Source organism: Nocardia sp. NPDC127606 (genome assembly GCF_042671725.1).
GTDB lineage: Bacteria > Actinomycetota > Actinomycetes > Mycobacteriales > Mycobacteriaceae > Nocardia.
This window is the reverse complement of record NZ_JBHXWQ010000002.1, coordinates 1-230686: the sequence shown is the minus strand read 5'-3', so window position 1 is coordinate 230686 and position 230686 is coordinate 1. Positions and strand designations below refer to the sequence as shown.

At 67.4% G+C, this 230686-nt stretch carries 202 protein-coding genes, 7 tRNA genes, 1 other RNA gene and 1 riboswitch (1 of these 211 cut by a window edge); of the genes, 94 read left to right on the top strand and 116 right to left on the bottom strand.

Going from position 1 to position 230686, the window contains the following annotated elements:
• The 11 genes from ACFVJ5_RS11805 to ftsH all read right to left on the bottom strand — a co-directional run.
• A protein-coding gene (locus tag ACFVJ5_RS11805; protein WP_379219981.1) for a type III pantothenate kinase crosses the window boundary here: on the bottom strand, positions 1-645 show its 5' portion. The gene continues 138 nt to the left of window position 1, outside the view; only the first 645 of its 783 coding nucleotides appear in the window; the start codon lies at positions 643-645; its stop codon lies beyond the left edge, outside the window.
• A gap of 22 nt (positions 646-667) precedes the next feature.
• Positions 668-1087: an aspartate 1-decarboxylase gene (gene panD / locus ACFVJ5_RS11800; protein WP_357370408.1), complete on the bottom strand. Its 420-nt coding sequence runs from the start codon at positions 1085-1087 to the stop codon at positions 668-670.
• A gap of 12 nt (positions 1088-1099) precedes the next feature.
• The gene (gene panC / locus ACFVJ5_RS11795) at positions 1100-2056 is read right to left on the bottom strand and encodes a pantoate--beta-alanine ligase (protein WP_379219980.1); all 957 of its coding nucleotides are present in this window, start codon (positions 2054-2056) and stop codon (positions 1100-1102) included.
• Positions 2056-2964: a Rossmann-like and DUF2520 domain-containing protein gene (locus ACFVJ5_RS11790; RefSeq protein ID WP_379220616.1), complete on the bottom strand. Its 909-nt coding sequence runs from the start codon at positions 2962-2964 to the stop codon at positions 2056-2058. Before ACFVJ5_RS11790 ends, panC begins: the two co-directional genes overlap by 1 nt.
• A 317-nt stretch (positions 2965-3281) precedes the next feature.
• On the bottom strand, positions 3282-4379 hold the full coding sequence (locus tag ACFVJ5_RS11785) for a DUF6779 domain-containing protein (protein WP_379219979.1): 1098 nt from the start codon (positions 4377-4379) through the stop codon (positions 3282-3284).
• Positions 4380-4447: 68 nt separating this feature from the next.
• Positions 4448-4921, bottom strand: coding sequence for a DUF3180 domain-containing protein (locus tag ACFVJ5_RS11780; RefSeq protein WP_379219978.1), 474 nt, complete (start codon positions 4919-4921; stop codon positions 4448-4450).
• Positions 4915-5454 (bottom strand): 2-amino-4-hydroxy-6-hydroxymethyldihydropteridine diphosphokinase, encoded by a 540-nt coding sequence (gene folK, locus ACFVJ5_RS11775; RefSeq protein ID WP_379219977.1) that lies wholly within the window; start codon positions 5452-5454, stop codon positions 4915-4917. The genes ACFVJ5_RS11780 and folK overlap by 7 nt, the downstream gene beginning before the upstream one ends.
• Entirely contained in the window at positions 5451-5873 is a 423-nt protein-coding gene (gene folB / locus ACFVJ5_RS11770; RefSeq protein WP_379219976.1) for a dihydroneopterin aldolase, read from the bottom strand. Before folB ends, folK begins: the two co-directional genes overlap by 4 nt.
• Positions 5874-5931: 58 nt before the next feature.
• Positions 5932-6816, bottom strand: coding sequence for a dihydropteroate synthase (gene folP, locus ACFVJ5_RS11765; protein ID WP_379219975.1), 885 nt, complete (start codon positions 6814-6816; stop codon positions 5932-5934).
• Positions 6813-7427, bottom strand: a complete 615-nt coding sequence (gene folE / locus ACFVJ5_RS11760) for a GTP cyclohydrolase I FolE (RefSeq protein ID WP_378632433.1) — start codon at positions 7425-7427, stop codon at positions 6813-6815. The genes folP and folE overlap by 4 nt, the downstream gene beginning before the upstream one ends.
• A 242-nt stretch (positions 7428-7669) precedes the next feature.
• A complete protein-coding gene (gene ftsH / locus ACFVJ5_RS11755; protein WP_379219974.1) occupies positions 7670-10036 on the bottom strand; it encodes an ATP-dependent zinc metalloprotease FtsH in 2367 nt (788 codons plus the stop codon).
• A 224-nt stretch (positions 10037-10260) separates the two neighbouring features.
• On the opposite strand from ftsH, the gene ACFVJ5_RS11750 reads away from it, so the two are divergent.
• Positions 10261-11247: a hypothetical protein gene (locus ACFVJ5_RS11750; protein ID WP_379219973.1), complete on the top strand. Its 987-nt coding sequence runs from the start codon at positions 10261-10263 to the stop codon at positions 11245-11247.
• 22 nt (positions 11248-11269) lie between these two features.
• Here the strand turns inward: ACFVJ5_RS11750 and ACFVJ5_RS11745 are convergent, their stop codons facing one another.
• Positions 11270-12127 carry a DUF1266 domain-containing protein gene (locus ACFVJ5_RS11745; protein ID WP_062991379.1) on the bottom strand — a complete coding sequence of 286 codons (858 nt, stop codon included), beginning with the start codon at positions 12125-12127 and terminating at the stop codon, positions 11270-11272.
• Positions 12128-12252: 125 nt separating this feature from the next.
• Here ACFVJ5_RS11745 and ACFVJ5_RS11740 point away from each other — a divergent pair, with 125 nt between their 5' ends.
• The 3 genes from ACFVJ5_RS11740 (at position 12253) to ACFVJ5_RS11730 (ending at position 15480) form a co-directional block, all read left to right on the top strand.
• Positions 12253-12525 (top strand): DUF2277 domain-containing protein, encoded by a 273-nt coding sequence (locus ACFVJ5_RS11740; RefSeq protein WP_101464740.1) that lies wholly within the window; start codon positions 12253-12255, stop codon positions 12523-12525.
• Between the two features lie 121 nt (positions 12526-12646).
• Positions 12647-14197, top strand: a complete 1551-nt coding sequence (locus tag ACFVJ5_RS11735) for an aldehyde dehydrogenase family protein (protein WP_379219972.1) — start codon at positions 12647-12649, stop codon at positions 14195-14197.
• Between the two features lie 386 nt (positions 14198-14583).
• Positions 14584-15480, top strand: coding sequence for a LysR family transcriptional regulator (locus tag ACFVJ5_RS11730; RefSeq protein ID WP_379219971.1), 897 nt, complete (start codon positions 14584-14586; stop codon positions 15478-15480).
• On the opposite strand, the gene ACFVJ5_RS11725 is transcribed toward ACFVJ5_RS11730, so the two are convergent.
• Entirely contained in the window at positions 15477-16898 is a 1422-nt protein-coding gene (locus ACFVJ5_RS11725) for an amidase (protein ID WP_379219970.1), read from the bottom strand. The two genes, ACFVJ5_RS11730 and ACFVJ5_RS11725, sit on opposite strands and share 4 nt — an antisense overlap.
• Positions 16899-17050: 152 nt before the next feature.
• On the opposite strand from ACFVJ5_RS11725, the gene ACFVJ5_RS11720 reads away from it, so the two are divergent.
• Entirely contained in the window at positions 17051-19456 is a 2406-nt protein-coding gene (locus tag ACFVJ5_RS11720; RefSeq protein WP_379219969.1) for a protein kinase, read from the top strand.
• 51 nt (positions 19457-19507) lie between these two features.
• Positions 19508-21424, top strand: a complete 1917-nt coding sequence (locus ACFVJ5_RS11715) for a serine/threonine-protein kinase (protein WP_379219968.1) — start codon at positions 19508-19510, stop codon at positions 21422-21424.
• On the opposite strand, the gene hpt is transcribed toward ACFVJ5_RS11715, so the two are convergent.
• From hpt to ACFVJ5_RS11695, 4 genes are all read right to left on the bottom strand, one after another.
• Complete coding sequence (gene hpt / locus ACFVJ5_RS11710) at positions 21402-21953, bottom strand: hypoxanthine phosphoribosyltransferase (protein WP_056819061.1); 552 nt, start codon at positions 21951-21953, stop codon at positions 21402-21404. The two genes, ACFVJ5_RS11715 and hpt, sit on opposite strands and share 23 nt — an antisense overlap.
• A gap of 24 nt (positions 21954-21977) precedes the next feature.
• A complete protein-coding gene (gene tilS, locus ACFVJ5_RS11705; protein WP_379220614.1) occupies positions 21978-22979 on the bottom strand; it encodes a tRNA lysidine(34) synthetase TilS in 1002 nt (333 codons plus the stop codon).
• Between the two features lie 138 nt (positions 22980-23117).
• Positions 23118-24179, bottom strand: coding sequence for a zinc-dependent metalloprotease (locus tag ACFVJ5_RS11700; protein ID WP_379219967.1), 1062 nt, complete (start codon positions 24177-24179; stop codon positions 23118-23120).
• Positions 24180-24192: 13 nt separating this feature from the next.
• The gene (locus tag ACFVJ5_RS11695) at positions 24193-25647 is read right to left on the bottom strand and encodes a D-alanyl-D-alanine carboxypeptidase/D-alanyl-D-alanine-endopeptidase (protein WP_379219966.1); all 1455 of its coding nucleotides are present in this window, start codon (positions 25645-25647) and stop codon (positions 24193-24195) included.
• 164 nt (positions 25648-25811) lie between these two features.
• On the opposite strand from ACFVJ5_RS11695, the gene ACFVJ5_RS11690 reads away from it, so the two are divergent.
• Positions 25812-26300, top strand: a complete 489-nt coding sequence (locus ACFVJ5_RS11690; RefSeq protein WP_062991391.1) for an inorganic diphosphatase — start codon at positions 25812-25814, stop codon at positions 26298-26300.
• A gap of 58 nt (positions 26301-26358) precedes the next feature.
• Here the strand turns inward: ACFVJ5_RS11690 and ACFVJ5_RS11685 are convergent, their stop codons facing one another.
• The gene (locus ACFVJ5_RS11685) at positions 26359-26586 is read right to left on the bottom strand and encodes a hypothetical protein (RefSeq protein WP_378631491.1); all 228 of its coding nucleotides are present in this window, start codon (positions 26584-26586) and stop codon (positions 26359-26361) included.
• A 199-nt stretch (positions 26587-26785) separates the two neighbouring features.
• Between ACFVJ5_RS11685 and ACFVJ5_RS11680 the strand changes: the two genes are divergently transcribed.
• Together ACFVJ5_RS11680 and ACFVJ5_RS11675 are read left to right on the top strand one after the other, a co-directional pair.
• Positions 26786-27973, top strand: a complete 1188-nt coding sequence (locus tag ACFVJ5_RS11680) for a serine hydrolase domain-containing protein (RefSeq protein ID WP_379219965.1) — start codon at positions 26786-26788, stop codon at positions 27971-27973.
• Positions 27970-29478 carry an alpha/beta hydrolase gene (locus ACFVJ5_RS11675; protein WP_379219964.1) on the top strand — a complete coding sequence of 503 codons (1509 nt, stop codon included), beginning with the start codon at positions 27970-27972 and terminating at the stop codon, positions 29476-29478. Before ACFVJ5_RS11680 ends, ACFVJ5_RS11675 begins: the two co-directional genes overlap by 4 nt.
• On the opposite strand, the gene ACFVJ5_RS11670 is transcribed toward ACFVJ5_RS11675, so the two are convergent.
• From ACFVJ5_RS11670 to ACFVJ5_RS11650, 5 genes are all read right to left on the bottom strand, one after another.
• A complete protein-coding gene (locus ACFVJ5_RS11670) occupies positions 29448-30107 on the bottom strand; it encodes a response regulator transcription factor (protein WP_379219963.1) in 660 nt (219 codons plus the stop codon). The genes ACFVJ5_RS11675 and ACFVJ5_RS11670 overlap by 31 nt on opposite strands.
• Positions 30095-31345, bottom strand: a complete 1251-nt coding sequence (locus tag ACFVJ5_RS11665; protein ID WP_379219962.1) for a sensor histidine kinase — start codon at positions 31343-31345, stop codon at positions 30095-30097. The genes ACFVJ5_RS11670 and ACFVJ5_RS11665 overlap by 13 nt, the downstream gene beginning before the upstream one ends.
• 7 nt (positions 31346-31352) lie before the next feature.
• Positions 31353-33125, bottom strand: coding sequence for an MDR family MFS transporter (locus tag ACFVJ5_RS11660; protein ID WP_379219961.1), 1773 nt, complete (start codon positions 33123-33125; stop codon positions 31353-31355).
• A complete protein-coding gene (locus ACFVJ5_RS11655; protein ID WP_379219960.1) occupies positions 33122-33613 on the bottom strand; it encodes a MarR family winged helix-turn-helix transcriptional regulator in 492 nt (163 codons plus the stop codon). The genes ACFVJ5_RS11660 and ACFVJ5_RS11655 overlap by 4 nt, the downstream gene beginning before the upstream one ends.
• Positions 33614-33701: 88 nt before the next feature.
• The gene (locus ACFVJ5_RS11650) at positions 33702-34523 is read right to left on the bottom strand and encodes a crotonase/enoyl-CoA hydratase family protein (protein WP_379219959.1); all 822 of its coding nucleotides are present in this window, start codon (positions 34521-34523) and stop codon (positions 33702-33704) included.
• 179 nt (positions 34524-34702) lie between these two features.
• Between ACFVJ5_RS11650 and ACFVJ5_RS11645 the strand changes: the two genes are divergently transcribed.
• A complete protein-coding gene (locus ACFVJ5_RS11645; protein ID WP_379219958.1) occupies positions 34703-35179 on the top strand; it encodes a YbaK/EbsC family protein in 477 nt (158 codons plus the stop codon).
• Between the two features lie 173 nt (positions 35180-35352).
• Positions 35353-35820 (top strand): flavin reductase family protein, encoded by a 468-nt coding sequence (locus ACFVJ5_RS11640; protein WP_379220612.1) that lies wholly within the window; start codon positions 35353-35355, stop codon positions 35818-35820.
• Positions 35821-35943: 123 nt separating this feature from the next.
• Here the strand turns inward: ACFVJ5_RS11640 and ACFVJ5_RS11635 are convergent, their stop codons facing one another.
• Together ACFVJ5_RS11635 and ACFVJ5_RS11630 are read right to left on the bottom strand one after the other, a co-directional pair.
• On the bottom strand, positions 35944-36483 hold the full coding sequence (locus ACFVJ5_RS11635; protein WP_379219957.1) for an excalibur calcium-binding domain-containing protein: 540 nt from the start codon (positions 36481-36483) through the stop codon (positions 35944-35946).
• A gap of 211 nt (positions 36484-36694) precedes the next feature.
• On the bottom strand, positions 36695-38011 hold the full coding sequence (locus ACFVJ5_RS11630) for an aminotransferase class V-fold PLP-dependent enzyme (RefSeq protein WP_379219956.1): 1317 nt from the start codon (positions 38009-38011) through the stop codon (positions 36695-36697).
• Positions 38012-38052: 41 nt separating this feature from the next.
• Positions 38053-38167: riboswitch (SAM riboswitch) on the bottom strand.
• A gap of 172 nt (positions 38168-38339) precedes the next feature.
• Here ACFVJ5_RS11630 and ACFVJ5_RS11625 point away from each other — a divergent pair.
• From ACFVJ5_RS11625 to ACFVJ5_RS11595, 7 genes are all read left to right on the top strand, one after another.
• A complete protein-coding gene (locus ACFVJ5_RS11625; protein WP_379219955.1) occupies positions 38340-39044 on the top strand; it encodes a class I SAM-dependent DNA methyltransferase in 705 nt (234 codons plus the stop codon).
• 240 nt (positions 39045-39284) lie between these two features.
• On the top strand, positions 39285-40415 hold the full coding sequence (locus ACFVJ5_RS11620) for an AAA family ATPase (protein ID WP_379219954.1): 1131 nt from the start codon (positions 39285-39287) through the stop codon (positions 40413-40415).
• 24 nt (positions 40416-40439) lie between these two features.
• A complete protein-coding gene (locus tag ACFVJ5_RS11615) occupies positions 40440-42635 on the top strand; it encodes a S8 family peptidase (RefSeq protein WP_379219953.1) in 2196 nt (731 codons plus the stop codon).
• Positions 42628-43905: a hypothetical protein gene (locus ACFVJ5_RS11610; protein ID WP_379219952.1), complete on the top strand. Its 1278-nt coding sequence runs from the start codon at positions 42628-42630 to the stop codon at positions 43903-43905. The genes ACFVJ5_RS11615 and ACFVJ5_RS11610 overlap by 8 nt, the downstream gene beginning before the upstream one ends.
• Positions 43906-44015: 110 nt before the next feature.
• Positions 44016-44450 carry a MarR family transcriptional regulator gene (locus tag ACFVJ5_RS11605; protein ID WP_364407115.1) on the top strand — a complete coding sequence of 145 codons (435 nt, stop codon included), beginning with the start codon at positions 44016-44018 and terminating at the stop codon, positions 44448-44450.
• Positions 44451-44606: 156 nt separating this feature from the next.
• Entirely contained in the window at positions 44607-48518 is a 3912-nt protein-coding gene (locus ACFVJ5_RS11600; RefSeq protein ID WP_379219951.1) for a Pls/PosA family non-ribosomal peptide synthetase, read from the top strand.
• Positions 48518-49873, top strand: coding sequence for a M1 family metallopeptidase (locus ACFVJ5_RS11595; RefSeq protein ID WP_379219950.1), 1356 nt, complete (start codon positions 48518-48520; stop codon positions 49871-49873). Before ACFVJ5_RS11600 ends, ACFVJ5_RS11595 begins: the two co-directional genes overlap by 1 nt.
• Here ACFVJ5_RS11595 and ACFVJ5_RS11590 read toward each other — a convergent pair.
• Positions 49858-50043: a hypothetical protein gene (locus tag ACFVJ5_RS11590; RefSeq protein ID WP_379219949.1), complete on the bottom strand. Its 186-nt coding sequence runs from the start codon at positions 50041-50043 to the stop codon at positions 49858-49860. The two genes, ACFVJ5_RS11595 and ACFVJ5_RS11590, sit on opposite strands and share 16 nt — an antisense overlap.
• Positions 50044-50082: 39 nt before the next feature.
• On the bottom strand, positions 50083-50547 hold the full coding sequence (locus ACFVJ5_RS11585; protein WP_379219948.1) for a DUF2752 domain-containing protein: 465 nt from the start codon (positions 50545-50547) through the stop codon (positions 50083-50085).
• 215 nt (positions 50548-50762) lie between these two features.
• Here ACFVJ5_RS11585 and ACFVJ5_RS11580 point away from each other — a divergent pair, with 215 nt between their 5' ends.
• Entirely contained in the window at positions 50763-51851 is a 1089-nt protein-coding gene (locus tag ACFVJ5_RS11580; RefSeq protein ID WP_379219947.1) for an alpha/beta fold hydrolase, read from the top strand.
• A 95-nt stretch (positions 51852-51946) separates the two neighbouring features.
• On the opposite strand, the gene ACFVJ5_RS11575 is transcribed toward ACFVJ5_RS11580, so the two are convergent.
• Both ACFVJ5_RS11575 and ACFVJ5_RS11570 read right to left on the bottom strand, forming a co-directional pair.
• Positions 51947-53320: an alpha/beta hydrolase family protein gene (locus tag ACFVJ5_RS11575; protein ID WP_379219946.1), complete on the bottom strand. Its 1374-nt coding sequence runs from the start codon at positions 53318-53320 to the stop codon at positions 51947-51949.
• Between the two features lie 8 nt (positions 53321-53328).
• Positions 53329-53910 carry an ArsR/SmtB family transcription factor gene (locus tag ACFVJ5_RS11570; protein ID WP_379219945.1) on the bottom strand — a complete coding sequence of 194 codons (582 nt, stop codon included), beginning with the start codon at positions 53908-53910 and terminating at the stop codon, positions 53329-53331.
• Between the two features lie 110 nt (positions 53911-54020).
• Between ACFVJ5_RS11570 and ACFVJ5_RS11565 the strand changes: the two genes are divergently transcribed.
• Positions 54021-54902: a hypothetical protein gene (locus ACFVJ5_RS11565; RefSeq protein WP_379219944.1), complete on the top strand. Its 882-nt coding sequence runs from the start codon at positions 54021-54023 to the stop codon at positions 54900-54902.
• Between the two features lie 51 nt (positions 54903-54953).
• Here ACFVJ5_RS11565 and ACFVJ5_RS11560 read toward each other — a convergent pair.
• Positions 54954-55015 (bottom strand) — tRNA-Ser (locus ACFVJ5_RS11560).
• 799 nt (positions 55016-55814) lie between these two features.
• On the opposite strand from ACFVJ5_RS11560, the gene ACFVJ5_RS11555 reads away from it, so the two are divergent.
• Positions 55815-56642 (top strand): sulfite exporter TauE/SafE family protein, encoded by an 828-nt coding sequence (locus ACFVJ5_RS11555; protein WP_379219943.1) that lies wholly within the window; start codon positions 55815-55817, stop codon positions 56640-56642.
• Here ACFVJ5_RS11555 and ACFVJ5_RS11550 read toward each other — a convergent pair.
• From ACFVJ5_RS11550 to ACFVJ5_RS11540, 3 genes are all read right to left on the bottom strand, one after another.
• Positions 56636-57508: an SAM-dependent methyltransferase gene (locus tag ACFVJ5_RS11550; protein WP_379219942.1), complete on the bottom strand. Its 873-nt coding sequence runs from the start codon at positions 57506-57508 to the stop codon at positions 56636-56638. The genes ACFVJ5_RS11555 and ACFVJ5_RS11550 overlap by 7 nt on opposite strands.
• 398 nt (positions 57509-57906) lie before the next feature.
• A complete protein-coding gene (locus tag ACFVJ5_RS11545) occupies positions 57907-58383 on the bottom strand; it encodes a DNA-directed RNA polymerase subunit beta (RefSeq protein ID WP_379219941.1) in 477 nt (158 codons plus the stop codon).
• Between the two features lie 307 nt (positions 58384-58690).
• Positions 58691-58879 (bottom strand): hypothetical protein, encoded by a 189-nt coding sequence (locus ACFVJ5_RS11540; RefSeq protein WP_379219940.1) that lies wholly within the window; start codon positions 58877-58879, stop codon positions 58691-58693.
• A 110-nt stretch (positions 58880-58989) separates the two neighbouring features.
• Here ACFVJ5_RS11540 and ACFVJ5_RS11535 point away from each other — a divergent pair, with 110 nt between their 5' ends.
• The 6 genes from ACFVJ5_RS11535 (at position 58990) to xerC (ending at position 66219) form a co-directional block, all read left to right on the top strand.
• On the top strand, positions 58990-59619 hold the full coding sequence (locus tag ACFVJ5_RS11535) for a helix-turn-helix domain-containing protein (protein WP_379219939.1): 630 nt from the start codon (positions 58990-58992) through the stop codon (positions 59617-59619).
• A complete protein-coding gene (cutA, locus tag ACFVJ5_RS11530; RefSeq protein ID WP_379219938.1) occupies positions 59601-59972 on the top strand; it encodes a divalent-cation tolerance protein CutA in 372 nt (123 codons plus the stop codon). The genes ACFVJ5_RS11535 and cutA overlap by 19 nt, the downstream gene beginning before the upstream one ends.
• An 887-nt stretch (positions 59973-60859) precedes the next feature.
• On the top strand, positions 60860-61306 hold the full coding sequence (locus tag ACFVJ5_RS11525) for a hypothetical protein (RefSeq protein ID WP_379219937.1): 447 nt from the start codon (positions 60860-60862) through the stop codon (positions 61304-61306).
• Between the two features lie 271 nt (positions 61307-61577).
• Entirely contained in the window at positions 61578-62885 is a 1308-nt protein-coding gene (locus ACFVJ5_RS11520; RefSeq protein WP_379219936.1) for an FtsK/SpoIIIE domain-containing protein, read from the top strand.
• Positions 62882-64663 carry a replication initiator gene (locus ACFVJ5_RS11515; RefSeq protein ID WP_379219935.1) on the top strand — a complete coding sequence of 594 codons (1782 nt, stop codon included), beginning with the start codon at positions 62882-62884 and terminating at the stop codon, positions 64661-64663. Before ACFVJ5_RS11520 ends, ACFVJ5_RS11515 begins: the two co-directional genes overlap by 4 nt.
• A 269-nt stretch (positions 64664-64932) precedes the next feature.
• Complete coding sequence (xerC, locus tag ACFVJ5_RS11510) at positions 64933-66219, top strand: tyrosine recombinase XerC (protein ID WP_379219934.1); 1287 nt, start codon at positions 64933-64935, stop codon at positions 66217-66219.
• A gap of 74 nt (positions 66220-66293) precedes the next feature.
• Here the strand turns inward: xerC and ACFVJ5_RS11505 are convergent.
• The 4 genes from ACFVJ5_RS11505 to ACFVJ5_RS11490 all read right to left on the bottom strand — a co-directional run bounded on the left by ACFVJ5_RS11505 (position 66294) and on the right by ACFVJ5_RS11490 (position 71073).
• Positions 66294-66369, bottom strand: a tRNA-Thr gene (locus tag ACFVJ5_RS11505).
• Between the two features lie 58 nt (positions 66370-66427).
• On the bottom strand, positions 66428-67627 hold the full coding sequence (locus ACFVJ5_RS11500) for a DNA polymerase III subunit delta' (RefSeq protein WP_379219933.1): 1200 nt from the start codon (positions 67625-67627) through the stop codon (positions 66428-66430).
• 65 nt (positions 67628-67692) lie between these two features.
• Positions 67693-70629 (bottom strand): type I DNA topoisomerase, encoded by a 2937-nt coding sequence (gene topA / locus ACFVJ5_RS11495; protein ID WP_379219932.1) that lies wholly within the window; start codon positions 70627-70629, stop codon positions 67693-67695.
• Between the two features lie 237 nt (positions 70630-70866).
• A complete protein-coding gene (locus tag ACFVJ5_RS11490) occupies positions 70867-71073 on the bottom strand; it encodes a cold-shock protein (protein WP_019044597.1) in 207 nt (68 codons plus the stop codon).
• A 435-nt stretch (positions 71074-71508) separates the two neighbouring features.
• On the opposite strand from ACFVJ5_RS11490, the gene ACFVJ5_RS11485 reads away from it, so the two are divergent.
• The gene (locus ACFVJ5_RS11485) at positions 71509-73899 is read left to right on the top strand and encodes a DEAD/DEAH box helicase (protein ID WP_379219931.1); all 2391 of its coding nucleotides are present in this window, start codon (positions 71509-71511) and stop codon (positions 73897-73899) included.
• Positions 73900-74199: 300 nt separating this feature from the next.
• Here ACFVJ5_RS11485 and ACFVJ5_RS11480 read toward each other — a convergent pair whose 3' ends face one another.
• From ACFVJ5_RS11480 to ssd, 7 genes are all read right to left on the bottom strand, one after another.
• Positions 74200-74601 carry an Rv3654c family TadE-like protein gene (locus tag ACFVJ5_RS11480; RefSeq protein WP_379219930.1) on the bottom strand — a complete coding sequence of 134 codons (402 nt, stop codon included), beginning with the start codon at positions 74599-74601 and terminating at the stop codon, positions 74200-74202.
• A 41-nt stretch (positions 74602-74642) separates the two neighbouring features.
• Entirely contained in the window at positions 74643-74957 is a 315-nt protein-coding gene (locus tag ACFVJ5_RS11475; protein WP_379219929.1) for a TadE family type IV pilus minor pilin, read from the bottom strand.
• A gap of 41 nt (positions 74958-74998) precedes the next feature.
• Positions 74999-75208 (bottom strand): DUF4244 domain-containing protein, encoded by a 210-nt coding sequence (locus tag ACFVJ5_RS11470; RefSeq protein WP_379219928.1) that lies wholly within the window; start codon positions 75206-75208, stop codon positions 74999-75001.
• A 72-nt stretch (positions 75209-75280) separates the two neighbouring features.
• Positions 75281-75898 carry a type II secretion system F family protein gene (locus ACFVJ5_RS11465; RefSeq protein WP_379219927.1) on the bottom strand — a complete coding sequence of 206 codons (618 nt, stop codon included), beginning with the start codon at positions 75896-75898 and terminating at the stop codon, positions 75281-75283.
• Positions 75899-76172: 274 nt separating this feature from the next.
• Complete coding sequence (locus ACFVJ5_RS11460) at positions 76173-76766, bottom strand: type II secretion system F family protein (protein ID WP_379219926.1); 594 nt, start codon at positions 76764-76766, stop codon at positions 76173-76175.
• A 403-nt stretch (positions 76767-77169) separates the two neighbouring features.
• The gene (locus ACFVJ5_RS11455; RefSeq protein ID WP_379219925.1) at positions 77170-78351 is read right to left on the bottom strand and encodes a TadA family conjugal transfer-associated ATPase; all 1182 of its coding nucleotides are present in this window, start codon (positions 78349-78351) and stop codon (positions 77170-77172) included.
• A gap of 67 nt (positions 78352-78418) precedes the next feature.
• Positions 78419-79570, bottom strand: coding sequence for a septum site-determining protein Ssd (ssd, locus tag ACFVJ5_RS11450; RefSeq protein WP_379219924.1), 1152 nt, complete (start codon positions 79568-79570; stop codon positions 78419-78421).
• Positions 79571-79985: 415 nt separating this feature from the next.
• Between ssd and ACFVJ5_RS11445 the strand changes: the two genes are divergently transcribed.
• Positions 79986-80780 (top strand): HAD-IB family hydrolase, encoded by a 795-nt coding sequence (locus tag ACFVJ5_RS11445; protein WP_379220610.1) that lies wholly within the window; start codon positions 79986-79988, stop codon positions 80778-80780.
• A gap of 425 nt (positions 80781-81205) precedes the next feature.
• Here ACFVJ5_RS11445 and ACFVJ5_RS11440 read toward each other — a convergent pair whose 3' ends face one another.
• From ACFVJ5_RS11440 to ACFVJ5_RS11415, 6 genes are all read right to left on the bottom strand, one after another.
• Positions 81206-81952, bottom strand: coding sequence for an oxidoreductase (locus ACFVJ5_RS11440; protein WP_379219923.1), 747 nt, complete (start codon positions 81950-81952; stop codon positions 81206-81208).
• 10 nt (positions 81953-81962) lie between these two features.
• Positions 81963-82127 (bottom strand): hypothetical protein, encoded by a 165-nt coding sequence (locus tag ACFVJ5_RS11435; RefSeq protein WP_266297608.1) that lies wholly within the window; start codon positions 82125-82127, stop codon positions 81963-81965.
• A gap of 103 nt (positions 82128-82230) precedes the next feature.
• Entirely contained in the window at positions 82231-83925 is a 1695-nt protein-coding gene (locus ACFVJ5_RS11430) for an ABC transporter ATP-binding protein (protein ID WP_379219922.1), read from the bottom strand.
• Positions 83922-84851: an ABC transporter permease gene (locus ACFVJ5_RS11425; RefSeq protein WP_379219921.1), complete on the bottom strand. Its 930-nt coding sequence runs from the start codon at positions 84849-84851 to the stop codon at positions 83922-83924. The genes ACFVJ5_RS11430 and ACFVJ5_RS11425 overlap by 4 nt, the downstream gene beginning before the upstream one ends.
• Positions 84844-85770, bottom strand: coding sequence for an ABC transporter permease (locus ACFVJ5_RS11420; protein WP_378994308.1), 927 nt, complete (start codon positions 85768-85770; stop codon positions 84844-84846). Before ACFVJ5_RS11420 ends, ACFVJ5_RS11425 begins: the two co-directional genes overlap by 8 nt.
• 63 nt (positions 85771-85833) lie before the next feature.
• Positions 85834-87432, bottom strand: coding sequence for an ABC transporter substrate-binding protein (locus ACFVJ5_RS11415; protein WP_379219920.1), 1599 nt, complete (start codon positions 87430-87432; stop codon positions 85834-85836).
• A 388-nt stretch (positions 87433-87820) separates the two neighbouring features.
• Here ACFVJ5_RS11415 and acs point away from each other — a divergent pair, with 388 nt between their 5' ends.
• The 4 genes from acs (at position 87821) to ACFVJ5_RS11395 (ending at position 92737) form a co-directional block, all read left to right on the top strand.
• Positions 87821-89779 (top strand): acetate--CoA ligase, encoded by a 1959-nt coding sequence (acs, locus tag ACFVJ5_RS11410; protein WP_379219919.1) that lies wholly within the window; start codon positions 87821-87823, stop codon positions 89777-89779.
• A 147-nt stretch (positions 89780-89926) separates the two neighbouring features.
• Entirely contained in the window at positions 89927-91156 is a 1230-nt protein-coding gene (gene nhaA / locus ACFVJ5_RS11405; RefSeq protein WP_379219918.1) for a Na+/H+ antiporter NhaA, read from the top strand.
• Positions 91153-91680, top strand: a complete 528-nt coding sequence (locus ACFVJ5_RS11400; RefSeq protein ID WP_379219917.1) for a phage holin family protein — start codon at positions 91153-91155, stop codon at positions 91678-91680. The genes nhaA and ACFVJ5_RS11400 overlap by 4 nt, the downstream gene beginning before the upstream one ends.
• Before the next feature lie 55 nt (positions 91681-91735).
• The gene (locus ACFVJ5_RS11395) at positions 91736-92737 is read left to right on the top strand and encodes an alpha/beta fold hydrolase (protein ID WP_379219916.1); all 1002 of its coding nucleotides are present in this window, start codon (positions 91736-91738) and stop codon (positions 92735-92737) included.
• A 128-nt stretch (positions 92738-92865) separates the two neighbouring features.
• On the opposite strand, the gene ACFVJ5_RS11390 is transcribed toward ACFVJ5_RS11395, so the two are convergent.
• From ACFVJ5_RS11390 to nth, 4 genes are read right to left on the bottom strand one after another with little or no spacing between them, the layout of a single operon-like run.
• Positions 92866-94059: a MarP family serine protease gene (locus ACFVJ5_RS11390; protein ID WP_379219915.1), complete on the bottom strand. Its 1194-nt coding sequence runs from the start codon at positions 94057-94059 to the stop codon at positions 92866-92868.
• Entirely contained in the window at positions 94056-94784 is a 729-nt protein-coding gene (locus tag ACFVJ5_RS11385) for an NUDIX hydrolase (protein ID WP_379219914.1), read from the bottom strand. Before ACFVJ5_RS11385 ends, ACFVJ5_RS11390 begins: the two co-directional genes overlap by 4 nt.
• Positions 94785-94824: 40 nt before the next feature.
• Entirely contained in the window at positions 94825-95475 is a 651-nt protein-coding gene (locus ACFVJ5_RS11380; protein WP_379219913.1) for a TlpA family protein disulfide reductase, read from the bottom strand.
• The gene (nth, locus tag ACFVJ5_RS11375; RefSeq protein WP_379220608.1) at positions 95472-96152 is read right to left on the bottom strand and encodes an endonuclease III; all 681 of its coding nucleotides are present in this window, start codon (positions 96150-96152) and stop codon (positions 95472-95474) included. Before nth ends, ACFVJ5_RS11380 begins: the two co-directional genes overlap by 4 nt.
• Before the next feature lie 245 nt (positions 96153-96397).
• Between nth and ACFVJ5_RS11370 the strand changes: the two genes are divergently transcribed.
• The gene (locus tag ACFVJ5_RS11370) at positions 96398-96640 is read left to right on the top strand and encodes a hypothetical protein (protein ID WP_056821920.1); all 243 of its coding nucleotides are present in this window, start codon (positions 96398-96400) and stop codon (positions 96638-96640) included.
• Between the two features lie 134 nt (positions 96641-96774).
• Complete coding sequence (locus tag ACFVJ5_RS11365) at positions 96775-97449, top strand: Crp/Fnr family transcriptional regulator (protein WP_040703546.1); 675 nt, start codon at positions 96775-96777, stop codon at positions 97447-97449.
• Between the two features lie 170 nt (positions 97450-97619).
• Here ACFVJ5_RS11365 and ACFVJ5_RS11360 read toward each other — a convergent pair whose 3' ends face one another.
• Genes ACFVJ5_RS11360 through ACFVJ5_RS11350 form a run of 3 tightly spaced genes read right to left on the bottom strand, consistent with a single transcriptional unit; the run spans position 97620 to position 99049 of the window.
• Positions 97620-98414, bottom strand: coding sequence for an MBL fold metallo-hydrolase (locus ACFVJ5_RS11360; RefSeq protein WP_379219912.1), 795 nt, complete (start codon positions 98412-98414; stop codon positions 97620-97622).
• Between the two features lie 9 nt (positions 98415-98423).
• Entirely contained in the window at positions 98424-98885 is a 462-nt protein-coding gene (locus ACFVJ5_RS11355) for a RidA family protein (RefSeq protein WP_211300352.1), read from the bottom strand.
• Positions 98886-98887: 2 nt separating this feature from the next.
• On the bottom strand, positions 98888-99049 hold the full coding sequence (locus ACFVJ5_RS11350) for a DUF4177 domain-containing protein (protein WP_101464811.1): 162 nt from the start codon (positions 99047-99049) through the stop codon (positions 98888-98890).
• A 59-nt stretch (positions 99050-99108) separates the two neighbouring features.
• Here ACFVJ5_RS11350 and ACFVJ5_RS11345 point away from each other — a divergent pair, with 59 nt between their 5' ends.
• Positions 99109-100146 carry an ArsA family ATPase gene (locus ACFVJ5_RS11345; protein WP_379219911.1) on the top strand — a complete coding sequence of 346 codons (1038 nt, stop codon included), beginning with the start codon at positions 99109-99111 and terminating at the stop codon, positions 100144-100146.
• Positions 100143-101276: an ArsA family ATPase gene (locus ACFVJ5_RS11340; RefSeq protein WP_379219910.1), complete on the top strand. Its 1134-nt coding sequence runs from the start codon at positions 100143-100145 to the stop codon at positions 101274-101276. The genes ACFVJ5_RS11345 and ACFVJ5_RS11340 overlap by 4 nt, the downstream gene beginning before the upstream one ends.
• A gap of 113 nt (positions 101277-101389) precedes the next feature.
• On the opposite strand, the gene ACFVJ5_RS11335 is transcribed toward ACFVJ5_RS11340, so the two are convergent.
• On the bottom strand, positions 101390-101713 hold the full coding sequence (locus tag ACFVJ5_RS11335) for a WhiB family transcriptional regulator (protein ID WP_056821932.1): 324 nt from the start codon (positions 101711-101713) through the stop codon (positions 101390-101392).
• A 372-nt stretch (positions 101714-102085) separates the two neighbouring features.
• On the opposite strand from ACFVJ5_RS11335, the gene ACFVJ5_RS11330 reads away from it, so the two are divergent.
• Entirely contained in the window at positions 102086-104464 is a 2379-nt protein-coding gene (locus tag ACFVJ5_RS11330; protein WP_379219909.1) for a penicillin-binding protein, read from the top strand.
• 50 nt (positions 104465-104514) lie between these two features.
• On the opposite strand, the gene ACFVJ5_RS11325 is transcribed toward ACFVJ5_RS11330, so the two are convergent.
• Positions 104515-104979 carry a GatB/YqeY domain-containing protein gene (locus tag ACFVJ5_RS11325; protein WP_379219908.1) on the bottom strand — a complete coding sequence of 155 codons (465 nt, stop codon included), beginning with the start codon at positions 104977-104979 and terminating at the stop codon, positions 104515-104517.
• Positions 104980-105101: 122 nt separating this feature from the next.
• Here ACFVJ5_RS11325 and ACFVJ5_RS11320 point away from each other — a divergent pair, with 122 nt between their 5' ends.
• From ACFVJ5_RS11320 to ACFVJ5_RS11310, 3 genes are all read left to right on the top strand, one after another.
• Entirely contained in the window at positions 105102-106064 is a 963-nt protein-coding gene (locus ACFVJ5_RS11320; RefSeq protein WP_101464816.1) for a metallophosphoesterase, read from the top strand.
• Between the two features lie 49 nt (positions 106065-106113).
• Positions 106114-107670 (top strand): hypothetical protein, encoded by a 1557-nt coding sequence (locus ACFVJ5_RS11315; RefSeq protein WP_379219907.1) that lies wholly within the window; start codon positions 106114-106116, stop codon positions 107668-107670.
• A 67-nt stretch (positions 107671-107737) separates the two neighbouring features.
• A tRNA-Pro gene (locus tag ACFVJ5_RS11310) sits at positions 107738-107811 on the top strand.
• A 121-nt stretch (positions 107812-107932) separates the two neighbouring features.
• On the opposite strand, the gene ACFVJ5_RS11305 is transcribed toward ACFVJ5_RS11310, so the two are convergent.
• Genes ACFVJ5_RS11305 through ACFVJ5_RS11285 form a run of 5 tightly spaced genes read right to left on the bottom strand, consistent with a single transcriptional unit; the run spans position 107933 to position 111893 of the window.
• Positions 107933-109126 carry a tyrosine-type recombinase/integrase gene (locus tag ACFVJ5_RS11305; RefSeq protein WP_379219906.1) on the bottom strand — a complete coding sequence of 398 codons (1194 nt, stop codon included), beginning with the start codon at positions 109124-109126 and terminating at the stop codon, positions 107933-107935.
• A 4-nt stretch (positions 109127-109130) separates the two neighbouring features.
• Positions 109131-109343, bottom strand: a complete 213-nt coding sequence (locus ACFVJ5_RS11300) for a helix-turn-helix domain-containing protein (protein ID WP_379219905.1) — start codon at positions 109341-109343, stop codon at positions 109131-109133.
• Between the two features lie 11 nt (positions 109344-109354).
• On the bottom strand, positions 109355-111028 hold the full coding sequence (locus tag ACFVJ5_RS11295) for a replication initiator (RefSeq protein WP_379219904.1): 1674 nt from the start codon (positions 111026-111028) through the stop codon (positions 109355-109357).
• Positions 111025-111489, bottom strand: a complete 465-nt coding sequence (locus tag ACFVJ5_RS11290) for a hypothetical protein (protein ID WP_379219903.1) — start codon at positions 111487-111489, stop codon at positions 111025-111027. Before ACFVJ5_RS11290 ends, ACFVJ5_RS11295 begins: the two co-directional genes overlap by 4 nt.
• Positions 111489-111893 carry a hypothetical protein gene (locus ACFVJ5_RS11285; RefSeq protein ID WP_379219902.1) on the bottom strand — a complete coding sequence of 135 codons (405 nt, stop codon included), beginning with the start codon at positions 111891-111893 and terminating at the stop codon, positions 111489-111491. Before ACFVJ5_RS11285 ends, ACFVJ5_RS11290 begins: the two co-directional genes overlap by 1 nt.
• A gap of 277 nt (positions 111894-112170) precedes the next feature.
• On the opposite strand from ACFVJ5_RS11285, the gene ACFVJ5_RS11280 reads away from it, so the two are divergent.
• The 4 genes from ACFVJ5_RS11280 (at position 112171) to atzF (ending at position 117546) form a co-directional block, all read left to right on the top strand.
• Positions 112171-113010, top strand: a complete 840-nt coding sequence (locus ACFVJ5_RS11280) for a sigma factor-like helix-turn-helix DNA-binding protein (protein ID WP_357216838.1) — start codon at positions 112171-112173, stop codon at positions 113008-113010.
• Positions 113007-113798, top strand: coding sequence for a hypothetical protein (locus tag ACFVJ5_RS11275; protein WP_379219901.1), 792 nt, complete (start codon positions 113007-113009; stop codon positions 113796-113798). Before ACFVJ5_RS11280 ends, ACFVJ5_RS11275 begins: the two co-directional genes overlap by 4 nt.
• Positions 113799-115133: 1335 nt before the next feature.
• On the top strand, positions 115134-115838 hold the full coding sequence (locus tag ACFVJ5_RS11270; protein ID WP_379219900.1) for a GntR family transcriptional regulator: 705 nt from the start codon (positions 115134-115136) through the stop codon (positions 115836-115838).
• 10 nt (positions 115839-115848) lie between these two features.
• Positions 115849-117546: an allophanate hydrolase gene (gene atzF / locus ACFVJ5_RS11265; protein ID WP_379219899.1), complete on the top strand. Its 1698-nt coding sequence runs from the start codon at positions 115849-115851 to the stop codon at positions 117544-117546.
• Here the strand turns inward: atzF and ACFVJ5_RS11260 are convergent.
• Positions 117503-118171: an arsenate reductase ArsC gene (locus ACFVJ5_RS11260; RefSeq protein ID WP_379219898.1), complete on the bottom strand. Its 669-nt coding sequence runs from the start codon at positions 118169-118171 to the stop codon at positions 117503-117505. The genes atzF and ACFVJ5_RS11260 overlap by 44 nt on opposite strands.
• Positions 118172-118933: 762 nt before the next feature.
• On the opposite strand from ACFVJ5_RS11260, the gene ACFVJ5_RS11255 reads away from it, so the two are divergent.
• Entirely contained in the window at positions 118934-120172 is a 1239-nt protein-coding gene (locus ACFVJ5_RS11255; RefSeq protein ID WP_379219897.1) for an APC family permease, read from the top strand.
• 75 nt (positions 120173-120247) lie between these two features.
• Positions 120248-121591, top strand: a complete 1344-nt coding sequence (locus ACFVJ5_RS11250; protein WP_379219896.1) for a serine hydrolase domain-containing protein — start codon at positions 120248-120250, stop codon at positions 121589-121591.
• Positions 121592-121668: 77 nt separating this feature from the next.
• On the opposite strand, the gene ACFVJ5_RS11245 is transcribed toward ACFVJ5_RS11250, so the two are convergent.
• The 3 genes from ACFVJ5_RS11245 to ACFVJ5_RS11235 all read right to left on the bottom strand — a co-directional run bounded on the left by ACFVJ5_RS11245 (position 121669) and on the right by ACFVJ5_RS11235 (position 124683).
• Positions 121669-122703, bottom strand: coding sequence for an aspartate-semialdehyde dehydrogenase (locus ACFVJ5_RS11245; protein WP_379219895.1), 1035 nt, complete (start codon positions 122701-122703; stop codon positions 121669-121671).
• Between the two features lie 3 nt (positions 122704-122706).
• Positions 122707-123972 (bottom strand): aspartate kinase, encoded by a 1266-nt coding sequence (locus ACFVJ5_RS11240; protein WP_379219894.1) that lies wholly within the window; start codon positions 123970-123972, stop codon positions 122707-122709.
• 135 nt (positions 123973-124107) lie between these two features.
• Positions 124108-124683 (bottom strand): dihydrofolate reductase family protein, encoded by a 576-nt coding sequence (locus ACFVJ5_RS11235; RefSeq protein ID WP_379219893.1) that lies wholly within the window; start codon positions 124681-124683, stop codon positions 124108-124110.
• Between the two features lie 71 nt (positions 124684-124754).
• Between ACFVJ5_RS11235 and ACFVJ5_RS11230 the strand changes: the two genes are divergently transcribed.
• From ACFVJ5_RS11230 to ACFVJ5_RS11220, 3 genes are all read left to right on the top strand, one after another.
• Positions 124755-125327, top strand: a complete 573-nt coding sequence (locus ACFVJ5_RS11230; RefSeq protein WP_379219892.1) for a TetR/AcrR family transcriptional regulator — start codon at positions 124755-124757, stop codon at positions 125325-125327.
• Positions 125328-125425: 98 nt separating this feature from the next.
• Positions 125426-125884 (top strand): SRPBCC family protein, encoded by a 459-nt coding sequence (locus ACFVJ5_RS11225; RefSeq protein ID WP_379219891.1) that lies wholly within the window; start codon positions 125426-125428, stop codon positions 125882-125884.
• Positions 125885-125950: 66 nt separating this feature from the next.
• A complete protein-coding gene (locus ACFVJ5_RS11220; protein ID WP_379219890.1) occupies positions 125951-127153 on the top strand; it encodes a low temperature requirement protein A in 1203 nt (400 codons plus the stop codon).
• On the opposite strand, the gene ACFVJ5_RS11215 is transcribed toward ACFVJ5_RS11220, so the two are convergent.
• The 3 genes from ACFVJ5_RS11215 to ACFVJ5_RS11205 all read right to left on the bottom strand — a co-directional run bounded on the left by ACFVJ5_RS11215 (position 127140) and on the right by ACFVJ5_RS11205 (position 130587).
• Entirely contained in the window at positions 127140-127973 is an 834-nt protein-coding gene (locus ACFVJ5_RS11215; protein WP_379219889.1) for an ion transporter, read from the bottom strand. The genes ACFVJ5_RS11220 and ACFVJ5_RS11215 overlap by 14 nt on opposite strands.
• 117 nt (positions 127974-128090) lie before the next feature.
• Entirely contained in the window at positions 128091-129701 is a 1611-nt protein-coding gene (locus tag ACFVJ5_RS11210; RefSeq protein WP_379219888.1) for a GMC oxidoreductase, read from the bottom strand.
• A 118-nt stretch (positions 129702-129819) separates the two neighbouring features.
• On the bottom strand, positions 129820-130587 hold the full coding sequence (locus tag ACFVJ5_RS11205) for a sulfite exporter TauE/SafE family protein (protein WP_379219887.1): 768 nt from the start codon (positions 130585-130587) through the stop codon (positions 129820-129822).
• A gap of 287 nt (positions 130588-130874) precedes the next feature.
• Here ACFVJ5_RS11205 and leuA point away from each other — a divergent pair, with 287 nt between their 5' ends.
• Together leuA and ACFVJ5_RS11195 are read left to right on the top strand one after the other, a co-directional pair.
• Positions 130875-132671 (top strand): 2-isopropylmalate synthase, encoded by a 1797-nt coding sequence (gene leuA, locus ACFVJ5_RS11200; protein ID WP_379219886.1) that lies wholly within the window; start codon positions 130875-130877, stop codon positions 132669-132671.
• A gap of 254 nt (positions 132672-132925) precedes the next feature.
• Entirely contained in the window at positions 132926-134734 is a 1809-nt protein-coding gene (locus ACFVJ5_RS11195) for an AAA family ATPase (RefSeq protein ID WP_379219885.1), read from the top strand.
• A 10-nt stretch (positions 134735-134744) separates the two neighbouring features.
• Here the strand turns inward: ACFVJ5_RS11195 and ACFVJ5_RS11190 are convergent, their stop codons facing one another.
• Positions 134745-135644: a LysR family transcriptional regulator gene (locus ACFVJ5_RS11190; protein ID WP_379219884.1), complete on the bottom strand. Its 900-nt coding sequence runs from the start codon at positions 135642-135644 to the stop codon at positions 134745-134747.
• A 71-nt stretch (positions 135645-135715) separates the two neighbouring features.
• Between ACFVJ5_RS11190 and ACFVJ5_RS11185 the strand changes: the two genes are divergently transcribed.
• The 7 genes from ACFVJ5_RS11185 (at position 135716) to ACFVJ5_RS11155 (ending at position 143453) form a co-directional block, all read left to right on the top strand.
• Entirely contained in the window at positions 135716-136642 is a 927-nt protein-coding gene (locus tag ACFVJ5_RS11185; RefSeq protein WP_379219883.1) for an EamA family transporter, read from the top strand.
• A 186-nt stretch (positions 136643-136828) separates the two neighbouring features.
• On the top strand, positions 136829-138583 hold the full coding sequence (locus tag ACFVJ5_RS11180) for an FAD-dependent oxidoreductase (RefSeq protein WP_379219882.1): 1755 nt from the start codon (positions 136829-136831) through the stop codon (positions 138581-138583).
• A gap of 62 nt (positions 138584-138645) precedes the next feature.
• Positions 138646-139881, top strand: coding sequence for a MurT ligase domain-containing protein (locus ACFVJ5_RS11175; protein WP_379219881.1), 1236 nt, complete (start codon positions 138646-138648; stop codon positions 139879-139881).
• Positions 139878-140594 (top strand): type 1 glutamine amidotransferase, encoded by a 717-nt coding sequence (locus ACFVJ5_RS11170; RefSeq protein WP_379219880.1) that lies wholly within the window; start codon positions 139878-139880, stop codon positions 140592-140594. The genes ACFVJ5_RS11175 and ACFVJ5_RS11170 overlap by 4 nt, the downstream gene beginning before the upstream one ends.
• Before the next feature lie 149 nt (positions 140595-140743).
• Positions 140744-141610 carry an ABC transporter permease gene (locus ACFVJ5_RS11165; RefSeq protein WP_379220607.1) on the top strand — a complete coding sequence of 289 codons (867 nt, stop codon included), beginning with the start codon at positions 140744-140746 and terminating at the stop codon, positions 141608-141610.
• Positions 141607-142665, top strand: a complete 1059-nt coding sequence (locus ACFVJ5_RS11160; protein WP_379219879.1) for an ABC transporter substrate-binding protein — start codon at positions 141607-141609, stop codon at positions 142663-142665. Before ACFVJ5_RS11165 ends, ACFVJ5_RS11160 begins: the two co-directional genes overlap by 4 nt.
• Positions 142662-143453: an ABC transporter ATP-binding protein gene (locus ACFVJ5_RS11155; protein ID WP_379219878.1), complete on the top strand. Its 792-nt coding sequence runs from the start codon at positions 142662-142664 to the stop codon at positions 143451-143453. Before ACFVJ5_RS11160 ends, ACFVJ5_RS11155 begins: the two co-directional genes overlap by 4 nt.
• A gap of 1 nt (position 143454) precedes the next feature.
• On the opposite strand, the gene ACFVJ5_RS11150 is transcribed toward ACFVJ5_RS11155, so the two are convergent.
• The 5 genes from ACFVJ5_RS11150 to ACFVJ5_RS11130 all read right to left on the bottom strand — a co-directional run bounded on the left by ACFVJ5_RS11150 (position 143455) and on the right by ACFVJ5_RS11130 (position 153815).
• Positions 143455-144327, bottom strand: coding sequence for a bile acid:sodium symporter family protein (locus ACFVJ5_RS11150; RefSeq protein ID WP_379219877.1), 873 nt, complete (start codon positions 144325-144327; stop codon positions 143455-143457).
• A 118-nt stretch (positions 144328-144445) separates the two neighbouring features.
• Positions 144446-145513: a putative zinc-binding metallopeptidase gene (locus ACFVJ5_RS11145; RefSeq protein ID WP_379219876.1), complete on the bottom strand. Its 1068-nt coding sequence runs from the start codon at positions 145511-145513 to the stop codon at positions 144446-144448.
• A 3-nt stretch (positions 145514-145516) separates the two neighbouring features.
• Positions 145517-146413 carry a transglutaminase N-terminal domain-containing protein gene (locus ACFVJ5_RS11140; RefSeq protein ID WP_379219875.1) on the bottom strand — a complete coding sequence of 299 codons (897 nt, stop codon included), beginning with the start codon at positions 146411-146413 and terminating at the stop codon, positions 145517-145519.
• Positions 146410-149508 (bottom strand): circularly permuted type 2 ATP-grasp protein, encoded by a 3099-nt coding sequence (locus ACFVJ5_RS11135; protein WP_379219874.1) that lies wholly within the window; start codon positions 149506-149508, stop codon positions 146410-146412. The genes ACFVJ5_RS11140 and ACFVJ5_RS11135 overlap by 4 nt, the downstream gene beginning before the upstream one ends.
• A gap of 215 nt (positions 149509-149723) precedes the next feature.
• The gene (locus ACFVJ5_RS11130; protein WP_379219873.1) at positions 149724-153815 is read right to left on the bottom strand and encodes a transglutaminase family protein; all 4092 of its coding nucleotides are present in this window, start codon (positions 153813-153815) and stop codon (positions 149724-149726) included.
• 148 nt (positions 153816-153963) lie between these two features.
• Here ACFVJ5_RS11130 and ACFVJ5_RS11125 point away from each other — a divergent pair, with 148 nt between their 5' ends.
• Positions 153964-154605, top strand: coding sequence for a hypothetical protein (locus tag ACFVJ5_RS11125; RefSeq protein WP_379219872.1), 642 nt, complete (start codon positions 153964-153966; stop codon positions 154603-154605).
• A gap of 52 nt (positions 154606-154657) precedes the next feature.
• On the opposite strand, the gene recR is transcribed toward ACFVJ5_RS11125, so the two are convergent.
• On the bottom strand, positions 154658-155266 hold the full coding sequence (gene recR / locus ACFVJ5_RS11120) for a recombination mediator RecR (RefSeq protein ID WP_056822003.1): 609 nt from the start codon (positions 155264-155266) through the stop codon (positions 154658-154660).
• Positions 155266-155583, bottom strand: coding sequence for a YbaB/EbfC family nucleoid-associated protein (locus ACFVJ5_RS11115; RefSeq protein ID WP_228536936.1), 318 nt, complete (start codon positions 155581-155583; stop codon positions 155266-155268). Before ACFVJ5_RS11115 ends, recR begins: the two co-directional genes overlap by 1 nt.
• A 298-nt stretch (positions 155584-155881) precedes the next feature.
• Between ACFVJ5_RS11115 and ACFVJ5_RS11110 the strand changes: the two genes are divergently transcribed.
• The 3 genes from ACFVJ5_RS11110 to ACFVJ5_RS11100 are packed head-to-tail and all read left to right on the top strand — an operon-like array spanning position 155882 to position 157679.
• Positions 155882-156457 (top strand): hypothetical protein, encoded by a 576-nt coding sequence (locus ACFVJ5_RS11110; RefSeq protein WP_379219871.1) that lies wholly within the window; start codon positions 155882-155884, stop codon positions 156455-156457.
• Positions 156458-156501: 44 nt separating this feature from the next.
• The gene (locus ACFVJ5_RS11105; RefSeq protein WP_379219870.1) at positions 156502-157329 is read left to right on the top strand and encodes a MerR family transcriptional regulator; all 828 of its coding nucleotides are present in this window, start codon (positions 156502-156504) and stop codon (positions 157327-157329) included.
• Positions 157329-157679, top strand: a complete 351-nt coding sequence (locus ACFVJ5_RS11100) for a VOC family protein (RefSeq protein ID WP_378638614.1) — start codon at positions 157329-157331, stop codon at positions 157677-157679. The genes ACFVJ5_RS11105 and ACFVJ5_RS11100 overlap by 1 nt, the downstream gene beginning before the upstream one ends.
• Positions 157680-157699: 20 nt before the next feature.
• On the opposite strand, the gene ACFVJ5_RS11095 is transcribed toward ACFVJ5_RS11100, so the two are convergent.
• Positions 157700-158134: an SRPBCC family protein gene (locus tag ACFVJ5_RS11095; protein WP_379219869.1), complete on the bottom strand. Its 435-nt coding sequence runs from the start codon at positions 158132-158134 to the stop codon at positions 157700-157702.
• A 179-nt stretch (positions 158135-158313) separates the two neighbouring features.
• Between ACFVJ5_RS11095 and ACFVJ5_RS11090 the strand changes: the two genes are divergently transcribed.
• Positions 158314-159756 (top strand): FAD-binding oxidoreductase, encoded by a 1443-nt coding sequence (locus tag ACFVJ5_RS11090; protein ID WP_379220605.1) that lies wholly within the window; start codon positions 158314-158316, stop codon positions 159754-159756.
• A complete protein-coding gene (locus tag ACFVJ5_RS11085) occupies positions 159753-161069 on the top strand; it encodes a class I SAM-dependent methyltransferase (protein WP_379219868.1) in 1317 nt (438 codons plus the stop codon). The genes ACFVJ5_RS11090 and ACFVJ5_RS11085 overlap by 4 nt, the downstream gene beginning before the upstream one ends.
• A gap of 33 nt (positions 161070-161102) precedes the next feature.
• On the opposite strand, the gene ACFVJ5_RS11080 is transcribed toward ACFVJ5_RS11085, so the two are convergent.
• Positions 161103-164642: a protein kinase gene (locus tag ACFVJ5_RS11080; protein WP_379219867.1), complete on the bottom strand. Its 3540-nt coding sequence runs from the start codon at positions 164640-164642 to the stop codon at positions 161103-161105.
• Positions 164643-164795: 153 nt separating this feature from the next.
• Positions 164796-165869: an esterase-like activity of phytase family protein gene (locus ACFVJ5_RS11075; protein WP_379219866.1), complete on the bottom strand. Its 1074-nt coding sequence runs from the start codon at positions 165867-165869 to the stop codon at positions 164796-164798.
• Positions 165870-166102: 233 nt separating this feature from the next.
• Here ACFVJ5_RS11075 and ACFVJ5_RS11070 point away from each other — a divergent pair, with 233 nt between their 5' ends.
• Complete coding sequence (locus ACFVJ5_RS11070; RefSeq protein WP_379219865.1) at positions 166103-166468, top strand: cupin domain-containing protein; 366 nt, start codon at positions 166103-166105, stop codon at positions 166466-166468.
• Between the two features lie 70 nt (positions 166469-166538).
• Here the strand turns inward: ACFVJ5_RS11070 and ACFVJ5_RS11065 are convergent, their stop codons facing one another.
• The 3 genes from ACFVJ5_RS11065 to ACFVJ5_RS11055 form a co-directional block, all read right to left on the bottom strand.
• Positions 166539-168695, bottom strand: coding sequence for a 3-hydroxyacyl-CoA dehydrogenase NAD-binding domain-containing protein (locus tag ACFVJ5_RS11065; protein WP_379219864.1), 2157 nt, complete (start codon positions 168693-168695; stop codon positions 166539-166541).
• 43 nt (positions 168696-168738) lie between these two features.
• Positions 168739-169953, bottom strand: coding sequence for an acetyl-CoA C-acetyltransferase (locus tag ACFVJ5_RS11060; RefSeq protein ID WP_379219863.1), 1215 nt, complete (start codon positions 169951-169953; stop codon positions 168739-168741).
• A 189-nt stretch (positions 169954-170142) separates the two neighbouring features.
• Positions 170143-172656, bottom strand: a complete 2514-nt coding sequence (locus ACFVJ5_RS11055) for a DNA polymerase III subunit gamma and tau (protein WP_379219862.1) — start codon at positions 172654-172656, stop codon at positions 170143-170145.
• Positions 172657-173101: 445 nt separating this feature from the next.
• Between ACFVJ5_RS11055 and ACFVJ5_RS11050 the strand changes: the two genes are divergently transcribed.
• Positions 173102-173926, top strand: a complete 825-nt coding sequence (locus ACFVJ5_RS11050) for a hypothetical protein (RefSeq protein WP_379219861.1) — start codon at positions 173102-173104, stop codon at positions 173924-173926.
• Between the two features lie 66 nt (positions 173927-173992).
• The gene (locus ACFVJ5_RS11045) at positions 173993-175270 is read left to right on the top strand and encodes an ammonium transporter (RefSeq protein WP_379219860.1); all 1278 of its coding nucleotides are present in this window, start codon (positions 173993-173995) and stop codon (positions 175268-175270) included.
• Here ACFVJ5_RS11045 and ACFVJ5_RS11040 read toward each other — a convergent pair.
• Positions 175267-176361 (bottom strand): neutral zinc metallopeptidase, encoded by a 1095-nt coding sequence (locus ACFVJ5_RS11040; protein ID WP_379219859.1) that lies wholly within the window; start codon positions 176359-176361, stop codon positions 175267-175269. The genes ACFVJ5_RS11045 and ACFVJ5_RS11040 overlap by 4 nt on opposite strands.
• 186 nt (positions 176362-176547) lie before the next feature.
• A complete protein-coding gene (locus ACFVJ5_RS11035; protein WP_379219858.1) occupies positions 176548-177459 on the bottom strand; it encodes a neutral zinc metallopeptidase in 912 nt (303 codons plus the stop codon).
• Between the two features lie 278 nt (positions 177460-177737).
• Between ACFVJ5_RS11035 and ACFVJ5_RS11030 the strand changes: the two genes are divergently transcribed.
• Positions 177738-179360, top strand: coding sequence for a DUF2207 family protein (locus ACFVJ5_RS11030; protein WP_379219857.1), 1623 nt, complete (start codon positions 177738-177740; stop codon positions 179358-179360).
• Between the two features lie 62 nt (positions 179361-179422).
• Here ACFVJ5_RS11030 and ACFVJ5_RS11025 read toward each other — a convergent pair whose 3' ends face one another.
• The 3 genes from ACFVJ5_RS11025 to ACFVJ5_RS11015 all read right to left on the bottom strand — a co-directional run bounded on the left by ACFVJ5_RS11025 (position 179423) and on the right by ACFVJ5_RS11015 (position 182456).
• The gene (locus ACFVJ5_RS11025) at positions 179423-180703 is read right to left on the bottom strand and encodes an ROK family protein (RefSeq protein WP_378994422.1); all 1281 of its coding nucleotides are present in this window, start codon (positions 180701-180703) and stop codon (positions 179423-179425) included.
• A 364-nt stretch (positions 180704-181067) separates the two neighbouring features.
• Complete coding sequence (locus ACFVJ5_RS11020) at positions 181068-181772, bottom strand: hypothetical protein (protein WP_379219856.1); 705 nt, start codon at positions 181770-181772, stop codon at positions 181068-181070.
• A gap of 105 nt (positions 181773-181877) precedes the next feature.
• The gene (locus ACFVJ5_RS11015) at positions 181878-182456 is read right to left on the bottom strand and encodes an HhH-GPD-type base excision DNA repair protein (RefSeq protein ID WP_378660909.1); all 579 of its coding nucleotides are present in this window, start codon (positions 182454-182456) and stop codon (positions 181878-181880) included.
• Between the two features lie 76 nt (positions 182457-182532).
• On the opposite strand from ACFVJ5_RS11015, the gene ACFVJ5_RS11010 reads away from it, so the two are divergent.
• Positions 182533-183339, top strand: a complete 807-nt coding sequence (locus ACFVJ5_RS11010) for a methyltransferase domain-containing protein (RefSeq protein WP_379220603.1) — start codon at positions 182533-182535, stop codon at positions 183337-183339.
• Between the two features lie 42 nt (positions 183340-183381).
• On the opposite strand, the gene ACFVJ5_RS11005 is transcribed toward ACFVJ5_RS11010, so the two are convergent.
• The 3 genes from ACFVJ5_RS11005 to ACFVJ5_RS10995 form a co-directional block, all read right to left on the bottom strand.
• Entirely contained in the window at positions 183382-184665 is a 1284-nt protein-coding gene (locus tag ACFVJ5_RS11005; protein WP_379219855.1) for an aminotransferase class I/II-fold pyridoxal phosphate-dependent enzyme, read from the bottom strand.
• Positions 184666-184830: 165 nt separating this feature from the next.
• Positions 184831-184925, bottom strand: an RNA gene (gene ffs / locus ACFVJ5_RS11000) — signal recognition particle sRNA small type.
• A 26-nt stretch (positions 184926-184951) separates the two neighbouring features.
• Complete coding sequence (locus ACFVJ5_RS10995) at positions 184952-185545, bottom strand: TetR/AcrR family transcriptional regulator (protein WP_379219854.1); 594 nt, start codon at positions 185543-185545, stop codon at positions 184952-184954.
• Positions 185546-185671: 126 nt separating this feature from the next.
• Between ACFVJ5_RS10995 and ACFVJ5_RS10990 the strand changes: the two genes are divergently transcribed.
• From ACFVJ5_RS10990 to ACFVJ5_RS10980, 3 genes are all read left to right on the top strand, one after another.
• Positions 185672-186658, top strand: a complete 987-nt coding sequence (locus ACFVJ5_RS10990) for a hypothetical protein (RefSeq protein WP_379219853.1) — start codon at positions 185672-185674, stop codon at positions 186656-186658.
• Positions 186659-186725: 67 nt separating this feature from the next.
• Positions 186726-186810, top strand: a tRNA-Ser gene (locus ACFVJ5_RS10985).
• Positions 186811-187090: 280 nt separating this feature from the next.
• Positions 187091-187519 carry a DUF5994 family protein gene (locus tag ACFVJ5_RS10980; protein ID WP_379219852.1) on the top strand — a complete coding sequence of 143 codons (429 nt, stop codon included), beginning with the start codon at positions 187091-187093 and terminating at the stop codon, positions 187517-187519.
• Positions 187520-187535: 16 nt separating this feature from the next.
• Here the strand turns inward: ACFVJ5_RS10980 and ACFVJ5_RS10975 are convergent, their stop codons facing one another.
• Positions 187536-188987 carry a threonine/serine exporter ThrE family protein gene (locus tag ACFVJ5_RS10975; RefSeq protein WP_379219851.1) on the bottom strand — a complete coding sequence of 484 codons (1452 nt, stop codon included), beginning with the start codon at positions 188985-188987 and terminating at the stop codon, positions 187536-187538.
• A 380-nt stretch (positions 188988-189367) separates the two neighbouring features.
• On the opposite strand from ACFVJ5_RS10975, the gene ACFVJ5_RS10970 reads away from it, so the two are divergent.
• Positions 189368-190012: a helix-turn-helix domain-containing protein gene (locus ACFVJ5_RS10970; protein ID WP_378994432.1), complete on the top strand. Its 645-nt coding sequence runs from the start codon at positions 189368-189370 to the stop codon at positions 190010-190012.
• Positions 190013-190279: 267 nt separating this feature from the next.
• Positions 190280-190762: a helix-turn-helix domain-containing protein gene (locus tag ACFVJ5_RS10965; RefSeq protein WP_379219850.1), complete on the top strand. Its 483-nt coding sequence runs from the start codon at positions 190280-190282 to the stop codon at positions 190760-190762.
• 21 nt (positions 190763-190783) lie between these two features.
• On the opposite strand, the gene ACFVJ5_RS10960 is transcribed toward ACFVJ5_RS10965, so the two are convergent.
• Positions 190784-192214, bottom strand: a complete 1431-nt coding sequence (locus ACFVJ5_RS10960; protein WP_379219849.1) for a hypothetical protein — start codon at positions 192212-192214, stop codon at positions 190784-190786.
• Positions 192215-192309: 95 nt separating this feature from the next.
• The gene (locus ACFVJ5_RS10955; RefSeq protein ID WP_378638552.1) at positions 192310-192519 is read right to left on the bottom strand and encodes a DUF397 domain-containing protein; all 210 of its coding nucleotides are present in this window, start codon (positions 192517-192519) and stop codon (positions 192310-192312) included.
• Positions 192520-192939: 420 nt separating this feature from the next.
• Here ACFVJ5_RS10955 and ACFVJ5_RS10950 point away from each other — a divergent pair, with 420 nt between their 5' ends.
• From ACFVJ5_RS10950 to ACFVJ5_RS10940, 3 genes are read left to right on the top strand one after another with little or no spacing between them, the layout of a single operon-like run.
• Positions 192940-193425, top strand: coding sequence for a DUF309 domain-containing protein (locus tag ACFVJ5_RS10950; protein WP_379219848.1), 486 nt, complete (start codon positions 192940-192942; stop codon positions 193423-193425).
• 9 nt (positions 193426-193434) lie between these two features.
• A complete protein-coding gene (gene gluQRS, locus ACFVJ5_RS10945; protein WP_379219847.1) occupies positions 193435-194355 on the top strand; it encodes a tRNA glutamyl-Q(34) synthetase GluQRS in 921 nt (306 codons plus the stop codon).
• A 45-nt stretch (positions 194356-194400) separates the two neighbouring features.
• Positions 194401-195102 carry an RDD family protein gene (locus ACFVJ5_RS10940; protein WP_379219846.1) on the top strand — a complete coding sequence of 234 codons (702 nt, stop codon included), beginning with the start codon at positions 194401-194403 and terminating at the stop codon, positions 195100-195102.
• A 69-nt stretch (positions 195103-195171) separates the two neighbouring features.
• Here the strand turns inward: ACFVJ5_RS10940 and ACFVJ5_RS10935 are convergent, their stop codons facing one another.
• A complete protein-coding gene (locus tag ACFVJ5_RS10935) occupies positions 195172-195765 on the bottom strand; it encodes a DUF4190 domain-containing protein (protein ID WP_379219845.1) in 594 nt (197 codons plus the stop codon).
• A gap of 62 nt (positions 195766-195827) precedes the next feature.
• Here ACFVJ5_RS10935 and ACFVJ5_RS10930 point away from each other — a divergent pair, with 62 nt between their 5' ends.
• Positions 195828-196601, top strand: coding sequence for a queuosine precursor transporter (locus ACFVJ5_RS10930; RefSeq protein WP_379219844.1), 774 nt, complete (start codon positions 195828-195830; stop codon positions 196599-196601).
• 36 nt (positions 196602-196637) lie between these two features.
• On the opposite strand, the gene tgt is transcribed toward ACFVJ5_RS10930, so the two are convergent.
• The 5 genes from tgt to ACFVJ5_RS10905 form a co-directional block, all read right to left on the bottom strand.
• Entirely contained in the window at positions 196638-197891 is a 1254-nt protein-coding gene (gene tgt / locus ACFVJ5_RS10925) for a tRNA guanosine(34) transglycosylase Tgt (protein ID WP_379219843.1), read from the bottom strand.
• Positions 197892-197911: 20 nt separating this feature from the next.
• On the bottom strand, positions 197912-199816 hold the full coding sequence (locus tag ACFVJ5_RS10920; protein ID WP_379219842.1) for an ABC transporter ATP-binding protein: 1905 nt from the start codon (positions 199814-199816) through the stop codon (positions 197912-197914).
• Complete coding sequence (locus ACFVJ5_RS10915; RefSeq protein WP_379219841.1) at positions 199813-201546, bottom strand: ABC transporter ATP-binding protein; 1734 nt, start codon at positions 201544-201546, stop codon at positions 199813-199815. Before ACFVJ5_RS10915 ends, ACFVJ5_RS10920 begins: the two co-directional genes overlap by 4 nt.
• Before the next feature lie 84 nt (positions 201547-201630).
• Complete coding sequence (locus ACFVJ5_RS10910) at positions 201631-202107, bottom strand: Rrf2 family transcriptional regulator (RefSeq protein ID WP_358102957.1); 477 nt, start codon at positions 202105-202107, stop codon at positions 201631-201633.
• An 83-nt stretch (positions 202108-202190) separates the two neighbouring features.
• Positions 202191-202787 (bottom strand): TetR/AcrR family transcriptional regulator, encoded by a 597-nt coding sequence (locus tag ACFVJ5_RS10905; RefSeq protein WP_379219840.1) that lies wholly within the window; start codon positions 202785-202787, stop codon positions 202191-202193.
• A gap of 201 nt (positions 202788-202988) precedes the next feature.
• Between ACFVJ5_RS10905 and ACFVJ5_RS10900 the strand changes: the two genes are divergently transcribed.
• A complete protein-coding gene (locus ACFVJ5_RS10900; protein ID WP_379219839.1) occupies positions 202989-205283 on the top strand; it encodes an MMPL family transporter in 2295 nt (764 codons plus the stop codon).
• 178 nt (positions 205284-205461) lie between these two features.
• The gene (locus ACFVJ5_RS10895) at positions 205462-207753 is read left to right on the top strand and encodes an MMPL family transporter (RefSeq protein ID WP_379219838.1); all 2292 of its coding nucleotides are present in this window, start codon (positions 205462-205464) and stop codon (positions 207751-207753) included.
• 40 nt (positions 207754-207793) lie between these two features.
• On the opposite strand, the gene ACFVJ5_RS10890 is transcribed toward ACFVJ5_RS10895, so the two are convergent.
• Entirely contained in the window at positions 207794-208042 is a 249-nt protein-coding gene (locus ACFVJ5_RS10890; protein WP_245914416.1) for a hypothetical protein, read from the bottom strand.
• Positions 208043-208345: 303 nt separating this feature from the next.
• On the opposite strand from ACFVJ5_RS10890, the gene ACFVJ5_RS10885 reads away from it, so the two are divergent.
• Entirely contained in the window at positions 208346-209314 is a 969-nt protein-coding gene (locus tag ACFVJ5_RS10885) for a GlxA family transcriptional regulator (RefSeq protein ID WP_379219837.1), read from the top strand.
• A gap of 16 nt (positions 209315-209330) precedes the next feature.
• Here ACFVJ5_RS10885 and ACFVJ5_RS10880 read toward each other — a convergent pair.
• The 3 genes from ACFVJ5_RS10880 to ACFVJ5_RS10870 form a co-directional block, all read right to left on the bottom strand.
• Positions 209331-209421: transfer RNA gene (locus tag ACFVJ5_RS10880), tRNA-Ser, on the bottom strand.
• A gap of 46 nt (positions 209422-209467) precedes the next feature.
• On the bottom strand, positions 209468-209902 hold the full coding sequence (locus tag ACFVJ5_RS10875) for a nucleoside deaminase (RefSeq protein ID WP_378638685.1): 435 nt from the start codon (positions 209900-209902) through the stop codon (positions 209468-209470).
• A gap of 11 nt (positions 209903-209913) precedes the next feature.
• Positions 209914-210453, bottom strand: coding sequence for a tRNA adenosine deaminase-associated protein (locus tag ACFVJ5_RS10870; protein ID WP_101464885.1), 540 nt, complete (start codon positions 210451-210453; stop codon positions 209914-209916).
• A 58-nt stretch (positions 210454-210511) separates the two neighbouring features.
• On the opposite strand from ACFVJ5_RS10870, the gene ACFVJ5_RS10865 reads away from it, so the two are divergent.
• The gene (locus ACFVJ5_RS10865) at positions 210512-211459 is read left to right on the top strand and encodes a prephenate dehydrogenase (RefSeq protein WP_379219836.1); all 948 of its coding nucleotides are present in this window, start codon (positions 210512-210514) and stop codon (positions 211457-211459) included.
• Between the two features lie 16 nt (positions 211460-211475).
• On the opposite strand, the gene ACFVJ5_RS10860 is transcribed toward ACFVJ5_RS10865, so the two are convergent.
• Genes ACFVJ5_RS10860 through ACFVJ5_RS10850 form a run of 3 tightly spaced genes read right to left on the bottom strand, consistent with a single transcriptional unit; the run spans position 211476 to position 215747 of the window.
• On the bottom strand, positions 211476-212093 hold the full coding sequence (locus ACFVJ5_RS10860) for a putative glycolipid-binding domain-containing protein (RefSeq protein ID WP_379219835.1): 618 nt from the start codon (positions 212091-212093) through the stop codon (positions 211476-211478).
• Positions 212094-212142: 49 nt separating this feature from the next.
• The gene (locus ACFVJ5_RS10855; protein ID WP_379219834.1) at positions 212143-214002 is read right to left on the bottom strand and encodes an ABC transporter ATP-binding protein; all 1860 of its coding nucleotides are present in this window, start codon (positions 214000-214002) and stop codon (positions 212143-212145) included.
• On the bottom strand, positions 213999-215747 hold the full coding sequence (locus ACFVJ5_RS10850) for an ABC transporter ATP-binding protein (protein ID WP_379219833.1): 1749 nt from the start codon (positions 215745-215747) through the stop codon (positions 213999-214001). Before ACFVJ5_RS10850 ends, ACFVJ5_RS10855 begins: the two co-directional genes overlap by 4 nt.
• Before the next feature lie 417 nt (positions 215748-216164).
• On the opposite strand from ACFVJ5_RS10850, the gene ACFVJ5_RS10845 reads away from it, so the two are divergent.
• Together ACFVJ5_RS10845 and ACFVJ5_RS10840 are read left to right on the top strand one after the other, a co-directional pair.
• On the top strand, positions 216165-217298 hold the full coding sequence (locus ACFVJ5_RS10845) for a DNA cytosine methyltransferase (RefSeq protein ID WP_379220601.1): 1134 nt from the start codon (positions 216165-216167) through the stop codon (positions 217296-217298).
• Positions 217295-217720 (top strand): very short patch repair endonuclease, encoded by a 426-nt coding sequence (locus tag ACFVJ5_RS10840; RefSeq protein ID WP_379219832.1) that lies wholly within the window; start codon positions 217295-217297, stop codon positions 217718-217720. The genes ACFVJ5_RS10845 and ACFVJ5_RS10840 overlap by 4 nt, the downstream gene beginning before the upstream one ends.
• Positions 217721-217739: 19 nt before the next feature.
• Here ACFVJ5_RS10840 and ACFVJ5_RS10835 read toward each other — a convergent pair whose 3' ends face one another.
• Positions 217740-217868 (bottom strand): hypothetical protein, encoded by a 129-nt coding sequence (locus ACFVJ5_RS10835; RefSeq protein ID WP_378638519.1) that lies wholly within the window; start codon positions 217866-217868, stop codon positions 217740-217742.
• 147 nt (positions 217869-218015) lie between these two features.
• Here ACFVJ5_RS10835 and ACFVJ5_RS10830 point away from each other — a divergent pair, with 147 nt between their 5' ends.
• Positions 218016-218696: a DUF998 domain-containing protein gene (locus tag ACFVJ5_RS10830; protein WP_379219831.1), complete on the top strand. Its 681-nt coding sequence runs from the start codon at positions 218016-218018 to the stop codon at positions 218694-218696.
• Here ACFVJ5_RS10830 and ACFVJ5_RS10825 read toward each other — a convergent pair.
• On the bottom strand, positions 218689-220269 hold the full coding sequence (locus ACFVJ5_RS10825) for an esterase-like activity of phytase family protein (RefSeq protein WP_379219830.1): 1581 nt from the start codon (positions 220267-220269) through the stop codon (positions 218689-218691). The genes ACFVJ5_RS10830 and ACFVJ5_RS10825 overlap by 8 nt on opposite strands.
• Before the next feature lie 85 nt (positions 220270-220354).
• Between ACFVJ5_RS10825 and ACFVJ5_RS10820 the strand changes: the two genes are divergently transcribed.
• Together ACFVJ5_RS10820 and ACFVJ5_RS10815 are read left to right on the top strand one after the other, a co-directional pair.
• Entirely contained in the window at positions 220355-220771 is a 417-nt protein-coding gene (locus ACFVJ5_RS10820) for a RidA family protein (RefSeq protein ID WP_379219829.1), read from the top strand.
• Positions 220768-221493 carry a maleylpyruvate isomerase family mycothiol-dependent enzyme gene (locus ACFVJ5_RS10815; RefSeq protein WP_379219828.1) on the top strand — a complete coding sequence of 242 codons (726 nt, stop codon included), beginning with the start codon at positions 220768-220770 and terminating at the stop codon, positions 221491-221493. Before ACFVJ5_RS10820 ends, ACFVJ5_RS10815 begins: the two co-directional genes overlap by 4 nt.
• Before the next feature lie 111 nt (positions 221494-221604).
• Here the strand turns inward: ACFVJ5_RS10815 and ACFVJ5_RS10810 are convergent, their stop codons facing one another.
• On the bottom strand, positions 221605-222783 hold the full coding sequence (locus ACFVJ5_RS10810; protein WP_379219827.1) for a nitrate ABC transporter substrate-binding protein: 1179 nt from the start codon (positions 222781-222783) through the stop codon (positions 221605-221607).
• Between the two features lie 145 nt (positions 222784-222928).
• Between ACFVJ5_RS10810 and ACFVJ5_RS10805 the strand changes: the two genes are divergently transcribed.
• Positions 222929-223978, top strand: a complete 1050-nt coding sequence (locus ACFVJ5_RS10805) for an isopenicillin N synthase family dioxygenase (RefSeq protein ID WP_379219826.1) — start codon at positions 222929-222931, stop codon at positions 223976-223978.
• Positions 223979-224034: 56 nt separating this feature from the next.
• On the opposite strand, the gene ACFVJ5_RS10800 is transcribed toward ACFVJ5_RS10805, so the two are convergent.
• The 3 genes from ACFVJ5_RS10800 to ACFVJ5_RS10790 form a co-directional block, all read right to left on the bottom strand.
• A tRNA-Arg gene (locus tag ACFVJ5_RS10800) sits at positions 224035-224107 on the bottom strand.
• A 40-nt stretch (positions 224108-224147) separates the two neighbouring features.
• A tRNA-Ser gene (locus ACFVJ5_RS10795) sits at positions 224148-224237 on the bottom strand.
• 93 nt (positions 224238-224330) lie between these two features.
• On the bottom strand, positions 224331-225047 hold the full coding sequence (locus ACFVJ5_RS10790; RefSeq protein WP_379219825.1) for a dienelactone hydrolase family protein: 717 nt from the start codon (positions 225045-225047) through the stop codon (positions 224331-224333).
• 89 nt (positions 225048-225136) lie between these two features.
• Here ACFVJ5_RS10790 and hisC point away from each other — a divergent pair, with 89 nt between their 5' ends.
• The 4 genes from hisC to ACFVJ5_RS10770 all read left to right on the top strand — a co-directional run bounded on the left by hisC (position 225137) and on the right by ACFVJ5_RS10770 (position 229098).
• Positions 225137-226213, top strand: coding sequence for a histidinol-phosphate transaminase (gene hisC, locus ACFVJ5_RS10785; RefSeq protein WP_379219824.1), 1077 nt, complete (start codon positions 225137-225139; stop codon positions 226211-226213).
• A gap of 308 nt (positions 226214-226521) precedes the next feature.
• The gene (locus tag ACFVJ5_RS10780; RefSeq protein ID WP_379219823.1) at positions 226522-227604 is read left to right on the top strand and encodes a nitric oxide synthase oxygenase; all 1083 of its coding nucleotides are present in this window, start codon (positions 226522-226524) and stop codon (positions 227602-227604) included.
• A gap of 170 nt (positions 227605-227774) precedes the next feature.
• Positions 227775-228572, top strand: coding sequence for a DUF2382 domain-containing protein (locus ACFVJ5_RS10775; protein WP_379219822.1), 798 nt, complete (start codon positions 227775-227777; stop codon positions 228570-228572).
• A 157-nt stretch (positions 228573-228729) separates the two neighbouring features.
• Positions 228730-229098: a nuclear transport factor 2 family protein gene (locus ACFVJ5_RS10770; RefSeq protein ID WP_379219821.1), complete on the top strand. Its 369-nt coding sequence runs from the start codon at positions 228730-228732 to the stop codon at positions 229096-229098.
• Here ACFVJ5_RS10770 and ACFVJ5_RS10765 read toward each other — a convergent pair whose 3' ends face one another.
• Complete coding sequence (locus ACFVJ5_RS10765) at positions 229099-229953, bottom strand: NAD(P)H-binding protein (protein WP_379219820.1); 855 nt, start codon at positions 229951-229953, stop codon at positions 229099-229101.
• A 62-nt stretch (positions 229954-230015) separates the two neighbouring features.
• On the opposite strand from ACFVJ5_RS10765, the gene ACFVJ5_RS10760 reads away from it, so the two are divergent.
• The gene (locus tag ACFVJ5_RS10760) at positions 230016-230408 is read left to right on the top strand and encodes a winged helix-turn-helix transcriptional regulator (protein ID WP_379219819.1); all 393 of its coding nucleotides are present in this window, start codon (positions 230016-230018) and stop codon (positions 230406-230408) included.
• Positions 230409-230686 lie beyond the last annotated feature (278 nt).

Here is a 230686-nt window from a genome sequence, read left to right as displayed (position 1 = left end):
GAACGCGTCGAATTCGTCGCGGATGCGGTCGACCAGCCCGTCGACCAGCCCGGCGAACCCGAAGATCGCGCCGGACTGAATGCATTCCATGCTGTTCTTGCCCACCACCGAACGCGGCCGAGCCAGCTCGACGCGACGCATCGCGCTGCGCTCCACCAGCGCCTCGGCGGAGATCTCCACACCGGGCGCGATCACGCCGCCGAGGAATTCCCCCTTGGCCGAGACCAGGTCGACGCAGATCGCGGTGCCGAAGTCGACGACGATCGCGGGCCCGCCGAAGCTACGGAACGCGGCAAGACAGTTGACGATGCGGTCGGCGCCGACTTCCTTCGGATTGTCGACCAGCAGCGGAATACCTGTTCGCACGCCCGGTTCCACCAGCACATGCGGCACATGAGACCAGTAGCGCGCCAGCATGGCGCGCAGTTCGCGCAGCACCGGCGGCACGGTCGACAGCGCCGAGACACCGACGATCCGATCGAGATCGTCGCCGACCAGCCCGCGCACCTGCATGGCGAACTCGTCCGCGGTGATCAGCGGATTGGTGTGAATCCGCCAGTGCCGCACCAGTTTCGCGTGTTCGCCGCTACCGGAGAACAGGCCGAGCTCGATCCCGGTGTTGCGGACGTCGATCGTCAGCAGCATGGTCCTGGGTCCCCCGCCCGGCTCAGACGAACGACAGCGAGCGCGGCGAGGTGAGGCCCGAGCCCTCCGGTGCGTGCGCGGGGTCGCTGCCCAGCTCCACCGGACGGTTGTGGTCGTCGACGAAGACCACCTTCGGGTCGTACTCGCGGACCTCTGCCTCGTCCATCTGGCCGTAGGCGATGAGGATGACCAGGTCGCCCGGGTGCACGAGGTGGGCGGCGGCACCGTTGATGCCGATCACGCCCGAACCGCGCTCGCCGGCGATCACGTAGGTCTCGAGGCGGGCGCCGTTGTCGATGTCGACGATGCAGACCTGCTCACCCTCGAGCAGATCGGCGGCGTCGAGCAGATCCTGGTCGACGGTCACCGAGCCGACATAGTGCAGGTCGGCATGGGTCACGGTGGCACGGTGGATCTTCGACTTCATCATGGTGCGCAACATCGTCGTCGCCTTTCAGTGCGCCTGCGAGGCAGGGAGGGAGTTCGCGTCGGGATGCCCGTCGATCTGGGCGCCGAGTACTACGGGAGCGTTGTCGATCAGGCGGGTGTCGCCGACTTTGGCGGCGACCAGCAGGCGGGCGTTGCCCGCGGTGGGGGCCGGACCCAGGTTCGCGTCGCGCAGTTCGAGGTAGTCGACATCGAGGCCGTCGACCGCGTCGAGAACCGAGCGAGCGGTCTGGACGACCGCCTCCGCGCCGAGACCGGCGGCGTGGCGGCCCGCGGCGAGCGCGGCCGACAGCGCGAGCGCCGACTCGCGCTGGGTGGCGTCGAGGAAGCGGTTGCGCGAGGACAGGGCGAGGCCGTCGGGCTCGCGGACGGTCGGATAGGCGACGATCTTCGCGTCCATGTTCAGGTCGCGCACCATCTGCCGGATCAGCGTCAGCTGCTGATAGTCCTTTTCACCGAAATACGCTTCGGAGGCGTGGGTGATGTTGAGCAGCTTCGCGACGACGGTGAGCATGCCCGCGAAATGCGTCGGCCTGCTGCCGCCTTCGAGCTCGGCGCCGAGTGGGCCCGGCTGGATCGTGGTACGCATGCCGTCCGGGTACATATCGGAAACGGACGGCGCGAAGACCAGGTCAACGCCCTCGGTGCGGAGCAGCTCGAGGTCGGCGTCGAGGGTGCGCGGGTAGGCATCGAGGTCTTCGTTCGCGCCGAACTGCAGCGGGTTGACGAAGATCGAGACGATCACGACCTGGTTGTTGAGCTTGGCCTGACGAATCAGCGCGAGGTGCCCCTCGTGCAGCGCGCCCATCGTCGGCACGAAACCGACCGTGCGACCGGCCCCGCGCAGGGCCTTGGCGACCGTGTCGAGCACCTCGGGGTTGTGGTGCACGGTGAGCACGCCCGCCTTGAAAGCGCCGGTGGCGCGGGCGCCACCCTGGTGGTGATGCACTTCTCGGGGTTCCATCAGTGGCCTTCCTTGGCGAGGAGCTCCAGCAGTGCCGGATCGGTGTGGGCGAGTTGGGCCGTGCGCAACGAGTTGGCTCGGTAGGCCTCGGCCAGGCGGTCGTCGACCTGCTCGAGCGCGGCCAGATGGGCGGCGACGGCGTCGACATCGCCGCGGGCGACCGGACCGGTCAGTGCGGCCTGGCCGCGACGCAAGGCGTTGTCGAGGGCGGCCGAGGCGAGCGGGGCGAGCAGCCGTTCGGCGAGGCCGCCGGGCTGATCGTCGACCAGCGGCTGGCCGAGCAGACCGGGGCCGGAGAGGGATTCGCGCAGCGCCGCGACGGCGTCGACGATCACCGTGACCAGGTGATTGCTGCCGTGGGCGAGGGCCGCATGATAGAGCGAACGCTGATCTTCCTCGACGCGAACCGGTTCGCCGCCCATCTCGATCACCAGCGCCTGCGCGATGGCGTAGCCGACCTCGTCGGCGGCGGTGACGCCGAAACAGGCATTGGCGAGTCGGGCGATGTCCTCGTCGTGGCCGGTGAAGGTCATGGCGGGGTGGATCGCGAGGCCGAGCGCGCCCTGCTTCGTCAGCGGTTCGAGAATCGCGACGCCGTTCGCGCCGGAGGTGTGCACGACGATGGTGCCGGGGCGGACCACGTTCGCACCGGCGAGGCCACGGACCAGCCCGGCCAGTTCGGCGTCGGGAACGGCGAGCAGGAGCAGTTCACTGCGCTGGGCGATCTGCTCGATCGGCAGAACCTGGGCTTCGGGCAGCCGGGTATGGGCGCGATGCACCGAGGCGTCGGAGATCGCGGCGACACCGAAGACCACGTGGCCGGCTCGCTCGAGCGCTACGCCGAGTGCGGAACCCACTCGTCCCGCCGAGACGATTCCTACCGTCAGTCGTGCGGGCGCTGGATCCATTCGTGCGGGCACGGCGTCGCCACTCGTTTTCGCGCCATCAGGGTTGACACTTCTCGAGGTCAACGTTGTCCTCTCGATTTGCGTTCCAGTCCCGCGGTGCGGGTACCAGACGTTCGCTTCGAGAATAGAGGGAGTTACTCGAAGACCGCCACACGCCCCCACCGTGATCTAGCGCTCACCTGGTCCGCCACTCCGCGTATTCAGGCCAGACCCAGGTGCGTGGTGATGGGTGGACGCGGCCGAGGGTTTGCCGGTGGGCGAGCTGGCTGTTGTTGGTGATTGCCCATGTTCTCGCGCGAGAACGGTGTTGCGACCAGCTAGGTACGCGGAGAGGCGGAACCGGTGGACTCCGATTCGAGGTTGGCCATGATGTCTGCCACCGACAGTCGGGCCGTGCCCTCGGTTTCGGCGCGGCGGCGTCGACGGGAGCTGGTGCCGACCGAGGGGGCCTTCTCGGGGCGGGTGGCCGGGGGCTGGGCGGGCTCCGGGGTGGCCTCGGCCGTCGCTACGGGAGCCGGGGCAGGTTCGGCCGTGGCGGCCGGTGCCGGGGTCGGCTCGGCCGCAGCCGGGGCGGGCTCGGGGGCAGCGGCCGAGTTGCCGTTGGTGGGGGTCTCGGCCGGGAGGACCGTCTCCGACACCTGGCGGGTGTTCGGCGAGGACAGACGCGGCGGCGGCGTCTTTCCCGATGACTTGGCCGGTGCGACGGGCTGCGCGTCGGCGGTCGCCTGCTGGGTTTCGGCGTACTCGTCGAGCTGCACGGCCGAGGTCTCGGCGGTGACCGGGTCGTCGTACGGGTCGGCGAAATTGGCCGAAACCGGTTGCATGAAGACAGGTTTCAGTGCGCTGGGCGGTTGCTGCCACGGGCCGAACCAGGCAGCGGTGGCATCCTCGGGGCTATCGTCGAAACCGTGGTCCGGCTCGTCGAAGGCATTGAAGCCACCGGCGGGCAACGCGTCGATCCGCACCGCGTCGGCCTGCAGTGCAGGTTGCTCGTCGGGCAGGGCGCCGTCGAAGAGGACCTGCAGATTCTGGCGCAGCAGGGTCAGCTCGGCGCGCAGTGCGGCGATTTCGGAGGAGTCGGCGCCGACCTCGGCACGCACCCGCGCCTCGACGCCCATCTCGTACTCACGGCGTGCGTTGATCTCGCGCTCCAACTGCAACTCGTACACCGTCTGCAGATCGCGCACCTTCGCCTTGTCGACGGCCGCGTCCTTGCGGTAGCGGGTAGCCGCGAGCGCGCCGATCACCGCCGCCCACAGGGCTGCTACCAGGCCGATCCGCACGTATTGGACGTTTTCGCTGAAGATCAGGAAAACACTGGCGGTCAGACCGAGCAGGATGAGGAAACCGACGAAGAATTTTCCCGCGTCGTCCCGCCGTCGTCGGGGCGCCGTGCTGCGGGAGGGTGAAACCATGAGGGCCAGGGTAGCCGGAATCGGCTGGTCGGCCCACCAAAGGTTGTGGTGATTCCATTCGCAAGTTGCTACGTAGTAGCGGGATCGTCGGTCGGGTCCTCGGGTGCCCGGCAGCAATACTCCAGCCACAAAGCCGCAGCAACCAGGGCCGAACCGGCCAGCAGCCCGACCACCGCACCCGGCGAATCGGTAGCGGCGGCGGTCACGGTCCCGCGCTGTGGGAAAACCCACAGCAGGAAACCCAGCCACACACCCGCGGCCAGCGAACCCACCTGCAACGACGCCTTCGCCAGCGCCACGCCCCTGGCGACATTGATCGGGTGCATCTGGCCCGGGCCGTCGCCGATCTGCTCATCGGCGATCTTGGCCTTGATCGCGAAGCCGAGCGTCGCCTCGATCGCGGCGACCGGCAGCAGCGAGGCGCCCGCGGCCACCGAGATCGACGGGAAGCTGGAATAGGCGAACCGGGTGGCGACCCAGGCCACCGCGGCGGCCACCACCACGTTCAGCGCGAGGTCGAGTACCCGGGTGGGTTTCAGCACGAGCCGGCACTTTCCTCGCGTAGCGCCAGATCGGTACGGACCACGCCGTCCTTCTCGGACTGGTCGAGTCCGGCGAGCAACTGCGCGATCGGACGGGCGACCCCGTCGACGAGAAGGTGCGCGGACGGCTCGACGGCCGACCACGGGATGAGCACGAAGGCCCGGTTGTGGGCCTGCGGGTGCGGCAGGATCAGCGTCGGGTCGGTGTCGCGGGCGATCGCCGTGCCGGTGCTGTCGGCGCACTGGACCACGTCGACGTCGAGGGTGCGCGCACCCCAGCGGACCTCGCGAACACGGCCCGCCGCCTGCTCGAGCTCCTGACCGAAACGTAGCCAGGCGTAATCGTCGAAGGCCGGATCCTCGGCTGTGACAACAGCATTGAGATAATCGTCTTGGTCGACGCCACCCCACGGCGCGGTCGAGTAGACCGGCGAAACCGCCACGACCCGCTCCCCCAGCGCGTCGAGCACGCTGCGCAGATGCGCGAGCCGATCGCCCAGATTCGAGCCGATCGAGAGCACCGCACGAGTCATCGGCGCTGCCCCGGGGCCTCCGTGCGATACCGGGTGGCCACCACGCGCACGTCTTCGAAGGTGTGCGGGATCGGCGCCGACGGCTTGTGCACGACCGCCTCCACCGCCTCGATCCGCGGGTCGGCCATCACGTCGTCGGCGATCTCGGAGACCACTGTTTCGATCAGATCGCGCGGCGGACCGGTCACGATGCGTACGGCGCGCTCGGCGAGCGCGCCGTAGTCGACGGTGTCGGCGAGGTCGTCGGACGCGGCGGCCGCGGCGAAATCGACCCACACTGTCAGATCGACGACGAATTCCTGGCCGTCACGACGCTCGAAATCGAACACTCCGTGCCTGCCGAAAGCACGCAGGCCGCGCAGCTCGATCCGCGACGAGGCGGGCCTGCCCGCGGGCGGCGGCAGCAGAGGCAAGTTCATCGGAGGGCTCCTCGGAGAGTGACTCGGACGCCTGTGGCGGTTCGGGTGGCGAGGACGTTCACGGCGCGAGCCCTCGGGCAGCGGCCGATCGAGCGTCGGCGGCTCGACGCCAGGCATCGACGACGGCGATGGCGTCGAGGGAGGCCCGGACATCGTGCACGCGCACGCCCCAGGCGCCGTGGGTGGCGGCGAGGGCGGACAGGGTGGCGGTGGCGGTTTCGCGGCCGTCGGGCGGGCGTGGGCCGGATTCGTCGGCCAGCAGAGCGCCGAGGAAACGTTTGCGCGAGGCGCCGATCAAGATCGGGAATCCGCCTGCCGCCAGCTCCGGGAGAGCGGCGAGGAGTTCCCAGTTGTGTTCGGCGTTCTTGGCGAAGCCGAGGCCGGGGTCGAGGATCAGCCGGTCCGGGGTCACTCCCGCGGCGACAGCGAGGTCGACCTGAGCGGTGAGTTCGGCGTTCACCTCGGCGACCACGTCGTCGTAGTGATCGGCCGGGCCGGTGTGCCGGTAGTCGGCACCCGCCCGCCAGTGCATGAGGATCCACGGCACGCCCGCTTCGGCGACGACCTTCACCATGTTCGGGTCGGCACGGCCGCCGGAGACGTCGTTCACCACCGAGACGCCTGCCTCCAGCGCGGCCTCGGCGACCTCGGCGCGCATGGTGTCGACACTGGTCGGCACCCCGGCGGCGACCAGTCCGCGGATCACCGGAGCAACCCTGGCGGCCTCGGCGGCCGGGTCGACCCGGTCGGCCCCCGGCCTGGTGGATTCACCACCCACATCGACGATGTCGGCGCCCGCCTCGTACAGCTCGACACCGTGCGCGATCGCGAGTTCGGGATCGAGGTAGCGACCGCCGTCGGAGAAGGAATCAGCGGTCACGTTGACCACACCCATGACCACGCAGGAGCGCTGGTCACGGGGGGTCACCAGTGCCTCGCTCATTTGCGCAGGATCAGGTCCAGCGCCTCGGATCGCGAGGCGGAGTCGGTTTGCAGCTGGCCGCGCACCGCCGAGGTGGTGGTGCTGGCACCGGGCTTACGGATTCCCCTCATGGCCATGCACAGGTGCTCGGCCTCGATCACCACGATCGCGCCGCGCGGATCCAGTCGGCGCATCACCGCGTCGGCGATCTGGCTGGTCAGCCGCTCCTGCACCTGGGGGCGCTTGGCGTAGAGATCAACCACGCGCGCCAGCTTCGACAGCCCCGTCACCCGGCCGTGCGGGCCGGGGATGTAGCCGACGTGCGCGACGCCGTGGAACGAGACCAGGTGATGCTCGCAGGTAGAGAACATCGGGATGTCGCGAACCAGCACGAGTTCCTGGTGACCCTCGTCGAACGTGGTCGCCAGCACCGCATCGGGCTCGGTGTAGAGCCCGGCGAACATCTCCCGATAAGCACGCGCCACTCGCGCGGGCGTGTCCAGCAGGCCGGGGCGGTCGGGATCCTCACCGACCGCGAGCAGCAGCTCACGCACCGCGTTCTCGGCGCGCTCCTGATCGAACGGCAAACCGGTCGCCAGCGCCGTCAGCACCGACGGACTGGTCGCACCCAGCTCACCTGCCGGATCGAGTTCCTGCTTGTTGGCCGACAACTTCTCCGCACCTCCGTGATATTTGCGGCTGGCGCCGCGGGTTCTCGGCCCTGTTCTCCGCTCAGTCCAGAGGCGGGCGGGCCGAGAACCAGAGCCGAAAGCCGGCGACCACCCGACATTCGACGGCCGAGCGTAATCCGAGAACCTGTGCCGAACGCCGGTACCTGTTCGGCATTCGACCTTCGAGCGTAGTTGGCCCCCGGTCAGTGGCGACCGTTCGGCCCTTCCCAGTCCTTGTTCTCCGGATCGGCATCACGCGCGGGCGGCTGCGGCTGGGCACCCCACGGCTGGAAACCGTCGCTGGCGTGCCGCGGCTGCTGCTGCTCGGGCCGACCCCAGGCACTGCCCTGGTCCTGTGGCGGTTGGGGCTGCTGCTGGGGCTGCTGCTGTTGCGGCTGCTGCTCCTCGCGCGGCGGCCAACCCGGAGCCGACCAGCCGGCCGGTGCGCCGTAATCGGGCCGCGAACCGTGCGTCCCCGACTGCCGGGGGAACGCCTGCGTCGGCGCGGCGGGCAACGGGTAACCGGCCGCGGGCGGCGCGGGCTGGCCGTACGGCTGACCCGGGTAGCCGTTGGGCTCGACCGGCGGCGCCCCGTTGGGCACCGGCACCGGCGCGGGCTGCACCGGCGGCCACGGCTCGCCGCGCTCGACGGCCAGCTCGCCCGGCGTCTTCACCGGCGGCTTGTCCGACGGGTGCCGATCACCGAAATCGTTGAACGCGGTGATCCGCGGACGCTTCTCCACACCGGCCAGGATCGTCTCGAGATCCTTGCGGTGCAGCGTCTCGCGCTCGAGCAACGCGGTGGCCAAGGCGTCGAGCTGCTCGCGGTATTCGCTGAGGATCGACCACGCCTCGGTGTGCGCGGCCTCGATGAGGTTGCGCACCTCCTCGTCGATCTCGCGGGCGACCTCGTGCGAGTAGTCGGCCTGCACGCCCATCGATCGACCGAGGAACGGGTCGCCCTGCTCCTGGCCGTAGCGCACGGCGCCGAGGCGGGCACTCATGCCGTACTCCGTGACCATCCCGCGGGCGATCTTGGTGGCCTGGTCGATATCGGAGGACGCGCCGGTGGTCGGCTCGTGGAACACCAGTTCCTCGGCGGCGCGGCCACCCATCGCGAAGACCAGCCGGGAGATCATCTCCGAGCGGGTCATCAGGCCCTTGTCGTCCTCGGGCACCGTCATGGCGTGCCCGCCGGTGCGGCCGCGGGCCAGGATGGTGACCTTGTAGACGGGCTCGATATCGGGCATCGCCCAGGCCGCCAGGGTGTGGCCGCCCTCGTGGTAGGCGGTGATCTTCTTCTCGTGCTCGCTGATGATGCGGCTCTTGCGGCGCGGGCCACCGATCACCCGGTCGACCGATTCCTCGAGCGATTCGCCGGTGATGACCGAACCGTTCTCGCGGGCGGTGAGCAGCGCGGCCTCGTTGATCACGTTGGCCAGATCGGCGCCGGACATGCCGACGGTGCGCTTGGCCAGGCCCTCGAGGTCGGCTTCCTGCGAGATCGGCTTGCCCGCCGAGTGCACCCGCAGGATCGCGCGGCGACCGGCCAGGTCGGGGTTGCCGACCGGGATCTGCCGGTCGAACCGGCCGGGACGCAGCAGCGCGGGGTCGAGGATGTCGGGCCGGTTGGTGGCTGCGATCAGGATGATGTTGGAGCGATCGCCGAAGCCGTCCATCTCGACCAGCAGCTGGTTGAGGGTCTGCTCGCGCTCGTCGTGACCGCCGCCGAGGCCGGCACCGCGCTGGCGGCCGACCGCGTCGATCTCGTCGACAAAGATGATGCAGGGGCTGTTCTGCTTGGCCTGCTCGAACAGGTCGCGCACGCGGGAGGCGCCGACACCGACGAACATCTCGACGAAGTCCGAACCGGAGATGGTGAAGAACGGCACCCCGGCCTCGCCCGCGACCGCGCGGGCCAGCAGCGTCTTACCGGTTCCCGGCGGCCCGTAGAGCAGCACGCCCTTGGGGATCTTCGCGCCGAGCGCCTGGTAGCGGGCCGGATTCTGGAGGAAGTCCTTGATCTCGTAGAGCTCTTCGACGGCCTCGTCGGCACCGGCCACGTCCTGGAACGTGGTCTTGGGCATGTCCTTGGTCAGCAGTTTGGCCTTGGACTTCCCGAAGCCCATCATCCCGCCACGGCCGCCGCCCTGCATGCGCGACATCACGAAGATGAACAGGCCGACCAGCAGCACCATCGGCACGATGAACAGCAGCAGCTGCGACAGCCAGCTCTCCTGCTTGACCACGGTGTCGTACGGCGCGCCGGACTTCTGCACGGCGTCGAGGATCTGCGCGGAGTTCTCCCCACCACTGGGGTACTTGGCGACGATCTTGGCGTTGTTGCTCGTGGCCTCGTTGCCGTTGTTCAGTTCGATGCGGAGCTGCTGCTCCTTGTCATCGATCTGCACGTTCTTGACGTTCGCTTTGTCCTCGAGCTGGGTCAGCGCAACGGAAGTGTCGACACTCTCCCAACCGCGCGTGTCATCGCTGAGAAAGCTGAACAGCCAGATCATGAGCATGATGCCCGAGATGATCGCCAAGGTGCGAAACACTGTCTTGCGGTTCATAGAGCGTCGGCCGGACGGCCCAGTCCTTTCCGGTTATTACTCCGGGTGTGCTTGCGAAGCGTCGAGATCGGCGGGTTTCGGATGCGGACATGCCACGTTACCGCGTACGGTCTAGTTCGATACATCGCGCAGTTCGGCTGCTGGTGCAGTTGCACTGGTAAACGGCCGGAGAACGCAAGAGGTTCCCGAACGCTCCGACCGGGTTGTGGCAAGTGGCCACAATCATGTCATGCCCGCCTTATCGTGGGCGACGACACAACTACAGCGCAGGGGGTATAGACATCGTCGAGCTACGAACACCCACAGCGATTCTGCGCCACGGCGGTGGACGGCTCGTCGTCCTCCGGCCGGGTACCGACGGCGAACGTGTTCTCGACGTTCCCATTGCCGACCTGCTCAAGGTGCGCCTCAATCGGCGCGCCGACGAAGCGGTGGTGATCGAGATCTATCTGCGTTATCCCACGGCGGTCCTCACCGGCGTTCCCGCCGACCGCACTCCCCTTCCGGTGCTCATCGCCGAGCACGACGTGCCTGCCGCCCTCGGCATCGTCGACCGGATCAACGACCAGATCATGACGACCCAGCGCATCGACGTGGCCGCGCCGGATCTCACCCCGCCCGCTCCCGAGTGGGGCAAGTCCGGTCCCACCCGCGCCGATGTCGAGCGCGCCGTGCGCCGGATGGCGCCGCGCAAAGACGCGCGTTCGGCCGTCAACGCACTGAACCGGTATGTCACGCCCGACGAATACGTCCTGGAAACGGCCATCGCCGTCGCCGCCCCGCCCGCGGGATCGGGCACCGGCCTGCTCGCCGCGACCACCTCTCGCGTGCTGTTCATCTCCATCGGCAGCGGCGAACGCTACGCCTTCGAATTGGCGGTGGCCGCGATTCTCGGCGCTCGCACCGTCGAAGGCGCGCGCTCGGCGCCCGGCGAGGTCGATACCCGCCACGGCGGATCGGGCATCGATATCAACGACGGCAATCGCACGCTGCATTTCGCGGGCGTGGATCGCGCCGACACCGAACGGGTCACCTGCGCGGTGAATTTCGCCATCCGCAGGCAGGCCGCCGACGGTGCCGCCGGGCCTGCCGACCCGGGTGTCAACCAGCTCTACGCGGAATGGGAATTACTGGTCGAGCGGCATTCGCTCGGCATGGTCGACGACACCCAATTCCAGCGCTACGGCCGCGGAATCCTGCGCAGCCTGTAGTGCCGGTGGCCGGACCGAATGCTCAATTCGGTTCGGCCGCTTCGGTTTCCGCCTTCTGCTCCGGCTCGTTGAGTTCGATCCGGCGCCACGGGCTGGTGGGCCTGGTCCACAGTCGCACCAGTTCCATCCGGCGGTCGACGCCGCCGTTCTTCAGTTCGGCGAGGTCCTCGGTGGCCTGCCAGTAGGTCCAGCCGGTGAGGTAGGCGTCGCCGAACTGGCGCCAGTTGCGGTAGCGGCGCTGCGCGGGGACCAGCGCGCGCATGCAGTATTCCCATGCCACGTCGGCGTCGATGTAGCCGGCGGTGAACGCCATGCGGGCCACCGCGACGACGCGGGCCAGATCCCAGGCGTGGATGTCGTTGGGTAGTGGGCGCGATAGATGGTCGGTGAAGCCGATCTTGATGGCTTGGGCCCAGATGTCGTAGTCGCGGACCAGCGCCTCGGGATTGTCCATCCCCCGAAACGAACCGACCTGCCGCAGGAACGCGCGCTGTTTGTCGGCCCGCTCACCGAAACGGTCGCGCTCGCTGGCGTTGACCGAGGCCATCACCAGCGGATGCACCAGCGAGTACAGGGGCGCGTGCATACCTTCGAGGAGCTGTTCCATCGAGGCGCGGGCTTCGGTGCCGTCGGTGATGCCCCAGGCGCCGGTGAGGGTGTCGATGGCGAGTTCGCGGCGGTCGCCGAGCGGGTGCTCACGCTCGGGGCCGAGCAGCATCGCGTCGTGGAAGGCGTCCCAGCGCGTGGAGTAGAAGGCACCGAGGGCGAGCGCGCGCAGTTCGTCGTCGCTCACCCCCGCGCCCGACCAGTGATCTTCTTCGCGCTCATCTAGTTCCGGGTACGGAAAAGTGGTCAGCGCTGGTACTCCCCTGGCAGGCATGCGGCCGAGTCTAGTGCCGTGACCGCGATCACGGGTGGCGTGCGAATCTCACGTGCGTCACGAGATTTTCAGATCGCCTTATTCTTCGCCTGTCGCGTCATGCCACACAGGTCTATGGTTCTGACATGTGTAGAAATATCACCGTCTTGCGTGGTCTGGAGCCTGCCGCCACCGAGCAGGAGATCTACGCTGCCGCCTTGCAATATGTGCGCAAAGTCGGCGGCATCTCCGGCCTGAGTAGCGCCACCAAACCCGCGGTCGACAAAGCTGTCGCGGCCATCGCCGCGGCCACCACCGCGCTGCTGGCCGAACTCCCCGATCGCCGGGTCCCGCCGCCCACCGAGCCGCCGCTGCGACGGATCGCGGCGCGCGAGAACGAGGTCAGCGAGACACCGTAGGAATCAGCTCGGCCCAGAACTGCAACGTGTTCTAATTGTCTGAGCAGGCACGCCACTTCCTCTTGGCCGCGCCGCGACAGTCGGTGAACCGAATTCAGCAGACGCACGAGGAGAACGACCAGTGAGCGAACTCGACAAAGACGTCGCGGTGATCGAAGTACACAATCCGGCCACGGGCGACCTCGTCGGCACCGTGCCCGTCACCACGCCCGACGACGTGGCGGCCGCGGTCCGCGAACTGCGCCTCTACCAGCCGGAATGGGAAGCGATCGGGCCGGACGGGCGCAAGCAGTGGCTGCTGAAGATGCAGGACTGGCTGATCGACAACACCGAGCAGCTGGCCGCGGTGCTGCAATCCGAGACCGCCAAGCCACGCGTCGACGCGATCATCGATCCGGCGTTCGCGGTCGACATCCTCGGCTACTACGCGCGCCGGGCAGGCAAGTTCCTCGCCGACGACCACCCGTCCCCGCACAGCCCGCTCGCGCGGGTGAAGTCGCTGACCGTGGCCTACCGCCCCTATCCCGTGGTCGGGGTGATCACGCCGTGGAACTTCCCGCTCGCGATGCCCGCGATCGACGTGTTCCCCGCACTGGCGGCCGGCGCCGCGGTAATCCTCAAGCCGTCGGAGGTGACCCCGCTGTCCGCGGTGGAACTGGCTCGCGGCTGGGCCGAGATCGGTGCGCCGCCGGTGTTCAAGGTGGTCACCGGCGCCGGCGCGACCGGCGCGGCCGTGGTCGAGAACGCCGACTACATCCAGTTCACCGGTTCCACCGCGACCGGTCGCAAGATCGCGGCCACCTGCGCGGAGCGGATGGTGCCCTACAGCCTCGAGCTCGGCGGCAAGGACCCCGCGATCGTGCTCGCCGACGCGGACCTGGACCGCGCCGCGCACGGCATCGCCTTCGGCGGCATGTTCAACGCCGGTCAGGTGTGCATCTCGGTCGAGCGGGTCTACGTCGAAGCGCCGGTCTACGACGAGTTCGTCACCAAGCTCACCGCGGCGGTCGCCGCCTTGCGCCAGGGCGCCGACGATCGCGAGTCGAAGAACGACGTGGGCGCGCTGGCCAACGAGAACCAGGTGCTGATCGTGCAGCGCCACGTCGACGAGGCGGTGGCGGCGGGCGCCCGGGTGACCACCGGCGGCAAACGCACCGGCGTGGGCACCTTCTTCGAGCCGACCGTGCTCGTGGATGTGGACCATTCGATGTCGTGCGTCGCCGAGGAGACCTTCGGCCCGACGCTGCCGGTGATGAAGGTGGCCGACGAGGCCGAGGCGATCCGGATGGCCAACGACTCGATCTACGGACTTTCGGCGTCGGTGTGGACCGGCGACAAGGCGCGTGGCGAACGCGTGGCCAGGCAGCTGAACACGGGCGCGGTGAACATCAACGACGTGTTCTCGAACCTGTTCAATCCCGCGATGCCGATGGGCGGTTGGGGTCTGTCCGGCGTCGGCGCGCGCTGGGGCGGTGCGTCGGGGCTGCGGAAATACTGTCGCGCGCAGGCGATGACGAAGCCGAAGCTGCCGACCATGGGCAAAGAACTGTTCTGGTACCCCTACGACATGAACAAGCTGGTCTTCGCGGTCGCGGCGATGCGGGCGGCCGGTGCGCGTGGGATGCGCCGGATCGACCTGCCGACGGTGCTGCGTCTCAAGAAGAGCAAGTAGTCGATTCCGGCTGCGACGCATGTTGGCGCGCAGCCGGAATCGTCGCGTCGAAACTTCTTTGTGACTAACATCACCCACCTTGCTTCGCCGGTCATGGTCGCCGTGGTCAGCGGCACCTTTCGACGCGAACGACAGCGGCACCGCGCGGCCCACAGCGGGGCAGGTGATGTGAACAGCGACGCATTTTCGCTGGTCAGCTGCCCAGATTTGACGTCGATCCACTCGATGGCAGATCGGCACGAACAATAGACAATCCGATGGTGCAGCTCACCATGTCAGGCCATATGCTGTGCGATACCAACCTGGTGACTGTTTTGATCCACTTCCGCGAACTTCCTTGCCCGTTTTGGCTGGATTTTCCCGACCGATTCTGATAGCAAGGTGCTATGGACCCGCATTTGCGCGATCTGCGGTATTTCGTCGCCGTCGCTGAGGAACTGCATTTCACGAACGCCGCCCAGCGGCTGCATATCGCTCAGCCGACGTTGTCACGCCAGATCCGCCAGCTCGAACGCCAGCTCGACGTGGTCCTGTTCGACCGCAACCAGCGCAGTGTCGCCCTCACCGTCGCCGGTAAGGAACTGCTCGAAGGCGCACGCAAGATCCTCGAGCTGTGGGAGGTGACCAACGTGTCCCTCCAGGAAGCAGGCGAGGTGCTGCGCGTCGGTATCCAGTCCGCGCTCGGCCGGGGTCTGCTCAACGACCTCGAGAGCGCGAGCGGTCACCGTCTCGCCCTGCACGCCGCATCGTGGAACGACCCCTCCAGTGGCCTGGCCGGTCGACAGGCCGACCTGTCGCTGGTCTGGCTGCCGCTGCCCGACCCCAACCGTTATCGCTGGCAGGTGCTGCGCACCGAGCCGCGCTGGGTGCTGCTGCCCGAGTCGCACCCGCTGGCCGAGCAGGACAGCATCGAATTCACCGATCTGCTCGACGAGCCCTTCGTCGCCCTGCCCACCGAGGCGGGCGCGGTCCGCGACTTCTGGCTCGGCAACGATGCCCGTGGCGGCAAGGCGGCCAAGATCGGCGCCGAGGCGGCCACCCCCGAGGACAAGCTCGAGGCCGTGAGCCTCGGCCTCGGCGTGTGCCTGCTGGCCGAGAACAACGTGCCGATGTACCGCTGGCCCGGGCTCACCGCGCGTCCGGTCGCCGGTCTCACCCCGTGTGAGCTGGCAGTGGCGTGGCGGGCCGACGACACGCGCCCGACCATTCTGGAATTCGCCGGTCGCGCCGTCGACGGCGGTTTCTCCGAGCCGACGCCGCAGCCGCAGCCGATCGCGGTCTAGTTCGACAGTTCCAGTTGGGCGGCGAGACCGAGCAAGGTGGACTCGCTGCCCGGCGGACCGATCAGTTGCGCGGCCAACGGGGTATGGGCCTCGGGATGGGTGCCCATCGGCAGTGATGCCGCGGGCCAGCCGAGCAGATTCCACAGTCCGGTGAACGGCGCGTAGCGCGCCGAGGACACGACATTCGCGGCCCACCCGCGCCCGCTCCACTGCCTGGCCTTGGGCGGTGGCGCGGCCAGCGTCGGAGTGATCACCACATCGAAGTCCTCGAAGAATTCGAGCAGTCTGGCTTCGGTCCGGTCGATCTGGCTGGGGCGGACCAGGCCGAGTCGCCGGATCACCCTGCCGATCGCCAGATGACGTTTGGTGCGTTGCTGGAGCAGTTCGGGGTTCTCGAGTGCCTCGGCGTCGGCCAGACCCGCGCTCGGCCAGCGCAGCAGCATCAACAACGCCGCGTCGCCGTAGGGCAGTTCCACCGGTTGCACCTCGTGCCCGGCCACTGCCGCGCGCGCACCCGCGGTGCGCGCCGCCGCCGTCCAATGCCGATCCATCCGGACCAGTCGCGACGGCGGAGCCACGGCCAGTCCGATGCGTAGTCGCTGTGGCTTGCGTAGTTCGGCCAGGTCGGAACGGCCCGCCAGCACCGACAGCGCCAGCGCCGCGTCTGACACCGTGGTCGCGAGGACGCCGTTCTCGGCCAGTCCCGCCCAGGAATCGGCGCCGATCTGCGCGGGCACCACGTGTCTACCCGGCTTGATCCCGAAGACCCCGCACGCCGCGGCGGGCACCCGGATCGAACCGAGGCCGTCGTTGCCGTGCGCGATCGGCACGAGTCCGGCGGCCACCGCGGCGGCCGCGCCACCCGAGGATCCACCCGTCGACCGGCCGACATCGCGTGGATTGCGGGTGACGCACCCCGCGGAGTCGGTACTCGCCCACAAGCCGAGCTCGGGCATCGCCGTCAGCCCCACCACGATCGCGCCCGCGGCGCGCAGCCTGGCCACCACCGGGTGATCGACGCTCGCCGGTTCGTCCGAGGTGGCCGCCGAACCGGCCCTGGTCGGCTCACCTGCCACCGCGATGTTCTGTTTCACCGCCACCGGCACACCGGCCAGCGGCAGCTCGTCGAGGTCTTGTCTGGCGGCGAGTTCTCGCGCTTCGGCTCGTGCCCGCTCGGCGCGCACCACCGTGAACGCGTTGATCTTGCGATTCTCCGAGGCGATGCGGGCGAGCGCGTCGGCGGTGACGTCGGCCGGGGTGATGATGCCCGCGCGGACGCGAGCGGCCAGTGCCGCTGCGGGGCCGCCGATGGGGAACTCGTCGGCGGGCGGGCGGGACGAGTCCATCGTCACCTCAGCGTCCGTTACGCCGTCGTCGTCGACGGACTCCCATGCTACCGCTGTGAGGTCTTCGTTCATCTGCGGATTCGCCCCCGTCGCATGGTCGTCGAAATTCGGGTGATCAGCTCTAGAGGCGCAAGTTATCATTTCAAGTACAGCTCTCCGGCGATGGCGGCGGGTGTGGCGGAATGAATTTCGCACCGATCCGCGCGAACTCTTTAGGTCGGTTGATGATCGATAACACCGGAAGCGGGGAACAACCCGACGCAACACCCGGTCGGGCCACGAATGTGCGCGTCGACATGGTCGAGGCGTTCGCCGCCGCGTGGGGCGCGGTCGACGAGCGCCCGCCCGACATCGCCGAGTTCCTCCCCGACGCGGCCACCTTGCGCGCGCAGGCGCTGCACGAGCTGATCCGGGTCGACCTGCGCCATCGCTGGCTGCATCACGCCGGCACCGGCATCGACCGCAAGCGGCTGATCCACTACTGCGCCGAGTTCCCCGAACTCGACCGGGCGTCGCTGCCCGCCGGGCTGGTGTTCGAGGAATTCGTCATCCGCAGGCACAGCGGCGAGCGGGTCGATCCGCGCGAGTGCCTGAGCGAGTATCCGGAGCAGGCGGCCAGTCTGCGCGGCCTGCTCAATACCGAGGAACTCGACCAGAGCACCCACCGGACCGACGATCCCGACGCGACGGTGAACCAAACGCCGGACTCGACTCGTAGTACTCAGATGACCAGCCCGCAGCTCGACCTCACCGCGACCGCCACCTCGGCCGCGACGTCGTCGACGGACGCACTCTCGAATCCCGGCGCGTTCGAACCGCTCGACCGCATCGAAATCGGCCAGCGTATCGGCGATTTCGAGCTGCTCACCGGGCTCGGTTCGGGTGCGTTCGCGCGCGTCTTCCTGGCCAGGCAGACGTCGATGCAGCGGCTGGTCGCGGTGAAGATCTCCGCCGACCGCGGCACCGAACCGCAGACGCTGGCCCAGCTCGACCACGACTACATCGTGCGCGTGTTCGACCAGCAACTGATGGACACCGACTCGGCGCCCTCGGGTTCGCGTCGCCTCCGTCTGCTCTACATGCAGTTCCTGCCCGGCGGAACCCTGCTCGGCCTGCTGCGCTGGGTCCGCGCGACCCCACCCGCCGAACGCAGCGGCAAACTGCTGCTCGACGCGGTGGACGCCGCCATGGAGGAGAAGGGCGAGATCCGGCCGACCGATTCGAGCGTGCGCTCCGAGATCGCCGCCCTGAGCTGGCCGGAAACGGTGGCCTGGCTGGGCAGGCGGCTGGCCGAGGCGCTCGACTACGCGTCCTCGCACGGTGTGCTGCACCGCGACGTGAAACCGGCGAATGTGCTGCTCACCGCCGAGGGCGTCCCCAAGCTCGCCGACTTCAACATCAGCTTCAGCCGCACCGTGGAGGGCACCAGCCCGGTCGCCTACTTCGGCGGTTCGCTGGCCTACATGTCGCCCGAACAGCTGGAGGCCTGTCACCCCGGTCTCAGCCGCAGCGCCGCCGACCTCGACACCCGCAGCGATATCTACTCCCTCGGCGTGGTCCTGTGGGAACTACTGACCGGCGCGAAGCCGTTCGACGACGACACCGCCGCGGCCGAGGGTCGCGGCGACGAAACCACCCTCGAGGCCATGCTCGAGCGACGAACCGGCGGCGTCGACCCCGTCGCGCTCGACCGGGTTCCGGCGAACTGTCCCGCTGCCCTGCGCCGGGTGCTGCTGACCTGCCTCGACCCGGACAGGTCGGGTCGCTGGGCCGAAGGCGCGGTGCTGGCCAAGCAGTTCGACCTGTGTCTGGACGCCCGCGCCCGCGACCTCGTCGACCCGCCGCCGAACAGCTGGCGGATGGTGTGGCGCAAGTGGCCGCTGCTGGTGATGGTCCTGGCGATCGGCGTCCCCAACGCACTCGCCTCCTGGTACAACATCCTGCACAACCAGAATCTGGTGGTGAGCCGGCTCAGCGAGACCGCCCAGCAATCGTTCGTGGTGATCACCGCGGGCGTGAACGTGGTCTTCTTCCCGCTGGGCGCCGCGGTGCTCATCTACCTCGCCCGTTTCGTGCTCTCCGTGCCGCGCGGCCTGCGCCACGGCCGCCGCTACGACCCACAGATCCTGCGTCGCACCAGACACGACACCTTGCGCCTGGGCGACCAGGTGGTGATCGTCGCGTTCTCGCTGTGGGCGATCTCCGGAATCACCTTTCCGATCGCGCTGCAGTTGGCCGCCGGGGACGTCCCCGGCCGTGCCGTGGTCCACTTCCTCGCCTCGCTGCTGGTCTGCGGCGCGATCGCCGTCGCCTACCCGTTCTTCCTCGTGACGTTCTACCTGGTCCGCTGCATCTACCCGATCTTCCTTCGCCACGGCGAGATCAGCACCGACGACAGCGCCTGGCTGCGCGCGCTGAGCCGCCGCTGCACCTGGTACCTCGCGGTGGCCGCCTCGGTCCCCCTGCTCGCCGTCGCGGGCGTCACCTTCCTCCCGCCCGGGGATATCCCGGCCGTGATCGTCGCCGTTCGGGTGCTCTGCGTCGGCGGCATCGTCGCCTTCGTCGGCTCCTACCTGCTCTTCCGCGCACTCGAAGCCGATCTGAAGGCCCTGGAACGCGTCGTCAGCTGACGATCTCCGGCGCGGATGAACCTCCGTGTGGGTCCGCGCGTATGACCCGTCGTGAGCTCGACTGTCATCACCGAGGCGACCCGCCCCTCGCTCGACCGCACCGCCACCATGCACTCCACCGATCGCCGCGGGCTCGACCGGTTCGACGTGGGCGATCGCGTCGGCGACTTCGAGCTGCTGACCGAGCTCGGCGCGGGCGCGTTCGCCCGGGTCTTCCTGGCCCGGCAACGGTCGATGCAACGCTTGGTCGCGGTGAAGATCTCCGCCGACAGCGGCACCGAGCCGCAAACCCTGGCCCAGCTCGACCACGACTACATCGTGCGCGTCTTCGATCAGCTCGTCCTCGATCCACCCGACGACGGGTCGCCCCGGCTGCGCCTGCTGTACATGCAGTTCCTGCCCGGCGGCACCCTGCTCGGCCTGCTGCGCTGGGTCCGCGCGACCCCACCCGCCGAACGCGGCGGTCAGCTCCTGCTCGACGCGATCGACGCGGCGATGACGGAGAAGGGCGAGATCCGGCCGACGGATTCGAGCGTGCGTCGCGAGATCGCCCAACTCAGCTGGCCCGATACCGTGGCCTGGCTGGGTCGGCGCCTGGCCGCGGCGCTGGATCACGCGGCCGATCGGGGTGTGCTGCACCGTGATGTGAAGCCGGCGAATGTCCTGCTCACGGCCGAGGGGGTGCCGAAGCTCGCCGATTTCAACATCAGTTTCAGCGAGACCGCGGGCACCAGCCCGCTCTCGTATTTCGGCGGGTCACTGGCGTACATGTCACCCGAGCAGCTCGAGGCCAGCCATCCCGGCTACGACCGCAGCGCCGCCGACCTCGAAGCACGCTCCGATCTCTTCTCACTGGGAGTGCTGCTGTGGGAATTGCTCACCGGCACAAAGCCGTTCGACGACACCGGCGCCGATGACCCCGCCTGGGGCGATCAGACCAGACTGGAGGCGATGCTCGCCTCGCGCAGCGAGGGCGTGAGCGACTACGCGCTACAACAACTTCCGCCGGACTGTCCGCCCGCACTGCGCCGGGTGCTGCTCCGATGCCTCGAGCCGGACCGAGCCGACCGCTGGCCAGACGGCACCGTCCTCGCCGAACAGTTCGACCTCTGCCTGGACCCGCGCAGCAGAAACCTGGTCGACCCGCCTGCCGATTCCTATCGAATACGCTTGCGGCCCTTCATGGTTCCGCTGATGACGCTGGCGATCGCGGTGCCCAACGCGCTAGCCGTGCGATACAAGACCTGGCAGAACTCCGGCCTGCTGGTGCAGCGGCTCGAGCCCGCCGCTCGCGAAGCGCTGCACATCGTCTCGGTGGTCACCAACGTGATGGCTTTCGCCCTCGGCGCGGTGATCCTGGTCTTCCTGTCCCGCCACGCGATCCTGGTTCCGCGCGCGCTGCGGGCCGGGCGACGTGTGGGTACCGAGACGTTGGGCCTGGCAGGCAGGCAATCGCTGTACCTGGGCGACCGGGCGGTTGTCGTCGCCCTGCTGTTCTGGGTCACCGCGGCCGCGATCCTGCCCGCCACGGTGAAGGTCAGCACCGGCAAGCTGGAGACGCGCACCACCGTGCAATTTCTGACGTCGAACGCCATCGGTTGCGCCGTGGCGGCGACCTACGCGTTCTTCCTCATCACCTTTTACATGGTCCGCTGCGCGTACCCGACCTTCCTGCAGCAAGGCCACCTGTTCCACACCGATGCCGCGGCGCTGCGCGGACTCCTGCAGCGCTGCGCCTGGTACCTGGCGGTCGCCGCGTCCATCCCGCTGATCGCGATGGTCGCCATCACCTTGCTGCCCACCGAGGACCTGCTGCCGACCATGGTCTCGCTGCGCGTGGTCTACCTCGGCAGCGTCGTGGCCTTCCTCGGCTCGTACGCGCTGTTCCGCGCGATCGACGCCGATATCCGGGCCCTGATCAGAGTCGTCGATCCCCCGGGGGGAACTAGGAGTAGACCGCCGGGTTGAGGGTGCCGATGTAGGGGAGGTCGCGGTAGCGCTCGGCGTAGTCGAGGCCGTAGCCGACGACGAATTCGTTGGGGATGTCGAAGCCCACGTGCGCGACGTCGACGGGGGTGCGCAGCGCGTCGGGCTTGCGGAGCAGGGTGACTACTTCCAACGACGCCGGGTTGCGGGTGGACAGGTTGCGCTTGAGCCAGGACAGGGTCAGGCCCGAGTCGATGATGTCCTCGACGATCAGGACGTTGCGGCCCGCGATGTCCTTGTCCAGGTCCTTCATGATCCGCACCACGCCCGAGGACGAGGTGGACGAACCATAGGACGACACGGCCATGAATTCGAGCTGAGTGGGGATCGACAGCGCCCTGGCGAAGTCGGTCATGAAGAAGATCGCGCCCTTGAGGACGCAGATCAGCAGGAGGTCACCTTCGGGGGAATCGGGCGGGTATCGCTTGGCGACGAGTTCGGCCAGTTCCTCGATCTTGGCTTTGATCTCGTCTTCGGTGATCAGCACCGATGCGATGTCGTCTCCGTACACGGAAGTGGGTGTCCCTTCGTGGCATCAAATGCGCGTCTGTGCTCGCACCGCCAGCGTGCCATGTTCGCGCGTCACGACCAACCTGTGGTCCCTCGAGCCGCCCGCCACCGCCACCCCGCCCTGCCCGTGCCAATTACTCACCAGCTCGTCGATCGCCTGTAAATGGGCGTTCACGAGCCCGGTCACGCCCTGATCGGCGAGCCAGGTGCGCACGGCCCTGCGACGCAACGCGGGCGGCGCAGTGGCCAGGATCTCGATCGACAGGGTGGGTGGATCGCTGCCGAACGCGCCACCGGTCTGAACAACCCGCGCCGCCCGCAGCAGTTCGTCGGCGTAGGCGTCGAGTACGGCCCCGTCCGCACGGAGCTGGTCGGCGGTGCGGGCCAGCGCCTGTGCCACGCCACCACCGAGCACCTCCTCGAGCAACGGCAGCACTTCTTCGCGCACGCGAACCCGGGTGTAGCCGGGGTCCGCGTTGTGCGGGTCGTCCCATGGTTCGATCCCGAGATCGGCACACATCCGCACCGTCTGTGCCCGGCGCACCCCGAGCATCGGCCGCCCCCACGGCGAATTCCACGCCACCATCCCCTGAATGGACCGCCCGCCCGACCCGCGCGCCAAGCCGAGAAGCACGGTCTCGGCCTGATCATCGAGCGTGTGTCCGAGCAACACCGGCCGCCCGTCGCGCACCGAGTCCAGCGCCGCGTACCTGGCCACGCGAGCGGCCGCCTCCACACCCCCCGCACGCCCCACGTCGACGGGCACAACCATCGCCCCCACGCACCCGAGCCCCATCGCTTGCTCGACCGCCCGATCGGCCACCGCCCCCGACCCCTCCTGCAACCGATGGTCGACGACCACCGCGGTCACCTCACCCGCCTCGACAACAGCGGCGGCAACCAAGGCCAGCGAATCGGCCCCGCCGGACAACCCCACCACCACCGGCCCCCGCCCGCCGTGCGCGGCCACCCACTCGCGCACACCCCGCCGCACCGCGAGCACCGCCGCCGTCTCCGGTAGGCGCATCGGACGAGGCGATGTCATCGGCCACACCGAACAATCGCATCCCGATCATCGGTCGGCGGCCGCGGTCCACGAGCAGGCCGCGCGGCCCTGCTCGGCGGTCGGCCGTCCGCGTAGGTCACCTGTGCAGGCTACCGAGACCTACCCCAGCACCCGGCGAATCCACCGTTCCGGATCGTCGACCTCGTCCAGCAACGGCAGGGTGTCGGCGTTCGTCCACACCGTGTTGAACTCCGCGACCCCCACCCGCTCGACCACCGCGTCCACGAACTTCTTGCCCCGTACGTACTGCGCGACCTTCGCGTCCACGCCGAGCAACGCCCGCAGCAGCCGCTGAATCGGATTCGAAGGTCGCTGCCTGCGCCGATCGAAGGCCGCCCGGATGTCGGCGACAGTCGGCACCACAGCGGGTCCCACGGCGTCCATCACATGATCCGCGTGCCCCTCGAGCAGCGTGCCGAGCATCAACAGTCGATCCAGTGCCTCGCGCTGCGGGGGCGCCTGGGCCGCCCGCAAGAGCCCGACCACCCCTCGACTGTTCGGATCGTCGGCGTTGTCCCCGTTGCGCCGCGACCGCACCTCACCGAGCAACCGGGTGAGCATCTCGCTCATCGGTTCCTCGCCGACCTCGCTCAAGATGTCCACGTTGGTGCGCATGTACCCGGCCAGCCATGGCGCCGACGAGAACTGCACCCGGTGGGTCACCTCGTGCAGGCACACCCAGAGCCGGAAGTCGCTGGGATCCACGCCGAGCGCACGCTCGACGCCGAGGATATTGGGCGCGACCAGCAGCAAGGTGCCGTCCTCGCCGGTGAACGGGTCGTACTGCCCGAGAATCGCGGTCGACAGGAACGCCAGCATCGTGCCCGCCTGGACACCCGCCGGCTTGCCGACGAACTTGCCCCCGTCGGCGGACTCGGTGCCGGTGAGCACAGCCATCGAATCGGCCGCCGCGGAGATCCACCCCGGCCGGTCGACGATCCGCGCCTCGGGCACCGGCCGGTCGTCGAGCAACCCACTGACCTCGCGCACCGGCAGTTCGGCCAGCACCGAGGCCGACGCCAACTCGGCGACGACCTGTTCCGCCGTCTGCCGCGACGCGCGCGGCCCGGCGGGCGCGAGCACCGCCCCGGTCCGCGCCGCCAGCCGCCAATCCACCGCTCCGCTGAACCCGGAACTCTTGCGCTCGGTCTTGTCGGTCATAACCACCTGTTCTCTACGAGCAGCCGCAGTTGCGCAGGGCACCCGCCACCGCGTCGAGCGCCGGCCTGCTGAGCTCCGGCAATCGGTCGTTCGACATGAGTGCGAAGGTGAGTACCCGCCCGTCGCGGTCGAGTACATATCCGACCAACGCGCTGGCCACGCTCAGAGTTCCGGTCTTGGCGCGCACCCACCCCGCACCCTGCCGGTTCTGCGTGACGAAGCGCGGCGCGAGTGTGCCGGTGCCGCCCGCGACGGGCAGGTAGTCCAGCATCGGCGCGAGAGCCGCTGCGCGCGGGTCGTTTTCGGGCCTGGCCTGTGTTCCGGTCGGTACCAGTGCCGCGTTGCCGGTCGGCTTCGCCGCGGTCGCGATGATCGAATCGAGCAGCTTCGGGGTCACCCGGTCGTCGACGGAGAGCCCACTGTTGTCGGCCAGATGCAGTCCGGTGATATCGAAACCGGCCGCCGACAGGGCCGCCGCGGTAGCCGCGACCGCGCCGGCGAAGGAGGCGGGCTGTCCCGATGCCACCGCCAGCTCACGTCCGATGGTCTCGGCCAGCACATTGTCGGAATGAATCATCATGTCGTGCAGGCGAACCCGCAGCGGGGCCGATTCGACCTTCGCGATCTGCGCGCCGGTCTGCGCGGCCGGTCCCACTCGCACGGCGGCGGGATCGATACCCAGCTCGGCGGCCAGCGCCCGCCCGGCGTCGAGCGCGGGGTTCGCGGTGCGCGGGGAGTAGTCGGCCGAGGGATCGAACCGGCCACCGTCGAGCATGATCGCCTCGATCGGGGCGATGGACCCTTCCGGAATGTCGATCGGGTCCCAGCCCGAGGCCATGGTCGGCCCCGAGTACGCGGACGTGTCGACCACGATCGCGTTCGTCTGTCGGCCCGCGGCCCGCACCTGCGCGGCCAGATCCGAGATCCGGGCGCCGTCGGTGTAGTAGCCGCCCGCTGCCCGTGTGGTGAGCGTCGGATCCCCGCCCGCGACCAGCACCAGCTCGCCGGGCGCACCGGCGAGCACCTTCGTGGTCACCCGCTGATCATCGGGCAAGGTCAGCAAGGCGGCCGCGACCAGCATGATCTTGGCCGTCGACGACGGAATCATCGCCTTGGTCGGCTCCTGACTCCACAGCACCGTCCCGCTGCTCGGATCGGTCACCTGACCCGCGAACGCACCGAGATCAGGATTGCCGACCACCGCGGCGAGCGCCGCGGCGATGCCGGCCACCGTCGGCGCGGGCGCGTCCGATCGGGCCGGAGCCACCTCGGGAAACACCTGACCGGTATCCGGTGGAGGCGCCACGGTGAGCCCGCCGTGCCGGAATTCCGGCGTCCACGGCTGCGCGATCGCCGCGAATCCGCCCGCGATCACCAGTAGCGCGACGACCACTGCCGACAACCAGATCCAGCGGGACCTCCGGCGCCCCTGCACCGGTGATCCCGGATTGCCGCCTGTATCGACCACGACAGTGTCTCCCTCAACGCCGACCGACACGCCTCGACTGCGCGACTACAGCCGCCTGCCGCACCGGTGTACCAGCACACCACACTATCCTCGTTGCGCAACGGTTCCCCAGAACGATCTGGCGATTCGGCACAGACCAGCACTCGAACGAGCAAGGAGATGGCGTGGAGTTCGACGTCACCATCGAGATTCCCAAGGGTTCTCGGAACAAGTACGAGGTCGATCACGAGAGCGGCCGGGTCAAGCTCGACCGGTACCTGTACACCTCCATGGGCTACCCGGCCGACTACGGCTTCATCGAGAACACCCTCGGCGAGGACGGCGACCCGCTCGACGCGCTGGTGCTGCTGCCCGAGTCGGTGTTCCCCGGCGTAATCGTCGAGGCCCGCCCGGTGGGCGTGTACCGCATGACCGACGAGGCCGGTGGCGACGACAAGGTGCTGTGCGTCCCCGCGGGCGACCCGCGCTGGGATCACATCCAGGACCTGGGCGACGTCTCGGAGTTCGAACTGTCGGCGATCAAGCACTTCTTCGAGCGCTACAAGGATCTCGAGCCGGGCAAGTACGTCGAGGGTTCGGAGTGGCTCGGCCGCGCCGAGGCCGAGAAGATCATCGACGAGTCCTTCACGCGGCTGAAGGAATCCGGCCACTGAGCCGATAGACCTACGAAAAACGGGAAGTCCGAAGAGTTTTCGGACTTCCCGTTTCATGTCAGTACCAGATGTAGAGATCCCAGCCGTCCCAGCTCTCCGTGCACTCCCAGTAATACCCGCCGGTGTACGGATCCTCCCCGGCCGCACGGCACTGGTAGAGCTCGTAGTAGGTGCCGTAATACGTTCCGTACGGCGCCGCGGCGGCACTGCCCGCACCGACCGCCGACACCCCGGCGACGGTCGCGACGGCCAGCAGAGCGGCGGCGATGGTGGATTTGATGCGCATTGTGTTTCTCCTGACGCGGACAACTTCGACTTCTCGAAGTTATTGCGGCGCAGACGTTTGAACAGCCACCCCTAGGGGTATATTCACTCTCCCCTTGGTCGCTTCACCTACCCCACCCCTGGTTGGTAGCGCTGGCACCACCTTCGATTCGGGTGCGCGCGGCATGGGCACGGCCGCCGCTCGTTCCTAGGCTCGAATCATGCAGCTCAACACCACTTTTTCGAGCAAGTCACGGCGTGCCTTCGCGGCCGGAACCGGCTTGCTCGCACTACTCACCGTCACCGCGTGCGGCCCCGAGAACAGTGCCACGGCGGCGCAACCGGATCGGCCGGAGATCCGGCAGGCGCTCGAATCGGTGGTGCGGGCGGGATTCCCCGGCGCCCAGGCCGTGATCACCGGCGCGGGCGGCGAACAGACCGTGACCGCCGGGGTCGGTGATATCGGTACCGGCGCACCGATTCCCGACAGGGCGCACGTCCGAATCGGCAGCAACACCAAGAGTTTCGTCGCGACCGTGGTCATGCAGTTGGTCGCCGAGGGCAAGGTCGAACTCGACGGTCCTGTCGAGCGATACCTACCGGGTGTCGTGCAGGGCAGCGGCAACGACGGCAACCACATCACCGTGCGCCAACTGCTCCAGCACACCAGCGGCCTACCGGACTACCTTGCCGGTGGCGATCCCAGCCTGCGCGCCGCCCCCGGCACGCAGCAGATCGCACCCGACCCCGAAGTCATCCGCCTGCGCCACTTTTCACCCAGCGAGCTGGTCCGCATCGCGATGACGATGCCGCCGCGGCACGAACCCGGCGCCCGCTCGGTCTACACCAACACCAACTACATCCTGCTCGGCATGCTGATCGAGCAGGTCACCGGCCGCCCCGCCGCCACCGAGATCACGACCAGGATCATCGAGCCACTCGGCTTGCGCGATACCTACTTTCCCGCCCCCGGCGACATCGGCCTGCGCACACCACACCCGCGCGGCTACCAGGAAATCGACGGCACCCGTATCGATTTCACCGACTTCGATCCCTCATGGGGCGATACCGCGGGCGCGATGATCGCCACCGGCTCGGATCTGAACCGCTTCTTCCTAGCCCTGCTGGACGGCAAGCTGCTGCCCGCCGCGCAGCTGGAACAGATGCGTCAGACGGTGCAGTTCGACCGAATGCCCTCGGCTGGTTACGGATTAGGGCTGGTCGAGCAGACCACCTCGTGTGGCAAGAAGACCGTCGCCCACGGTGGCAGCATCCCCGGTTTCGATACCCGCACCGGTGTCACAGCCGACGGCGTCGCGATAACCATCACCGTGAACGAGCTGCCGAACAGCAAAGAACAGGCAGAGGTTGTCGAGCGGGCCTTCGACACCGTGGTCTGCGCATCGTGAAACGCGCGATCCTGGCCGTCACGGTTTCCGCTATGGCCGCCGGATTACTCACCGCCACAACGGCATCGGCAGATCTCGACCTGCTCGACCGCTTCCGCCATCAGTCGCTGACCTGGCAGTCCTGCGATGATCCGCGCCTCGATTCGGCGCGCGCCCAGTGCGCGGAGGTGACCGTGCCAGTGGATTACTCGGCGCCACAAGCGGAAACGATGACTGTGGCCATCTCACGGCTGCCCGCCACGGATGCGGCGAAACGTCGCGGCGTGCTGCTGTCCAATCCGGGTGGCCCCGGCGCTCCCGGTCTCGACTTCATGATCGACGTGCGCGAGGCGATGAGCTCCGACGTCCGTGACCGCTACGACCTGATCGGCATGGATCCGCGCGGCATCGGCCGCTCCACCCCGGTGAACTGCCGCTGGCAGCACGGGTTCGGGCTGGAGTCCGCCGGTCTCGACGGCATCGGTTTCGCTGAAAGCGTTGCCCAGCACGCTGAACTCGCCACGCTGTGCGCGGCGAACGAGGGGCCGCGGCTGCACCACATCACCACACGCAACACCGCCCGCGATATGGACGTCATCCGTGCCGCCCTCGGCGAGGAACGAATCAGCTACTTCGGCACCTCCTACGGCACCTATCTCGGCGCGGTCTTCTCCCAGCTGTTCCCCGAGCGCAGCGACCGGTTCGTCCTCGACAGCGCCGTCGACCCCGAGCACTACGGATCGGTCGGGATGATCCGCGCCATGGGCCCGGTCAACGAGGCGGCGTTCGACCGATGGGCCGATTGGGTGGCCGCCCACGACGGCGAGTTCCGTTTCGGCGCGGACCGTTCCGCGGTCAGGTCGACCGTGCAGACCATGGTCCGCCGCGCGAACGACCGGCCGATCCGGATCGGCGAGTTCACCGTCGACGAACACAGCCTGCCGATGGTGCTCTATCGCGGGCTCGACGACCCACGCAACTATCCGCTGCTGGCGCGCCAGATCCGGCAGCTCGCCGATGCCGCCGACGGCATGGAGGTGCGGCCCGAACCCGAGCTTGCCGCCTCGCTCGCGTTCATGCTCACCGCGCAGCCGCGCGACTACTCACCCGCGCTGGCAGTTCTGTGCGGCGATGTGGAGGTACCGCGCGATCCGGCCTGGTACTGGCGCAATATCGAGGCGAGTCGCGCCGATCAACCGCTGTTCGGCGCGTTCGCGAACAACATCCCGCCGTGCGCGTTCTGGGCGCCCCCGGTCGAGCAACCGACCGTGATCGGCCACGCGCTGCCGAGCCTGATCGTCCAGTCCACCGGGGACACCCGCACCACCCACGCGGGCGCGCAGGTGATGCACCGGGCACTGACCGGGTCGCGCCTGGTGACCTTGGACAACGTTGCGGTGCACTGGATCTACGGCAACTACCCGAACACCTGCGTCGACACGACCGTCAACGCCTATCTCCGCGACGGCACGCTGCCCGACACCGACCCGGTCTGTCAGGACGATCCGGGGCGCGAGTTCAGGTAGGCCAGTACGGCGAGGACCCGGCGGTGGCCCGATTCGTCGGCGGCGAGGCCGAGCTTGGCGAAGATGCTGCGAATGTGTTTGAGCACAGCACCTTCGGTGACGACCAGGCGTGCCGCGATGGTGGTGTTGTCCTGTCCCTCGGCCATCAGCGCGAGCACTTCGCGTTCGCGGGCGGTCAGGGTGGACAGCGGATCGTCGACCTTGCGGCGCACCAGCAGTTGTGCGATCACTTCCGGGTCCATCGCGGTGCCGCCCGCGGCGACGCGGTGCAGGGATTCGAGGAACCGATCGACCTTGCCGACCCGTTCCTTGAGCAGGTACCCGACGCCACCGCCACCGTCGCCGAGCAGTTCGGAGGCGTAACTGTCCTCCACATAGGACGAGAGCACCAGCACCGGCAGCCCGGGGTGGACGGTCCTGGCGTGCACTGCGGCGCGCAGGCCGTCGTCGGTGAAGGTGGGTGGGAGCCGCACGTCCACCACCACTGCGTCCGGCCGGTCGGCGGTGACGACGGCGAGGAAATCGTCGGCATTGTCGACGGCGGCGACCACGTCGATTCCGGCCGTCTTCAACAGCAGGGCGAGGCCTTCCCGCAGGAGGGCGTCGTCCTCGGCGATCACGACCCGCACGGCAACTCCACCCGCACCACAGTAGGCCCACCGGCGGGGCTGCTCAGCGTCATCTGCCCGTCGAGCGCTTCGGCTCTGCGCCGGATGCCGGCCAGACCACCCCCGTCGGTCGCCCTCGCTCCACCCACGCCGTCGTCGCGGATCTCTACGGTGAGCAGATCGGGCGACCCACCCAGTTCGATCGACAGTGTGTCGGCACCCGAGTGCTTGGTCGCATTGGTGATGGCCTCGGCGATCACGAAATAGGCGGCGGCCTCCACCGCCATCGGCCGCCGGGTGATGCCGTTCGATTCGAGCACGCACGGGATCGGACTGCGCGCGGCCAGCGCGGAGACGGCGCTGTTCAGGCCCCGATCCGAGAGCACCGGCGGGTAGACGCTGCGCACCACATCGCGGAGTTCGGCCAAGGCCGCCGAAGCGGTGTCCTGCGCGGTCCGCACCATCCGATCGGCGGCATCGGAATCACGGTCGCGCCATTGCTCGGCGAGTCCGAGTTGCATGATCACCGCCGCGATTCTGGCTTGGGCGCCATCGTGCAGATCGCGTTCGATGCGGCGCAGTTCGGCGCCGTGCGCGTCCAACGCGGCGGCCCTGGTCACGGTCAGTTCGGCGACCCGATCGGCCAGCACGGCGTTCTCGTCCGGCGCGAGCAACGCCCCCGCCAGCCGGGCCTGCGCGTTCGCCGCCTCGGGCGCGCGCAGTGCGAGGGCGCCGTAGACGATGCCGACCACCACGCTCACCACGGCGGCGGTCCACGAATCGATGACGATGCCGCCGCTGGACACAGTGCCGTCGGCCCGTGCGCCCCAATAACTCGCGACGGCGAGATGCTGCACCGCGCTCAGCGGCAGTGCCACCGCCAGCGCGGCCAGTGGCAATCCGATGATCGCGTGCAGCACCAGCCAGGCGAGATCACGCCGATTCGCCGGATCGGCGGCCAGCGTCGCGAGCTGATGACGCAGGTCGCCGGTCAACGGCCGGTAGGCGGACACGATCGGCGTGCCGAGCAACGTGCCCGCCCTGCGCCGCTCGAGCCCCAGCAGCGGCCGGATCAATTTGACCGCCTCCGGCAGCGCGGGAATCCCGATCCCGATCAGGCTCGCGGCCGCGACGATCGCCAGCGCGACCACCGCGAACAACGACGCCACCCCGGTCAGCCCGCCCACCAGCAGATAGCCGACAGCGGCGGGCAGACGACGTAACCGCCGCACCACACCGCCGCTGCCGAATCGACTCACCTGATGATCATGCCGGGGGCGCGCCCACCCGGCCTCGACCGCCCTTGTCTCCGTCACACAGGTCGACAGCCGGAGCGGCGGACTGCGCGGCGGTGTCGATCAGCGCACCCACCCCTTCGGCGGCCTTGGCATCGCCGTCGGCCTGGATTCCGCCCGACATCCGCAGCGGAACTTCCTTCCAGAACAGCACGAGCAGCAGGGCGATCAACGCCACCGCCGACGCGACGAGGAACACCGTCGACATCGAGTCGGCGAAGCCCACCTGGAAGGGCTTGGCGAGTTCGGGGTCGAGCTGCTGGATGATCGAGCTGTCCTGGAGCACCTCGCCCGCCGCCGAAGTGTCGTGCGCCAGCAGGCCCTTGGCCAGCGCGGCATCCGCCGGGTTGGCGCTCTGCGCACCCTCGATCACGGCCTGCTGGTAGGCGGGGTCCGCCGCCGACTGCTGCAATTCGGTGGTGATGTTCGGGGTGAGCAGCGAGAACAGGATCGACAGGAACACCGCGGCGCCGAGGGTGCCGCCGATCTGGCGGAAGAACGTCGCCGACGCGGTCGAGACGCCCATGTCCTTGGGCGGCAGCGCGTTCTGCAAGGCCAGGGTGAGCGGCTGCATGAGATTGCCGAGGCCGAAGCCGGTTACCGCCATGAACAGCATCGCCAGCGACAGCGGGCTGTCGGCGTCGAGCAGGTGCAGCAGGAACAACCCGAGCGTCAGCATGATCGCGCCGATCACCGGGAATGCCCGGTAGCGGCCGGTTTTCGAGATCAGCCGACCCGAGAGGATCGACCCGGTCATCAGCCCGAGCACCATCGGCAGCATCTGCAGACCGGCCTCGGTCGGCCCGGCACCACGCACCACCTGCAGGTACTGCGGCAGCAGCAGCATGCCGCCGAACATCGCCGCACCGACGACGAACGAGATCACCACGCCGAGCGCGAAGGTCACATTGTCGAAGATCCGCAGCGGGATCAACGCCGCGTCGCCCATGAACTTCTCGACCACGACGAAGCCGGCCAGCCCGATCGCGCCGATCGCGTAACAGATCACCGAAGAGGTACTGCTCCAGCCCCATTCGCGACCCTGTTCGGCCACGATCAGCAGCGGAACCAGTCCGATCGCGAGCACGATCGCACCCGCGAAGTCGATGCGGTGGGTGGCGTGCGGCTTGCGCGGCAGGTGCAGCACCCGGGTCACCACCACCAGGGCGAGCAGCCCCAGCGGAACGTTCACCAGGAACACCCAGCGCCAGCCGGTGATGCCCAGAATGGTGTCCTGCCCGGCCAGCAGACCGCCGAGCACCGGCCCGAGCACACTCGAAATGCCGAACACCGCAAGGAAATAGCCCTGGTAGCGGGCGCGTTCACGGGGTCCGATGATGTCGCCCATGATGGCCAGCGCCAGCGACATGAGTCCGCCCGCGCCCAGACCCTGGAACGCGCGGAACGCGGCCAGCTGATACATCGACGTGGCCAGCGTGCACAGCAGCGAACCGACGATGAACAGACCGATCGCGGCCAGGAAGAACGGCTTGCGGCCGAACATGTCCGAGAGCTTGCCGTAGAGCGGGGTGCTGATCGTCGCGGTGATCAGGTAGGCCGTGGTGGCCCAGGCCTGCAGCGAGTAGCCGGCGAGGTCGTCGGCGATGGTGCGGATGGAGGTCGACACGATCGTCTGATCGAGCGAGGCCAGCAGCATGCCGAGCATCAGCCCGGACAGGATGGTCAGGATTTGGCGATGGGTGAAGCCGGCCGGTGATTCCACCGGGGCCGCGGTTGTCGTCACGAAACGTTCTCCGTAGTGCTCAGTGCGGGCGGCTGGGTCAGCAGAACCGGGCGGGCCGCGTCGTAGTCCTCGACGAATCGCGTCAGCAGCCCGGCGAAGAGCGCGCGATCGTCGGTGGACCAGTTCTCGGTGATGATGGCGATGGAATTGCGGCGCCGCGCCCGGATCCGGTCGGCGGTCTCGCGCCCGTAGTCGGTGACCTCGAGCACGGTGGCTCGCCCGTCGTCCGGGTCGGCGGCGCGCACCACCAGGCCACGCTCCACCAGCTGCGCGACCTGCCTGCTCACCGTCGACGCGTCCGAATGCACCGCCTCGGCGAGCGCGCCCGAGCGCATCGGCCCGTCACACACCAACCGGAACAGCACCATGAACCCCGCCGGGTCGATCCCCGAGCGGTCCTTGATCTGGGCCATCGCCCGGTCACGCAGCCGGTGCAGTCGCACGAGCTGGATCGCGATCTCGTCGATCGCGGGCTCACTCTCACTCACACTTTTACCTTTACTTGCATCAATCAATTAGTTGTGTGATGCAAGTATGTAGGCAGAACGGTCACCGGGGCAACCGTTTGAACTGCCTTTACTCGCCCTTGAACTCCGGCGCGCGCTTCTGGAACACCGCCGCGATGGCCTCGGGCAGGTCCTTCGACGGCAGGAAGGCCGCGTTCCACGTCGACACATAACGCAGGCCGTCGGCCACCGCCGGGCTGGTCCGCTGCTCGAGCACGTCCTTGATGCCCTGCACCACCAGCGGCGGGTTGCCCGCGATCTCGCGCGCCATCGCGTGCGCGGCGGCCAGCACGGCCTCCTGATCGGCGAACACCTCGTTCACCAGACCCATCCGCTCGGCGCGAGCCGCGTCGATGTCCTTGGCGGTGAAGGCCAGCTCCCGCAGGTTGCCCTCGCCGATGATGCCGGGCAGGCGCTGCAGCGAACCGATGTCGGCGACGATCGCCACCTTCGCCTCACGCAGGCTGAACTTGGCATCCGCGCTGGCCAGACGGATGTCGGCAGCAGCGATCAGGTCGAGACCACCGCCGATGCACCACCCGGACACGGCCGCGATCACCGGCTTGGTGCACTCGGCCAGCGCCGTCACCGAGGCCTGCATCCGGCGGACCTCCTTGAGGAACTCCGTGCGCGGCCCCGCCTTCGCGTCGTCGGCCAGCACCGGCGCCAGCATGCCCGCGGTCGCGGCGAGGTCGAGACCGAACGAGAAGTGCTTGCCCGACCCGGTCACCACCACCGCCCGTACCTGCGGATCAGCGTCGAGCTCGGCGAAGACCTCCGGCAGCTCGCGCCAGAAGTCGGGTCCCATCGCATTACCCTTACCCGGCCCGATCAACGTGACCTGGGCAACGTTGTCGGCGATCTCGACGGTAAAAGCCTTCCATTCACTCATGCCCCGATTATTGCCACCACGCCAACATGCCGCCCACTCAGCCCCGACCCCCGACCCCTAGGGAGGGGCCGGACGCGCAGCGGCCGGGTTCGCGGCCGTCCCGTCGGGGCCGCGAACTCGAGCACGCCAGTGCTCCAGTTACACAGCGCATTTCCCGCAATCGACCTACTCTGGTTGGTATGCGCAGGTCGTCATTGCCGCCGGTCGCATGCCGGGTCGCGGAAACTCTCATCGCCCGCGGGCACCACGGCGTCATCGTCTGCCCCGAGACGCCGGCTCCCACCGCGGCCGATGCCGCCCGCGCCATGGGCGCCCAGCCCACCGCGATCCTCACCGCCCAGGTTTTCCTCCTCGACAACGACCCCGTCCTGCTGCTGGTAGCCGACCACCACCACGTCGACCTCGTCCGCACCGGCAAACGCCTCGAAGGCACCCTCATCCCCGCCCCCACCGCCCTGGTCGAACGGATCACCGGCCAGCCCATCGACGGCACGGCCCCCCTCGGCCACCCCACCAACCTCCCCACCTGGGTGGACACCGCCCTCGCCGCCCACCCCGAAGTCTGGGCAGCGGGCGGCCACCCGAACACCGTGTTCCGCACCAACTTCCGCGAACTCGTCCGCATCACCGCGGGTCTGCCGATCGATATCGACTGAATTCGGGTTCCCATCCCGACCGTGTGAGTTGGATCAAACGGACACAGCGAACACGAGGACGCACCTCGGACGGGCGTAAGTTGGGGGCGGTGGGCGATGTGCAACCTTCTGAGACCGGACTGGTCGTTCCCGATGATCTGAGCGGGATCACGGCTGAGCAGTATCGGGCCTCTATGCGGCACTATCCGGCCGGCGTCACGGTGGTGACGCTCGGAGCCGAGAGTGGGCCGGTGGGGTTCACGGCCACCTCGTTCGCCTCGCTGTCACTGGAACCGCCCCTGGTGTCGTTCAACATCGCGCACACCTCATCGAGCATCGACGCGCTGCGAGCCGCGGACTCGGTGGTGATCCATTTCCTGGGCGAACACCAACAACACCTGGCCCACCGCTTCTCGCGCACCGCCGCCGACCGCTTCACCGACCGCGCCCTCTGGACCACCCTCGACACGGGCGAACCGGTCCTGCACGGCACCCCCATCTGGCTGCGCACCACCCTCCACAAACTCATCGATCTCGGCGACCACACCCTCGCCGTAGGCCTGGTCACCCGAGTCCACGACCAAACCGAAGAGTCCCCCTCAGCAGCCCCGTTGCTCTACTACAACGGCAGATACCACCGCCCCACCGCCCTCGACACCTGATCGGAGCGTCTACGTAAGCCGGTGGACCACGTGCTACAGCTAGTGTTGGGCCGGTGAGCGAGGCAAACGACTGGTCGTGGTTGCGCGCCGGTGTTTGGTCTCCGACTGATACCTGATCGGCCCCTATTCGCAGGCCACGCCATCCTTGTTCCGGTCGAGCTCTGGTCGGTAGCCGGGTTCACCGATGTGGATCGGGGCGGCACCGGCAGCCTTGGCTGCGTCACAGTTCTTGTAATAAGCGCTGGCGGGCGCGGGCGCTTCGGGCTCGGGCACGACTGCCACTCGTGGGGCGGGGAGGTCGACCGTCGTGGTCGGCACGGGGACGATGACCGGCGGCGCGATCGTGGGGGTCGGCGCGATGGGCGCCGGCGGGAGATCGATCGTGGTCGTCGGGGCGAGTGGCAGGGCGGTGGATGCCGTGGTTGTCGGGGTCGCGGTGGTCGTCGACGGCTTTGTGGTGGTCGATGATTCGACGATCCGGGTGGTCGAGGTGGGTGATGTCCGCGCGGCCGGAGCAGGGTTGTCGTCACTGAGACCGGCGACGACCGAGAGACCGAGCACGCCGGCGACTCCGATCCCGGCCAGCAACGGCCAACGCCGCTTCTTTTCGGGCTGCCGGGGCGGACGAGCCCACGGGTCGGGCGGCTGAATCGGTCGAGTCACAGTGTCCCCTTTGATTATCGGACAATCTCGGGGGCTTCATCGCGACAGGTTCGACAGGCGTTACCCAGCCAGAATGCATTCCAAACCTGGGATTTCCGAGAAGCGGTCCGGTCGGATTCTCTGGCGGATGCCGCTCAATGGGGGAACGAATATCGGCCGCCGAGAGCAGGTCTCGACGGCCGATATTCGGCGGAGCTCGCCTGTGACGCGTTCAGCCGATCAGGCAGGGGGCGGCGCCTTCGGGGGAAGAGGCGCTGAGGGGGCGGGTTTCGGGGGTGGGGTTCCAGTGGCCGTCGGTGGCGGCGTAGTTCCAGGTGGGGCCGTGGGTGACCAGGGTGGCTACCGCGCCGATCAGGCGGTCTACGTCGGCGGCGGTGGTGCCGAGGCCGATGCTGGCTCGGAGGGCGGCGTCGAGGCCGAGGCTCGCGAGGAGGGGGTGGGCGCAGAAGCGGCCGTCGCGCACGCCGATGGCGTGTTCGGCGGAGAGGTACGCGGCGACTTTGCCGGGGGTGACATCGGCGATCGTGAAGGCGACGATGCCCACACAGTCGGGGCTGTCGGACCAGATGCTGACCAGGTCGACGCCGGGGATCGCGGACAGGCCGTCACGCAGCCGGTCGGCCAGAAAGCGTTCGTGTGCGACGAGTTCGGTGGGGTCGATGGCGGCGAGCGCATCGCAGGCGGCGGCGATAGCGGCCGCGCCCAACACGTTCGGCGAACCGGCCTCGTGCCGCTGCGGCGCGCAGGCCCATTCGACCTCTGTCACACCGACATTGCGCACCGCACCACCACCGGCCAGGTAGGGCTCACCCGCGTCCAGCCAGTCCCGCCGGCCGACGAGCACACCCGAGCCGAACGGCGCGTACAACTTGTGCCCGGAGAACGCGAGATAGTCGATCCCGGTCTCGCGCAGGGAGATCCGGCGATGCGGAGCCAGCTGAGCGGCGTCGACGAGGATGCGCGCACCACACAGATGGGCGATGGTCGCGAGGCGTTCCAGCGGCAGCACCTCGCCGGTGACATTGGATGCCCCGGTCACCGCGAGCAGCGCGGCGGGCTTGCTGCACAGCTCGGCGACAACACGCTGAATCGTCTCCTCGACAGTGGCGGCGGCCCGCACGACTCGACGACCGTGCTTCGCCCACGGCAGGAAGTTGGCGTGGTGCTCGATATCGAGTACCACGGTCTCCCCCGGCACGCACCCGGCCAGCAGGTTCAGCGAATCGGTGGTGTTGCGCGTGAACACCACGACCTGGTCGTCGTCGGCATCGAGGAACCGGGCAACCGAGCCACGCGAAGCCTCGTAGCACTCGGTGGAGATCCGCGAGGCGTATCCGGCACCGCGATGCACGCTGGCGTAGAACGGCAGCAACTGAGAAATCCGGTCGGTGACCTGCTTCAACGCCGGCGCGCTCGCCGCGTAGTCGAAGTTGGCGTAGGAGCTGGTACCGCCCTGAACGAGCGGAACCTGCAGGTCGGCACCGGAAACGGCGGCGATGGCACAGGTGGGGTCGATTACAGCAGTCATGACGAAATCCCGTCGGCTCAGGGACCCGCTCCTGAAGAGGTGGCCCGCGCTTGCCGCGCCCAATTCGGACGTCAGCCTGGTCGTCACCCGGAGCACCCCACCGCGGAGGAGGGTTGCCGACCAGCAAGCCGGGGCTGAACGCTGGTACTCGTGACCTGCAACGAGAGTGACAGACGACCACCGGACCTGTCAACCACCTGTCGTCGGCGCGCTCCGAGTCGATCCCGGCCACGCACGAGATCTCCCGGTTCGGCGCGGCAGCCGCGCCGTCCCGACCGCGGCGGGAAATCGGTTGTCCACGTGCGCTTTCCCTTGTGATACTCCGGTGGTGCCCGCCTTCGCAGATTTCGACCGACGCAACTACCCCACTGTCGATGTCGCCACCGGTTACGACGGCTGGGCCGACACCTACGAGCGCACCGTGATGGACGAAATGGACTCGGCGCTGCTGGATCGGCTGCGTCGACCGGATTGGGCGGCGGTGCGGCAGGCCGTCGACCTGGGGTGCGGGACAGGCCGAACCGGCGCCTGGTTGCGCAGCCGCAGTAGCGCTCAGATCGACGGCGTCGATCTGAGCGAGGGCATGCTGGCCCGTGCTCGCGTACGTGGCGTGCACCGCACACTCACCAAGGCCGACGTGTGTGCCACCGAATTGCCCAGCAGCGCCTACGATCTCGTGATCTCCTCGCTGATCGACGAGCACCTGCCGGACCTGCGCCCGTTCTACGCCGAGGCCGCCCGGCTGGCTACCCCAGGAGCCACGTTCGTCCAAATCAGCTACCACCCGCAGTTCATGATGGTCACAGGAATGCCGACGCACTACACCCCGGCGGGGGGCGATCCGATCGCGATCAGCACCCACCTGCACCTGCTGAGCGAGCACATCACCGCGGGCACCGACGCCGGTTGGGTCCTCGCCGAAGCGGCCGAAGCCCTGGTGGACGACACCTGGCTCGCGGCGAAACCCAAGTGGGCCGACCTGCGCGGCCACCCGTTCACCATGGCGCTGGTCTGGACGCTCGGCATCGCGTAGGCACCCCGGCCCCGCACGCTGCGAGGCACGCCCGAAGCGAAGGGAATCGCCCAAGAGGGGGCGTGGCGGAACTAGCATCCGACGAAGGGAATCGCCGCGCTGAGGGCTCGGCAGATCAATGTGGCGCTGCGGGTGGGGTCCGATGTCAAACCGGTACACAAGGGGTGAACTTTGCCCATGATGGACGCCGTACGATCGAGTGAAGCGAAAACAGTCCACGTAATTGATCGGAAGAAGACCATGTCACACGCCTTGAGCTCCACTTCGGCGGACGTGAACGCCGATCTACCCGATGAATTCGTCCACCTGGCCAGGTTGGCGCTCGCCGGGCGCGAGCAGGATGTCGCGATGTTCGTGCGCCGGGCCGCGCGCAGACACCGGCATACCAGTCCCGAACTGGCCGATGCGCTGGTCGCGCTGCTGCGCCAGAACCCCACACGCGCCAATCCCCTCCGCGCGGAAGTGGATACGCCGATTCCGGTCGACGGTGACAGCCGGCTGCCGCTGGTGCGGGTGATCCCGCCCGAAGCCACCGCCGAAGTGCCGATCCTGGCGGCCGAAACCTACGACGTGCTCACCCAGATCGTCGACGAACGCAAGCAGGCCGACCGGCTGGCCGCCGCCGATCTGACCCCGGCCCGCAGCTTGCTGTTCGTCGGTCCGCCCGGCGTCGGCAAAACGATGGCCGCGGCCTGGCTGGCCCACCAATTGTCGCTGCCGCTGGTGGTCCTGGACTTGGCGACCATCATGAGCAGCCTGCTCGGCAAGACCGGCACCAACCTTCGCCACGCCATCGACTACGCCAAGCAGCGGCCGTGCGTTCTGCTGCTCGACGAGCTCGACGCCATCGCCAAGCGTCGCGACGACGATCGCGACGTGGGCGAGTTGAAACGACTGGTGACGGTGCTGCTCCAGCAGATCGACGACTGGCCGACCGGCGGGGGCCTGGTGATCGGCGCGACCAACCACGCCGATCTGCTGGATCCGGCCGTGTGGCGGCGCTTCGATGTGAGCGTGGAGTTCGCGCTGCCGGAGGCAGAGCAACGCTGCGAGGCGATTCGCCGGTTCGCCGGTGAGCCACTGCCCGACGGTGCGGTGGACGCGGTCGCGCTGGCGTCGAAAGGCTTGTCGTTCAACGATATCGAGCGCACGATGCTGCGATTGCGCAGGCGTTGTGTGCTCGAGGACCAGCTACTACCCGGGCTGATGGCCGAGCATTCCGCGCGACTGGTAGCTGAACTTCCCAAAACGGATCGGTTACGGCTGGCGCAGACGCTGACGAGCGTGTCAGGCTTGTCTCAGCGCCAGATCAGCGCGCTGACGGGGGTGTCGCGCGACACCATTCGTGGTTTCACGCATCGACGGGAATAACGTGGCAGCTGGGGGGATTCACGGGTGGCGGCACCGCGATTTCTGATCGGCTTCGGTGAACGACTGACCGCGCCCATCACCCCCAGCAGATCGGGTGGCTCGACGCAGTCCCCGTACACGGTGGCGCAGGCGCGAGCCCGACTCGCGCCGATGCTGAGCGCGGCCACCTCGAGCGCGGACGCGTTGCCCAAAACGGCCTGCCCGGAGGACGAGACGGTCACGGCGGTCACTCTGCATCCGCAGTATCTGTCCAAAAGTGGTTATCCCACGCGACTTCTCACCTCGATGCAGTTGGATCCGCTGGGCAGCAGGCCGGTGGCGATCGCGCCGGAGCACGGCAAACCACGGGCGAGCACCCTGCTGTTCCTGGCGACGACCCGCGTCAATCTGCAGTTGCTCACCGCGCGGATCAACGCCGACGCACCGCTGGGCGGCGCCGAGATCGGCATCGTCAGCCTGGCGGAATTCCGGCTCAACAACGCCGATGACCGGCTCAGACTCGCAGCGGCACCGCGCAATTCGGAGACCGTCGCCGAGTTGGTGCTGCACTCCGATCGCGACATCGCCCTGCAGGGTCTGCTCGACTTCTCCCGCGATCTCGATCTCGACGTGGCCATCGACCGCCGACTCGACAACGGCGGCCTGGCCTTCGTCCCCGTCACCGGCACCCACGCCGCCATCGCCGCGCTCGCCGGCTACTCGTTCACCAGGGTGATCCGCCGCATGCCGCGCATGCGCACCCAGCTCGGCCGCCATACCGCCACCAGGACAACACTGTCGACGTTCCGCCCGACCTTGCCGACTGCCGAGCCGACCGACCGGGAACTCACCGTCGCGGTCTTCGACGGTGGCATCCCCGCCCACACCCCGCTGACCCGGTGGGTCGACGCCCACACCTTCGCCGACAGCGCGGCACCGCAGCGCACCTATCTCGACCACGGCCACCGCGTCACCTCGGCGCTGCTGTTCGGCAGCGTCGACCCCGTCCAGCCGGTCCCGGTCCCCTACGGCTACGTCGACCACTATCAGGTGCTCGACGAGGACACCGACGACGATCAGTGCGAGCTGTATTCGGCCATCGAGCGCATCGATACCGTGCTGCGCCAACGCAAATACGAGTTCGTCAATGTCAGCATCGGCCCCGAGCTCCCCATCGAGGACGACGAAGTACACGCCTGGACCGCGTTCTGGGACGACTACCTCAGCGACGGCACCACGCTGGCCACCATCGCGGTCGGCAACAACGGCGAGGCCGACAAGCCGAGTGGCAATGCGCGCGTGCAGGTTCCGGCGGACAGCGTGAACGCGCTCGCGGTCGGTTCGGCGGATCGGGTGGGAGCGCAATGGAACCGCGCGCCGTACTCCGCGATCGGGCCGGGCCGCTCCCCCGGCACCGTGAAACCCGACCTGCTCGCCTTCGGCGGCAGCGATCACGAACCGTTCCACGTCGTCGGACCCGACGGCACCGCCGTTCCCGACTCCGGCACCAGCTTCGCCGCCCCGATGGCCCTGCGCGCCGCACTGGGCGCCCGCACCCTGTTCGGCCCGAAACTCGGTGCGCTCGACCTGAAGGCCCTGCTCGTGCACACTGCCGAAAGACGCACCAGCTCACCGGATTCCGATTCCGGACACGGCCGTATCGCCACCACCCTGGCCGACATGGTGCTCTGCGGCGACGGCGAAGCCAGGGTTCTCTACCAGGGTGAACTCACCCCCGCGAAATACCTGCGCGCCCGGATCCCGCTCCCCTCGGCGCTGCCCGCCGGCATGGTCCGCATCCGAGCGACCCTGGTCTTCGCCACCCCGGTCGACCCCGCCGACCCCGGCAGCTACACCCGCAGCGGCCTCGACGTCACGTTCCGTCCGCATGACGAGCGGTTCGCCGAACCGACCAGAATCCACCCGGATTCGGCCCCGTTCTTCCGCGCGACCGAACTCGACCCCGAGGCGGTGCCGCGCCGCGACTCCCACAAGTGGGACACCGTCCTGCACGCCGAGCGGAGCAAGCGCGTGAACAGCCTGCGCAACCCGGTCTTCGACATCCACCACACCGCCAGGGAATCGGGCCGTCCCACCGCCAACGCACAGCCGATCCGCTACTCGATGGTGATCACGGTGCGCCACGCCAAGGTCGACGACCTGTACGAGCGGGTGCTCAGCGCGTATGTCACCCAGCTCGAAGCGCTACGCCCGACGATCGAGATCCCGCTCGATGTCTGAGTTCCCGGCGGAGATCTTCGTCGACCCGATCGCGGCGCGGCGGCTGAGTTGTCAGAGCGTGTACCGGCTGCAGCACCTGGGCGCGCGGCTGTTTCCGTGGCAGGAGGAGACGTTCACCGAGATCCTGCTCGGCCATCTCACCGGGGTGGACTACCGCATCGACGCGCTGTGCCCCGATTGTGTGCCGCCGCGTGGGTGCACGTCGTGGGGGTCGGCGACGCAGGCGGCGGGATCGGGCGGGCTCCGGCTGCTGACGCGACCGGAGGAGGGCGGCAACCGGGCCCGTGGCAGGCGCGGAGTCGGTGCCGATTTCATCTACAGCGTGCAGGACCCTTCGGGTGCGAGCGAAGTGCGGTTGCTCATCCAGGCCAAGCGGGCCAGACGCGGTGAGCCGATCAAATCGGCTGCCCTGCCTTCCGCGCAGCGAGCCGATCTACAGGACGCCGCGGCGCATTTCGGCGCCACCGCGTACTACCTGTTCTACGCCGAGTCCGAGTCGGCGCACGTCGGTCACCTCACCCGCTGCGCCGAGCACACCAGCCCGTCGGACACCTCGATCGTGGTCGTCCCCGCACAGGTCCTCACCCGCGCATTCGACGCGGAGAAGCGGGGTTCGATCGCGGCGGACCTCGTCTTCGCACTCGGCCGCACCCTGCTGTGCCTGGACGGTTGCGCCCCCGCACCGGGCCTGTCGGCCTTCGATCGCGTGCTCGGCTTCGTCCGCGAGGACAATCCCGACTACCAGCCCGTGGACCCGGCAACGCGACTGCCCGGCACGCCCGCCGTCACCGTCATCGGCACACGCGCCAAACCGCCCCGGCGACCGCCGTCGCGCCGCGTGACCCGCGCGGGCCACCAGGTCGGTGACGGCGAAATCCTGTGGGTCGATCTGAGCGCCGCCGACCGTTGGGCACAGGCGACCTCGATCGGGTCCGCGCCGGGCGGCTCCTCGCACCCGATGGAGCCCAGCTGGTACGACGGCATCGGCGCCGATCGATTGCGCGAGCGAACCAGCAGGTACTGGCGACTCGCGCTGCACCGGGCTGTCGCGCTGCGGTACGTCGCGGCCTGGGCCGAAGGTGAAGTTCGCGCGGTCTATCGCGTCCTCGACGATTCCTTGGTCATCCACCACGACCACGGCGGCAAGATCTCGTTCGACCTCGCCGACCTCGATTCCGCGTCGAGCATCCACGCTCAGGTCCGGCGCCGCGCCGAGGCCTATCAGTCCGCGCGCTCGCCACGCGCAAGCAACGTGGTCGGTTACCCGTGAACGATTGCCCCCGAGTTGCCTGATCACACCCAGTTTCCAACCATCTAGGCACCCCATGATGGATACCCGAGATGATTGGGCAACTCCACTATTTGCTAGAGTTCCCTCTCATGTCCACGAACACGAACTCCGTCCGCGGCCTGCCGCGCTACCCGGTGTACGCGCTCGGACGGCTCACCAAGGCGCTGCACGCCGAGATCGGCGTCCCGTTGCGCGATCACTGGGTGCTCACCTTCATCGAGGAAAACGCCGATCTGACACAGAAGAAGGTGGGCGACGCGCTCGGCATCGACCGCAGTGAAGTCGTCCGCCTGATCGACGCGCTGGAACGCGCCGACCTGGTAGAGCGCACCCGCGACGGCAAGGATCGCCGCAAATACCGGCTGCGGATCACCGAGGCCGGGCGCAAGCAGTGCAAACGCACCGACAAGCTGATCGCCGAGGCGACCGCGCGGGTGCTGGGGCGCCTCGACGAAGACGAACAGCGCACGCTGCACCGGCTGGTGGTCACGGCGCTGGGCGAACTGCCGGAATCGCCGTCGTGAACAGCGCGGACGGCACGCCCCGCGATGCCGTCCGCCGACACCCGCACCGAGTACCGTTGGCATCTGGTGACCATCCTGTTTGCCCTCCGGTAACCCGCTCATGAAACAACAGACACCACCGATGGGGGTCAACCGATGAGAGGTGGACTGAGCACGATGCTCGAGCCACACACTGAGGTACCGGCGGTCCTGCGCGACCCGCTGTTGCGCGCGGATCTCGCCGCGCCGCCGCGCACCCTGGTCGACATCCTGACCAGCACCGCCCTCGCACACCCGGACGCACCGGCCGTCGACGACGGCACCGTCGTGCTCAGCTACATGGAACTGATCGCCACGATCGAGGCCAGGATGGCCGAACTCACCGCGGCGGGCGTGCGACCGGGCGACCGCGTCGGCGTCCGGATGCCCTCGGGCTCCGCCGCGCTGTACGTGACGATTCTGGCCGTGCTCTACTGCGGCGCCGCCTACGTGCCCGTCGACGCCGACGACCCGGAGGAGCGAGCCAGGCTCGTCTTCGGCGAGGCGAGGGTGAGCGCGATCGCCACCGGCGACGGCATCGAGTCGGCCACCACCGCCTCCGGCGACCACGACTGGAACACCCTGCCCACCCCCGCCGACGACGCGTGGATCATCTTCACCTCCGGCTCCACCGGCACCCCCAAAGGTGTTGCGGTAACCCATCGCAACGCCGCCGCCTTCGTCGACGCCGAGGCCCGGCTCTTCCTGCAGAAGGCCCCGATCGGCCCCGGCGACCGTGTGCTGGCCGGTCTGTCGGTGGCCTTCGACGCCTCCTGCGAGGAAATGTGGCTGGCCTGGCGCAACGGCGCCTGCCTGGTCCCCGCGCCGCGCGATCTGGTGCGCACCGGCGCCGACCTCGGCCCGTGGCTGATGCGCCGTGAGATCAGCATCGTCTCCACGGTGCCGACGCTGGCCTCGACCTGGCCGGCCCAAGCGCTGGAATCGGTGCGACTGTTGATCTTCGGCGGCGAAGCCGTGCCCCCGGAGCTGGCCGAACGGCTGGCGGGCGCCGACCGCGAAGTGTGGAACACCTACGGTCCCACCGAGGCGACGGTCGTCGCGTGCGCGGCGCTGCTCACCGGCGAGATGCCCGTGCGCATCGGCCTGCCCCTCGACGGCTGGGATCTGACCGTCGTCGACCCGCAGGGCAACCCGGTGGCCGAGGGCGAAACCGGCGAACTCGTGATCGGCGGCGTGGGTCTGGCCCGCTACCTCGATCCCGCCAAGGACGCCGAGAAGTACGCCCCGCTGCCCTCGCTCGGATGGGAACGCGCTTATCGCAGTGGCGATCTGGTGCGCAACGACTACCAGGGCCTGATCTTCCTCGGCCGCGCCGACGACCAGATCAAGATCGGCGGGCGCCGCATCGAACTCGGCGAACTCGACAACGCGCTCCAGCACCTACCCGGTGTCAGCGGTGCGGCTGCCGCGATCCGAACCACCAAGGCGGGCAACAAGATCCTCGTCGGCTATCTCACCGGCGCCGGACCCGACTTCGACGTGAAGAAGGCCAGAGAGATTCTGGCCGAACAACTTCCGGCCCCGCTGGTGCCGCGCCTGGCGATCGTCGCCGACCTGCCGACGCGCACCTCCGGCAAGGTCGACCGCGACGCGCTGCCGTGGCCGCTGCCGAGCACCGACGAGCCCGCCGAGACCGGACTGTCAGGCACGGCGGCCTGGGTGGCGAGCCTGTGGGACGCGATCCTCGGCGCCGAGGCCACCGATCTCGACGCGGAATTCTTCGATCTGGGCGGCGGTTCGCTGTCGGCGGCACAGCTCGTCGGCGCGTTGCGTGAGCGGTTCCCACACGTCACCGTCGCTGATCTCTACGACCACCCGCGGCTCGGTTCGCTGGTGGAACTCCTCGACGGCAGCGCGCCGGTCGACGCCGTCGACGTGCGGGTCGTGAAGCCGACACCGGTGCGCGCGCAGATCGTCCAGGTGCTGGCCACGATTCCGCTGACCACCCTCACCGGGTTGCAGTGGGTCACGTGGCTGACCGTGGTCTCGGGCATCGCGGGCTGGTCGGGTTCGCTGCCGTGGCTGCCGCGCCTGTCCTGGTGGTGGATTCTGCTGGCATTCGTGCTGTTCATCTCGCCGATCGGCCGGATGACGATCTGCGTGGCAGGCGCCCGAATCCTGCTCGCGGGACTTCGCCCGGGGTCCTACCCTCGCGGCTCGGCCGTGCACTTACGTCTGTGGGCCGCCGTACGCCTGTCCGAGGCCAGCGGCGCCGAAAGCCTGTCCGGCGCACCGCTGATGGTTCCGTTCGCCCGCGCGCTCGGCGCCAAGATCGGCAAGGGCGTCGACCTGCACAGCCTGCCGCCGGTCACCGGCATGCTCGAACTCGGCGACGGCGCCAGCGTCGAACCCGAGGTGGACCTGTCCGGCTACTGGGTCGACGGCGACATCGTGCACATCGGCGGCATCACCATCGGTGACGGCGCGGTGATCGGCGCCCGCTCGATCCTGCTGCCCGGCACCAAGATCGGCAAGAAGGCCGAGATCGCCCCCGGCTCCGCCGTCTCGGGCAAGGTCAAGGGCGAACAGGAATGGGCGGGTTCGCCCGCCACCAAGACCGGGAAGGCGCCGCGCCGCTGGCCCGACCACTCCCCGGAACGCGCCAGGCACTGGCTGGTCGTGTTCGGCCTGTCGTCGATGGTGCTGGCCGCGATGCCCGTGTTCGGCCTCGCCGTGGGCGGCACTTTCATCGCCTGGTGGGTCCGCGAGGAGACCACCATCGGCGCCGCCGCCCTGCGCGGCTTCGCCATCCTGCCGCTGGCCACCCTGCTCAGCCTCGGCGTGTACGCCGTGGCGACCGTGCTCGCGGTACGCCTGCTCAGCATCGGTTTGCGCGAGGGCTACCACCCCGTGCGCAGCCGGACCGGCTGGCAGGTGTGGGCCACCGAGCGGCTGCTCGATTCCGCCCGCACCTTCCTGTTCCCGCTCTACGCCAGCCTGCTCACCCCGATCTGGCTGCGCCTGCTCGGCGCGAAGATCGGCAAGAACGTCGAGGCGTCGACCGTGCTGATGCTGCCCAAGTTCACCGTGATCTCCGACGGCGCGTTCCTGGCCGACGACACCATGATCGGCAGCTACGAACTCGGCGGCGGCTGGCTGCGCATCGGCGAATCCAAGGTCGGCAAGCGCGCCTTCCTCGGCAATTCGGGGATGACAGCGCCCGGTCGGCGCGTGCCCAAGAACGGTCTGGTCGCGGTGCTCTCGGCCGCACCGAACAAGGCCAAGGCAGGCTCGTCCTGGCTGGGCAGCCCGCCGGTGCGGCTTCGTCGCGCGACCGAATCCAGCGACACCTCGCGCACGTTCGATCCGCCGCTGCGGCTCAAGCTGGCCCGCGCCTTCGTGGAGACCTGCCGGTTGATCCCGGTGATGGTGACCTTCGCCATCGGACTCAGCGTGCTGCTCGTCCTCGCGTCGATCGCTCAGCACACCGATTACCTTGTCGCGGCTCTTGTCTCAGGTCTGGTGCTGATGGCCGCGGGCGCGGTCGCCGGTGCCATCGCGGTGGCCGCCAAGTGGTTGATCGTCGGGCGGATTCGCGCGGTGGAGTACCCGCTGTGGAGCTCGTTCGTGTGGCGCAACGAGGTCTCCGACGCCTTCGTCGAGACCGTCGCGGCGCCATGGTTCGCGCGTGCCGCCACGGGTACTCCCGTCATGAATCTGTGGCTGCGCGGACTCGGTGCCAAGATCGGCCGCGGGGTATGGTGCGAGTCCTATTGGCTACCGGAGGCGGACCTGGTGACACTCGGTGACGGCGCGACCGTGGAACGCGGCTGCGTGGTGCAAACACACCTGTTCCACGACCGCATCATGTCCATGGACACGGTGACACTCGACGCGGGCGCCACCCTCGGCCCGCACTGCGTCGCCCTGCCCGCCGCCCACATCGGGGCGGGCGCCACCATCGGCCCGGCGTCGCTCGTCATGCGCGGCGACGTGGTTCCGCCGTCGACTCGCTGGTGGGGCAATCCCATCTCGCACTGGACCGATCCCGCCTCGACGCGGGAGTCGAGGCAGCGCGGAGCCGCCTGATGCGGAGCAAGTTCTACGAGGACCCCATCGACGCGTACCTGCCGCAGAACGGCAATCGCGGCTTCCGCGTGTCCCGCTACGAGCTGGAACTGAGCTACAGACCCGCCACCAACCGGCTCGCCGGGCGTGCGGTGATCATCGCGGTCACCACCACGGTGCGGCCGTGGTTCACCCTCGATATGTCGCAGGCGCTGATGGTGTCGAAGGTGCTCGTCAACGGGTCGAAGGCGGTGAAATTCGTCCATCAGCAGGGCAAGCTCGCGCTCACGCCGCAGCAGAAGATCCCCGCCGGTGGCGTTCTCGAGATCACCGTCCATTACTCGGGCACCCCCAAGCCGGTGCGCGGGCCGTGGGGCGAGGTCGGCTGGGAAGAGCTCACCGAGGGCGCGCTGGTCGCGAGCCAGCCCAACGGCGCCGCGTCCTGGTTCCCGTGCGACGACCACCCGAGTTCCAAAGCGTCCTACCGGATTTCGATCACCACCGACAGCCCGTTCTACGCGCTGGCCAACGGCGCCCTGGTCAATAAGCAGGCCAAGGCCAGCCAGACCACCTGGGTGTACGAGATGGCCGAGCCGATGGCGAGCTATCTGGCGACGATCCAGATCGGCAACTACCGCAAGTACCGGGTCGGCGCCGTCGGTGAACCGGTGCCGATGCACGCGGTCATCCCGCCGCGGTTGCGGGCGAACTTCGAACACGACTTCGCACGTCAGCCCGAGATGATGGCCCTGTTCACCGAGAGGTTCGGGCCGTACCCGTTCGACGACTACTCCGTGGTCGTCACCGCCGACGAGCTCGACATCCCGATCGAGGCGCAGGGCATTTCGATCTTCGGCGCCAATCATTGCGATGGCAAGCGCGGCGCGGAACGTCTTGTCGCACACGAGCTCGCGCATCAGTGGTTCGGCAACAGCCTCACGCTGAAGCGGTGGCAAGACATCTGGCTGCACGAAGGTTTCGCCTGTTACGCGGAATGGATCTGGTCCGAAGCGTCCGGTGGGCCGACCGCCGATCAGCTGGCTCGGGCAGCGCGCGCGAACCTGGCGCGTCAGCCGCAGGACATCATCGTCGGCGATCCCGGACCCAAGGACATGTTCGACGACCGGGTCTACAAGCGTGGGGCGCTCACCCTGCACGCGCTGCGGCTGGAACTGCGCGATCACCTGTTCTTCGAACTGATCAGGGAGTGGACCGTGCGGTACCGGCACTCCTCTATTACTACGGAGGAATTCGTCGACCTGGCCGGTCATTACAGTGTGGCGCCGATGCGCGGGCTGTTCGCGATCTGGCTCGGGACCAAGCCGCTGCCGCAATTACCGCCGCTGGGCGGGCAGGCGCATCAGAACACCAGGTAGCGCTGGGCCAGTTCCTCGATGAGCGGATCCTCGGCCTGCACCATCTCGAGCGCGTCGAGGTCGTCGGCCACCGAGATGGTCCTGGCGTCGTCCTGCTCGGGGTCGGGACCGTCCTCGGCGAGCTGACGCTGCAACTTCTGCCGGACTCTGTCTTTCAGTGAATCGCCCATAGCTTCGGGTTGCCCGGTAATCAGCCGGTGAACCAAACGTCAGACGGGGGTGAGCCACGTTCCCCACGGCGTATTGCGGAGCACGGTATAAACGGCGAGCAGGCCGAAGAAGGACCACACGGTCACCGCGCTGAGGCCGGGCACGCGCCACCGTTGTCCCCGGCGGGCCCGCACGATCCAGTCGATGACGAAGACCGCGAAGGCGACGGTCAGCGGCAGGGCCAGCAGATTGCTGTGCAGCGAGTCGACGATGTTGCCGTCGGTGAGGTTGTGCATCGCGCGCATGCCGCCGCACCCGGGGCAGTACACCCCGAACAGCGCGTACACCGGGCACAGGCCGTAGGAACCCTCGACGTGCGGGTCACGGAAATGCAGCAGCGCCAGCGTGCCGACGCCGAGACCGGCGGCGATCAGCGGTGGCGTCATCCGCTGCCAGGTCGAGCGCGCGGCACCCCGATTCGGGTCCGCGCCGGAAAACTCGGCCGTGACGTGCGTTTTGTCCACTCCATTACGGTAGCGGCGGCCGTACGCCGCCGCCAGCGCGACCGATGCCCGATCGTGCCCTTCCGGTGTAATTTTTCGCTGATTTCAGGCGATTTCACAATGTCAGCACGCTCGGTGACCCAGTTCACAACAAGTGGGACACTGTGACCCGCTAACACTAGCTAGCACCCTGGCTTGCACTGTACGGTGGCCTACGACACAAAGGAGTGCCGACAATGCTTGCGAAGTCGATGATGACGCTCGCGGCAGCGCGATCCATGGTCTCTCACCTCGAGACCGGCGCACTGACCGCACAGTTCCGGGCCGGGCTGCGTACCCGCAGTTTCGCCACTGCGAAATTCAACGCCCCCACCGTCGAGCACCGGGTCGTTCCGGTGACCACCGCGGACGGCGCGCAGATCCGGGTCCACGTCTACGGTCCCGATACCGCCCCCACCCTGGTCCTCATCCATGGCTGGGCCTGCAGTATCGAATACTGGAACCCGCAGATCACCGCCTTCGCCGGCGAGTACCGCGTGGTCAGCTACGACCAGCGCGGCCACGGCGCCTCCACTCTCGGCACCGCCGCTCCCAGCGAACACACCCTGGCCGACGACCTGTCCGCTGTCCTCGACGCGACGCTGCGTGGAGACGAGAAAGCGGTCTTGGCCGGGCACAGCATGGGCGGGCTCACCATTCAGGCCTGGGCCAAGCATCACCCCGAGCAGGTGTCGCGACGCGCGTCCGCCGTGCTGCTCGCCAACACCGCCAATGCCGCGATCCGCTGGGAAACCGACATGCTGCCGCTGCTGAACAAGCAGCTCACCGTCGCGCAGTACCCGGTCACCCTGCTCGGCGCACCGGTGCGGATGCCGCAGCCGGTCAGCGAGTCGCTGCTGTTCGCGCCGCTGCCGATCCCCGGCGGCTGGCTCACCCAGCAGGTTCTGCGCAGTCGCATTCTCACCCCCGATGCCACGGCCGACGAGGTCGACTTCGCGATGGGTATCATCCGCTCCTGCCGTCCGATCGCGCGCGGGCGTCACGCTGCCGCGATGGCCGACATGGATCTGTCGGCAGGCACCGCCAACCTGACCGTCCCGACCACCGTGATCGCCAGTGCCAGGGACCGTCTGCTGCCGCAGCGCCTGTCGCGCCCGATCGTCGACATCCTGCGCCGCACCGGCAACCTGGCCGATTTCCACGTGCTGCCGCACGGCCACCTCAGCAATGTCGAAGACACCGACGCCTTCGACGCCGTTCTGCACCAGATCCTGCGCAGCTCCATGAACTCTCGGGCCACCCGCCGCAACGTCGCAGCCCGCTGACCCGAGCCAGTTCTCCTGAGACCGATCAACGGCGATCGGCTCAGGAGTAACCGCGAAGAAGGCCCCCGACCTCGTCGGGGGCCTTTCTCGTAGGTTCAGGGGAGCAGCAGACCCCAGTACAGCGCCCAGAGCACGAAACCTGTTCCACCGCAGACCAAGAGGGCCCATCGGGTCCGTGCTCCGACGTTCGCACCGGCGAGCGTGTGACGGGCGCGAGCGAGCACTAACCCGAGCGCGACCACCGCGCCGAGGGCGATCAGTTGCAGTGCCAGCCAGGGCAGGGTGCGGCCGAACAGCAAGGGGCCGAACGAGGTTGCGCGGGTGGTGAGGATGTAGCCGAGCTGGACGATCGTGCCGAGGATACCGATCACCGTCGTGCACAACAGCACTCGCGCAGGCAGCCGATCGGGCAGTCGCCGGGACCGGATCATTCCGGTGAACGCGTAGCCGGCCAGCGCCAGGATCATGCCGAACAGCAAGGTCAGTTGCATCGCGGTCGATTCCCACCAGGAGGCGGAAGCCAGCGCCCGCACCGGATGCCCCTGTGCCGCAGGCTGATCCGCCGTCGGCGGGGTGGCGGATCCGGGAAGCCCGTTGACCCAATCAGCCATGAGCTCGCCGTATCCCGGCGCCAAGCCGGGAAGTTTGTCGAAGCCATCGGTGGTCGGCTGTCCGGCGTGCTGGGCGTTCGGGAGCGTGCGCAGCGTGTAGTTCGTTTTCCCGACATGCTCGAAGGCGGTCTGGAAGCCGCGCAGACTGTCACCGGGCGGAGTGAGACGGTCCTGATCACCCCAGATCGCGAGGACCGGCTGGGCGATCCGCTCCAGCACCGGGATCGGGTCGTAGTCGGCTTGCGCGAACTGACCGGCGGCGACCAGCTGACGAATACCGTTGCGGGCCAGCACATCGACCATCGAACCGCGCACGCCCGCCGCGCCGAACCGAGTCTCGTTCGCCCAGTTCTGTTGTGCGGCGGGTGCGGCCGAATTCGCGCCGATCGTGATCAAGAAGGCCGCGTCGGCGGATCGAGACGCGGCGAGGGGCGCGACCCATCCGCCCTCCGACAGGCCCCACAGACCCACTCGCGCGGGGTCGACCTCGGGCCGATTCCGCAGTGCGGCAACGCCTGCCAGCGCGTCGTCGGCCAGGAGCGAATAGTCGCGGTGCGACGGCGTGTACTCCTCGGTGCGCTTGTCGTAGCGCAACGCGACGATGCCCGCGCGGGCGAATGCCTCGGCGACATGGTCGTAGTGCTCGCCGCTGCCGTTGCCCGATCCGTGGACGAGCACGACGCCCGGCCTGCCGGTCGCGCCTGCCGGGGCGTGCACCGTGCCCGCGGTGGTCGTGCCGTCCGCGCGGGTGACGGTGATGTCGACGGTGGTGGTGTTCTGCGCGTGCGCCGCCGGAAATCCGGCGACGACGGCGATCATGAAGGTGAGCAGGATGATTCGTCGGAAGATCGAGAGCACGCCAAGTCCTAGTTTGCGGTGTTCGTGCGAGGTGCGGGGAAGGCGAGGAAGCGCGTGAGCACACGGCGGGCGCCCGGGCGATCCTGCGGGTGCGACTGCTGAAAGCGCTTGAGCAGCGTCATGTAGTCCTCGAAGAATTCCTCGAGTTCGGCCGGCGTCGCGTAGATCGCGCCACGCGAGAAGGGCATCATGTCGGCCCACTCACCCAGCTCGGCACGCTCGGCCTGAAAACGCTGGAACATCTCGATGTCTTCGGTGATGTGCTGCGCGACAAGACCTTCCATCAGTTCGCGCAGCTCCGGTGACTGTTCGCGATCCATTCGGTAGCGCAGGTCCTTCGGCGGCGAACGCCACCACCGTTCCTTGCCCTTGGCCAGTTCGGGCGCCTCCTCGATGAAGCCGTGTTCGGCGAGTTGGCGCAGGTGGTAGCTGGTCGCGCCGGTGTTCTCGCCCAGCCGAGCGCCCAACGCTGTCGCGGTGGCCGGTCCGTTCTCGGCGAGTGCGCGCAGGATGCGCTGACGCAGGGGATGCGCGAGCGCTCGCAGCGCTGCGGGATCGGTGATCTCTCTGGGCGGTACCTCGTCGGCCATAGTTACAAAGTACTCTTTGCACAGATAGGTGTGCAAAGATCTTTATGCAACATGGGGTCACGGCCCGTGGCACTATCGACAGCACGCTCATCTCTGGAGACGGAGGGTCCGTGTACGTCTACACCAATCTGTCCGCCGCACTGCGCGACAAGACCTCGCCGCTGCGCGAATATCTCCACGACCGGTTTCCCCACACCAGGGATGTGCAGGCCGAGTACCGGCGCGAAGCCGGACCACTGCTGGTCGACACCGGCGGCGCGAACCCGGCCACACTCGGCGCCGCGTTCGACTTCGAGATCAGATTCCTGTTGGTCCCCGAGCACGCGCCGGTCCTGCCGCTCCTCGGATTCTTCGGCCATCCGCGCGAGTCGGCCGTCATCGAGTCGGTGATCGAGACCGCTCAGGCCGCGGTCGCCCCGACCGCCACCGACGTCGATCGACTCAGCCGAGCCTGCTGGGCCCTTGCCCTGTGCACCGAGGTCTACCGGCGTGGCCTGCTCCGCGAGTCAGCCCTGGACAACGTGCTCAGAACCGGGCGCTTCACCCCCGACCATCTCCTCGCCCTCGCACCCCCCGACGCCATCCGCCAACTCTGGGAACTCCGCGGCCTCGCCGAAGAACACCTCCTCCCCCACCTGCACCCCCCGACCTTCCCCGGCCCCACCTTCGACGCCTCGGTCCTGTGCAACGCCGACGCCGACCTCATCAGCGCAGGCCTGCTGCTCGACCTCAAAACCCACCTCGGTCCGAAGAACCAGCGCACCGGCATCCGCGCCGACTCCCTGACCTCCAACGACCTCTACCAGGTCATCGCCTACGCCCTCTTCGACCACACCGACACCTACGCCCTCACCCACCTCGGCCTCTACTCAGCTCGCTACGCCCACCTGTCCACCTGGCCCCTCCCCGACCTCCTCACCACCCTCGCGGGCACCCCTATCGACATCGCCCACGAACGCGCAACAGTCTGGAACCTCCTCGGCGGCCCCTAGATACAGCAAAAGACCCTCCCCGGTTTCCCGGAAAGGGTCTGATGACCTCGGAGCCGCCTGGGGGAATCGAACCCCCGACCTTTTCATTACAGAAATCACCAGCTACCAGAGGCAACCTAAGACCACAATCGACAACCCATAAATGGTGCCTCACCTGGCAAAACAGGCAGGTTGAACAACCATTGACAACTCAGACATACGTTCGACAACGGCGCGCAGCAGGCGAATAAGTTGGGAGATAGTTGGGGACCAACGCCCCATCCGATCGGCGTGTCGAAGAGTAGACGCGCCGCAACCTGAGCCGTCTAGCTATCCATGGGCAACTTGGCTGTAGGGCAAACCCCGGAGGGGTGCGGCAGCGCTCGGGATTGCACGGCGAGGCTGGCGCACGTTCCGGGAAGTAGCCCACGCATGCCCGATGGCCTTGCCGCACTATGGGTTGTAGTTTCTGCGGCTTACACATCGCCCTGGGGCAGGTGGGGCCGTGAAGGTTCGCGTCGCCCGGGTGTCCCCCGGAGCGCAGCGTGGGGGCACCTTGGGGCGGCGCGTTCGCGCTCTTGATGTTGTAGAGAGAAATTCGGCAAAGCTTCTCACCTGATACGTACAAAACTACTCAGCTGGGTTACCGGCTTCTCTTTCTTTTTCTGTTCATCTCCGGGGACCCAGCTCCTCCATTCCCGGTTCTCCCTTCCTCTCAGCAACCCATCCCCAAAGCTGCCCAGAACCTTCTCACCACGCCAAGGAATGCACACACTCACGTGTGAAGCGACTGGGTGGCTCTATCGGTGAATCGCGAGGCCGATCGGTGGCGTCTGACGTCGAGTCCGCCTGCCAGATTTCGGTATCGGCGAATCCTGACAACACTTGGGCTGCGGGCGGTGAGATCGCTGCGCACCCGTACCGTTTCGGCGTGTGAGTGAAGTGGTCGGGGAGCCGACAGGATTGTCGGCCGTGGCACGGCGCGACGCGCTGCTATTGGTCTTCGCCACCGGCGCGGTGATCGGGGTATTGGGCGGGCTGATCGGGCTCGGGGGCGCGGAGTTCCGGCTGCCTCTGCTGATCGGGTTGTTCGGGTTCGCGGCCCTGCACGCGGTGATCCTGAACAAGGCGATGAGCCTGATCGTGGTCCTGACGGCACTCCCGGCGCGGCTGATCGCTTTGCCCTACACCGAGATCAGTCAGCACTGGACGATCGCGGCGAACCTGCTCGCGGGCAGCCTCGTCGGTGCCTGGCTCGGCGCGAGTTGGGCCACGCGCATGCACTCACGCACCCTGTACCGGGTTTTGGCCCTGCTCCTGGTCCTGATCGCTGCGGCTCTGTCGGTGACCCACCTCGGCCATGTCGGCACGCTGGAATTACCGACCGTGGCGCGGATCTGTGTCGCGGTGGTCGCGGGCGTCGGGATCGGGATCGTGGCCGCACTGATGGGTGTCGCGGGCGGGGAGCTGTTGATCCCGACGATCGTGCTGCTGTTCGGTGTCGATATCAAGGTCGCGGGGAGCCTGTCGCTGATGGTGTCGTTGCCGACCATGCTGGTCGCGTTCGCTCGCTACAGCCGCGATGCCAGCTTCCAAGTCCTGCGGGCCAATACCCGTTTCGTGTTCGTCATGGCCGCCGGATCGATCGCGGGAACCATCGCCGGTGGCTTGTTGCTCGGTGTCGTGCCCAGCGCGGCGCTTATCCCGATACTGACCGCGCTCCTGCTCATCTCCTCGGTGAAGGTGTGGCGCCATCAGTAGACGGTGACGTCAGGAGTCACCAGCACAACGGACTGTGTACGCCTTTCGGCCCGGTGTCGTTGACCGATCGCGGCATAGGCGGCCAGGTCCCACACGGCAGGGTGTAGTGGTTCGGTGGCCTGGTCATAGCGACTGGAGCCAAGGAGTTCGGGTCGCCACTGGTGCGGGGCGACCAGACCGGGGGTGTGCAGGTGGTAGCCAGTGAGCATCGCGGCAATATCGTCGTGGGTGCGTGGGTAGTAATCGATTCCGGCCGCGCGCAGGCTTCGCGCAGCGGAGTCGATGTGGTGGCCGTGGATGTCGGCGGTGACATGGGTCAGCACCAGCCACGTTCCTGCCGGTAGTGCGTGGGTCAATGCCGCGACCATCGCCGGGGCGTCATCGATCAATTCCGCGGTGCCGGACAGACACAGCGCGATCGGTGCGGACATGTCGAACCGGACGGTGATGGCGTCGAGAATGGCGGTGGTGTCGGTGAGGTCCATCTCGGCGGTGTGGATGGTTTGTGCGGTCATCAGGGCGCGGGCGTGGACGGCTACGAGTCGGTCATTGTCGATGTAGAGCGTGCGGGCGGTGTCGGTGCGTTCGGCGGTGATGTCGTGAATGTTGGGTGGATGAGGGAACCCGCACCCGAGTTCCACGAACTGTGTGACCTGGTGGTGGTCGATGAGATATCCGACCGCGCGACGGGCGAACCGACGTGATTCGGTGATCGCGGGGGCGATCTTGTTGTGGGTCAGCCTCTCGGCTATCGCGCGGTCGGTGATGTAGTAGTCCTTGCCTCCCAGAACGGCGGTGAGCACCCGCGCGGCGTTGGGGCTGGACTGGTCCCAAACGGTGAAATGGTCGGGGGCGAGGTTGCTCACGTTGGGGCTGTCTCCGTTTCTCTGGTTGGTCGACAAGAAAGATGGGTGGGCCCCGGAAACGTCGGGAACCGATTCCGGGGCCGCCCTCGCGCAGCGGGCCGGTGAGGCACTGGGAGGCCGACCGGGGCGCATCGCAGCGAGGGCATTCGGTTGGTCGGGGAACGTGTGGTGTTCACACGGTCAGGGCTGGAGGTAAAGCCGCTCGTTGGGGAGCCGCGACAGGCCCGCACAGTGGCCGGGATCAACGGTGACCGTGCCGGGGCGGCGGGTGGTCACTTCACACACGAACACCAGTGCGGCGGTTAGGCATGCGATGAAATCCATTCGGACACTGGCTAATTGGACTGTGATATGGATGTCGGGTTCGTCGGGGCGTGGTGAGCGGCCGCCACGGTTCATCAGGTGTGCCGCCCTGGTAGGAACCCCAGGGCGCGATCGATGACTACCGACCCTGATGGACGGAACGAGCTGATCGCCGGAGATACCCAGGTGCGGACCAACAGCGGGTCCGGGACCGGGGACGGCAACGCGATATCGCCCTCACGGATCACCACTACGCGCGCTTCCCACAGCCGGGCTACGTTCTCGGGCTGACGGATCGGCTTGATGTCGGAGCGAACCAAAAAGGTCCACATGTCGGCTCGGGGGTGGCCGATGATCGGTAGTGGCGTAACCCCTCGAATGTCGAGGGCGGTTTTGACTCGTCGAGCGAGGTCGGTGGGCATCATCACTGCCCCGACCATCCCGGCCTTCATCGTGATCCGCCCGGTTGCCGGGTCGATCACGGTGGGCAGCGAGCATGTGCGGCGGTAGAACTCGCATCGCGATCGGGGGGTTTCGATGTAGGCGGTGGCGGGCGGGCTGGTCTGGGTCATACGAACTCCTCGGGCAACCCGGTCGCGGGGACGGGCGGTCCCCAACGGGGTGCAATCGGGTTGGGTTTCCCGATGCCGGGTGGGGATTCGACCCCGCACCGGGAAGTTTGGGCCTTCCACCCATGGACAGCCATTGACACAGACGGTCTGGCTCGGTCGATCGGTGGCGGTCCGAATTCGGCTGTGTAGCGACCGGGTATGCGTTTGGGCAGTGAAACGGACCGAATCAAACCCATGCCGTCCAGACTGGCGATTGACTCAGCAAGCGATGGCGGCTCGTCGAGAGTGCGCGGTCGAGTCGTGTTCATTACGCACGTCCACCGCTGATTTCCCACTGACCGGCCCGGTTCTCCGACGCGAGAGCCTGGCGGCGCAATGATTTGGCAGCGCGGCGTACCACCCACTTCGGTCGGCCGATGGTCTTGGTCATCGTTTCAAGCGTGAGCATTCCTCCAGGCCGCAACGCGGCAAGGATTTCGATTTCCACTTTTGTCATGGCGTCCCCTGCTCTCGCACTCCCCTCCGAAGTGCCGTGTCAAGGATTGTGCTCCGGGTAAGTCGAGACCGTCTAGATCAGACGTATACGTCTGAACTATCGTGGGAAAGATGAACACCATCGCCGATGTGATCCGACGACGGCGTAAGCAACTCCAGCTCTCGCAAGCCGCGCTGGGACGGTTAGTCGGCACGGATCAGAAGACAATCAGCCGGTACGAATCCGGAGAGTCCGTTCCCGACGTAGTGATCGGGCTACAGCTTGCCGACGCGCTCGGCGTCTCGGTCAACGAACTAGTGGGTCGGGCGGCCCGAACGCTCGACCTCTCGGGCGAGTGGTCCGCCTCATGGCAGACCTGGGGCGATACTGGGGAGCGGGTCGACACCCACGGGCTGAGCATCGCCCAGGATGGCGCGTTCCTTGCGCTTGATGGTGCCCGTGCGCGACCCGTTGACGAGGGGTCCTATACCTGGGTTGGCGAACTTCGGTTGTGGGACAACGAATCTCTCATGGGCTGGTATGTCGCGACCGAAGGCGCTGTTAGGTCCAAGGGTTCGATGTACTTCGCCCTACACCCACAGGGTCTAGCCATGGCCGGTTCCTGGGTCGGTCAATCCGCTGCGGGTCTGGTGATTCGTGGATGGGGTGCGATCACCCGCCACGCTCAACTATCCGAACCGTTGGTCGACCTACTCCGGTCGACTGATGGAAACTTGACCTCATGGCCGAAAAGTCTCTGAGCGAGTCGTCCGATGCTCGCTCGACCCGCGAGGAAGTCTGTCCCCTAGTTACCGTCACGATCACCGCCGAGTCTGCCGATTGGCTTGCCGGGTTCGCCCGATCGCTGGTTGCCGACCGGCTGGCCGCGTGCGGGAACATCATGCCTGGCATTCGCAGCATCTACGCATGGGATGGCGCGATACAGGATGACGCGGAGGCGCTGCTGTTGATCCATACCCGCGCGTCATCAGTTGGTGAGATCATCCGACGCGCTGACGCCGAACACCCCTACGACACCCCGCAAGTGCTCGCGGTGCCCATCGTCGAAGCCCACGAGGGCTATCGGGAATGGGTTGTCGACCAAACTGATTAGGCTGGAACGATCGCGGAAAAGGGATGCGAAAAGCATTCCGAAGGTTCAGATTGCGAGTTCTACCCGGCCGAATAGCAACTACATCGCTCCCCCGGATGCCGTACAGCTCCGGGGGTTTCGTATGTCGGTATACAGCGGGGAGGGCGCAGGAGGAACGCACTCTTAACCACGCGGGCGCAGTATTAAACCGATCATTTTTTGATGTGTCAAAATTGGAACAGCTAGCAGCCTTGACCCCGCCGTACACTTATGCATCTTCGATTGGAATGCTGTTCTGTGCGCGCATGTTTCGGCGCTCGGCGTGTTCGAGTGGTGCTCTTTACGTTTCGCCGGAAAGGATTTTGACGCAATTTTCGGTACCGCAGAATAGTCGAATTTGGTTGCTTGCCAATGCATTTGGCACATCTAACCGTTGAACGGTCAAAACGGAGCCGTATTACCCACCCGATGTGGGCTTGACCGGGGCGGATGTGTCTGGATGATGGTAGTAGGCATGATTCGCCGCGAAGGTTGGGGGTAACCTGACGAATCGCGCCGACTCGCTCTGAATGTGTCAGCTGGGAACACGGACAGAGCAGCGCGACCCTGAACCGGGTGGCGTTTCGTTTCGGCCGTCGTGCCATTCTCCCGGTGCCTCGGCCTCTGACTAGACAGAGAGGCCCTGATGATCAACCAGACTCCGAGTTGCTGAATCGCGGCTGTCCCCTCGTGCGACCGAGGGGACAGCCTGAACGAAACAAACTCACGCGGGACAACGGGCCACTAACCCACCGCGAGAGTCCCCATTCCATCCACGCAGAGACGGGCTCTGCCATGTCCAGAGTAGTCGAAAATTGGCTGTGGTACCGCCCCGTCGCGTGTTCTGACCCTGAAAGAGGGTGGCCGTGATGGTCCAAAAAGACACCAACGAGACGCCGGAGTTCCGGCGCGACTTCCGATTCCACCCGGCATTCGCCGACTTCTACGCCCGTGGGTTGTACCAGGTGGGACCGGTTGTACCGGACACCGAATACACCGGTGATCCATTGCGGCCCGGACCGCAACGCCGTGATCCGGTGTCTCACGAGCTGGTTTGGAAGATCGCCGTTCTCGATCCGGCGGAGAAGCATCCGCGCCGTAAGGCGTATGAGGTGATGTTGCTGTCCGACACCGAGCCGGTGCCGACAACCGGGGAGATCGGACCGGACATGCGTCCGATCGAGCTGACCGGACTGATCGTCACACCGCGTGTGGCCGGACAAGGTGAGTTCAAGTACCTCAGCTGGGTTGTTCGGGCCACGGGGTACGCCCCAGGACCGCGCACCCCGTCTGGTCCGGCGAAGTCCGGCGACTGACTACACCTCACCGCTAGATGGTGCGGCGGTATCTGGTTCCGACCGGTTACCGCCGCACCGCTTCGGGTCCTTACCCCGCGCCTTCTCGCGCGGCAATGGCGACTACTCGACAGGACAAATCATGATGGCTCGTTCTGATGACTTCTACCGAAACCAACAACCTTCCACGGCCGGTGATCAACTCGGCCTCGACCTGATGCGACTTTTCGAGAAATCGGTGATGCTAGCTCTACGAATCATGTTGTGGGCGTTGATATTTCCCATATTGTCGGTGCCGATCGCGGGCGCGGTGGCTGCCGGGTACTGGCGGGGGTGGCCGGTCGGTGTCGCGGTCGGTGTGGTCGCGGTCTCGGTGTGGGGAGTGTGGGTGTGGGCCTGGCCGGTGTCGTGGCAACGCTGGGTGAGCGGGCGGATACGAACCAAACATCGGGTGTGGTGGACCTACCGCCGTCGCTGGTCGCAAATCGCTGCCATGCACGGGCTTTCGAGCGTGCTCGATACCGAGGTGAAAACCCCGTACCTGACTGCGGTCCGGCCCGGCCCGGCGGCCGACATCCTCGAAATCAAGATGCTCGACGGTCAGACGCTCGAGGACTGGGCACAACAAGCCGACGCCCTACGGCATGCCTTCGGCGCGGTCGGGGTCCGGATACGGCTGTTCAAACCGGGTTGGATGCGGCTCGAGGTTGTGCACCGTGACATCCTCGCCGATCCGATCCCGTTGCCGCGCGCCGATCCGAAAACGGTCGACCTGCACGCGCTCCCGGTCGGTGTGACCGAGCTGGGGCAACCGTGGACGGTGCGCCTTCTCGGCAATCAGGTGATGGTGGCCGGTGCCACCGGATCGGGCAAAGGATCGGTGGCGTGGTCGCTGCTGGCCGCGTTGGGTCCCGCGATCCGTGACGGGTCGGTGGTGGTGTGGGTCATCGATCCCAAAGGCGGGCTCGAATTCGGCTACGCCCGTGCATGGTTCGCGCGTTTCGCCGCGTCGAGTGGAACCGAAGCGCTCGCGATTCTCGAGGACGCGGTGAAGCTGGTTCAGTCGCGGGGCGAGAAGTACATGTCTGCTCGGGCGCGCACGATCACTCCGTCTGTGGATGAGCCGTTGGTGTTGCTGTTGATCGATGAAGCGGCGAGTTTGACCGCGTACTACTCCGATCGCAAGATCCGTGACGCGATCACCCGATGCCTGGGGGTGATCTTGACCCAGTCCCGCGCGGTCGCGGTGCCGGTGGTGGGCTGCTTGCAGGACCCGAGCAAAGAAGTTCTCGAGTTGCGCCAGCTCTTCCCCTACCGGGTGGGGTTGCGGCTGCGTGAGCACACCCAACCCGACATGGTGTTCGGCAAGGGCGGGCGCGACCGGGGCGCGTTGTGTGACGAGATCCCCGAGAACACGCCCGGTGTCGGGTTTGTCGAACACGAGACCTCAACCGAGATCACCCGTGTGCGCGCCTACTTGGCCACCGATGACGATATCGAGTGGATCATGGCGACATTCCCACCTCTGCCTCGTGACAAAGATGGAAAACCGTTGCGTACCAAGCGATTTAGTACCGGCAGCGGGTGGGCCGAGCTATGACCGGTCATGACGCGACACTGGTCCTCGATCGTGGGCGTGCCGAAGATGACGCCGTGTCCGGGCTACGCCTGCGGATGCCCTCGTTCGATGAGGTGGCTATCGCGGCGGCCGAACAGCACGGGGTGTGTGTGCGGCCCATGGTCCTCGAACGCACCGACACCCAGACCGGGGCACGGGAGCTGGTGCCGGTGCCGTGTGGGCACACCCTCGAGGTGGTGTGCGGTCCGTGCGCACGCCAAGCCAAACGGGTACGTGCCCAGCAGTGCCAGGTGGGTTGGCATCTGGACCGTGAGCCCGAGATACCGCGTGCGAGACCATCGTTGGATCAGGTGTCGTTGATGGTGTACCGGGCTGACCTGATGGCGACGCTTTCCGAAGGGGTCGACCATGAAGCCGCGGAGCTGGTCGCCGAAATCGGGTGGGCCGACAACCAACTCACAGCACTCGGCACCGCCGGGAAACCGCCGGCTGATTCGGAAGCCACCGATGCCGGCCGCGATCCCATCGACAGCGACGACACCGAACCCGAAGACACCGACTCCGGGACCGGAACCGGGGCGGGTCGGGGCCGCTCGACTCGTCGCCGACAAGACATCCCCGACCTGCCGCGACTGCCTGTCGATGACCGCACGATCGGCGGGGCCAACGCTGACAGGTCCGCGCGGGCGTCGATGTTCGTCACGATCACAATGGACTCCTACGGCAAGGTCCATCGCGAGGACTCCACTCCGATCGACCCCGAGAGCTACGACTACGCGCGTGCGGCCTGGGATGCGATCTGGTGCGCGCGGTTGTTCTCGCGGTGGATACAGAACCTGCGCCGTGCGATCGGCTGGAACATCCAGTACTTCGGGGTGGTCGAACCGCAGAAACGGGGTGCGCCGCACCTGCACATCGCGTTGCGCGGGCTGGTTGATGTCGACCTGATCCGGCGAGTGACCGAAGCGACCTATCACCAAGTGTGGTGGCCGCGTCCGAAACACCTGCTCTGCGGCGGTACTCATCTACCGGTGTGGGACCGCGAGCAGGAGACCTTTGTCGACCCGACCAGCCGAATGGCGCTGCAATCTTGGGACGAAGCGATGGAATCGACCTGGGCCGAGGACGCGCAACCGGCGCATGTGGCGCGCTTCGGGCGGAAGGTGGACGCGCGCCGGTTGGTCGGCGGTTCCGAGAAGGCCGAACGCGGGATCGGGTACCTGTGCAAGTACCTGACCAAATCGGTGTCCGACATCCTCGAGGCGAAAACCGCTCGGCAACGGGGCCATTACGCCCGGCTACACGCGACGCTGCGCCAGACTCCGTGCTCGGAGCGGTGCTCGGTGTGGTTGGCCTACGGCATCGTTCCCAAAGGCGCGACAGCCCGTACCCGGCCTGGGCAGTGCAAGGGGCGCGCACATCGCCGCGAAAACCTCGGCTTGCCGGGTAATCGGGTGTTGACCTCGGAGAAGTGGACAGGCAAGACGATCGGGGATCACAAGGCCGATCGGATGGAGTTCGTTCGGGCGACGCTGGCCGCTGTCGGCATCGACAAGCCACGCCCGGACCTGCGCCGCTACACATGGTCCAAGGTCGGTCCGGGTACCCGGATTCCTCAACGTGGGTTCTTGCTGCTCAAAGCTGTTGCGCAACGGCGGGAATGGCGTGCGGAGTACGACCGGGCAGCGCTCGCGGTCGGGCTGCCGCCTCCCTCTATTGCGAACAATCCCCCTCACAGTCAGCAAACTATCAGCAATAATTCTGCTGTTGACCAGCGGGGAGACAACCGTGTCTGCTGATCCGGCACCGCTGATGCCACCGGTTCGGCGGTGGGTGCCGACCAAGGATGCCGCCGCGCACATCTGCGTTCACCCGGAAGTCCTGCGGCGGTGGGCTCGTGAACCGGAGAAGCATCCATGGCTTCCTCGGCCGAAGAGGATCGGAAAGGGGTTCCGTTGGGATCTAGACGCTTTGGACGCAGCGCTGGAGGGCCTAGAGAGCTGAGTATCGGCGGGTGGGCGTGAGTCGCGGCCGTCCTGCTCGCCCCCTGGGTGTCGCCGGTAAACCGATGCTTACGGAGTTGTCGCCTGGACGTTGGTCCGCGCGGGTTCTCGTGCGCGACGCTTCGGGGAAACGTCGGGATCTCGCCCGCGTCTCCCCTCTCAAGGTGGACAGGCGGGGCCGAGAGGTGCCAGACCGCACCGGCCAGCGCGCGCTAGATGCGGTGCTGGCCGCTGCGTCTGCCATCCGTATCGATCTGGGTGGCGAGCTGTCATCGTCGACGAGTGTTCGGCAACTGTGGGACATCTACCGAAACCACTTGGTGGAGCAGGGTCGCGTGGGTAGAACACTCGAGCGGTACGACGACGTGGCGAAAATGTTCAACACGTCGTTCGGCGGGCGCGGTCTACTCGAGGTCAGGACCTCGGCAGTTGAAGCGTTCTTGGCAGAGGTCGGCCACGCCAGGGGGCCGGGCACGATGAAAATTGCGCGCAACGTCTTGTCTGGCATGTTCCGCTACGCGGTTCGCAAGGATGCGATGCCGATCAATCCGGTGCGTGAGTCACAGATGCCCAAGAACATCGAGGCCAAGGGCCGTACCGGGGGCGCGGGTGACCTGAGTGTTGAGGAGCTGCGGTTCATCCTTGCGGCGGTGCGCACGTCTGTCCTGCCTTGCCCGCGCAAGCTGTCGAAGGCCGAGCGGAATCGCGCAAAACCGGTCAAGGCTTACACCCCGCCGACAGTGGCCGAGTACTGCGAAAGCGCGGACCTGGCCGACCTGGTGACCTTGCTAGCCGGGTCGGCCCTCCGTCGTTCTCAGGTACTGGGGTTGTTGTGGTCTGACATCGACATAGATGGCCGGACGCTGCGCACGACGGGGAAGATTGCGCGCGTTCCTGGACAGGGTCTTGTCCGGGAAGAGAACGCCGCCGCCGCGAGCTCGAAGAACCGGGGCGGCAAGATCGCGCTGCCACCCTTCGCTGTCGAGATGCTCAAACGGCGCAAGGCAGTTCTCGCGGCTCGCCGGTTGGCTTCGCCGCCTGATCCTGATGCCGATGCATTGGATCTGGTGTTTCCCTCGGCGGTGTGGACGATGCGAGATCCCCAGAATGTCGGGGCCGAGTGGAGAAGGGTCCGCGAGGCGCTCGGGATTCCGGATGACATCGTTCCGCACAGCTTCCGCCACGCGGTCGCGACCATCCTCGATGATGCCGGGCTGTCGGCCCGTGTCACCGCTGACGTGCTCGGGCATGTTGATCCGGCGATGACTCAGCGGCACTACATGGCACGTGGGCGAACTCACGAAGCGGCTGCCGACGTGCTGCATCGCGCGGTGTCCGGCGACGACAATTAGTTGGGAATTAGTTGGGAAAACAGGTCAGGGCGGGCACCGGGATTCTTCCCCGTACCCGCCCTGACCTGGTGTTATGGAGCCGCCTGGGGGAATCGAACCCCCGACCTTTTCATTACGAGTGAAGCGCTCTACCGACTGAGCTAAGGCGGCGTGCCATTTCGGCGACGCGAGTCTATCGCGGGAAGGGGTAGAACGCGAAAACGGGTGGTCAGGCGGTGCGGGCGGTGATGAGAGTGGCGGTCATGGCGGCGATGGCGAAGCGGGGCTTCACGTTGAGGTCGAGGGCTTCGCGGCAGGCCAGGACGGCGTCGATGCTGCGGAGCAGACCTTCGGGGCGGACGTTCGTGGCGAGGTCGGTGATCTCGTCGGCCATGTCGGGGTGGGTGAGGGTGATGGGGGTGCCGCGGCCGGCGAAGCGCATGGCCAAGGCGTCACGGTACATGCCGGCGATGTCGATGAGAGCGCGGTCGAGTGCGTCGCGGCCGGTGCGGGTGGCGCGGGACTTCTGGCGGCGTTCGAGGTCCTTGAGGACGCCCGCCGAACCGCGAGTGGCGGAAGCCGAGCCCTTGCCGGTGCCACCCGCGCCGAGCGCGGTGGCGAGTTCGTCGCGTTCGCGGTCGTCGCGATCGGCGCTCATCAGTTTGGCTTCGTCGTCGGCCGACTTCACCAGTTCGTCGGCGGCGGCGTAGGCGGCGCCGGGGCGCTCGGTCGCGGTGACCAGCGCGAGGGCACGCTTGCGTCGTTGGCGTGAGTCCTCGTCGGTGGCGAGGCGGCGGGCTCGGCCGACGTGGCCGCCGCTGACCGAAGCAGCCCAGTCGGCGGTTTTCGCGTCGAGTTGGTCGCGCTCGCGCAGAACCTGGGCGATCGCGGGCACGGTCGGTGTCACGAGGTGGACGTGCCTGCAACGCGAGCGCAGGGTGACGGAAATGTCCTCAGGGTCGACAGTGGGGGCGCACAGCAGGAACACAGTGCGGTCCGGCGGTTCCTCGACCACCTTGAGCAGGGCGTTGGCAGCACCCTCGGTGAGGCGGTCGGCGTCTTCGACGACCACGACCTGCCAGCGACCGGTACTCGGTCGACGTGCCGCGATCTGCACGATGGCCCGCATCTCCTTGGTGCTGATGCTCAGCCCCTCGGGGATGATGCGCCGCACGTCACCGTGGGTACCGGCCATCGTGGTGGTGCAGGCATGGCACCGACCGCACCCGACGGTATCGGGATCAGTGCACTGCAGCGCCGCCGCGAAACACAGCGCCGCGACAGACCTACCCGAACCCGGCGGCCCGGTGAACAACCACGAATGCGTCATCGCCCCGGTGACCACACCGGCCCGTGCCGCCTTCGCGGCAGCGGCCAGTTCGGTCTCGACCACGTCCTGGCCGACCAGTCGATCGAAGACACCTGCCACGCGCTACACCCTAGCCGCGGGGTCCGACAGGATTCGCCGAGGCCGGGCGGTTCGCGGGCGAGCGATCAAGCGTCGTCTGTCCCAGCGGATTTCGCGGCAGCCTTCTTGGCCGGAGCCTTCTTGGCGGCGGTCTTCTTCGCGGTCGTCTTCTTGGCCGCAGTCTTGGTAGCCGTCTTCGTGGCCGTCGACTTCGCCGCCGTCTTCTTGGCAGGCGCCTTCTTGGCCGCCTTCTTCGCGGTCGTCTTCTTCGCCGCCTTCTTCACCGGCCCACGCGCCCGGCGATCGGCCAGCAGTTCGGACGCGCGCTCGTCGGTGATCGACTCGACCTCGTCGCCCTTGCGCAGGCTCGCGTTGGTCTCGCCGTCGGTGACGTACGGACCGAAGCGGCCGTCCTTGATCACCATCGGCTTGTCGGTGGCGGAGTCGTTGCCCAGCTCACGCAGCGGTGCCGCGGCCGAGGCCTGACGCCCGCGACGCTTGGGCTCGGCGTAGAGCTTCAGCGCCTCTTCGAGGGTGACCGAGAACAGCTGATCCTCGGTCGCCAGCGAACGGGAATCCGTGCCCTTCTTCAGGTACGGGCCGTAGCGGCCGTTCTGCGCGGTGATCTCCTCGCCGGAGGTGGGATCGTTGCCGACCACGCGGGGCAGCGAGAGCAGCATCAGCGCGTCGTCGAGGGTGATCTCGGCCAGGTCCATCGACTTGAACAGCGAACCGGTGCGCGGCTTGACCTCCGCGGCCTTCTTGGTCTTCTTCGCGGGCGCAGCGTCCGGGTCGGGCGCGGGCGGTTCCGGCAGCACCTCGGTGACGTACGGGCCGAAACGTCCTTCCTTGGCGACGATTTCGTTGCCCGACACCGGGTCGACGCCGAGCGAGCGACCCTCCTGCGGCGTCGAGAACAGCTTCTCGGCGACCTCGGGCGTCAGCTCGTCCGGCGGCAGATCGTCGGGCAGGTTCGCCCGCTGCGAGATCCGATCGCCTTCGGGGTCATCGGGATTGATGATCATCCGCTCGAGGTACGGACCGAAGCGGCCGACGCGGACCACGACGTCGCGGCCCTCTTCGTCGACGAACATCTTGATCGAGTTCACTTCGCGCGCGTCGATGTCGTCGAGCTGCACGGAGACCATCTTCTTGAGGCCACCCGACCGCGCGACCGAACCCTCGGCGCCGGATTCGCCACCGAAGTAGAAGCTGGACAACCAGTTTCCGCGCTGCTCGCGTCCGCCGGCGATGGCGTCGAGGTCGTCCTCCATCGCGGCGGTGAAGTCGAAGTCGACGAGTCGACCGAAGTAGGCCTCGAGCAGACCGACCACCGCGAAGGCCACCCACGCCGGGGCCAGCGCGCTGCCGCGCTTGTAGACGTACCCGCGATCGAGGATCGTCTTGATGATCGAGGAGTAGGTCGACGGACGGCCGATGCCGAGGTCTTCCAGCGTCTTGATCAGCGAGGCTTCGGTGTAGCGGGCGGGCGGGTTGGTGCTGTGGCCGTCGGGAGTGAGCTCGACGGCGGTGACGCTCTGGCCCTCTTCCAGTGCGGGCAAACGAGATTCGGCGTCGTCGGACTGGCCGCCCGCCTCCTCGTCCACGCTCTCGACGTAGGCCTTGAGGAACCCGGCGAAGGTGATGGTGCGACCCGAGGACGAGAACACACACTCCTCGCCGGTCCGCGCGGTGCCGGTGATCCGCAGGGTCAGCGTGGTGCCGCGCGCGTCGACCATCTGGGAGGCGACCGTGCGCTGCCAGATCATCTCGTAGAGCTTGAACTCGTCGTTGTCGACCTTGGAGGCCAGCTGACCCGGCGTCATGAAGGTGTCACCCGAGGGACGGATCGCCTCGTGCGCCTCCTGCGCGTTCTTGACCTTGCGGGTGTACTGGCGCGGCGACGGCGAGACGTACTCCGCGCCGTAGAGCTGGGTCGCCTGCGAGCGAGCCGCCGCGATCGCCGACTCCGACAGCGTCGTGGAGTCGGTACGCATGTAGGTGATGTAGCCGTTTTCGTACAACCGCTGCGCGACCCGCATCGTGCGCTCGGAGGTGAACCGCAGCTTGCGGCCCGCTTCCTGCTGCAACGTGGACGTCATGAACGGCGGGTACGGCTTGCGCGTGTACGGCTTGGCCTCGGCCGAGCTCACCTCGAGCGCGGCGCCGTCGAGCGCCTCGGCCAGCCTGCGGGCATAGGCCTCGTCGAGCACGACGACACCGGTGGCCGACTTGAGCTGACCATCGGAACCGAAGTCACGACCGGAGGCGACGCGGTCGCCCTTGACCTGCACCAGGCGCGCGCCGAACGTGCGCGGATTGGTCGAATCGGACTTCTCGTCCGGACCGGCGTCGAGCTTGGCGGCGATGTCCCAGTACCCGGCGGAGCGGAACGCGATGCGCTCGCGCTCACGCTGCACGATCACCCGGGTGGCGACGGACTGCACGCGACCGGCGGACAGCCGCGGCATGACCTTCTTCCACAGCACCGGGGAGACCTCGTAGCCGTAGAGGCGGTCCAGGATGCGGCGGGTTTCCTGCGCGTCGACCAGATCGTTGTCGAGCTCGCGCGTGTCGGCGGCGGCCGCGAGGATGGCGGGCTCGGTGATCTCGTGGAAGACCATCCGGCGAACCGGGACCTTCGGCTTGAGCGTTTCGAGCAGGTGCCAGGCGATGGCCTCGCCCTCGCGGTCGGGGTCGGTGGCGAGGTAGAGCTCGTCGGCGTCGGCCAGCAAGCTCTTGAGCTCGGCGACCTTGGCCTTCTTATCCGGGTTCACCACATAGATCGGCTCGAAGTCGTGATCGACGTCGACACCGAGGCGTGCCCACGGCTGCCCCTTGTATTTGGCAGGCACGTCGGCGGCACCGCGCGGCAAGTCACGAATGTGGCCCACCGAGGCCTCGACCGTGTAGTTGCGACCCAGGTATGGCGCGATCTTGCGGGCCTTGGTCGGCGACTCGACGATCACGAGACGACGCAGGGGTCGGCCCTGATCGGCTGAACTGCGGTCTCGTGTTGCCACCGGCGAACACCTTCCTTCTAGATCCGCGCGTCGGGAGGTCCGCTCGGTGCGCGGCTGGGGCAGACGGCGACGTTCGGACATCACCACCAGTGACGTTTATACCCTGCGCACTTGGGGTAGAGGCATTTGCGGCGTTTCACGACGCGGGCGCTGTCCTGGGCGATGGTACCCGGAAATGACTCGTCCCCCTCCTCCGCATGCGGAGGAGGGGGACGAGGCGTTGTTGTGTTTCGCAGCTCAGGAGAGCGCGCGAACGCCGGTGGCCTGCGGGCCCTTGGTGCCCTGGCCGACCTCGAACTCGACCTTCTGGTTTTCCTCGAGGGTACGGAAGCCCGTGCCCTGGATCTCCGAGTAGTGGACGAAGACGTCAGCGGAGCCGTCCTCGGGCGCGATGAAGCCGAACCCCTTCTCCGCGTTGAACCACTTCACAGTTCCCTGTGCCATTCTGTTTCCTTCTCTTTCTACCGGAAACGGCGGACAACTGGGTTCGTCCACCGGGCCCGTTCCGACCGCTGTACTGTTGGTCCCCCTGCAAGGAAATCCTGAGCACGGCGTTCGCAACAACGATCCTGCTGATGGTTTGGACCTTGGATCCGTCCCTCGAACACAGAAGCTTGCGACCGAGACCCAGTGAACCATGTCTCTGAGCAATTCGACAGTCGAGTTACCGACTATTTGCAAAATTCATGATCTTGCGAATGTGCAGGTAAGGGACAGATTGGGTGTATCCGTACTTTCGGTCTGTTTGCTTCTTGATAACCGAGTGAGCTTCCAGCAAACATGCTGTGACCCAGATCGCTACTGGGTTACGAAATCCCAGGTAGTGGTTGTCGCACACACACGTTTCACACTTCGCGTGTCGCGCGAGAGAAGGACTGGATGAATCCGACAGACCGGACCGAGGTCCGAGAGCGCGATACGGGCGAGAGCTATGGGCGATCGTTGCTGAATCGTGTCCTGACCGAGGCGGCTGCCGGCGGCAACCCGTTGACCCATATCGCCGAGCTGCCCGCACGCCGCGCGCACACCACCGCGTGGCCGGAATGGGTGCCATCGGACCTGGTCACAGCCCTGGACGCGCAGGAGATCACGCTGCCGTGGGAACACCAGACCCGCACGGCCGATCTCGCGGCGACCGGCAACCACGTCGTGGTGAGCACGGGAACCGCGTCCGGGAAATCGCTCGGTTACCAGTTACCGGTGCTCACCGCGCTGCACGACGACCCGCGCGCCACCGCGCTGTACCTCTCCCCCACCAAGGCACTTGGCGCCGATCAGCTCCGCGCCGTCGGCAGCCTGATCCATGACAATCCCCTGCGGGAGGCACATCCGGCGAGCTATGACGGCGACACTCCTGCCGAGGTCAGACAGTGGGTGCGGGCCAACGCCCGCTGGATTTTCACCAATCCCGACATGCTGCACGTCGGCATTCTCCGTTCCCATCAACGCTGGGCGCGGGTGCTGCGCAACCTGCGCTATGTGGTGGTCGACGAATGCCACGCATATAGAGGAGTGTTCGGTTCGCATGTCGCACTGGTGTTGCGCAGGCTGCGTAGGCTCGCCCGGTTCTACGGCGCCGACCCGGTGTTCATCCTGTGCTCGGCGACCAGTGCCGATCCCGCCGCGTCGGCGAGCAGGCTGATCGGGGCGCCGGTGGCCGCTGTCACCGAGGACGGGTCGCCGCGCGGCGCCCGGACCGTCGCCCTGTGGGAACCGCCGCTGAGCGCGATGCGGACCGGCGAGAACGGAGCCCCGGTGCGACGCACCGCGACCAGCGAGGCGGCCAAGATCATGGCGGTGCTGGTGGCCGAAGGCGCCAGGACGCTGACCTTCGTTCGCTCGCGACGCGGCGCCGAACTGATCGCGCTCGATGCCCGCCGTGTCCTCGCGGAAACCGCCCCCGAGCTGCAGGAACGGGTTGCCGCCTACCGGGCAGGCTATCTGGCCGAAGACCGGCGCGAGCTCGAGCAGTCGCTGTCGCAGGGGACATTGCTCGGCGCGGCCAGTACCAACGCGCTCGAACTCGGCGTCGACATCGCGGGCCTCGACGCCGTGGTCATCGCCGGTTTTCCCGGGACGGTCGCCTCGTTCTGGCAGCAGGCCGGGCGGGCGGGCAGGCGGACGCAGGGTTCGCTGGTGGTGCTCGTGGCTACCGACGACCCGCTCGACACCTACCTGGTGCACCACCCGCAGGCGCTGCTCGACCGGCCGATCGAGGCCACCATCACCGATCCGTACAACCCCTACATCCTCGGCCCACAGCTGCTGTGCGCCGCGATGGAGCTGCCGCTCACCGACGAAGAGGTGAGCGAGCTCAGGGCCGACGAAGTACTCGCCGACCTGGCTGAGCAGGGCCTGATCCGGCGCAGGCCGGGCACCCGCGGCGCGGGTGCCCGCTGGCACATCACCGCGCACACCCACCCGCACGACGACGTGGATGTGCGCGGTGGGCTCGGCTCGCCGGTCGCGATCGTCGACGCCGAGACCGGACGACTGCTGGGTACCGCCGACGCGGGCCGGGCCCCCGCCACGCTGCACACGGGCGCTGTCCACCTGCACCAGGGCGAGACCTATCTCGTCGACGAACTGGACCTCGAGGGTGGTGTCGCGTTCGTCAACGAGGTGGATCCCGGCTTCACCACCAGTTCCCGGCAGATCACCTCGATCACCGTCGAGGGGGTGATCGAGGAGCGCGTGCTGGGTGCGGTCACGGCGGCATCCGCGCAGGTCGCGGTGACCAACCAGGTCGTCGGCTACCTGCGGACCCTGGTGACCGGTGAGGTGCTCGACCAGGTGGAACTCGATCTGCCCGCGCACACTCTGCACACCAAGGCTGTTCTGTATACCGTCACGCCCCAGCTGCTCGCCGCCGCGGCTATCTCCGACGAACAGCTCCCCGGCGCGTTGCACGCCGCCGAGCATGCGGCCATCGGCATGTTGCCGCTGGTCGCGGGCTGCGACCGGTGGGACATCGGCGGCGTCTCCATCGCCGACCATCCCGATACCGGTGCGCCGACGGTGTTCGTCTACGACGGCCAGCCCGGCGGCGCCGGCTTCGCCGAGCGCGGATTCGCCCAGCTCACGGACTGGTTGTCCGCGACGTTGAGCGTGATCCACAGCTGCGCGTGTCAGGACGGCTGCCCCTCGTGCGTGCAGTCGCCCAAGTGCGGAAACGGCAACAACCCCCTGGACAAGGATGCCGCCGCGCGCTTGCTGGCCGCCGTTCTCGGCGAGCTGCGGGCGCATGGCGACCTACCTGCGGATTCATGATGTACGCGCGCTCGCGGCGTGACCGGCGATACACCGCACTCGAAGAATGCTGGTCATCCGTCCGAATTACTGTTGACCAGCGGAGATATGTCCGCCGACGCCCGGTGTCCGAATAAAAAGGACCACTCTTCTATTAACTGGCGCATAGCCAACTTGACCCACGGGTGCGGCTACATCGTTTTTTTCATTTTTTTCTCACCTAGATCAAAGAATGCGCATGAAATAGCGCAAAGGCGCTTCCGGTTAATTCCGAATTGGTTCGGGGCGGAACAACCACCGGCCAGTGATAACACTTCCGCGTCACTCTTTCTCTTCCACCGGACCCGCCCGTGCCGAAGCCCGCACAGTGCGCATACCGAACGCTCCCACTGACACATTCGCCTCGACATCTACAACAACATCCCACTGCGCGACCGAGCACCGCCGTACTCGAACCCCCATCCGCCGGGCGATCTCCCCGGCCTCCCCGCATCCCGCCTCCGCACCCTGCGCCAAGAGACCCGCTGCGGCCAGCGCGCCCAGATCAGCGGCCCCCTGCGCCCGGTGCCGAGCCACCACCACGCCACCCACCTGGCCCACCAACAATGTCAGGCAGATCAGCCCCGCCAACGCCACACACACGAACGCCGTCGCCCCACCCCCATCCGATGCCGGCCTCCTCCGCCACGACGACCGCCGATCCTTCGATTCGCAAGATTTCACCTCTCGAGCCGCCCCCTTCGCCGGCACATCGCGCCTCGCCGTCACGGATCCACTCCCGGCTCGGTGACGGCTACCGCCTCGGCGCGAAGGCGCAGGCCGGGAAGGAGTGGGGTACTCGCGGCGACGGTGGCGACCACCCGGTCGCCTTCGGTGCGGAGTTCGACGGTCGCGCCTGGTGGGGCGACCGATCGTCCCGCGGTGATCGCGCGCGAGGTGTCACCGCGAGCAGCGAGGCGGGCGGTCTCGCGGGCGGCGTCGGTGCAGCGGACCTGGGTGGATCCTGCGAGCAGTGCACCGACGCACAGGGCTACAGCGCACACCAGAGCCGCGAGGGCGATGGCGGCCTCGACCGTCACCGCACCCGCATCGGCCCCGAGAGTGCTGGTGTCGCGGCGGTTTACACGCTCGTGTTCAGTGCCTTGTCGATGATGCCGGTCAGCGCGCTGACAATGCTGTCCCCGGTGACGACCCCGTAGAGCACGGCCCCGAAGGCCGCCGCGGCGATAGTGCCGATCGCGTACTCCGCCGTGGACATGCCGTCGTCCTCGAGCAGCAGACGCGTGAATCGAGTGCGGGCCCCCAGGTATACCGTGTGCGCGAACGTCATCGTGATCCCCTCTCTGGTGCCACCACGCGGCTGATCCGCGCGGTGAAGTTTCGGTGGCCTCGTCGCAGCCGGTCACAGCAGCCCACCGCCGCCGAGCACGCGGTCGGCGAGGCCGATGACGACCGGGACGATGCCGAGGCAGACGAAAGCGGGCAGGAAGCACAGCCCGAGCGGGCCGCCGATCAGCACACCCGCGCGTTCGGCGCGCGCGACGGCAGCGTCCTCCACGGCTTCGCGGCGTTGCGTGGCGAGTTCACCGACTGCCGCGGCCAGCGAGGCGCCGGAGCGCGCCGAACGACGTGCCATCCTTGCCAGCGACTCCACGTCATCGGCGGCCGCCGACCCCACAGCATCCGCGGCCGCCCGCTCCCATGCCGTCGCCGCGTCGGCGCCCAGCGCGAGAAGGTCTGCGGCCCTGAGCAATGCCGCCCGAAGAACCGGCGGCGCGGTCGGCGCAGCGGCTCGCGCGGCCGCGGCCATCGGCAGTCCCGCTCGGAGACATGCGGCCAGTAGATCGAACGCGGACGCGGAACCGAGCGGGTCGACCTTCGCGGTGTCGCCTGTCGCCCCGGAGACGCCGACCGTCGGACCGAGCGCACGCATCCGTCGACTGACGGCAACTCGCCCTGGTAGCAACACAATCGCCACCGCCGCGATCAGCAACGCACCCGGCGAAGCAGCACCATCCATTCCCTGCACAGCAAATCCCCTCCTCGCAGTTCGGTCCACACCCATCCACACCCCGATCCGAGCTGCCCCACGCGGGGCACCACGGTCAGCTCGTGGTCTCGTTCGGTGATCACACCTGTCCACAGGCATTCGGATCGGCGACTACTTCCGCCCTGCCGTCCGACCGTGACGCAGTCGGGTCGGGCTGTGCTCTTGCGGCCGGGACACAGTTGTCCACAGGGCATCCACACCAGTTGTCCACTACCGCTGTCCGTTCGACACCATCTGGTGCGGATCAGGCTGTGCTCTTGCGGGTGATGACATCTGTCCACAGCAGTCCACAGCAGGCGAGGGCGGCGCCCAGTGGCAGAAGGAGTTCCCCGGCTGGGGAAGTGAACAGGATGGTGAGCGGGGCGGCGCCCATCAGTTGCCCCAGGCCGATACCTACCAGTGGAAGCCCGGCCAGGACGGTGGCCGATGCTCGGGCGCCCGCCAATGCGGCTTCGGTGCGGTCGCGGAAGCGGATGCGGCCGAGTAGGTCGGACCTGGCGGCGGCGAGTAGTTCCGCGAGCGCCAAGCCGTGCTCTTCGGCCACCCGCCAGGCGGCGGCGACTCTCGACAGTTCCTCGGCGACAATCGAATCCGGTTGGACCCAACCGTCGGCCCCGGAACCACCGAGGCGACTGCGGCCGGCACTGATCGCCAGTACGCGCGCCGCTTCACCGCGGGACTCACCTGCGGCGGATTCGGCCGCCGCACTCGGATGGGCGCCGACGCGGAGCTCACCGACCACAGCTTCGAGGCCGGCCAGGAGGTAGCCGTATTCGCGGCGGCGTTCGCGGTCACCTCGACCACGCCGTGTGCGTACCGCCCCAGTGGCTCCCAGCATGAGAGCCGCCAACCCGACGCCGGGCCCGAACACGAATGCCGTGCACCCCACAGCGATTCCTGCACACCACTCCACAGGCACGTGTTTTCGCGCACTGCTCCCACTCGGCGCGAACAGCCGGGTGAACCGTCGTCGACCGCCTGCCACGGGCAGCGCCAGCACCGCGATCGCGCAACAGAGCAACGCACTACCCATGAGCCCATCTCCTTCACGCCGAAACCCGCACCTGGTTCGTCAGCGGCGGCTGCGCGCATTGCCCGCGGCGATCGCCGCTCCGCATCGCCGCCCACCAACCACCGCTCGGGATGTCGCCCATACCTGTGAACACCGTTGCTCACCAGAGTGATTCGCCCGTGTTGACACGAATCCCGCTCAGTAACCACCGCATACGCAACCGAGTCGCTCATCCGAGACGCACCTCGAGGAGTCGGTGGAGTTCGCCGACCGCGGGAGTCGGGTGGTTGTCCGACCGCCAGGCCGCCGTGATGTGGACGCCCTCGGAATCACGGTGCAGGACACCGATTTCGTGGAGGGCACGCGTTCCGTCGGCGCGGCGGCGAACGTGCAGGACTACCTGGACAGCAGCGGCAAGTTGGCTGTGCAGGGCCGCCCGGTCCATCCCGCCGAGCGCGGCCAGTGCCTCCAGGCGCGCGGGAACTTCCTGCGGCGAGTTGGCGTGGACGGTCCCCGCCCCGCCGTCGTGACCGGTGTTCAGGGCGGTCAAGAGATCGACAACTTCGGCACCGCGAACCTCGCCGACGACGATGCGATCGGGACGCATTCGCAAGGCCTGGCGGACCAGGTCGCGCACCGTAACAGCGCCTACCCCCTCGACATTGGCAGTCCTGGCAACCAGGCGCACAACATGCGGATGGACCGGAGCGAGCTCGGCGGCGTCCTCCACGCAGACGATTCGCTCGGCAGGGTCGACGGCGGCGAGCAGGGCCGAGAGCAAAGTAGTCTTTCCCGCTCCGGTACCTCCGACGACCAGGAACGCGAGGCGGGCGCGGACGATGTCGCCGAGTAGGCGGCGGGCGTCCGGAGGAATCGAACCGGCGGCCGCCAGCGCGTCGAGGCCCTGGGTCGCGGGGCGGAGGATGCGAAGGGACAGGCACGTACCGTCGTGGGCGACGGGGGCGAGTACCGCGTGGAGGCGGACGCCGAACGCATCGCCCAGCGTGGCTTCGGTTCCGGCGAGTTTGCCGTCGACCCAGGGTTGAGCGTCGTCGAGGCGGCGGCCTGCGGCCAGGGCCAGGCGCTGGGCGAGGCGGCGAACAGCGGCTTCGTCGGCGAAGCGGACATCGGTCAGCTCCAGCCCGCGGCCACGGTCGACCCACACCGAATCCGGCCCGGTGACGAGTACATCGGCGACCCGAGGATCGTGCAGCAACGGCTCCAGCAGCCCCGCCCCGGTCATCTCGGTTTGCAACAGGCGCAGGGCCCGGAGCAGATCGGTGTCGGCAAGCACGCCGCCCGCTTCCGTACGGATCGCGGCCGCCAGCTGTGCGGCATCAGGGACGCCCGGATGCTCGGCGAGGCGCTCACGGACGCGTTCGAGGAGGTCGACGGTGACAAAGGAGGTCATGTCGCGCCGGCTCCGTCCATCCGAAGGGCCGCGCGGGGGACGGAACGTCCGGCGCTGACGGAGGTGGTCATCCCTCGGCTCCGACCATGGCGAGGACGGCGTCGGCGGCGTCGCGCAGGGGGCCGCGCCGGCGGACGCTCAGGCCACCGCGTTCGAGCCGCGAGGCGAGGCCGGCTTGCCCGCGAACCGCGGCGAGAAGCGGCAATCCGAGCAGTTCGGCGACTTCCGCACCGCGCAGTCCGCCGGGTGCGGGTCCGCGGACGATCAAGCCGCGGTTGGGGTTTCGTTCTCCCAGATAGGCCGAGACGACTTCGGCCGCGGCGATGGAGCGCAGCCGGGCCGGGACTACGAGGACGACCAGATCGGCGGCGTCGAGCATCGCGTCGGCCGCCGGACCACGCTCACACGACACATCGCAGACCACGAGATCTCCCGCGTCCCTGCCTGATTCGATGACCGCACGGACCGCCGCCGGAGCCAGTCCGACGAACGCGTGTCCCACCGAAGCCGAGTCGGACCGTGATCGCCCCGGGCCCACACCGATGGCGGGCCGCGCTCGGCCGCAGGACAACACCGCCAAGCCGGGAGCCCCGACGGGCAGCGCATTGTGCAGCGCCGCAGCCGACACCCGCCCGTCCTCGATGATCAGGTCCGGCCATCGCAGCCCCGGCACGTTCTCCATGCCCAACACCAGATCTATCCCACCGTCGAGCGGGGCACCGTCGATCAACACCGTGTCGCGACGCACCCGCCGCGCGGCCCCGCGCAGCGCGGTCGCCGCGGCGAGCGTGGATGCGCCGGCGCCTCCTCCCGCGCCGACCACCGCGACGACTATCCCTTCGCCCGTACGGGATTCGGCGTGTTCGGCGAACTGTTCGACCAGCGCGACAGCGGCCGAGGGCAACGCGACAACTCGTTCGGCACCCACCGCCGTCGCGGCTTGCCAGTCGGGCACGGCCGGTTCCCCCTCGGTGACCAGGACGACGCCCGCCCGCCGCGGAAATCCGCCGACAGCGGCGGCAACGGCGGCGGCGGTATCGAGGATGACCATGCCTGCCCCAGCCCACGCGTGCCTGCCGACCGGCATCACCCGTTCCTCGGTGACGCGCTCGGCGGCCGCCGCGACTCGACGTACCTCCGCGCGCAGCCGTTCGTCACGCACGAGCACGAGAGCGGGCGCGATCTGTGGCGGGCCACCGCGCATCGGGACTGGGTTCATGCGACTCAGCGTTGCCGAGCGAGGAGGTCGTCAACACCCCGAAAACACCGATTGTGGATAACTCGGGGGTGTGGAGAACTTTGACGATCGTCCCGGAAATAGAGGACGGCCCCAGCCGGGGGGGGAGGAGGCTGGGGCCGTCGGGTTCAGCCCCGGGGGGTCGGGCTGAACGCGCCTGGACTAAGTCCAGGTGCCAGCAATACTACACCCACCCCCTGCCGCGGGCGCAAGTAGCATTCGCCGACATTCTTCGGCGATTCGCGCCTTCCGGCGTCCCCGGGGCAAACCCTTTTCCACGGTGCGGACAGTCGATCCTGCGGTGCGCGCAGGTCGTGCCTATCCTGTTGACGTGACGCCAGAACGCGACCAGACCTCGCCTACGGACACAAGTCTCGGCAAAACGGGCCGAGCCCCGGTGCCGGGCGGGCGCGTCGCCGCGTTCTTCGATCTCGACAAAACGGTGATCGCGAAGTCGAGCGCGTTCGTCTTCAGCAAACCGTTCTACGCGCAGGGTCTGCTCAACCGCAGAGCCGTGCTGGAGAGCAGCTACGCGCACTTTTTGTTCCTGCTTTCCGGTGCGGATCACGACCAGATGGAACGGATGCGGGCAAACCTTGCCAACATGTGCGCGGGCTGGGATGTGGAGCAGGTGAAAACCATTGTGGCCGAGACTCTTCACGATCTGGTCGACCCGCTGATCTACGCCGAGGCCGCCGATCTGATCGCCGATCACAAGATCCGCGGGCACGATGTGGTGATCGTCTCGGCCTCCGGCGAGGAGATCGTCGGACCGATAGCTGAGGTGCTCGGCGCCTCGCACACCGAGGCGACCCGGATGGTCGTCGAGGACGGCAAGTACACCGGCGATATCGAGTTCTACTGCTACGGCGAGGGCAAGGTCGCCGCCATCGAGAAGCTCGCGGCCGAGCAGGGCTACGACCTCTCGCGGTGCTACGCCTACTCCGACTCGGTGACCGACGTGCCGATGCTGAGCGCGGTGGGCCATCCGACCGCGGTGAACCCCGACCGCGCGCTGCGCAAGGAGGCGGCGAGCCGCGGCTGGCCGGTGCTGACGTTCTCCAACCCGGTGTCGCTGTGGTCACGATTCCAGACGCCGTCGACCACCACTGTCGCCGCGACGGCCGCCGTCGGACTGAGCGCGATCATCGCCGGCGCGATCAGCTACCGGCTGCTGCGCAAACGACGCTGACAGGCCACTGTGCAGCACGAATCTCCGAGCGACACGCCGAATTCATCGGGATTCGGTAATGCCCCTGAAACTCTTGATGTGAGTGCCGTCACAGTGTAAGAATGGAGTCACGGAAGGACGGAAGGCCAAGACGGAGCCGGAAGAGAAGGTTTCGCCTCCCATCCCACCCTTCCCAGCACGGACACCAGGCACCCACGCGGAGCGCGCCGCGACAAGGCCGAAAGAGTTGTGGGCCTGCGAAATTCGAGCCGACGTCGGCGAACGCCTCGCACAGGTTGCGGGGATGAACCGGCGGGGTTGGGATGATCGCCGAGGCCACCGAACACAACCCACCCTGCACGCTTGGTAACCGGGTGTTCCGTGCTAGCGGGCGGTGAGGTCGAGCAATCGACAACGCCGCCCGTTTCGATGTGTACGGGCCGGGTTCAGCCGGCCGCCGCGTCGGCGATCGAGTTCGCCTCGCGGGCCCCGTCTTCCAACGCGCCCGCGCAGAACAGCACCCAGCCGCCCACACCCTCCGCGGTGCCCATGCCGAATCCGGCGGCCGCGTCGAGGTAGGCCTGACGGCGGCGCAACCAGAACACTTCGGGCACGCCGAGGCTGTGCGGGTCGAGTCCACTGGATACCGCGACCAGCCGTGAGGCAGCGCGCGCGACGACACCGTCGCCGGTGCCGAACGGACGCAACGACAGCAGCTCGCCGTGCACGATCGCCGCGATCACGGGGGCCGGCGCCTTGCTCGACTGGATGGTTTGCGTGAGCATGTCGAGCCGCTCGGCGACGCCGGGAGTCGAGCGCGGGCGACCGAGTTCCTGCTCGTCGGTCACCAGGTCGGCGGCGGCGAGCAGATGCAGCCGGGCCAGCGCCTGCAGGGGCGCGCGCCGCCAGGTGCCGACGAGATTGGTGAGCGCGTCGCCGTCCAGCGCCTGACCCACCCGCAACGCGCCGACCAGCACCGGGTCACCGACCTGGCCGTCGGCGGGCAGATCGGTGCTCGCGCCTTCGATGGCCGCCGAGGAACGAGCGGCCCGCACCGCGGCTTCGGCGGCGGTGGTCGCCCAGCCGCGCCGGTTCGACTTGTGCCGATGCACGGCCGCGAGCGCGTCGCGCGCCTTGTCGGCGGCCTCGCGCACGCCGGGCAGGTCGACCAGGGGCTGCAGCGGATCAGTCACGGCATGGAGGTTACCGCTCGTACAGTGCGGCCCCCACGGTCACATACAACCCACGCACCGTCGGCCAGCTGCGATCCGGCCACGGCACCTCGGCGAGCCGCTTGGCCGCGGGGGTCACCGCCCTGCGTCGCCGCGCTTCCCGCTCGGCCAGCCGTTCGGCATCGATTCGATCCATCGGCGTCTCCAACCCTGCGATCCACACCGCACCACCTCGGACGACACCACGCTACGCCGATGAGCTGGGCTCTCGATGGGTTTCGAGAGCCCAGCCGGCGCCCTCACCCCGTGAGCAGCTCGCGACCGGGAATCGCCTCGAGCAACGCCCGCGTGTAGTCCTCGCGCGCAGACGCGAACACCTCGTCGGTCGTGGCCGCCTCCACCACCTTCCCCTCGCGCATGACCAGCACGTTGTCCGCGATCTGCCGGACAACGGCCAGGTCGTGGGTGATGAAAAGGTACGTCAGCCCCAGTTCGGCCTGGAGGTCGTTGAGCAGGGTGAGGATCTGGGCTTGGACCAGCACGTCCAGCGCCGAGACCGCCTCGTCGCAGACCACCATCTCGGGCGAGAGGGCCAGCGCGCGGGCGATCGCCACCCGCTGACGTTGCCCGCCCGACAACTCGTTGGGATAGCGCCGCAGCACCGACGTGGGCAGCGACACCTTGTCGAGCAGGTCACGCACCACCGCTTCGCGCTCGGCGGGAGTACCGATCTTGTGCACCCGCAGCGGTTCCTCGATCGTGCGGAAGATCGAGTACATCGGATCGAGCGAGCCGTAGGGATTCTGGAAAATCGGCTGCACCCGACGCCGGAAGGCGAACGCGCCCTTGCTGTCGAGCTTCGCGACGTCCTTGCCGTCGAACTCCACGGTGCCCGACGTCGGTTCGAGCAAGCCGAGCACCATCTGCGCGATGGTCGACTTGCCCGATCCCGATTCGCCCACGATCGCGGTGGTGGTACCGCGGCAGACCGTGAAACTCACGTCGTCGACGGCCACGAAGTCCGCGGACTGCCACGGCCGCTTGCCGCGAATCTTGAACGCCTTGGACAGGTTTCGCACATCGAGCACGGTGTCGGGCAGCGCGTCGGATGCCTTCTCGGCGACAGCCACTTCGACAGCCTGCGCGCGCACTTCGGCGCGCTGCCGCGACGACGACATCCGCGATGCCGCCAGCGACGGCGCCGAATTCACCAGCTTCTTGGTGTACGCGTGCTGCGGATCGCGCAGAATCTGCAGTGCGGGACCGGATTCCACCACCTTGCCGCGATACATCACCACCAGGTGCTCGGCCCGTTCCGCGGCGAGGCCGAGGTCGTGGGTGATCAGCAGCACCGCGGTCCCCAGCTCGGTGGTGAGCTGTTCGAGATGGCCGAGGATCTGGCGTTGCACCGTGACGTCGAGCGCGGAGGTCGGCTCGTCGGCGATCAGCAGTTTCGGCCTGCACGACAGGCCGATCGCGATGAGCGCGCGCTGCCGCATCCCGCCGGAGAACTCGTGCGGGTATTGGTTCACCCGGCGTTCGGCATCGGACATCCCCGCCTCGGCCAGCAGTTCCACTGCGCGCTTGCGGGCCGCGTCGCCGGTGGCGATGCCGTTGGCTACCAGTGTTTCCCGGATCTGGAAGCCGATCTTCCACACCGGGTTCAAGTTCGACATCGGGTCCTGTGGGACCAGGCCGATGCCGTTGCCGCGGATGGCGACGATCTCCTTCTCCGACGCCTTGGTGAGGTCCTTGCCGTCGAACAGGATCGAACCGCCGGTCACCTTGCCGGTGCCGGGCAGCAGGTTGATGATGGCGTGCGCGGTCGTGGACTTGCCCGAGCCGGATTCGCCGACGATGGCGACGGTCTGCCCGGGATAGACGGTGAGGCTCACGCCGCGAACGGCGGGAATCTCCTTGCCGTCGGAGGTGAAACCGACGTCCAGGTCCCGGATTTCGAGCAGCGGCTCGGGTGTGGATTTGTCGAGGCTCATCGGGTGCGCTCCTTCGGATCGAGCGCGTCGCGCACCGCGTCGCCGAGCATGATGAAGCTCAGCACCGTGATCGCCAGCGCGGTCGCCGGATAGAACAGGATCGGCGAGGTACGGATCTCGGTCTTGGCGCGGTCGATATCGGCGCCCCAGGACACGATGCTCGGCGGCAGACCGACCCCGAGATAGGACAGCGTCGCCTCGGTGACGATGAAGACGCCGAGCCAGATCGTGGCGACCACGATCAGCGGACTCGCCGAGTTGGGCAGCACGTGCTTCATCAGCGTGCCCAGACGCGACACGCCCAGCGCCTTCGCGGCGGTGACATATTCGCTGTTCTTGGCCTCGATCACCGCGCCACGCGTGATGCGCGCGGCCTGCGGCCAGGTGAAGGCCACCAGGATCGCGACGACCGTCATGATCCCCGCGGGCCGCAGCAGCTGCAGCAGCACGATCGCGGCCAGCACCATCGGAATGGCGTAGAAGATCTCGGCGATGCGCGAGACGATCGTGTCGAGCAGCCCGCCGTAGAAGCCGGAAATCGCGCCGAGAATGCCGCCTACCAGCAAGAACAGCATCGCCGATGCGATGCCGACGCTCACCGACGCGCGCGCGCCGTAGATGGTGCGCGCGTAGACATCACAGCCCTGCTTGTCGAATCCGAACGGATGACCCTCGCGCGGGCCGTCCATGCCGAACTCGCCCAGGCACAACCGCGGGTCCTGGCTGGTGAACAGCGACGGCCACAGCACCACGAGCATGACGAACACGATCAACACCACCGAGACCAGGAACACCGGGTTTCGGCGCAGTCGCCGCCACGCGTCGCCCCAGATGCTGGTCGGGGTGCCCTTGTCCAGGACCCGGTCGGTGGCGAGCACCTCCACCTCGTCGGCGGGGGCCACGAAATGCTGTTGCTTGTCATGCATAGCGGATCCTCGGGTCCAGTGCGGCGTAGAGCAGGTCGATCACGAGGTTGACGATCAGGAACACCACCACCAGCACCGTCACGAACGACACGACAGTGGGCGGCTCGCCGCGGATGATCGCCTGGTACATGGTGCCGCCGACGCCGGGAATGTTGAAGATGCCCTCGGTGACGATCGCGCCCGCCATCAGCGCGCCGAAATCGGCGCCGAGAAAGGTGACGACCGGGATCATCGAATTCCGCAGAATGTGCACGGACACCACACGGCGGCGCCCGAGCCCCTTCGCTGTCGCCGTGCGAACGAAATCAGCGGACTTGTTCTCCGCCACCGAGTTTCGGGTCAACCGCAGCACATAGGCGAACGACAGCGACCCGAGCACGAACGCGGGCACGATCAACTCGCTCAGGCTCGCTTTACCCGTGACGGTAACCGGGGCGATCCCCCATTTCACACCGAGAAAGAATTGCGCGAGATAACCGACTACGAATACCGGAAGCGCGATGATCACCAGGCTCGCGATGAGCATGGTCGAATCGAAGAGCTTGCCCTTTCGCAATCCGGCGATCATGCCGAACAAAATGCCGAACAAACCTTCGATGAACACGGCGAGAAACGCCAGTCTGATGGTGATCGGGAAAGCGCGTTCGAGTTCTTCGCGAACCGGTCGACCCGAAAACGAGGTGCCGAAATCTAAAGTGAGAATCCCCTTCAAGTAATGCAGATACTGCACGATGAAAGGCTGATCGAGGTGATACCGGGCGCGCAGTACCGCCTCGGCGGCCGGCGTCAGCTGTTTCTCGCCGGCCAATGCCTTGATCGGGTCACCCGGAATCAGAAAGACCATTGCATAGATGAGCAGCGTCGCGCCCAGGAATACCGGGATCATCTGGAGCAGACGCCGAACTACGTACCAAGCCATCGCTTCCTCCGAAAACGACCGGGGCCGAGCCACTTCGCAGTGGCCCGGCCCAGCTGTCGAGTTCTATTTCTCGATGTTCTCGAAGTCGAACAGGCCGTTCCAGGTGAGCTCGGCCTTGGTGACCTTGTCCGAACGACCCGCGTTGGCGACGTAGTCGAACACTGGGATGTCCGCCATCTCCTTGATCATGATCGCCTGCGCTTGCGCGATCAGCTTGTAGGAATCCGCCTGCGTCGGGGCGGCGAGGGCGGCGTTGAACAGCCGGTCCACCTCGGGATTGTTGTAGTTGACGTTGTTGGTCTCGGAGAAGCTGTAGTACTGCGAACCGAGGAACTGCATCATCGTCGGGTAGTCGCCCTGCCAGCCATAGCGGAACGCGGTACCGATCGTCTTGGCGTTCACCGCGTCACGGATGTTCTTGAACGTCGGCATCGGGTTGGCGACCGCGTCGATGCCGAGGGTGTTCTTCACGCTGTTGGCGACAGCTTCGATCCAGGCCTGGTGACCGCCGTCGCTGTTGTAGGTGATCTGGTACTGACCCGACCACGGCGAGATCGCGTCGGCCTGCGCCCACAGTTTCTTGGCCTGGTCGGGGTTGTAATCGAACACTTCCGCACCCGGCAGGTTCGCGTCGTAGCCGGGCAGGGTCGCGGCGGTGAAGTCGCGCGAGGGCGTGCGCGTGCCGTTGAAGATCTTGTCGATGATCTGCGGGCGGTTGATCGCCATCGAGATGGCCTTGCGACGCAGAATGCCTTCCTCGCCACCGAAATGCGGCACGGTGGTCTGGATGCCGATGTGCTGGTTCTGCGCGGTCGGCTTGGTGATCGCACGGTCGCCGAGGTCGCTCTCGTACGTGGTGATCGCGCTGTCTGGAATGGTGTCGAGCGTGTCGAGATTTCCGGCCTGCAGATCCGCGTACGCGGTGTCGTAGGACTGGTACATCACGAACCGGAGGCCCTTGTTCTTGGCCGGACGGCCACCGGGATAGTCCGGATTGGGCGTGAGATCGATCTTGACGTTGTGTTCCCACGAACCGAATGCGTACGGACCGTTGCCGATCGGCTTCTCACCGAACGCCTTCATATCCTTGAAGGCGGCATCGGGCAGCGGATAGAACGGCGCGTAGCCGAGCGCGCTCTCGAAGTCGATCGAGGGCGACTTCAACTCGACGGTGAAGGTGCGGTCGTCGACAACCTTCAAGCCCGACATCGTCTTGACGGTGGGATTCTCGGCGCTCACCTCGTCGAACCCGGCAATCGGGCTGTACACGTAGCTCTGCAGCTGCGCGTTGTCGGCGAGGGCGCCGTAGTTCCACGCGTCGACGAACGATTTCGCGGTGACCGTGGTGCCGTCGGTGAATTTCCAATTCGGCTTGATGGTGATCCGGTACGACTTCCGATCAGCCGTCTCGATCTTCTCGGCCACCTCGTCGTGGGCCTCACCGTTGGCGTCGTAGTACTTCAGCCCGGCGAACAAACGGTCGACGACGCGGCCGCCCATGTTCTCGTTGGTATTGCTGGGCACCAACGGATTCTGCGGCTCGCCCGCATTGGTGGTGACGATGCTCGAATCAGCACTGTCGTCGGACGAGCACGCGGTGAGACCGAGGCTTGTGGCCGCCAGTCCCGCCGCGACCAGCGCGGTCGCTCTGATGAATCTCAACGCTCTCTCCCGGTTCAATTCCGTGGCTAACGGTCGGAGGTTAGCGGCTCCGGCTGGATTTTTCAGCGATCCGAGCCATTTTCAGTTCACATGTATCAGTACGGTTACTCGCTGGAAACGCAGGAAAAATTGCCGAGCCCCTCGCCCTCGGCAGAAAAATATGAACAAATATCGGGAACGCTCAGCTGAACCGTTGACTAAAAACGATAGCTCGCGACCGTCCGGTCTGTCCGGCGAAGTCGTCGGATGAACTAGCCCTATTGACCGCCGCGAAACATCGTCGCGACAACGGGACGCGCCGTCGCGGGTCTGTTGGCTACTGTCTAGACAGCTGGGCCGCACCCCGGCGACCGACCCGACCGCACCAGGCATGTGAGGCTGAACCGACGTGACCGAAACTGCTGCAGGACACCAGGACTCGTTTCCGCCCAGTGCGGAATTCGCCGCCGCCGCCAACGCGGACGCCACACTCTACGACCGTGGCGAGACCGACCGCGACGGCTTCTGGGCCGAACAGGCCAATCGGCTGCACTGGCACAAACCCTTCACCGAGGTACTCGACTGGACCGACGCGCCGGTCGCGCGCTGGTTCGGCGACGGCGAGCTCAATGTCGCCTACAACTGCGTCGACCGCCACGTCATCGACGGACACGGCGACCAGGTCGCTATCCACTGGGAGGGCGAACCCGGCGACTCGCGCGACATCACCTACCGCGAGCTCCTGGAGGAGGTCTCGCGAGCGGCGAACTATCTGACCGAGCTCGGACTGGCGGCAGGCGATCGCGTCGCCATCTACATGCCGATGGTGCCCGAGGCGATCGTGTCGATGCTGGCGTGCGCGCGGCTGGGGCTCACACACTCGGTGGTGTTCGCGGGATTCTCGCCGAGCGCGCTGCGTCAGCGGGTCGACGACGCCGAGGCTCGATTGATCATCACCACCGACGGGCAGTGGCGTCGCGGCAAGCCCGCACCGCTCAAGGAAGCCGTCGACGAGGCGCTGGCCGCCAAGGGTGACGTGCCGTCGTCGGTGGAGCACGTGCTGGTGGTGCGCCGGGTCGGCACGGAGGTGCCGTGGACCGACGGGCGCGATCTGTGGTGGCACGAAACCGTCGCCGCCGCTTCGCCTTCCCACGAAGCACAGGCCTTCCCCGCCGAGCACCCGCTGTTCATCCTCTATACCTCCGGCACCACCGGAAAACCCAAGGGCATCCTGCACACCACCGGCGGATACCTCACCCAAACCGCCTACACCCACCACAACGTCTTCGACCACAAAGCCGGACACGACATCTACTGGTGCACCGCCGACATCGGCTGGGTCACCGGACACAGCTACATCGTCTACGGACCCCTCGCCAACCGCGCCACCCAGGTCGTCTACGAAGGCACCCCCAACTCCCCCGACGAACACCGCCACTTCCAGATCATCGAGAAGTACGGCGTCACCATCTATTACACCGCACCCACCCTGATCCGCACGTTCATGAAATGGGGCCGTGAGATCCCCGACGCCCACGACCTGAGCACCCTGCGACTGCTCGGCTCCGTCGGCGAACCCATCAACCCCGAAGCATGGCGCTGGTACCGAGAGGTATTCGGCGCGAACACGACTCCGATCGTCGACACCTGGTGGCAGACCGAAACCGGCGCCATCATGATCGCGCCACTGCCCGGCGTCACCGCGGCCAAACCGGGCGCCGCGATGGGCCCGCTGCCCGGCATCTCCGCGACGGTCGTCGACGAAGAGGGCAAGCCGGTGCAGCTCGGGGAGACCGAGGCCAACGGGTACCTCGTGCTGGACAAGCCGTGGCCGTCGATGCTGCGCGGCATCTGGGGCGATATGGATCGCTACCGCGCCACCTACTGGGAGCGCTACGCCGAGCAGGGGTGGTACTTCGCGGGCGACGGCGCCAAGCTCGACGCCGACGGCGACCTGTGGGTACTCGGCCGGGTCGACGACGTCATGAACGTCTCCGGACACCGCATCTCCACCGCCGAGGTCGAATCCGCGCTCGTCGGGCACCCGGCCGTCGCCGAGGCCGCGGTGGTCGGCGCCACCGACGCGACCACCGGGCAGGGGATCGTCGCGTTCGTGATCCTCACCGGCGAGGCCGCGGCATCGGCGGGGCCCGAACTCGTCACGGAACTGAAGGCGCAGGTGTCCAAGGAGATCAGCCCGATCGCGCGGCCACGCGAGATCCACATCGTGCCGGAGCTGCCCAAGACGCGCAGCGGCAAGATCATGCGCAGGCTGCTGCGCGATGTCGCCGAGGGACGCGAGCTCGGCGACACCTCCACGCTGGTCGATCCGGGCGTTTTCGAGGCCATTCGCACCGGGAGCAACTGACGCGTACCGGCCGGTGACATCGGATGTCACCGGCCGGGTCCGTTAAGATCGCGTAGAGGTGTGCCGGGAAGTCTGGTCGGCATGCGGTCGTGAATCCGAGTCGATGAGCGTCCGCAGTTCAGTCGACCCCTGCCGGAAGGCTTGCCCTTGATCACGCGCGTCCGCTCCGAGCTCACCCGCTATCTCCGCACCGAAACCGTCGGCGGTGCGCTGCTCCTGGTGGCCGCCGCGGTTGCCCTGATCTGGGTGAACTCGCCGTGGGGCGCGAGCTATCAGACGATGATCGACACCCACCTCGACATTCCCGCGCTGCACCTCGACCTCACCCTGGCCGACTGGTCCAAGGACGGGCTGCTCGCGATCTTCTTCTTCGTCGCCGGGCTCGAGCTCAAACGCGAATTCGCCGTCGGCGAGCTACGCGACCCGAAACGGGCCGCGCTGCCGATCATCGCCGCGGTGGGCGGTGTGATCACCCCGGCCGTGATCGCGCTGGTCGTGGGCCACGGCGTGCCCGGCATGGACAACGGCTGGGCCATCCCCGTCGCCACCGACATCGCGTTCGCCCTCGCGATCCTCGCGATGACCGGCTCGCGGATCCCCACCAGCGCGCGGGTGTTCCTGCTGAGCCTGGCCGTGGTCGACGATCTGCTCGCCATCGTGCTCATCGCGGTGCTGTTCACCGCCTCGCTGTCGCTGCTGTGGCTGGTCGCCGCCCTCGCCTGCTGCGGGGTGTGGGCGCTGGCCCAGAAGCTGCGCCTGCACACGCCGCTGTTCTACATTCCGGTCGCGCTGGTGTGCTGGTACGCGCTGCACGAGGCGGGGATCCATCCGACGCTGGCCGGCGTCGCACTCGGGCTGCTCACCAGAGTGCGCAAGGATCCCGGCGAGCGGATCGCGCCCGCGACGCACCTCGAGCATGTGGTGCAACCGATCTCGGCCGGGTTCTGTGTACCGGTGTTCGCGCTGTTCGCCTCCGGTGTGCCGCTCAACAGCGCGGTGTTCGGATCGCTGTTCACCGACCGGCTCGCGCTGGCGATCATCCTCGGCCTCTTGCTCGGCAAAACCATCGGAATCTTCGGCGTGAGCTGGGTCGTCATCAAGCTCGGCTGGGCGAAACGCCCAGCCGGACTGGAGTATCGCGACATGTTCGCCCTGTCGGTACTCGGCGCGATCGGGTTCACCGTTAGCCTTCTCGTGGCGGAACTCGCGCTCGCCGACGTGGGCGACGATGCCATCGATCTTGCCAAGGCCGCCGTTCTGGTGACCTCGATGGCAGCATCGCTGATCGGATCGGCGCTACTGTTGCGCCGAGGACGTGTGCACCAGGCGCGCCGCGATGCAAACCAGTTACCACAGGGAGAAGGGTCGACGAAGTGAGTTACACCCAAGGCGGAAATGACGGTCGGACGGTCACTTCGATCCCGTTGACCGACGCCAATCCGCCCGGATCGGCGAGCATCGGCAGCCTCGTGCGCGATGCCACCGAACAGATGTCGACACTGGTGCGCGCCGAGGTGGCGCTGGCCAAGGCCGAGGTCACCGGTGAGATCAAGAAGGGCCTCACCGGCAGCGTCTTCTTCATCCTCGCGCTGACAGTGCTGCTGTTCAGCTCGTTCTTTTTCTTCTTCTTCCTGGCCGAGCTGCTCGACATGTGGCTGTGGCGCTGGGCCGCGTTCCTGATCGTGTTCTTGCTGATGGTGCTCACCACTGTCCTGCTGGCCTTGCTCGGCTGGCTCAAGGTACGGAAGGTGCGCGCGCCGGAGAAGACGATCGGGTCGCTCAAGCAGGCCGCCGAGGTGCTGCCCGCCGCGTTCACCCACCGCGACGGGGCCGACGCGCACGCGGCCATCGGATCACGTGGTGCGGGCGCCACTTCGCTGGAGAAGTCGAGCAACCGATGACGCGCCGGGCGGGCCCGGTCGCAACAGCCGGACCCGCCCACTAGGCTCGATCGGCGTGTCGTCCAACTCATTCCCGGATCCCTCCAGCGTCCGTTTCGACGGACCGTGGACCCACCGGGACGTGCACGCCAACGGAATCAGATTCCACGTCGTCGAAGCAGTTGTCGCCGAAGCCGACGGTTCGGACCGCTCCGAGGCGCCCCTGGTGCTGCTGCTGCACGGCTTCGCCGATTTCTGGTGGTCGTGGCGGCATCAGCTGACCGCGCTGTCCGGCCACGGGTATCGCACCGTCGCCGTCGATCTGCGCGGCTACGGCGATACCGACAAACCACCGCGTGGCTACGACGGCTGGACCCTCGCCGGCGACATCGCCGGCCTGATCCGCGCGCTCGGGCACACCGAGGCCACGCTCGTCGGCCACGCCGAAGGCGGACTGGTCTGCTGGGCCACCGCGGTGCTGCATCCGCGACTGGTCCGCTCGATCGCGCTGGTGAGCTCGCCGCATCCCGCCGCACTCAAGAGCGCTGTGCTGCGCGATCCGGCGCAACGGGCGACCTGGCTGCCCGATTTCCTGCGGTACCAGCTGCCGCGCTATCCGGAAAACCTGCTCACCCGACGCGACGGCGCCGAGGTGGAGCGGCTGCTGCACGATCGGGTCGGTGAATCCTGGTCGCGCAGTGCGGAATTCGTCGAGACCGCGTCACGGATGCGGCATGCCATCCGGATACCAGGGGCCGCGCACAGCGCGCTCGAATATCAGCGCTGGGCGTTTCGCAGCCAGTGGCGGCCGGACGGTAAGCGGTTCATGGCCACGATGCGCACCCCGATCGACATCCCGGTGCTGATGCTGCGTGGCGAGCAGGACTCCTACCTGCTCGACGCCACCTTCCAGCGCGGGGAGTCGTTATCGCCCCATCGGACGCTGGTGTCGATTCCGCGTGCCGGGCATTACGCGCATCAGGAGAACCCCAGCAAGGTCAACGAGGCGCTGACCACGCACTGGCGCGAGCAGAACGGTGTCAACGGGTCGCCCCACGACGACTTGGTTTCGCCGTGATCTCGGAGCGCTGGCGCGCTCGAGCGGGGCCCTTGAGCCCCCTTTGGGTACAGACATACTGGGGCTACTGGAGCCGAGGTGTATGCGGGGGCGACGACATAGGGGTTACCTGCTCCGGGACTGGGTGATCAGCTCAGTACGCAGGCGCCCGTGTTGACCGGAGCGCTGCTCGGGGCGGCCGCGGCCAATTCGGACGCGACCTCGTGCAGGGTGAGGACGTAGCCGGTGTCGTCGTCGGTGACTGCCGCGCCGAAGACCACGCCGAGGAGCTGGCCCTCGGCGTCGACCAGCGGGCCGCCGGAGTTGCCTGCGCGGACCTGGCCGCGCACGGTGTAGACCTCACGTTCGACGGTGCCGTCGCGGTGGATGGTCGGGCCGGTGAGGTCGAGGGTCTCGCGGACCCGGGCCGCGCTGGCCGTGTACGGGCCACCACCGGGATAACCGAGCACGATCGCGCTCTCGCCCGAACTCGCGGGCTCGGGGGCCTGGGGCAGCGCGGGTGCGGTCAGGCCGGGGACGGCGAGGACGGCGATGTCCTTGGACGGGTCGAACAGGACCACGGTGGCGTCGAGCGCACCGCGCGCGGTGTCGACCGACACGGTGTTGGTGCCCGCGACGACGTGCGCGTTGGTCATCACGCGTTCCGGCGCGACGATGAAGCCGGAACCTTCGAGCGCCCGCTGGCAGCTGGGTGCGGTGCCGCGGATGCGCAGCACGCTCTGCTGCAGCGACGCCGCTACCGGGCTCGCCAGCACCGAGGGATCCGGCGGTTCGACGGCGGCGATCGGCGCTCGGCCGAACGGGCCGATCACATCGGGCAACCCCGACGTGTCGAGCAGCTTGGAGAATTCGTTGGGAACCTTGCGCAACCAGTCCGGCGCGACCGAGTTGACGTCGGCGAGCACCTTCGACCCGTTGATCGCGGCGGCGACAGCGGGCTGGGACGCGGTGGCCAGCGGCAAGGCGAGCAGCCACGCCGCGACCAGCACGGTCACCGCCTGCAAGACCGCGCCGACGACACTGTCCACACTGCGCGCGACCGGCTGGCGGATGCTGGTGCGCGCGGCCCGGCCGAGCACCATGCCCGCGACCTCACCGACGATCACCAGCAACACGATCAGCAGGATGCCGCCGAGTACTCGACTGCGGCCCTCACTGAGGTGTTTGAGGATGTGCGGTGCGATCAGGATGCCCGCGACAGCGCCCAGCGCGACGCCGAAGAACGCCAGCGCCGACGCCACCGCGCCTTGCCGCCAGCCGGTGGACGCCGCGACCAGCGCGATCAGCACCACCGCGATGTCGAGCCATACCGAGGCGGTCACAGGGTCATTCCGACCGCAGCCAGCGAGCTCTCCAGGTCACGCACGTCGCCCCGATCCCAGTTTCGTTCCCACCCAGCGGATTTGATGATGCCGGCGAGAATACCGCCGGTGAGTCCCCACACCAGCATGCCGTCGACCTGGAACGCGGGGCTCTGGTAGCCGAGACTGCCACGCACCATGAATCTGTGTGCCGGATCGAGCAATTCGGTGAGCGGCACACGCACGACACGCTCGGTTTCGCCCTGATCGACGACGCGGACCTCGCTGGGTGCCCGCCAGTAGCCGAGCACCGGGGTCACGTCGAATTTCGACGGCGGAACGAACAGTTTCGGCAGCAGCGCGAACGGCTGGACACCTGCCGGATCGAGTCCGGTTTCCTCCGCGGCCTCGCGGAGGGCAGTGCCGACCGGGCCGTCGTCGCCGGGGTCCTCGGCGCCGCCGGGGAACGCGATCTGGCCGCGGTGCTGGCGCATGGTCGAGGCACGTTGAGTGAGCAGGACGTCGGCGTCGGCGGGCAGGCCGCCGGGCGCTGATTCGTCAGCGTCGGGCGAGCCGCCGAACAGCACGAGGACAGCGGCCTGGCGTGGTCTGCCGGTGATCGACATGGCCCGGCGCAGGGCGCGGGAAGTAGCGAGCGTGTCGTCGGCGTCGGGGCCGCCGGATCTGATCGCGGTGCGCAACCACGAGGGAACGCCGGAATCGTCGAGCCTCGCTACATCGTTCACGCCATCGCCTTCGATCCGCACGCCACTATTACGTCCTCTGTCATACCGTGACCCCGAGCTTCGCGGATACCGTATCCGCGATGTCGGCCACGTCGGCAAACGTACGCACCTCCACGCTCGCGATGGTGCCGTCGGCCCGCACGAGCACCGAGACGGGCAGCACCGCGGGCGCACCGACCGCACTGCGCACGGCGGCCTGCGGATCCTCGACGCCGGGCAGGGTGATGCCGAGTCCGGTCAGCCGAGACAGTGCCTTCGCCTCGTCGGGATCGCTGTGCACGGTCATGACCGTGAGTGCCGAGCCCGCCCGCTGCGCGAATTCCTGCAGATGTGGCAGCTCGGTGGCGCAGGGTCCACACCAGTAGGCCCACAGGTTGAGCAGTGCGGGCTTTCCGGCCAGCGCCGCGGCGAGATCGACGGGCTTGCCATCCGCCAGACAGCTCACCTGGAGACCGGCCAGCGGCCCCGACCCGGTCGCCGACGCGGACGCGGGCGACGGACAGGGTAGGGACCCCGCCGCCGCTCGTTCCTCGGCCGACACGCCCGACGTCTGTCGCGATGTCTGCGAATCGATGCCGGTGGTCTCGGAACCCTCACGCGGCCACAGCGCCACCGTGGCGGCCACGACCAAGATCACCGCGGCGAGCACCCAGCGCAAGGCGGGCCGCCGCAGCAGCGAGGCTTCGCTCACAGGCCGACCATGTTCAGCAGGTGATCGCGCTCCGGGCCCTTCACCAACTGCGCGGCCACCACCGGGTCGGTCGGGCCGAGCCCGAACGACGGGCAGTCGTCGGCGAGCACGCACGCGCCGCAGGCCGGCTTGCGCGCATGGCACACCCGACGCCCCTCGAAGATCACCCGGTGCGAGAGCATCGTCCAGTCCTTGCGCTCGAACAGCGCGCCGACCGCGTGCTCGACCTTGACCGGATCCTCCTCGTCGGTCCACTTCCAGCGGCGCACCAACCGGCCGAAGTGGGTGTCGACGGTGATACCCGGCACATCGAACGCGTTGCCGAGGATGACGTTGGCCGTCTTGCGCCCGATCCCGGGCAATTTCACCAATTCGTCCAGAGTGTGAGGCAATTCACCGTCGAATTTCTCGACCAGCGCCTGGCCGAGGCCGATCAGGGAACTGGTCTTGTTCCGGTAGAAGCCGGTGGGCCTGATGTATTCCTCCAGCTCCACCCGGTTGGCCTGCGCGTAGTCGTAGGCACTGCGGTACTTCGCGAACAGGGCCGGAGTGGTGAGGTTCACCCGGACGTCGGTGCACTGGGCGGACAGGATCGTCGCGACGGCGAGTTCGAGCGGAGTGGTGAAGTCGAGCTCGCAGTGCGCGTCGGGGAACGCCGCGGCGAGCGTGCGGTTCATCCGGCGGGCGCGCCGGACCAGTCCGATCCGCGTTTCCGCAGCTATCGCACGGTTCTTGCGCTTGCGGGCGGCCGAGATGCCGGTGGGTACGGCAGCCGAATCCGCTGCCGGATCGGCATCGCCGGCGGCGGCGGGGGCAGGGGAAACGGGCACCGCTTCACCATACGGAACCACTACGACAACATTGCCCGGCCAGTTTGCCCGCTGTGTTCCATCTGAGACCTGGACCGTGTTTACTGCCAGTCATGCAAGGACTCGCTGTGGTGCTCTTCCCAGTGCTGTTGATGCTGTTCGCGCTGGGGATGGAGCGGGTCGAGAATCGGCTCCGAAAGCTTCTCGAACCCGACGAAGAGGTTCAGCAGTACCTGGACAACGCCAGCAACGCCGAAGTGAAAGAGCTGACGAAGCTCGGCCTGCCCGCCGCCGTGGCGCGCGTGCGCAAGCGCCGTTCCCGTACCTCCGAATTGGATGTCGCACGGGCGAGCTAAACGATCGATTCTCAACGCGCAATCCACTCTTTACGTGGTGTCTGTCACTGCGGTGCCGGAATGCCGCGTAGACTGCGCGGTTGGTCGATTCGCTCGACCAGGTTCGCAAGCCATATCCCATAAGGAGCACATTCGTGGACGAGGCCCTCGCCAGAGCAGGCATCTTCCAAGGCGTCGAGCCCACCGCGGTGGCCGCGCTCGCCAAGCAGCTGCAGCCCGTAGATTTTCCGCGCGGCCACGTCATCTTCAACGAGGGCGAACCCGGCGATCGGCTGTACATCATCACGACGGGCAAGGTGAAGATCGGCCGACGGTCCCCGGACGGCAGGGAGAACCTGCTGACCATCATGGGTCCGTCCGACATGTTCGGTGAACTGTCGATCTTCGACCCGGGCCCGCGTACCTCGACCGCAACCACGGTCACCGAGGTCCGCGCCGTGACGATGGACCGCGACGCACTCAAGTCGTGGATCGATCAGCGCCCTGAGATCGCTGAGCAGCTGCTGCGCGTGCTGGCACGACGCCTTCGCCGCACCAACAACAACCTCGCCGACCTGATCTTCACCGACGTGCCAGGTCGCGTCGCCAAGGCGCTGCTGCAGCTCGCACAGCGCTTCGGCACCCAGGAAGCGGGCGCGCTGCGCGTGACCCACGACCTGACCCAGGAAGAGATCGCCCAGCTGGTCGGCGCTTCCCGGGAAACCGTCAACAAGGCGCTCGCCGACTTCGCTCATCGCGGGTGGCTGCGCCTCGAGGGCAAGAGCGTGCTGATCTCGGATTCCGAGCGTCTGGCGCGTCGCGCTCGCTGACGTTCGAACACCTGCCGTCCCGGTACGACGGGACCGTTGATGCGTGTGGGCTCACGAGGAGAGGGCCTCGTCCACACCACCGCGGTTTCGTTGTGCCGGGACATCGGCCGTCCTAGGCCGGACATCACTCAATCGCCGACACGGCGAGCGCGTCGGCGATCGAGCGTTGTTCAGTTCTGTTCGGCCCGCAGATATTCCAGCTGCGCCTGCACGGAACTGCGCGCGGCGGGCCACAGCCGTTTGTCCACGTCGGCGTACACCTTGCGGACCACGGCGAGAGCGCCCGCGTCGGAACCCAGTTCCACCAGCGCGGCCCGCACCTGATCGAGCCGCTCACGCCGGTGGTCGAGGTAGTACTGCGCCACCGGCGCCGCATCCGGGTGGTCGGGCCCGTGCGCGGGCAGCAATGCCTTACCCGCGCCCAGCTCACGCAGCTTTTCCAGCGACGCGAGGAAATTCGCCAGCGCGCCCGGCGCGGATTCGAGCACTGTGGTGCCGCGGCCGAGAACCGTGTCACCGGTGAGCACCGCGTCGTCGAGCAGCAGGCTCACCGAATCGGTGGTGTGCCCCGGCGTACCGAGCACCGTGATGCGCACGCCCGCGGCCTCGATCACCTCGCCGTCGACCAGCGGCACGACCGCACCGCGCAGATACGCCGGATCCACCGATCGCACCGGCGTCCCGGTGGCTTTCACCAGGTGATCGATGCCGCCGGTGTGATCGTGATGGTGATGGGTGATCAGGGTCAACGCGATCCGGCCGCCGGTGGCCTCGACGATGTCGGCGGTGTGTTTCTTGTCCTTCGGTCCCGGATCGACGACCACATAGGAATCGCTGTCCGGGCCACGCAGCAGCCAGGTGTTGGTGCCGTCGAGCGTCATTTGATTGGGGTTGTCGGCCAGTAGTACCGATGCCGTCGGGGTGACCGGCCTGACCTGGCTGTACGCGGGATGTTCCAGTGCCATGACGGCTGCCTATCCGACCTCGACGATCAATTCCACCTCGACGGGCGTGTTCTTGGGCAGTTCCGAGACGCCGACGGCCGAGCGCGCGTGCACGCCCGCCTCACCGAACACCTCACCGAGGAACTCCGACGCACCGTTGATCACGATCGGCTGATCGCTGAATCCGGGCGCCGAGGCGACGAATCCGACGACCTTCACGATCCGCACCACCTGGTCGAGCCCGACCAGATCGTGCACGGCCGCGAGCGCGTTCAACGCGCACAGCCGAGCGGCCTCCTTGGCCTGCTCCACATCCACCTCGGCCCCGACCTTGCCGACCGCCGACAATTCACCGTCGACGAAGGGCAGCTGGCCGGAGGTGTACACCAGCGAGCCGGTGCGCACGGCGGGGATGTAGGCCGCGACGGGAGCGGCGACCGGCGGCAGCGTGACACCGAGCCGGTCGAGCGCGTCCTTCCACGCGGTGGCCACGGCTACTTCTGCCGCTTCAGGTAGGCAACGTGCTGTTCGCCGGTCGGTCCGGGCAGCACCGAGACCAGCTCCCAGCCGTCGGACCCCCACTGGTCGAGGATCTGCTTCGTCGCGTGCGTCAACAGCGGCACGGTCGCGTACTCCCACAGGGTGACTTCACTCATGGTGTGAGTTTAGGGCTCACCCCGAACGCCTGGGAGAAACGGGTTATAGGCTCGGCGACGTGGGAGCACCAACAGCAGAGCCGGTTTCGTCGGTTCCCGAACCGTCGACCGGATGGCCACAGCGCGCGGCCAAGGCCCGCTTGCACTACGTGACCGGCAAGGGAGGCACCGGCAAGTCGACCGTTTCGGCCGCACTCGCACTCGCGCTCGCCGCAGGGGGACGCAAAGTGCTGCTGGTCGAGGTCGAGAGTCGCCAGTCGATCGCGCAATTGTTCGATCGGCCGCCGTTGCCACCCACCGAGACCCATATCGCCAGCGCCGACGGCGGTGGCGAGGTGACGGCGCTGGCACTGGACATCGAGTACGCGTTCCTCGAATACCTCGACATGTTCTACAACCTCGGCTTCGCGGGACGGGCGATGCGCCGGATGGGCGCCATCGAGTTCGTCACCACGATCGCGCCCGGTCTGCGCGACGTGATCCTCACCGGCAAGATCAAAGAGTGCGTGGTCAGGGTCGGCAAGGACGGCAGGCCCGCCTATGACGACATCGTCGTCGACGCGCCGCCGACCGGCCGGATCGCCGGCTTCCTCGACGTCACCACGGCCATGGCCGAGATCGCCAAGGGCGGTCCGATCGCCTCGCAGGCCGAGGGCGTGTCCAACCTGCTGCACTCCGATCAGACGATGATCCACCTGGTGACGCTGCTCGAGGCGCTGCCGGTGCAGGAGACCGCCGACGCGATCGCCGAACTCACCGCCGACGATCTGCGGATCGGCACGGTGATCGTCAACCGGGCGGCCACCGCCGAACTCACCCCGGCTCAGCGCGACGCGGCCGTGGCGGGCGAACTCGACACCACCGCGATCGCCGCCGATCTGGCGAAGGCCGGCATCACCCTGTCCGAATCGGAGTTCGACGGCCTGATCGCCGAAACGGTCGACCATGCGATTGTGCTGACCGCGCAGAACGCGAGTGCCGCCGAACTGGCGCAGATCGACGTCCCCCAGCTGTCCCTGCCCGCCCTCGGCGACGGCATCGACCTGGGTGGCCTCTACGAACTGGCCGAACAGCTATCCGCGCAGGGAGTCCGATGAGCGAGCACGTTTCCACCCCGCCCGCGCTGGATGTCTCGCAGATCATCGCTGACCCGAGTGCCCGCGTGATCGTGTGCTGCGGGTCCGGCGGCGTCGGCAAGACCACCACCGCGGCCTCGATCGCGCTGCGTGCGGCCGAATCGGGTCGCAAGGTGGTGGTGCTGACCATCGATCCGGCGCGCAGGCTGGCGCAGTCGCTGGGCGTGGCCGAACTGGACAACACTCCGCAGCGCGTGGAGCTCGGTCCCGAAGTACCCGGTGAGCTGCACGCGATGATGCTGAACATGCGCCGCACCTTCGACGACATGGTGCTCGAGCACACCAGCGCGGACAAGGCCGAGCAGATCTTCGCCAACCCGATCTATCAGACGGTGGCGTCGTCGTTCGGTGGCACGCAGGAGTACATGGCGATGGAGAAGCTCGGCCAGCTGGCCGCGCGCAAGGAGTGGGACCTGATCGTGGTCGACACTCCCCCTTCGCGTAACGCGCTCGATTTCCTCGATGCGCCCAAGCGGCTCGGCACGTTCCTCAACGGCAAGATGATCCGGTTGATCATGGCGCCGGGTCGCGGTGTCGGCCGGATCGTCACCGGGGCGATGAGCCTGGCGATGCGCGGGGTGTCGACGATTGTCGGCGGGCAGATGCTCAAGGACGCCTCGACGTTCCTGCAGTCGCTGGAATCGCTGTTCGGTGGGTTCCAGGACCGGGCCGAGCGCACCTTCGCGATGCTGTCCAAGCCCGGCACCCACTTCCTGGTTGTCGCCGCGCCCGAGCCGGACGCGTTGCGCGAGGCGTCGTTCTTCGTCGACCGGTTGTCGACCGAGAAGATGCCGCTGGCCGGTCTGGTGCTGAACCGGACGCATCCCGCGTTGTCGGAGCTGTCCGGCGACCACGCGCAGACTGCCGCCGACCAGCTGGCCGACTCGAACCCGCTGACCGCGTCGGTGCTGCGCATCCACGCCGATCGGGTGTCGACGGCGGCGCGGGAGCGGCGGCTGCTGCACCGCTTCACCGGTGCGCATCCGCGGGTGAAGATCGTCTCGGTGACCGCGCTGCCCTTCGAGGTCTCCGATCTCGAAGCACTGCGCGCCGTCGGCGATCAGCTGACCGGCACCCCGGCTTCGGCCTGATCGATTCAGACAAATCCGCTATAGCTCACAATCCGGTAACACTCACCAACGGCGCCGATTCCGCAAACCACGCGGTCTCGGCGCCGTTTGTGATAACGGTCCGGTCTCGTCTGCTAGATAGCCACCTGGTGCTGCCGCTGGGCGTTGAAGAATTCAGCCCACGACGTCACGTCGGGATGCTGTTTGAGCAGCGCACGCCGCTGCCGCTCGGTCATCCCGCCCCACACTCCGAACTCGACGCGATTGTCGAGGGCGTCGGCACCACACTGCATCAGCACCGGGCAGTGACGGCAGATCGTTGCCGCCTTGCGCTGGGCCGCACCGCGAACGAACAGCTGATCAGGGTCCACTTCCTTGCATCGCGCCTGGGCAACCCAAGCGATCCTTGCCTCGGCCTGCTCTACATCCAGTCGAGCGATGGGGGTTGTGATGTGCATTTGATGTGCCCCTTTGCAGTCCGAACACCGTTGTGCGGCGCTCCAGAATCGCGAGCGCGGATCACAGCAACCCAACTACCGCTGCGGCCCGCACCACATTCCACTTTGAGTGTTAGCTCTATCACACTGGGTTCTCAATCTAGGTAAAGGTATGGCGGTTACGCAAGACCGCCCCCCGATTTTTTGGTACGGGCGTCCATTCAAATCGGGTCAGAACCGCGCAGTAGTGCTGATCACCGGCGTGGCCGGTCGCGACACGCCGATGTGATCATTTTGTTGACACGCCCGAGCAACCCCCCTGGCACCGCCCGGACATTCCCCGTCGAGCAGCACAGCCGTGAACCTCACCACCCCACCCTCTAGTCTGGGATCGTGCCGATCACTCAAACGCTCGCGAGGCTGGCCGGCAGCTGCGCGCTGGCCGCCGTGCTTGTCGCTGGGCTGTTGTTCCCCTTGGCCGGTGGATTCGGGTTCATCTCCAACCGCGCCGCCGACGCCGTCGACAATGTCTCCGCCGAACTGGTGGAGGGCACGGTCCCCGCCGTGTCGACGATGGTCGACGCGAACGGGTCGCCGCTGGCGTGGCTCTACGAACAACGCCGCTTCGAAGTGCCGAGCGACAAGATCTCCAACAACATGAAGCTGGCGATCGTGTCCATCGAGGACAAGCGCTTCGCCGACCACAAGGGCGTGGACTGGCAGGGCACGCTGCGCGCGTTCCTCACCAACACCTCCTCCGGCGCCGTGCAGCAGGGCGCGTCGACGCTGGACCAGCAGTACGTGAAGAACTTCAACCTGCTGGTGGTCGCCAAGACCGACGCCGAACGTCGCGCCGCGATCGAGACGACACCGGCGCGCAAGCTGCGCGAGATCCGGATGGCGCTCACGCTGGACCGCGAGCTGTCCAAGGACGAGATCCTCACCCGCTACCTGAACCTGGTGCCCTTCGGCAACGGTTCCTACGGCATCCAGGACGCCGCGCAGACCTACTTCGGCATCGACGCGTCCCAGCTCAGCATCACCCAGTCGGCGATGCTGGCGGGCATGGTGCAGTCCAGCTCCAAGCTGAACCCCTACACCAACGTGGCCGGCGTCACCGACCGCCGCAACACCGTGCTCGACACACTGATCCAGAACATCCCGCACCGCGCCGAGGAGTTCCGCAAGGCCAAGGCCGAACCGCTCGGCGTGCTGCCCGAGCCCAAGGGCCTGCCGCGCGGGTGCATCTCCGCCAACGACAAGGGCTTCTTCTGCGACTACGCGCTGCAGTACCTGGCCGAGGCCGGGATCAGTCGCGAGCAGATCGACAAGGGCGGGTACCTGATCAAGACCACGCTCGATCCGGTGCTGCAGGAATCGGTGAAGCGTTCGGTGAACGAGCAGGCCGACCCCAACCTCGACAACATCGCCGAGGTCATGTCGGTGGTCGCGCCCGGTCAGGATTCGCACCCCGTCCTCGCGATGGCGTCGAGCCGCACGTACGGCCTCAACCGCGACGCCAACGAGACGCTGCTCGGCCAGCCGTACTCGATGGCCGGTGACGGCGCGGGCTCGATCTTCAAGCTCTTCACCACCGCCGCCGCGATGGAGAAGGGCCTCGGCATCGCCGCCCAGGTGGATGTCCCCGGCACCTACGCCGCCAGGGGCATGGGCTACTCGAACTCGCCGGGCTGCCCGGCCGACTCGTGGTGTGTCAAGAACGCGGGCAACTACCCCGGGTCGATGTCGGTGACCGACGCGCTCGCGACCTCGCCCAACACCACCTTCGTGAAGATGATCCAGGACGTCGGCGTCTCGGCCGCGGTGGACATGGCCGTGCGCTTGGGCATGCGGGCCTACACCAACCCCGGCACCTCCGGGCACGGCAACTCGAGCCTGGCCGACCACATTAAGAACAACAACATGGGCTCGTTCACCCTCGGCCCGTTCGCGATCAACCCGCTCGAACTGACGAACGTGGCCGCCACGCTCGGCTCGGGCGGCAAGTGGTGCCCGCCCTCGCCGATCAAGGAGGTCGTCGACCGCAGCGGCAAGACCGTTCCGCTCACCCAGCAGGCCTGTGAGCAGGTGGTCGACCCGGGTCTGGCCAACACCCTCGCCAACGCGATGAGCAAGGACGACGTCAGCGGTACCGCCGCGGGCGCCGCGCGCGCGGCCGGGTGGTCGGCACCGATGTCGGGTAAGACGGGCACCACCGAGAGCCACCGCTCCTCGGCGTTCCTCGGCTTCACCAACGCGCTGGCATCGTCGGTCTACGTCTACGGCGACAGCCCGACCCCCGGCGAGATCTGCTCGTTCCCACTGCGCAACTGCGGCGCCAGCGATGCCTCCGGCCTGTTCGGCGGTAACGAACCGGCCCGCACCTGGTTCAACGCCATCAAGCCGTTGATGGACCGGTTCCCACCGCCGGGTCTGCCGCCGGTGGACGACAAGTACGTCCGCGGCGCGAACAACTCCCAGGTCCCCGATGTGGCGGGCAAGTCGCAGGGCGAGGCCACCTCGATCCTGTCCGGCGCCGGCTTCCAGGTCTCCGCGGTGACGGGCGCCGGTTCGCAGGCCAAGGGCACGGTGATGGGCAGTTCGCCGAACGGGTCGGCCATTCCGGGCTCGGTGGTCACGATCTACATCAGTGACGGCACCGTCCGGGTGCCCGCGCCGACGACTCCGCCGCCCGCCGCGCCCGCACCGGTGATTCCGGGGCTGCCGCAGATTCCGCGCCTGCCACCGATCCCCATCCCGGTGCCGCGCTAGTCACACGACAAAGGCCGCCGTCCGATTCGGACGGCGGCCTTTGTTTCGTTCTACAGCCGGGCTTTGACCGCGGCGGAGAGCCGCGAACCGTCGGCCTTGCCGTCGGCCAGCGCGGTGGCGGCCTTCATGACCTGGCCCATCTGCTTCATCCCCGGGCGCGCACCGAGCTGCTCGGCGACCTGGGCGATCGCGGTATCGGCGACCTGCGCCACCTCCGCGTCGTCGAGCTGGGTCGGCAGGTACTCCTCGATGATCTGTTCCTCGGCGCGCTCGTTCGCGGCCAGTTCACCGCGACCGTTCTGCTCGTAGATCACGGCCGCCTCGTTGCGCTTCTTCGCTTCCTTCTGCAACAGCGACACGACATCGGCATCGGAGAGTTCGTGCGCCTCCGTACCGGAGACCTCGGAAGTCTGGATAGCGGCGAGCAGCATCCGCAGGGTCGCGAGACGCAGTTTGTCCTTGGCTTTCATCGCGGTGGTCATATCCGCGCGCAGCTTGGCTTTCAGTTCCGACATGCGGTTTACCGTAGTCGTTCGCTCTGCACCGTCCCATCACATTTACGTCGCAGCGAAAATTCCAGACCGTTTGTGCGGAAACACACGCGCCGATCCGGGAGGGGGTCGCCTATGCTGGGCAAATGCCCGTTATCTCGACGTCCGCTGTCCGCCGAACCGCGTTGGGAGCCGCCGGGGCCGCCGTCGCAGGCATCGGCTACGCCACGCTGATCGAACGGAACGCGTTCGTCCTGCGCGAAGCCACGATGCCGGTGCTCGCGCCCGGTTCGCCGACGTTGCGCATTCTGCACGTCAGCGACCTGCACATGATGCCGGGCCAGCAGCTCAAACAGCAGTGGCTGCGCGAACTCGACCGCCTCGAACCCGACCTGGTCGTGAATACCGGCGACAATCTTTCCCATCCCAAGGCCGTGCCCGCGGTGGTGCAATCCCTCGGTGCGCTGCTGGCTCGACCCGGCTTGTTCGTGTTCGGTTCGAATGACTATTTCGCGCCGGTGCCGAAGAATCCGCTGAAGTATTTCAAGAAAGATCACCGTCGCGTCTACGGCGATCCGCTGCCGTGGAAGGACCTGCGCGCGGCATTCACCGAACGCGGCTGGCTCGATCTGACCCACACCCGCCGCGACCTCGAAGTGGCGGGCATCCGCATCGCCAGTGCCGGCGTCGACGACCCGCACCTGCAGCGCGATCGCTACGACACGGTCGCGGGCGCACCGAACCAGCTGGCGCAGCTCAGCATCGGTGTCACGCATTCGCCCGAGCCGCGCGTGCTCGACCGCTTCGCCGAAGACGGCTACGACCTGGTGCTGGCCGGTCACACGCACGGTGGACAGCTGGTCGTTCCCGGCTACGGCGCGCTGGTCACCAACTGCGGCATCGACAAGTCCCGGGTGAAGGGCGCCTCCCAGTGGGGCGAGCACACCCAGCTGCACGTCTCGGCCGGCATCGGCACCTCACCGTGGGCGCCCTACCGCTTCTGCTGCCGCCCCGAGGCCACGCTGCTCACGTTGGTCGGCGCCCAGCCCAAGCGGCCGTCCGCCGACACCGGCTTCGGCATTTCGACCTCGGAGGCCGTAGCCCGCTAGGGTCTGGCTCCGAACGACATTGTCATTGAGGTGTCATCAGGAGACGACCGTGAGCAGTGGATCCGACGACAGGCGCGACGACCCGACCCTATTCGGCGGTCCCGGCGCACCGAACCAGCCCGACCAGCAGTGGCAGCGGCCCGGTTCGCCGGATCCGGCTGCGGAACAGCCGAATCCGGGCGCACCTGATCCCACCGCGGTGTGGACGCCGGGCAGCACCGGCCTCCCTCCGACCCTGCGCTGGGACGGCTCCGGTCCACCGCCCGGACTTCCCGAACCCACGCAATGGGCACCGGCGGGTCCACAGGATTGGCAGGATTCCGGTAACCCTCCTGCGGGACAGCAGGTTCCGCAGCCAGGACAGGCCGACCCCACCCAGCTGCGCCAGCCGACACCCTGGCCAGGGGCGAATCCGCCTGTGGGTCAGCCGGGTTCGAATCAGCCTTGGCCGCCCGGGGTGAATCCCGCTGCCGGACAACAGCCTCCCGGTCAGCAGTGGCACCCTGGGGCGGGCGAACCGGTTGCTCCCAGCGCACATTTCCCTGGCGTGCAACCGGGTTCGAACCAGCAGTGGCAGCCGGGCATGAATCCTCCTGCCGGACAACAGCCCCCTCCCGGTCAGCAGTGGGGCGCTCCCGCCGGTCCGCAGCAACAGTGGGGCGGTCCGGCGAATCCGCCCGGTCAGCAGCAGTGGGGCACACCGGCCGGGCAGGCAGATCCGACCTGGGTCGGCGCACCGGGCCGGCAGCAGCAGGCACCTCAGCAATACGGCGAAATCCCCCCGCTGGATCACCAAGGCGTCCAGTCGTACGGCCAGCCCTTCCCGCCGAATCAGAAATCCGGGAACAAGGCGACGATCTGGGCTGCGGCGGGTGTGGCGGCGCTGCTCCTGGTCGGCGGCACGATCACCGCGGTCGCGCTGACTCGCGGCGACGACGCACCGACCACCACCGCGGGCGCCACCCCTTCGATGGTCAGCGCTCTGTCCACCACGCCGGCGCCGACCTCGTCGAGCAAGCCCAAACCCAGCACCACCACCCCCTCCCCTTCGGGCGCCGCGTCGAACCGCAAACCCCTCATCGAGGGCTACCAGGTGGTCGCCTCCCCTGACCGCGGCGCCGCCTACGACGTCCCGGCAGGCTGGAAGGTCGCCACCGAAACCACCATCGGCGGCGTCGGCGAACCCCCCGGCGACTCGGTGATCGGCAAGGGCTACGCCTCCGACGGCCGCGACTACTGCCCGAACTCCACCCGCACCATGTCGCTGCTCACCGGCTCCAAGAACGCCGACAACGCCGCGGCGGGCGCCGAACTCGGCACCAAGGCCGCCCCCCTCGCGTACCAGGGCTCCAAGGGCACCCCCGGCCCCGCCCAGCCCCTGAAATCGATCGACGGCAAAACCGAGGGCATGTTCACCGAGACCACCGGCACCGTCCCCGCCCCCAAACCCGGCTGCGCCGGCACCTACTCCGTCTACACCTACGCCTTCAAAGGCGCCAAGGACGGCAGCTTCGTCATGGTCATGATCGCCGACACCGGCGTCCCCGGCGCCATCGACGCCGCCGAGGCCAAGCGCATCTTCAGCTCCATCAGATCCCTCGACTAACCCCCACCTGACCAGCCAATTTAACGTTTCACGGCCCCACGTTGTAAGCTACTTCAGGTTCGCCTCACGGGGTGTGGCGCAGCTTGGTAGCGCGCTTCGTTCGGGACGAAGAGGTCGCAGGTTCAAATCCTGTCACCCCGACGTGTTGGTTGAGACACCAAAAAGCCTCTGACCTGGTTTTCCTGGTCAGAGGCTTTTTGCATGTCCGGGACGATTCACCCTCAGCAGGCCCGCCGAGGCAGCGAAAAGGCAGCGGCAGCTTTCATTCGTCCCCCATCGAGCGCCGAACAGCATCGTGATCGTCGGTCTTGCGGATGTAGTGCTGGTACGTCGTCGCGACGTTCTCGTGCCCCATCACCACAGCGATCTTGTGTGGCGGCACCCCGTCATCCGCGAGCCATGTTCCGAACATGTCGCGCAGATCGTGGAACCGCACTCCCCCGGATTCCGACCGAGCAACCATCCGGACGGCCTGGTCGTACTTGCTGAACACTTCCGAGTCGACCTCACCCTCCGAGCTCTTCCACACCGCCTCGAACTTGCCTTCGACCTCGGACACTTCACCGAGCAGCCCGGCGCGAACCAGCGCAGGACGCCACACCCGAGACCGGAACAGGGTTCGCCGCAGCGGACCGCCGACTTCGTTGGTGAAGATCAGCCCGTTCTGCCCCTGCTCGTGATCCTCCATATGAGCGACAAGGTCATTCACCAACCACCCCGGAATCGGGATACTTCGCCGACCCGCACGCGACTTCGGGAACGCCTTGAACTCGACATGGCCAGCCACCTCGGTCACGGTGCGAATCACGTTGATCAGACCGGCGTCGATATCGACAGCATCCACACACAGGCCAGCAGCCTCACCCCAGCGCAGACCCGCGAACGCACCACATGCCACGAGCGCCCGGTATCGCTGCGGTTCAACCGCCGGGAGGAGCTGTTGCCGAACCTCTTCCCGTGTCAACAGGCGTTCGTCGGTGTCCCGCTCGCGACGCTTCGGAATGCGAACACCCACAGTCGGGTCGGACCCGATCAGCTTGTTCTTCACCGCGGACTGCATCACGCCTGCCATCAATCGCTTCGCTTCGGCGACCGTTGCCCGTGAACGGTCCTCGCCGATCTTCCCCAGCCACGTCTGCACCGACATGTGGTCGATCTTCCCGAGCTGCCAGGGCGACCACTTGGGCAGCACGTGAGTACGCATGATCGACTCATCACGCGCGCGAGTAGTCCGCTCGGTGTTCCACGACTTCATCCACTCCTCAGCGTGAACTCCGAACAACGCCTTGCCAGCATGCGGCGAGACGTAGGTACCGCTCGACTTCGACAGTTCGACCTGAGCGAGGAAGGTGGTCGCCTCCTTCTTCGTCCTGAACGACTTGGACCGCTGTTTGCCGGACGGCTCACGCCAGAACGCTTTCCAGCTCCCGGTGTCGGTCTGGTTGACGAAACCCATTGCTCTACCCCGCCTTCGGGAGGTTGTCCGATGTGGCGAGCCAGGCCGAGAACGCCGCTCGCGAGATCACCCAGCGGCGACCGATGCGCTTGGCCGGAATCTCCCCGTCGTGAACGGACTGGTACGCCACGCCACGCGAGATGCCGAGCAGGACCGCGACCTCATCGACGGTGTACGTGGCCGATTCCGCCCGGCGTCCACCCTTGACCAATTCCATTGCCCTACCCCCTACGCTGCCGACTGATCAATTGACGAATCTTCTTGTGGCACAACGGTTTCACGTGGAACACCTTCCTCCGCAGCGGCGAGCATGGCCGTGGTGTACTCCGCCCGCCGTGTGATCTTCTGGGAGACCATTCCCAAGATCAGATGCTCCATAGGAGGCACGTTCGGGTCGCCCGGCTCGACCGGTGATATCTGAACCTGCGAGACATCCTCGGGTGTCATCCCGGCATCGATGAGCCGTTGCCGGACGAAGGCGACTCGATCGGCCTTGTGGTCGGCCAGGTCCTTGCCGGTCCATTTGCGCGAGACCAGCACCCGACGACCACGCAGCCCCAACGTGGCTCGCTTGTGCGCCTTGCCCTTGCACACGCCCGGCACGGTCTTCGACTTCGCGCCCTTGGGGATCACGCCGTAGCGGAACCACAGCCCGCACGAGGGCGAGCACGGCGTCACGCTCAACTCCGCGTGCAATCGGTCGTAGTGGTCGGCGGCGCGGTTCGACTTCGGCTCGATCACGTCCCCGATGGACTTGGTCAGGTACTTGGTCAGGTAGCCGATGTGGCGCGCTGCTTCCTCGGTCCCGCCGAGAATGCCCTTCACATCGATCTGAGCACCGAAGCGGATCACGTGCGACGGCTCGAGGTCGTCCACGGTGTCCATCACGTCCAACGCCTCATCCCAGGTAACGACGGGCTCGGCGGTGTCGGGGTCCACGAATCGTTCCTGCGCGTAGTCCCAGTAGGGCATCCGGTCGGGGCTGTAGACCTCTTTGTCATGGTGCGGCCACCACACCTGGCTGTAGGTCGCCGCCGCCACCTGCTTGATCAGCTCACGCGGATCGGAGCCACGCACAGCCATGTGGATATGCGGAGCTCCCCGCCGCTGAGGTTCGACCGTGGCGAAGTACTGCACATCCCGGCCCGAGGCACGCCGGTAGTTCTGGACGAACCGGTCGTAGAGGCGGGCGAAGTGGATGATGTCGCGGGCGGCTTGGCGGTAGTCGTAGGTCTCCGGGTTGATCGGCGCACCGTCGGAGTCGACCCGCCCGTAGGAGGGCAGCGTGAGAGTCAGGAACATCGAAGGCCGGTACTTGCCCGCGTACAGCCTGCCCACGGTGGTCTTGGTGACCTTCTTACGCGGCAGGTCCGGGGTTTCCTGGCGCCGCATGGTCGAACGCTTACGCACCTCACGCGGGTCGGGATCGAGGTCGGGCTGCTTGCCCCGGATACCGGACTCACGCAGTTCGGAGTCCAGTTCGGCGACGACTTCGCGGATGCCGTCCATCGCCTCGGCGTCGTCGGCGTCTTTGGCCAACTCGTATTCGCCGACCATCAGAGCACGGGCCGCGATCAACTCCCGCTGCTGCTCGGTGGGCTCGTTCTTCTCGGTCACGGGTTCCTCCTCGATGTGCCAGCCCTCGTGGGCCTGCTGGATACGCAGAGCACGAGCACGAGCCGCACAGGCCGGGCACACGCACTCCATGGTCGACTTGCACGGCGTGCCAACGTATTTCGTGGCACCGGTGGCCTGATCGGTGCTCAACATCGGTAGCGGACGACGGCACACGCCGTGCTTCTCGGCCATGTCCTGAGCCAGATCGACCCAGTTGAGCTGAGCGTGGCGATCGGCGGCGGTTTCCCGGTCCAGGGCAACAACGGTGTTGGCGGTGTCGGTCATAGCGCAGTGGCCTCCTGGGCTGCGGTGAGTGCTTCGCGTTCGGCGATCGACATGCACTCGGGGGCGGGATCGACCGTCGACAACCGAGCAGGCCGCAACGGCTGGTGGTAGCAGGCGTCGAACTCCGCGTCCCAGTACGAGGACCAGTGCCCGACCTCCCGACTTCCCCGAGATCCCGGCGAGGGACGCAACCGGTAGACCATCGGGGCCACCAGGGCGAGCCCGAACGCGCACGAGCATGCACCCGTCGAAGTGAGCGAGTTACTGAATGCTTGCCCGGAGCCACCACAGAACCGGCACACCCGCCATTCCGAAATCTCGTGCAGGGCAACACACTCCGGGTGTTCACAGTCGGGTTCCGCGCACCAGATGCACACCCCGGCGTAGGTGGTACGAGGCGGGCGAAGGGCTTGGCGGGTTGCCTTCTGCGAGCGGCGCAGGGGAATCACAGTCGCGCTCATCAGTACTGCGCCCCGTAGGCGGCCCACTGGGCAGACGGGTTGTTCGGGTGGGCCTCGGCGAAGGCCACCAGCTCGGGGTTACGGGCGCGGGCTTCGTCCTTGGCCCGGCGAGCAGCTGCGTGGTAGTCCCACGGCTCGACCGTATTGACGCGACGACTCTCCTCCGAGGGCTCGAACGCGTGGTCGGCTACATCTGCGGCATGGTCGCTGCGGCATACAGCGCACAGCCCCGACTTCGCGACCGGGCCAGGCGGGTAGGTCACGACGAACGGCCGCAGCTCGATCACCTCGGCATCAGGCGCCATGACCTCGGTCAGACCGCCGAAGCAGTCGCAACGCTGCGTAGCCGTCTCCGGATCGATGTGGCCGTCGACCCATTCCGAGCCACCGCACTTGCCGCACACGCCCCACTCCGAACGGGTGTGATTGGCGATGCACCGTGCGTCAGTGCAGTTCCGGGTGGCGCAGTAGATGCACCAGCCAGCGACGTTGAGACGCGACGGACGAAGGTTGTTGGCTTCCACCGCTACCGATGTCGACATCATCTCGGACCTCCAAGTAGGCGATTTTTATGCCCCTAAAATTCTGGCTCAGTGCCATCCCGTGTCGTCTTTAGGGGTCTAAAAACAGAGAGTACGCGCGGCTGCGACATCGAGTCAATAGGGGGTCTAAAATACGTCTGTGGCGAGTGCAGATGAGTTCGAGCAGGTCCGGAACGACCCGGACCCCATCAGCCGTGGTCAACGGGCTACCGAGCTCATCGCGACCTACCAGCAGCGCTCCACCGAATTGGCGAGGCTCCGCAGGGAAGCCATCGAGATCTCACACCGAAATGGCTTGAGCTACACCGAGATTGCGGAGCGGCTCGGCATCACGAGTGGTCGCATCACACAGATCCGATCAGCCGCACCGAAGGCACAGCGCGCATTCTTCGGCGTCGGCCCAGTCGCCATCGGAATCCCCCGCAGGTACGGCCTGGAGGACGGGCGCGAACGTCCCTTCTACGATGCCAACGACCAGGCGACACAGGAATCCCTGGAGCGGACGTTGGCCGAGTACGCGCTTGCCACCAGCCGCTTCCCCATCGATCCAAACTGCACCGAAGTGCCGGCGGGGGATTGCGTCATCGTCTGCGGCCCCGTCTCCGCGCCAGTCGCGGTCATGCTTCTCGCGGACGATCCGATCTTGGCATTCGACCGCACCGACGAAGGTTGGTCGATCACCGACGAACGAACCAGCGAGCGGCATTTCTCGCCCTACCGGTCACCGTCACAGCAGCGCACCGACGTCGGCTACTTCTCCCGGCGAATCGACCGCGGCCGCGCAATCGTCCACATCGCTGGAATCACCAGCATCGGTTCCCTCGGGGTAGCTCACTGGTTGAGCGAGAACCTCGCCACCGTCTACAGCCCCTCAGCCGAGTTCACCAGCGGGGTTGTCGCGTGCGACTTTGACGGCGACTTCGCCATCACCGCGAGCAGATTGGTCGCTGGCCCCTACACCACTCGGACCGCTCAGTGATCGCCCATTCAGCGCAGCTTGCGGCCAGGTCCGATGAAGATCGCGTCACCACGACCGACAACACCGTCATCGTTCTCGACGGAGCGACCGCCCACGACCCGACCAGACCACAGGCCGGTAAGTACGTCGACGAGCTCGGGAAGCAGCTCCGTCAACGAGTGCCCAACTCCGACGACCTCCGGGCGGCGGTAGCTCAGTCGATCAGTGCCACAAGCGAGCAACTCCACCTCGTCCCCGGTGGTTCGCCATCGAGCACGGTTGCCATTGTTCGAGTCACCACCCACACCGTTGACCTACTCGTTCTCGGCGACTCGGCTGTCATCGTCGGGACCCTCGACGGCAGCGAGCATGTACTCATCGATGACCGATTGACCCGCATTGACCTGCCCGAGTCCCGCGCATACCGCAACCGACTCTCCACCGGTGCAGGCTACGACGACCAGCACCGGGACTTGCTCCAACAGCTCCAACGAGCCGAGGGGCGGCAGCGAAACCAGCCCGGAGGCTTCTGGATAGCGGAAGCCGACCCAACCGCCGCAACCCACGCGCTCACCTCGAGCTACGACCGGACCCAGGTCGCTTGGGCAATCGCAGCCACAGATGGCGCATTCGACCTACTCCCGCAGCTGGGCATCAGCTGGCAAGCCGTAGCCGAGCTGACCAGCCCCGAGCTCCACGAGCTACTTCGCCGTTGCCACGCTTGGGAAGCCGAGACCGATCCAGACGGCAAGGCACTCCCCCGAGCGAAGCGTCACGATGACAAGTCGGTTGTAGTCATCCATCCCTGACTTCACTTCGGACCGTCACTTAAGAGCGGTTGCTGCTGAATTTGGCTATATAGGATCAAGGCGCCTGCGGCGGCGCGTGCGCGCCGCCGCCGCGCTGCGACGCGCAGCGCGCGACAAAGGGCGAGTCGCGCGGCCCGTCGACCGCGTCGGCGACGAGCACGCGCATACCGAAGGCGACTGTCTCTATCTGGCCGCTTCTTGCATCAACCGAGCAGTGTGGACGCGACGGGAGCCGTACCCGATCGACCTCCCGCAGTCGTCGACGAAAAGGCCGGCTACTGGCCGGGCTGACTGGCTGCGGTCCCGATCAACGACGGACCCGGAGACGAGCGGCACGTGGGGTTGCTGAACGGAATCCGCGGTGAGGTTGAGCGCGGAGTTCCCAGCCTCCTCATGGCCCGATGATCTGACTTCGGTGCGGACGAGTAAAGGGCGCTTCGCGTCACTCCGTGATGCCTACCGGCACCCTTGACTAGCCCTTCCCGCAGCGCAGAGATGGCCAGTATGAGGAAGCAGGGGAAGGGAAGTCACCGGGTCAGCGGCTAGGGCTCGAAACGCCGGACCACGAAGAACCCGAAGGCGACTGCGGCCCCGAACGCGATAAGCCCGTTGTTCGTCAGGGCAAACGCAATTGGCATTATGAGAAACACTGCCGCGAAGCCTGCTAGAACGAACCTTACCGGCACCATGAAATAGCCCCCCGAACCTCTTCTATCTGCACTGCGGTCGTCGTCAGTCTGCCAAACGCTGAGCGAAGTCGCGACCCGAGTTCCTAAGTGAGCCAACCGAACTCCAGGCAGCAAAAAGGCAGCAGGACAGCCGATACAGCTCCTCATAGAACGACACTGGAGCGCATGAACGGCCAGCTCAACGGCACTGGGTGAGCTCACCGAGTACACCGGAGCAACGTTCGGGACGAAGAGGTCGCAGGTTCAAATCCTGTCACCCCGACGTGTTGGTTGAGACACAGAAGAGCCCCTGATCAGTTCACTGGTCAGGGGCTCTTCGCTTGTCTGTGGGGGTTCGCGGTCGAGGGGGTTCGGCCAGCAGATGGTGATGGCCGTGAGGAAGATCAGGCCGAGGATGAGGGCCAGGATGATGGGGCTCATGGGGGTCGCCCTTCCGGGGTGAGCGGAGCGGGAGCGCGGCGGTGGGCTCGTGGTTCGAGTGTGGGCGTGTCCATGGCGGGTGGGGTTGCCTGCGTGTTCGAGGTTGGTTGAGAAGTTCTCCCCTCACGAGGCTGCGGATGGTGAGGGTTTCGGTGTGAGCAAGCGATAACGTGGCGCTTACTTTCTGTCACTTGATAGAAATTCGCGGTCGATAGCGTATACACCCATGTCGACAAGGGTGGATGCACCGGGCGATGGCTCGGGAAGGCCGTTGCGCGACGTCGTGTACTCGACGTTGCGGGGGGAGTTGATGAACGGGGACATCCGGTTCGGGGAGCGGCTCACCGAACCGAAACTGTCGACCAGGTTCGGAATCTCCCGCACGCCGGTTCGGGAGGCACTCACCATGCTGTGCTCGGACGGGCTGTTGCAGCGCGAGGAGTTCGGGTTCAGTCCGGTGCGGCCGAGCGTGGCGCGGATTCGCGATCTCTACGAGCTGCGGCTGACCCTGGAACTGGGTGGGATGACGCGGGTGCGGGCGGACCCGCGGATCACCCACGACACCGCCCTGCTCCGCGCCGAGCGGCAGAAGTGGCTGACTCTGCAGGCCGACCCGCCCGCCCAGGAGCCGGGTTTCGTCGTCGTCGACGAGGAATTCCATGTCGCCCTGCTGACCGCGGCGGGCAATGCCGAGATGGTGCGCGCCCTGGTGGCGGTGAACTCCCGGATCCGGCATGTACGCATGTACGACTTCATGATCAACAACCGCATCGAGACCACGATCAGCGAGCACCTCGGCATTCTCGACGCCGTCCTCGTCGGTGATCTCACGCTGGCCCAGCAGCTCTTGCACACCCACATCGGCGATTCGCTGGATGTGGTGCTCGAGCGGATCTCGCGCGCTGTCGCCGCCATGTCTCTGAGTGAATAGAGGAGCGTTTATGTCTGTCACCCCGACCGCGCGGGTCGCCGCCGCCTACGCACGGATCGCCGAGGTGGATCGGCCCGAGGTCTGGATCACGCTGCGCTCCCACGAGGCGCTGACGACCGAAGCCGTCGAACTGGAACGCCGTGTCGCCGCGGGCGAGAAGCTGCCGCTGGCGGGCCTGCTCCTCGCGGTGAAGGACAACGTCGACGTGGCCGGCTTGCCCACCACCGCCGCCTGTCCTGAATTCGCCTACGAGGCAGCGGAAACTGCGTCCTCGGTGCAGCGGCTGGTCGCGGCGGGCGCACTGGTGCTCGGCAAGACCAACCTCGACCAGTTCGCCACCGGGCTCGTCGGCACGCGCAGCCCCTACGGCGCCGTGCGCAATGCCCTTCATCCCGAATTGATCTCCGGCGGTTCGAGTTCCGGCTCCGCGGCGGCTGTCGCGCTCGGCATCGCCGACCTCGCTATCGGCACCGACACGGCGGGCTCGGGACGCGTCCCTGCCGCACTGCACGCGATCGTGGGCATCAAGGCCACGCTCGGCGTGATCCCCACCCATGGCGTCGTCCCCGCCTGTGCCGACTATGACGCGGTCACCATTTTCGCCGCCGATCTGGACCTGGCGGTCACCGCCGCGAAGACGATGGCCGGCAAGGACTCTCGCGACCCACGCAGCCGCGAATGGCCCGCCGACGTCCGCCTCGCGGCATCCACCGAGCCCGAGATCGCGATCCCCCGGTCCGAAGACCTCGAACCGCTGAGCCCGGCCTACCGAACGGCATTCACGGAAACTGTGGCAGCCCTGCGTGATCAAGGCCTGCGCCTCACCGAGATCGATATCTCGCCCCTTCTCGACGCGGCCCGCCTGCTCTACGACGGTGCGATAGTCGCCGAGCGATACGCGGCGGTCGGCGAGTTCGTCGACAAGGGCGCGCCGGGTCTCGACAGCACTGTCGCCGGAATAATCAGTGCCGCGAAAGAACTCGACGCGCACGCGTTCGCACAAGACCTGGACGCCCTGGCACGGGCCCGCACCACCGCGACAACGCTGCTCGCCGACTTCGACGGCCTGCTGCTCCCCACCACCACCGAACACCCCTCGATCGCCGAAGTCGAAGCCGACCCACTCGCGATCAACCGCCGCCTCGGCACCTACACGAACTTCTGCAACCTCCTCGACCTCGCCGCCGTCGCGATCCCCGGCAAGCCCACCGCCGACGGCCTCCCGTTCGGCGTGACAGTCGTGGTCCCCGCCTTCGCCGACCAGCCGGCGGTCGACCTCGCCGCGCGCATCATCGGCACCCCGGCGCCGCTGCTCGTGGAAACCGGTGTGCCCCTTGCCGTGTTCGGCGCCCACCTGCGCGGCCAACCCCTGCACTGGCAACTCGAACAACTCGGCGCCCGCTTCGCAGGCGAGATCACCACCACCGACGCCTACCGCCTGACCGCCCTCGACACCACCCCGTCCAAACCCGGACTGGTCCGCCACGGCGACGGACAAGGCGCACCGATTCTCGGCGAACTGTTCCTCGTCTCCCCCGCGGGCCTGGGCCGATTCCTCGCCGAGCTACCGCCGCCGATGGCCCTGACCAGCATCGATCTCGCCGACGGACGCGCGGTGGTCGGCTTCGCGTGCAGCTACGACGCCGCCGTCGCCGCCGCCGACATCACGCGGTACGGGAGCTGGGTGGCGTATCTACGGGATCGGTGACCTCGATGCCGAGCTCGGCGAGCAGGCCCGTCACGCGATGCCCGATGTCGTCGCGGATGGGCCGCACCTGCTCGATATCGAGGCCGGCCGGATCGTCGATGATCCACTCCTCGTAGCGCACCCCCGGCACCAGCGGACAGGTATCGCCGCAGCCCATCGTGACGATCACGTCGGCGGCGCGGATGATCTCATCGGTCCACGGTTTCGGATACTCGCGCGAGATGTCGACGCCGACCTCGGCCATCACCGCCACCGCGGCCGGATTGAGCTGCCCACTCGGCACCGACCCACCCGACCAGGCCACCGCCCGCCCCAGCGCCAGCTCTTCGAAATATCCGAGCGCCATCTGCGACCGGCCCGCGTTGTGCGTACACAGGAACAGCACCGTCGGGCGCGGGCGGGCCACCTTGCCCTCGATCTTGGCCAGCGCCTGCAACCGCTGGCGCCCGAACCGCTCGGCGAGCAGCGGTAGGTACAGGGTCACCGTCGCCCGAGTAGCGAAGTTCTCGTAGGAGGAGTGCAGGAAACGATGGATCGTTTCCAGCTCGAACATCGTCGCGAATTCTTCGCGCAGCCGCACCTCGGCACGGTCGAGCGCGTCGGAGTGCTCGGCAATTTCGACCACCCCTCAACACTTACCCGAATCCGTCCCATACGCAAACGCCCGGGCCGATCACCCCTCGATCGACCGGCCCGGCACGCGTACTCACCGACACAACGTGGAACATCTTCGGCCCAGCCCGTCGGTGTGGTTACCGTCGGCAGTGCGTCTTCAGCGTCTGGAAGAGCCACCTTCTGGTCTGCACCGCCGGGTCCGACCGATCACCCCTCGAGACCGATCGGACCCGGTTGTTCCGGTGTCTGAAGCAACAATGCGGTGTCGGTCTCTAGAGCTTCTTAAGAACAACTTGTCGGCGAAGTCGGGTTTTCGGCGATGATAGAAGTACCGACGCAAGGAGATCGACCATGGAAACCGCGATCGTCTGGTTGCTGGCAAGCCTTCTGTACTGGTTCAGCAACTTCTGACCCCCTGACCCCCACCACGAGAGAGCCCGGAACCAGGCCCTTCGCCCACCCATGAGACGAGGCAGGTACGCGTATCGCCGTGCCTGCCTCGTGCCGTTGTGTGGATCACATCGAGCCGCCGGAATAGTTCACCGACAGCCGCGGTTGGACTCACTGTCGACGTCCGAACAGCCCCGGGCCTCACCCCTTTGTCGCTACGAGCGACCACCCGCCGAGAGGCGCTTGTGGGGCGTCGGCACCCCTGACGGGCCGTCCTCGAGGCGGCCCATCGACTCGAACGCCGCCAGGTCACCCTCATCGACCTGGCGGCGTTTGCCGTATCCGGGTCGCGGTTCGTACGCACGTGCTCGAGGATGGGTCCATGACTTCGGATGGGCGGTTGCGGCGGGGGTTGGGGTTGGGGGATTCGGTGGTGGTGGGTTTGGGGGCGATGGTGGGGGCCGGGGTGTTCGCGGCGTTGGGCCCCGCGGCGGGGGTGGGTGGGTCCTGGTTGTTGGCGGCGTTGGGGGTGGCCGCGGTCATCGCCTATTGCAATGCGATGTCTTCGGCGCGGTTGGCTGCGTTGTATCCGGTGTCCGGGGGGACGTATGTGTATGGGCGGGAACGGTTGGGGCCGTTCTGGGGGTACCTGGCGGGGTGGGGTTTCGTCGTCGGGAAGACGGCGTCGTGTGCGGCGATGGCGTTGACGGTGGGGAGTTACGCGTGGCCTGAACAGGCGCACGCGGTGGCGGTGGGGGCCGTGGTGGTGGTGACGGGGATCAACTATGTGGGGGTGCAGAAGTCCGCGCTGGCTTCGCGGGTGATCGTGGGCGTGGTGCTGGCTGTGCTGGCGGCGGTTGTCGTGGTGGGGGTCTGTGGGAGTCATTCGGGGGCAACGGTTCTCGACAAGGGGATCGGGCCGTACGGGGTGTTGCAGGCTGCAGGGTTGTTGTTCTTCGCGTTCGCCGGGTACGCGCGGATCGCCACACTCGGCGAGGAGGTGCGTGCGCCGGAGCGGACCATTCCACGGGCGATCATGCTCGCGCTCGCGGTGGCGTTGGCGGTGTACGCGCTGGTGGCGGTGGCCGCGTTGCTGACATTGGGGTCGGGTGGGCTGGCGGCCGCGCGTGATCCGCTCGCGCAGGTCGTCGAGGCGGCGGGCGCGGGATGGCTGGCGCCGGTGGTTCGGGTGGGTGCGGTGCTGGCGGCGGCGGGTTCGCTGATGGCGTTGATCCTGGGGGTCTCGCGGACCTCGCTGGCGATGGCGCGCGACGGGCATCTGCCGCGGGCACTGGCCCTGATCCATCCGAGATACGCAGTCCCGCATCGGGCCGAGCTCGCGGTGGGCGTGGTGGTCGCGGTGCTCGCGGCGACGGTGGATCTGCGCGCGGCGATCGGGTTCTCGTCGTTCGCGGTGCTCGCGTACTACCTGATCGCGAATCTGTCGGCGGCCACGCTGACCGCCGTCGAGGGCAGGCCGCAGCGCTGGGTTCCGGTACTCGGGGCGGCGGGTTGTGTGGTGGTCGGGTTCGCGTTGCCGATCGGGTCGGTGCTGGCCGGGCTCGCAGTGCTCGCGCTCGGCGCGGGGGTGTACGGGGTTCGCGGTATTGCGGGGAAGTGAACATGCCCGTGATTAGGGGCTTCGGCGGCCACGCTATACGGGTTACGGTGCGTGGCACCAGCTACTCTCGCCCGCATGCGGCACATCACGAGCGTTTTCGCGGGAACGATCGCTGCGGTGCTGACCTCGGCGACGCTATTCGCCGTTCCGGTCCACGCCGCGCCGAGTACGACCTGCGAGGTGACCTCAGGTCGCGACCTGGAGCGCGCCGAACCCGAACAGGTGGGGCTGGATTCGGCGAAACTCGAAGCGGCACTGCAGTTCGCGGCCACCCGCAACCGGCTCAACGTCCAGATCTTCCGGCACAACTGCCTCGTCGGTGAAGGACTGCGCAACGACGAGACCGGCAATACGCCGTGGAACATCTGGAGCGTCACCAAGTCGGTGGTGTCGATGCTGGCCGGAATCGCTTCCGACGAAGGCAAAATCGATATCGCCGCCCCCATCGACCGCTATCTGCCGCCCGGTCTCGGCGACGCGGCGCACCGGTCGATCACCGTCGAGAACCTGCTCACCGAGACCTCCGGCATGCAGGTGGGAGTGCTGTCCGAGGGCATCACCGCGGTGATCCCGATCGACCCGCACTCGGCGGTGCAGGCGCTGTCGGTGCAGTTGACCAATCCCCCCGGCACCACGTTCAGCTACAGCCAGCGCAATGTCGACCTGCTGTCGTACGTGATCGAGCTGGCCGTCGGCGAACCGCTGCAGCAGTTCGCGCAGCGCGAGTTGTTCGACCCGCTCGGCATCCCGCGCGGCGACTACTACTGGGCCAGTGACCGATCCGGCCACACCTACGGCTACGCCCATCTCATGCTGCCGCCCAACGACCTGGCCAAGATCGGGCTGCTCGTCTCGAACGACGGCCGCTGGGGCGCCGACCGGGTGATCTCCTCGGATTATCTGCGCAAAGCCCGCACACCGTCGAAGGCGAACAACTGCTACGGCTACCTGTTCTGGCTGGGCGCCGATTGCAGCGAATCCCCCGACTTCCTGCCCGCCGACACGTTTTTCATGTCCGGACTGGGCCTGCAGAACGTCTTCTTCCTGCCGAGCCTGGACATGACGGTGATGTGGACGGGCCCGTTCGGCAACCAGACCGCCTACGGCCCGAGCGGCATCCTCGCCCATGCCGAAGAGCTGCCCCACGAGTTCTTCCGCCGCCTGTTCGCCGCCGTCACCGACACCCAGGTGCCGATCGCCGAACCGTACGTAGAGCCCCCGCTGGAATTCGACGCGGGCAAACTCATCGACGCCAACATCCTGCTGGCCGTTTTCGGCATCGGCCCCGGCGCCTACCCCGGCTGCACCGTCTTCGACTGCCTCAACCAACCCCTGGCCGCGCCCTTCGCCAGCATCCCGCCGGGCTGCGCCATCCTGGCCTGCGTAGGCCACGACCCACGCACCCCGGGTATCCGCTAGCTGTTCGCCGCCGCGGCGAGCCCTGACGACGACAAAGGCCGGGCACACCCGAAGGTGGCCCGGCCGTCGACGGATGATCAGCGGTTCTCGAGCAGAACTTCCGCGATCTGAATCGTGTTGAGCGCGGCGCCCTTTCGCAGGTTGTCGCCCGAGATGAACAGCGCGAGACCGCGACCGCTCGGCACGCCCGGATCCTGGCGGATGCGGCCGACGAGGGAGTCGTCCTGGCCCGCGGCGGCCAGCGGGGTCGGCACGTCGACCAGACGCACGCCCGATGCCTTGGCCAGCAGTTCCTTGGCCTGCTGCACCGAAATCGGTTCGGCGAATTCGGCATTGATCGACAGCGAGTGCCCGGTGAAGACCGGGACCCGCACGCAGGTGCCGCTCACCAGCAGGTCGGGCAGGCCGAGAATCTTGCGGCTCTCGTTGCGCAGCTTCTGGTCTTCGTCGGTCTCGAAGGAACCGTCGTCGACCAGCGCACCGGCCAGCGGGATCACATTGAAGGCGATCGGCGCGACGTAGTTGTTCGGCGCGGGGAAGTCAGCGTCCGAACCGTCGTGCACCAGCTTCTCCGCGTCGGCGGACACCGCGCGGATCTGCGAGGCGAGCTCCTCGACGCCGGCGAGCCCGGACCCGGAAACAGCCTGGTAGCTCGACACGATCAGGCGCTGCAAACCGGCCACGTCGTGCAGGGGCTTGAGCACCGGCATCGCGGCCATGGTGGTGCAGTTCGGGTTCGCGATGATGCCCTTGGGCAGGTTGCGGGTGGCCTCGGGGTTGACCTCCGACACCACCAGCGGCACATCGGGGTCCTTGCGCCAGGCCGAGGAATTGTCGATCACGGTGACGCCTGCCGCGGCGAAGCGCGGGGCCTGCACCCGCGACATGGTGGCGCCTGCCGAGAACAGCGCGATGTCGAGACCCGACGGATCAGCGGTCTCGGTGTCCTCGACGACGATCTCGCCGCCGCGCCACGGCAGCGTCTTGCCCGCCGAACGCGAGGACGCGAAGAACCGCACCTCGTCGGCCGGGAAGTTGCGCTCTTCGAGCAGCTTGCGCATGACGGCGCCGACCTGACCGGTCGCACCGACAACACCTACACGTACACCCATTGCTTAACGCCCCGTTCCGCCGTGGACGACAGCGGCCTCGTCGCCGCCGAGATCGAATGCCTTGTGCAACACCTGCACCGCCTCATCCAGTTCCGTGTCACGCACGAGCACCGAGATCCTGATCTCCGAGGTGGAGATCAGGTCGATGTTGACGCCCGCGTTGGCCAGCGCCTCACAGAAGGTGGCGGTGACGCCCGGGTGCGACTTCATCCCGGCGCCGACCAGCGAGACCTTGCCGATGTGATCATCGGAGAGGATCTCGGCGAAGCCGATCTCGTCCTGGCGCGCGGTGAGCATCTGCACCGCGCGGACCAGGTCGGTCTTGGGGCAGGTGAAGGTGATGTCGGTCTTGCCCGTGTCGACCTTGGAGATGTTCTGCAGCACCATGTCGATGTTGATCTCGGCGTCGGCCACCGCGCGGAACACCTTGGCCGCGTAGCCCGGCTCGTCGGGCAGGGCGACGACGGTCACCTTGGCCTCGCTGCGGTCGTGTGCGACGCCGGTCAGGATTGCCTGCTCCACGGGAATGTCCTCCATCGATCCGAAAACAGTGGTGCCGATCTTGTCGGTGTAGGACGACCGAACATGAACGGGAACGTTGTAGCGGCGCGCGTACTCCACGCAGCGCAGCATGAGCACCTTCGACCCACAGGCCGCCATCTCGAGCATCTCCTCGTAGGAGATGTTGTCGAGCTTCTGGGCGTCGGGGACGATGCGCGGGTCGGCGGAGAAGATGCCGTCGACGTCGGTGTAGATCTCGCAGACGTCGGCTTTCAGCGCCGCGGCCAGCGCGACGGCGGTGGTGTCGGAGCCGCCGCGGCCCAGCGTGGTGACGTCCTTGCTGTCCTGGCTCACGCCCTGGAAGCCGGCCACCAGCACGATCTGCCCCTCGGCCAGCGCCTCTTGCAGGCGGCCCGGGGTCACGTCGATGATCTTGGCGTTGCCGTGCGCGCCGGTGGTGATCACACCGGCCTGCGAACCGGTGAACGAGCGGGCCTCGGCGCCGAGCGTGTGAATAGCCATGGCCACCAAGGCATTCGAGATGCGCTCGCCCGAGGTGAGTAGCATGTCCATCTCGCGAGCAGGCGGCGACGGGGCCACCTGCTCCGCGAGATCGAGCAACTCATCGGTCGTGTCGCCCATAGCCGAGCACACGACAACTACATCGTGCCCCTGCTTCTTGGTCTCCACGATCCGTTCAGCGACGCGCCGGATCCGCTCGGCGGTAGCCACCGAGGATCCTCCGTACTTCTGAACTACGAGAGCCACAGCAGGTCCTTCACGATCGAGTGTCAGGTTGGTATCAGCGACCAAGAGTACCGGGCCCGGGCCACCGGTTTTGCTGCTACCTGCCCTGCCTGTGGAAAACGACACAGGCTTGTCACCTGTGGATAACCACCGGATTCAGCTCCGATCGAACCAGGTGACCTGCGCGCCGCTGTCGAATTCCTTGCGCCGGGTCGGAGTGAAAAGTGTCGGTTTGAAGACGCCGGTGAAGGCGGGGATGCCCTCGCCGGCGATGACCGGATAGCTCTTGACGATCAGCTGGTCGATCTCGTCGAGGAGCTGACCCGCGAGCTTCCCGCCGCCGCACAGCCAGATGTCGAGGCCGTCCTGCTGCTTGAGTTCGCGCACCAGTTCGACCGGATCACCGTCGACGATCTCGACGTTGGGTGCGTCCACCGGCCCCAACGAGGAGGAGAAGATGTACTGCTTCATGTGGACGAACGGGCTGAGGATGCCCGCGTCGTACGCCGCCGCGTAGGTGCCGCGACCCATGAGCATCGTGTCCCAGCTCCTGTTGGGCGTGTCGACGTCGATGCCGAAATGCGGGCGGAGGTGGACCGGGATGGCCTCGGGGAACTCGGCGTTGAGCCAGTCCGAGTATTCCGGCGGCGTCGGATAGAACTCGTACTCACCGCCGGGGCCCGCGATGTAGCCGTCGAGGGAGACGCCGATGTAGTAGACAAGCTTTCGCATGGTTACCGCCTCAGATGTAGTACTCTGTTTGGAGTGGTTTCAACATAGTACTACGGATGGAGTGGTGTCAAGTGCGTACCAACCCCGAACGACGACAGGCCTTGCTCGACGCAGCCATCGACGTCCTCGCCGACGAGGGCGCCCGCGGCCTCACCTTCCGCGCGGTGGACAAACAGGCGGCCGTCCCCGCCGGCACCGCGTCGAACTACTTCGCCAATCGCGACGAGCTGCTCACCCAGGCCGGCGTCCGCTTCTACGAAGTGGTGCAGCCGAGCGAGGAGACGATGGCCCTGGTCAGCGACGGCCCGAAGGACATCGAGAACATCACCACGCTGATGAAGGAGGTGGTCGGACGCATCGAATCGCATCGCAAGGCCTATCTCGCGCTGCTGGAACTTCGCCTCGAGGCAACCCGGCGTCCAGAACTGCGCACGGTGCTCACCGAACGCGTCCGGGCCGACATCGATTTCAACGTCCGCAACCATCTGGCATCCGGCTTGCCAGGCGACGCGGAGTCGGTACTACTGCTCTACCTGGCGCTCAACTGGCTCATCGTCGAACACCTCACACTGCCCGGAATCTTCACCGAGGAGCAGAGCATGGCACTGATCGAAACAGCCGTCGAGCGTGTGATAAGCAGCTGACCCGGTCATTTGTCCAGACCATAGACGTGTTGACGATCACTAGTACGACTGTGCACAATCGGGCGCGAAAGCTGCGGGGGTTCGGAGGATAGACACAGATGCGCTCGAAGATCGACATCCGATTCACCGTTGACGCCGAGATCGACCAAGTGATGGACGCACTACTGGCCGTTGACCTGATGTCGGAGTGGTCGACCTCGCTCAGTGATGTCCGGGTAGGCCCGCGCGATGCCGACGGCAGGCCGCGCCGAGTTTTCGCCACCGCCCACTTCATGGGTAACTCCGACGACCAGGTGCTCGAATACTCCTGGGAGCAGTACCGGTCCGAGTGGCGGGTCGTCGACAGCAGCCGCGGTTCCAAGGGCGGCGGCTGGATCGAACTGGTCGACACCCCGGAGGGCACCGAGGTCGACTACCACGTGGAACTCTCCCTTCCACTGCCGATTCCGGGCATCCTGTTCAATCGAAGCCTACGCAAACTGCACGACGAGACGGTCGCGAACTTCATCGACTTCGCCGAGCGGTATCCAGAGGTCGGGGGCTTCGCGGTCGGCTAGTTGCGCCGTCCGCGAAACAATCGGCGCCGCGCGCGAATCGCGGCCGGGGGTGCGACGATTGTCGCCATGATCGGAAATCGACGGGTCCGGTTCCGTCCGGTCACCGCGGACAGCTCGGTGACCCAGCTCGAATTGTTCTTCGACCTGGTGATCGTCTTCGCCTTCACGATGGTCACCGACCTGGCCGCCGACGAGACGACGGCCGCGAACATGCTGCGGGCCACACTGGTCCTCGCCCTGATGTGGTGGCTGTGGATCGCCTACTCGTGGCTGGGCAATGTGGTGCGCGCCGATGAGGGCATCGCCCGGGTGGGCATGTTCGTCGCGATGGGCGGTGCGTTCATCGCCGCGCTCACCATTCCCGAGGCGTTCGAGGATCTGTCCGGCGGCTGGTTCGGCCCGCTCGTCTTCGCCATCGCCTACCTGGTGGTGCGGCTGGTGCACGTCGGCATCTTCTGGGCGGTCAGCGCCGAGGACTCCCAGCTGCGCGGGCAATTGCTGCGCTGGGCGCTGGGCTCGATCACCATCGGCACCACGCTGCTGGTGATCGCGGCGATGACCACGGGCCTCACCCAGATCCTGCTCTGGATCGCCGCCATCGTCGGCGACATGGTGTGGACCTTCATCGCGGGCACCGACTGGCGGCTCAATTCGGCCAAGCACTTCGCCGAACGCTACGGGCTGATCGTCATCGTGGCGCTGGGCGAATCGATCGTCTCGATCGGGATCGGGGTGGCCGGGCTCCCGATCTCCTGGCCGATCGCGCTCGGCTCGATGCTCGGGCTCGCGGTCTCGGGCCTGCTGTGGTGGCTCTACTTCGACGTCGCCGCGCTCTCGATCGAACACAGTTTGGCCCATGCCAAGGGCACCGAGCAGATCAAGATCGCGCAGAACAGCTACACCTACTGGCATTTCCCGATGATCGTCGGCGTCATCGCGCTCTCGCTCGGGTTGAAGAAGGTGCTGTACTACGTCGGCGACTCCTCGCACCACACGCTGACCGACCCGCTCTACGGCATCCCGCTCGGCGCGCTCTACGCAGGACCGGCGCTGTTCATCCTCGGCGTCGTCATGGCGAAATACTATGCCTCGAAATCGGTGTCGATCGCGCGCGTGGTCACCGCGGCGCTACTGCTCGCGCTGATCCCGGCCGCCGCGCATCTGCCCGCGCTCGCCTCGCTCGCCGTGCTGTGCGCGCTGCTGGCAGCGCTGGTGATCTTCGAGACCCTGCGCTTCGCCCAGCCGCGCGACCGGATCAGGCACGCTTGATCTGACCGAGGTGGTGGCGCACGCCGTGCTCGGTGGGCGTCGCCCCTCGGTGTGAGGGCGGCACCTTCACCCCGGCACGCACGGCGTCGTTGATCTGGTCGAGGTTCTCGCGCAACATGTCGGCGACCAGTTCGTCGGTGCGCGGGTCGTCGAGCAGCTGACGCAGCATGCGGTAGACCGTGTCGGCGACGAGCCGGATGATGTCGTCGTGGAACGGGACGTAGCGCAGTTTGCCGGTCTGCGGGTCGTTCTTGATCAGGTCCATGATCAGCTGGTCGACCTCGGCGTGGTTCTCCTCCAGCGCGGCGGCGATGTTCTGGGTGTAATGGCCCGCGCGCAGGACCTTGGAGACCTCGTCGAGGATCGCGATCGTCATCGGACGCTTGATCACATCGACGATCGTGCCGACGAACCGGTTGACGATCGTCGCGGTGACCCGCTCCCCCAGCGCCCGGTCGGCCACCCGGCCGAGCCGGATCAAGATCACCACGATCCGGAGGAGCCGGAACCCGCGGAACAGCGGACTGGTCACCGGGATCATGCCGAGGACTTCGTACCAGTAGATGAACGGGAACGACCACGGCCAGCCCGCCCGCCGCCAGCGCCAGACGAACTCGACGAGGAAGATCGCGCAGATCGACGTGTCGACGATGACGATCGCGTGGTAGGTCGGGCCGCTGACGTCGAAGAAGGTGATCCACACGACCAGCACCACCGAGATGATCGCGAGGATCAGCATGAGGATGTCGGTACGCAAGGTCGGCGTTTTCGAGCGCACGTCCGGCAGGGCCTCGACCCGTTCGATCCCCGGTGAAGCCACTGTTGCTCCTGAATATCTGGCGGTCGGCGCCGCGTAGGTCGGCCTTGACATCGCTGCCCACGCTAATTGGTCGACCGACGCCGCGAGGGGAGTTACCGACGCCGGTCGGTGGCGTGTTCAGCCGCGCAGGACGGCCTCGATATTGCGTTCCGCCAACGCGGTGATGGTCAGAGACGGGTTGACCGTCGCGGTGCTGCCCGGAATCGCGGCACCGTCCATCACGTAGAGACCGGGGTGGCCGTGGACGCGACCGAAGGCGTCGGTGGCCTTGCCGAGGACCGCGCCGCCGAGCGGGTGCGCGGTGAACTGGGCGTTGGCGTCGTAACCGAGCGCGCCGTATTCGGCGACCGCGCCCGCGCGGTCGGCGATCCGGTGGTCGACCACGCGAGCCGCCGCGGCGACCGCGTGCTGCGTGGCCGCCGACCAGTTCAGGCCGACGCCGCCCGTGGCGGCGTGATAGCCGAAGCGAGCGCGGGTCGGATCGAGGACCATGCCGAGCGAGGCCAGCGCACCGGTCTCGAACGGGATGCCGGGGATGTACCAGTTCTCCAGGGTGAGCGGCACGTTGGATTCGTCGTGGATCCGGCTGGCGCTCGGCACACCTTGGCCCTGGCCCGCGACGGCGCTCGCGCCGCGGGCCAGCACCACGTCACCGTTGGTGCCGAAGCCGTCGCCGATGTGTTCGTTGAGGTTGGGCAGCGTACCGGTGGCCTGGGCGCGGACCAGCAGCTCCGAGGTGCCGATCGAACCGGCGCCGAGGAACAGCTTGTCGCAGGTCAGGTTGCGGGTGCTCAGCACCTGGCCGCTCGGCGCGAGCTTCGACACGGCGACGACGAACCTGCCGCTCGCCTCCTGGGCGATGGCGTCGACACGGTGGCCGGGGAACACCTGGGACCTACCGGTCTCGCGGGCGTAGCGCAGGTAGTTCTGGTTGAGGTCGAACTTCGCGCCGTTGGAGTTGCCGAGATTGGAGCGGGCCGAGGTAGCCGAGGCACGCGAGCTTCCCGCGAGCTCGCTGCGCAGCACGTTCCAGGTGAAGATCGAATCGTTGGGCAGCGGCTGGTAACCGGCGGCACGCACCTGGTCGTCCCAGGCGCGCGAGTGCGCGAACGGCGAGGAGTTGTAGATGTCGGCGGGCATCTGGTCGAGCCGCAGCATCTGGCGCACCCGCGGGTAGTAGACGCTTTCGAGCTCGCCGTAATCGACCACACCACCGAAGACGTGGTCGAACAGCCTGCGTTCCGGCGCCACCATCGCCCCGGTGAAGATCACCGATCCGCCACCGACAGCGGCTGCCCGCCACACATCGATACCGGAATACTCGGTCACATCCAGCACCCCGCCGAACGCGCTGAAACTCATCGGCACCTTGGTGACGCCGGTGAAGCTGGTGCGATGCCAGAACCCGCGGCCGTCGGGCAGATCGTCGCCGGTGAAGATCTCGCGCCACGGGTCGTTGGGCCAGTGCGAACCGCGCTCGAGCACCGTATTGGTGATCCCGGCCTCGGCCAGGCGCAGCGCGGTGACGGCGGCGCCGAAGCCGGATCCGATGACGATGGCTTGCGTATGCGCCGGTGCGTCCGGGATCGGGGCGAAGATCTCCGGTACCCAGGACTGGAACATCGCCTCCCGCGGATCCGCCGAAGCGGGCGCGCTCGCCAGCGTCGTTCCCACGGCACCGGCAACAGCCGCCAGTCCCGCCGCCTTGAAAAAGGCACGTCTGTGCACCAGGCCACCTCCCTCATCACGCATGGCCGACGCGAAGAATACCCCGCAACATGAAGGATCGCCCGGTGGCGACCACATTTGTCACAAGTCACGACGAGCGCGTGAGGCTACCGGGACCTCAGCTGGTGAGCAGGCGGATCACCGCGATGGTGCCGACCACCACGATCACCCCTCTGAGCACATTCGGCGACAACTTCCGCCCGACCTTCGCGCCGAGCTGCCCGCCGATGATCGAGCCGATCGCGATCAACGCGACCACCTGCCAGTTCACCTCGGCGATCGCGATGAAGATCACCGCCGACACCCCGTTGACGATCAGGGCGAGCACGTTCTTCACGCCGTTGAGCCGCTGGATGTCCTCGTGCACGAACACCCCGAGCAGACCGATCAGCAGCACGCCCTGGGCGGCCCCGAAGTAGCCGCCGTAGATGCCGGTGGCGAAGACCGCGACCAGCAGAATCGGCCCGCCGTGTTCCGGCGTCGCCGACGCACCGTCCGCCCGGCGCTTCTTCACCCATGCGGCCAGTCGCGGCTGCACGACGACGAGGATCAACGCCACGATGATGAGGACGGGGACGATCGCCTTGAACGCCGCCGCGGGCATCGTCAGCAGCAGGATCGCGCCGGTGATGCCGCCGAGTAGCGACGCGGTGCCCAGCTGTAGCAGTCGGGACCGCTGTCCTTGCAGTTCCCGCCGATAGCCGATGACCCCGCTCACCGAGCCGGGGACGAGACCGATCGTGTTCGACACATTCGCTGTCACCGGCGGCAACCCGAACGCCAGCAGCGTGGGAAAGGTGATCAGCGTGCCCGATCCGACGATCGTATTGATGCCACCCGCCGCGATACCCGCGGCGAAGATGGCCACCTGTTGTAACCAAGTCATTCGAATTCCTTTGGTACGTCTCGTCGGACGCGAAGGTCCGTACAAGCGTGCGTTATGGGGGAAACCGTACTGGTCAACTGGTGAGCGAAATCGGTGAGGTCGATTCTCCAGGCCGCTTACAAGCAGGGGTGGGCACGCGGTAAGCTCGGAGGATCATGCTGCAGCGGGCTCTTCTTCTCGGCCGCCGCGACGGGTCCTGATACGGACCGGCTCCCGTCGCGGGGTTCCAACGCGCCGGTCGACCCGCTCCCATTCAGGGAATCCATCACACCCACGGAGAAACTTGCATGTCCTCGGCTGACGCATTCGTATCCGCTTCGCGCACCATTTCGGCCCCCGGCAAACCCGCACCGGCCGACCAGCCCACCTGGAACACCCAGAAGAACTCCTCGATGCCGTCGTTCCGGTATCGACCCTTCGCCGAAGAGGTCGAGCCGATCACGGTGCCCGACCGCACCTGGCCGGACAAGATCATCGATCGCGCCCCCGCGTGGTGCGCCGTCGACCTGCGCGACGGCAACCAGGCCCTGATCGACCCGATGAGCCCGGCCCGCAAGCGCCGCATGTTCGACCTGCTGGTCCGGATGGGCTACAAGGAGATCGAGGTCGGTTTCCCGGCCGCGAGCCAGACCGACTTCGATTTCGTCCGCGAGATCATCGAAGACGGCGCGGTCCCCGCCGACGTCACGATCCAGGTGCTCACCCAGTGCCGCCAGGAGCTGATCGAGCGCACCTTCCAGGCCTGCGCGGGCGCACCGAACGTGATTGTGCACTTCTACAACTCCACCTCGATCCTGCAGCGCCGCGTGGTCTTCCGCGCCGAGCGCGACGCGGTGAAGAAGATCGCCACCGATGCGGCGTCGCTGTGCCTGGAGATCGAGAAGCGCTACCCCGACACCGAGTGGCGTTACGAGTACAGCCCGGAGTCCTACACCGGCACCGAGCTCGACTACGCCCGCGAGGTCTGCGACGCGGTCTCCGAGATCATCGCGCCGACCCCGGCCAAGCCGCTGATCATCAACCTGCCCGCGACCGTCGAGATGGCCACGCCGAACGTGTACGCCGACTCGATCGAGTGGATGCACCGCAATCTGGCCCGCCGCGACTCGATCGTGCTGTCGCTGCACCCGCACAACGACCGTGGCACCGCCGTCGCGGCCGCCGAGCTGGGCTACCAGGCCGGCGCCGACCGCATCGAGGGCTGCCTGTTCGGCAACGGCGAGCGCACCGGCAACGTCTGCCTGGTCACCCTGGGCATGAACATGTTCTCGCGCGGCATCGACCCGCAGATCAACTTCTCCGACATCGACGAGGTCCGTCGCACGGTGGAGTACTGCAACCAGCTGGCCGTGGCCGAGCGTCACCCCTACGGCGGCGACCTGGTCTACACCGCCTTCTCCGGCAGCCACCAGGACGCGATCAACAAGGGCCTCGACGCGATGAAGGCCACCGCCGACGCGCAGGGCGCCGATGTGGCCGACATCGTCTGGGAGGTCCCGTACCTGCCGATCGACCCCAAGGACGTCGGCCGCACGTACGAGGCCGTCATCCGGGTGAACTCGCAGTCGGGCAAGGGCGGCGTCGCCTACATCATGAAGACCGATCACGGCCTGGTGCTGCCGCGTCGCCTGCAGATCGAGTTCTCGCAGGCGATCCAGGCGATCACCGACGGTGAGGGCGGCGAGGTGACGCCCAAGGAGATGTGGGACGTCTTCGCCACCGAGTACCTGAACCCGATCCTGCCGCTGGAGCGGATCAAGCAGAAGGTCACCGCGGCCGAGACCGACGGCGGCGTCGACTCGATCGTCGCGACCGTGAAGGTCGAGGGCGTCGAGCAGGAGATCAGCGGTTCCGGCAACGGCCCGCTGGCGGCGTTCGTCGACGCGATCGCGACCGTCGGTTTCGACGTCCGCGTTCTCGACTACAGCGAGCACGCCATGTCCGCCGGCGACGACGCGCAGGCCGCGGCCTACGTCGAGGTGGCCATCGGCGACAAGGTCGTCTGGGGCGTAGGCATCGCCACCTCGATCACCACCGCTTCGCTGCGCGCGGTCGTCTCGGCCGTGAACCGCGCCGCGCAATAGGTTGCTCCATGGTGGCCGGGACCTCGGTCCCGGCCATCGTGCTGACCTGTGGATAGTTTTGCAATCCTGTGGATAACCGCGGGCCGGCTGGTCGGCTTCGCGCCGGATATGCCGGTTGAGCTGGGCGCATTCGATTCTCATCCGCATATGCGTCGCAGCTGCCACCGGCGCGCGAAATTTGGCCCCGTGTTAGCGTTTTAGGGCATATTCAGCGCCGAGCTTTCCTGCTCGTTCAGCGAGCAAGTGGGGGAACTGTGACCAACAACGACCATAATCCGACCTCGCCGCCGTGGCTGCAGAGTCCGTCGGCTGACGCGTCCGAAGCTGCGTCCGGTCCCTCCGGTGTGCAGACCGCGACCGAGGACGACATCGAGCCCACCGATACCGCCGCCGAGCCGACCGGTGAAGCCGTCGATCCGTCGACCGGTGAGCAGCCCGTCGCCGAGCCCGGCCCGGCCGGCCTCGCCGACCAGACCGTGTACCAGCCCGCCGGTTTCGCACCGCAGGGCCAGTTCGCGCAGGGTGCTCCGTACTCGGTGCCGGATCCGTACCAGAACAATGGCGGCCAGCCGCCGATCAACGGCCCCGAGCAGCAGCCGTGGCCGGGTCAGCCGGGCGAGCAGCCGTGGCTGCCCGGTCAGCCGGGCGCTGAACAGCCCTACCCCGGTCCGCACGCGACGGGCGAGCAGCCGCAGCCCGGCGTGCCGCCGCAGTACCCCGGCGCCGAGGGCCAGCCGTACCCCGGTCCCGAACAGCAGCAGCAGTTCCCCGCCCAGGAGCAGGGCCCGCAGTCCGAGCCCATCTACAGCTGGGCGCCTCCGCCGCCGCCGATGTACCAGCAGCCGATGCAGGGTGGGATGCCGCCCGGTCAGCAGCCGGAACAGCACGGGCAGTTCCCCGGCCAGCAGCCCGATCAGGGACAGTTCCCCGGCCAGCAGGGGCAGTTTCCCGGCCAGCTCGGCCAGCCGGGTCCCCCGCCCGGTCAGCAGTGGGGAGGCGGCCCTGCCCCCCAGCAGCAGCAGCCGTTCCAGCCGCAGCACATGCAGGCACCGGGCCAGCCCGGACATTCGGTCAACGATCTGAACCTGCTCAAGCGCGCGCGGAAGTCGCCGCGCAGCGGGTGGCGCAAGGCTGTGCACAAGGTGTCCGGCGGTGTGATCAACCCGGGTGAGTCGGCGGCGGATGTCGTCTACCGCGATCTCGGCGAGCGGGTCAACCAGCCCGTGCGCGGCGATTACCGGATCGCGATCCTCTCGCTCAAGGGCGGCGTCGGCAAGACCACCACCACAGTCGGTCTCGGCTCCACCTTCGCGTCTCAGCGTGGTGACCGCGTCATCGCCATCGACGCCAACCCCGACCTGGGCACGCTCGCCCACCGGGTACCGCGCCAGACCCGTTCCACGGTGCGCAACCTGCTCGAAGACCAGCAGATCACCCGCTACTCGGATGTCCGCGCACACACCTCGCAGGCCCCGAGCCGGCTGGAAGTGCTTGCCTCCGAACAGGATCCGGCCGTGTCGGAGGCCTTCAGCGAGGCCGACTACCGCAAGGCCATCGGCATCCTGCAGTCGTTCTACAACATCATCCTCACCGACTGCGGCACCGGTCTGATGCACTCGGCGATGTCGGGCGTACTGGATATGGCCAGCTCGCTGGTGCTGGTCACCTCCCCCGCGATCGACGGTGCGCGCAGCGCGTCGGCGACGCTGGACTGGCTCGACCACCACGGCTACTCCAAGCTGGTCGAACGCACCGTCGTCGTCGTGAACGCCTCTCGCCGTGGCGCTTCCACGGTCGACCTGGATCAGCTGCGCAAGCTGTTCCTCGACCGCACCCGCGCCGTACAGATCGTCCCGTTCGACGATCACCTGGCCGAGGGCGCCGAGATCGACCTCGAGCTGGTCAGCAAGCCGACCAGGCGGGCCCTGCTCGAACTGGCCGCGATGGTCGCCGACGACTTCAGCTACCACGGTCAGCAACCACACCAGCAAACACACCAGCAGCAGCCGTATCAGCCCGGCCAGCCCTACCCGGGTCAGCAGTACCAGCCGGGTCAGTTCTGAGGTAGCACCGTCAGCGCGCGGTCACCTCGCGCGCCGCGGCCTCGAACGCGTCGAGCACCGTCGCGATCGCGGGGCTGCGGTGCGCCTGCGGGCGGGTGATGATCTCGTAGACCCGGGCCGCGCGGACCCCGGCCAGCGGGAGCACCGACAGGTCGGGGTGCGCGACGGCGTAGCGCGGCATCAGCGCGACACCGTAGCCGGAGACCACGAGCGTTTCGATCACCCGGAACTCGTTGAGCCGCTGCGCGATCCGTGGCCGCACTCCGGTGACGGTGGCGATGGACTCGAGCACATCGTCGACCGGAAACCCGCCGCGCACGCTCACCCAGGTCTCCTCGGCGAGTTCCTCCGGGCGCACCGACGAACGCCCGGCCAGCGGATGATCCGGTGCGACAACGACATCGATCGGCTCACGCATCAGCACCCGCGCCGACAATCTCGGCCCGGCCAGCGACGGCGCGCGTTCGTCGCGATGGGTGAGCACGATGTCGTAGTCGGCCAGCAGTTTCGACGCCTCACTCGGCGGGAGGTCCTCGTCGCCCGCGACCAGTTCGACCCCGCCGGCGGCCAGCGTGGCGAGCACGAGTGGCAGCAGCAGTGCCGCACCGGACGGGAACGACGCCACCCGCACCTGTCCGCGCGGTGAGCCCCGATAGTGGGCCATCTCGGCGGTGGCCCGGTCCATCGCGGCGAGCACATCGTCGGCGCGTAGCACCAGCGCCTGCCCCGCGTCGGTGAGCCGCACCCGGCGTCCGTCCGGTTCGAGCAGTGCGACCCCGGCCTCTCTGGCCAGTACCTTCAACTGCTGCGAGACCGCCGACGGCGTCATCGACAGCACCTCGGCGACGGCGGCGACCGTGCCGCGGTCGGCCAGCTCGCGCAGAATCCGCAGTCGCTCGATCGAGAACATGAAGTAAAACTACGTTATCCCTGCACATTTATTCGATTGTGCTGATCTTTAGCCGCCCGCACGATAAGGGCGTGACCTCCCGTGATCGCCTGCTCGGACTGACTGTCGTTGTGCTCTGGGGCCTGAACTTCCTCGCCATCCGCATCGGTCTCGACCACTTTCCGCCCTTCTTCTTCGTCGCGCTGCGCTTCGCCGTCATCGCGATCCCCGTGCTGATCTTCATTCCGCGTCCGGCCGTGCGTACCCGCTGGCTGCTGCTCTACGGCACCGGTTTCGGCATTCTGCAGTTCGCGTTCCTGTTCACGGCGATGCGCACCGGCATGCCGACCGGCCTCGCCTCGCTGGTGCTGCAGTCCTCGGCGCCGTTCACGGTGATGCTGGGCGCGGTGCTGTTGCGCGAGCGCTTGCGGCCGGTGCAGGTCGCCGGACTCGCGGTCGCCGTATTCGGCATGGTCGTCATCGGCGTGGACCGCATGGCCAACGCCACCCTGCTGCCGGTCCTGCTGACGTTGGCGGGTGGCCTCGGCTGGGCGTTCGGCAATATCGGCGCCCGTCAGGCCGGCGCCGACTCCCCCGGCTACAACCCGCTGCACCTGACGCTGTGGATGTCGGTGGTTCCCGTCGTGCCGATGCTGGCGCTGTCGATGGCTGTCGAGGGGCCTGGCACCGGTTTCCGCGCGGTCGGCGCCGCGTTCTCCGCCGACGGCTTGCCCGCGCTGGGCGCCGTCGCCTACATCGCCGTCCTCGCGACCGTGTGCGGGTCGGGCCTGTGGACCTATCTGATGAGCCGCTATCCGGCAGGCACCGTGGCGCCGTTGTCGCTGCTCGTGCCGGTCGTGGGCATCGCCGCGGCCTGGGTGGTCCTCGATGAACAGCCGTCGGTGGCCGCGCTGATCGGCGGGGCGATCGTGATCGCGGGCGCCTTCGCGGCAACCACCGGCCGTGGCCTCCCGAAGGCGCCGTCGCCCGCCCCCACCCCGGCATTGGCCCGAGTCTGAACTCGAATTCAACCCACGACCGCTCGAGCTCTGGCTAGCATGTGACCGGTCGCCCGATGTGTTTCCGTGCGACCGGTCGGTTTGGAGCTCGCGAACGACGCAGAGGTCGATACAGCCAGGTCTTCGCCGCGCTCTAGAGTGGTGGCAAATCCCAGGCAATACTCGAGCAAGGCAGCTGAACAGCGTATGGCGGAACAGCGGTGGTCCGTTTCGCGAAGGAACCTTCTTCGTGGCACGGTCGCAGCGGGGGTGATATCGGCGGGGGCCGTAGCGGGAGCGCCGGGATTCGCCGCGCCACCGGGGCGCCGGGTGGCCGTGCTCGGCGGCGGTGTCGCCGGGCTCACGGCCGCGCACGAATTGGCCGAGCGCGGGTTCGAGGTCACCGTGTACGAGGCGCGCGCGCTGGGCGGCAAGGCACGCAGCGTGGGGGTGCCGGGTACCGGCCGCGACGGCAGGCCCGATCTGCCCGGCGAGCACGGGTTCCGTTTCTTCCCCGGCTTTTATCAGAACCTGCCCGACACGATGCGCCGAATTCCGCATCCCGGCAATCCCGACGGCGTGTGGAACAACCTCATCGCCGTGCCGGAGGCCAGGTTCTCCCGCCGCGACAGCGACGACATCACGCTCGCGCTGCCCGACAGCATCACCGCCACGCAGGCGACGCCGGAGTCGATCCGCGAAACCCTGGCCGGCACCATCACCACGACCGCCAAGATGCCGGCGGCGGAGGGCCTGTTCTTCGCCAACAGGCTGATGGTGTTCAACACCAGCTGCGATGCCCGCCGCTTCGGCCAGTGGGAGCACACCTCCTGGTACGACTTCGTGCACGGGCACGAGCGTTCGCACGAGTTCCGCGCGGTCGTGTCCCGGTCCCTGACATCCATCATGGTCGCCGCCAAGGAGAATCTGGCCAGCACTCGCACCATCGGCAGCATGGGCGAACAGTTCCTCGGCAACCCGCTCGGCCTCGGCAACGACGGCGGCCTCGACCGCGTGCTCAACAACACGACCAACGCCGCCTGGATCGATCCGTGGGTGCGGCACCTGCGTGAGCTGGGCGTGCGTTTCGAACTCGGCGCCCGGGTGAGCGAACTCGAGGTGCGCGACCGGCGAATCCGGGCGGCCCGGATCACCGACGCCACGGGCGCGCGCACCGTCGACGCCGACTATTTCGTGGTGGCGCTGCCGGTGGAACACGCGAGAAAACTGTGGTCGTCGCAGGTGCTCGCCGTGGCGCCGGAACTCGCCGCGACGCAGCGGCTCTTCGTCGATTGGATGAACGGAATACAGATCTATTTCCGTGCGCCCCTGCATATTTCGCGCGGGCACACGGCCTATGTCGATTCGCCGTGGTCGCTCACCTCGATCAGCCAGAATCAGCTGTGGACCGATAAACTCCCGTCCTTCGGCGACGGTACGGTGGCCGATTGCCTTTCGATCGATATCTCCGACTGGAATTCGCCGGGAATGCTGTACGGCAAACCCGCCACCGCGTGCACCCACGAGGAGATCTTCCGCGAAGTCTGGGCACAGTTGAGCAGCCATCTCAACGATCGTGAACAATTGCTCCGCCCGGCCGACGTGCATTCCTGGTTTCTCGATCCGGGAATCACCTGGCAGGGCAGTCGGAACGCGAATGCCGACCCGTTGCTCATCAATACCGCCGGCTCGTGGGATGCCCGCCCCGAGCCGCACGGGTCGATCGAGAATCTCTTCCTCGCCGGTGATTACGTGCGTACCGATGTGGACCTGGCGACCATGGAGGGCGCCAACGAGTCGGCCCGGGCCGCGGTGAACGCGCTGCTCGAGGTGGCGGGCTCGTCGGCGCCGCGCTGCCGCGGTTTCCGGCTGCGCCGTACCCCCGAACTCGAGCCGCTGCGGATCATCGACGCCGACCGCTACGCCAAGGGCATGCTCAACCTTTTCGACGAGCCGACCTGACCCGGACAAGCTCACACCGCTCCCGCACGCGCGCCCGGACGGCACGCACATAGACTCGCGGCGTGGCAGACATCTCGGTGCGTGGGCGCTTGGCCTTGCGAGCAGCGGCGGCAGCGTCGTGGGCTTCGCAGAAGGCGGGTCGCGGCAAGGGTTCGATGATCGGCGGCCTGATCGCGTTGAAGATCGATCCGTCGATCATGACGCAGCTCGGGCGCGGCCGGCGAACAGTGCTGATCACCGGCACGAACGGTAAGTCGACCACCACCCGGATGACGACCGCGGCGCTCGGCACGCTCGGCGATGTCGCCACCCAGGCCGACGGCGCCAATATGGACGCGGGCATCGTGGCCGCGCTCAGCCTGCACCCGGGCGTGGCGCTGGCCGCCATCGAGGTCGACGAGCTGCACCTGCCGCACGTGAGCGATGCGCTCGACCCCGCTGCCGTGGTGCTGCTCAATCTCAGCCGCGACCAGCTCGACCGGGTCGGCGAGATCAACATGATCGAACGCAAGCTGCGTGCCGGGCTCCTGCGTCATCCGAATGCGGTCGTCATCGCCAACTGTGACGACGTGCTGGTGGCCTCCATCGCCTACGACCACCCGAATGTGGTGTGGGTGTCGGCGGGCAGCGGCTGGGCCGTCGACGCGACGAGTTGTCCGCGCAGCGGCGAGCCGATCGTCTGGGAGGGCGAGAACTGGCGCTCGACCGGCGCCGATTTCCATCGCCCGCAGCCGGTGTGGTGGCTCGAGGGCGAAGACCTGTGCGGCCCGGACGGTTTCCGCGCTCCGCTGCATCTGGCGCTGCCGGGTCGCGCGAATCGTGGCAACGCGGCGCAGGCGGTGGCCGCGGCGGTCGCGATGGGCGCCGAGCCCGCGAAGGCGACCGATGCCACCGGCACCGTGCGCGAGATCGCGGGCCGCTACCGCACGGTCACCGTCGGCGACCACGACGCGCGGTTGCTGCTGGCCAAGAACCCCGCGGGCTGGCAGGAAGCGCTGTCGATGATCGACCCGTCCTCGGCCGGTCTGGTGATCGCGGTGAACGGTCAGGTGCCCGACGGCGAGGACCTGTCCTGGCTGTGGGACGTGCGGTTCGAGCACTTCGAGGGCGTGCAGGTGGTCGCCTCGGGCGAGCGCGCCACCGATCTCGCCGTGCGCCTGACCTACGCGGGCGTCGAACACACGCTCATCCCGGATCCCGTGCGCGCCATCGCCTCCTGCCCCGCCGGGCATGTCGAGGTGCTGGCCAACTACACCGCGTTCCGCGATCTCAACCGTGACCTGGAGGCCCGCAAGTGAGCGAGTCAACGCTTCGTATCGGCCTCGTCCTGCCCGACGTGATGGGCACCTACGGCGACGGCGGCAATGCCCTGGTCCTGCGCCAGCGCCTGCGGATGCGGGGCTACGACGCCGAGATCATCGACATCACCCTCGCTGATCCCGTCCCGGATTCCTTCGACATCTACACCCTCGGCGGCGCCGAGGACTCCGCGCAGCGGCTGGCCACCCGCCACCTGCAGAAGTACCCCGGCCTTCAGCAGGCCGCCGCCAAGGGCGCACCCGTGCTCGCCATCTGCGCCGCCATCCAGGTGCTCGGCAACTGGTACGAGACTTCGGCGGGCGAAAAGGTCGACGGCGTCAGCCTTTTCGATGTCACCACCTCGCCGCAGAAGGTGCGCGCCATCGGCGAGGTCACCACCACGCCGCTGGTACCCGGGCTGAAAGCCCCCCTCAGCGGCTTCGAGAACCACCGGGGTGGCACGACTCTGGGCTCCGATGCCACCCCGCTCGCCCGCGTGACCCGTGGTGTCGGCAACGGCGTGGGCGACGGCACCGAGGGCGTGGTCCAGGGCTCGGTCTTCGGCACCTACCTGCACGGCCCCGCGCTGGCCCGCAACCCCGAGCTGGCCGATCTCCTCATCGCCATGGCCCTCGGCATCCCCGCCGCCGACCTGGCCCCCCTCGACCTTCCCGAGGTCGATCGCCTCCGCAAGGAACGCCTGCGCGCCTGAGCCGACCGCGGATCGACGACGTCGCGCGGACTTCCGCTCATCGCGACTTTTAACCTCCCGCAACCGCTACCTGCGCCGATAGCGTCTCCCTTCGCAGTGCTGGGCGAATCCGTCCAGCACCGGAGGTGAGGAGTGCTGAGGTGACCGCAGTGGTGTCGACCGTGGACGCCGACGAAGCGGCCGGTGCGAAACCCAGCACTGCGAAGGCGCCTCGGCGGGGTGGATCGGTGCTGGCCGCGGTAGTGGCGCTCGGCGTGGTGCTGGCCGGCTGGACGGTGGTGACCGCGGCCGGATTGGTCGACCCGCTGTATCTGCCGTCCCCGAAGGCGGTGTGGGATGCCTTCGTGCGGGCCAATTCCACGCATCGGATCGCCGACGGCGTGGATCGGTTCGTGGTCGGCGAGCAGAACTATTACCTCTGGGAGCACCTGCTGGCCAGTCTCCAGCGGATCGCGATCGGGGTGGGCGCGGCGATCGTCGTCGGGCCGCTGGTCGGATTCGTGATGGGGATGGTCGCGCCGGTGCGGTGGGTCACCGAACCGATCCTGAACTTTCTGCGCGCCCTCCCGCCGCTGGGCTACATCGGTCTGCTGATCGTGTGGTTCGGCATCGGCGACACCGCCAAGATCTGGCTGCTGTTCCTCGCCGCGTTCCCGCCGATCGTCATCGCGACCCTGGACGGCGTGCTGGGCGTCAAACAGGACTACCTGAACGCGGCGCGCTCGCTGGGTGCCGGTCGCGCACAGGTTGTTTCGCTCGTCGTGCTCCCCGCGACCCTGCCCAACGTGATCAGCGGCATCCGCATCGCGACGGCCTTCGCCTGGACCACGGTCGTCGCGGCCGAACTCAACAACGGCATCCCCGGCATCGGCGGTCTCGCGTATATCGCGGGCACGCAATTGAATACGCCGCTCACCATCGCCTGCATCATCGTGATCGGCGTGGCGGCGATGCTGCTCGACGCGGTGATCGTGTTCATCGGCACCAAAGCTGTTCCATGGAAAGGCAAGTCATGAAATCCGCACTGCGCAAGGTCGCCGCGACCTCGGCCGCGCTCTCCGCCGTCCTCGCGGTCACCGCGGGCTGCGTGGAGTCCGGGCGCGAGGACACCGGCGCGTCCGCGAGCTGCCCGTTCGCCGCCGACCCGAGCGTCACCAGCACTGTCCGCCTCGGTTTCCAGGCCATCCCCAACGGCGACCTGCTGGTGAAGGACCGCAACCTGCTGCAGGCGTGCCTGCCGAACGCGAAGATCACCTGGAGCCAGTTCTCCTCCGGCGCCGATGTGGTGCAGGCGTTCGGCGCCGGCGGCCTCGACATCGGCACGCTCGGCTCCAGCCCCGCCACCAAGGCCCTGTCGGCACCGCTGAACCTGCCCGTGCAGGTGGTATGGATCCACGATGTGATCGGCACCTCGGAATCGCTTGTCGTGCGCGACAAGTCGATCACCACGCTGGCCGGATTGGTCGGCAGGAAGGTGGCGACGCCCTTCGGTTCCACGTCCCACTACAGCTTGCTCGCCGCACTCGACAGGGCCGGGCTCACCGGCAAGGTGGAGCTGATCAACCTCGCCCCGGACGCGATTCCCGGTGCGTGGCAGGGCAATCAGATCGACGCGGCCTGGGTCTGGGACCCGACGCTGTCCAAGCTCACCGCGGCGGGCGGCACGGTGCTCACCAGCAGCGCCGAGACCGCGGCGGCCGGTGCGCCGACCTATGACCTCGCCATCGCCGACAAGAAGTTCCTCGCAGGCAACGCCGCGTTCGCGAAGACCTGGGCCAAGGTGCAGGACTATGCCGTCGGTCAGCTGAAGAACCAGCAGGCGGAGGCGGCGGTGTCGATCGGCGCGCAGCTGGGCATCGCTCCCGACAAGGTCGTTCCGCAGCTGGCGGGCTACCAGTATCTGCCCGCCGCCGAGCAGGCCGGGGCGAAGTACCTGGGCGGCGGTTTCAGCGCTGACCTCACCGGTACCGCGCGATTCCTGTTGAGCCAGGGCGGTATCGCCGCCGTCGGCACCGAGCAGCAGTATCGCGACGGCATCTCCGCCACCGCCGCGGCGGGCGCGGGCTCGTGACCGCGGGGCCGGTGACCGGCGATGCCGAGCGGGTGACGTTGGCCGGGGTGAGCAAGAGCTACCCCGGTCCCGACGGTGACGTCCAGGTGCTCGCACCGACCGATCTCACCATCGAACCCGGCGAATTCGTCTGTGTCATCGGCCCTTCCGGCTGCGGCAAGTCGACCCTGCTGAACATCCTCGCCGGATTCCTCGCACCGACGTCGGGGGAGGTGCGGGTCGGCGATCGGGTGGTCGACGGTCCCGATCCCGACCGCGGCGTGGTCTTCCAGCAGGCGAATCTCTATCCCTGGCTCTCGGTCCGCGGCAATGTCGAGTTCGGTCCGAGAGTCCGTGGGGTGGCGAAGCAGACGCGGCGCGCGCAGGCCCAGCGGCTGCTCGAGCTGGTCGGACTCGACCAGCTCGGCGACCGCAAACCCTACGAACTCTCCGGTGGACAGCAGCAGCGCGCGCAGATCGCCCGTGTCCTGATCAACGATCCCGGCATCGTCCTCATGGACGAACCCTTCGGCGCCCTCGACGCGTTGACCAGGGAGCGGCTCCAGCGCGAATTACTCACCCTGTGGCGCGACCGCCGCAAGACGGTCCTTTTCGTCACCCACGGCATCGAGGAAGCTATTCTCCTCGGCACCCGAATCCTGGTGATGGGTACCGAACCCGGCCGCGTCGTGCACGACGTCACGCCCACCTTCGATGCGGGCGCCGACTTCGCCACGATCCGCGCGCTCCCCGAGTTCAGCACTCTCCGAGACGAATTGGCCCGCCACATCTACGCGGCCCACGCCTGACCTACACGGCGGCGCGCACCTGCCGACGGGTGACGATCCAGCCGACGAGCGCGGCGAGCGGGAACATCAGCACGCCATACACCGCTGCGGGAACGGCCAGCTCGGTGCTGTCGAGCACGCTGATCGCGATGGTGATGGCGATGGTGCTGTTGTGGATGCCGACCTCGAACGAGCAGGCGATGGCCTGACGGTCGGCGACGCCGAGCAGGCGGGGCAGGTAGTAGCCGACCGACAGGCTGATCAGGCAGAACACGACGGTGATGGCGCCGACGTCGGCGAGTGAGTCGGTCAGGGTCTCGCGCTCGCTGACGATGGTGCCGACGATCACCAGCAGCAACGTGATCGCCGACCCGATGCGTACCGGCTTGTCCATCCGGTCCGCGAACTCCGCCGACCAGCGGCGCACCAGCATGCCGAGGCCGACCGGAACCAGCACGATGGCGAACACCTGGATCACCTTGCTCAGCTGCAAACCGACGGAACCGTCCTCGCCGCTCGGCTCGAAGTAGCCGATGGCGAAGTTGGTCACCAGCGGCACGGTGACGACCGCGATGATCGAATTGACCGCGGTCAGCGACACATTCAGCGCCACGTCGCCACGGAACAGGTGGCTGAACAGGTTCGCGGTGGTCCCGCCGGGCGAGGCGGCGAGCAGCATCATGCCGACCGCCAGGATCGGCGACAGATCGAACACCAGCACCAGCCCGAACGCGACCACCGGTAGCACCAGCAATTGGCAGACCAGCGCGATGGCGACGATGCGCGGCGTCTTCGCGATGCGGGCGAAGTCGGCGCCGGTGAGCGAGAGCCCGAGGCCGAACATGATCACCGCCAGCGCCAAGGGCAGACCGACAGATACCAGCGGAGAGTTCATAGCCACACACTTCTCGTCGAGCAGTCCGAGTCGAGGTACCGACCGGATTGAGACGCACTCGTCTCAAGAAGGAAGAGTAGCTAGCTGTGACGCTCATCGCAGCGGAATCGACGAGGTATCACCCCGACGAGACGACAGCCTCCGTGGCCGGAGCGTGGCTGCCGGTGCACAGGTCGTGGACGAAGCGCATCTTCTCCAGCACCCGCTCCGGCAGCACGAAGGGGTACAGGTCGTCGCGGCCCATCGAGCGGTTGACCATGTTCAGCGACCAGGTCAGCGGCAGCCAGAGCTCGATGATCTTGTCGAATCCGGCGCGGCCGATCTGTGGGCGGTCCAGGGTCGCGCCCGCCGGGGCGAGTCCGAAGGCGGCCGCCGTGTCGAGGGTGTCGCGGATGTGCAGGTAGTGGGCGAAGGTTTCGGCCCAGTCCTCGGCGGCGTGCATCGTGGCATAGGAGGAGACGTAGTCGCGTTTCCAGCCGCGGGGCGCACCCTGGGAATAGTGGCGGTCCAGTGCCGCCTGGTAGTCGGCGAAGGGATCGCCGAACAGGTCGCGAAAGCGTTGCAGGGCAGCGTCGTCGGCGACGAGCACGGAGAAGTAGTAGTGCCCGGTCTCGTGCCGGAAGTGGCCGAGCAACGTGCGGTACGGCTCGGCCATCTCGACGCGCAACTGCTCGCGGTGCGGGTCGTCGGCCTCGGCCAGGTCGAGGGTGACCACTCCGTCCATATGACCGGTGAGCACGCCGTCGGTCCGGCTGGACAGCAGATCGAAGGCCAGCCCGTGCTCGGGATCCTCGTCGCGGCCGACGATCGGCAGACCGAGCTCGACCAGCTCGAAGATCAATCGCCGTTTGGCCGTCTCGGCCTCGGCGAAAGCGGCGAGGCCGTCGGTGTCGGTGTCGTTGGGCCTGGTCCTGGTGAGCTTGCACGACACGCACAGACCGGGACCGGACGCGTCACCGTCGACCAGCCAATTGCACTGCGCCACATGCAGGTTGTCGCACAGGCGGAAGCGGTCGCTGTCGACGACACCCGCCACGTGGTCGATCGCCTCGTCGCTCGGCGGGTCACCGATCACCACCAGCGCCCGTTCCCCCAGACTGAAACCCAGTGCGCTGCGGCACGATAGGCAGACAGAGTTCTCGAAAGCCAGCTGCTGGCCACAATTCGGACAGACGAAATCACGCACGGACTACACCTCCACCGGGGCTACATCGACCGATACTTTGATTGTGGACTGTTTCGCGTCGGTGTAGATGATGCCACGCAGCGGCGGAACGTCCTGGTAGTCGCGGCCCCACGCCACCGTCACGTACCGCTCGTCGGCGAACTGATCGTTGGTGGGGTCGAAGGCGATCCAGCGGCCGGTGCGATCGGTGTCGTCGACGCCGGGCAGCCAGACCGCGGCCCACGCGTGGGTGGCGTCGACGCCGACCATCCGTTCCTTGCCCGGCGGCGGGTCGGTGGCGAGATAGCCCGAGACGTAGCGTGCGGCCAGACCCTGCGCGCGCAGGCACGCCGCGCCGATTCGGGCGAAATCCTGGCAGACGCCCTCGCGGGCGGCGAACACATCGGCCACGCTGGTGCTCACCGTGGTGGAGCCGGAGCGGTACTGGAAGTCGTGGTGGATACGGGTGTTCAGCTCGGTCACGGCTTCGAGCAGCGGTCTGCCCGGCGGAAAACTCTGCGCGGCGTACGCGACGACGTCGGGGGTGATCTCGGGCGGGAGCAGATCGAGGGTGAACTCGACGGCCAGCGGGCCGTTCGCGGACGTGGGACGCGCGGACTCCCATGGCATGTCGGCGCCCGGCATCGCCGCCGGGTCTTCGCCGTCGACATCGATGAGGGACTCGCCGGTGACCTCGAGGTTGCGATGCTCGGAGGTCACGTGGAAATAGGTCGTGGTGTTGCCGTAGACATCGGTGCCCACCGAGCGGTCCGAGGGCACCGGGTCGATGTAGATCTCGTGCTCGAGCAGGTGCTGACCCGGATATTCGCGCGGGGTGAGGTACGCGCGACCGTAGGAGCTGGTCACCTCGTCGGAGTAGCTGTAGGTGGTGCGGTGCACCACCATGTATCGCCGGGTCATCCGACCATCCTGGTATTACCCCAGAGGGGCTGAATACCCAGCGGGACAGCGAGTTTGGTGGTCTCGAACGATTCGGCCAGCTTGCGCAGTCGCAAGTGCACCCCCTCCAGCAGTTCCACCAGTTCGGTGCGGACGCCGTCGTCGTCGGTGTGTTCCAGGTCGGCCGGGTCCACGCGGCGCAGCATGCGCTGGGCATCGGCGAGCAGGCGCTGCGAACGCGAAGCGCCGGAACCACCGGGCAGCGCCTGGAAATCGGCCTCGAGCCGGTCGAGCTGATAGATCAGCGACCGCGGGTTGCCCGGGTCGAACAGCAGCAGTCCCGCGAGCGCGGCCACGTGCGCCGAACCACGATGGCGGCGACGGTAACTCACCGCCGACTCGGTGGCGGTGAGCACGGCCTCCGCGACCACCCCTTGCACCTCGGCCGAAACGCGCCGCCCCAGTGCGGCGTTGATCAGCGACGTCACGGCCAGCCCGCGCTCGATCCGCTTGCCGATGTCCATGACGTACCAGCCGGTGTCGCGCACCAGCGACTCCGCGCCGATCCCCGATAGCGACAGCAGCGCCGCCAGCGTCAGCGAATGCACCGACGACAACGCCGTCTCCTGTTCGCTACTGGCACTGCGGAATTCGGCCAGTGCGCGGTCGACGGCGCCGATGATCATCCAGGTGTCACCGGACAATTGATCACGCACCGCTCGCGCGGCGGATCCGTAATGATCCACCGCGTACGACAGCGAGCCGGCCAGCTCACGATCGCCGGTCAACGAGGCCAGGTACTGGAACCCCTCGGCGGAAGCGCCCGCCACCGCCCGCCGCGCGGCTACGCCTTCCTGACCACTGGAATCCATGGCGCGATGGGTGAACTGACCCTGCGCCTGCCGCGACCGAGCCAGAACGGGCTCCGGCTCGGGGTCTGGCACCGGCTCCGAACCACGCTCGGGCGTGACGCCGGTCGTGCGCAGCGCGCGAGCCAGCGCACTGGTCCCCGCCCGCTCCCATGGCGCCTCCGCCTCGTCATCGGCGGCGTCGAGTTCTGCCTCATCGGTTGCGGACTGATCGGGCCCGACGGACTGGCTCTGACGCTGTGACGCCACCGGAACGGATGACGAGTCGCGATCCACCGCATCCGTGGGTTCTTCGTCGCTCGATGACGAGCGCGCTACCGAATCATCGCTCCCCGCAGCTGCATTCGCTCCCGCCGTCGCGGCGGCATCGCCGGATCGCACGGCCACCAACTGACCGATTCCGTTGGGCAGCACCGACTGTGGAGCGACGGTGCCCGTGGTGATCGACAGGGCGCGCATCAGGATCGGTAAGGCTTCTGCACCGTCGAGCCAGGGTCGATAGCGATAGTCCTGATACACGTCATGGGTGGCGGCGAGCAGGCGGACCACCGACTCGGCGCGTTCGCTGTAGCGGCCCATCCAGAACAGGTCGTTGAGCACGCGCGGCGAGCTGATCGCCTCGACGACCGGTACCGCCCTGCGCAACCGCTCCTCGTGCGGCGCTTCGGAACTCGCCGCGGGCACGGTGGCCGGAGCCGCGCGGACCCACACGTCCTTGGCGGCCACCTTGATCACGCTGCGGGTCGGTTCGAGCCGCATGCGCTGCTGACCGAGTCCACCCGACATCGCCGTATAGCTGCCCCGTCTGGCCAGCGAGAACAATCGCATGCCCACCGGCGCCGGCGCCAGCCCCGCCGGGCCGTCGACCGCGGGCGCGACCGAGAACTCGGCGGGCTCCTGCCCGACCCACTTCCACCGCTCGACCTCGATCCGGGCGGCGAGGTCGGCGCGCTCGGCGGCCGACAGGCTCGGTCCGAAGATCGTCGAACCGTCGACGGCGGAGCGGATCACCAGGTCACCGACGTGCGACACCAGGTGCGCGCGCTCGGTGTCGTCGCCACCCCAGTAGGCGGGGGTGGCATCGAGCAGCAGATCCTCGCCGAGCACCGAGCGGGCGATGCGCGGCAGGAACGGGCTCAGCGCGGGCGATTCCAGCAGCCCGCTACCGAGGGTGTTCACCACCGTCACCGCACCGCGGCGCAGCACCTCGACCAACCCGACCACGCCGAGCCGCGAATCGGGGCGCAGATCCAGCGGGTCGGAGAACTCGGCGTCGACGCGCCGCAACACCACATCGACCCGTTCCAAACTGCCGAGCGAGCGCATCCACAGCGCGCCGTCGCGCACCACCAGATCGGAACTCTCCACCAGCGGGAAGCCGAGCATCTGCGCGAGATAGGCCTGGTCGAAGGCGGTTTCGGAATGTGAACCCGGGCTGAGTACGACGACGACCGGCTCTTCCCCATCGGCCAGTTCGGGCGCCGCCTCCTCGAGCATCAACCGCATGGCCCGCGCGAACGGGCTGAGCGGACGCGGCCCCGCGTGCTCGAAAGCCTCGGGAATGGCCGAGGCCACCACGCGACGGTCGGCCAGCGCGTACCCGGCGCCCGAGGGTGCCTGCGCCCAGTCGGCGAGCACCCGGAACTGCCCGTCACTCCACCGGCTGATGTCGCAGGCGTGCAGGAACAATTGGTGGGTGCCGGGGATCGTGATGCCGTGCGCGGCCCGCACATACCCGGTATTGCCGAACACCACCTCCGGCGGCAACAGGCCCGAACTCAGTAGCCTGCGCGGGCCGTAGACGTCGGTGAGCACCTCGTCGAGTACCAGCGAACGCTGCACGAGACCGGTTTCCAGGCGGGTCCAGTCCTCGGCGGACACCAGCAGCGGAATCGGGTCAAGACGCCATGGTTGCGGTATCGCGGTGTCGTCATCGCCGCCGAGGCCGACCTCGGTGTAGGTGACACCGTCGTCCTCGATCTGCCTGCGCACCCGGTGATCGATCCGATCGATCCCGCCGATCCCCTGGTCGATGAAGTCGGCCGACAACTCCGACCACATCGACCGCACCCGCCCACGCCCGTCGACCAATTCGTCGTAATAGCCCGTGGTCGGCCTGCCGCACTCGTCGAAGCGCGCCTCCGCCGAACTGTCAGCCCGATACCGCGCGAACTGCTCGGCAACCTGAGCGCGAACGCCCGATCCCGACCGATTCCCGCCCCGTTGCGCTTCATCGCGCTGAGCCACCGAGCCTCCTGTGTTTATTTGCGGCTGGCGCCGCGGGGTTTTGCGGCCCCGATTGTCCCGATTCTTCCCTCCTCCGGTCAGTCGCTGCGCTCCCTCCCTCCGTCACTCCAGAATCGGGACGGCCGCAAAACCCGAAGCCACTGACTTCCATCGATCGGTCGACCAGACCGGTGTGCGGGTCGACCCGGCGTTCTGTGTCGCGCCGAACCTCCCCGCTACTGGCCCCACACTGTTCGCGCGCGGCGTAGGTCCAGGATGCCTGGTGCTCCCACATCGGTCGACTGTGCCGCGATCTTCGCACGGAGTTCGGCGGGATCGATCGGGTTCACGGTATGACCGGCGGCCTCGAAACGGCGGTTGCGGCGCGACTGGGCGGCGACAGCGTTGACGGGTGCGTCGTCGTAGGCGCGGCCGCCGGGGTGCACGACGTGGTAGGTGCAGCCGCCGCGGGAGATGCCCGTCGCGACGTCTACCAGGTCGAACACCAGGGGGGCGTCGACGGTGATCGAGGGGTGCAGGGAGTTCGGCGGCTGCCAGGCGCGGTAGCGCACGCCCGCCACCTGCACATCGGATTTGTCGGTGGCCAACAGCGGAACCGGCATGCCGTTGCAGGTCAGGACGTAGCGGCCACGGTCGGCGCCGACCAAGCGCACCTGCAACCGTTCCACCGAGGAATCGACGTAGCGGGCGGTGCCCTGGCCGGTGGTCTGTTCGCCGAGGGTGAGCCAGGGTTCGATCGCCCCGCGCAGTTCCAGCTCGGCCTCGCCGATCATGGCGGTGCCGATGCGGGGGAAGCGGAACTCGGTGAAGGGGTCGAGCCAGGCGGTGTCGAAGTCGACGCCCGCCGCGCGCAGGTCGGCGGCCACTTCGGCGATGTCGTTCATCAGGAAGTGCGGCAGCAGATAGCGCCCGTGCAGGTTGGACCCGTGCCGGATCAGCGGCGCGCGCAGCGGCTTGTCCCAGAACATCGCGACCAGGCCGCGCACCAGCAGCGACTGCACCATCGCCATCTGGAAATGCGGCGGCATCTCGAAGCCGCGCAGCTCGAGCAGCCCGAGCCGGCCGCGCGCGGAGTCGGGGCTGTACAGCTTGTCGATGCAGAACTCGGCGCGGTGGGTGTTGCCGGTGAGGTCGGTGAGCAGATGGCGCAGCGCCCGGTCGATATGCCAAGGTGCCGAACGGATTTCATACGGCGTGGGACCGGGGGCATGCTCGGCGGTGAGCCTGGCGACCTCGGCGAAGGCGATCTCGAGTTCGTAGAGCGCGCCTTCGCGACCCTCGTCCGCGCGGGGCGCCTGCGAGGTCGGGCCGACGAAACGACCCGCGAACAGGTACGACAGCGCGGGATGGCGCTGCCAGTAGGTGAGCATGGAGACCAGCAGGTCGGGGCGGCGCAGCATCGGCGAACGCGCCGGGGTAACCCCGCCGAGGGTGATGTGGTTGCCGCCGCCGGTGCCGCCGTGCGTGCCGTCCACGTCGAACGACTCGGTGCTCAGCCGGGCGAGCCTGGCCTGTTCGTAGAGGGTGTTCAGCACCTCGGCCTGCTCGGCGAACGAGCTGGTCGGCATGATGTTCACCTCGATCACGCCCGGGTCGGGTGTCACCGAAAAGGTCTGTAGCCGTGCGTCACTCGGCGGGGCGTAGCCCTCCAGCACCACCGGCTGCCCGATCGCCACCGCGGCCGCCTCCACCTTGGCGATCAGATCGAGGAAGTCGTCGAGCTCGGTGACCGGCGGCAGGAACACGTGCAGTCGCCCCTGCCTGACCTCGGCGACCAGTGCGGTCGTCGGCGTGAAATCGGCGGGCTCCACCGCGGCGGGCGGCTCGGCCCGTTCCGCGCGCAACGGTTTCTGGTAGAGCGGGTCACTGTCGGGCAGGATCGGCGGCGCGTGCCAGGACACCGACCCGATCGGAAGGCGAAGTCCGGCAGGCGAATCGCCATCGGCCAATACGATCCGGCCACGGCCGCCCTCGGCACGCCCACGACGCAGCTGCCAGTCGGCACTGGCCCAGCCGGCACCGTCGGCCCGGCGATGAATCGGCAGCACATACGCCGACGGCTGATCGACCGACTCCTCCAGGCTCTCGAGCAATACCCGCCGCACCTCGGGCGAGTCCTCGGCCGGATCGATATCGGCGGGCGGCGGATCGCCGTACGGCGCACTCACGGTCGCCGCCAACCGTGCCAGCGGATCCTCGAACGCGGGCCGCACCTGTCCATCGGGCAACCCCAGGGTGCCCGCGATCTCAGCGATCAGCGCTTTGGCCGCGCCGATATCGGCAGCGGGCGCCCGGTCGGGGATCACCCCGGCGGCGGAGTTGATCGGCTGCGAGCGGGCGAGCTGGATGGGCGGGTAGGCCGACGGCGGCGCACTCGCCTTGTCCTTCTTCCCGCGAAGTTTGCTCTTCCGCATCACTTTTCGCAGTTCGGCCGCGGCCTTCTCGGCAGCCTTGGCCGACTCCTTGGCTTCCTTCTTCGACTCCTCGACCTTTTTCCCGGGGCGAGCAGAGCCGCCGGCTTCCGCGCTGGCCTGCTGACTCTCCGCGGCGCGGCGGTGTTCGGCGGCGACGAACTCGACGGGCTCGTCGATCAGCGCCGGTCCGTCGTCGAACTCCACCACCTCCAGGTCCGCCGCCTCGACTTCGGGTTCCGCCGTTTCCACGAGATCGCCCGCGTCGGTCTCGTCGACCATGACGACTTCGACCGTCTTGCCGTTGCGCCGGACATCGTCATCGTCGGCGAGCCCCAACGCGACGACAGCGGCAGCGAGTTCGTCACCGCCGACCCGACGGCGCGCGTCGAAGACCGCGACCATGTCGACCGGGACGAGCGGGGGCAGATGCGCATCGAGCACCGACATCGCGTCGACCGGCCCCGGCACGTCATCGGTCGCGTCCACGCCGGACTCGTCCGCCAGGCCCAGCGCGACAACAGCGGTCGCGACCTCGGCACCGGCAGGCGCGTAGCCGTTCGAGTGCGAGTGCCCGGCCGTCTCGGCGACCGGCTGCACCGGCGTGTGCTGCGACACCGGTGTCCACGGGTCGGTGAGCAGGTCCTGGCGCTGCCAGACCGGCTCGCCATCGGCCCGCCACGCGATCGCGATCTCCCAGCGGGGCAGCGGTTCTCCGGGATACCACTTGCCCTGGCGATACTGCACGATGCCGGTCGGCGCGTAGATCGAGCGGAGCCGGTCGGCGAGGTCGACGGCGCGCTCACGTTTGTGCCTGCCGTCGGCGTCGGTGGTCCACTGGGCGCTCACCTGGTCGTCGATGGAGACGAAGGTGGGCTCGCCACCCATGGTCAGGCCCACATCGGCCGCGGCCATCCGCGCGTCGATCGCGGCACCGGAGGCCACGATGCGTTCCCACTGAGAATCGGTATAGGGCAGCGTGACTCGCGGATCCTCGTGGATACGACGCACCACATTGCTGAAGTCGAGGGTGGCCTCGGTGATCCCGGTCGCCCCGGTGATCGGGGCGGCGGCGCCGGGATGCGGGGTGGCGGCGAGCGGAATGTGACCCTCGCCCGCGAACAGCCCGGAGGTGGGATCCATCCCGACCCAGCCCGCACCGGGCAGATACACCTCGGTCCAGGCGTGCAGGTCGGTGAAGTCGGCGGTCGGGCCCGACGGTCCGTCCAGCGACGGCACGTCGGAGGTGAGCTGGACCAGATAGCCCGAGACGAAGCGGGCGGCCAGCCCCAGCTCACGCAGCACGCCGACCAGCAGCCAGGCCGAGTCGCGGCAGGACCCGAGGGCGGTGCGCAACGTGTGGTCGGGTGTCTGCACACCCGCCTCCATGCGCACGGTGTAGTCGACCGAATTGCGCAGCGCGTAGTTGAGTTCCACGAGATAGTCGATGGCACGGGTCCGGGCCCGCGGCCGGTGTACCCGCGCCCACTCCCGCAACAACTCGCCAGGGCCGCTGCCCGGCTCCGCCTCGTCGACGGGCCGCAGATAGGGCGCGAGATCATCGGCGAGTGCGGTGTCGTACTCGAACGGGAAGAACTCGGCGTAATCCTCGATGAAGAAGTCGAACGGATTGACCACCTCGAGGTCGGCGATCAACCCCACGGTGATCGACAACTCCTTGGTCGGATTCGGGAAGACCAGGCGCGCAACGAAATTGCCGAACGCGTCCTGCTGCCAGTTGACGAAGTGCTCGGCCGGCGACACCTCGAGCGAATACGCCTCGATGGGCGTGCGCGAGTGCGGCGCGGGGCGCAACCGCACTTCGTGCGGGTGCACCTCGACGAGACGATCGAAGGAGTATGCCGTGCGGTGCTCGAGTGACACCTTGATGCCCATCCACCAAGTGGACCACACTCCCCCGACACCGCGCGGGCCGACGAAACCTGAGTTTCCCGACCGGCCCCCCTTTCGAAACACGCTGGTAATAGCGCGGGGCAGGGACCACATCGATTACCGCCGACTCCGCTCCCCGTAGGCTGGCCGGGTGAGCTACGACCACATCCTCCTGCCGTCCGGCGTCGCCAGCTCTGTCGACGAGATCGACGCGTACCTGGCCGACCAGGAAGGCGTGACCGAGTCCGCTTCGATCGCCGAGATCGCGGCCGAGCTGAACGCCCGCAACGCCGAATTGCCGGTGGACGACTCGTTCCTCAGCGTCGAATCCGTCGGCGGCCCCAGCGGCGACACGCTCTACATCCCCTCGCCGTACGACGCCATCGGCTTCGTCCGCAACCTGCTCTTCGACCTCGCCACCCCGCGCGGCTACGCCGTCTACGATCCGCAGCTGACCTGGCTCATCGACCCGGCAGGCCACATCCCGATCAACGTCACGCACGGCGGCGCGGGCGAATTCCCCTATCTCACCGAGGAATTGGCACACCACTGGGTGGCCGGGCTCGCCGCGCCCAACCCGTATCTCATCGTCGAGCAGGGCGAACAGCGCTACATCCAGACCTACCGCGACCCGAGCGGCCCCTACACCCTCGAATATCGCGACGGCGCCCCCGACCGGCATTTCGGCACGACCCTCGACGACCCGGCACAGGTCGCCCGCATCATCTGGGAGTGGGCCAACGGCAAGCCCGCCACCACCGACGGCGTCGCCTGGACCCGCGTCGAGCTCTGATCCCGGGACGGATGTGACCGGCGACGACCAGCGCGCGCCGGCCCGATCCGTCCTACAGCGTCCGCCTGCCGGACAGTGCCCGTCCGAGGGTCAGTTCGTCGGCGAATTCCAGGTCGCCGCCCATCGGCAGCCCGGAGGCCAACCGGGTGACGGTGAGCCCGGGGAAATCGCGCAGCATCCGCACGAGATAGGTGGCCGTCGCCTCGCCCTCGGTATTCGGGTCGGTCGCGATGATCACCTCGCTCACATCGATGCCGTCCTCCTGATTGCCGATGCGGGTGAGCAGTTCCCTGATCCGCAGCTGATCCGGCCCGACGCCACTGAGTGGATCGAGCGCACCACCGAGCACGTGGTAGCGACCACGGAACTCGCGGGTGCGCTCGATCGCCTGCACATCCTTGGGTTCCTCGACTACACAGATCATCGTGCGGTCGCGGCGTGGGTCGGCACAGATCCGGCACAGCTCGCCATCGGCGACGGTGCCGCACGACACGCAGAACTGGACGCCGTCGCGCACCTTCTGCAGGGCGGCCTGTAGCCGGTCGATATCCGGCGGCTCCACCTGCAGCAGATGAAAAGCGATGCGCTGTGCGCTCTTCGGACCGACGCCGGGCAGTTTGCCCAGCTCGTCGATCAAATCCTGAACCGGCCCCTCATACATCAGAAGTCGGGCAGACCGGGCATCGAACCGCCGCCGAGACCCTGCGACAGCGGGCCGAGGCGCTCGGCCGCGAGCTGCTGCGCATTGGCCATCGCGTCGTTGATCGCACCGATGACCAGGTCCTGCAGTCCGTCGACATCCTCCGGATCGACCACCTTCGGGTCGATCGTCAGCGCGATCACCTCGCCGCTGACCTTGATCGTGGCCTGCACCAGACCGCCGCCTGCCTGACCGGCCACCTCGGTCTCGGCGAGCTCGGCCTGCGCCTGCATCACTGCCTGCTGCATCTGCTGAGCCTGGGCGAGCAGTGCCTGCATATCGAACTGACCATCACCGGGTTGCACAACACTCCTGTATTTTCGGCGGCTGGCGCCGCGGGGTTTCGGCCCTGGGGGCCTCGCACCCGAGGGACGATACTGCGCCTTCGGCGTTCCGTCTCGCCCCTCGGGTGCGAGGCGGCCGAAAACCGTGGGGGTACGTCGGGTGCGGGGCATGGCCGCGTGCCGTTGCCAGTTTAGTCGTGGGAAATGGGGGCTGAATGAATGGCTCCGCCGGGACTTCGGGCATACGATCAGCCCTGATAGGGCAATGATTCAGCAATCTCTAGGAGAGTCGATGAATGCATCCCGTGCGCGCCTGGCATCGATCATAGCCTCGAGCGCATCCATCTTCAGCCTGCTCCTTCTCTCGCCCGCCGTCGTATCGGCCGAGCCCGGGGACGGGATCACCGATTACGGCAACGGCTGCGTACTCGATCCGGGCAATCGTGCGGCGACCGTAGATTCGCTGCGCTTCCGCTGCAGCGTCACCCAGCAGGACCAGATCTACCGCGACGCACAGGCGGGCGCGGTGGCGAACGGCGTCACCAACGGCTGGGTGACGCGCCCGCCGCAACTCGGAGCCGCCGCACCGGCGCTGTGGATCGGCAAAGTGTTCAACACCGGGCCCGACGGCGGCACGCTGACCAACCGGGTCACCGGCGCCGGGATCGCGGCGTTCCCGGCCGATGTCTATCGAGCACCGTCGATCCTCGACGGCGCCCCCACCTGGGCGCTGAACTACGCGCCCTCACCCACCCCGCAGGTCTACGACGAGATCCGTGAGGTCACCCCGGGCGTCTGGTTCGGCTATTCGTGGTGGCGTGAGGGCGAGTGGCCGTTGCTCGCCGCCTTCGTCCTGACGCCTGCCTGATCGTTGTTGACCCTCCACCCGCTGGAGGGTGTTCTCTGAACGTCATGACAGCAACCGTGGCGATCGGAGAGTTCGCCCGCCTCACCCATCTGAGCGTCAAGACGCTGCGGTATTACCACGAGATCGAGCTACTCGAGCCGGTCGAGGTAGACGCGGGTACCGGCTATCGCCGATATTCCACCGACCAGGTGGAGCAGGCCCATCTGATCCGCCGCCTGCGCGACCTGGACATGCCGCTCCCGGAGATCCGCACCGTGCTCGCCACCGCGGATCCCGGCGAGCGGGACACCGCCCTGCGGGCGCACCTGATCAGGATGGAGGCCGCGCTCGAACGCACCCGCGAGGTGGTGGTCTCGCTGCGCGCCCTGCTCACCGCACCCGCACCACCGATCGAGGTCGATTACCGGATCGAGCCCGCGTTCACGGCGCTCACGGTCACCGACCGGATCGAGCGCATCGCCATCGCCGACTGGTGCGGCACCGCGTTCGAGCAGTTGTACACGACACTGCTCGCGTCGGGCGTCGAACCGGGAGGTGTTGCGGGAGCGACATATTCGAACGAGTTCTTCACCGACGACAACGGTGCGGTCACCGCGTTCGTGCCGTTACCGCCCGGCGCCGAGTTGGTCCCCACCGGCGCTTTCGCCGTCGTCGAATTCCCGGCCCGTCATTTCGCCGTGGCCGTCCACGACGGCCCGTTCGAAGACTTCGACCGCACCTATGGCGCGCTCGGCAGCCACGTCGCCGAGCACGGCGCCGCACTGCCGGACGAACCGGTCCGCGAGCGCTACCTCGTCGGACCGGACACCACCGATAACCAGGCCGACTACCGCACCGAGGTGTGCTGGCCGATCACCGAAGGAGAAATCTGATGACCATCGCCCTGGCGAACATCACCATGGACTGCCACAACGCCACCGCCCAGGCCGAGTTCTACGCGCAACTGCTCGACGTACCCGTCGACCCGGAGGCCTCGCAGTTCTTCGCCACCGTCGGCAAATCCGCCGGTCTCGCCCCGATCCTGATGTTCATCCAGGTCCCCGACAAGACACCTGGCAAGAATGTGGTCCATCTGGACTTCCACACGGCCGAGTGGGCCGAGTACATCGAGCGCGCGATCAGCCTGGGCGCCAAGCACATCGGCGACTTCGACGAGTACGGCATCCAGTGGACCACCCTCGCCGACCCCGAAGGAAACCTCTTCGACATCGGCAAGGACTGACCTACCGCGGTGAACTGAGCTCAGACCAGTTCGCGCGAGAGGTTGCCCAGCACCTCGGCCTGGATCTTCTTCAGGCCGAGCGGGGCGAAGATGCCCTCGAAGATGCCCGAGATGCCGCCCGCACCCTTCCAGGTGGTCTCGACGGTGACCTTCGAGCCGGTGCCGTCGGGGGTGACGGTCCAGGTGTTGACCATGGTGGAGTTGGCGTCGCGCTCGGTGAGGACCGAATCCGCCACCGTCACGGTCGCGCGCACATTGCGTGAGCGCTTCTCGGTGGCCTGCAGCGTCCACTCCACCACGGTGCCCGCGCCGTTGCCGCCCTCGACAACCTTGTAGTCGCGGTAGTGCGAGGAAAGAATGCGCGGCCGGATCGTCTCGTAGTCGCCGATCGCGGCGAGCGTGCGCTGCGGATCCGCGGCGACGACGATCGAACTGCTTGCGCTGACCTGTCCCACTGTTGACTCCTTGCTGGGGGTGTGGCGATATCTCGACCGGGTTACATCCTGCCCTGTCCTCGACCGCTTCACCCGACCAGGTTCGGGCGGTGCGGGAACATGTGCGTGACATTTTGTCGCGGCGCGCAAGTATCCGGTGGCCCGGCGGACATGGTCGTACTAGCGTCAATGGGGTGGCAGTGAGTCTTTTGGGTAGGGCTGGTCACGAACCGGCCACACGCGAGTCCGGATATGCCGCGCATCGAGCGGGAGTGGAGCGACTGCTGGAAAGCTATCGCGCCATCCCACCCGGCGCCGTCGTCCGGCTGGCGAAGAAGACATCGAACTTGTTCCGGGCCAGGGCGGCACCCACCGCGCCCGGTCTCGACGTGTCCGGCCTGGGGCAGGTGATCGCGGTGGACCCGCAAGCCCGCACGGCCGACGTCGCGGGCATGACCACCTATGAGGACCTGGTGGCGGCCACCCTCCCCTACGGGCTGGCGCCGCTGGTGGTGCCCCAGCTCAAGACCATCACCCTGGGCGGGGCGGTGACCGGTCTCGGCATCGAATCCACCTCGTTCCGCAACGGTCTACCTCACGAATCCGTGCTGGAAATGGACATTTTGACCGGGGCCGGGGAAATCGTCACCGCGACACCGACCGGCGAGCACGCCGACCTGTTCCACGGCTTTCCCAATTCCTACGGCACGCTCGGATACTCCGTCCGGCTGAAGATCGAACTCGAACCCGTTCTGCCGTTCGTGGAATTGCGGCACGTGCGCTTCCACGACCTGCGCGAACTGGAAGCCGAACTCGATCGGATCGTCGTCGAACGCCGCTTCGAGGACGAAGCCGTCGACTACATCGACGGCGTGGTGTTCAGCGCGAACGAGAGCTACCTGACCCTGGGTCGCCAGACCGACGAGCCCGGCCCGGTCAGCGACTACACCGGCATGGACATCTTCTACCGCTCCCTGCAGCACCCCGACGGCGTGATCCGGGACCGGCTGACCATTCACGATTACCTGTGGCGCTGGGACACCGACTGGTTCTGGTGCTCGCGCGCGTTCGGCGCGCAGAACCCGAAGATCCGCCGGCTCTGGCCGAAGTCGCGCCGCCGCAGCAGTTTCTACTGGAAACTGGTCGCGCTCGACCGCAAGTACCACATCGATGACCGCAGGCAGGCCCGCAAGGGCGACCCGCCGCAGGAACGCGTCGTGCAGGACATCGAGGTACCGGTCCAGCACACCGCCGACTTCGTCGAATGGTTCCTGCGGGAAATACCCATCGAGCCGATCTGGTTGTGCCCATTGCGCTTGCGTGCGCTCGACGACGCGCCGGCGACGGACGGTGCGCGTCCGTGGCCGCTGTATCCGCTCGAGCCACAGCGCACCTACGTCAATGTCGGATTCTGGTCGGCGGTGCCGACCAAGCGAGGTCAACCGGAAGGGGCGGCCAACCGCGCCATCGAGAAGATCGTGTCCGCGTTCGACGGACACAAGTCGCTCTACTCGGACTCCTACTACGACGAGGCCGAGTTCGCCGAGCTCTACGGCGGCGACACCTATACCGAACTGAAGACCCGTTACGACCCGGACCAACGACTGCTGAATCTGTATTCGAAGGCGGTGCAACGCAAGTGACGACATTCAAGGACCGATCCGAGGTATTGGCAGAGCTGGGGACCCGGCTCAACATCGCCGAGGTCGTCGAGAGCCTCGTAGACGGCGAAATCCCCGTCCGCCTGACCGCCTACGACGGCAGCGCGACCGGCCCGGAGGACGCGCCCTACACGCTCGAGATCAAGACCCCGCGCGGCATCAACTACCTGGCAGGCGCCCCCGGCGACCTCGGCATGGCGCGGGCCTATATCGCCGGCGACATGATCGCCGAGGGGGTGCATCCCGGCGACCCGTACGACATCTTGAAAGCCATGCAGGACATGAAGTTCCATCGTCCTTCGGCATTGTCGCTGGTCACCATCGCCCGCTCGCTGGGCTGGGAGCGGCTCAAGCCGATCGCGCCCCCGCCACAGGAAACGCTGCCGCGCTGGCGCCGGATCGCGCTGGAAGGCTTGCGCCACTCCAAGACTCGCGATGCCGAGGCGATCCACCACCACTACGACGTCTCCAACAAGTTCTACGAGTACGTCCTCGGCCCGTCGATGACCTACACCTGTGCGGTGTACGGCGATGCGGACTGGACCCTCGAGCAGGCACAGGAGAACAAGTACCGGCTGATCTTCGAGAAGCTGCGGCTGAAGGAAGGCGACCGGCTGCTCGATATCGGCTGTGGGTGGGGCGGCATGGTCCGCTACGCGGCGAGCCGTGGCGTGCAGGTGATCGGGGCGACGTTGTCGGCCGAACAGGCCGCCTGGGCACAGCAGAAGATCGCCGAGGAAGGTCTCAGCGAGCTCGCCGAGGTCCGGCACAGCGACTACCGCGACATCCCCGAGGGCGAATTCGACGCGGTCTCCTCGATCGGTCTCACCGAGCACATCGGTGTGCACAACTACCCGTTCTACTTCGGCTACATCAAGGACAAGCTGCGGGTGGGCGGGCTGTTCCTCAATCACTGCATCACCCGCCACGACAACACCCGCACCACCAAGGCGGGCGACTTCATCGACCGCTACGTCTTCCCCGACGGGGAGCTGATCGGATCCGGCCGCATCATCTCCGATGTCCAGAACGTCGGCCTCGAGGTACTGCACGAGGAGAATCTGCGCGAGCACTACGCGCTGACGTTGCACGAGTGGTGCAAGAACCTGGTCACCAATTGGGACGCGGCCGTCGCCGAGGTCGGCGAGGGCACCGCGAAGGTGTGGGGCCTGTACATGGCGGGCTGTCGACTCGGCTTCCAGCGCAACGTGATCCAGCTGCACCATGTGCTCGGCGTGAAGCTCGACGCGAACGGCACCTGGGATGTCCCGTTGCGCCCGTGGTGGCAGCCGTAGATCGCTGATCGCGGCCCGGGCTACCGGGCCGCGTCAGGCGAGTAGTTCGTCGAGGAAGTGACCGGGCAGGGTGCGCAGGATCGGATGGTCCTGCCCGTCATGGGATTGCGTGCGCAGCACGTGGAGCAGGCCGACGACCCCCGGCCCCGCGTCCAGCAGCGGTCTGGTCCAGCCCAGTTCGGCGCAGGTGCGCAGGACCGGCAGCACCAGCCCGGTCGCCTCCCCGACCCATCCCGCCGACGCGAGGCACTCCGCGAGCAGCAACGTCGCGTCCAATTCCGCCCTGGGACGGCCCTGTTCGAGTGTTTTCGCGTAGATCACCCTGGCATGGCGGGCCGCGCGATCATCGGCGCGCAACCGCTGTTCGGCCAGCAGCACCCGGATGTCGGCGATGCCACGCGCCTCGGTGATCAACGCGGCGGCGCCCTTCTTCCGCCGTGCGCCGTTACCGGAGCTGTCGGGGACGAAGGCGTCCTCGCCCGCGGGGAAGCCGAGCCTGGACCGCTCGGCCCGCACATGCGCGTCCAGGCGAGCCAAGCCGTTCTCCGCGGCCACGCGCGCGCCTTCGTCGAGGCGGGCCGAGGCGGTGTACTGATCGCCGAGAGCCGCCTTCACCCTGGCCCCGACAACGAATGTCGCGATCAGGAAGTCGACGGGACCGACCCGGGTGACCAGCTCGTGGCTCTCGTCGAGGAGCCGATCGGCCAGCGTCAGATCGCCACGGCGATACGCCACTTCGCCGAGCAGGGCGGCCGCGATCCGTGCGGCGTCCGAGCGCGGCCCCGCCTTGGTCCGCGCGGTCTCGTACGCCTGCTCGAAAGAAGTGGTAGCCGCACCGATGTCGAGTTGCTCGTAGGCGGCGTCGCCCAGCGCGCACAGCCCGAAGACCGGACCGAGCGGGTCCTTGGACTGTGTGTGATAGTCGGCGGCCCAATCCTGTAGCTCGGTCACCGCGTCGAAGTCGAACTCGCACAGCCGAACGAACGACATCAGGTTGGCGGCGGTCGACACCGTCCAGGCGGGCAGGTCGCCGGGTTCTTCCACAATGGGTACCAGGATGTCGGCCACCTCGGCGATGTCATCGTGGGCTACCCGATCGGCGGCTTCCAGCACCGTTGCCACGCAGCGCTGTTCGGTCAGTTCCGGCTCACCGGGCGCGCTGCGGGCCAGCAGGTTCGACAGCCTGCCGAGCGCGCTGCGGGCGGTCCCCGTCTGCTGCATGTTCATGTTCGCCCTGGCCACCGCCATCAACAGCTTCGACCGTGAGGTCACCTGCTGCACCGGCAGTTTCGAGACGGTACCGAGCAGGGTAGCGAGCCGGGAGCCGTCGATCAGGTCCATGCCGCCGCTCTCGAGCAGGTCGGCGGCGAGTTTGAGATCGGTCGCGGCCAGCGCGTGATCCACCGACTTGCGCAGCAGTTGGTGCTCGGCATACCAGCGAGCGGCCCTGCGGTGCAGCACTTTCGAACGTCCGGGATGTTCGCGGTCGAGCCGGGCGCGCAGATGCTCGGCGAACAGCGGTTGCATGCGGTACCACTCCGGATCGTGCTGGATCCGATGCAGGAAGAGCTCACGCTGCTCGGCCTGCTCCAGCATCGCGGCGCCATCGGAGACGTCGGCGAGCAGCCCGGCCAGTGACCCGTTCACCCGCTCGACCACCGAGATCGCCATCAGGAACTCCAGCTGCTCGGGCGCCAGCGCGTCGAGCACGTTCTCGGCCAGGTACTCGCGCATCCCGTGCCCGCCCTCGGCGAGCGAGGCGAGCAACTGGGTCGGATCGGCCTTACCGCGCAACGTGAGGCTCACCAGCTGGATCGCGGCGGGCCAGCCGTCGGTCGCGAGGTGGATCTGCTCCACCTGCTCGTCGGTGAGCGCGAAACCGTTGCGCTCCACCAGGATCTGCCGGGTCTCCGATTCGGTGAGCCGCAGCGCGGCCGCGTCCAGCTCGACCAGTTCGTCGCGCACCCGCAGCCTGCTGATCGGCAGGCCGGACTGATCGCGACTGGTGATGACGAACCGCACGTGGTGGCAGCCGTTGTCGAGCAGGGTCGCCATCGCGCGTTGCACGCCGGGATCGCGCACCCGGTGCCAGTCGTCCACCACGACGACCACCGGTCGCCCGCTCGCGTGGATCTCGTCGATCAGGGTGGCGATCACATAGGCGACCGCGTCGGCGGGACGCTCCTCCAGCACCTGCTCGAGCCCCGCGCCGACATCGGGACGCACCCGGCGGATGGCCTCGATGAGGTGGGCGAGGAACCAGATCTCGCTGTCGTCGTCCTGGTCGACGCCCAGCCACGCCACCGGAATGTCGCGGGTGGCCAGGTCGGCGCGCCACTGCGTGGCGATGGTGCTCTTGCCGAAACCGGCGGGCGCGTGGATCAGGGCGAGTCGGCGCTCGCCGCCCGCACGCAGCACGTCGAGCAGGCGCTGGCGCGGGAAGGGTTCGCGCGCGGGCGTGGGCGGGCGGAATTTGGTGGCGGCGGTCGGCGGAAAGGTGCCGGTCGTCGAACTCTGCATGGGCACCGAGGCGCCTGCGGGCTGCAGAGTCAAGGGCCAGCTGCGGCGGCCGGTGACCGACTTCAGGACCTCCGGGGTGTCGGCGGTGGTCTCCTCGGAGTCGAGCAACGCCATTTCGTCGGGCATCTGGCCGTGCGCGCGCTGCACGTCGCGCAGCAGTTCGCCGAACTCGTAGGCCGAGGCGGGGCGGTCGGCGGGCTCGGGGGACATGGCCCGTTCGATCACCTCCGCCACGTCACCGGGGATGTCCTGGGCACGGAGGTCGGGGACGTGCTGGGTGGTGATGCGCAAGAACTGGGCGACCACCTTCTCCCCCGCGTGGCGTTCGAACGCGGCGTGGCCGGTGAGCAGGGCGAACAGAGTCGCGCCGAGGCCATAGATATCCGACCGCACGGTCGGTTCATTGCCTTTGAGTACCTCCGGCGCGGTGAACGCGGGCGAGCCGGTGATCAGGCTGCTCGACGTCTGGAAACCGCCCGGGATGCGGGCGATGCCGAAGTCGGTGAGTTGCGGTTCGCCGTAGCCGCTGATCAGCACGTTCGCCGGTTTCACATCCCGGTGCAGGATGCCCGCCCGATGCGCCGACTCGATCGCCGCGGCCAGCTTCACCCCGGCCCGGAGGGTATCCGACCAGGTCAGCGGGCCGCGATCGTGGATGAGACGTTCGAGCGAGCCGCGCGAGCAATACGGCATCACGATCAGCGGCAGCCCGGTCTCGGTCACGTCGACCTGCAGGATGTCGACGATATTCGGATGCCCGGACAGCCTGCCCATCGCCTGTTCCTCGCGCAGGAACCGTTCCCGGCTCTCCACATCGATCTCCGAGGACAGCACCTTCACCGCGACCACGCGATCCAGCGCCGGCTGCAAAGCCCGGTACACCACGCCGAATCCGCCGCGCCCGATCTCCTTGGCCCCCGTGAGTCCCATGGCATCGAGTTCCGCGATCACGGCCTCGTCGGGCACCCCCGGCGCCATCGTCCGCTGCGTATTCAGCCCCACCGGCGCCGCCTCGGCCAGCCCGCGCTGCATACGCGTCTGCTCCGGATCCATGTGACCACCTCTCACCATCGGCGTCACCGGCGTTTCGGTCGGCATGCGGGGATATCACCCGACATCACCGCACATATCCAAGCTAGCGCGATCCGGCATCTATCGGGTGGAGATTCGACGCTGTGGCGGCATCGGTTATCCGAAAACCACGGTTCAGCGCACCGCGAGCGCGATCAGCTGGGTGCGCTGCTCGGACGCGAAGTTGTTGTCCGCGACCAGCACCAACGTGCGCTCACCCGAGGGCAGGCGCGGACCCCAGGTCATTCCCTCGATGTTGTCGACGGCCTCGATCCCGAGATCGGTGAGGTCGGCGACGAGCCGCTTGGCCACCGGGCGAGCCCCCGCGACCGGCGCGTCGAGCACATTGCTCGCGGCCGCCGTGTCGATCTCGAAGATCCGCACCCGATTTCCCACGCCCTTGGCGAAAGCCCGTTCGACCACCAGGAACCGAGTCGGGTCGAACGTGTCGTCGGCGAGGATCGCGGTCACGCCGTTGCTCGCCTGCCCGGCCTCCGGCCGCGATTCGGCGAACACCGGCTCCAACGGATACGCGTACTGCGCCAGCACCGGCCCGAACCTGGCCTGGACGGTGATCCGCGTCGTAGCCCCCGCCGTAGTCGTCGCACCCGGCCCGTCTTGGAGCAGCGGACCCTCCATCGCGGTCACGAACAACGCCCCACCGGCCGCGAATGTCGCCCCTTCGAGCGCCTGATTCTGCCGTGGCCCCCGATCCGCTTGCATCCGTTCGTTTTCCGGAATCGGCAGCTCCGCGACGAACCCACCATCCGCGCGCGCTACCCGCACCGAAGGATCGGCAAGCACCGCGCCGGCCCGCTCTCCCTCCTGCGTCCAGAAGTAGTCCCCCGTCCACGGATCGACCCGAATGTCTTCCGGGTCCACCGATTTCGGCGAATACACACTTCCGTCAGCCCGCAGCAGCGGCCGGGTCCCAGCGAAGTCGACCGGACCGATTCCCGTCTCCCCCACCGGAATTCGAGCCGTGTACACCCGGGCAGGCCCCTTCTCCGACCGGTCATCGCTGATCAAGACGAATTCCCCGGTGCCGGAGAGATAGTCGATTCCCGACAGCCCTCCCACCACCGTCCCCGCGAACTCGACATCGTGCGCGACGACCTGCTCCCCCAATACCCGCACGCCCTCGACCGCGGCCCCCGCATCCGGCACCGCGCCCCCCGCGACGACAATTCCCAGAACCGCTGCAGCCACCCGACGTCCCATGGACGACAAGCTATCCACCCCACCACACCCCTGGGTGAACACCACCCGAACTGTCGGTCGCCGCCCACCTCCACGAAGCCGCACCCCGAGCCGGGGCTCTTGCGCCTCACGGCGAATCGGCGAAGACTTGAATTCTCGGTGGGCGCCGCCGTGGGCCGTGCTGCCCTCCACTCGGTGGACCACGACATGACCGCTCATCACCCGAGCCGAAGTGAGATGTCATGTCCACGCTGGTCCGCATGAGTTTCGACGCGCCCGAGGAAACCCGGCCGTTCGAGCAGGGGAAAGGTCGACTCGACCTGGTCAATGTCGACAGCGGCCCGGTGGGCCGCGCGGTCTTCGAACCCGGTTGGCGATGGAGTGAACACGTGAAACCGATCGCGGGCACCGACAGCTGTCAGGCCGCGCACATCGGGTACTGCCTGTCCGGGCGGATCGTGGTGGAGATGGACGACGGCAAACAACTGGAATTCGGCCCCGGCGACGTCATGATCGCCTCCCCCGGACACGATGCCTGGGTCGTCGGCGCCGAGCCGTGCGTAGTGCTCGACTGGCAGGGCTACGCCGACTACGCCAAGCCTCGATAAAACGGCGGACGCCCGCCACCTCAGCGAGGTGACGGGCGTCCGGACCCGGCCGAAACCGGGAACTACCGACTTACTTGCGCAGCGAGGCCGGAACCTCGAAACGCGGGCCGAACTTCGCGGCCAGCTCGTCGGCGCGGGCCACGAAGGCCTCCTGGCCACCGGGGTAGCCGACGATGAACTGGTGCGAGCCACCCGACCAGGCCGGGAAGCCGATGCCGAAGATCGAGCCGATGTTCGCGTCGGCGGTGCTGGTGAGCACGCCTTCGTCGAAGCACTTCTGGGTCTCGATGGCCTCGGCGAACATCATCCGGTCCTTGAGATCCTGGAAGGTGACACCCTCCGGGAGCTCACGGCTCGAGTTGAAGATCTCGCGCAGGTCGTCCCACAGGCCGGTGGCCTTGCCGTCGACGTACTCGTAGAAGCCCGCGCCGCCCAGCTTGCCCTTGCGGTCGTACTTCTCGACCAGGGTGTCGAGGACCTCGGCGGTCTTCGCGGACGCGGCATTGAGCTCGCCACCGGCGGCGACGATGGCCGCGGAGGTTTCCTTGTAGATCTTCTGCATGGTGGTGAAGTTCAGCTCGTCGCTGAGCTTCAGCGGCGCGGCCGGGTAGCCCGCCTGCAGACCGGCCTGCTCGACGGTGGCCGGGTCGACACCCTCAGCGACCATGGAGATGGCCTCGTTGATGAAGGTACCGATCACGCGCGAGGTGAAGAAGCCACGGCTGTCGTTGACGACGATCGGGGTCTTCTTGATGGCGAGGGTGTAGTCGTACACCCGCGCCAGCGCCTCGTCGGAGGTGTTCTTGCCCTTGATGATCTCCACCAGCGGCATCTTGTCCACGGGGGAGAAGAAGTGGATACCGATGAAGTCCTCGGAGCGCTTCACACCGTCGGCGAGCAGGGTGATCGGCAGGGTCGAGGTGTTCGAGCCGAGCAGGGCATCGGCGTCGACGATGTCCTCGATCTCCTGGAAGACCTTGTTCTTGAGGTCCGGGTTCTCGAACACGGCCTCGATGACGAAGTCGACACCCTTGAAGTCGGCCGCGTCGGCGGACGGGGTGATGCGAGCCAGCAGCGCGTCGGACTTCTCCTGGGTGGTCTTGCCACGCGAGAGTGCCTTGGCCTCGATGGCCTCGGCGTAGCCCTTGCCCTTGACGGCGTTGGCGAGCTCGACGTCCTTGAGCACGACCTCGTAGCCGGCCTTGGCCGAGACGTAGGCGATGCCCGCGCCCATCATGCCGGCGCCGATGACACCGATCTTCTTGATCTCACGCTTGGGCACATCCTCGACGGACGGACGCGAGCCGCCACCGTTGATGTGGTTGAGGTCGAAGAAGAACGCCTGGATCATGTTCTTCGCGACCGGACCGGTCAGCAGGCTCGTGAAGTAACGGCCCTCGATGGTCAGCGCGTTGTCGATGTCGACCTGCGCACCCTCGACCGCCGCGGCCATGATGGCGCGCGGGGCGGGCATGTTGGTGCCCTTGATCTGCTTGCGCAGGTTGGCCGGGAACGCGGGCAGGTTCGCCGCGAAGGCCGGGGTGGACGGGGTGCCGCCGGGGATCCGGTAGCCCTTCTTGTCCCACGGCTGCGCCGCTTCGGGGTTGGCCGCGATCCACACCTTGGCGGCGGGGATCAGTTCCTCGACCGTGGCGACGACCTCATCGATCAGGCCGATTTCCTTGGCCTTGGTGACGCGGTGACGCTGGCCCTGCAGCAGCACCTGCATCAGCGCGTTCTGCAGGCCGAGCATGCGCACGGTGCGGGTCACGCCGCCACCACCGGGCAGCAGGCCAAGGGAGACCTCGGGCAGGCCGATGGCCGAACCCTTGACGTCGGCCGCGATGCGGTAGTGGGTGGCCAGCGCGATCTCGAGGCCACCACCGAGGGCAGCGCCGTTGATGGCGGCGACGACCGGCTTGCCGAGCTGCTCGAGGCGACGCAGCGGGGCCTTGACGTCGGTGACCATCTTGACGACCTCGGCCGCGTTGTCCGGGCCGACCTTCATCATGTTCTTCAGGTCGCCGCCGGCGAAGAAGGTCTTCTTGCCCGAGGTGATAACGACACCGGTGATGTCGTCCTTCTCCGCCTCGAGGCGGTCGACGGTGGCGTTCATCGACGCGAGGTACGCGTCGTTCATGGTGTTGGCGCCCTGGCTGGGGTCGTCGATAGTGAGGACGACCACGCCGTCGGCGTCCTTCTCCCAGCCGATGATGTTGTCAGTCATAGTTTTTCGTTCTCTCCTATGAGAAGTGAAAGTCGGCCGGAGCTCAGACGCGCTCGATGATGGTGGCGACGCCCATGCCGCCGCCGATGCACAGGGTGATCAGGCCGTAGCGCGCGTTGCGACGCTCCAGCTCGTCGAGCACCGTGCCGGTGATCATCGCGCCGGTGGCACCCAGCGGGTGGCCCATCGCGATCGCGCCACCGTTGACGTTCAGCTTCTCGTCCGGGACGTTCAGGTCCTTCTGGAACTTCAGCACCACGGAGGCGAAGGCCTCGTTGATCTCGACGAGGTCCATGTCCTCGATCGTCAGACCGGCCTTGGCCAGCGCCTTCTTGGCGGCCGGGGTGGGACCGGTCAGCATGATGGTGGAGTCCGCACCGGAGGTGGCGGTCGCGACGACGCGGGCACGCGGGGTCAGACCCGAGTTCTTGCCCGCTTCTTCGGAACCGATCAGCAGCAGGGCGGCGCCGTCGACGATGCCCGAGCTGTTGCCACCGTGGTGGACGTGGTTGATCTTCTCGATGTAGGTGAACTTCTGCAGCGCGACGGCGTCGAAGCCACCCATCTCACCGATGCCGGCGAAGGCCGGGTTCAGCTTGCCGAGGTCGGCGGCGGTGGTGCCGGGACGCATGTGCTCGTCGTTGTCGAGCACGACCAGGCCGTTGATGTCCTTGACCGGGACGATCGACTTGGCGAAGTAACCGCCGGTGGTCGCCGCGGCGGCCAGGTCCTGCGAGCGCACCGCGTAGGCGTCGACGTCATCGCGGGTGAAGCCCTCGATGGTGGCGATCAGGTCGGCCGAGATGCCCTGGGGCACGAAGTAGCCGTCGTAGTTGGTGGCCGGGTCGAGCGCCCAGGAGCCGCCGTCGGAGCCCATCGGGACGCGCGACATCGACTCGACGCCACCGGCGATGACGAGATCGTCGAAGCCGGAGCGAACCTTCTGCGCAGCCAGGTTCACGGCCTCGAGGCCGGAAGCACAGAAGCGGTTGAGCTGGAAGCCACCGACGGTGTCGGGCAGGCCGGCGATGGTGACCGCGGTGCGGGCGATGTCCATGCCCTGGTCACCGACGGGGGTGACCACGCCGAGGATGAGGTCCGAGATCTGGTCCTCGTCGAGGTTCGGGAAGCGGCCACGCAGCTCCTGGATCAGACCAACAGTCAGATCGATCGGCTTGACCGAGTGCAGCGAGCCGTTCTTCTTGCCGCGGCCGCGCGGAGTGCGGATGGCCTCGTAGATGTAGGCCTCTGTGGTCATATCGGAGTGTTTCCTTCCTTGGGGTGCGGTGGCCGCACGAACGCCACGACCGATCGTCTCGACGCCGTACAAATCCCGGCAGGCACCAGCGGAGCATAGAACCATGCTCATCCGGTGAAACCGGCCACCCGTTCATACTACCGTGGTGTGCGAACTCCGGTTAACTTAACGCGGTACGGACGGTGGCTGTCAACCATCCAGACTCTTTGCTCCGAACTGTTCACGTAGCAACGCCAGCGCGACCTCGTCCGGGTCTTGACGGTCACCGGGAGCCACCGGCACCGCGGCGGCGGCCAGCATCTCCCGTTCCTCCTCCGGGGTCGGCGGGGCCAGAACGGCGGCGCTGCGCGCGGAATCGCCACCGGACCGGGACTCGGGCCCCTCGTCCGGGCCGGGGTCGTCGGGGAGGTCAGGGAAATCCGGCGGCGGAATGTCGTCGTCGGACGGCCGGTTCGCCCGGTTCGGCGACTGGTTGCCCGCCGCCTGGCTCGGCCGCGAGAACTTGGGGCGTCCTGCCGGCTTGCTCTCCGGATTTCCCGTGCCCCGGGCGGGCCCGGCCTTGGCGGCGGGCGCGGGTCGCGGCGCGGGCGCACCGGTCTCCCAGCGCACATCCAGTTCACGCCCGAGCACGGCCCGCACCGCCGAGCGCACCGCCTCGATATTGCGCGGATCGGACAACCGCTGCGCCAACGGCGCGGCCGGATGCGCGAAAACGATCACCTCGCCCTCGACCCGTGACACCGCCGCCCCCGACAACAGCGCCTGCAAGGTAGCCCCGAACTCCCGCACCCTGCCCTTGATCTCCGGCCACGCGGCATCGACGATCCCGACCAGATCCTCGGGGGGAGCCGCCGCCTGCGGTGCGCTGACCTGCGGCTCTGCCGGTATCGCCGACTCGGCGTCAGGCTGCTCGCTCGGCGTCGAATCGACCTGCGGCGCTTCTACTTCCGCAGGCACCGCAGCGACGGGTTCGGCCGGCAGGGGGGCAGGCTCAGGACTTTCGACGGGCGTGTTGTCGACGGGTTGTGCGACAACAGCGTCATTCACCGAACCTTCGGCGGGCGACGATGCCTGGGGTACAACGCTTTCCGACGCTGACGGCATGTCCGCTGCCGTTCGCACCGGCGGAACGGGTGGCGAGGCCTGCGGGGCTTGCACAGCCGGTGCGGGCTGCGCGGCTTGCACGGGCGGTGCGGCTTGCACCTGCGGAGCGGGCGGTGCGGCTTGCACCTGCGGAGCGGGCTGAACGGCTTGCACCTGCGGAGCGGGTGGCGCGGCGGGCGCAGCCGGCGCGGGTCGCACCGGCGCAGCCGGGGCCTCGGCCACTATCGGCGCGGCCTGAGCAGGGATGTTCTCCTCCGCCGCCGCAGGGCGAGCAGCGGGCGGGGGTGCCGAACCACCTGCGGCCGCTTCCTTTTCCGCCCGGGCAGCGGCGAGGAGTTCCGCACCTCGGCGCCGGCTTTCACTGCTGGACGACGGCGCGGCGGGGCGCTCGACAGGCGATTCACCCGCGGCGGGCCCCGGGCGGGCAGGAGCAGGGACGGAGCCACCGGCGAATCCGCGTTCCAAGCGTTCCAGCCGTTGCAGGGTGGCCGACTCGGTGTCGGACACCGATGGCAGGAGCATCCGGGCGCAGATCACTTCGAGGAGCAGGCGCGGAGCGGTGGCGCCGCGCATTTCGCCGAGACCCTCGTGCAGAAGTTCGGCGTAGCGGGTGAGGGTGGCGGGGCCGAGGCGTTCGGCCTGGTCACGCATCCGTTCCATGACGTCGCCGGGACCGGAGACCAGGCCGCGGTCGGCGGCGTCGGGGACCGCGCGCAGCAGGATCAGGTCGCGCAGCCGTTCGAGCAGGTCGACGGCGAAACGGCGCGGGTCGTGGCCCGCTTCCATCACCGAATCGACCGTGTTGAACAGGGCCGCACCATCATCGGCGGCCAGCGCGTCGATGGCGTCGTCGATCAGCGCCACATCGGTGACCCCGAGCAGCGAGACCGCGCGCGGGTAGGTGACACCGTCCGGTCCGGCGCCCGCCAGCAGTTGGTCGAGCACGCTCAGGCTGTCGCGCGGCGAACCACCACCGGCCCGGATGACCAGCGGATACACCGCCTCCTCCACCGGCACGTGCTCCTGCTCGCAGATCTTGCCGAGCAGTCCGCGCATGGTGGCGGGCGGCAGCAGCCGGAACGGATAGTGGTGCGTGCGTGAGCGAATCGTCGGCAGCACCTTGTCCGGCTCGGTGGTGGCGAAGATGAAGATCAGGTGGGCGGGCGGTTCCTCGACGATCTTGAGCAGCGCGTTGAAACCGGCCGTGGTAACCATGTGCGCCTCGTCGACGATGAATACGCGGTAGCGCGACTCGGCGGGCGCGTAGAAGGCGCGATCGCGGAGCTCACGGGTGTCGTCGACACCACCGTGACTGGCCGCGTCGAGTTCGATCACGTCGAGATTGCCCGAGCCGCCCGGCCCGAGCGCCACGCACGACGAGCACGTACCGCACGGCGTCGACGTCGGCCCGTCCACGCAGTTCAGCGACCGCGCGAGGATGCGCGCGGACGACGTCTTACCGCAGCCACGCGGCCCGGAGAACAGATACGCGTGACTGATCCGTCCGGTATCCAGCGCTGTACTCAGCGGGTCGGTGACGTGCTCCTGACCCACTACTTCTGCGAATGTCGCCGGTCGATACTTCCGGTACAGAGCCACGACCCACAGGCTACCGAGAGCGTCCGACAGGGTTTATCGGCGGCTGGCACTGTACCCACGCGAGGTAACGAAGCCTTGATCATGATGTGATCTAAATCACATTGAATTTCACGGTATGGAGCGTACGTGCAAAGCGTGCCACAGGGCGCAACGGCTGAGCTATCGACTGCCGAATACGCGGCGAATCCGCCACTGAACAATCTATTGATACTGGTTGCCCGAGGAATGCAAACTAATTCCCCGGTTGACGGCCCCTTACCGGATGTAACGAAATAATGAACGGTCGTGACAGCAGCGCAAGTGCCTGGCTACCGTGGATCTCGGCAACTTCGGTGGCCAAACCTTCATCAGGTTGGTGACCCCGGCCGGTCCCTCATCCCGACCGGGGCACAACCTTCGCGCACCGATCGCTCCCCCACCGCACCGACCGGAGGAACGTTTCACCGTGCTGTCGTGTGATGACATCGCAACCGCCTGGCTCGCCCACACCGACTTCGCCGGCGACAACGCCGCGGTCGGGCTATTGAGCCGGGCGATCAGCCCACAAGACTTCGACATAAAACGCGACTCGTTACCCGTCGCTGCCGCAGCCGACCCGGCGACCGCCGACGCCATCCTGCAACTGCTGGAACGCGGGCAGGTGCCGACGATGGCCGCCATTCGCACGCTCACCGCGCAGAACGAGATGCGCCGCGAGGCCGAGCGGATCGAACGGCTCGGCCGCCGCGCCCAGCGCAGCATCGACGAGTTCGGCCGCGTCCTCGCCCGCCTCGCCGCCGCGCACTGGACCGACCACGATATCGGCCCCACCAGGCGCGATATCCTCGCCGACGCCGAGGTCTGCACGCTCATCGCCGAACGGGTGGGTGAGATCGCGCCGTCTGCGGTCAAGCACCTGTGGCTGATCGAACGGGCGCAGCGCGCGGGCTGGATCGCCTCGAACGCGAGCCCCGGTTCACTGTGTCCGGCGCGGCGCTGGCACACCACCAAGTACGGCAACCGGGTTTCGCAGAAGCCGGTCAACATGGTCGGCAAGCTGGTCGCGGGCTTCGTCGTGGAACACACCGCCGACCGCGGCAAGCCGCCGAGCTGGGCGGTGCTCGCCCGCGACGCGCGCGACGATCGCGGCCGCCGCCTGTTCTTCGATGTGGCCGACGCGCATGCCCAGCGCCGCTGGCTCACCACCGCCGAGTGGCTCACGGACGGCGATGACCTGCCCGTTCCCGGCAAGCGCGGCGCGCGGGCATTGGCCAAGGAAAACCGGGGCTAGCGCCGCCACCCGCGGTGAGTGTTCGGTAACTTTCTCGCAACGCATCCACGCGTGAAAGGAGTTACCGTGCCCGCAACGATCGACCCAGCGGCCACTGCTTGGCTACTCGCGGCCACCGCCATGGTGCTGTTGATGACGCCCGCACTGGCCGTTTTCTATGGCGGGATGGTGCGCTCGACCGGCGTGCTGAACATGCTGATGATGAGCTTCATCGCGATCCCGCTGGTCACCGTGGTCTGGCTGGTCGCCGGCTACAGCCTCGCGTTCGGCGACGACGCGGGTGGCGGCCTGATCGGCAATCTCGAGCATCTCGGGCTGGCCGGGATCAACCCCGACTCCGTCCGCGGCACCATTCCGGAGCTGCTGTTCGTCACCTTCCAGCTGACGTTCGCGATCCTGACCGCCGCCCTGGTCTCGGGCGCCATCGCCGACCGGGCCAAGTTCGCGGGCTGGATGGTGTTCGTTCCGCTGTGGACGCTGGCGGTGTACGCGCCGATCGCGCACTGGGTGTGGGGGCCGGACGGCTGGCTGCTGAACTTCGGTGCGCTCGACTACGCGGGCGGTCTGGTGGTCGAGATCGCCTCCGGCGCTTCCGCCCTGGCCCTGGCGCTGGTACTCGGACCGCGAATCGGTTTCAACATCGACGCGATGCGTCCGCACAACCTGCCGTTCGTGCTGCTCGGCGCCGGTCTGCTGTGGTTCGGCTGGTTCGGTTTCAACGCGGGCTCCGCGCTGGGCGCCACCGGCACCGCGGCGGCGGTCTTCCTGAACACCCTGGTCGCGGGCAGTCTCGGCATGCTCGGCTGGCTCATCGTCGAACAGATCCGCGACGGCAGGCCGACCACGTTCGGTGCGGCCTCGGGCGCGGTGGCCGGGCTGGTCGCGATCACCCCGTCCTGCGGCGTGGTGAACACCCTCGGTGCGGTGCTGGTCGGCCTGGCCGCAGGCGTGGTGTGTTCGTTCGCGGTCGGCTGGAAACACAAGGCGGGCTACGACGATTCGCTCGACGTGGTCGGCGTGCACTTCGTGGGCGGCATCGTGGGCACGGTGCTGATCGGCCTGCTGGCCACCCAGGTGATGACCGGCGGCGTGAACGGTCTGCTCTACGGCGGCGGCCTCGCCCAGCTCGGCAAGCAGCTCGTCGCGGTCCTGGTGGTCGCGGCCTACGCCTTCGCGGTCTCGTGGGTGCTCGGCAAGGGCATCGACAAGATCATCGGCTTCCGCGTGAGCAAGGAAGACGAGACAGCGGGCATCGACTTCGCCCTCCACGCCGAAACCGCCTACGCCGAAGGCGTTCACGGCTCCTCGCCCCGCCGCTTCGGCGAAGGCCACTACGGGAATTAGCTCACTTCGTCGGACGGTGCCAGCCAGGTGTTGCATTGGAAGTTGCGATTCTTCGTGTAGCCCTGGTTGTACCAATTGCCGTTGTGGTCCGGGGTGCCGTGATCTCGGTGGCGGCCGTTGCCGTCACCGAGGTCGTAGTGGTGCTTCACCGCGGCGTAGCCCTCCTGCGAGGTCCATGAGCCGCCCGCTTCCGAAGAGCCGATGTACATGCCGCCGAAACAGCTGGCCTGCAACTCCATTCGACGCGACGTCTCCAGCCCACCCGCCGACATCGTGCCCTGCTCACGACGCTGATTCGACGAGGCCTGCATCACGCCGGTGAGCCCCTGGACGTGGTGACCGTACTCATGCGCGTAGATCGACAGCGCTTCCATCGGCGGATACGGCGTGTTGTGCAGGACCAGCCCCACCGTCGACATGTAGATGGTGCTCGAAGCGCTGCAGTAGAACGCGCCGCTGGACGAGCCACCGCATGGCGATGACAGCTCCGAAGAGTTCTCCGCGACAACAAGTCCCGGACTCTTGAAGGGCAGATTCGCGGCGGCCAAGTTCGACCGCCACATCTGATCGAGACAGACCTGTGCCGCCGCGAAGTAGGCCCTGGCCACCGTCACGTCGGTCGACCAGCGCGGCAGATCGCAGTCCATGTTCGTCAGGCCCGCGTCGTCGTTCTTGAACAGTGGATGCTGACCGAGCGCGATAACAGGTTGCGGCCCCGCCGGTTTGGTCGTTGTCGGCGCCGTGGTGCGCGCGGTGGTCGTGGCGCGCGCTGTCGTCGGATTCGTGGTCGGCACCGGCGAATTCGAGCTGTAGGTGAAACTCGGCGGCGTCGTCCCGGCGACCGATCCGGGCGAGCTCTGCTCGGACAGGGTCACCGCGGCAACCAGCAACCCGATGACCCCGAACACGGTCAACACCGTCAGCACCGCACCGACCGCACCCGATCCACCCCGGCGCGGCGGCGGATACCCCTGCGGCGCATAACCGTACGGCGGCGGCAACGGCCTACCGTGAGGCGGCATCACGGGCCGACCGTACTGCGGCATCTGTCCCCCATACGGCGGCATCTGCCCGCCATGCGGCGGCGGCATGGGCCTACCGTACGGCGGCTGCGGAGGAGGCGGGGGATACATAAAAATCACCTGACAACTGATCACGCACGGACATGGGTAACTCACCGGGAACGGGCTGACTCACCCCGCACCCCGCCGTCGGCCGCCCACGCTACCGGTGTGGCACACGAGCCCGGCTAGAAGGCGCGGAGAGGCGGTACAGCCTCAGTTCACTTCGCTCGCTGACACGGTGAAGGTGTTGCACTGGGCCGTGAGGTTGCGATCCAAGCCGGTTTCGAACCACTGGCCGCCGTGCTCGGCGGTGCCGTGGTCGCGCATGTCGCCGGGGCCGTCACCGCGGCCGTAGGAATCCTTGGTGGCGACCGTGACCTGCGAGGAGGTCAGCGAGCCGCCGCCCTTCGAGGAGGCGATGAACATGCCGTCGAAGCAGTTGGCCTGCAACTCGACTCGGCGCGAGAGCTCCAGGCCCTTGGCCGAGCGGGCGCCCGCGTCGACGCGCTCGCTGTTGGCCTTGCGCAGGATGCCCGACTGGGCCTGCACGTGGTGGCCGTACTCGTGCGCGAACACCGACAGGTACACCACCCAGTTGTCGCGGAACTGATCGGTCTGCAGCTGGCTGATCGGCATGTAGATGGTCTTGTTCGCCGGGCAGTAGAAGGCGGCGAAGTTGCTCGTCGAACCGGTGCACGGGGTGGTGATGCCGTCGGTGGTCGCGGTGACGCTGAGCGTCGGCGACTCGAAGGGCAGATTGTTCTCCGCCAGCAGCGGTTTCCACGCCGACTCCAGGCACTTCGCGGCCGACTCGAAGAAGGTGCGTGCCTTGTCCACCTGGGTGCCCCACGGCGCGTAATTGCACGATGCCGGGACCAGGGTGCCGTCGGCGTCGGTGAGCAGTGGGTTGTCGCCGGTCGCGGCGGGTGCGGTACCGGGCTGGGGGGTATAGGTAGTGGTCGGTTTCGGACCGATCGCGCCGATCCCGAGGTCGACGCCGGTATTGACGGCGTATTTCACCAGGCCGCCGACCAGCAGGAAGATGACGACCAGGATTGCCGAGGTGAAGCCACCGCCCCGCTTACGCGGCGGCGGAGTCGGCCTGCCCGGCGGCCCGTAGGGCATCGGCGGTGGGCGGTATCCCGGCGGCGGACCATACGCCGGACGCTGCCCATGACCCTGTGGATAACCCTGCGGCTGTGGATAACCTGGCTGCCCATATCCCGGTTGTGGCCGGTATCCCGGGGGCGGACCATAGCCGGGGGGCGGTGGAACCGGTCGTCCACCTGGGCCGTTCGGCCCATAACCGTACGGTGGTTGAGTCACTCCCCCGTACCCCCCTCGTCTCATGAGTCGTCGACAGCCGCTGACGCAGAATAGCAAGCTGTCTAGAGTAAGCACCCATGCTGACTTTTCGGGGGGGCGCCGCAGGCGCGCTGCTGCTCGCTGCGGCGGGTTTGCTCGTGGCCGCGCCGGTAGCCCATACGGAGCCCTCGACCTCCGGTGTTTCGATCACCGCCGACCTCACCCTCACCGAAACCGGTGTGCTCGAAGTCATCGAAACTGTCGCGGTACCCGCGGACGGAAATTTCACGATGTCGCTGCCGTTGCGCCTCAAGGTCGGTGACGACGTCGAACGAATCTTCAAGGTCACCGATGTGACCGCGAGCGGTGCGGGCACCGCCACCACCGTCAACGACCAGTTCGTCGTCGAGGCGAAGCCGGGCGAATCGAAGTTCACGTATACGGTGCACAACACCGTCTCCGACATGCCGGGCACGCAGGTGTTCCACTGGCTGGGCGTGCTCAACGCCGATATCGCCGTGCTCGACGTCTCGGTGATCAGCCCGAGCTTCCAAATGGGCATCGTGGACTGCAAACTCGGCTCCGCCGGCAATGCCAAGCCGTGCGCCGATGTCCACACCGAACCCGACGGCGTGCTCTACCTGCACCAGACCGACCTGCGCAAGGGCGATGCCATCGACCTCACCTTGCAGATGCCCCCCGGCACCGTGCCCGCGAATGCCGATGTGCGCGGCGGAGGTACGGGCCCGTTCGCCTTCACCACGCCGGTGTTCGCCGCCTTCGGCGCCTTCCTGCTCGCCTTGGCGGGCATGATCGCCTACGTGCTGCTGGCGCGGAAGCGGGCCGCCGCCGCCGTGGCGGGCAGCGACGCCTTCGATCCGCTGATCCAGCAGGCAGGCCGCGTCGAGTTCACCTCCCCCGATGGTGTGCTCCCCGGCGAGGCGGGCCTGATCATCGACGAACACGCCGATCCGGTCGACATCGCCGCCACCGTCGTCGATCTCGCCGTCCGGCGCTACCTGTGGATCACCCCCGTGAACGCGCGTGGCGAAGACGACTGGCGCATCAGCCGCGTCAACGCCCCCGACGACCAGCTGCGCGAATACGAGCGCACCGTCTACGACATGCTGCTCCCCGAAGGCACCGACACCGTCGCCGTGCGCGAACTGCGCGCCCCCGGCCGCCTGCAACTGGACCCGATCCGCGCCGCCATGCGCAACGACGCCGTCGCCACCGGCGCCTTCGCCGACCCGAAACAGCGCGCTCTCCCCCGCTGGATCGGCGCCGCCCTGATCGCCCTCGGCCTGATCATCACGGTCGCACTGGCCCTGACCGCGGGCCACGCCCTGGTCGGCGTAGCCATCGCCCTGGCAGGCGGAGCCGCCGTGCTGCTCCCCAACTACCTCCCCACCCGAACCCCCCTCGGCGACACCGTCGCAGGGCGGATCCGCGCGATGCACCGCGGCCTCGACACCGTCGTGCGCGACCGAATCCCGCCCATCGACCAGGAGACGATCTTCTCCCGCGCCCTCCCTTACACGGTGATCAGCGGCCGAGCAGACAACTGGATCCGCACCTTCCGCGACATGAACCCCGCAGCCGACTCACAACCCGGCCTCTACTGGTTCGCCGGTTACGACCGGGACCCCAACCTCCACCGGTTCGCCGCCCAATTCCCGTTCTTCATCACGGCCCTGGAGGGAGCCTTCAACCCGCGCTGAGCGACCTGGGCACACGAAAAGGCCCTGCCACTCATCAAGAGCGGCAGGGCCTTTCTCGGCTCTCACACCCGGCGGATAGCCGCCAGCGGGTCCGCGTACAGCGCACTCAACGAAGTAACCACCGCCGCGAATTCCTGGACCTTCCCCCCGAATCCACTGATCCGGATATCGGTGGCGGCCAACTGCGTACTCTGCGAAAACGACCGAGCCACATGCCCCAGCGCGGGCCGGTACCCCGTGAAAGCCTGACCGCCCAGCACAACTCGATCCGGGTTGAGCATGTCCCGAACCAGCGCGACAGTCTGTCCGAGCATCGTCGCCCGCTCGGCGAGCAGTTCCCGCGCCGACTCGGACCCGGACTCGGCCGCCCGATACAGATCATTGATCGTGGTCCCGGCAGTCCCGTTGTGCGCCGGAATGATTCCGCGACCGACAGCCCGAGCCTGCAGGGCCCGATCACCGACGGTCACTTCCAAGCATCCACGCCGGCCGCACGTGCACTGCACATCGGAGCCCGTCGGCAGATGCGCGATCGACCCGGGCCCGTTGCTCGGGGTGTGTACCCGGCCGTCGAGAGTGACGGCGATGCCCGCGGTCTCACGGACGTAGAAGTAGAGGCTGCTGCCGTGCTGGGCAGCGGGAAGTTCGGTATCGGGCTCGGGCCTGCGCGCGTCGAAGGTGGGCAGCAGCAGCTCCGAGGCGGCCATCGCCTCGACGTGCGGTGCGACCGAAACCGGCAGCTCGAGCACATCGCCGAGTACCTGCCCAATCGGCGCGCCCTTCCATTCCAGCTTCGGATGGTCGACCACACCGCTCTGCGGATCCACCCGCCCACCGATGGCCACACCGGCCCACAGCGGCGTCCGCCGATGCCACCGCTGCAGGAACGCCTTGGCGCTGCGGGCGACGGTGGTGACCGCGAATTCCTGCCCCGTCTGCGGGGTGGCGATGGCGAGACCACCGAGAATGCGTCCGCGCAGATCGGCGGCGACGATTTTCGTTGCCTCGGCACCGATATGGATGCCCAGCGTCAGGTACGCGTCGTGATCGATCTCGAACGGCACCCGCGGCCTGCCGACTGCGCCCGCGGCGGTCAGATCGGGTCGCTCACGCAGCAGACCCGCCGAAAGCAGCGATGCCACTTGACGATTCACCGTGGCGATACTCAAACCCGTTGCCCGTGCGGCGTTGTCGCGCGAGACCGGACCGGAGGCGGCGGTTCGCAGCACCGCGGCGGCGGGGTTGTCGCTACGCCGCAGCTCCGGCGGCACAACGGGGCGGGAAACACGAGGGCGACCGGCGCCCGTCCGGGAGACGGGGCGATCGATGATGGGAGCAGACATATGAAGTTCCTTGCCAAAAATCCCGTTATCCCAACGGGATTGCCTACACGTGGGGCGTGGCAGCTCGCGAACCTGAAGGGCTCAGCTGCAGAAGCAGGAACGACACAGTTCGCGCGTCAACGGCAACCGCAAGCCCAGAGCGGCGGTCACGTAGGTGACCCGCTGGGCGGTGAGATGGTTGCTGGACATAACAATCAAGTTAACACCTAATCCCGACCCATCCAAGCCAAACCGGCGAATTGTGCGCTGAGGCACATCATCGCCGCAGGTCAGCGGGGCACACGACAGGCGCAATGGGTGCAAACGGGGGAAACCCCCTGCGGAAACCGAGTTGCCGCAGGGGGTTTCGACGATCTTGTCGGACTTACTTGGCCGGCGCGTTGAAGGGCGCGGAGATCGTGGAGAAGTACTGGATCGCAGCACCGATCGCCACCGGGGCGGTGACGAAGATCTGACCCAGGATGACGCCGAGGGCGCCGATCGTGGTGGCGCCGACGACGCAGCCGCCGATGCCGCCGGGGAGGGCGCCGAAGATCGCGCCGAGCACGCCACCGGCGACCAGGCCGCCCGCCGCACCCGCGACGCAACCGATCGCGGCGCCACCGAGGCCACCGGCCAGGGTGCCGATAGCGGCGCCCAGCGAGATGGTGGAGGTCAGACGGCTCCAGGCCGCCTGCTCACGCTCGTACTCGGTCTTCCACGGCGCCTTGTCCTCGTAGGGCAGCGCGACCGGCTTGTAGACAGCCTTGGCCGGATCCAACTGCGGGGTCAGGGTCGCGGTGTTGCCCGAGATCTCGGCCGCGATCGGCAGCTCGAACTCGTCGAGGCGGAAGCTCAGGGCGGTGCCCGCGACGGTGGCGCCGTTGGCGGCCTTGATCTTGAAGACGCCGTCCTCTTCGACCAGCGAGCCGGCATCAGTGGTGATGACAGCCTTCGAGTCGTCGACGACCTCGGCGGTGTAGTTGATCGGGGCGGCTTCCTCGGCCGGCGCGGCGTTCACGGTGCCTGCCGTGATGCCCGTAGCCACGGTCAGGAGCGCCGCGACAACGGCGAACTTCCTCATCTTCATAAAACTGCCAATCCCTCATCTGTTGTGGAGCTGTTCGAGATGCAAGCTTCGAGCAGATCCACCCTCGTGACGAGGGAAAAAAGCAGCTAGATCTTAACTAGGAATTCATTTGGAGGCTTTGGCCGCCGCCTTGGCCTGCTTCTTGAATTCTCTTACTTCCGACAATGTCTCGGCATCGACGACATCGGCGACCGAGCGTCGCGACCCGTCATCGCCATAGGATCCGGCCGCTTTTCGCCAGCCGTCGGGCTGCACGCCACGTTGTTTTCCGAGCAATGCGAGAAAGATCTTCGCCTTCTGCGCCCCGAACCCCGGCAGATCCTGCAACCGGCGCAGCACCTCGGCGCCGTCGGGGTCGCCCGCGGTCCAGATCTGCGCAGGTACGCCGTCGTAATGCTCGATCACGTACTGGGCGAGCGCTTGGGCCCGCCGCGCCATCGACCGCCCATAACGGTGAATCGCCGGTGGGGTGGCCGCGAGTTCCTCGAATTCGGCCGGATCCGCTTCGGCGATACGGCGCAGATCGAATCCGCCCATGCGCTCGGCGAGTTTGCGCGGCCCACGAAACGCGTGCTCCATCGGGTACTGCTGGTCGAGCAACATCCCCAGCAGCAACGCGAAATCGTCGGTGCTGAGCAGTTCGTCGGCCTCGGATTCCTGCGCGAGGCACAGCGTGCGAGTCATACATTCATCGTGACACATTTCACCAGTAGCCTCTGAGTCCATGCTCACGAGGACTGCTCCCACTCTGGCGGTGCGAATGACCGACTACACCCCACGCCCGGCCCGCTTCGATCAAGCGGCCCGGGATCAGCTGATCGACGCCCATGATCTGGAAGTCACCCAACCCGGTATGCGGGCACTCGGCGCCTGGAGTCACAACGCGCTGGCGCTGCGGCCCGGCGAGAGTGCCCTCGATGTCGGGTCGGGCACCGGATCGGAGGTGTTCACCTTCGCCGAGGAAGTCGGGCCCCACGGCACCGCGATCGGCGTCGAGCCGGATCCGCATCTGCTCGCCTCGGCGCAGCGCCGCGCGGTCGAGTCCGGATCGAGCGCGAGCTTCGTCTCCGGCGATGCCTACGGCTTGCCGTTCGGCGCCGATACCTTCGACGCGGTGCTGTGTGAACGGGTGTTCCAGCACCTCACCGCGCCCGCGCGGGCGGCGGCCGAGATCGCCAGGGTGCTGCGGCCCGGTGGGCGCGCGGTGGTGGTGGACTGCGACTGGGCGACCGCGATCGTCCATCCCGGCAACCCGCGGGTGGTGAGCGCGGTGATCGACACCCTGATCTCCTCGACCACCAATCCGCTCTCGGGCCGTCGCCTCGCCGGGCTGCTCAGCGGCACCGGCCTGGTGGTCGACGAGATCGGCTCACACGCGCTGGTGCAGGACCGAACGGTCGGCGCCGGAGCGCTGGTGCGCCGGATCGCGGACCTGGCCGCCCTGCGCGGGGCGATCACCGCGACCGATCGCGATCAGCTCCTCGCCGACCTCCAGGCAGGCGCGGACCGCGGTGACATCCATATCTCGGTCACCCTGTTCGGCACGCTGGTGACCAAACCGAGCTGAGTGTCGGCGGGGCCTCGCGGGGCCCCGCCGGCACTGCCGATCTCAGAGCAGCTTCTCCGTGGCGGCCAACAGCACGCAGGTCGCGAGTCCGTCCATCGCCTTCTCCAGTTCCGGCAGCCGCGGGAAGCTGGGGGCGATGCGGATGTTCTTGTCCTCGGGATCCTTGCTGTACGGGAAGGCAGAGCCCGCGGCGGTGAGCGCGATGCCCGCCTCCTTGGCCAGCGCGATCACCCGGGCCGCGGTGCCGTCGAGCACATCGAGGCTGATGAAGTAGCCGCCCTTGGGCTCGGTCCACGAGGCCACCTTCGACGCGCCGAGGCGGTCTTCCAGGATGCGGCGCACGAGCGCGAACTTGGGTTCGAGCAGCGCCCGATGCTTCTGCATGTGCTCGCGCACACCCTCGGCATCGGTGAAGAAGCGCAGGTGCCGCAGCTGGTTGAGCTTGTCGGGGCCGATGCTCTTCTTCGAGGCGTGCGACAGGTACCAGTCGATGTTGGCCTGCGACGCTCCGAAGAAGCTCACGCCCGCACCGGCAAAGGTGATCTTGGAGGTCGACGCGAACACCAGTGGACGGTTCGGGTTGCCCGCCGCCTCGGCCAGGCCGAGTACGTCGACGACCGGCGCCGCGGTATCGGTGAGCGGGTGCACCGCGTAGGCGTTGTCCCAGAACAGACGGAAGTCCGGTGCCGCGGCGGGCAGCGAAACCAGTTCGCGGACAATCTCTTCCGAGTAGACGACACCGGTGGGGTTGGCGTAGTTCGGCACCGCCCACAGGCCCTTGATCTGCGGGTCGTTCGCCAGCAGCGTCGCGATGGCGTGGACGTCGGGGCCGTCGTGGCGCATCGGGATGGTGATCATCTCGATGCCGAGCGCCTCGGTGATGGCGAAGTGACGGTCGTAGCCGGGGGCCGGACACAGCCACTTGATCGGCTCGTCGTCGACCCAGCGGCGCGGGGAGTCGGGGGTGCCGTAGAGCATCGAGAACACGATGATGTCGTGCATGATCTCGAGGCTGGCGTTGTTGCCCGCCAGCAGTCGCTCGACGGGGATACCGAGCAGCTCGCCGAAGATCGCGCGCAGTTCCGGCAGACCGGTGAGGCCGCCGTAGTTGCGGCAGTCGGTGCCCGAGCTGTCGCGGAAGTCGCCGTCGCCCGGCAGGGAGAGCAGCGACGAGGACAGATCGAGTTGCTCCGGCGACGGCTTACCTCGGGTGAGATCCAGCGTGAGCTTCTCAGTTTTGAGCGTCGCGTAATTCGCGGTCTGGGACTCGTGCTCGGACACGAGTTCCTCGTGGCTCATCAAACCGATCTGCGTTTGCCGGGGCATCCTGGGCAGCCTTTCGAAGCAGCAAGGGGGTTGCACGCTGTGCGTGCTGACAGGCGCAACGTTACCCGGCGGTTGCTCGGAATCGGCGGGGTATCGGCGCTGGGATCAGGCTCGCACGCTGCGAAGGTGCGTAGGCCGAGCGGTCGAAGCGGGGACCCCTGAAATTAAAGGGGACCCCGCGCACCCGGCAGAGCCCGTTGACCCTTGCTGCCTTCCGGCCCTGGGGGAGTTCACAGGATGCTCGCCGCGCGGGATCCGTCGGCCAGTGTAGCGGTTGTTCGCGGTACTAGCGATTCCGGTCTTCGAACAGCAGGTCGGCGGCGCGCGTGAGTACCTCGACGCGGGTGCGCCCCGGATGATCGGCGGCCAGGAAGTGGCTGCCGATGGTGGCGCAGAAGGCGAGCAGACTCCTGGCTTCGACCTCGTCGGGATCTTCGCAGAACACGCCGATTGTCTCGCGCAGCAACGCCATTCGCGTGTTGTCGACGCGGCGAAGGCGGGCGGCGACGTCGTCGTCGCGGCGAGCCCAGTCACGGATCGCGAGGTCGATCGGGAGCAGGCGATTGCTGGAGAAGGTGAGCAGGCCGGCCACGCGCGCCTTGGTCTTCGGGTCGAGGGTTTCGACGCGCTCGAGCACCTGGTCGGTGGCTTCGCTCTCCCACACGTCGAGCATCGCGGTGAGCAGTGCGTCGCGGTCGGCGAAGTAGCCGTAGAACCCGCCCTTGGTCACACCGATCCGCTTGGCCAGCGCCTCGACCCGCACGGCGTCGACGCCGGAGGACGCCAGGACGGCCAGACCTTCCTCGACCCATCTGGCCCGGGGAGTTCGCGCGGTACCCACGACGTGTTCCACCTCATATCCCTCGACGAACGACCACATCCGACCAGTCGATACCCGAGTGTACGCAGCCGTATAACCGCCGCACCGACGGTGACGCTGGCTACGATCTATCCGATATCGGCAGGGGGGTTCGGCGTTCCCCATGACTGGAGAGGGGGCCCGATCGTGACCGGCCCGAATCAACAACCACCCGGCGACGGTGTGCCGCCGTCCGACCCCACCGTCGCATGGTGGGAACGACCAGGCGAAGGCGCAGGTCAGAACCCCTCCCAAGCCGACCCGACGGTGCTGCGCGGCAATATCGGCGCGCCCGGCCCGTACACCGCGCCGCCCGGGCCCTACCAGAGCGGCGCGAACCCCCAGCCCTACACCGCACCGCCCGGGCCCTATCAGAGCGGCGCGAATCCACAACCGTTCCAGCAGCCGCAGTACGCGCATCCCCAAGCGGGCGCCTATCGAGCGCCGCAGCCACAGTGGGGCGCACCGCCGCGGCCGCCCTCGTCGGGCAACAAGGCGGTGTGGTGGATCGTGGGCGGCGCCATCGTGGCGGTGGGCGTTCTCGTGATCGGGCTGATCGCGTTCACGGCCAACAAGGTCGACGACGACAACCCCTTCGGACCCGATCCGGACAAGTGGGCAGGCAGCTACGTCTACAAAGACGGCAAGAACGCCTGCGACCTGGTCGATCTCACCGTGCTGAACCAGTGGTCGTCCACGCGCGAGACCACCACCCACACCGAGCGCGGCCCGTCGGAGTACATCGGCGGCGGCTCCTACGACTGCGATGCCAAGAACCAGGAGTCGGGCCGCAACGCCAACGACGCGGCCCTGGGACTCGAGGTCGAGTTCAAGACCGAGAGCGAGACCGAGTCCGACTACTCACGCTGGAAGGGCTACGACACCAAGACCACCGGCAAGGACTACGACCACGGCCCGGTGAGCGGCCTCGGCACGGAGGCGTATTACGCCAGCGAGCAGCACACCTACGGCTCCATCCCGAGCGACTATTCGGTCGTGGTGGCCGCGCACGACAGCAACATCTCGGTGAAGGTGGAGATCGAGGTGTCGACGATGCGCACCGTCGACAAGGCGGCGATGCGCACCGCCGCCGAGACCCAGGTCCGCAAGGTACTGGCCGCTCTGAAGAAGTAGCAGGTCAGAACCGGTCGCGGGGGCCCGGTTTGGCATCGACCCCCTGCTACCCGCTATGCTGCTCCACGGAGGATTCGCCTAGTGGCCTATGGCGCTCGCCTGGAACGCGGGTTGGGTTAACGCCCTCAGGGGTTCAAATCCCCTATCCTCCGCAACAGCAGGGCCCTGATCGGTTCGCCGGTCGGGGCCCTGTTCGTTTAATCGGTGGATCTGTCAGTGGGCTTCCGTAGAGTGAGCCCCGATGGTGCGGGAAACCCCCACCACACCCATATACCGTCGTCGCCGCCCCACCACAGATGTGCGTGCCGACACAGTGCGAAGCATGATGACGCTGCGCAGTGGGTACCCAGCCTTCGCGCCGGTCCGAGTTCGGACCGCGCCGGTCGATGCCATGTGCGTCGACCGCATAGAAATCAGAAAGTACAGAACGAAGTGAATACATCACCTGAAACGGGCATCGGGCGCGACGCGTCCGGGCCGATCCGGCTGATGCTGCGTGACCGCACAGCCACCACCGGGCCGATCGACGGCGCCTGGTGGCCGCGAACCGACCAGCCGATGACCGAGTTGCACCAGTTGGTGACCGCGGTCGGCCCGCGGATCGGCAAGCTGGCCCGGCTCGGATTCGACTGGACCACCGGCGAATCCGACGACAGCACAGCCCGCAACGAACAGGCCGCGCGCATCATGCACGTGGTCGGCAGCAACGGCGCCGCGCTCGCGCTGCTGGTCATCCCCGCGGCCACCGAGGCGCCCGCAGCCCGCAGCCAGATGCGCTGGGCGGCAGGCAAACCGCGCGTCCAGGACCCGGCGCCCGCCGACACGGCGGCCGACGGGCCACGCACGCTTGTGCAGATCTGAACCTCGCTGATCTACTTCATCGGTCGCTGGTGAACGACGGATCGAAGTCGCGCGGCGCACCACGACGACTCAGCAAGCGGTCGAACCATTCACCCAGGATGACGCCGGCGGCCAGCGCGCAGCCGACACCGAACGCCCCGAGGATCTGCCCGAACCCGAGCAGCGTTTCGTCCTCGAGCAGGGCATACAGCCCGCGATACACCTTCAGACCCGGCAGCAGCGGCGTGATGCCGGCCGCCGCGACGACCAGGGGCGGGGTGAGCGCGCGACGCGCCATCAGACCACCGGCGAGACCGATCACGGTGGCCGCGAGCCCGGCGGACACCACCGGCCCGAAGCCGATGTCCTGCGCGCCGAGGAAGGCCATGGTGCCGCCCGCACCGCTGAGCCCGGCCGCGAACAGCGCGCGGCGCTCCGCGTAACAGGCCATCGCGAAGGCGATCGCCGCGACCGCACCGGCCACCAGCTTGATCGCCAGATACTCGGTGTCGCGGCCCGCGCTGGCCGCGATCTCCGGCACCGCGATCCCCATCATCGACGAAATCCGCAGCGCCAGACCGATGCCGGCGACGATGCCGCCGGTCATCATCACCACTTCGAGCATGCGGGCCGCGGCGGTGATCGGCGCGCCGGTGATGGCATCCTGCACCGAACCCACCAACTGCTGACCGGACAGCAGCACCGTGATGCCCGCCGCGACGATCAGCGCCGCGTCGGAGCGCCAGTGGTCGCTGATCGAGGAGAGCGCGATGGCCGGGATCGTGGCGATGACACCCCCGATCATGTGCTGGAAGAACATCGGCAAACCGAGCTGATGCAGGAACCGGTTCACCACGTCGATCACCGCGGTGGTCACGAAACTGATCGCCGCGAGAACGAACCCACCACCGAGCAGCACCGCGATCGCCGCCGCCAGCAGCGACCAGCCCGCCGTCGACACCCAGCGCGGATAGGGGTGGCGCGACGAGATCAGTTCGTCGAGGGCGGCGTGTGCCTGGTCGACGGGGACGATCTGGCTGCGGATGCGGCGCGTCAGCCGGTCGACCGCGGCCAACCGCGTGAAGTCGAGCGAGCGGTACTTCACGACACGCATATCACTGGCCGGCGGCAGGCTGGGTCCACGGTCGGCCCAGATACGGATCGCGTCGAAGGTGACATCGATATCGCAGCTGTTCAGACCGTAGGTCGAGGCGATGAAGCGGACCTGCGCGGACGTGTCACCGACACCGGTACCCGCGGAGAGCACGACCTCACCCACTCGCACGGCCAGGTCGAGTACCTGCGACACCTCGGCGTCGTCGGCCAGGTCGATCGGTTGCAGCGGGGTGGGTGCGGCGACGATGTTGTCGGCGGTGGCCCGCTGTGACGGCAGGACGAACGGCCTGCGCAAGCGCCACCATCGCTGACGCAGACCTGGGCGTTCGAGGATGGTGGCGCCGTCGCCTTCCGCCAAGGGGTCCGCACTCATACCTCGACGGTAACGGCGATCGCAGCACCTTCGCCGTCTCGCAATCAGTTCGTCAACGTGTCGGGTCCGGATCCGGTGGTAACCGAACGCGTGACGACGTTCGAGGTCGCGCCGTAGGGTCAGATGTCGTCGATCAATCCGGTGCTGTAGGCCGTCGCCGCCAAGTGCTGTAGGCAGCGCGGGCCGCATCCGTTGTGCTGAGTCAGCACGAAACGGGCCTGCTGGAGCGAAGAAATGGAAGAATCGGCCAGACAGTCGGCATGTGCGGCGCGCCAGTGGTCTTCGTGGAGGAGGGTGGCGGCGCGCGAGGTCGGCCGGTCTGGTGCGGAAGTGTCCAGCAGGGTGTGACGGGAGGGGCAGGCAATGGAGGCGATGACTGTATGAACACCGGGACGGGGAAGGTGATCCAGGAGCGGCGCAGGCTGCTCGGGCTCTCGCAGCCCGCGCTGGCCACCGCGATCGGGGTGAGCTCGCGCCAGATCACCAGGTACGAGTCCGAAGAGCAGTCGCCGACGCTGCCGGTCGCGGTCCGCTTGGCCGACGCGTTGCAGGTCTCGCTGGCGGAGCTGGCCGGCATCGTGGACAACCGCGTCGACCTGGCAGGTGACTGGTGGGCAGCCTGGCAGAAACCGGCGAACCACGCGGACGAGGTCGAGGTAGCGGCGGTGACCATCCGGCACGAGGGCGACCATCTGATGCTCGACTCGGCCGCCGAACCGCCTGCGCCCGAGGCCGATCCGGTCGCCCAGGTACGTGGCGAGATGCGGGTGTGGGAGGGCGAGGCGCTCACCGGCTGGATGCGCGGCATGGATATCGCGTTCCCGGTCGGCACCATCTACTACTCGCTGCATCCCCAGGGTGCTCATGCCGTCGGCTCGTGGACGACGAAATCGGGCCCCGACGGTCTGGTGCGCGGCTGGAGCGTCCTGGCGCGGGAGAAATCCGACGCCGAGAAGCTGCTGGCGGAAATGCTGCGCACCGACGGCAACGTCGAGTCGTGGCCGGGCCCCTCGCGCTCGGCCTGAAGCCGCCGCCTGATCTCGGCGACACTCGGACGCCCGCGTTCGGCGGGCGGCGTGAGTAGTAGGTAGCGGCTCAGCGCCCCGAACACGAACAGCCCCACGGCAATCCACAGAAAGATCTCCATCGGTTCCCCTCCGAACGAGTCAGTGCTTGCACGAGTGGCGCGGTATGGTGGTCGCTGAGCCGCCACGAGAAAGTATGGTCGCCGTCAAGACCTTTTGGACAGCAAAAAGCGTCTACAAACGTCTACAGTTCTCTACGATGAGTCCATGTCCAGTCGGGGCGAGCAGGGGAACGGCGTCGTCGGAGCTCGGTTGCGGCGATTGCGGGAAGAGTCGGGATTGTCGCTGGCGGCGTTGGCCGCGCGCGTTCCGTACAGCAGGGCGGCGCTGGGACACTACGAAACCGGCACGCGAGCAGCGTCTTTCGAGGTGATCGCGTGGTACGAGCGCGTACACGCGCAATCGACGCCCGCACTACCCGGCGCTCGTCGACGTGATCCGCGGGCTGCCGACGCGGCCCTCGCGACGGCGATCGCCGCGGCGCATCGGACCGGCCCGCTCATCGAGATCGGGCGACCACACCAGGGACGCAGCGGAACCGGATACTTCTGCCCGTTCCGGATCGACGGCGTGATCGAGGGCGAAGCCGCGGGAACCGATCCGGCGACAGCCTTGCACTCGGCGCTGCTCGCGGTGGGCGCGGAGCTGAATCGCGCGGGAAACAGCGTCGGCCCCGGTCGACTTCGGTGAAAACAAGCCCGGCCCTGCGGATCAGCGGTGCGCGGCGACGACCGTATCGAGCGCGATGGCGAGCAATTCCAGGTAGCGGTCCGGATCGGGCATCACTCGCGAATCGGAATGCACCGACAGCGTGATCGTTTCGCCGATCCCGTGGACACCGTGAGTCAGGTGCATAACGGTGCCGAGGGCCGGAAAACCCCCGGTGAACAGGACCGGGGCGCCTGCGAAGGCAAGATCGGCCGGTCCTCGATAGACACTGGACACGACGGTATTGCCGTCGAGCGCCGCGGGGACGTTGTCCAGTTCGGCCCGTTCGACATCGCGCACCGCCAAGACCGCGGGGACCACGTCACCGACTCGATCCTGTGCGGAGAGCAGCGGATTCAGTGCTCGTTCGCGGCGGGCGGCGAGTTCATCGGCGATGAGATTCGCGCGCACCCGCAGGTCGGGTTCGTCGATGTGCAGGTCGATGGACAGTCCGCGGTAGTTGTTGCGGGCCGCGCTCGGCGCCGGAAGTGCCATCGGCAGCGCGGTCCCCAGCCGCTCCGGTTGCTCACCCCGTTCCGTGAGGTAGTCGGCCAGGGCGCGCGAAATCGCCGTCAGCGCAATAACAGTGACGGTTTTGCCCGGAATGCGGAGGTCGCCCGCGTCGACGACAAGCATTCTCACCGTGTGGTCGCCGACCGAGGCTGTCGGATTCAGCACACAGGGCGCGAAACCGGTCGCGGCCGCGGGGACCTCACCGGCGGCCGTCCGGTCCGCCAATTCCCGCTGCGCCAGGTACGCGGCCCGCCCGCGCCACACCGTTGCCGCGAGCTGCCCGGGAAAACGCAGCACCCCAAGCACTCTCGGATCTGCTCGCCGAGCAATCCATCCACAGGGTTGTCCACAGGAATCCACAGGCTGTGTAGGAGTTTTACCAGGTCCGACCGGGTGATCTACCGAGTTGTCCACAGGCGCACCGGGTGTGCTGTGGACAACAGCTTCATCCACAGCCGTCCCGAAGAGAGCGCGCGCGATGCCGGCGGCACGGGTGCCGTCGGCCAGTGCGTGCGAAAGTTGCAGCACCGCCACCACAACGGGCTCCGCCGAACGTGGCGCGGAGTGGACCGAACGGAAAACATGGACGCGCCAGGGACATTCGGTCGCGACGACACCGGTTCCCAGGAGTTCGCCCAGATCCGCGAGCAGCGCCTGCCACGACAGGCCGTCCGGTCGGTGGTGCAGGAATTGCTGGAACGTGAATTCGGCCGGAACCCAGCGCGGGTAGCCGAGATCGCCCGGTATCTCCTGTAACCGGATCCGCAGATCCGGAATGCGCGCGGCGCGCGCGGCGATGAAAGCGCGGAGTTCGTCGGTGGCGGAATCGGTTTCGGCGAAAGTGTAGAGCAGGAACACGTCGTTGGCGGTGCGCCGCGACAGCCAGTACATCGTCGCGTCACGCGCGGCCATCGTGGTCATCCGGCCACGATAGGCCACCCCACCGAAGTCACTGAGAAGGCCCCGAGTCCGCTCGACTCGGGGCCGGTATTGCCCATTCGAGATGCATCTCGCGGTCAGCCGCGCGCGAACTCTCCCGCGGTGACATCGGCGAGAAAGGCTCGCCACTGCCCTGGACCGAAGGCCAGCACGGGTCCGCGGCCGCGATCCTTGGTGTCGCGAACGGCGATATCGCCGCCGGCGAGAAAGGCTACTTCGACGCAGTTCCCATCGGGTCCGCTGTAGGTGCTCTTCCGCCACACAGCGTCGGTCACATCAACTTCCACGGCACTTGCTCCTTTGGTTCATCGAGAAGAGGGGATAACTCCTGGAATCGTTGCAACATTCCGAAATCCGGCGCGACCGATGAGTTACTTCGTGGCACACAAGGCACTGCCACACGGCGCGCGCAACCGACCGGCACGAACCAGCGCATCGAGGCGTTTCCGCCTCCGGGGGCTGCCCCCGCGGAAGAAACACTAGCAGGTCTTCCGCAATGTTGCGGAAGAGAATTTGCTTTCCCATATCGTTTTGCCAACCTTGCGAAGCTTCACGTTTGCGGGGGCATTGCCAGGCCCCTTACCCATTCCCGATCTGGTTGACACATCCCCATTTACTTCCATGTGATTAGTCCGTGATACGTCAATTTCTCGAGTACCTCAGCAGTCACATGAGCACCATCGAGGACAGGCGTGGATCATGGGGGAATGATCTCCCGTGACCGTGACACCGCAGGTCGTGCCCGTAACGACCGCCCCCGCGATCGACTCGGCCGACCGCTGCCCCCCGGCAGTGCCGGAGTCGCCCGAATTCCCGACGACCTCGAGCTCGGGCCCCAGCAAACTCTCACCTTCGCTCAGCAACTGCTGGACGACGGATTGGCATTCAATGCCCACGAGGTATTGGAGGCGGCATGGAAGAACGGGCCGGTTGCCGAGCGGATGCTCTGGCAGGGGCTGGCCCAATACGCCGTCGGCCTCACCCACATCCAGCGTGGCAACGCCAAAGGCGCGGGTACTCTGCTGCGCCGCGCGAGCGAGCGACTCGGGTCCTACCCGGCGAATGCCCAGCAGCACGACGTCGACCGCGCCGGACTGATCGCGCACGCACACGAGCTGCTCGACGCGCTCGATGCCGGTGACGCCATCACCGAGGAACGGCTGCGAACGCGGCTGTGCCGCGAGCCCACCTAGGATCGAGGGGTGCCAACGAGTCGAGGCGCGGGCCGCTACGCGCCGAGCCCTTCGGGCGAGCTGCACGTGGGAAACCTGCGTACCGCGGTGCTCGCCTGGCTTTTCGCGCGAACTTCCGCGCGCGAGTTCCTGATTCGCGTCGACGATCTGGACCGGGTCCGCCCCGGCGCCGCCCAGCGTCAGCTCGACGACCTCGCCGCGATCGGCATCGACTGGGACGGCCCCGTGGTCTACCAATCCGAACGGCTGCCGAACTACGCGGCCGCTGTGGCCGAACTGACCGCGGCCGGACGCACCTATGAATGTTTCTGCACCAGACGCGAAATCCAGCAGGCCGCCACCGCACCGCACGGGCCGATGGGCGCCTACCCCGGCACCTGCCGTCGGCTCGACGATGCCGAGCGCGCGGCCAAGCGGGCCGAAGGACGCGTCGGCGCAGTGCGATTGCGCGCCGACGTCACCGAGTACGAGATCACCGATCAGCTGCACGGCCGATATCGGGGCGCAGTCGACGATTTGGTGTTGCGCCGCGGTGACGGTGTCCCCGCCTACAACCTCACCGTCGTCGTCGACGATGCCGCTCAAGGCGTTGACCAGGTGGTTCGCGGCGACGACCTGCTGCCGTCCACCCCGCGCCAGGCCTATCTCGCGGAACTGCTCGGACTCACCGTCCCGACCTACGCCCACGTGCCGCTCGTGCTCAACGAGCAGGGCAAGCGACTGGCGAAACGTGATGGGGCCGTGAGCCTTTCGGATCAACGCGTCCTGGGCAACACGCCCGAAGACGTGCTGGCGGCGATCGCGGCGTCACTCGGATATTCCGCACGGACGACCGCCGAGCTGCGCGAAGTTTTCGACCCAGCCCGCATCCCCGAGAAACCATGGATACTCGAGCCTATCGGGTTGTTCCGACCAGAGGGATGTCCGTAACGTACGCATCGACCGATCTAGAAGATCAAAACGAGGACTGAGATTATGACCAGCGGTGGTTACGACCCCAACCAGTACCCGCAGGGCGGTCAGCCCGGCGGCTACGGCCAGGACCCCTACGGCCAGCAGCAGCCGCAGCCCGGCTACGGCCAGCAGCAGCCGTACGGCCAGCCCGGACACGGCGGCGCACCCCAGCCCGGTTACGGCCAGCCGGACCCCTACGGCCAGCAGCAGCCGGCCTACGGGCAGGACCCGTACGGTCAGCAGCAGCCCTACCCGCAGCAGGGCCAGTACGGTCAGCAGCAGGGCTTCGGCGGAGTGCAGGCCGCCGACCTGGGAATCCGGATCGGTGCTCGTCTGATCGACTACCTGATCATCGGCATCCCCGTCGCGATCGTGCTCGGGCTCATCGTCGGTAGCGGCACCGGTGGCCAGATCGCCACCAGCTTGATCTTGTCGCTGGCCATCTACGGCTACTTCGTCGCCATGGAGGTCACCCAGCAGGGCCAGAGCCTGGGCAAGAAGATCCTCGGCCTGCGCGTGCTCGCCCCCGGTGGTGCGCCGAACCTGACGCCCGAGCAGTCCCTCAAGCGCAACCTGTTCACGATCGTCGGCCTGATTCCGTGCGTCGGTGGGCTCGTCAGCCTCGGCCTGGCGATCTACATCATGGTCACGATCAGCAACGACCCGAACAAGCAGGGCTGGCACGACAAGTTCGCCGGCGGCACGCAGGTCGTCAAGGGCTGATAGCCCGCACCTGACACAAACGACAGGGGCGCTTCCGGATTCCGGAAGCGCCCCTGTTTCGTTTCGAGATCAGTAGGTCGTGGACGAGTCGAGTCCACCGGCGATGCCGAGCACCACGAAGAAGAGAATGTAGAGCGTCCAGCCCACGATCGCGGCGACACCGATCCAGATGCCCGCCTGCGCCATGCCCTTACCTTCGCCGCCGCGCTCCTTGATCTGGTTGAGCGCCATCACGCCGAGGATGATGCCGACGATCGCGCCGATACCGCAGCTGCACAAGCCGATCAGCGAGGAGACAAGCGCGCCGATCGCCAGGCCGTTGGTGCCCTGCGGCTGCGGGTACTGCCCGTAGGGCTGGTACGCGCCGGCCGCCGGATAACCGCCGTAGCCCGGCTGCTGCCCGTAAGCGGGCGGCTGCTGCGGATACTGCGGCTGGTTGGGCTGCTGGTACTGCGGCTGCGACGGTGGCTGCTGCGGGTACTGCGGCTGCGAAGGGGGCGGCGCCGGCTGCTGGGGATACTGCGGCGACGACGGGTATTGGGAAGGCTGCGACGGCTGGGCGGTCGGATGCTGCGGCACCGAACCCGGCGCGCCGGACTCCGGGGACACGCCGGAGCCGCCGTACTGCTTCCACCACTCGTCGGAATCGCCGGGATTCGTCATAACGACAGCGTATTCCACAACCGGCCACCGTGACGCATCGCTTCCTTGGGAGAATAGGGGCCGTGACTGATACAAACTCGCTCGACAAACCAGCTGAATCTGGGCACCCCGCGCCGGAACATGCGGCATTCGCCCAGGTTGCGCGGGGGTTCTATCCGGTAATCGTCGCCCTGTTCACCGCGACGCTGATCATCTCCAATATCTGCGCCACCAAGGGTGTGGAGTTCTTCACCGACAGTTCGGTGATGCTGGGCCCGATCCAGATCCTGCCGATCGCGACCGACGGCGCCTTCTTCCTGTTCCCGCTGGCCTACATCCTCGGCGACGTGCTCAGCGAGGTCTACGGCTTCCGCGCCACCCGCCACGCCATCTACACCGGTTTCGCCGCGCTGCTGCTGACCGTCGGCTGCTTCTATATCGCCATCCAGCTGCCCGCCGCCGGCTTCTACGAGAACCAGGAAGCCTTCCGCACGGTCCTCGGCACCACCCCCCAGCTGGTGCTCGCCGGTCTCGCCGGCTACTTCGTCGGCCAGCTGCTGAACTCGGCCACCCTGGTGCTGATCAAGGAGCGCACCAAGGAAAAGCACCTGTGGGCCCGCCTGATCGGCTCCACCGTTGTCGGCGAGTTCGCCGACACCCTGATCTTCTGCTCGATCGCCGCTACCGCCATCGGCATCAACACCTGGCAGTCGTTCATCAACTACGTCATCGTCGGCTTCCTGTGGAAGACCCTGTGCGAGGTGCTCGTCATGCCGATCACCTACCGCGTCATCGCCGTCCTCAAGAAGACCGAACCGACCTACGCCCCGGCGAAGGTCGACGCGCTACACGACTAGCCCGCAGGGCGGGCGGCGGATCGGAAGGTCCGCCGCCTACTCCCCCGGCACCTTGATCCGGCCCCGCCACTGACCCAAGAACTCCTTCTTGAACTCGTCGAAGTAGCCGCCCTCGATGCCGGCCCTGATCCGGTCGACGAGGCGAATCGTGAAGCGCTCGTTGTGAATTGTGCACAGCGTCGCCGAGAGCATTTCCTTGGCCTTGAACAGGTGATGCAGGTAGGCGCGGGTGTAGTGAGCGCAGGTGTAGCAGTCACAGTTCTCGTCGATCGGGGTGAAGTCGCGACGGAACCGGGCGGTGTTGATGTTGAACCGGCCCTCGTCGACATAGATCGCGGCATTGCGCGCCACCCGCGAGGGATTGACGCAGTCGAAGGTGTCCGCCCCGTTCTCGATCGCGGTGAACATGTCCTCCGGCTCGCTGATCCCCAGCATGTGGCGCGGTTTGGCCTCGGGCAGCTCATCACAGCACCACCCGACGATCGTGCCGAGATTGTGCTTTTCCAGCGCTCCGCCGATGCCGTACCCGTCGAATTCCGTTCCACCACTGCCCCGGATGGACTCCAGCTCGCGACAGGCCTTGCGCCGCAGGTCTTCGTACTGCGCACCCTGGATCACCGCGAACAGCGCCTGATACGGCCGATGAGCGCGCACGGCGGTGAGCCGTTCGTGTTCGTCGATGCACCGCTGCGCCCACTCGTGCGTGCGCTGCAACGACTTCTCTTGATAGCCGCGGGTATTCATCAGGGTGGTCAGCTCGTCGAAGGCGAACATGATGTCGGCCCCGAGTTCGTGCTGGATGCCCATCGACACCTCGGGCGTGAAGCGATGCTTGGAACCGTCCAGGTGCGAACGGAAGGTGACCCCGTCGTCATCGACGGTGGCCAGGCGCTCCTTGCCCGCCGCGATCACCTGATCGGACCGGATATCCACGGCCTCCATCGCGAGGACCTTCTTGAACCCGACCCCCAGCGACATCACCTGGAACCCGCCGCTGTCGGTGAAGGTGGGCCCCGGCCAGTTCATGAACTTCCCGAGCCCACCCGCCTCGTCGACAACGTCGGCGCCGGGCTGCAAGTACAGGTGGTAGGCGTTGGCCAGCAGTGCCTGCGCCCCGATCTCGCGCATCGTCTCCGGCAGCACGGCCTTCACCGAAGCCTTCGTTCCCACCGGAATGAAAGCGGGCGTGGCGATCTCGCCGTGCGGGGTGGAGATCACCCCGGTCCGACCGTGCCTGCCCCCGTCCAGACGGGTACCTACTTCGAAGGAGAACTCGCTGCTGTCGGCCACCGACCCATCGTGCCAGGGCCTTACTGAGCGGCCGCGAACTGGGCGTTGTACAGGTTGTAGTACGGCCCGCGCTCGCCTAGCAGGCGCTCGTGGGTGCCGTGTTCGACGATGCGGCCCTTGTCCATCACGACGATCAGATCCGCGTCACGGATCGTCGACAGCCGATGCGCGATCACGAAGCTGGTGCGATCGCGGCGCAGGGCCGCGGTGGCGTGCTGGACCAGCGACTCGGTGCGGGTGTCGACCGAGCTGGTCGCCTCGTCCAGGATCAGGATCGACGGCTTGGCCAGGAACGCGCGGGCGATCGTGATGAGCTGCTTCTCGCCCGCGCTCACCCCGCCGCCCTCTTCGTCGATGATCGTGTCGTAGCCGTTGGGGAGCGAGTGCACGAACCGGTCGACGTAGGCCGCCCTGGCCGCGGCCTGGATGTCGGCTTCCGACGCCGTCGGGTTGCCGTAGGCGATGTTCTCGCGGATGGTGCCCTTGAACAGCCAGGTGTCCTGCAGCACCATGCCGATACGCGAGCGCAGGTGGTCGCGGGTGATGGTGGTGATGTCGACGTCGTCGATGGCGATGGTGCCCGCGTCGAGTTCGTAGAAGCGCATCAGCAGGTTCACCAGCGTGGTCTTGCCCGCGCCGGTCGGGCCGACGATGGCGACCACGTGGCCGGGGTCGGCCACCAGCGAAAGCCGTTCGATGACAGGCGTTTCCGGGTCGTAGCCGAAGGACACCGCCTCGAACTCCACCCGCCCGCGATCCACCGGGCGCGCGATCTCCACCACCGGATCGGGGGTCTGTTCCTCGGCGTCGAGGATCTCGAAGATCCGCTCCGCCGAGGCGACGCCGGATTGCAGCAGGTTCGCCATCGCACCGATCTGGGTGAGCGGCTGGCTGAACTGGCGCGAGTACTGGATGAACGCCTGCACATCGCCGAGCGACAGGTTGCCGGTGGCCACCCGCAGCCCACCGACCAGCGCGATGAAGACGAAGTTCACGTTCCCGAGGAACATGATGGCGGGCATGATCAACCCGGAGATGAACTGCGCCTTGAAGCTCGCGTCGTAGAGCTTGTTGTTGCGCTTGTCGAACTCCTCGCCGACCTCGCGGCCGCGGCCGAACGCGGTGATGATCTCGTGGCCCGTGTAGGCCTCTTCCACCGAGGAGTTCACCTCGCCGGTGAATTTCCACTGGTTGACGAAGTGCGGCTTGGATCGCTTGGCGATCTGCGCGGTGACCACGATCGCGGCGGGCACCGTGAGCAGCGCGATCAGCGCCAGCAACGGCGAGATCCAGAACATCATGATCAGGATGCCGACCACGGTGAACAGCGAGACCAGCAGCTGGCTCATCGTCTGCTGCAGGCTCTGCGAGACATTGTCGACGTCGTTGGTGACGCGGCTGAGCACGTCACCGCGCGGTGCGGTGTCGAAGTAGCGCAGCGGCAGCCGGTGCAGCTTCTGCTCCACCTCGTCGCGCAGCCGCTTCACGGTGCGGTTGATGGCGATATTGAGCAGATAACCCTGCAGCCAGCCGAAGATCGCGGCGGCCACGTACAGCGCGAGCACGAGCATCAGCACGCGACCGACGGCGTCGAAGTCGATGCCGGTACCGGGGATCACGTTCATCGCCGAGAGCATGTCGGCGCGGGTGGTCTCGCCCTGCCTGCGCAGCAGTTCGACGGTCTGGTCCTTGGTGAGCCCGGGTTCGAGCTGCTTGCCGACGAAGCCGTCGAACACCAGGTTCGTCGCCTTGCCGAGCAGGTACGGGCCAAGCGTATTGAGCACCACGGAGGTGATCACCAGTGCGACGATCAGGCCGACGGTGAACTTCTCGGGAGCCAGCCTGCTCAGTAGTCGCTTCAGCGACGGCTTGAACGACTTGGCCTTCGTTCCCGGCGCTCCGGGAACGGGTCCACCTGGCCTCATCGGGCTTCCTCCACGCTCAGCTGGGACTCGACGATCTCGCGGTACTCCGAGCAGCGCTGCATCAATTGGTCATGGGTACCGATGCCCGCCATCGCACCGTCTTCGAGGACGACGATCTGGTCGGCGTCGCGAATCGTCTGAATCCGCTGGGCCACGATGATCACCGACGCGTCGGCGGTCTCGGGCTTCAGCGCGGCGCGCAGCCGGGCGTCGGTGGCCACGTCGAGCGCGGAGAACGAATCGTCGAACAGGAAGATCCGCGGCCTGCGCACCAGCGCGCGGGCGATACACAGTCGCTGGCGCTGACCGCCCGACACCGTGGTGCCGCCCTGGGCCACCGGCGTATCGAGTCCCTGTGGCATCTCCCGCACGAAATCGGCCGCCTGGGCGACCTCGAGCGCATGCCAGAGTTCGTCGTCGGTGGCGTCGGGCTTGCCGTAGCGCAGGTTGGTCGCGATGGTGCCGGAGAACAGATAGGCCCGCTGCGGCACCAATCCGATCCCGCTGCGCAGGAGTTCGAGGTCGAGGTGGCGCACATCGGTGCCGCCGACGTAGACCGCGCCGTCGGTGACGTCGATCAGGCGCGGGATCAGGTTGATCAGCGTGGTCTTGCCCGCGCCGGTGGAACCGACGATGGCGGTGGTGGTACCGGGCGCCACCTGGAATCGGATACCGCGCAGCACCGGTTTCTCCGCGCCGGGGTAGGCGAATTCCGCGAACTGCATGTCGACCGTGGCCTGGTCGCCCTTGAACGCCTGCGGCAACCGCGGCGGGCGCACCGAGGACTCGGTCTCGAGCACCGCCCCGATCCGATCGGCGGAGACGGCCGCACGCGGAGCCATCATCGCCAGGAACGAGGCCATCATGACGGCCATCAGGATCTGCATGACGTAGGACAGCATCGCGGTGAGCGAGCCGATCTGCATCGTGCCGTTGTCCACATGGTGACCGCCGAACCAGATCACGCCGACAGCGGTCAGATTGCTGATCAACATCACGGTCGGGAACATCAGCGCCATCAGCTTGCCGACGCGCAGCGACGCGTCGGTGAGCGCGGTGTTGGCCATCCCGAAGCGCCAGATCTCCTGCCGCTCACGCACGAACGCGCGCACCACCCTGATGCCGGTGATCTGCTCGCGCAGCACGCGGTTGACTCCGTCGATGCGTTCCTGCATCTGCCGGAACCCCGGCACCATCCTGGCCACGATCGTGCCCATGGAGAGGGCGAGGGCCGGCACCGCGATCAGCAGCAACCAGGAGAGCCCGAGATCCTCGCGCAGCGCCATGATGACGCCACCGACGCACATGATCGGCGCCATCACCAGGATCGTCACCGACATCACGATGAGCAGCTGGACCTGCTGAATATCGTTGGTCGAGCGGGTGATCAGCGACGGCGCGCCGAACATCCCCACCTCCCTGGCCGAGAATGTCTCCACCCGGTGCAGTACGCCACCGCGCATGTCGCGACCGGCGCCCATCGCCGCCTGCGCGCCGAAGTACACCGACGCCGCCGAGGCCACGATCTGGACGCAGCTCACCGCGAGCATCCACAGACCGGTGGTCCAGATGAAACCGATGTCGCCCTTGGTGACACCGTCATCGATGAGGTCGGCATTGAGACTGGGCAGGTAGAGCATCGCGATAACCGAGATCAGCTGGAGTACGAGGACACCCGCCAGCTGGGCGCGGTACGGGGCCAGGTAGGTCCGCAGCAGGGTGATCAACATGATGGTCGAAGGCTACAGCGCGCGGATGACCAGCGCCGAGCACTTTTACCTGCCCTGTGGACAACTCTCAGCCTGTGGACAACTTCATGTGCCGGCGGGTGTACGCGGCTCGCGACGCACCCAGGCGCCGGGGTCGGCGACCAGTTCACCGATGAAACCGGGCAGCCGGTCGGTGGCGACGTCGGCGATGGAGACGTTCTCCAGCACGGCCCGAATATTGACCCGCAGCGCGATCCACACCTGCTGCAGCGGTTCCGCCGCGCCGGGATACCGCACATCTTCGGGCCGCTGCCCGCGCACCGACGCCAGCGGCGACTCCACGGCGCGGATCACATCGGCCACCGAGATCTCGGTCGCGGGCCTGCCGAGGCGATACCCGCCGTCGGGCCCGCGCCTGCTCAGCACGAGCTCGGCGCGACGCAGTTCGGCCAGCACCGTCTCCAGCACCTTCGGTGGGATCTGCGCGGCGGCGGCGATGGCCTCGGACTTGACGACTCCGTCGGCCGCGGCGAGCTCGAGCAGCGTTCGCACCGCGTAATCGACCCTGGCGGTGATATGCACGGTGTCGAACTTACGCGGTGCTCCTGGCGTGAGCGGTCAGCGGCCGGAGGCGGTAGCGAAGCGTCACCACGCAGGCCGCCCGCTCACGCCGAATTGATACAGCCGGTCAGTACGCAGGTTGCCGCGTCGAGGAGTGTCTTCTCCACCATCTCGTCGGTGGCGCCCGGTGCCAGCTCCGAGGACAGCAGCGCCACCCCGAGCACCTCGATGGCGGCGGCGGCACGCAGCATCGAGTCCTGGGTCGGGTCGGGCCCGGCCAGCCACAGCCGCAGCTCACGGGTGGGTTCCATCAGGTCGGGGTAGCGGTCGGCGATGGCGTTGACGATGGCCGCGGTATCGCGCACGCAGAGCGCCCCCGCGTCGCGGTGGCGGATCATGCCGCGCAGGTAGGTGCGCAGGACCGCGCGGATGCCCTCGTCGTTGTAGGGAACGGCCTCGATGTCCTCGACGATGTCGCGCATGTGATCGATGATCGGATCGATGATCGCCAAGAGCAGATCGAGCTTCGACGCGTAGTGGTAATAGAGCGACGCCTTCGTGATTCCCACCACATCCGCCACCTCGCGCAGGCTCGTCTGTTCGAAACCCTTGGCGGCGAACAGCTGTAACGCGGCGTCGCGGATCGCCTGTTTAGTGCCTCCACCTGCGGTGACGGTGTCGGCGATGTCTCGGGCGGGCATGGCGGCAATCCTCCCATGATTCGGTGTGACGGATCCGGCGCCCCCAATATTGAGGTTGCTCCTCCACTTATCCTCTAGGTAGTCTACCTACCGCACGGTAGGCAGAAAACGATGTTGTGGAGGCGGGTCCCGCAGGGGTGGCCCGCGAGTGCTGTCTACGAGCCATGCCACCCACCCGTTCTTCGCGCTAGGAGCACACGCGTGTCCGTATACCTGTACAGATGGGGAAAGTTCGCTTTCCGCCGTAAATGGATTGTCCTGCCGGTCTGGCTACTGCTGTTCGTGCTACTCGGCGGGCTCGGCGCCTCCCTGAGCAAGCCGATGTCCAACGACTTCAGCATGCCCGAGCTCCCGTCGGCCCGCGCCAACGAGATCCTCGACAAGCACTTCGAAGGCATGTCGGAGCAGTTCTCGATGGATGCCGTCACCGGCACCTACGTGATCGGCGCGCCGGAGGGGCAGAAGCTCACCGACCCGGCCAACCGGGCCGCGATCGACGCGTTCATCGCCAGGCTCAACGACCTGTCGATCGTCGATCACGAGAAGAAACTGACCAGCCCGATCGCGGCCACCGAGGAGATGGGCTGCCTCGCCGCCCCTGACCCGTCGAAGTGTTCGTCGGCCCCGCTCAATGTGCTGAGCGAGACCGCACCCGGCACCGTCGGCGTGCTCAGCGTCCCGTTCACCATCAAGGCCGTCACCGATGTGACCGACGCCGAGCGTGATGCCGCCTTCGAGGTCGGCGCCGAAGCCCGCAACGCCGGGCTGACCGTCGAACTCAGCGGCTCGATCGCGATGAAGCAGGAACAGCCAAGCGGCAAGTCCGAACTGATCGGCATGGGTGTGGCGCTGATCGTGATGGTGGTGGCCTTCGGCGCCATCGTCGCCGCGGTCGTGCCCATCATCACCGCCATCGTCGGCCTCGGTGCCGCGACCTCGCTGATCATGCTCGGTACCTCGGTGATGGAGGTGCCCGGCTTCACCACCTTCCTGGCCTCGATGATCGGTATCGCGCTGTCGATCGACTACGCGCTGTTCATCGTCTCCCGGTACAAACACGAACTGGCCGTGCGTGATTCGGCCGAAGAAGCCGCCGGTACCGCGCTCGGTACCGCCGGTTCGGCCGTGGTGTTCGCCGGTCTCACCGTCATCATCGCGCTCGGCGCGCTCGGCATCGTCGGCGTGGAGTTCCTGACCTTCATGGGTCTGGGTGGCGCCATCGCCGCCGCGTTCGCCGTGCTCACCGCCGTCACCCTGATGCCCGCGCTGATGGGCGCCTTCGGCAAGTCGCTGTTCAAGCCGAAGCTGCCGATCGTGGCACAGCACGATCCCGACGACGAGAACTCGGTCACCAACGGCCAGCGCTTCGCCAAGCTGATCGCCAAGGCGCCGTGGGTCGCGCTGATCCTGTCGGTACTCGTGCTCGGTGCGCTCGCCGCGCCCGCCGCGGGCCTGAACCTCGGCCTGCCCGGTGACGACAGCATGCCGAAGACCTCCACCATCCGTAAGGCCTACGACCTGCGGACCGAAGGCTTCGGCGAAGGCAGCAACGGTGTGCTCATGGTTGCCGCTGACCTGAGTGCGACGCCCGAAGGTGAGCGCGAGGCCGCCGTCGGCGCGCTGCGCGCCAAGCTCGAGTCCTACGAGGGCATGGACTACGTCACCGAGCCGGTGTGGAGCAAGGACAACCAGGGCGCCATGCTCAACGGTGTCCCGAAGTCCGGTCCGAACAACCAGGACACCAAGGATCTGGTCGCCGAAGCACGTGGCGCGGAAGCGGATCTGAACGCGCAGTACGGCATGGCCTACGGCATCACCGGCACCACCGCCATCTACGCCGATGTCGATCACGTGCTGCTCAGCAAGATCCTGCCGTACCTGGCGATCGTGGCCGGTGCCGCGTTCATCTTGCTGATCCTGGTGTTCCGTTCGATCCTGGTCCCGCTCACCGCCGCGCTCGGCTTCCTGCTGTCGATGGGCGCCACCTTCGGCGCGACGGTGCTGATCTTCCAGCAGGGCAAGTTCGGCCTGATCGAGGATCCGCAGCCGCTGGTCAGCTTCCTGCCGATCATGTTGATCGGCTTGGTCTTCGGCTTGGCCATGGACTACCAGGTGTTCCTGGTGACCCGCATGCGCGAGGAATTCGTGCACGGCAAGTCGCCCAAGGACGCGATGGTCGCCGGTTACCACCACGGTGCCCGCGTGGTGACCTCGGCCGCGATCATCATGATCTCGGTGTTCGGCTCCTTCATCCTGGAGACCGACGTCACCGCCAAGTCGTTCGGTTTCGCGCTGGCCGCCGGTGTGGCGATCGACGCGTTCATCGTTCGCATGGTCGTCGTGCCCGCGCTGCTGGTGATCATGGGCAAGTGGGCCTGGTGGATGCCGAAGTGGCTCGACCGCGTCGTGCCCGATATCGACGTCGAGGGTGCGAAGCTCGAGCAGCTGCGTACCGAGAACGTCGAAACGGTGAAGCACCCGGTTTCGGTCGGCTGACCCGCGACCATAAGAGCACGGCCCCGCAATCCGCTACCGGATTGCGGGGCCGTTCGTTTTCGGCATCCACGCTGCACCGGTGCTTGATATCGCCGTTGCTGGGCACCAGACTCAGGGCTAGTTCGACCCGGCTACACCTCCGATCCGCGCTCCGCACCGATCCACGAGGAGAAGAACCGTGTCCATCTATCTCTACCGGTGGGGCAAGCTGGCCTTTCGCCGCAAATGGATTGTGCTGCCCGTCTGGTTGCTGCTCTTCATGGTGCTCGCGGGGTTGGGATCCTCGTTGCAGAAGCCGATGACCGATGACTTCAGCATGCCGAACCTGCCCTCGGAACGGGCTACCGAAATCCTCGACAAGCACTTCCCCGGTATGTCGGAGGCGTTCGCGTTCGACGCGGTGACCGGCACCTATGTCGTGGGAGCGCCCGCGGGCCAGAAGCTCACCGACCCGGCCAACCGCGCCGCGATCGATGACCTGATCGGCAAGCTCGAGCAGCTCGACATCGTCGACCATGCCGAACCGATCGTGAATCCGATCACCGCGACCGAGGAAATGGGCTGCCTCACCGGGCAACCCGATCCGTCGACATGCAGTGGCGCGCCCCTGAATGTGCTGAACGAGACCGCACCCGAGACCGTCGCGTACTTCAGCGTCCCGTTCGCGATCAAGGACTTCGCCGACATCACCGCCGACGAACGCGAGGCCGCCTACAACGCCGGCGACTCCGCCCGCGCGGCCGGGCTGACGGTCGAGATCAGCGGCACCATCGCGATGGAACAGGAGATGCCGAGCGGCAAGTCCGAGATGATCGGTATGGCCGTGGCACTGGTGGTGATGATCGTGGCGTTCGGCGCCATCGTCGCCGCGTTCGTGCCGATCATCACCGCGATCGTCGGCCTCGGCGCGGCGACCTCGCTGATCTTCCTGTCGACCTCGGTGCTGTCGGTGCCGAGCTTCACCACGTTCCTGGCCTCGATGATCGGCATCGCGCTCTCCATCGACTACGCGCTGTTCATCGTCTCGCGCTACAAACATGAACTGGCGGTGCAGGATTCCGCCGAGGAAGCGGCCGGTACCGCGTTGGGCACGGCGGGCTCGGCGGTGGTGTTCGCCGGGCTCACCGTCATCATCGCGCTGGTCGGGCTGAGCATCGTCGGGGTCAGATTCCTGACGTTCATGGGTCTGGGTGGCGCCATCGCGGCGGCCTTCGCCGTGCTCACCGCCATCACCCTGATGCCCGCGCTGCTCGGCGCCTTCGGCAAGGCGCTGTTCAAGCCGAAGCTGCCGCTGATCGCCCAGCACGATCCCGAGGACGACAGTGTCGTCACCAACGGCACCCGGGTGGCCAGGGCGATCGCCAAGTTCCCCGCGGTCACGATGATCCTGGCCATCGTGGTGCTCGGCCTGCTCGCCGCACCGGCGCTGAACCTGAACCTCGGCCTGCCGGGCGAGGACAGCCTGCCCAAGTCGACCACCGTCCGTAAGGCCTACGACCTGCGCACCGAAGGCTTCGGCGAGGGCAGCAACGGTGTGCTCCAGGTGGCCGTCGATCTCAGCGACACCCCCGCCGACCAGCGGCAGGCGGCGCTGAATGCCTTGCGCGACAAGCTGCAGTCCTACCCGGACATGGATCTGGTCACCGAGCCGCAAATGAGCAAGGACGGCGCGGGCGCCCTGATCAACGGCATACCCAAGACCGGGCCCAACGCGCAGTCGACGAAGGATCTGGTGCAGTCGGCGCGCGCTGCGGAATCCGATCTGAACGAGCAGTACAAGATGTCGTACGGCATCACCGGAACCACCGCCATCTACGCCGACATCGACCATGTCCTGTTTAGCAAGATCGTGCCGTACATGGCGATCGTGGCAGGCGCGGCGTTCATCCTGCTGATCCTGGTGTTCCGGTCCATTTTGGTCCCGCTCACCGCCGCGCTCGGCTTCCTGCTGTCGATGGGCGCCACCTTCGGCGCGACCGTGCTGATCTTCCAGGAGGGCGAGCTCGGGCTGATCAAGGATCCTCATCCCCTGGTCAGCTTCCTGCCGATCATGTTGATCGGCTTGGTCTTCGGCTTGGCCATGGACTACCAGGTGTTCCTGGTGACCCGCATGCGCGAGGAATACGTGCACGGCGCCGACCCCACCGAGGCCGTGATCAAGGGTTATCACCACGGAGCGCGCGTGGTGACCTCCGCGGCGATCATCATGATCTCGGTGTTCGGTTCGTTCCTGCTGGAATCCGATGTCACCGCCAAGTCGATGGGCTTCGCGCTGGCGGCAGGCGTGGCCTTGGACGCGTTCGTCGTCCGGATGGTGCTCATTCCCGCTTTGCTTGTGCTGCTGGGCAAGTGGGCGTGGTGGATGCCGAAGTGGTTGGACCGGATCGTGCCCGATATCGACATCGAGGGCTCGCGGCTGCGCGAGGTCCAGGCCGAACAGCGGCAGGTCGCGCCGCTACCGCAAGGCTGAGCATCGATGGCCGGGGAACTCTGGTTCCCCGGCCATTTCGCTACTGACTCGGTTGCGGCACTTGGCATTCGGTGACGCGCGGATTGAGTCCGATGTAGTTCGCGGGGCCCGCCGCGGCGGTGACCGCGATGGTGGCCCAGTCCGAACATTGCTTGGGCAGGTGAGCGAAGTGGTGCCGCTGCCCGGCCGCGAGCAGCCCGACGGCGACCCAGCCGAGCACGACGAGAACCAGAAGTTTTCCCCCGAGCCCCATTCCGGACTTCGCGGGTGGCGGCTGTCGCCCGCGCATAATCATCGTTCCTTCCCGGATTCGGTGTAACCCAGTCTATTACGCGAGGAATACACCGCAGGTCGGACGAGGTGAATACCCGACGACAGATCTTGCCGCTACCGGGTGGTCCGCACTCCCCCGCACCGTGGTTTCCGGCTTTCGGGCCGAGCCGCGACAGGTGGGCGGATGCCGTGCCTGATCGCGTTCGCGGTGTGGATTCCGATGGCGAAGTCCTTGAGTTGCTTCAACATATCTCCATGGTCGGACTTCCGCGTCATCGGGAGAAGTGGCATAGATGACGACTATCGCTAAGATTTAGACATGAGGTCTGTCTCCGTGCTGGCGTACGACGGGATGACGGCGTTCGAAACCGGCATCGTCATCGAGGTCTTCGGCCTGACCTGGTCCGATATCGAGCAGCCCTGGTACGAGCTGAAGATCTGCACCGAAACCCCCGACCCCGTCCGCGTGATCGGCGGCGCGGCCATGACCAGCCCCTACGGTCTCGCGGAATTCGCCGCCGCCGACACGGTCGTGGTCCCGAGCGTCGCCGACCCGCGCGCGCGGACCTCGCCGGAATTGATCGACGCGCTGCGCCGGGCGCACAGCAACGGCTCCCGAATCGTGTCGATCTGCTCCGGCGCGTTCGCCCTCGCCGCGGCGGGCCTGCTCGACGGCCGCCGGGCCACCACGCACTGGCGATACGCCGACCTGCTGCGCGAGCGCTACCCACTGGTCGAAGTCGACCCCGAGCCCCTCTATACCGACGAAGGCGACATCCTGACCAGCGCGGGCTGCGCCGCCGGGCTGGACCTCGCGCTACACCTGGTCCGCAACGACCTGGGCGCGTCGGTCGCCAACGCCGTCGCCCGCCGCCTCGTCATCCAGCCCCACCGCGCCGGCGGCCAAGCTCAATACATCGAATCCCCCATGCCCCCCGAACCCCTCGACGCCCCCATCGCCCGCAGCCTCTCCTGGGCGCTCGAACACCTCGCCGACCCGATCGGCGTACCCGATCTGGCCCGGGTCGCAGGCCTCTCACCGCGCACCTACCTGCGCCATTTCGTCCGGGAAACCGGGGTGACCCCGAGCAAATGGCTGATCGCCCAGCGGATTCAGGCGGCGCTGGTCATGCTCGAGACCGGCGACGCACCGATCGAGGAAATCGCGACCGCGGCCGGTTTCGCCACCCCGGTCACCTTCCGGCACCATTTCACGCGGGCCGTGCGGACCTCACCGTCGTCGTACCGGCGCACTTTTCAGACAAGAAAAAGCCCCCCACCTGCGTGAACAAGTGAGGGGCTCTTGGCGGTGGCGGAGGGATTTGAACCCTCGGAGGGGGGTTACCCCTCACACGCTTTCGAGGCGTGCTCCTTAGGCCGCTCGGACACGCCACCGCCGACTACGGTACCGGAGTGGGTGCGAGATTGTTAAATCGGCTGGTCAGCGTTGGTTTTTGAAGAAGGTGTCGAGGAGGGCGACGCAATCCGGTTCGAGGATGCCGCCGCGGACTTCGGGGCGGTGGTTGAGACGGCGGTCGCGGACTACGTCCCAGAGCGAGCCGACGGCACCGGTTTTGGGTTCCCAGGCGCCGAACACCACCTTGCCGATTCGCGCCAGGACCAGGGCGCCCGCGCACATCGTGCAAGGTTCGAGGGTGACCGCGAGGGTCGCGCCTTCGAGCCGCCAGCCGTCGCCGTGGACCGCCGCGGCCGCGCGCAAGGCCAGGACTTCGGCATGCGCGGTGGGGTCGCCGAGGGCCTCTCGCGCGTTGGTGGCGCGGGCCAGTTCACGGCCTTGTGCGTCGAAGACGACGGCGCCGACCGGCACATCGCGCGGGTCGGCGTCGGCTGCGGCCGCCAGGGCGGCGCGCATCATCTCCTCGTCGGTCACCTCGGCATTTTGTCCAGGGCCGCGGCGAATTCGTCGGCGAAACCGAGGCGCTGGGCGATCATGCCGAGCTGCTCGTCGGGGTAGAGGTCGGTTTCGGCGATGATCACGCTGAGGACCGGTTCGGGCAGGCCGAGGTCGGCCAGGACGCCCAGGTCGCCCTCTTCCCACGGTTCGACGTCGTCGAGGTCGTCGGGGTCGATGTCGGGAATCTCGACATTGAGCGCGTCGAGGACGTCGGCGGCGATGTCGTAGTCGATCGCCGCGGTGGCGTCGGAGACGAGCAGCCGGGTGCCGCTCGGCGCGGGACGCAACACGATGAAAAATTCGTCGTCGACGTCGATCAGGCCGAACACCGCACCTGAGCTGCGCAAAGCCTTCAGTTCGGTCTCGGCTGCCGACAGATCGTGCAGGGCATCGGAGCTGAGCGGGCTGACCCGCCATGTGCCTTCTTCGCGGACCACGGCCACTGCGAACCCTTCGACGTCGAAGTCGTCATCCGACGTCGCCCTGTTCGTGCCCGAGCGCTGTGCTGCCATGGACCAAACGGTAGTCTGTCCCACCCCTAATGATGAACTCGTGTGCCAATCTGTTCCGATGAGCATCGACGAGCGTGGGGCTGTTTGTGTCCTCGGGACCGGCCTGATCGGCGGTTCACTGCTGCGCGCCGCCGTCGCGGCGGGGTACCGGGCGTTCGGCTACAACCGCTCCGAATCCGGCGTTTCGGCGGCGCGTCAGGACGGATTCGAGGTGTCCGGCGACCTGTCCGCGGTGCTGGTTCGGGCTGCGGAGGTGGACGCGCTGCTGGTGATCGCGGTGCCGATGCCCGCGGTCGAACACCTGCTGGCCGACATCGCCGCGCTCGCGCCCGGGTGCCCGCTGACCGATGTGGTGAGCGTGAAGGGGCCGGTGCTGGACGCGGTGCGAAAGCACGGGCTCGAAGCTTTGTACGTGGGCGGGCATCCGATGACGGGAACATCCCAATCCGGGTGGGCTGCCACTGATTCCGATCTTTTCCAGGGTGCGGTCTGGGCCGTCGGAGTGGACGGGGGAACGCGGGTGCAACCGTGGTCGCGGGTGGTGCGGCTCGCGTTGGACTGTGGGTCGGTGGTGGTTCCGGTGCTCGCCGAAGAACACGATCGGGCTGTCGCGCGGATCTCGCATCTGCCGCATGTGCTGGCCGAAGCGCTGGCCGGAACGGGGGCCGCGGGCGGGAAGCTGGCGCTCGGCCTGGCGGCGGGCTCGTTCCGGGACGGAACCCGGGTGGCGGGCACCGCGCCCGACCTCGTGCGCGCCATCTGCGAGCCGAACGCGGCCGCGCTGGAACAGGTGCTCGACGAGGCCATCGAGACACTCGTCACTGCCCGCGAATCCCTGCGCGCGGACGGCCGTCTCGGCGCTCTCGTCGACACGGGTTTCCGCGGCCGCACCGCCTACGACGACCGCACGACCTGGGACATCACCGGTATCACCCCGGGCGCAGGTGACTGGCTCGGTGAGCTGCACCGCGCAGGTCGCGAGGGCGGGGTACTCCGCGTGCTCTGAAGTACTGCTCGCGGAATCAGGCGCGTTCGGCCAGTCCCGGGTAGTCGAGGACGAAACCATCCGGGTCGACCGTCAGGGTGGCGCTCGAGACCGGCGAGAGAACGTTGATCCCGTCGGACGCGCTCGAGTAGGTGAGCTCGGCCTCCTGCACCAGCAGGTCGGGTAGTCGCACGTAGACGACCGGAACCTGGACGTCGCCGACGGCGTTCTGCAGGCTGAACCGGCGGATCGGCAGCGTGTTGAAGAACGGGCTCAGCACCACGTCGACGTCGAGGGCGCCGCCGAAGGTGGAGCGCACGTGGGTGCCGCCCGCGTCGACGAGCCAGTAGTTCTCCTCGTCGCGCGAGATCGAGGCATGGCGTTCACCGGCCGCCGTGGTGGTGCGCAGCGACAGCCGCCGCGTCGCGCCCGCTTCGTCGGTGACCAGGTCGTACGACGCGCTGAAGGCCGGGTGCTCATCGCCGGCACAGCCGATCATCCGGCCCGCCGCCCTGATCCGATTGCCGTTCACCGTCACCCGCACCGACTCCATGCGGGTGTTGTCGTGGGCACGCCAGGTGAGCACCGCAGGCCACCGGGAGGCAGGTCTGATCTCGGTGGGGCCGTCGGCCGGGCCCGGGGCTGGGGTCGTCACCTCTCTACGGTAAGCGACACCAGCCCCGGCACTGCACAACACGGGCGCATCACACCAGCGAATCCCGCCATGCGGCGTGCAATCCCGCGAAGCGGCCCTGGCCCGCGATCAGCTCGGCCGGTGCGCCGTCCTCCACGATCCGGCCGCCGTCGAGCACCAGCACCCGGTCGGCAATGGCCACGGTGGACAGCCGGTGGGCGATGATCACGGCCGTGCGGTCGCGCAGCAGGGTCTCCAGCGCGTGCTGCACCAGCCGCTCACCGGGGATATCCAGGCTGGAGGTGGCCTCGTCGAGGACGATCACCGCCGGATCGGCGAGGAACACCCGCGCGAACGCCACCAGCTGACGCTGACCCGCCGAGAGCCTGCCGCCGCGCGTGCGCACATCGGTGGCATAGCCGTCGGGAAGTCCGCCGACGAAGGCGTCCAGCCCCACCGCACGCGCGGCCGCGGCGACCTCGGCGTCGGTCGCGTCGGGCCTGCCGAGCCGGATGTTGTCGGCGATGGTGCCGGAGAACAGGTACGCCTCCTGCGTGATCATCACGACGTGCCTGCGCAGCTCGACATCGACCAGGTGGCGCAGATCCACGTCGTCGAGCGTGATGACGCCACCGCTCGGGTCGTAGAACCGGGTGAGCAGTTTCGCCAGCGTCGACTTGCCCGCACCGGTGGCGCCGACCAGCGCCACCACCTGTCCGGCCGGGATCTCCAGGTCGAATTCCGGCAGCACCGACGTGGTGTTGTAGCCGAACCAGACCTGGTCCATCCGCACCGCACCGGCCGCCCGCTCGAGCACAACCGGGCGTTCGGGTTCGGCGACGGCCGGTTCCTCCTCGAGCACGCCGGAGATCTTCTCCAGCGCCGCGGCGGCGGACTGGTAGGAGTTGAACACCTGCGCGAGTTCGTCGAGCGGACCGTAGAACTGGTCGAGGTAGAGCAGGTACGCGGCCAGCACACCGATCGCGAGGTTGCCCTCCATCACCTGCCAGGCGCCGACCAGCAGCACGATCACCGTGGTCAGCTTGCCGATGAAGTTGGAGAGGCCGACGTAGTCGCCCATCCCGCGGACCGCGGTGGTCGTCGCCTTCTGGTACGCCGAATCCTCGGTGCCGAGAACCTCCTCGTTGCGGTGTTCACGCCGGAACGCCTGCACCGCCCGCATGCCGCTCATCGACTCGACGAACTGCACCACAACGCGCGAGATCGCCCCGCGCGTGCGCCGGTAGCCCGCGCGCTGACGCCGCTGCGCCCACCGGGTGACCAGCACCAGCGGCACGAACCCGATCAGCACGATCGAGGCGAGCAGCGGGTCGAGCCAGATCAGCAGGGCCGCGATGGTCACTACCGAGATCACCGCGCTCAGCGCCTGATTCAGCGCGCCTTCGAGCAGTTCCTGCAGCGCTTCGATATCGCTGGTGAGCCGGGTGACGACCTTGCCCGAGGTGTACTTCTCGTGGAACGACACGCTCAATCGCTGCGTGTGCCGGAACGCGCGCACCCGCAGGTCGAACAGCACCCGCTGACTCAGCCACCCGGAGGCCCGCAGGAAGGCGAAGGTGGTGAGTCCCGACAACACCGTCACCGCGACGAATCCGGCGACGGTGGCGATCATCGGCGTCCAATTGCCTTGGCGGCCTTGGCTGATGCCGTGGTCGAGCCCGTAGGCGATGAACAGCGGCAGCGACACCTTGGCCGCGTTGTCGAGCAGGATCAGGACGAAGGTGAGAATCGCCTGCTTGCGGTAGGGCCGCACCAGATCGAGGAGCAACCGCCGGGATCGCCCGGCCAGCACCAGGTTTCCGGTCCCGGTGACGGCGTCGTCCTCTTTGGCGATACCGCGCCAGTCGGCCGCCAGATCGGATTTCTCCTCCGGCACTGCCTTTTCCGTTGTCACGGTCTCGGTGCTCATGGTTCACCTCCCATCAGCTCGCGGTAGTGGTTGCTCGTGCGCAGCAGCTTCTCGTGGCTGCCCTCGGCGACGATGCGTCCGTCGGCGAGCAGCGCGACGCGGTCGGCCAGCGCGGCAGTGGACGGTCGGTGCGCGACGAGCAGGGTGGTGGCACCGGAGAGCACTGCCCGCAGCTGATCCTGCACGCGCTCTTCGGTTTCCACGTCCAGCGCCGACAGCGGATCGTCGAGGACCATGATCCGTCCGTGGGCGGCGGTATCGCCGGTGAGCACAGCTCTGGCCAGGGCAAGACGCTGACGCTGGCCGCCCGACAGACTCATGCCCTGCTCGCCGATGCGGGTGTCGAGCCCCCACGGCAACGCGTCGACGAACTCGCCCGCCTGCGCGATATCGAGCGCCTGCCGCACGTCGACGTCGGTGGCGCGCGGGTCGCCCAGCGCCACGTTCTCGCGCACGCTGGCCGAGAACAGCACCGGCTCCTCGAAGGCCACCGTCACCACCCGGCGCAGCTCCGCCAGGCGCAGCGTGGCGATGTCGACGCCGTCGATGGTGATCCGGCCCGCGCTGACGTCGTAGAGCCGGGGAATCAGCTCGAGCAGCGCGGTCTTGCCGCTGCCCGTCGCGCCGACGAGCGCGACCGTCTCCCCCGGCCGGATCCGCAGCGAGATCTCCTCCAGCACGGTGTGTTCCGGACCGTCGTCGGATCGCGGGTAGGCGAAGCGGACCCGGTCGATGACCAGTTCCCCGCGCGGCGGGTCAGGCAGTTCCGCCGGGTGCGGCGGGTCGGTGATGTCGAGCGGGGTGTCGATGATCTCCCAGAAGCGATCGGCCGCGGTGCGCGCCTCGAACAGCTCCGACAGCAGGAACCCGAGCCAGATGATCGGCCACTGCAGGAACGTGGCCAGCGTGATGCTCGCGACGAGCGTGCCCATCGTCATCGACCCGTGTACCACCGAGTAGCCACCCACCCCGAGCGACACCGCGATCGATACGGTCGGCAAGGTCACCAACGCCGCCCACAGCGTGGCGTCGAGGCGCACCTTCTCCATTTCGGTGCGCCGCAGTTCGCGCGAGAGCGCGGTGAAACGCATCCCGAAGAAACGGCCGCGCCCCAGCGCCTTGAGCACCCGCACGCCCTGCGCGGATTCCTGGGCGATGGTGGCCAGGTCGCCGGACTGGTCCTGCGAACGCCGCGAGGCCACCTCGAATCGGCGGACGAAGCGCGCGCAGAACAGCGTGAGCGGCAGGGACGTCACCGTGAAGATCAGTCCCACTTGCCAGTTCATCGCGAACAACACGATCAGCCCGGTGGGCATGATCACCCCGTTGACGATGAGGAACGGACCGGCGAACGCGACGAACCGCCGCATCACCGACAGATCGTCGATGGCGCGCGAGAGCAGCTGACCCGACTGCCAGCCGTCGTGGCGGCCGATCGCCAGGGCCTGCAATTGCGCGAAAAGCTTGGCGCGCATGGTGATTTCGAACATCGTCGAAGGCTTGGACACCAGCCATCGCCTGCCCCACATACCGAACGACTCGAGTGATCCGAGCAGGAAGATCAGCGCGACCGGCGCCAGCAGACCGACAAAATCCCGCCGCGCGATCGGCCCGTCGACCACCCGTGCGATGACGAGCGGAATCGCGATCGCGGTGCTCGCGGTGACGATCGCCAGCGCGTTGGCCAGCAGCAGCGGCACCCGGTACGGCCGGAGAAAGGGCAGAAATCGCCGCAGCGACCGCATTCCCCCACTCGACCGCGGCGACGGCCGCTCCGATCTGTCGGCCTCCGATTCGGCGGCCGCCAGCTCTGATGTGACAGACAAAACTCCCCCTTGATGCCCGGTCGGCTGGTTGGGTTTTCCGGAACGGACGCCAGGTGATGTTCGCACCGGGGTCCGACAAGTTCGGCCCGTCAAGAGTCCCAGAGCACCCCCACCCCCGGCCACCGATTTTCCTCGGCCGGAGCCCGCCCGTCTACCCCTGCCGGGCGACGCGGCACCCGTCGTCGGGAAGGATTCGTTCGCGGCCCTCGCCTGTTCAGGGGACCGATACAATTCGCCCCAGGCGCGAGGGAACGGGTCGCTGAAGAGCGGACCACCCGGTGGCCGCTAACCCGAGCGCGCCGGCGCTCCGAAAACACAGGAGTCTCGTTGTCGCGGATGGTCGGGTTGTTCGCCGGGATCGGCGGGCTCGAACTCGGTCTGAGCAGGCATGGTTGGGCGTCGGAGCTGCTGTGTGAGATCGATCCCGGCGCTCAGGGTGTTCTCGCGGCACGGTTTCCCGACACCGACCTGCACGGCGACATCACCCGTCTGCGGTCCCTGCCGGCGGGCACCGAGCTGGTCGCAGCCGGTTTCCCGTGCCAGGACCTCTCACAGGCCGGGCGCACCGCAGGCATCACCGGTCGTCGATCCGGCTTGGTCGACGAAGTGTTCCGCCTGGTTCGCAGGCAGCGCGGGCCCCGGTGGCTGTTGATCGAGAATGTCCCGTTCATGCTGCAGCTGGGCCGGGGCGCGGCCATGCGTCACATCACCGCCGCGCTGGAGGAACTCGGATACGCCTGGGCGTATCGGGTCGTCGACGGACGCGCGTTCGGCTTGCCGCAACGGCGGCAGCGCGTGCTGATGCTGGCTTCGCGCACCGAGGACCCCCGCCAGGTGCTGTTCGGCGACGACGCAGGCCCCCGCGACTACGGCGATCCGGACTGCGATCCGTGTGGCTTCTACTGGACCGAGGGTGTGCGCGGCCTCGGCTGGGCGGTGAACGCGGTACCGACCCTGAAGGGTGGTTCCGGTCTCGGCATCGCCAGTCCGCCCGCGGTCCGGCTGCCCGCGGGCGAGATCGTGACGCCGGGGATCGTCGACGGTGAACGATTACAGGGCTTCGACGCCGACTGGACCGCCCCCGCCCTCGATGTTCCCGGGGTGCGCCACGGTCATCGCTGGAAACTGGTGGGCAACGCGGTGAGCGTGCGGATGGCGAACTGGGTCGGCGAACGCCTGGCCGCGCCGTCGGAGCCGCTGACCGTGGGAGAACCGATAGCCACGGGCCAACCGTGGCCCAGCGCCGCCTGGGGTCACGCGGGCGTCGTGCACCGCGTCCCCCTCTCGACCTGGCCGGTCCACGAGCCCTACGAGGACCTGAAGAACTTCCTCACCGAACCCCGCCTGCTCTCCCCGCGCGCGACGGCGGGATTCCTGCGCCGCACCGAGATGGGAAGCCTGCGCTTCCCGCCCGGATTCCTCGACGATGTCCGGGATCACCTCGACCGCATGGGCGGCTGGGCGGCATGAGCGCGCGAAAGCTCGTGACCGACGCCGCGACAAGCGCACGCATGTCCAAGCAGCGACGCGCTGATACCGCTCCCGAACTGGCACTACGTCGCGAATTGCACCGCGCGGGCCTGCGCTATTTCGTCGACCGTCCGCCCATCAAAGGTCAGCGCCGTCGCGCGGATGTGGTGTTTCCGCGACTGCGCATCGCCGTCTACGTCGACGGCTGTTTCTGGCATCGCTGCCCTGATCACGCGACCGATCCGAAGAACAACGCGCAGTGGTGGGCCGACAAGCTGGCGGGCAATGTCGCCCGCGATCGGGCCACCGACATCGCGTTGACAGCGGCAGGCTGGGCGGTCATCCGGGTCTGGGAGCATGAAGATCCGCAAGCGGCAGCGGAGCGGATCACCGCACTGGTGAACCGCTCCAAACCTGACTGACCTGCAATTATCGAATTCTTCAGCGACGACGCGGACTGCGTTCGGCGCGCACCCGCACCCGTGCGCGCGACGCATCCGCCGCGACGAAACCGGACACGGCCAGCGCGAGGATCGTGGCGAAACCTGCCAGCGCGATCACGTAGCTCATCGAGGACCTCTCCGTTGGTTACCAACCACCCTGCACGGTGAACCTGACAGCAACCTGTGCGTGCCTGTGATGCCTCGATGAAACCACGTCCTCGCTCTCGACGCGCCTGATCCGGGCGGTGGAGGCCGGACACGCACAATGGTCGGTGTGACCGAATCCGCACGGCACACCCGTGGCTACTCGTTGCTGATCGCGCTCGCGATCGCGATCGCGGGCCTGTGCTACTCGTCCTGGCTGCTGGAATTCGCGCTGCCGATCGACACCGACCCGGTCAACGACTTCCTCAGCGAACTCGACGCCGAGGGCAAGCCCTACCGCGCGGTGTTCGGCACCGCCGACAAAGTGGTCGGCCTGTTGCTGATCCCGGCGGCGCTGGGCGGACTGCTCGTTTTCCGGCGCCGCCGACTGACCACGATCGGCTGGACAGCCCTGTTGTGTTTCGGCGCGTCCACCATCGCCGACGCCCTGCTCCCGCTCCACGACTGCGCCCCGGGAGACAGCGCGTGCGGCGGCGACAGCGGGCTGTTTCCGCAGCTGCACCAGCCGCACGCGCTCACGAGCACACTGGCCGTCACCTCGATCGCGGTGGCGGCGTTCGCCTTCAGCGCCGCCGCCTACCGGTACCACCGCTGGCGGATCCTGCGGGAATTCGGCGTCGCCGTGCTGGTTCTCGGGTCGGCGGCGACCATCTGGATGATGGTCGCCGACAACCTGTCCGGCTCCTACGCACTCGGCATCGCCCAGCGCATCCAGGTCGGCACCATGTCACTGTGGTTGCTCGCCCTGGCCACCGCGGTGCTCCTGGAAGCCCGCGAGTGGACTACTTGACGGTGATCTTGACCGTGTAGCCGTCGATCTTCGCGGGCAGCTTGGTGGTGTCCACCGCGAGCACCTCGCCGGTGTCCTGCACGCCGTTGGGCAGCGTCTTGGGCTTCAAGCCGAACGGGGGCTGCTCGCCCTGACTGGCGGCAAGGCCGAAGTCGCTGTCGTTGGCGATGTAGATGGTCTTGCCGCCGTCGAGGGTGGCGATGCCCTCGATCTTGTCGTGGCCGAAGAACCGGCCCTTCTCGTCGAGTGCGGCGACCAGTGCGGACAGGTCCAGGTTGCTCTTCTTCGCGACCGGGGTGACGCCCGCCTTGGTCAGCGCGGCGACGGCTTCGGTGGTCGGGGTGACCCCGATCAGCGTCTCCAGGGGCTTGCCGTCGATCAGCAGGCCGCCCTTCTCGGCGTCATAGGTCGCACCCGGCACAGCGGACTGCGGGCCGACATCGGTCGCGCCCGCGATGTCGATGGTCCAGATCTTCTTGTCCGACTTGGGCGCGAGGTTGCCGTCACGCTCGTCGACCAGGAACGTGGTGGCGCTCAGCGCGGTGATCTCCGAGACCGCGACCTTCGACTGCTTCGGGTTTTCCAGCGGGTACAGGAATTCCTTCTGCGCCTTGGTCTTCAGATCGACCGTCACGATCCGCGCGAACGGCACCTCCTTGGCCGAGCCGTTCAGGCCGGGGGTGTTGAGCGCGCTCTGCACCATGCCGACCAGGGTGCTGCCGTCGGGGGTGATGGTCAGCCCCTCCATGCCCTGGTTGGGCGTGCGCAGCGCGATCTCCTTCGGCAGGCCGTTGCCGGGCGCGAGCCGCTCGATCTCGGTGCCTTTCGCATCGAAATGCACCAGGAACGGACCGTATTCGTCGGAGATCCAGAAGGTGCCGTCGGCCAGTGCCACAAGGCCTTCGGGGTCGAGGCCGTGATCGGTGGCAGGCAGGACATTGCCCTGGAGGTCCTTGATGGTCTCGCCGGTGCCGGCCGAGGTGTCGACCTGCCCGTTGAACGGCACGCCGGACTTGCTCCGCAGTTCGATGCTCGACTGCAGCACTGCCCTGTTGTCGACCAGCTTGAACCGGCCGATCTTGGGCACGAAACTCGGTGTGGGCAAGAGCTTCTCGTTCTTCGCCGGTCCGTCGACGTTCGGGCCGCGGTCGGTGAGTCCGTAGAACTCGTCGGCGCTACCGGGCACCGCGGTCCAGGCCGAGCCGAAACCGCTGCCCTGCACCGTGGTGCCACCGAACTCGCCGAGCACCGGAATGTCGGTCGTGTAGAGGCGAACCGCATCGGTGGTGGTGACGGTGAACTGGTCGAGACCGGTGTAGCCGGCGCTCGGGGTGTAGACGTAGGCGCCGTCGGCGCGGCGAGTGATGTTGCCGTGCTCGGGCTCGAGGCTGACCCCCAGCACCGCGCTGGCGCCCGCCTCGGCGACCAGGTCGTCGAGCGAGATCACCAGCGGCTGGTCCTTGCCCGCGGTGAAGCCGGCGTCGGGATCCGGCGATGAGCAGCCCGCCACCACGGCGGCAGCGCACAGAGCGGCGGTGAGAGGAAGGAGGCGTAGACCTGGACGTGCGTTCACTTGGCATGCATACCGTCGCGAGCCGACCGGTAGACGACCGGGAAATGAATTGTCCTCCACCACTCGGTGGACCATTCTGGCAACCATGACCACAACTCGGGTGAACATTTCCTCAGCCTCCGATTTCGAAGATGTCGTCGGGTATTCGCGGGCGGTACGGGTCGGCAACCAGGTCGTCGTCAGCGGCACCACCGCCGCTGTCGCCGGTGGTGGCGCGGTCGGCGGCGACGATATCGGCGCCCAGACCCGTGAGGTCCTGGCTCGCATCGCCGCCGCGCTGGAGCAGGCCGGGGCGAGTGTGCGCGACGTGGTGCGCACGCGCATGTTCGTCACCGATATCGCCCGCTGGCCCGAGGTCGCGGCCGCCCACGCCGCGGTGTTCGGCACGATCCGCCCCGCCGCCTCGATGTACGAGGTCACCGCGCTGATCGCCCCCGACCTGCTGGTGGAGATCGAAGTCGACGCGATCATCGACAACGGCGCACTACCCTCGAATCCGTGACCAGCGAAACGGCAACGCCCACCGACCTGCTCGATCAGGTCGCCGCCTCCACCGCGCGCTTCGACGCCGCCATCGGCACACTCACCGATACGGCGTTGGCCGAACCGTCCCTGTTACCGGGGTGGACGCGCGGTCATGTGCTGGCGCATATGTCACGCAATGCCGACAGCCTGTTGAACCTGCTGCTGTGGGCACACACCGGCATCGAGATGCCGCAGTACCCGAGCGTCGCCGTTCGCGATGCCGATATCGAGGCAGGCGCGCCCCGTCCGCTGACCGTGCAGCACGCGGACTTCACCGCCACGGCGCACCGCTGGCAGGCCGTCGCCGCCACCATGCCCGCCGCCGACTGGCAGGCCGAGGTCCGCAACCGCCAGGGCGGCACCCTCACCGCCGACCAGATCCCCTGGATGCGCCTGCGCGAGACCGAAATCCACCACGTGGACCTCGACGTCGGCTACACCCCCGCCGATTGGCCTGCCCCCTTCGTCGCTCGGCTTCTCCCCGAGACCATCGCCGACCTCTCCGCCAAGCTCCTCCCCGAAGCCACCCCCACCTTCGACATACAGTCCACCGACACAGATTTCATCGCCACCGTCGGCCCTGGACGTCCCCGCCACACTGTCCTCGGCCCCGCCGCCGCCCTCCTCGGCTGGCTCGTCGGCCGTACCTCAGGTAGCGACCTGACCGGTCCCTTGCCGCCGCTCCCGGCCTGGAAGTAGCCCCGACAGGGAAACCCTCCCCCGGCTCGTCCCGTCGCCGGGACGAGCGATGAGCCGGGCCCGAGAGACGAAAGCCCCTCCACCCCAGCGCAGTTCGGCGGCGCCTCGTGGTCAGCGAATGCCGATCTTCGGGTCGGTGAAGCGATTGGTGAAGATCTCGCCGGCTGTCAGCGCCGGTGGGATCGCCGCTCCGCCCGCCACCAGGATCGGCCGCAGCTCGTCGAGGTTGCGCTGGGTTCGAGCCTGCTCGTAGGTCCCGAAGGAGCCGTCGGCCTCGTTCGCCAACAGGCCGAGCTCGACGAGCTGCTTAGCGGCGAACTCGGCCTCACCGGCCGGGTATGGAGTGAATGCCGGTGTGCGGGAGACGATATCGACGACCTTGGCATTGGTATCGGCCGGTGCGGCGGCGAAGTCGGCGCCGGACTGCTGCACGATCGGCACCAACTTGGCCAGACACGGCGCCAGTCCGTCGAGCTTGTCGGCACGCGCGGTGAGATTCGAGGCGTAGGTGTCGAAGCCGGAGTTCTTGATCAGGTCGTAGGCCACCGGCTTGTTCCAGGCGCGGGCCTCGTGCTCGTAGACGTACGGTTCCGCGCTGGCGAAACCCTGCTGGGCGATCGTGGGGTCGGCGACGAAACGGGCTGGAGCGCCGTCGTATCCGGTATCGATCTGCGACTGTTTCAGCAGGCCCTTGGCCACCAGCCACTGCGGAAAGATCTGCTCCTTCGACACCACCACGGGCGCGTTCGAGCGGCCGATATCGGTGATCGAGCGCCAGTCCGGGTGACTCGCCGGATCCCACATCAGAATGGATGGACTGTATTTCAGCAACGGGGTGACAGCGACGACCGGCTTGGCCGCACTCGCCGCGATCACCTGCTCGCCGTGCACCACCCCGAGCGTGACGGTGTCGTCGACGTACATGCGCGAGGGGACGGACTGGAAACCGATCGCGGGCCCACCCGCGCGCAGCTGCAACCGCACACCGGTGTCCTTGCCGCCCGCCACCAGCGGCCCTTCGACCGATTTGGTCTCCTCGTCCACGCGATACCCGGGGCCGAGCAGCTGGAACAACCCACCCTGATCGGACTGCGGCTGCCACTGCAGCTGGATGGTGACCGTGTCCGGGCACACCCCGCGCAATGTCTGCGCGGGCGCCGCGGGTTCGAGCGCGACAGCGGCGCCGCCTTGATCCGCGGAATCGGCGCCGCAGCCGGCGACGGCGAGCAGCGCCGCCAACAGCACTGCTCCCGAGGCCGCGGCGCGCCTGTGGTGTCGGTGGTTCTGCATGTCGTCCTCCTCGTCGTCGCGCCCTTCTGCGCGACATCTACATGCAACTTCCGATCGGTTTCCGGGTAGTTACGTGCTCACTACATGTCTGCTCTTCCCCCGGTTCTGTAATGCGGAGGCAATACATGCAATAGACCCTGAAGAGATGACGTCCCCGTTCACCGTCCCCACCATCGACATCACTCCCTTTCTGACCGACACCGACGATGCCGGTCGCGCGGCGGTCGCCGCCGAAATCGACACCGCTTGCCGCGAGGTCGGCTTCATGCAGATCGTCGGCCATGCCATCCCCGACGAGGTGGTCGCCGGACTCACCGACGCGCTCGACGAGTTCTTCGCACTGCCACTCGACATCAAGAAGCGCTACCGCCGCTCGACCTCGGAGAACCGTGGCTACTCGCCGCCGAGGTCGGAGTCGCTGAGCCTGAGTCTGGGACTGCCCACGGCGAATCAGATGAACGACTTCTACGAGGCCTTCATCGTCGGCACCCAGTTCACCGACTTCCCCGGCCTCGACCTACCCGCGTCGTCGTATGCCGCCAACAACTGGCCCGAGGCCGCTCCGGGCTTCCGTCCCGCGATCGACACCTACTTCGCCCACGCACAGCGGCTGTCGCGAATCCTGCTGCGCGCCTTCACCGCAGCCCTGCGGCTACCCGCCGACTACTTCGACACCCTCACCGACCATTCCATCGACGCGCTGAAGATGAACAACTACGCCCTGCCCGAGGGCGAATTGCGCCTCGACGGCGATATGACCGGCATGGGCGCGCACACCGACTTCGGCATCCTCACCATCCTGTGGGCCGACCGCGTCCCCGGACTGCAGGTGCTCGACAAACACGGCCACTGGCACAACGTGCAGCCCACGGAAGGCGCGCTACTGATCAACCTCGGCGACGCGATGGCCCGCTGGACCAACGACCGCTGGATGTCCACCCTCCACCGCGTCGATCCGCCGATCATCGACGGCCGCATCCGCCGCCGACGCTCCGCCGCCTTCTTCTTCGACGGCAACCACGACGCGGTGATCCAAGCCCTCCCCGGCACCCTCGCCCCCGGCGAGCAGGGCTACCCCCCGATCACCGTCGCCGACAACATCAACGCGAAAGTCGCCGGCCTCAAAGGAATCACCACCCCCGCCCCGACTGCCCGCGAAACCGCCAGAGTCCTGGCAGCGGCCAGCCCGGACTGACCAGACCCCTACGAAAAAAATCGACCCCGTATCTACTGATACGGGGTCGATTTCGGTGCGCCCGAAGGGATTCGAACCCCTAACCTCTTGATCCGTAGTCAAGTGCTCTATCCGTTGAGCTACGGGCGCATGGTGGTGCATCTTCAGTTGTTACCCAGCAAGCTGGGTGTGGCGGAGGCGAGAGGATTTGAACCTCCGGTCCCCGTGAAGGGACAACTCATTAGCAGTGAGTCCCATTCGGCCGCTCTGGCACGCCTCCTGGAGCCTTCTCTTTCGAGGGCACCGGTCCTTGTCGAACCGCCGGGAATGAAGATTACACGAGCAGTGGTAGTAGTCCAAAACGCCTGGTCAATCAGCGTAAGTTGCTGTCGAACCAGTCGTAGATACGGGTCTGGGAGTCGATGCGAATGGCGGTGGCCGCCTCGTCTTCGGGATCGGGTCGGTCGACGCGGTGACTCAGGCCCGGATAAGCGATTGTGAGACTGGCCACATCCGCTTTGGCCGTGGCCTCGCGGAGGCGTTCGACCGCCTCGGGTGGGGTGGCCGGGTCGTCGTCGCCGAAGAGCCCGAGCCAGGGGGCCTGGAGGTCGGCGGCGATGTCGATCAGGGCCGCGCTCTGGTCGGGGAGCGGTTCGATGATGCCGGGGGCGGCCACGCTCACCGCGGCGCCGATCGGGCGGGTGGCGGCGACGAGGAAGGCCGCGGTGCCCGCGCTGTCGAAACCGAGGACGCCGATCGTGTCGGGGAAGACACCGCGGCCGGTGAGCCAGTCGAAACCGGCGTCGAAGTCGTCGAAGAGGTCGTCACCGAACACCTCGTGTACCTGCGCGTCGGCGATGCGGTCGAACAGATGCGGCGCGACGACGATCCAGCCCTCGAACGACAGCGCCCGCATCAGATCGAGTAGCTGGGGGGAGAATTCGCGGGATTCGTGCAGGACAACGATGCCGCCGCGGGCCACCCGCTCGGGCTCGATCACCGTGATCGGCACGGCCGTACGTCGCGCGACGACGGCCGTGTCGTCATCCACCGGCCGCAGGGGCGCGACGTCGTCGTAAGTGCCCGGCATAAACCCAGCGTAGGCGGCAGAACTGGACTTGGGTAGGTCTGGACGGCCGCGCCGCATGTCGCGGCAGCCGATCATCGTAGGGTGGAGGCGTGACCGCGCACATCCGCCCCGACCTCGCCACCATCCCGGCCTACGTTCCCGGCCGTAACCACCCGGATGCGGTGAAGCTCGCGTCCAACGAGACGACCTTCGGTCCGTTGCCGAGCGCGGCCAAGGCGATCGCGGAATCCGCCGAGCTGGCCAACCGCTATCCGGACAATCAGGTCAGCGAGCTGCGGGCGGCGCTCGCCGAGTTCCTCGAGGTCACCGTGGCAAATGTCGCGGTCGGCTGCGGCAGCGTGGCGCTGTGCCAGGAACTCGTGCAGATCACCTGCGACGCTCCCACCGACGAGGTGGTGTTCGCGTGGCGCTCGTTCGAGGCGTACCCGATCGTCACGCAGGTGGGCAACGCCACCGCGGTGCGGGTACCGCTGACCGAGGATCACCTGCACGATCTGGACGCCATGGCCGACGCGGTCACCGAGCGCACCAAGCTGATCTTCGTCTGCAACCCGAACAACCCCAGCGGCACCGCGCACGGGCGCGCCGAGCTGGAGCGATTCCTCGACCGGGTGCCCGCACACGTGCTCGTTGTGCTCGACGAGGCCTACTACGAGTACCTGCGGCTGACGCCCGAGACCCGCCCCGACGGTGTCGAGATCGCGCGCACCAGGCCGAATGTGGTTGTGCTGCGCACATTCTCGAAGGCCTACGGTCTGGCCGGGCTGCGCGTCGGCTACGCGGTGGGCGATCCCGAGGTGATCGCCGCACTGCTGAAGGTCCACATCCCGTTCAGTGTGAACAGGATCGCGCAGGCGGCCGCGATCGCCTCGCTGCAGGCGCGCGGCGAACTGCTCGATCGCACCGATGTGCTGGTGGCACAACGGCATCAGCTGCGCGAGGCGCTGCTGGCCGCGGGCTACGAGGTGCCGCCGAGCGAGGCCAATTTCGTGTGGTTGCCGCTGCGCGAGCGCAGTGTCGAGTTCGCCGAGGCGAGTGCCCTTGCGGGCGTGCTGGTTCGGCCGTTCGCCGGTGACGGTGTGCGGGTGACGGTCGGCGATCCGCACGAGAACGAGCAGTTCCTCAGCTTCGCCACCGCACCCGAGACGGCGGCCCGGTTCCGTTAGTCCGGCGCACGGTCAGCAACCCTTGACGTGGGTTGCCGTGGGATTACCGCGAATTCGAGCACACTGCCAGCACACCGGCCGTAGGCTTGCCGAAGCTGATTTCGGGTCGACCGATCACCCGGTCGGCGCGCGCCACCGGTCGAGTGAATGTGTTCTCGGCGGGCAATCTTCCCGCGTCGGAGGGTGCATCCGCACGGCCCCGCACCCTGCTGCCCGACCGGAGATGTACCGTGAACCAAGGCTCTCGTCCTGCCGTCTGCGAAAAGTCGATCCCCACAGCGACTTTGGCGGATAAAGTCGATGTCGTCGTGCCGCCGCCGGTCGAGTTGGATCGCCGCTTGCGTGACTGCGACGAGTTCTTCCGCTACCCCGAACTCGGGCACCTGCCCACCCAGCGTCGCCTCGGCGCGCTCGCCGAACTGCGCGATACCGGCACCTATACCCAGACCGCCGAAGAGATCTTGATCGGCGCGAAACTGGCGTGGCGCAACCACGCTCGCTGCGTCGGCCGCAAACATTGGCGATCGCTGAAGCTACTCGACGCCCGCCGAGTTACTTCTGCGCGGGAACTTTCCGAGGTGTGCTGGCAGCATCTGCGCCTGGCCACCAACGGCGGCGCGATTCAGTCGATGATCACCGTCGGCCCGGCGGCCGAACCCGGCGGCGGCGAGTACCGGATCGAGAGCTCGCAGCTGATCCGCTACGCCGGCTACCGCAACGGCGACGGCACCGTCACCGGCGATCCGGCCAATATCGCGGCCACCGAACAGGCGCTGGAGCTGGGCTGGCGCGGGGCGCGCACGCCGTTCGACGTGCTGCCGGTGCTGATCAGCACGCCCACCGAGGACGTGCGGTATTTCGACGTGCCGCGCGAGCTGGTCCGCGAGGTAGACCTGATCCACCCCGACTACCCGTGGTTCGCCGGGCTCGGCCTGAAATGGCACGCACTGCCCGCTGTTTCGAACATGGATCTGGAGGTGGGCGGTGTTTGCTACCCCTTCGCTCCCTTCAACGGCTGGTACGTCGGCACCGAGATCGGCGCGCGCAACCTCAGCGATACCGATCGCTACAACATGCTGCCGCTGATCGCCGACATGATGGGTCTCGACACCTCGTCGGTGCGGACGCTGTGGCGCGACAAAGCGCTGATCGAGCTCAATCATGCTGTCCTGCACAGCTTTCGCGCATCCGGCGTACACATGGTCGACCATCACACCGTGGCCAAGCAGTTCTGCGATCACGTCCAGCGCGAGGAAGCCGCCGGGCGCGCGTGCCCGACCGACTGGAGTTGGGTGAATCCGCCCATCTCGTCCGGGCTGACGCCCACCTTCCACCGCTACTACGACGCGCCCGACCTGGACATTCGACCGAATTTCGTCCGCCGGGACTGATCTACGGCGGGCTGTTTGGCTCATGACCGACCGGGTATTTGCTGTGACGTAGCCGAGTCCGGCCGTGCCGGACGCTACTACCGATTGATCATCCAACAACCCCCAGCGGAGCCGGCGAACGAGCCCACCATGCCCGCGACCGGCCTCCGTACCAGGTAGGAGGGATCATCATGAGCAGATCGACCCTGGAATCGCTGATCGGCGCCACCGCCTACGACGAACGCGGCAACAAGATCGGCAAGGTCAAGCAGATCTACCTCGACAACCAGTCCGGAGCGCCCACCTGGGCCGCCGTCTCGACCGGATTCTTCAGCCACGACTCGCTGGTTCCACTGGCCGGTGCCGAGCATCTGCCCGACGACGACTCGCTCAGACTGCACGTCGACAAGCAGCTGGTGAAGTCGGCGCCGTACCACGACGGGTCCCGGATCAGCGCACAATCGGAGCAGGAACTGTTCCGGCACTACCACGTCGACCCGCACGCATCCGGCTGGAATGCCGACGGGCGCCCGCGGATTCGCCCCGGTGACGACATGCCGATGACCCACGGCAACCCGGCGCGGACCGTGACCGATCAGTCCGACACCGCTCGCTACGGTGACGACTCGATGGTGCGCTCGGAAGAGCAGCTGCGCGTCGACACCGAGAGCGAAGAGGTGGGCACCGCACGGTTGCACAAGACCGTGGTCACCGAGGAACAGACCTTCAAGGTGCCGGTGACGCACGAGGAAGTGCACGTCGAACGCGAGCCGATCACCGACCGCACCGGGCGCGCGACCATCGGCGAGGAGGACCGCGAGGTCACCCTGCACGCCGACCAGGTGCACGTCGAGAAGGAAGCCGTCCCGGTGGAACGGGTACGGCTGGCGGTCGACGAAGTCGACGACGAGAAGTTGGTCTCCGAGACGGTCCGCAAGGAACGTGTGGAAACCGAGGGTGTCGACGACCGCCGCCGCCAGGAACCCTGACTCGGCGCGACGACATCCCGCTCGGCCGAACCGGCTACCCACCCCGGTGGGTGGCCGGTGGTCGACGGGTTACGCACGGTCGACGGCGGGCGTAGGGTTCTCGATACGGGCCGAATCGCCCTGGTCCGGCTCGTTTCGACGAGCGAGGGAGCCCCCGATGAGCACCGCATCCAGTTCGGGATTCGATGCCGACGCACTGCGCCGCGGAATCGAAAGCCGTGATGCCGCAACACTGCTGAAGCTCTACAGCGACGATGCCGAGATCCGCATGGTCGACCACCGTGACCAGCCGAGCCACCCCCGGGTGATGCACGGCCGCTCGGAGATCAGCGCGATGTTCGACGACGTGTGCGCCAGGGAGATGACCCACTCCCTCGACAGCGTCCTGATCGACGGCGACCATATCGCCTTCGTGGAATCGTGCCGCTATCCGGACGGCACCCGCGTCCTCGCCCACTCGATGGCGAACCTGCGCGACGGGCGCATCGTCGACCAGACGTCGATCCAGGCGTGGGACGAAGGCTAGTCAGCGGAAATCGGCGACGTGGTCGGCTGCCCATCGGCGATAGTCGCGGGCAGGTGACCCGGTGACGTCGTGCACGGTGGAGGTGACCGAGCCCGGTGTGTCGACGAGGCCCGCGAGTCCGCGCAGCACCACCCGCGCGATGTCGGGTGGGAGCCAATCCATGTGCGCCATCGCCTCTTCGGGGCTGATCTCCTCCCAGACCAACGTGCGGCCGAGCGCGGCACCGATGGCTTCGACCTGGTCGATCCGGCTCAGCGCGGCTGGGCCGGTGAGGTGATATTTCGCCCCGGCGTGCCCGTCGGTGGTCAGTGCGCGCACGGCGACCGCGGCGATATCCGCCTCGTGCAGCAGGGGCATCGTGGCAGCGCCGTACGCGCCGCGCACGACGTCGCCCGCGCGGATCTGAGGCGCCCATTCGACAGTATTGGTGGCGAAACCACCGGGGCGCAGGAAGGTCCATTCCAGGGTCGACTCGGTGATCGGTTGCTCGATGAGGGCGTGTGCCCGGCCGATCGGGTGGTCCTGTTCGGCCGGTTCGTCGCGGACCGCGGCGGAGGAGAGCAGGACGATGCGGCGCGCGTGTGCGGCGATGCGGGCGACGACCTGCTCCGCGATCTCCGCCGACAACATCGGCCAGGTCAGGTACACCGCGTCGATGCCGTCGAGGGCGCTGTCCAAGGTGTCCGGGGCCGTCAGATCCCCCTGCGCGACCTCGACATCCGGGGGTAGCGAAGCCGCGCGCGGGTCACGAGCCAACGCCCGCACCCGCGTTCCGCCCGCGGCGAGCTGCGCCGCCACCTGACCGCCGACATGACCGGTCGCCCCGATCACCAGAACCTTGCTGACATCCACCATGGGCCAACCGTACGAAGGGGACTTTCCAATAGAAAGGCCATACCGATAGGTAAGCTCATGGCATGGCGGTAGGAGTCCCGGACAGCGACCGGCCCACACTCGGTCGACGTGACGTATTCGACAAAGAGTGTCCGGCCCACGCCATCCTCGGCAAAGTCACCAGCCGCTGGGGTGTCCTGATCCTGGCCGCGCTCCTCGACGGCACGATGCGATACCACGTCCTGCGTGACCGAATCGGCAGCATCAGCGAGAAGATGCTGTCGCAGAACCTGCGCACCTTCACCGACTACGGCCTGGTCGAGCGCACCGTCGAACCCACTGTCCCCCCACAGGTTTCCTACGCCCTGACACCGATCGGCCACGAGGCAGCCGAGAAGCTCCACGGCCTCCTGGAATGGGTGAGCACCCGAGCCGAAGAAATCGAGACCTTCCGAACAACCAACGGCCCAACCTGATCAATAGGCAATCGGGTCGGTAAACGGCACCAGCACAAGGAGCGACGTGAACGGTGGCTGTCTCTGCGGCAATATCCGGTTCTCCGCGACCGGCGACCCGGACTTTCCTCACCTGTGCTCGTGCGAGCACTGTCAGAGGCTTTCCGGAGGCCCGCGCCGCAAGTCCGCTGGCCGACCTGCGGATCTTTGGCGGAGACGGAGGGATTTGAACCCCCGATGGTTTTACCCATGCTCGCTTTCAAGTCGACTGGTGACGGTCTGCTCATCGTCTACTGACG

Excerpts from the sequence above, each read along its gene's own strand:
- ACFVJ5_RS10920 (WP_379219842.1), bottom strand. The coding sequence starts at position 199,816 with ATGAGGCCAGGTGGACCCGTTCCCGGAGCGCCGGGAACGAAGGCCAAG.
- ACFVJ5_RS11005 (WP_379219855.1), bottom strand. The coding sequence starts at position 184,665 with ATGCCCCGGCAAACGCAGATCGGTTTGATGAGCCACGAGGAACTCGTG.
- ACFVJ5_RS10885 (WP_379219837.1), top strand. The coding sequence starts at position 208,346 with ATGAGGTCTGTCTCCGTGCTGGCGTACGACGGGATGACGGCGTTCGAA.
- ACFVJ5_RS11070 (WP_379219865.1), top strand. The coding sequence starts at position 166,103 with ATGTCCACGCTGGTCCGCATGAGTTTCGACGCGCCCGAGGAAACCCGG.
- panD (WP_357370408.1), bottom strand. The coding sequence starts at position 1,087 with ATGTTGCGCACCATGATGAAGTCGAAGATCCACCGTGCCACCGTGACC.
- ACFVJ5_RS11515 (WP_379219935.1), top strand. The coding sequence starts at position 62,882 with ATGACCGGTCATGACGCGACACTGGTCCTCGATCGTGGGCGTGCCGAA.
- ACFVJ5_RS10775 (WP_379219822.1), top strand. The coding sequence starts at position 227,775 with ATGAGCAGATCGACCCTGGAATCGCTGATCGGCGCCACCGCCTACGAC.
- ACFVJ5_RS11785 (WP_379219979.1), bottom strand. The coding sequence starts at position 4,379 with ATGGTTTCACCCTCCCGCAGCACGGCGCCCCGACGACGGCGGGACGAC.
- ACFVJ5_RS11060 (WP_379219863.1), bottom strand. The coding sequence starts at position 169,953 with ATGACCACAGAGGCCTACATCTACGAGGCCATCCGCACTCCGCGCGGC.
- ACFVJ5_RS10790 (WP_379219825.1), bottom strand. The coding sequence starts at position 225,047 with ATGCCGGGCACTTACGACGACGTCGCGCCCCTGCGGCCGGTGGATGAC.
- ACFVJ5_RS10870 (WP_101464885.1), bottom strand. The coding sequence starts at position 210,453 with ATGGCAGCACAGCGCTCGGGCACGAACAGGGCGACGTCGGATGACGAC.
- ACFVJ5_RS10855 (WP_379219834.1), bottom strand. The coding sequence starts at position 214,002 with ATGAGCACCGAGACCGTGACAACGGAAAAGGCAGTGCCGGAGGAGAAA.
- ACFVJ5_RS11040 (WP_379219859.1), bottom strand. The coding sequence starts at position 176,361 with ATGCCGCCGCCGCATGGCGGGCAGATGCCGCCGTATGGGGGACAGATG.
- ACFVJ5_RS11225 (WP_379219891.1), top strand. The coding sequence starts at position 125,426 with ATGCGCTCGAAGATCGACATCCGATTCACCGTTGACGCCGAGATCGAC.
- tilS (WP_379220614.1), bottom strand. The coding sequence starts at position 22,979 with ATGCGCCTACCGGAGACGGCGGCGGTGCTCGCGGTGCGGCGGGGTGTG.
- ACFVJ5_RS11435 (WP_266297608.1), bottom strand. The coding sequence starts at position 82,127 with ATGGATCGAATCGATGCCGAACGGCTGGCCGAGCGGGAAGCGCGGCGA.
- ACFVJ5_RS11115 (WP_228536936.1), bottom strand. The coding sequence starts at position 155,583 with ATGCAGGCACTGCTCGCCCAGGCTCAGCAGATGCAGCAGGCAGTGATG.
- ACFVJ5_RS11190 (WP_379219884.1), bottom strand. The coding sequence starts at position 135,644 with ATGTTCTCGATCGAGCGACTGCGGATTCTGCGCGAGCTGGCCGACCGC.
- ACFVJ5_RS11180 (WP_379219882.1), top strand. The coding sequence starts at position 136,829 with ATGGCGGAACAGCGGTGGTCCGTTTCGCGAAGGAACCTTCTTCGTGGC.
- ACFVJ5_RS11350 (WP_101464811.1), bottom strand. The coding sequence starts at position 99,049 with ATGAGTGAAGTCACCCTGTGGGAGTACGCGACCGTGCCGCTGTTGACG.
- ACFVJ5_RS11425 (WP_379219921.1), bottom strand. The coding sequence starts at position 84,851 with ATGCATGACAAGCAACAGCATTTCGTGGCCCCCGCCGACGAGGTGGAG.
- ACFVJ5_RS11590 (WP_379219949.1), bottom strand. The coding sequence starts at position 50,043 with ATGGGCGATTCACTGAAAGACAGAGTCCGGCAGAAGTTGCAGCGTCAG.
- ACFVJ5_RS10905 (WP_379219840.1), bottom strand. The coding sequence starts at position 202,787 with ATGCCCGCCCGAGACATCGCCGACACCGTCACCGCAGGTGGAGGCACT.
- ACFVJ5_RS11305 (WP_379219906.1), bottom strand. The coding sequence starts at position 109,126 with ATGGGTTTCGTCAACCAGACCGACACCGGGAGCTGGAAAGCGTTCTGG.
- ACFVJ5_RS10960 (WP_379219849.1), bottom strand. The coding sequence starts at position 192,214 with ATGACCACGATGGCCGCGCGTGACGCGACGATGTACTGGCTGTCGCGG.
- ACFVJ5_RS11485 (WP_379219931.1), top strand. The coding sequence starts at position 71,509 with ATGAATCCGACAGACCGGACCGAGGTCCGAGAGCGCGATACGGGCGAG.
- ACFVJ5_RS10915 (WP_379219841.1), bottom strand. The coding sequence starts at position 201,546 with ATGTTGATCACCCTGCTGCGGACCTACCTGGCCCCGTACCGCGCCCAG.
- ACFVJ5_RS10770 (WP_379219821.1), top strand. The coding sequence starts at position 228,730 with ATGAGCACCGCATCCAGTTCGGGATTCGATGCCGACGCACTGCGCCGC.
- ACFVJ5_RS11140 (WP_379219875.1), bottom strand. The coding sequence starts at position 146,413 with ATGACCCGGCGATACATGGTGGTGCACCGCACCACCTACAGCTACTCC.
- atzF (WP_379219899.1), top strand. The coding sequence starts at position 115,849 with ATGTCTGTCACCCCGACCGCGCGGGTCGCCGCCGCCTACGCACGGATC.
- ACFVJ5_RS10935 (WP_379219845.1), bottom strand. The coding sequence starts at position 195,765 with ATGACGAATCCCGGCGATTCCGACGAGTGGTGGAAGCAGTACGGCGGC.
- ACFVJ5_RS10850 (WP_379219833.1), bottom strand. The coding sequence starts at position 215,747 with ATGCGGTCGCTGCGGCGATTTCTGCCCTTTCTCCGGCCGTACCGGGTG.
- ACFVJ5_RS10940 (WP_379219846.1), top strand. The coding sequence starts at position 194,401 with ATGACCAGCGGTGGTTACGACCCCAACCAGTACCCGCAGGGCGGTCAG.
- ACFVJ5_RS11720 (WP_379219969.1), top strand. The coding sequence starts at position 17,051 with ATGATCGATAACACCGGAAGCGGGGAACAACCCGACGCAACACCCGGT.
- ACFVJ5_RS11030 (WP_379219857.1), top strand. The coding sequence starts at position 177,738 with ATGCTGACTTTTCGGGGGGGCGCCGCAGGCGCGCTGCTGCTCGCTGCG.
- ACFVJ5_RS11340 (WP_379219910.1), top strand. The coding sequence starts at position 100,143 with ATGAGCGAGCACGTTTCCACCCCGCCCGCGCTGGATGTCTCGCAGATC.
- ACFVJ5_RS11750 (WP_379219973.1), top strand. The coding sequence starts at position 10,261 with ATGTCATGCCCGCCTTATCGTGGGCGACGACACAACTACAGCGCAGGG.
- ACFVJ5_RS11605 (WP_364407115.1), top strand. The coding sequence starts at position 44,016 with ATGTCCACGAACACGAACTCCGTCCGCGGCCTGCCGCGCTACCCGGTG.
- ACFVJ5_RS11065 (WP_379219864.1), bottom strand. The coding sequence starts at position 168,695 with ATGACTGACAACATCATCGGCTGGGAGAAGGACGCCGACGGCGTGGTC.
- ACFVJ5_RS11335 (WP_056821932.1), bottom strand. The coding sequence starts at position 101,713 with ATGCACATCACAACCCCCATCGCTCGACTGGATGTAGAGCAGGCCGAG.
- ACFVJ5_RS11110 (WP_379219871.1), top strand. The coding sequence starts at position 155,882 with ATGAATGCATCCCGTGCGCGCCTGGCATCGATCATAGCCTCGAGCGCA.
- ACFVJ5_RS11645 (WP_379219958.1), top strand. The coding sequence starts at position 34,703 with ATGCGCAGGTCGTCATTGCCGCCGGTCGCATGCCGGGTCGCGGAAACT.
- ACFVJ5_RS11020 (WP_379219856.1), bottom strand. The coding sequence starts at position 181,772 with ATGAAGATGAGGAAGTTCGCCGTTGTCGCGGCGCTCCTGACCGTGGCT.
- ACFVJ5_RS11640 (WP_379220612.1), top strand. The coding sequence starts at position 35,353 with ATGCGGCACTATCCGGCCGGCGTCACGGTGGTGACGCTCGGAGCCGAG.
- ACFVJ5_RS11650 (WP_379219959.1), bottom strand. The coding sequence starts at position 34,523 with ATGAGTGAATGGAAGGCTTTTACCGTCGAGATCGCCGACAACGTTGCC.
- ACFVJ5_RS11150 (WP_379219877.1), bottom strand. The coding sequence starts at position 144,327 with ATGAACTCTCCGCTGGTATCTGTCGGTCTGCCCTTGGCGCTGGCGGTG.
- ACFVJ5_RS10970 (WP_378994432.1), top strand. The coding sequence starts at position 189,368 with ATGAACACCGGGACGGGGAAGGTGATCCAGGAGCGGCGCAGGCTGCTC.
- ACFVJ5_RS11580 (WP_379219947.1), top strand. The coding sequence starts at position 50,763 with ATGCTTGCGAAGTCGATGATGACGCTCGCGGCAGCGCGATCCATGGTC.
- ACFVJ5_RS11370 (WP_056821920.1), top strand. The coding sequence starts at position 96,398 with ATGCAAGGACTCGCTGTGGTGCTCTTCCCAGTGCTGTTGATGCTGTTC.
- ACFVJ5_RS11470 (WP_379219928.1), bottom strand. The coding sequence starts at position 75,208 with ATGACGTTCGCGCACACGGTATACCTGGGGGCCCGCACTCGATTCACG.
- ACFVJ5_RS11740 (WP_101464740.1), top strand. The coding sequence starts at position 12,253 with ATGTGTAGAAATATCACCGTCTTGCGTGGTCTGGAGCCTGCCGCCACC.
- ACFVJ5_RS11455 (WP_379219925.1), bottom strand. The coding sequence starts at position 78,351 with ATGACCTCCTTTGTCACCGTCGACCTCCTCGAACGCGTCCGTGAGCGC.
- ACFVJ5_RS11235 (WP_379219893.1), bottom strand. The coding sequence starts at position 124,683 with ATGCGAAAGCTTGTCTACTACATCGGCGTCTCCCTCGACGGCTACATC.
- ACFVJ5_RS11630 (WP_379219956.1), bottom strand. The coding sequence starts at position 38,011 with ATGACTGCTGTAATCGACCCCACCTGTGCCATCGCCGCCGTTTCCGGT.
- ACFVJ5_RS11545 (WP_379219941.1), bottom strand. The coding sequence starts at position 58,383 with ATGACCCAGACCAGCCCGCCCGCCACCGCCTACATCGAAACCCCCCGA.
- ACFVJ5_RS10890 (WP_245914416.1), bottom strand. The coding sequence starts at position 208,042 with ATGCGCGGGCGACAGCCGCCACCCGCGAAGTCCGGAATGGGGCTCGGG.
- ACFVJ5_RS11160 (WP_379219879.1), top strand. The coding sequence starts at position 141,607 with ATGAAATCCGCACTGCGCAAGGTCGCCGCGACCTCGGCCGCGCTCTCC.
- ftsH (WP_379219974.1), bottom strand. The coding sequence starts at position 10,036 with ATGAACCGCAAGACAGTGTTTCGCACCTTGGCGATCATCTCGGGCATC.
- ACFVJ5_RS11430 (WP_379219922.1), bottom strand. The coding sequence starts at position 83,925 with ATGAGCCTCGACAAATCCACACCCGAGCCGCTGCTCGAAATCCGGGAC.
- ACFVJ5_RS10950 (WP_379219848.1), top strand. The coding sequence starts at position 192,940 with ATGATCTCCCGTGACCGTGACACCGCAGGTCGTGCCCGTAACGACCGC.
- ACFVJ5_RS11490 (WP_019044597.1), bottom strand. The coding sequence starts at position 71,073 with ATGGCACAGGGAACTGTGAAGTGGTTCAACGCGGAGAAGGGGTTCGGC.
- ACFVJ5_RS11465 (WP_379219927.1), bottom strand. The coding sequence starts at position 75,898 with ATGGATGGTGCTGCTTCGCCGGGTGCGTTGCTGATCGCGGCGGTGGCG.
- panC (WP_379219980.1), bottom strand. The coding sequence starts at position 2,056 with ATGGAACCCCGAGAAGTGCATCACCACCAGGGTGGCGCCCGCGCCACC.
- ACFVJ5_RS11460 (WP_379219926.1), bottom strand. The coding sequence starts at position 76,766 with ATGCTGGGAGCCACTGGGGCGGTACGCACACGGCGTGGTCGAGGTGAC.
- ACFVJ5_RS10765 (WP_379219820.1), bottom strand. The coding sequence starts at position 229,953 with ATGGTGGATGTCAGCAAGGTTCTGGTGATCGGGGCGACCGGTCATGTC.
- ACFVJ5_RS11525 (WP_379219937.1), top strand. The coding sequence starts at position 60,860 with ATGGTCCAAAAAGACACCAACGAGACGCCGGAGTTCCGGCGCGACTTC.
- ACFVJ5_RS11010 (WP_379220603.1), top strand. The coding sequence starts at position 182,533 with ATGACCGACTACACCCCACGCCCGGCCCGCTTCGATCAAGCGGCCCGG.
- cutA (WP_379219938.1), top strand. The coding sequence starts at position 59,601 with ATGGCCGAAAAGTCTCTGAGCGAGTCGTCCGATGCTCGCTCGACCCGC.
- ACFVJ5_RS11360 (WP_379219912.1), bottom strand. The coding sequence starts at position 98,414 with ATGGCACTGGAACATCCCGCGTACAGCCAGGTCAGGCCGGTCACCCCG.
- ACFVJ5_RS11270 (WP_379219900.1), top strand. The coding sequence starts at position 115,134 with ATGTCGACAAGGGTGGATGCACCGGGCGATGGCTCGGGAAGGCCGTTG.
- ACFVJ5_RS11595 (WP_379219950.1), top strand. The coding sequence starts at position 48,518 with ATGCGGAGCAAGTTCTACGAGGACCCCATCGACGCGTACCTGCCGCAG.
- ACFVJ5_RS11105 (WP_379219870.1), top strand. The coding sequence starts at position 156,502 with ATGACAGCAACCGTGGCGATCGGAGAGTTCGCCCGCCTCACCCATCTG.
- ACFVJ5_RS11035 (WP_379219858.1), bottom strand. The coding sequence starts at position 177,459 with ATGCCCTACGGGCCGCCGGGCAGGCCGACTCCGCCGCCGCGTAAGCGG.
- folK (WP_379219977.1), bottom strand. The coding sequence starts at position 5,454 with ATGACTCGTGCGGTGCTCTCGATCGGCTCGAATCTGGGCGATCGGCTC.
- xerC (WP_379219934.1), top strand. The coding sequence starts at position 64,933 with ATGCTTACGGAGTTGTCGCCTGGACGTTGGTCCGCGCGGGTTCTCGTG.
- recR (WP_056822003.1), bottom strand. The coding sequence starts at position 155,266 with ATGTATGAGGGGCCGGTTCAGGATTTGATCGACGAGCTGGGCAAACTG.
- ACFVJ5_RS11080 (WP_379219867.1), bottom strand. The coding sequence starts at position 164,642 with ATGGATCCGGAGCAGACGCGTATGCAGCGCGGGCTGGCCGAGGCGGCG.
- ACFVJ5_RS11255 (WP_379219897.1), top strand. The coding sequence starts at position 118,934 with ATGACTTCGGATGGGCGGTTGCGGCGGGGGTTGGGGTTGGGGGATTCG.
- ACFVJ5_RS10820 (WP_379219829.1), top strand. The coding sequence starts at position 220,355 with ATGACCACAACTCGGGTGAACATTTCCTCAGCCTCCGATTTCGAAGAT.
- ACFVJ5_RS11205 (WP_379219887.1), bottom strand. The coding sequence starts at position 130,587 with ATGACTTGGTTACAACAGGTGGCCATCTTCGCCGCGGGTATCGCGGCG.
- ACFVJ5_RS11025 (WP_378994422.1), bottom strand. The coding sequence starts at position 180,703 with ATGTCTGCTCCCATCATCGATCGCCCCGTCTCCCGGACGGGCGCCGGT.
- ACFVJ5_RS10965 (WP_379219850.1), top strand. The coding sequence starts at position 190,280 with ATGTCCAGTCGGGGCGAGCAGGGGAACGGCGTCGTCGGAGCTCGGTTG.
- ACFVJ5_RS11100 (WP_378638614.1), top strand. The coding sequence starts at position 157,329 with ATGACCATCGCCCTGGCGAACATCACCATGGACTGCCACAACGCCACC.
- ACFVJ5_RS11610 (WP_379219952.1), top strand. The coding sequence starts at position 42,628 with ATGTCTGAGTTCCCGGCGGAGATCTTCGTCGACCCGATCGCGGCGCGG.
- ssd (WP_379219924.1), bottom strand. The coding sequence starts at position 79,570 with ATGAACCCAGTCCCGATGCGCGGTGGCCCGCCACAGATCGCGCCCGCT.
- ACFVJ5_RS11570 (WP_379219945.1), bottom strand. The coding sequence starts at position 53,910 with ATGGCCGACGAGGTACCGCCCAGAGAGATCACCGATCCCGCAGCGCTG.
- ACFVJ5_RS11320 (WP_101464816.1), top strand. The coding sequence starts at position 105,102 with ATGCCCGTTATCTCGACGTCCGCTGTCCGCCGAACCGCGTTGGGAGCC.
- ACFVJ5_RS10840 (WP_379219832.1), top strand. The coding sequence starts at position 217,295 with ATGAGCGCGCGAAAGCTCGTGACCGACGCCGCGACAAGCGCACGCATG.
- ACFVJ5_RS11300 (WP_379219905.1), bottom strand. The coding sequence starts at position 109,343 with ATGGAATTGGTCAAGGGTGGACGCCGGGCGGAATCGGCCACGTACACC.
- nth (WP_379220608.1), bottom strand. The coding sequence starts at position 96,152 with ATGAACCGCACGCTCGCCGCGGCGTTCCCCGACGCGCACTGCGAGCTC.
- ACFVJ5_RS11725 (WP_379219970.1), bottom strand. The coding sequence starts at position 16,898 with ATGAACGAAGACCTCACAGCGGTAGCATGGGAGTCCGTCGACGACGAC.
- ACFVJ5_RS11325 (WP_379219908.1), bottom strand. The coding sequence starts at position 104,979 with ATGTCGGAACTGAAAGCCAAGCTGCGCGCGGATATGACCACCGCGATG.
- ACFVJ5_RS11620 (WP_379219954.1), top strand. The coding sequence starts at position 39,285 with ATGTCACACGCCTTGAGCTCCACTTCGGCGGACGTGAACGCCGATCTA.
- ACFVJ5_RS11685 (WP_378631491.1), bottom strand. The coding sequence starts at position 26,586 with ATGCGCATCAAATCCACCATCGCCGCCGCTCTGCTGGCCGTCGCGACC.
- folP (WP_379219975.1), bottom strand. The coding sequence starts at position 6,816 with ATGAGCGAGGCACTGGTGACCCCCCGTGACCAGCGCTCCTGCGTGGTC.
- ACFVJ5_RS10760 (WP_379219819.1), top strand. The coding sequence starts at position 230,016 with ATGGCGGTAGGAGTCCCGGACAGCGACCGGCCCACACTCGGTCGACGT.
- ACFVJ5_RS10995 (WP_379219854.1), bottom strand. The coding sequence starts at position 185,545 with ATGTGGTCGTTCGTCGAGGGATATGAGGTGGAACACGTCGTGGGTACC.
- ACFVJ5_RS11535 (WP_379219939.1), top strand. The coding sequence starts at position 58,990 with ATGAACACCATCGCCGATGTGATCCGACGACGGCGTAAGCAACTCCAG.
- ACFVJ5_RS11700 (WP_379219967.1), bottom strand. The coding sequence starts at position 24,179 with ATGACCGACAAGACCGAGCGCAAGAGTTCCGGGTTCAGCGGAGCGGTG.
- ACFVJ5_RS11295 (WP_379219904.1), bottom strand. The coding sequence starts at position 111,028 with ATGACCGACACCGCCAACACCGTTGTTGCCCTGGACCGGGAAACCGCC.
- ACFVJ5_RS11790 (WP_379220616.1), bottom strand. The coding sequence starts at position 2,964 with ATGGATCCAGCGCCCGCACGACTGACGGTAGGAATCGTCTCGGCGGGA.
- ACFVJ5_RS10805 (WP_379219826.1), top strand. The coding sequence starts at position 222,929 with ATGACGTCCCCGTTCACCGTCCCCACCATCGACATCACTCCCTTTCTG.
- ACFVJ5_RS11250 (WP_379219896.1), top strand. The coding sequence starts at position 120,248 with ATGCGGCACATCACGAGCGTTTTCGCGGGAACGATCGCTGCGGTGCTG.
- ACFVJ5_RS10845 (WP_379220601.1), top strand. The coding sequence starts at position 216,165 with ATGGTCGGGTTGTTCGCCGGGATCGGCGGGCTCGAACTCGGTCTGAGC.
- ACFVJ5_RS11290 (WP_379219903.1), bottom strand. The coding sequence starts at position 111,489 with ATGAGCGCGACTGTGATTCCCCTGCGCCGCTCGCAGAAGGCAACCCGC.
- folB (WP_379219976.1), bottom strand. The coding sequence starts at position 5,873 with ATGAACTTGCCTCTGCTGCCGCCGCCCGCGGGCAGGCCCGCCTCGTCG.
- ACFVJ5_RS10875 (WP_378638685.1), bottom strand. The coding sequence starts at position 209,902 with ATGATGCGCGCCGCCCTGGCGGCCGCAGCCGACGCCGACCCGCGCGAT.
- ACFVJ5_RS11680 (WP_379219965.1), top strand. The coding sequence starts at position 26,786 with ATGCAGCTCAACACCACTTTTTCGAGCAAGTCACGGCGTGCCTTCGCG.
- ACFVJ5_RS11600 (WP_379219951.1), top strand. The coding sequence starts at position 44,607 with ATGCTCGAGCCACACACTGAGGTACCGGCGGTCCTGCGCGACCCGCTG.
- ACFVJ5_RS11245 (WP_379219895.1), bottom strand. The coding sequence starts at position 122,703 with ATGGGTGTACGTGTAGGTGTTGTCGGTGCGACCGGTCAGGTCGGCGCC.
- ACFVJ5_RS10835 (WP_378638519.1), bottom strand. The coding sequence starts at position 217,868 with ATGAGCTACGTGATCGCGCTGGCAGGTTTCGCCACGATCCTCGCGCTG.
- ACFVJ5_RS11015 (WP_378660909.1), bottom strand. The coding sequence starts at position 182,456 with ATGACTCGCACGCTGTGCCTCGCGCAGGAATCCGAGGCCGACGAACTG.
- ACFVJ5_RS10975 (WP_379219851.1), bottom strand. The coding sequence starts at position 188,987 with ATGAGTGCGGACCCCTTGGCGGAAGGCGACGGCGCCACCATCCTCGAA.
- ACFVJ5_RS10810 (WP_379219827.1), bottom strand. The coding sequence starts at position 222,783 with ATGCAGAACCACCGACACCACAGGCGCGCCGCGGCCTCGGGAGCAGTG.
- ACFVJ5_RS11730 (WP_379219971.1), top strand. The coding sequence starts at position 14,584 with ATGGACCCGCATTTGCGCGATCTGCGGTATTTCGTCGCCGTCGCTGAG.
- ACFVJ5_RS11745 (WP_062991379.1), bottom strand. The coding sequence starts at position 12,127 with ATGCCTGCCAGGGGAGTACCAGCGCTGACCACTTTTCCGTACCCGGAA.
- ACFVJ5_RS10865 (WP_379219836.1), top strand. The coding sequence starts at position 210,512 with ATGAGCATCGACGAGCGTGGGGCTGTTTGTGTCCTCGGGACCGGCCTG.
- ACFVJ5_RS11130 (WP_379219873.1), bottom strand. The coding sequence starts at position 153,815 with ATGGGCATCAAGGTGTCACTCGAGCACCGCACGGCATACTCCTTCGAT.
- ACFVJ5_RS11220 (WP_379219890.1), top strand. The coding sequence starts at position 125,951 with ATGATCGGAAATCGACGGGTCCGGTTCCGTCCGGTCACCGCGGACAGC.
- leuA (WP_379219886.1), top strand. The coding sequence starts at position 130,875 with ATGTCCTCGGCTGACGCATTCGTATCCGCTTCGCGCACCATTTCGGCC.
- ACFVJ5_RS11420 (WP_378994308.1), bottom strand. The coding sequence starts at position 85,770 with ATGGCTTGGTACGTAGTTCGGCGTCTGCTCCAGATGATCCCGGTATTC.
- ACFVJ5_RS11540 (WP_379219940.1), bottom strand. The coding sequence starts at position 58,879 with ATGACAAAAGTGGAAATCGAAATCCTTGCCGCGTTGCGGCCTGGAGGA.